The 230140-nt window shown below is 66.4% G+C and carries 195 protein-coding genes, 3 tRNA genes and 7 pseudogenes (2 of these 205 running past the window's edge); 95 read left to right on the forward strand and 110 right to left on the reverse strand.

Features of this window, described 5'->3' with window-relative positions:
* The 7 genes from HDC96_RS01610 to HDC96_RS01640 all read left to right on the forward strand — a co-directional run.
* Positions 1 to 907, forward strand: partial view of an acetylglutamate kinase gene (locus HDC96_RS01610; RefSeq protein WP_179458468.1) — the 3' portion only. It extends 419 nt beyond the left edge of the window; the window shows 907 of its 1326 coding nt (coding positions 420-1326); its start codon lies off the left edge, out of view; the stop codon is at positions 905 to 907.
* Between the two features lie 5 nt (positions 908 to 912).
* Positions 913 to 1512, forward strand: coding sequence for a GNAT family protein (locus HDC96_RS01615; RefSeq protein ID WP_179458469.1), 600 nt, complete (start codon positions 913 to 915; stop codon positions 1510 to 1512).
* The gene (gene argC / locus HDC96_RS01620; RefSeq protein WP_179458470.1) at positions 1509 to 2462 is read left to right on the forward strand and encodes an N-acetyl-gamma-glutamyl-phosphate reductase; all 954 of its coding nucleotides are present in this window, start codon (positions 1509 to 1511) and stop codon (positions 2460 to 2462) included. Before HDC96_RS01615 ends, argC begins: the two co-directional genes overlap by 4 nt.
* 74 nt (positions 2463 to 2536) lie before the next feature.
* Entirely contained in the window at positions 2537 to 3832 is a 1296-nt protein-coding gene (gene argH / locus HDC96_RS01625) for an argininosuccinate lyase (protein ID WP_179458471.1), read from the forward strand.
* Positions 3833 to 3902: 70 nt separating this feature from the next.
* The gene (locus tag HDC96_RS01630; RefSeq protein WP_179458472.1) at positions 3903 to 4163 is read left to right on the forward strand and encodes a YciI family protein; all 261 of its coding nucleotides are present in this window, start codon (positions 3903 to 3905) and stop codon (positions 4161 to 4163) included.
* Between the two features lie 13 nt (positions 4164 to 4176).
* The gene (proB, locus tag HDC96_RS01635) at positions 4177 to 5325 is read left to right on the forward strand and encodes a glutamate 5-kinase (RefSeq protein WP_179458473.1); all 1149 of its coding nucleotides are present in this window, start codon (positions 4177 to 4179) and stop codon (positions 5323 to 5325) included.
* Between the two features lie 114 nt (positions 5326 to 5439).
* On the forward strand, positions 5440 to 6702 hold the full coding sequence (locus HDC96_RS01640) for a glutamate-5-semialdehyde dehydrogenase (protein WP_179458474.1): 1263 nt from the start codon (positions 5440 to 5442) through the stop codon (positions 6700 to 6702).
* A gap of 96 nt (positions 6703 to 6798) precedes the next feature.
* On the opposite strand, the gene pgaD is transcribed toward HDC96_RS01640, so the two are convergent.
* From pgaD to HDC96_RS01690, 10 genes are all read right to left on the reverse strand, one after another.
* Positions 6799 to 7284, reverse strand: a complete 486-nt coding sequence (pgaD, locus tag HDC96_RS01645) for a poly-beta-1,6-N-acetyl-D-glucosamine biosynthesis protein PgaD (protein ID WP_179458475.1) — start codon at positions 7282 to 7284, stop codon at positions 6799 to 6801.
* A complete protein-coding gene (pgaC, locus tag HDC96_RS01650; RefSeq protein WP_179458476.1) occupies positions 7281 to 8528 on the reverse strand; it encodes a poly-beta-1,6-N-acetyl-D-glucosamine synthase in 1248 nt (415 codons plus the stop codon). The genes pgaD and pgaC overlap by 4 nt, the downstream gene beginning before the upstream one ends.
* Positions 8529 to 8535: 7 nt before the next feature.
* Complete coding sequence (gene pgaB / locus HDC96_RS01655) at positions 8536 to 10431, reverse strand: poly-beta-1,6-N-acetyl-D-glucosamine N-deacetylase PgaB (protein WP_179458477.1); 1896 nt, start codon at positions 10429 to 10431, stop codon at positions 8536 to 8538.
* 10 nt (positions 10432 to 10441) lie between these two features.
* Positions 10442 to 12478 carry a poly-beta-1,6 N-acetyl-D-glucosamine export porin PgaA gene (gene pgaA, locus HDC96_RS01660; protein WP_179458478.1) on the reverse strand — a complete coding sequence of 679 codons (2037 nt, stop codon included), beginning with the start codon at positions 12476 to 12478 and terminating at the stop codon, positions 10442 to 10444.
* A 346-nt stretch (positions 12479 to 12824) separates the two neighbouring features.
* Positions 12825 to 14036, reverse strand: a complete 1212-nt coding sequence (locus HDC96_RS01665) for an MFS transporter (protein WP_179458479.1) — start codon at positions 14034 to 14036, stop codon at positions 12825 to 12827.
* Positions 14037 to 14323: 287 nt separating this feature from the next.
* Positions 14324 to 14400 (reverse strand) — tRNA-Pro (locus tag HDC96_RS01670).
* Positions 14401 to 14539: 139 nt separating this feature from the next.
* A tRNA-Pro gene (locus HDC96_RS01675) sits at positions 14540 to 14616 on the reverse strand.
* A 48-nt stretch (positions 14617 to 14664) separates the two neighbouring features.
* Entirely contained in the window at positions 14665 to 14778 is a 114-nt protein-coding gene (cydX, locus tag HDC96_RS01680; protein WP_179458480.1) for a cytochrome bd-I oxidase subunit CydX, read from the reverse strand.
* 29 nt (positions 14779 to 14807) lie between these two features.
* The gene (gene cydB, locus HDC96_RS01685) at positions 14808 to 15962 is read right to left on the reverse strand and encodes a cytochrome d ubiquinol oxidase subunit II (protein WP_179458481.1); all 1155 of its coding nucleotides are present in this window, start codon (positions 15960 to 15962) and stop codon (positions 14808 to 14810) included.
* A gap of 15 nt (positions 15963 to 15977) precedes the next feature.
* Positions 15978 to 17567: a cytochrome ubiquinol oxidase subunit I gene (locus HDC96_RS01690; RefSeq protein ID WP_179458482.1), complete on the reverse strand. Its 1590-nt coding sequence runs from the start codon at positions 17565 to 17567 to the stop codon at positions 15978 to 15980.
* 227 nt (positions 17568 to 17794) lie between these two features.
* Between HDC96_RS01690 and cydD the strand changes: the two genes are divergently transcribed.
* From cydD to HDC96_RS01705, 3 genes are all read left to right on the forward strand, one after another.
* On the forward strand, positions 17795 to 19525 hold the full coding sequence (cydD, locus tag HDC96_RS01695) for a thiol reductant ABC exporter subunit CydD (RefSeq protein ID WP_179458483.1): 1731 nt from the start codon (positions 17795 to 17797) through the stop codon (positions 19523 to 19525).
* Positions 19522 to 21192 (forward strand): thiol reductant ABC exporter subunit CydC, encoded by a 1671-nt coding sequence (cydC, locus tag HDC96_RS01700; protein ID WP_179458484.1) that lies wholly within the window; start codon positions 19522 to 19524, stop codon positions 21190 to 21192. Before cydD ends, cydC begins: the two co-directional genes overlap by 4 nt.
* 593 nt (positions 21193 to 21785) lie before the next feature.
* Positions 21786 to 22262, forward strand: a complete 477-nt coding sequence (locus tag HDC96_RS01705; protein ID WP_179458485.1) for a hypothetical protein — start codon at positions 21786 to 21788, stop codon at positions 22260 to 22262.
* A gap of 233 nt (positions 22263 to 22495) precedes the next feature.
* Here the strand turns inward: HDC96_RS01705 and HDC96_RS01710 are convergent, their stop codons facing one another.
* From HDC96_RS01710 to ccmA, 11 genes are all read right to left on the reverse strand, one after another.
* Positions 22496 to 22780 (reverse strand): DUF1294 domain-containing protein, encoded by a 285-nt coding sequence (locus tag HDC96_RS01710; protein ID WP_179459576.1) that lies wholly within the window; start codon positions 22778 to 22780, stop codon positions 22496 to 22498.
* Between the two features lie 50 nt (positions 22781 to 22830).
* A complete protein-coding gene (locus HDC96_RS01715; RefSeq protein ID WP_179458486.1) occupies positions 22831 to 23943 on the reverse strand; it encodes a homoserine O-acetyltransferase in 1113 nt (370 codons plus the stop codon).
* A gap of 73 nt (positions 23944 to 24016) precedes the next feature.
* Entirely contained in the window at positions 24017 to 25033 is a 1017-nt protein-coding gene (locus tag HDC96_RS01720) for a tetratricopeptide repeat protein (protein WP_179459578.1), read from the reverse strand.
* Positions 25027 to 25479 (reverse strand): cytochrome c-type biogenesis protein, encoded by a 453-nt coding sequence (locus tag HDC96_RS01725; RefSeq protein ID WP_179459577.1) that lies wholly within the window; start codon positions 25477 to 25479, stop codon positions 25027 to 25029. The genes HDC96_RS01720 and HDC96_RS01725 overlap by 7 nt, the downstream gene beginning before the upstream one ends.
* A gap of 4 nt (positions 25480 to 25483) precedes the next feature.
* The gene (locus tag HDC96_RS01730; protein WP_179458487.1) at positions 25484 to 26095 is read right to left on the reverse strand and encodes a DsbE family thiol:disulfide interchange protein; all 612 of its coding nucleotides are present in this window, start codon (positions 26093 to 26095) and stop codon (positions 25484 to 25486) included.
* Between the two features lie 9 nt (positions 26096 to 26104).
* A complete protein-coding gene (locus HDC96_RS01735) occupies positions 26105 to 28018 on the reverse strand; it encodes a heme lyase CcmF/NrfE family subunit (RefSeq protein WP_179458488.1) in 1914 nt (637 codons plus the stop codon).
* On the reverse strand, positions 28019 to 28480 hold the full coding sequence (gene ccmE / locus HDC96_RS01740; RefSeq protein WP_179458489.1) for a cytochrome c maturation protein CcmE: 462 nt from the start codon (positions 28478 to 28480) through the stop codon (positions 28019 to 28021).
* On the reverse strand, positions 28477 to 28662 hold the full coding sequence (ccmD, locus tag HDC96_RS01745; protein ID WP_179458490.1) for a heme exporter protein CcmD: 186 nt from the start codon (positions 28660 to 28662) through the stop codon (positions 28477 to 28479). The genes ccmE and ccmD overlap by 4 nt, the downstream gene beginning before the upstream one ends.
* Positions 28659 to 29423: a heme ABC transporter permease CcmC gene (gene ccmC, locus HDC96_RS01750; protein ID WP_179458491.1), complete on the reverse strand. Its 765-nt coding sequence runs from the start codon at positions 29421 to 29423 to the stop codon at positions 28659 to 28661. The genes ccmD and ccmC overlap by 4 nt, the downstream gene beginning before the upstream one ends.
* Before the next feature lie 123 nt (positions 29424 to 29546).
* Positions 29547 to 30242 carry a heme exporter protein CcmB gene (ccmB, locus tag HDC96_RS01755; protein WP_176989437.1) on the reverse strand — a complete coding sequence of 232 codons (696 nt, stop codon included), beginning with the start codon at positions 30240 to 30242 and terminating at the stop codon, positions 29547 to 29549.
* Positions 30239 to 30868: a heme ABC exporter ATP-binding protein CcmA gene (gene ccmA, locus HDC96_RS01760; protein WP_179458492.1), complete on the reverse strand. Its 630-nt coding sequence runs from the start codon at positions 30866 to 30868 to the stop codon at positions 30239 to 30241. Before ccmA ends, ccmB begins: the two co-directional genes overlap by 4 nt.
* A 141-nt stretch (positions 30869 to 31009) precedes the next feature.
* Between ccmA and HDC96_RS01765 the strand changes: the two genes are divergently transcribed.
* From HDC96_RS01765 to HDC96_RS01775, 3 genes are all read left to right on the forward strand, one after another.
* Complete coding sequence (locus tag HDC96_RS01765) at positions 31010 to 32158, forward strand: pyridoxal phosphate-dependent aminotransferase (protein WP_179458493.1); 1149 nt, start codon at positions 31010 to 31012, stop codon at positions 32156 to 32158.
* Positions 32159 to 32175: 17 nt separating this feature from the next.
* Positions 32176 to 32982, forward strand: coding sequence for an amidohydrolase (locus HDC96_RS01770; RefSeq protein ID WP_179459579.1), 807 nt, complete (start codon positions 32176 to 32178; stop codon positions 32980 to 32982).
* 184 nt (positions 32983 to 33166) lie between these two features.
* On the forward strand, positions 33167 to 33601 hold the full coding sequence (locus tag HDC96_RS01775; RefSeq protein WP_179458494.1) for a hypothetical protein: 435 nt from the start codon (positions 33167 to 33169) through the stop codon (positions 33599 to 33601).
* A 177-nt stretch (positions 33602 to 33778) separates the two neighbouring features.
* Here HDC96_RS01775 and HDC96_RS01780 read toward each other — a convergent pair whose 3' ends face one another.
* Genes HDC96_RS01780 through HDC96_RS01790 form a run of 3 tightly spaced genes read right to left on the reverse strand, consistent with a single transcriptional unit; the run spans position 33779 to position 37658 of the window.
* Positions 33779 to 35581 carry a pseudouridine synthase gene (locus HDC96_RS01780; protein WP_179458495.1) on the reverse strand — a complete coding sequence of 601 codons (1803 nt, stop codon included), beginning with the start codon at positions 35579 to 35581 and terminating at the stop codon, positions 33779 to 33781.
* Positions 35574 to 36611 (reverse strand): SMC-Scp complex subunit ScpB, encoded by a 1038-nt coding sequence (gene scpB / locus HDC96_RS01785; protein WP_179458496.1) that lies wholly within the window; start codon positions 36609 to 36611, stop codon positions 35574 to 35576. Before scpB ends, HDC96_RS01780 begins: the two co-directional genes overlap by 8 nt.
* Before the next feature lie 15 nt (positions 36612 to 36626).
* A complete protein-coding gene (locus tag HDC96_RS01790) occupies positions 36627 to 37658 on the reverse strand; it encodes a ScpA family protein (RefSeq protein ID WP_179458497.1) in 1032 nt (343 codons plus the stop codon).
* A 220-nt stretch (positions 37659 to 37878) separates the two neighbouring features.
* On the opposite strand from HDC96_RS01790, the gene HDC96_RS01795 reads away from it, so the two are divergent.
* The 10 genes from HDC96_RS01795 to HDC96_RS01840 all read left to right on the forward strand — a co-directional run bounded on the left by HDC96_RS01795 (position 37879) and on the right by HDC96_RS01840 (position 51735).
* Positions 37879 to 38178 carry a YciI family protein gene (locus HDC96_RS01795; protein ID WP_088434706.1) on the forward strand — a complete coding sequence of 100 codons (300 nt, stop codon included), beginning with the start codon at positions 37879 to 37881 and terminating at the stop codon, positions 38176 to 38178.
* Entirely contained in the window at positions 38175 to 38444 is a 270-nt protein-coding gene (locus tag HDC96_RS01800) for a BolA family protein (protein WP_070470362.1), read from the forward strand. Before HDC96_RS01795 ends, HDC96_RS01800 begins: the two co-directional genes overlap by 4 nt.
* A gap of 148 nt (positions 38445 to 38592) precedes the next feature.
* Positions 38593 to 39630, forward strand: a complete 1038-nt coding sequence (locus tag HDC96_RS01805; RefSeq protein ID WP_179458498.1) for a LacI family DNA-binding transcriptional regulator — start codon at positions 38593 to 38595, stop codon at positions 39628 to 39630.
* A gap of 93 nt (positions 39631 to 39723) precedes the next feature.
* Complete coding sequence (locus HDC96_RS01810; protein ID WP_179458499.1) at positions 39724 to 42783, forward strand: TonB-dependent receptor; 3060 nt, start codon at positions 39724 to 39726, stop codon at positions 42781 to 42783.
* Positions 42784 to 43009: 226 nt separating this feature from the next.
* Positions 43010 to 44623 carry a glucoamylase family protein gene (locus HDC96_RS01815; RefSeq protein WP_179458500.1) on the forward strand — a complete coding sequence of 538 codons (1614 nt, stop codon included), beginning with the start codon at positions 43010 to 43012 and terminating at the stop codon, positions 44621 to 44623.
* 33 nt (positions 44624 to 44656) lie between these two features.
* Positions 44657 to 45973 carry a sugar ABC transporter substrate-binding protein gene (locus tag HDC96_RS01820; protein ID WP_179458501.1) on the forward strand — a complete coding sequence of 439 codons (1317 nt, stop codon included), beginning with the start codon at positions 44657 to 44659 and terminating at the stop codon, positions 45971 to 45973.
* Complete coding sequence (locus HDC96_RS01825; RefSeq protein ID WP_123730758.1) at positions 45970 to 46851, forward strand: sugar ABC transporter permease; 882 nt, start codon at positions 45970 to 45972, stop codon at positions 46849 to 46851. Before HDC96_RS01820 ends, HDC96_RS01825 begins: the two co-directional genes overlap by 4 nt.
* Entirely contained in the window at positions 46848 to 47684 is an 837-nt protein-coding gene (locus tag HDC96_RS01830; RefSeq protein WP_176989448.1) for a carbohydrate ABC transporter permease, read from the forward strand. Before HDC96_RS01825 ends, HDC96_RS01830 begins: the two co-directional genes overlap by 4 nt.
* The gene (locus HDC96_RS01835; protein WP_179458502.1) at positions 47681 to 50863 is read left to right on the forward strand and encodes a discoidin domain-containing protein; all 3183 of its coding nucleotides are present in this window, start codon (positions 47681 to 47683) and stop codon (positions 50861 to 50863) included. The genes HDC96_RS01830 and HDC96_RS01835 overlap by 4 nt, the downstream gene beginning before the upstream one ends.
* Complete coding sequence (locus HDC96_RS01840; RefSeq protein ID WP_179458503.1) at positions 50863 to 51735, forward strand: endonuclease/exonuclease/phosphatase family protein; 873 nt, start codon at positions 50863 to 50865, stop codon at positions 51733 to 51735. Before HDC96_RS01835 ends, HDC96_RS01840 begins: the two co-directional genes overlap by 1 nt.
* Positions 51736 to 52012: 277 nt before the next feature.
* Here the strand turns inward: HDC96_RS01840 and HDC96_RS01845 are convergent, their stop codons facing one another.
* Positions 52013 to 55399 (reverse strand): Rne/Rng family ribonuclease, encoded by a 3387-nt coding sequence (locus HDC96_RS01845; RefSeq protein WP_179458504.1) that lies wholly within the window; start codon positions 55397 to 55399, stop codon positions 52013 to 52015.
* 443 nt (positions 55400 to 55842) lie between these two features.
* Between HDC96_RS01845 and HDC96_RS01850 the strand changes: the two genes are divergently transcribed.
* Positions 55843 to 56781 (forward strand): RluA family pseudouridine synthase, encoded by a 939-nt coding sequence (locus tag HDC96_RS01850; RefSeq protein ID WP_019182886.1) that lies wholly within the window; start codon positions 55843 to 55845, stop codon positions 56779 to 56781.
* Positions 56782 to 56956: 175 nt separating this feature from the next.
* On the opposite strand, the gene zupT is transcribed toward HDC96_RS01850, so the two are convergent.
* The 3 genes from zupT to HDC96_RS01865 all read right to left on the reverse strand — a co-directional run bounded on the left by zupT (position 56957) and on the right by HDC96_RS01865 (position 58715).
* Positions 56957 to 57766, reverse strand: a complete 810-nt coding sequence (gene zupT / locus HDC96_RS01855; RefSeq protein ID WP_176989452.1) for a zinc transporter ZupT — start codon at positions 57764 to 57766, stop codon at positions 56957 to 56959.
* A 183-nt stretch (positions 57767 to 57949) separates the two neighbouring features.
* A complete protein-coding gene (locus HDC96_RS01860) occupies positions 57950 to 58369 on the reverse strand; it encodes an energy transducer TonB (RefSeq protein ID WP_179458505.1) in 420 nt (139 codons plus the stop codon).
* Between the two features lie 4 nt (positions 58370 to 58373).
* Positions 58374 to 58715, reverse strand: coding sequence for a 4a-hydroxytetrahydrobiopterin dehydratase (locus HDC96_RS01865; RefSeq protein WP_176989454.1), 342 nt, complete (start codon positions 58713 to 58715; stop codon positions 58374 to 58376).
* 90 nt (positions 58716 to 58805) lie between these two features.
* Between HDC96_RS01865 and HDC96_RS01870 the strand changes: the two genes are divergently transcribed.
* Together HDC96_RS01870 and HDC96_RS01875 are read left to right on the forward strand one after the other, a co-directional pair.
* The gene (locus tag HDC96_RS01870) at positions 58806 to 59405 is read left to right on the forward strand and encodes an NfuA family Fe-S biogenesis protein (protein ID WP_176989455.1); all 600 of its coding nucleotides are present in this window, start codon (positions 58806 to 58808) and stop codon (positions 59403 to 59405) included.
* 9 nt (positions 59406 to 59414) lie between these two features.
* Entirely contained in the window at positions 59415 to 61166 is a 1752-nt protein-coding gene (locus tag HDC96_RS01875) for a hypothetical protein (protein WP_179458506.1), read from the forward strand.
* Positions 61167 to 61201: 35 nt separating this feature from the next.
* Here HDC96_RS01875 and HDC96_RS01880 read toward each other — a convergent pair whose 3' ends face one another.
* Positions 61202 to 61648, reverse strand: coding sequence for a barstar family protein (locus tag HDC96_RS01880; RefSeq protein WP_179458507.1), 447 nt, complete (start codon positions 61646 to 61648; stop codon positions 61202 to 61204).
* Positions 61645 to 62133 carry a ribonuclease domain-containing protein gene (locus HDC96_RS01885; RefSeq protein WP_179458508.1) on the reverse strand — a complete coding sequence of 163 codons (489 nt, stop codon included), beginning with the start codon at positions 62131 to 62133 and terminating at the stop codon, positions 61645 to 61647. Before HDC96_RS01885 ends, HDC96_RS01880 begins: the two co-directional genes overlap by 4 nt.
* 267 nt (positions 62134 to 62400) lie before the next feature.
* Here HDC96_RS01885 and HDC96_RS01890 point away from each other — a divergent pair, with 267 nt between their 5' ends.
* On the forward strand, positions 62401 to 63012 hold the full coding sequence (locus HDC96_RS01890) for a superoxide dismutase (protein ID WP_179458509.1): 612 nt from the start codon (positions 62401 to 62403) through the stop codon (positions 63010 to 63012).
* Positions 63013 to 63085: 73 nt separating this feature from the next.
* On the opposite strand, the gene HDC96_RS01895 is transcribed toward HDC96_RS01890, so the two are convergent.
* Positions 63086 to 63874, reverse strand: a complete 789-nt coding sequence (locus HDC96_RS01895; protein WP_257018560.1) for an endonuclease/exonuclease/phosphatase family protein — start codon at positions 63872 to 63874, stop codon at positions 63086 to 63088.
* 237 nt (positions 63875 to 64111) lie between these two features.
* Here HDC96_RS01895 and HDC96_RS01900 point away from each other — a divergent pair, with 237 nt between their 5' ends.
* Together HDC96_RS01900 and HDC96_RS01905 are read left to right on the forward strand one after the other, a co-directional pair.
* Positions 64112 to 65674 carry an oligopeptide:H+ symporter gene (locus HDC96_RS01900; protein WP_176989460.1) on the forward strand — a complete coding sequence of 521 codons (1563 nt, stop codon included), beginning with the start codon at positions 64112 to 64114 and terminating at the stop codon, positions 65672 to 65674.
* A gap of 7 nt (positions 65675 to 65681) precedes the next feature.
* Complete coding sequence (locus HDC96_RS01905; RefSeq protein WP_179458511.1) at positions 65682 to 66305, forward strand: rhomboid family intramembrane serine protease; 624 nt, start codon at positions 65682 to 65684, stop codon at positions 66303 to 66305.
* A gap of 39 nt (positions 66306 to 66344) precedes the next feature.
* Here HDC96_RS01905 and HDC96_RS01910 read toward each other — a convergent pair whose 3' ends face one another.
* A complete protein-coding gene (locus HDC96_RS01910) occupies positions 66345 to 66524 on the reverse strand; it encodes a hypothetical protein (RefSeq protein ID WP_019182899.1) in 180 nt (59 codons plus the stop codon).
* Positions 66525 to 66736: 212 nt separating this feature from the next.
* Here HDC96_RS01910 and HDC96_RS01915 point away from each other — a divergent pair, with 212 nt between their 5' ends.
* The 3 genes from HDC96_RS01915 to cfa all read left to right on the forward strand — a co-directional run bounded on the left by HDC96_RS01915 (position 66737) and on the right by cfa (position 69092).
* Entirely contained in the window at positions 66737 to 67039 is a 303-nt protein-coding gene (locus HDC96_RS01915; protein WP_176989462.1) for a GNAT family N-acetyltransferase, read from the forward strand.
* A 65-nt stretch (positions 67040 to 67104) separates the two neighbouring features.
* Positions 67105 to 67959 carry a DUF3298 and DUF4163 domain-containing protein gene (locus HDC96_RS01920; RefSeq protein WP_179458512.1) on the forward strand — a complete coding sequence of 285 codons (855 nt, stop codon included), beginning with the start codon at positions 67105 to 67107 and terminating at the stop codon, positions 67957 to 67959.
* Between the two features lie 14 nt (positions 67960 to 67973).
* Entirely contained in the window at positions 67974 to 69092 is a 1119-nt protein-coding gene (cfa, locus tag HDC96_RS01925) for a cyclopropane fatty acyl phospholipid synthase (RefSeq protein ID WP_179458513.1), read from the forward strand.
* A gap of 67 nt (positions 69093 to 69159) precedes the next feature.
* Here cfa and HDC96_RS01930 read toward each other — a convergent pair whose 3' ends face one another.
* Positions 69160 to 71337, reverse strand: coding sequence for a M3 family metallopeptidase (locus HDC96_RS01930; protein WP_179458514.1), 2178 nt, complete (start codon positions 71335 to 71337; stop codon positions 69160 to 69162).
* 221 nt (positions 71338 to 71558) lie between these two features.
* On the opposite strand from HDC96_RS01930, the gene HDC96_RS01935 reads away from it, so the two are divergent.
* On the forward strand, positions 71559 to 72041 hold the full coding sequence (locus HDC96_RS01935) for a glutathione peroxidase (protein ID WP_179458515.1): 483 nt from the start codon (positions 71559 to 71561) through the stop codon (positions 72039 to 72041).
* Between the two features lie 169 nt (positions 72042 to 72210).
* On the opposite strand, the gene HDC96_RS01940 is transcribed toward HDC96_RS01935, so the two are convergent.
* From HDC96_RS01940 to HDC96_RS01955, 4 genes are all read right to left on the reverse strand, one after another.
* Entirely contained in the window at positions 72211 to 72990 is a 780-nt protein-coding gene (locus HDC96_RS01940; RefSeq protein WP_121038039.1) for a ferredoxin--NADP reductase, read from the reverse strand.
* A gap of 95 nt (positions 72991 to 73085) precedes the next feature.
* A complete protein-coding gene (locus HDC96_RS01945) occupies positions 73086 to 74957 on the reverse strand; it encodes an ABC transporter ATP-binding protein (protein ID WP_179458516.1) in 1872 nt (623 codons plus the stop codon).
* A gap of 192 nt (positions 74958 to 75149) precedes the next feature.
* Entirely contained in the window at positions 75150 to 75593 is a 444-nt protein-coding gene (locus tag HDC96_RS01950; protein ID WP_179458517.1) for a carboxymuconolactone decarboxylase family protein, read from the reverse strand.
* Between the two features lie 35 nt (positions 75594 to 75628).
* Complete coding sequence (locus HDC96_RS01955; protein ID WP_179458518.1) at positions 75629 to 76525, reverse strand: RNA polymerase sigma-70 factor; 897 nt, start codon at positions 76523 to 76525, stop codon at positions 75629 to 75631.
* 154 nt (positions 76526 to 76679) lie between these two features.
* Here HDC96_RS01955 and HDC96_RS01960 point away from each other — a divergent pair, with 154 nt between their 5' ends.
* The gene (locus tag HDC96_RS01960) at positions 76680 to 78197 is read left to right on the forward strand and encodes a fumarate hydratase (RefSeq protein ID WP_179458519.1); all 1518 of its coding nucleotides are present in this window, start codon (positions 76680 to 76682) and stop codon (positions 78195 to 78197) included.
* Between the two features lie 76 nt (positions 78198 to 78273).
* On the opposite strand, the gene HDC96_RS01965 is transcribed toward HDC96_RS01960, so the two are convergent.
* Positions 78274 to 78909 carry a LysE family translocator gene (locus tag HDC96_RS01965; protein WP_179458520.1) on the reverse strand — a complete coding sequence of 212 codons (636 nt, stop codon included), beginning with the start codon at positions 78907 to 78909 and terminating at the stop codon, positions 78274 to 78276.
* A 160-nt stretch (positions 78910 to 79069) separates the two neighbouring features.
* On the opposite strand from HDC96_RS01965, the gene HDC96_RS01970 reads away from it, so the two are divergent.
* On the forward strand, positions 79070 to 79705 hold the full coding sequence (locus tag HDC96_RS01970; RefSeq protein ID WP_179458521.1) for a glutathione S-transferase family protein: 636 nt from the start codon (positions 79070 to 79072) through the stop codon (positions 79703 to 79705).
* Positions 79706 to 79711: 6 nt separating this feature from the next.
* Here the strand turns inward: HDC96_RS01970 and HDC96_RS01975 are convergent, their stop codons facing one another.
* The 4 genes from HDC96_RS01975 to HDC96_RS01990 form a co-directional block, all read right to left on the reverse strand.
* A complete protein-coding gene (locus HDC96_RS01975) occupies positions 79712 to 80821 on the reverse strand; it encodes a sterol desaturase family protein (RefSeq protein ID WP_179458522.1) in 1110 nt (369 codons plus the stop codon).
* A gap of 191 nt (positions 80822 to 81012) precedes the next feature.
* Positions 81013 to 81366: an arsenate reductase (glutaredoxin) gene (gene arsC / locus HDC96_RS01980; RefSeq protein ID WP_179458523.1), complete on the reverse strand. Its 354-nt coding sequence runs from the start codon at positions 81364 to 81366 to the stop codon at positions 81013 to 81015.
* On the reverse strand, positions 81366 to 82532 hold the full coding sequence (locus HDC96_RS01985; RefSeq protein WP_179458524.1) for a phospholipase A: 1167 nt from the start codon (positions 82530 to 82532) through the stop codon (positions 81366 to 81368). Before HDC96_RS01985 ends, arsC begins: the two co-directional genes overlap by 1 nt.
* 153 nt (positions 82533 to 82685) lie before the next feature.
* Positions 82686 to 83171 (reverse strand): DUF456 domain-containing protein, encoded by a 486-nt coding sequence (locus tag HDC96_RS01990; RefSeq protein ID WP_179459580.1) that lies wholly within the window; start codon positions 83169 to 83171, stop codon positions 82686 to 82688.
* Between the two features lie 232 nt (positions 83172 to 83403).
* On the opposite strand from HDC96_RS01990, the gene HDC96_RS01995 reads away from it, so the two are divergent.
* Positions 83404 to 83607, forward strand: a complete 204-nt coding sequence (locus tag HDC96_RS01995) for a cold-shock protein (protein WP_019185917.1) — start codon at positions 83404 to 83406, stop codon at positions 83605 to 83607.
* 88 nt (positions 83608 to 83695) lie between these two features.
* Here the strand turns inward: HDC96_RS01995 and HDC96_RS02000 are convergent, their stop codons facing one another.
* Entirely contained in the window at positions 83696 to 84181 is a 486-nt protein-coding gene (locus HDC96_RS02000; RefSeq protein WP_019185918.1) for a glycine zipper 2TM domain-containing protein, read from the reverse strand.
* Positions 84182 to 84299: 118 nt separating this feature from the next.
* A complete protein-coding gene (locus tag HDC96_RS02005) occupies positions 84300 to 84740 on the reverse strand; it encodes a cytochrome c (protein WP_179458525.1) in 441 nt (146 codons plus the stop codon).
* Between the two features lie 94 nt (positions 84741 to 84834).
* Here HDC96_RS02005 and HDC96_RS02010 point away from each other — a divergent pair, with 94 nt between their 5' ends.
* On the forward strand, positions 84835 to 85650 hold the full coding sequence (locus HDC96_RS02010; protein WP_179458526.1) for a tRNA threonylcarbamoyladenosine dehydratase: 816 nt from the start codon (positions 84835 to 84837) through the stop codon (positions 85648 to 85650).
* A gap of 709 nt (positions 85651 to 86359) precedes the next feature.
* Complete coding sequence (locus tag HDC96_RS18260; protein ID WP_218842008.1) at positions 86360 to 86656, forward strand: hypothetical protein; 297 nt, start codon at positions 86360 to 86362, stop codon at positions 86654 to 86656.
* 81 nt (positions 86657 to 86737) lie between these two features.
* On the opposite strand, the gene HDC96_RS02020 is transcribed toward HDC96_RS18260, so the two are convergent.
* Positions 86738 to 87502 carry a TatD family hydrolase gene (locus HDC96_RS02020; protein WP_179458527.1) on the reverse strand — a complete coding sequence of 255 codons (765 nt, stop codon included), beginning with the start codon at positions 87500 to 87502 and terminating at the stop codon, positions 86738 to 86740.
* Positions 87499 to 87723, reverse strand: a complete 225-nt coding sequence (locus HDC96_RS02025) for a DUF6116 family protein (protein ID WP_179458528.1) — start codon at positions 87721 to 87723, stop codon at positions 87499 to 87501. The genes HDC96_RS02020 and HDC96_RS02025 overlap by 4 nt, the downstream gene beginning before the upstream one ends.
* Before the next feature lie 159 nt (positions 87724 to 87882).
* On the opposite strand from HDC96_RS02025, the gene HDC96_RS02030 reads away from it, so the two are divergent.
* The 7 genes from HDC96_RS02030 to HDC96_RS02060 all read left to right on the forward strand — a co-directional run bounded on the left by HDC96_RS02030 (position 87883) and on the right by HDC96_RS02060 (position 96743).
* Positions 87883 to 88713 carry a glycine zipper 2TM domain-containing protein gene (locus HDC96_RS02030; RefSeq protein WP_179458529.1) on the forward strand — a complete coding sequence of 277 codons (831 nt, stop codon included), beginning with the start codon at positions 87883 to 87885 and terminating at the stop codon, positions 88711 to 88713.
* A 130-nt stretch (positions 88714 to 88843) separates the two neighbouring features.
* Positions 88844 to 89395 (forward strand): GNAT family N-acetyltransferase, encoded by a 552-nt coding sequence (locus HDC96_RS02035; RefSeq protein ID WP_179458530.1) that lies wholly within the window; start codon positions 88844 to 88846, stop codon positions 89393 to 89395.
* Between the two features lie 256 nt (positions 89396 to 89651).
* Positions 89652 to 91931: a thiamine pyrophosphate-dependent enzyme gene (locus HDC96_RS02040; RefSeq protein WP_179458531.1), complete on the forward strand. Its 2280-nt coding sequence runs from the start codon at positions 89652 to 89654 to the stop codon at positions 91929 to 91931.
* A 3-nt stretch (positions 91932 to 91934) separates the two neighbouring features.
* Positions 91935 to 93878 carry an asparagine synthase (glutamine-hydrolyzing) gene (gene asnB / locus HDC96_RS02045; protein ID WP_179458532.1) on the forward strand — a complete coding sequence of 648 codons (1944 nt, stop codon included), beginning with the start codon at positions 91935 to 91937 and terminating at the stop codon, positions 93876 to 93878.
* A 167-nt stretch (positions 93879 to 94045) separates the two neighbouring features.
* The gene (locus HDC96_RS02050; RefSeq protein WP_179458533.1) at positions 94046 to 94606 is read left to right on the forward strand and encodes an NADPH-dependent FMN reductase; all 561 of its coding nucleotides are present in this window, start codon (positions 94046 to 94048) and stop codon (positions 94604 to 94606) included.
* A 214-nt stretch (positions 94607 to 94820) separates the two neighbouring features.
* On the forward strand, positions 94821 to 96245 hold the full coding sequence (locus tag HDC96_RS02055; protein ID WP_121037974.1) for a replicative DNA helicase: 1425 nt from the start codon (positions 94821 to 94823) through the stop codon (positions 96243 to 96245).
* Positions 96246 to 96527: 282 nt separating this feature from the next.
* Positions 96528 to 96743, forward strand: coding sequence for a hypothetical protein (locus HDC96_RS02060; RefSeq protein WP_179458534.1), 216 nt, complete (start codon positions 96528 to 96530; stop codon positions 96741 to 96743).
* Positions 96744 to 96945: 202 nt separating this feature from the next.
* On the opposite strand, the gene lpdA is transcribed toward HDC96_RS02060, so the two are convergent.
* The 7 genes from lpdA to HDC96_RS02095 all read right to left on the reverse strand — a co-directional run bounded on the left by lpdA (position 96946) and on the right by HDC96_RS02095 (position 107823).
* Positions 96946 to 98382: a dihydrolipoyl dehydrogenase gene (lpdA, locus tag HDC96_RS02065; protein ID WP_179458535.1), complete on the reverse strand. Its 1437-nt coding sequence runs from the start codon at positions 98380 to 98382 to the stop codon at positions 96946 to 96948.
* Positions 98383 to 98442: 60 nt separating this feature from the next.
* Complete coding sequence (sucB, locus tag HDC96_RS02070) at positions 98443 to 99645, reverse strand: dihydrolipoyllysine-residue succinyltransferase (protein ID WP_179458536.1); 1203 nt, start codon at positions 99643 to 99645, stop codon at positions 98443 to 98445.
* 43 nt (positions 99646 to 99688) lie between these two features.
* The gene (locus tag HDC96_RS02075; protein ID WP_176989490.1) at positions 99689 to 102520 is read right to left on the reverse strand and encodes a 2-oxoglutarate dehydrogenase E1 component; all 2832 of its coding nucleotides are present in this window, start codon (positions 102518 to 102520) and stop codon (positions 99689 to 99691) included.
* Positions 102521 to 102705: 185 nt separating this feature from the next.
* Positions 102706 to 103614: a GNAT family N-acetyltransferase gene (locus HDC96_RS02080; protein WP_179458537.1), complete on the reverse strand. Its 909-nt coding sequence runs from the start codon at positions 103612 to 103614 to the stop codon at positions 102706 to 102708.
* A gap of 14 nt (positions 103615 to 103628) precedes the next feature.
* Positions 103629 to 105032 carry a cupin domain-containing protein gene (locus HDC96_RS02085; RefSeq protein ID WP_179458538.1) on the reverse strand — a complete coding sequence of 468 codons (1404 nt, stop codon included), beginning with the start codon at positions 105030 to 105032 and terminating at the stop codon, positions 103629 to 103631.
* 63 nt (positions 105033 to 105095) lie between these two features.
* The gene (gene purB, locus HDC96_RS02090; RefSeq protein ID WP_179459581.1) at positions 105096 to 106463 is read right to left on the reverse strand and encodes an adenylosuccinate lyase; all 1368 of its coding nucleotides are present in this window, start codon (positions 106461 to 106463) and stop codon (positions 105096 to 105098) included.
* 37 nt (positions 106464 to 106500) lie between these two features.
* Positions 106501 to 107823 (reverse strand): hemolysin family protein, encoded by a 1323-nt coding sequence (locus HDC96_RS02095; RefSeq protein ID WP_179458539.1) that lies wholly within the window; start codon positions 107821 to 107823, stop codon positions 106501 to 106503.
* Positions 107824 to 108118: 295 nt separating this feature from the next.
* Here HDC96_RS02095 and HDC96_RS02100 point away from each other — a divergent pair, with 295 nt between their 5' ends.
* On the forward strand, positions 108119 to 109531 hold the full coding sequence (locus HDC96_RS02100) for a class II fumarate hydratase (RefSeq protein ID WP_179458540.1): 1413 nt from the start codon (positions 108119 to 108121) through the stop codon (positions 109529 to 109531).
* 79 nt (positions 109532 to 109610) lie between these two features.
* Here HDC96_RS02100 and HDC96_RS02105 read toward each other — a convergent pair whose 3' ends face one another.
* The 7 genes from HDC96_RS02105 to HDC96_RS02135 form a co-directional block, all read right to left on the reverse strand.
* Positions 109611 to 110036, reverse strand: coding sequence for a hypothetical protein (locus HDC96_RS02105; protein WP_179458541.1), 426 nt, complete (start codon positions 110034 to 110036; stop codon positions 109611 to 109613).
* 93 nt (positions 110037 to 110129) lie between these two features.
* A complete protein-coding gene (locus HDC96_RS02110) occupies positions 110130 to 110738 on the reverse strand; it encodes a DUF2884 family protein (protein WP_179458542.1) in 609 nt (202 codons plus the stop codon).
* A gap of 30 nt (positions 110739 to 110768) precedes the next feature.
* Complete coding sequence (locus HDC96_RS02115; RefSeq protein WP_179458543.1) at positions 110769 to 111650, reverse strand: hypothetical protein; 882 nt, start codon at positions 111648 to 111650, stop codon at positions 110769 to 110771.
* Between the two features lie 27 nt (positions 111651 to 111677).
* Positions 111678 to 112706, reverse strand: coding sequence for a hypothetical protein (locus tag HDC96_RS02120; protein ID WP_179458544.1), 1029 nt, complete (start codon positions 112704 to 112706; stop codon positions 111678 to 111680).
* Entirely contained in the window at positions 112703 to 113578 is an 876-nt protein-coding gene (locus HDC96_RS02125) for an ABC transporter ATP-binding protein (RefSeq protein WP_179458545.1), read from the reverse strand. The genes HDC96_RS02120 and HDC96_RS02125 overlap by 4 nt, the downstream gene beginning before the upstream one ends.
* On the reverse strand, positions 113575 to 113937 hold the full coding sequence (locus HDC96_RS02130) for a GntR family transcriptional regulator (protein ID WP_019185943.1): 363 nt from the start codon (positions 113935 to 113937) through the stop codon (positions 113575 to 113577). The genes HDC96_RS02125 and HDC96_RS02130 overlap by 4 nt, the downstream gene beginning before the upstream one ends.
* 2 nt (positions 113938 to 113939) lie before the next feature.
* Positions 113940 to 114194, reverse strand: coding sequence for a hypothetical protein (locus tag HDC96_RS02135; RefSeq protein ID WP_179458546.1), 255 nt, complete (start codon positions 114192 to 114194; stop codon positions 113940 to 113942).
* 528 nt (positions 114195 to 114722) lie between these two features.
* Here HDC96_RS02135 and HDC96_RS02140 point away from each other — a divergent pair.
* The 6 genes from HDC96_RS02140 (at position 114723) to HDC96_RS02165 (ending at position 120788) form a co-directional block, all read left to right on the forward strand.
* Entirely contained in the window at positions 114723 to 115265 is a 543-nt protein-coding gene (locus tag HDC96_RS02140; protein ID WP_257018628.1) for a glutathione peroxidase, read from the forward strand.
* An 84-nt stretch (positions 115266 to 115349) separates the two neighbouring features.
* Positions 115350 to 116330, forward strand: a complete 981-nt coding sequence (locus tag HDC96_RS02145; protein WP_179458547.1) for an FKBP-type peptidyl-prolyl cis-trans isomerase — start codon at positions 115350 to 115352, stop codon at positions 116328 to 116330.
* 22 nt (positions 116331 to 116352) lie between these two features.
* The gene (locus HDC96_RS02150) at positions 116353 to 117702 is read left to right on the forward strand and encodes a UDP-glucose/GDP-mannose dehydrogenase family protein (RefSeq protein ID WP_179458548.1); all 1350 of its coding nucleotides are present in this window, start codon (positions 116353 to 116355) and stop codon (positions 117700 to 117702) included.
* A complete protein-coding gene (locus HDC96_RS02155; RefSeq protein ID WP_179458549.1) occupies positions 117695 to 117934 on the forward strand; it encodes a SlyX family protein in 240 nt (79 codons plus the stop codon). The genes HDC96_RS02150 and HDC96_RS02155 overlap by 8 nt, the downstream gene beginning before the upstream one ends.
* 9 nt (positions 117935 to 117943) lie before the next feature.
* Complete coding sequence (locus HDC96_RS02160; protein WP_179458550.1) at positions 117944 to 118636, forward strand: DUF2058 family protein; 693 nt, start codon at positions 117944 to 117946, stop codon at positions 118634 to 118636.
* 67 nt (positions 118637 to 118703) lie between these two features.
* Positions 118704 to 120788, forward strand: a complete 2085-nt coding sequence (locus HDC96_RS02165; protein ID WP_179458551.1) for an acyltransferase family protein — start codon at positions 118704 to 118706, stop codon at positions 120786 to 120788.
* A 25-nt stretch (positions 120789 to 120813) separates the two neighbouring features.
* Here HDC96_RS02165 and HDC96_RS02170 read toward each other — a convergent pair whose 3' ends face one another.
* The 4 genes from HDC96_RS02170 to HDC96_RS02185 form a co-directional block, all read right to left on the reverse strand.
* On the reverse strand, positions 120814 to 122019 hold the full coding sequence (locus HDC96_RS02170) for an MFS transporter (RefSeq protein ID WP_179458552.1): 1206 nt from the start codon (positions 122017 to 122019) through the stop codon (positions 120814 to 120816).
* Positions 122020 to 122164: 145 nt separating this feature from the next.
* A complete protein-coding gene (metH, locus tag HDC96_RS02175) occupies positions 122165 to 124849 on the reverse strand; it encodes a methionine synthase (protein ID WP_179458553.1) in 2685 nt (894 codons plus the stop codon).
* A 69-nt stretch (positions 124850 to 124918) separates the two neighbouring features.
* Positions 124919 to 126025, reverse strand: coding sequence for a homocysteine S-methyltransferase family protein (locus HDC96_RS02180; RefSeq protein ID WP_179458554.1), 1107 nt, complete (start codon positions 126023 to 126025; stop codon positions 124919 to 124921).
* 9 nt (positions 126026 to 126034) lie between these two features.
* Positions 126035 to 126964 carry a metalloregulator ArsR/SmtB family transcription factor gene (locus tag HDC96_RS02185; protein WP_121037902.1) on the reverse strand — a complete coding sequence of 310 codons (930 nt, stop codon included), beginning with the start codon at positions 126962 to 126964 and terminating at the stop codon, positions 126035 to 126037.
* A gap of 147 nt (positions 126965 to 127111) precedes the next feature.
* Here HDC96_RS02185 and HDC96_RS02190 point away from each other — a divergent pair, with 147 nt between their 5' ends.
* Positions 127112 to 128260 (forward strand): acyl-CoA dehydrogenase family protein, encoded by a 1149-nt coding sequence (locus HDC96_RS02190; RefSeq protein WP_179458555.1) that lies wholly within the window; start codon positions 127112 to 127114, stop codon positions 128258 to 128260.
* A gap of 137 nt (positions 128261 to 128397) precedes the next feature.
* On the forward strand, positions 128398 to 128691 hold the full coding sequence (locus HDC96_RS02195) for a hypothetical protein (RefSeq protein ID WP_179458556.1): 294 nt from the start codon (positions 128398 to 128400) through the stop codon (positions 128689 to 128691).
* Between the two features lie 368 nt (positions 128692 to 129059).
* Here HDC96_RS02195 and HDC96_RS02200 read toward each other — a convergent pair whose 3' ends face one another.
* The 3 genes from HDC96_RS02200 to HDC96_RS02210 are packed head-to-tail and all read right to left on the reverse strand — an operon-like array spanning position 129060 to position 134185.
* Entirely contained in the window at positions 129060 to 132233 is a 3174-nt protein-coding gene (locus tag HDC96_RS02200) for a multidrug efflux RND transporter permease subunit (protein WP_179458557.1), read from the reverse strand.
* Positions 132234 to 132248: 15 nt separating this feature from the next.
* Positions 132249 to 133526 carry an efflux RND transporter periplasmic adaptor subunit gene (locus HDC96_RS02205; RefSeq protein WP_179458558.1) on the reverse strand — a complete coding sequence of 426 codons (1278 nt, stop codon included), beginning with the start codon at positions 133524 to 133526 and terminating at the stop codon, positions 132249 to 132251.
* Complete coding sequence (locus HDC96_RS02210) at positions 133526 to 134185, reverse strand: TetR/AcrR family transcriptional regulator (RefSeq protein WP_179458559.1); 660 nt, start codon at positions 134183 to 134185, stop codon at positions 133526 to 133528. The genes HDC96_RS02205 and HDC96_RS02210 overlap by 1 nt, the downstream gene beginning before the upstream one ends.
* Positions 134186 to 134532: 347 nt before the next feature.
* Here HDC96_RS02210 and HDC96_RS02215 point away from each other — a divergent pair.
* The 3 genes and pseudogenes from HDC96_RS02215 to HDC96_RS02225 all read left to right on the forward strand — a co-directional run.
* A pseudogene (locus HDC96_RS02215) lies at positions 134533 to 139425 on the forward strand (NAD-glutamate dehydrogenase domain-containing protein); the annotation flags it as partial.
* A gap of 348 nt (positions 139426 to 139773) precedes the next feature.
* Entirely contained in the window at positions 139774 to 140544 is a 771-nt protein-coding gene (locus HDC96_RS02220) for an NAD kinase (protein WP_179458561.1), read from the forward strand.
* A 79-nt stretch (positions 140545 to 140623) separates the two neighbouring features.
* Positions 140624 to 141571: a 5'-nucleotidase gene (locus tag HDC96_RS02225; RefSeq protein ID WP_088434636.1), complete on the forward strand. Its 948-nt coding sequence runs from the start codon at positions 140624 to 140626 to the stop codon at positions 141569 to 141571.
* 50 nt (positions 141572 to 141621) lie between these two features.
* Here the strand turns inward: HDC96_RS02225 and HDC96_RS02230 are convergent, their stop codons facing one another.
* The 11 genes from HDC96_RS02230 to asnS all read right to left on the reverse strand — a co-directional run bounded on the left by HDC96_RS02230 (position 141622) and on the right by asnS (position 151950).
* Positions 141622 to 142203, reverse strand: a complete 582-nt coding sequence (locus tag HDC96_RS02230) for a DUF2939 domain-containing protein (RefSeq protein ID WP_179458562.1) — start codon at positions 142201 to 142203, stop codon at positions 141622 to 141624.
* Positions 142204 to 142264: 61 nt separating this feature from the next.
* Positions 142265 to 142951, reverse strand: coding sequence for a DUF2461 domain-containing protein (locus HDC96_RS02235; protein ID WP_019184359.1), 687 nt, complete (start codon positions 142949 to 142951; stop codon positions 142265 to 142267).
* A complete protein-coding gene (sbcB, locus tag HDC96_RS02240) occupies positions 142948 to 144387 on the reverse strand; it encodes an exodeoxyribonuclease I (RefSeq protein WP_179458563.1) in 1440 nt (479 codons plus the stop codon). The genes HDC96_RS02235 and sbcB overlap by 4 nt, the downstream gene beginning before the upstream one ends.
* Complete coding sequence (locus HDC96_RS02245) at positions 144387 to 145754, reverse strand: NAD(P)/FAD-dependent oxidoreductase (protein ID WP_179458564.1); 1368 nt, start codon at positions 145752 to 145754, stop codon at positions 144387 to 144389. Before HDC96_RS02245 ends, sbcB begins: the two co-directional genes overlap by 1 nt.
* 33 nt (positions 145755 to 145787) lie before the next feature.
* Entirely contained in the window at positions 145788 to 147065 is a 1278-nt protein-coding gene (gene kynU, locus HDC96_RS02250) for a kynureninase (protein WP_179458565.1), read from the reverse strand.
* A gap of 913 nt (positions 147066 to 147978) precedes the next feature.
* Positions 147979 to 148506 (reverse strand): 3-hydroxyanthranilate 3,4-dioxygenase, encoded by a 528-nt coding sequence (locus HDC96_RS02255; protein WP_179458566.1) that lies wholly within the window; start codon positions 148504 to 148506, stop codon positions 147979 to 147981.
* Positions 148507 to 148531: 25 nt separating this feature from the next.
* A complete protein-coding gene (gene can, locus HDC96_RS02260; RefSeq protein ID WP_179458567.1) occupies positions 148532 to 149194 on the reverse strand; it encodes a carbonate dehydratase in 663 nt (220 codons plus the stop codon).
* A 74-nt stretch (positions 149195 to 149268) separates the two neighbouring features.
* Entirely contained in the window at positions 149269 to 149907 is a 639-nt protein-coding gene (locus HDC96_RS02265) for an FMN-binding negative transcriptional regulator (protein WP_179458568.1), read from the reverse strand.
* A gap of 6 nt (positions 149908 to 149913) precedes the next feature.
* Positions 149914 to 150228, reverse strand: coding sequence for a hypothetical protein (locus HDC96_RS02270; RefSeq protein ID WP_121037851.1), 315 nt, complete (start codon positions 150226 to 150228; stop codon positions 149914 to 149916).
* Positions 150225 to 150530, reverse strand: coding sequence for a hypothetical protein (locus HDC96_RS02275; RefSeq protein WP_176990894.1), 306 nt, complete (start codon positions 150528 to 150530; stop codon positions 150225 to 150227). Before HDC96_RS02275 ends, HDC96_RS02270 begins: the two co-directional genes overlap by 4 nt.
* A gap of 25 nt (positions 150531 to 150555) precedes the next feature.
* Entirely contained in the window at positions 150556 to 151950 is a 1395-nt protein-coding gene (asnS, locus tag HDC96_RS02280) for an asparagine--tRNA ligase (protein WP_179458569.1), read from the reverse strand.
* A 184-nt stretch (positions 151951 to 152134) separates the two neighbouring features.
* Here asnS and HDC96_RS02285 point away from each other — a divergent pair, with 184 nt between their 5' ends.
* The 6 genes from HDC96_RS02285 to zipA all read left to right on the forward strand — a co-directional run bounded on the left by HDC96_RS02285 (position 152135) and on the right by zipA (position 159145).
* A complete protein-coding gene (locus HDC96_RS02285) occupies positions 152135 to 152473 on the forward strand; it encodes an iron-sulfur cluster assembly accessory protein (RefSeq protein ID WP_179458570.1) in 339 nt (112 codons plus the stop codon).
* 167 nt (positions 152474 to 152640) lie between these two features.
* Positions 152641 to 153081: a 30S ribosomal protein S6 gene (gene rpsF, locus HDC96_RS02290; RefSeq protein ID WP_019184348.1), complete on the forward strand. Its 441-nt coding sequence runs from the start codon at positions 152641 to 152643 to the stop codon at positions 153079 to 153081.
* 11 nt (positions 153082 to 153092) lie between these two features.
* Positions 153093 to 153323, forward strand: a complete 231-nt coding sequence (gene rpsR, locus HDC96_RS02295) for a 30S ribosomal protein S18 (RefSeq protein WP_002804494.1) — start codon at positions 153093 to 153095, stop codon at positions 153321 to 153323.
* A gap of 155 nt (positions 153324 to 153478) precedes the next feature.
* Positions 153479 to 153931, forward strand: a complete 453-nt coding sequence (gene rplI / locus HDC96_RS02300; RefSeq protein WP_019184347.1) for a 50S ribosomal protein L9 — start codon at positions 153479 to 153481, stop codon at positions 153929 to 153931.
* A 925-nt stretch (positions 153932 to 154856) separates the two neighbouring features.
* Positions 154857 to 158360 carry a chromosome segregation protein SMC gene (smc, locus tag HDC96_RS02305; protein ID WP_179458571.1) on the forward strand — a complete coding sequence of 1168 codons (3504 nt, stop codon included), beginning with the start codon at positions 154857 to 154859 and terminating at the stop codon, positions 158358 to 158360.
* A gap of 47 nt (positions 158361 to 158407) precedes the next feature.
* Positions 158408 to 159145 (forward strand): cell division protein ZipA, encoded by a 738-nt coding sequence (gene zipA, locus HDC96_RS02310; protein ID WP_179458572.1) that lies wholly within the window; start codon positions 158408 to 158410, stop codon positions 159143 to 159145.
* A 91-nt stretch (positions 159146 to 159236) separates the two neighbouring features.
* Here the strand turns inward: zipA and HDC96_RS02315 are convergent.
* Positions 159237 to 160093 (reverse strand): annotated as a pseudogene (locus tag HDC96_RS02315) (aminotransferase class I/II-fold pyridoxal phosphate-dependent enzyme).
* Between HDC96_RS02315 and ligA the strand changes: the two are divergent.
* From ligA to HDC96_RS02355, 8 genes are all read left to right on the forward strand, one after another.
* Positions 160002 to 162488 (forward strand): NAD-dependent DNA ligase LigA, encoded by a 2487-nt coding sequence (gene ligA / locus HDC96_RS02320; RefSeq protein ID WP_179458573.1) that lies wholly within the window; start codon positions 160002 to 160004, stop codon positions 162486 to 162488. The pseudogene HDC96_RS02315 and the gene ligA overlap by 92 nt on opposite strands.
* Before the next feature lie 51 nt (positions 162489 to 162539).
* Entirely contained in the window at positions 162540 to 163025 is a 486-nt protein-coding gene (locus HDC96_RS02325; RefSeq protein WP_179458574.1) for a GNAT family N-acetyltransferase, read from the forward strand.
* The gene (epmA, locus tag HDC96_RS02330) at positions 163022 to 163966 is read left to right on the forward strand and encodes an EF-P lysine aminoacylase EpmA (protein WP_179458575.1); all 945 of its coding nucleotides are present in this window, start codon (positions 163022 to 163024) and stop codon (positions 163964 to 163966) included. Before HDC96_RS02325 ends, epmA begins: the two co-directional genes overlap by 4 nt.
* A gap of 110 nt (positions 163967 to 164076) precedes the next feature.
* Positions 164077 to 164799, forward strand: a complete 723-nt coding sequence (locus tag HDC96_RS02335; RefSeq protein WP_179458576.1) for a DUF3011 domain-containing protein — start codon at positions 164077 to 164079, stop codon at positions 164797 to 164799.
* 43 nt (positions 164800 to 164842) lie between these two features.
* Entirely contained in the window at positions 164843 to 165904 is a 1062-nt protein-coding gene (gene mtnA / locus HDC96_RS02340; protein WP_179458577.1) for an S-methyl-5-thioribose-1-phosphate isomerase, read from the forward strand.
* A 246-nt stretch (positions 165905 to 166150) separates the two neighbouring features.
* Positions 166151 to 168850 (forward strand): DNA gyrase subunit A, encoded by a 2700-nt coding sequence (gene gyrA, locus HDC96_RS02345; RefSeq protein ID WP_179458578.1) that lies wholly within the window; start codon positions 166151 to 166153, stop codon positions 168848 to 168850.
* Between the two features lie 144 nt (positions 168851 to 168994).
* Entirely contained in the window at positions 168995 to 171484 is a 2490-nt protein-coding gene (locus HDC96_RS02350) for a membrane-bound PQQ-dependent dehydrogenase, glucose/quinate/shikimate family (protein WP_179458579.1), read from the forward strand.
* A 110-nt stretch (positions 171485 to 171594) separates the two neighbouring features.
* The gene (locus tag HDC96_RS02355; protein WP_257018562.1) at positions 171595 to 172053 is read left to right on the forward strand and encodes a DUF4952 domain-containing protein; all 459 of its coding nucleotides are present in this window, start codon (positions 171595 to 171597) and stop codon (positions 172051 to 172053) included.
* A gap of 20 nt (positions 172054 to 172073) precedes the next feature.
* Here HDC96_RS02355 and HDC96_RS02360 read toward each other — a convergent pair whose 3' ends face one another.
* Positions 172074 to 172466, reverse strand: a complete 393-nt coding sequence (locus tag HDC96_RS02360; protein ID WP_179458581.1) for a DUF3037 domain-containing protein — start codon at positions 172464 to 172466, stop codon at positions 172074 to 172076.
* Complete coding sequence (locus tag HDC96_RS02365) at positions 172444 to 173220, reverse strand: HipA family kinase (RefSeq protein ID WP_179458582.1); 777 nt, start codon at positions 173218 to 173220, stop codon at positions 172444 to 172446. Before HDC96_RS02365 ends, HDC96_RS02360 begins: the two co-directional genes overlap by 23 nt.
* A 129-nt stretch (positions 173221 to 173349) precedes the next feature.
* Between HDC96_RS02365 and HDC96_RS02370 the strand changes: the two are divergent.
* From HDC96_RS02370 to HDC96_RS02390, 5 genes and pseudogenes are all read left to right on the forward strand, one after another.
* A pseudogene (locus HDC96_RS02370) lies at positions 173350 to 175821 on the forward strand (prolyl oligopeptidase family serine peptidase).
* Between the two features lie 136 nt (positions 175822 to 175957).
* Positions 175958 to 176404 (forward strand): hypothetical protein, encoded by a 447-nt coding sequence (locus tag HDC96_RS02375; RefSeq protein WP_179458583.1) that lies wholly within the window; start codon positions 175958 to 175960, stop codon positions 176402 to 176404.
* 207 nt (positions 176405 to 176611) lie between these two features.
* Complete coding sequence (locus HDC96_RS02380) at positions 176612 to 178795, forward strand: patatin-like phospholipase family protein (RefSeq protein ID WP_179458584.1); 2184 nt, start codon at positions 176612 to 176614, stop codon at positions 178793 to 178795.
* Between the two features lie 96 nt (positions 178796 to 178891).
* Complete coding sequence (locus HDC96_RS02385) at positions 178892 to 179203, forward strand: hypothetical protein (RefSeq protein WP_179458585.1); 312 nt, start codon at positions 178892 to 178894, stop codon at positions 179201 to 179203.
* 15 nt (positions 179204 to 179218) lie between these two features.
* Positions 179219 to 179890, forward strand: coding sequence for an HAD family hydrolase (locus HDC96_RS02390; protein WP_179458586.1), 672 nt, complete (start codon positions 179219 to 179221; stop codon positions 179888 to 179890).
* A 32-nt stretch (positions 179891 to 179922) separates the two neighbouring features.
* On the opposite strand, the gene HDC96_RS02395 is transcribed toward HDC96_RS02390, so the two are convergent.
* Positions 179923 to 180462: a thioesterase family protein gene (locus tag HDC96_RS02395; RefSeq protein WP_046273341.1), complete on the reverse strand. Its 540-nt coding sequence runs from the start codon at positions 180460 to 180462 to the stop codon at positions 179923 to 179925.
* An 82-nt stretch (positions 180463 to 180544) separates the two neighbouring features.
* On the opposite strand from HDC96_RS02395, the gene HDC96_RS02400 reads away from it, so the two are divergent.
* Together HDC96_RS02400 and HDC96_RS02405 are read left to right on the forward strand one after the other, a co-directional pair.
* Positions 180545 to 181120, forward strand: coding sequence for a TetR/AcrR family transcriptional regulator (locus HDC96_RS02400; RefSeq protein WP_179458587.1), 576 nt, complete (start codon positions 180545 to 180547; stop codon positions 181118 to 181120).
* Positions 181121 to 181253: 133 nt separating this feature from the next.
* A complete protein-coding gene (locus tag HDC96_RS02405) occupies positions 181254 to 181940 on the forward strand; it encodes an SGNH/GDSL hydrolase family protein (protein ID WP_257018630.1) in 687 nt (228 codons plus the stop codon).
* Between the two features lie 48 nt (positions 181941 to 181988).
* On the opposite strand, the gene HDC96_RS02410 is transcribed toward HDC96_RS02405, so the two are convergent.
* The 5 genes from HDC96_RS02410 to hutI form a co-directional block, all read right to left on the reverse strand.
* Positions 181989 to 184136 (reverse strand): TonB-dependent receptor, encoded by a 2148-nt coding sequence (locus HDC96_RS02410; protein WP_179458588.1) that lies wholly within the window; start codon positions 184134 to 184136, stop codon positions 181989 to 181991.
* Positions 184137 to 184457: 321 nt separating this feature from the next.
* On the reverse strand, positions 184458 to 186125 hold the full coding sequence (gene hutU, locus HDC96_RS02415) for a urocanate hydratase (RefSeq protein ID WP_179458589.1): 1668 nt from the start codon (positions 186123 to 186125) through the stop codon (positions 184458 to 184460).
* Complete coding sequence (hutG, locus tag HDC96_RS02420; RefSeq protein WP_179458590.1) at positions 186122 to 186955, reverse strand: N-formylglutamate deformylase; 834 nt, start codon at positions 186953 to 186955, stop codon at positions 186122 to 186124. The genes hutU and hutG overlap by 4 nt, the downstream gene beginning before the upstream one ends.
* The gene (gene hutH / locus HDC96_RS02425; RefSeq protein WP_179458591.1) at positions 186952 to 188493 is read right to left on the reverse strand and encodes a histidine ammonia-lyase; all 1542 of its coding nucleotides are present in this window, start codon (positions 188491 to 188493) and stop codon (positions 186952 to 186954) included. The genes hutG and hutH overlap by 4 nt, the downstream gene beginning before the upstream one ends.
* 23 nt (positions 188494 to 188516) lie before the next feature.
* Positions 188517 to 189722: an imidazolonepropionase gene (gene hutI, locus HDC96_RS02430; protein ID WP_179458592.1), complete on the reverse strand. Its 1206-nt coding sequence runs from the start codon at positions 189720 to 189722 to the stop codon at positions 188517 to 188519.
* Between the two features lie 63 nt (positions 189723 to 189785).
* On the opposite strand from hutI, the gene HDC96_RS02435 reads away from it, so the two are divergent.
* Positions 189786 to 191162 carry a formimidoylglutamate deiminase gene (locus HDC96_RS02435; RefSeq protein WP_179458593.1) on the forward strand — a complete coding sequence of 459 codons (1377 nt, stop codon included), beginning with the start codon at positions 189786 to 189788 and terminating at the stop codon, positions 191160 to 191162.
* 27 nt (positions 191163 to 191189) lie between these two features.
* Positions 191190 to 191918, forward strand: coding sequence for a histidine utilization repressor (gene hutC, locus HDC96_RS02440; protein ID WP_070425435.1), 729 nt, complete (start codon positions 191190 to 191192; stop codon positions 191916 to 191918).
* A gap of 3 nt (positions 191919 to 191921) precedes the next feature.
* On the opposite strand, the gene HDC96_RS02445 is transcribed toward hutC, so the two are convergent.
* From HDC96_RS02445 to HDC96_RS02455, 3 genes are all read right to left on the reverse strand, one after another.
* Positions 191922 to 192908, reverse strand: coding sequence for a restriction endonuclease (locus HDC96_RS02445; protein WP_179458594.1), 987 nt, complete (start codon positions 192906 to 192908; stop codon positions 191922 to 191924).
* A gap of 262 nt (positions 192909 to 193170) precedes the next feature.
* Positions 193171 to 193665: a phasin family protein gene (locus tag HDC96_RS02450; protein WP_176988510.1), complete on the reverse strand. Its 495-nt coding sequence runs from the start codon at positions 193663 to 193665 to the stop codon at positions 193171 to 193173.
* Between the two features lie 98 nt (positions 193666 to 193763).
* Complete coding sequence (locus HDC96_RS02455) at positions 193764 to 194039, reverse strand: polyhydroxyalkanoic acid system family protein (protein WP_176988511.1); 276 nt, start codon at positions 194037 to 194039, stop codon at positions 193764 to 193766.
* 121 nt (positions 194040 to 194160) lie between these two features.
* On the opposite strand from HDC96_RS02455, the gene HDC96_RS02460 reads away from it, so the two are divergent.
* The 4 genes from HDC96_RS02460 (at position 194161) to aroA (ending at position 198866) form a co-directional block, all read left to right on the forward strand.
* A complete protein-coding gene (locus HDC96_RS02460; RefSeq protein WP_176988512.1) occupies positions 194161 to 194961 on the forward strand; it encodes an FHA domain-containing protein in 801 nt (266 codons plus the stop codon).
* 136 nt (positions 194962 to 195097) lie between these two features.
* Positions 195098 to 196183 carry a 3-phosphoserine/phosphohydroxythreonine transaminase gene (gene serC / locus HDC96_RS02465; RefSeq protein ID WP_179458595.1) on the forward strand — a complete coding sequence of 362 codons (1086 nt, stop codon included), beginning with the start codon at positions 195098 to 195100 and terminating at the stop codon, positions 196181 to 196183.
* A gap of 52 nt (positions 196184 to 196235) precedes the next feature.
* Complete coding sequence (gene pheA, locus HDC96_RS02470) at positions 196236 to 197435, forward strand: prephenate dehydratase (protein ID WP_179458596.1); 1200 nt, start codon at positions 196236 to 196238, stop codon at positions 197433 to 197435.
* 117 nt (positions 197436 to 197552) lie between these two features.
* A complete protein-coding gene (aroA, locus tag HDC96_RS02475; RefSeq protein WP_179458597.1) occupies positions 197553 to 198866 on the forward strand; it encodes a 3-phosphoshikimate 1-carboxyvinyltransferase in 1314 nt (437 codons plus the stop codon).
* Between the two features lie 162 nt (positions 198867 to 199028).
* Here the strand turns inward: aroA and HDC96_RS02480 are convergent, their stop codons facing one another.
* Positions 199029 to 199607, reverse strand: coding sequence for an energy transducer TonB (locus tag HDC96_RS02480; protein WP_179458598.1), 579 nt, complete (start codon positions 199605 to 199607; stop codon positions 199029 to 199031).
* A gap of 148 nt (positions 199608 to 199755) precedes the next feature.
* On the reverse strand, positions 199756 to 200391 hold the full coding sequence (locus HDC96_RS02485; protein ID WP_179458599.1) for an energy transducer TonB: 636 nt from the start codon (positions 200389 to 200391) through the stop codon (positions 199756 to 199758).
* Between the two features lie 112 nt (positions 200392 to 200503).
* Between HDC96_RS02485 and serS the strand changes: the two genes are divergently transcribed.
* Positions 200504 to 201784 (forward strand): serine--tRNA ligase, encoded by a 1281-nt coding sequence (serS, locus tag HDC96_RS02490; RefSeq protein ID WP_179458600.1) that lies wholly within the window; start codon positions 200504 to 200506, stop codon positions 201782 to 201784.
* Positions 201785 to 201895: 111 nt separating this feature from the next.
* Here serS and HDC96_RS02495 read toward each other — a convergent pair whose 3' ends face one another.
* Positions 201896 to 202258: an SH3 domain-containing protein gene (locus HDC96_RS02495; RefSeq protein WP_179458601.1), complete on the reverse strand. Its 363-nt coding sequence runs from the start codon at positions 202256 to 202258 to the stop codon at positions 201896 to 201898.
* Between the two features lie 381 nt (positions 202259 to 202639).
* Here HDC96_RS02495 and HDC96_RS02500 point away from each other — a divergent pair, with 381 nt between their 5' ends.
* Entirely contained in the window at positions 202640 to 203233 is a 594-nt protein-coding gene (locus HDC96_RS02500; RefSeq protein WP_179458602.1) for a hypothetical protein, read from the forward strand.
* A gap of 102 nt (positions 203234 to 203335) precedes the next feature.
* On the opposite strand, the gene HDC96_RS02505 is transcribed toward HDC96_RS02500, so the two are convergent.
* Positions 203336 to 203917: an NAD(P)H-dependent oxidoreductase gene (locus HDC96_RS02505; protein ID WP_179458603.1), complete on the reverse strand. Its 582-nt coding sequence runs from the start codon at positions 203915 to 203917 to the stop codon at positions 203336 to 203338.
* Positions 203918 to 204040: 123 nt separating this feature from the next.
* Between HDC96_RS02505 and HDC96_RS02510 the strand changes: the two genes are divergently transcribed.
* The 3 genes and pseudogenes from HDC96_RS02510 (at position 204041) to HDC96_RS18300 (ending at position 206751) form a co-directional block, all read left to right on the forward strand.
* Positions 204041 to 205033 carry a LysR substrate-binding domain-containing protein gene (locus HDC96_RS02510; RefSeq protein WP_176988522.1) on the forward strand — a complete coding sequence of 331 codons (993 nt, stop codon included), beginning with the start codon at positions 204041 to 204043 and terminating at the stop codon, positions 205031 to 205033.
* Positions 205034 to 205106: 73 nt separating this feature from the next.
* Positions 205107 to 205196 (forward strand) — tRNA-Ser (locus HDC96_RS02515).
* A gap of 65 nt (positions 205197 to 205261) precedes the next feature.
* Positions 205262 to 206751, forward strand: a pseudogene (locus HDC96_RS18300) (site-specific integrase).
* A 1414-nt stretch (positions 206752 to 208165) separates the two neighbouring features.
* Here the strand turns inward: HDC96_RS18300 and HDC96_RS02535 are convergent.
* The 4 genes and pseudogenes from HDC96_RS02535 to HDC96_RS02550 form a co-directional block, all read right to left on the reverse strand.
* Positions 208166 to 208591, reverse strand: a pseudogene (locus tag HDC96_RS02535) (IS3 family transposase); the annotation flags it as partial.
* 8 nt (positions 208592 to 208599) lie between these two features.
* A pseudogene (locus HDC96_RS02540) lies at positions 208600 to 209714 on the reverse strand (IS3 family transposase).
* A gap of 185 nt (positions 209715 to 209899) precedes the next feature.
* A pseudogene (locus HDC96_RS02545) lies at positions 209900 to 210238 on the reverse strand (conjugative coupling factor TraD, PFGI-1 class); the annotation flags it as partial.
* The gene (locus tag HDC96_RS02550) at positions 210220 to 210549 is read right to left on the reverse strand and encodes a hypothetical protein (RefSeq protein WP_179458604.1); all 330 of its coding nucleotides are present in this window, start codon (positions 210547 to 210549) and stop codon (positions 210220 to 210222) included. The pseudogene HDC96_RS02545 and the gene HDC96_RS02550, both read right to left, overlap by 19 nt.
* A gap of 91 nt (positions 210550 to 210640) precedes the next feature.
* Between HDC96_RS02550 and HDC96_RS02555 the strand changes: the two genes are divergently transcribed.
* Together HDC96_RS02555 and HDC96_RS02565 are read left to right on the forward strand one after the other, a co-directional pair.
* Positions 210641 to 211381: a hypothetical protein gene (locus tag HDC96_RS02555; protein ID WP_179458605.1), complete on the forward strand. Its 741-nt coding sequence runs from the start codon at positions 210641 to 210643 to the stop codon at positions 211379 to 211381.
* Positions 211382 to 211958: 577 nt separating this feature from the next.
* The gene (locus HDC96_RS02565) at positions 211959 to 212711 is read left to right on the forward strand and encodes a hypothetical protein (protein WP_179458607.1); all 753 of its coding nucleotides are present in this window, start codon (positions 211959 to 211961) and stop codon (positions 212709 to 212711) included.
* A 4-nt stretch (positions 212712 to 212715) separates the two neighbouring features.
* Here HDC96_RS02565 and HDC96_RS02570 read toward each other — a convergent pair whose 3' ends face one another.
* Together HDC96_RS02570 and HDC96_RS02575 are read right to left on the reverse strand one after the other, a co-directional pair.
* Positions 212716 to 212910, reverse strand: coding sequence for a plasmid related protein (locus HDC96_RS02570; RefSeq protein ID WP_179458608.1), 195 nt, complete (start codon positions 212908 to 212910; stop codon positions 212716 to 212718).
* 41 nt (positions 212911 to 212951) lie between these two features.
* The gene (locus tag HDC96_RS02575; RefSeq protein ID WP_179458609.1) at positions 212952 to 213923 is read right to left on the reverse strand and encodes an AraC family transcriptional regulator; all 972 of its coding nucleotides are present in this window, start codon (positions 213921 to 213923) and stop codon (positions 212952 to 212954) included.
* 105 nt (positions 213924 to 214028) lie between these two features.
* On the opposite strand from HDC96_RS02575, the gene HDC96_RS02580 reads away from it, so the two are divergent.
* Together HDC96_RS02580 and HDC96_RS02585 are read left to right on the forward strand one after the other, a co-directional pair.
* A complete protein-coding gene (locus tag HDC96_RS02580) occupies positions 214029 to 215273 on the forward strand; it encodes an MFS transporter (RefSeq protein WP_179458610.1) in 1245 nt (414 codons plus the stop codon).
* Positions 215274 to 215412: 139 nt separating this feature from the next.
* On the forward strand, positions 215413 to 216096 hold the full coding sequence (locus HDC96_RS02585) for a thermonuclease family protein (RefSeq protein ID WP_179459584.1): 684 nt from the start codon (positions 215413 to 215415) through the stop codon (positions 216094 to 216096).
* 5 nt (positions 216097 to 216101) lie between these two features.
* On the opposite strand, the gene HDC96_RS02590 is transcribed toward HDC96_RS02585, so the two are convergent.
* The 7 genes from HDC96_RS02590 to HDC96_RS02615 all read right to left on the reverse strand — a co-directional run bounded on the left by HDC96_RS02590 (position 216102) and on the right by HDC96_RS02615 (position 224771).
* Positions 216102 to 216464: a hypothetical protein gene (locus tag HDC96_RS02590; protein WP_179458611.1), complete on the reverse strand. Its 363-nt coding sequence runs from the start codon at positions 216462 to 216464 to the stop codon at positions 216102 to 216104.
* A gap of 54 nt (positions 216465 to 216518) precedes the next feature.
* On the reverse strand, positions 216519 to 216644 hold the full coding sequence (locus tag HDC96_RS18305; RefSeq protein ID WP_257018564.1) for a hypothetical protein: 126 nt from the start codon (positions 216642 to 216644) through the stop codon (positions 216519 to 216521).
* Complete coding sequence (locus HDC96_RS02595; RefSeq protein WP_179458612.1) at positions 216641 to 217771, reverse strand: PepSY-associated TM helix domain-containing protein; 1131 nt, start codon at positions 217769 to 217771, stop codon at positions 216641 to 216643. Before HDC96_RS02595 ends, HDC96_RS18305 begins: the two co-directional genes overlap by 4 nt.
* Positions 217772 to 217779: 8 nt before the next feature.
* Entirely contained in the window at positions 217780 to 219918 is a 2139-nt protein-coding gene (locus tag HDC96_RS02600) for a TonB-dependent siderophore receptor (protein WP_179458613.1), read from the reverse strand.
* Between the two features lie 349 nt (positions 219919 to 220267).
* A complete protein-coding gene (betT, locus tag HDC96_RS02605; RefSeq protein WP_179458614.1) occupies positions 220268 to 222244 on the reverse strand; it encodes a choline BCCT transporter BetT in 1977 nt (658 codons plus the stop codon).
* A gap of 46 nt (positions 222245 to 222290) precedes the next feature.
* On the reverse strand, positions 222291 to 223391 hold the full coding sequence (locus HDC96_RS02610) for a hypothetical protein (protein WP_179458615.1): 1101 nt from the start codon (positions 223389 to 223391) through the stop codon (positions 222291 to 222293).
* A 141-nt stretch (positions 223392 to 223532) separates the two neighbouring features.
* Positions 223533 to 224771, reverse strand: a complete 1239-nt coding sequence (locus HDC96_RS02615; protein ID WP_257018565.1) for a DUF2254 domain-containing protein — start codon at positions 224769 to 224771, stop codon at positions 223533 to 223535.
* 253 nt (positions 224772 to 225024) lie between these two features.
* Here HDC96_RS02615 and trkA point away from each other — a divergent pair, with 253 nt between their 5' ends.
* Positions 225025 to 226413, forward strand: a complete 1389-nt coding sequence (trkA, locus tag HDC96_RS02620; protein WP_179458617.1) for a Trk system potassium transporter TrkA — start codon at positions 225025 to 225027, stop codon at positions 226411 to 226413.
* A 44-nt stretch (positions 226414 to 226457) separates the two neighbouring features.
* Positions 226458 to 227933, forward strand: a complete 1476-nt coding sequence (locus tag HDC96_RS02625; RefSeq protein WP_179458618.1) for a TrkH family potassium uptake protein — start codon at positions 226458 to 226460, stop codon at positions 227931 to 227933.
* A gap of 317 nt (positions 227934 to 228250) precedes the next feature.
* On the opposite strand, the gene HDC96_RS02630 is transcribed toward HDC96_RS02625, so the two are convergent.
* The 3 genes from HDC96_RS02630 to HDC96_RS02640 all read right to left on the reverse strand — a co-directional run.
* Complete coding sequence (locus HDC96_RS02630; RefSeq protein WP_179458619.1) at positions 228251 to 228421, reverse strand: CsbD family protein; 171 nt, start codon at positions 228419 to 228421, stop codon at positions 228251 to 228253.
* A 147-nt stretch (positions 228422 to 228568) separates the two neighbouring features.
* Positions 228569 to 229312, reverse strand: coding sequence for an SOS response-associated peptidase family protein (locus HDC96_RS02635; RefSeq protein ID WP_179458620.1), 744 nt, complete (start codon positions 229310 to 229312; stop codon positions 228569 to 228571).
* A 23-nt stretch (positions 229313 to 229335) separates the two neighbouring features.
* Positions 229336 to 230140: the 3' portion of a cation diffusion facilitator family transporter gene (locus HDC96_RS02640; protein ID WP_179458621.1), read on the reverse strand. Its footprint extends 155 nt past the window's final position; 805 of the gene's 960 nt are visible here — the last part of the coding sequence; its start codon lies beyond the right edge, outside the window — the gene reads right to left on this strand; its stop codon occupies positions 229336 to 229338.

Below are 230140 nucleotides of genomic sequence, written 5' to 3' on the forward strand. Positions count from 1 at the left end.
GTTCGAAGCCGAGTACCTGGACCAGGACACCTACGGCCTGGTCGGTGAGGTCAAGAAGGTCAACCTGGCCCCGATCGAAGCCAGCCTGCGCGCCGGCTCGATCCCGGTGATCACCAGCCTGGGCGAAACCCGCTGCGGGCAGATCCTCAACGTCAACGCCGATTTCGCCGCCAACGAGCTGGTGCAGGAACTGCAGCCGTACAAGATCATCTTCCTGACCGGTACCGGCGGCCTGCTCGATGAAGAGGGCAAGGTGATCGACTCGATCAACCTCTCCACCGAGTACGACCAGTTGATGCAGCAGCCGTGGATCCACGGTGGCATGCGGGTCAAGATCGAACAGATCAAGGACCTGCTGGATCGGCTGCCGCTGGAGTCCTCGGTGTCGATCACCCGGCCGGCTGACCTGGCCAAGGAACTGTTCACCCACAAGGGTTCGGGCACGCTGGTGCGAAAGGGCGAGAAAGTGCTGCGCGCCACCGCGTGGGAGGAACTCGATCTGCCGCGCCTGAAGCAGCTGATCGAATCCAGCTTCGGCCGTACCCTGGTGCCGGACTACTTCCAGAAAACCAAGCTGCTGCGCGCCTACGTGAGCGAGAATTACCGTGCCGCGGTGATCCTCACCGACGAAGCCGAAGGCGTATACCTGGACAAGTTCGCCGTGCTCGACGACGCGCAGGGCGAAGGCCTGGGCCGTGCGGTCTGGAACGTGATGCTGGATGAAACCCCGCAGCTGTTCTGGCGTTCGCGCAACGGCAACCCGATCAATCACTTCTACTACGCCGAATCCGATGGCTGCTACAAGCAGGGCCACTGGAAGGTGTTCTGGTTCGGCGCCGACGGCTTCGACCGCATCAAAGCGTACGTCGAGCATTGCGCCGCACGCACCCCCAGCCTGGAGGGCTGAACCCGATGAATCTTGCCGATTGGACCAGGGTCCCCACACTGGCCGGCACGCATGCCCGGCTGGAGCCGCTGCAGATGGCGCATATCGATGGCCTGCGCGGTGCATTGGGGGATGGCACCTTGTCCAGGCTCTGGTACACCCAGGTGCCCAGCGCGAAGACCATGACCGCCTACGTCCAGGCCGCGCTGCAGGCGCAGGCCGAGGGCAAGGTGCTGCCGTTCGCGGTCCTCAACGAGGCCGATGAGGTCGTCGGGACCACGCGCTACTACAGCCTGGAAGCCGAGGTGCCGCGCCTGAGCATCGGCTACACCTGGTACGGCGAGGCCGCCCAGCGCACCGGGATCAACACCGAAACCAAGCTGATGCTGCTCACCCACGCCTTCGAGCGGCTGGAATGCCTGAGCGTGGTGTTCGAGACCAGCTGGTTCAACTTCACCTCGCGCACCGCGATCGCGCGCCTGGGCGCCAAGCAGGACGGCGTGCTGCGCAACCACAAGCGCCACCCGGACGGCACCCCGCGCGACACCGTCATCTTCTCCATCATCGATGCGGAATGGCAGGGGGTGAAACGCCACCTGCAGCACCGCCTGGACGCACATGCATGAGCACCACGACCTTCGCCGTCGGCATCGTCGGCGCCCGCGGCCACACCGGCGCGGAACTGATCACGCTGATTGCCGCACACCCCCACCTGCAGCTGGGCTTCGTCTCGTCGCGCGAACTGGCCGGCCAGCGCGTGAGCGACCACCACAGCGACTGGCAGGGTGAACTGCAGTTCGAAAACCTGGATGCCGACGCGGTCGCCGCCAAGGGCGTGGACGCGGTGATCCTGGCGCTGCCCAACGGCCTGTCCGCACCGTTCGTCGCCGCGCTGGACGCGGCGAAGCCGGAGACGGTGATCGTCGACCTGTCGGCCGATCACCGCTTCGAGCCGAGCTGGTACTACGGCCTGCCCGAACTGACCCGCGGCGATTACCTGGGCCAGAAGCACATCAGCAATCCCGGCTGCTACGCCACCGCGATGCAGCTGGCGATCAGCCCGCTGCTGCAGCAGCTGGCCGGCCCGCCGCAGTGCTTCGGTGTTTCCGGTTACTCCGGCGCCGGCACCACGCCCTCGGACAAGAACAATCCCGAGCTGCTGCGCGACAACCTGATGCCGTATGCGCTGACCAACCATGTGCACGAGCGCGAAGTCACTGCGCACCTGCGCGTGCCGGTCGAGTTCATGCCGCATGTGGCGCCGCACTTCCGCGGCATCACCATGACGGTGAACCTCTGGCTCAACACGGTGGTCAAGCGTGAGGACGTGATCGCGCTGTACCAGAAGTACTACGCCAACGAAGCCCTGATCGAAGTGCTCGACGAAGCACCGTGGGTCAGCCGCATCGCCGGCCGGCACGGCGTGCAGATCGGCGGCTTCGACGTGGCCCCGGGCGGCAAGCGCGTGGTGGTCGTGGCGACCCTGGACAACCTGCTCAAGGGCGCGGCGACGCAGGCGATGCAGAACCTCAACCTGGCGCTGGGCCTGGACGAACTGGCCTCGATCCCGCACTGAATTCCCACGGCGCTGCGCGGCCCCTGCGCGCGCCCTGACAACCCGGCGGAGCGAATCCGCCTACGGAGCAAGACATGGCAGACCTTCTGTGGCAGAAGCCCGGCGTCGCGGTAGACGCCAAGATCCAGACCTTCCTGGCCGGCGATGATGTGATCCTGGACCGCGAGTTCTTCCTGTACGACGTGGCGGCCAGCAAGGCACATGCGCAGGGCCTGGAGAACATCGGCATCCTCGGCAACGACGAGCGCGTCGGCCTGCAGCGCGAGCTGGATGTGCTTGCAGAGGATTTCCGCAGCGGCGCGTTCGTGCTGGATGAGCGCTTCGAGGATTGCCACTCGGCGATCGAAGCGCGCCTGACCGAGCGCCTCGGCGATGCCGGCCGCAAGATCCACACCGGCCGCAGCCGCAACGACCAGATCCTGGTCGCGACCCGGCTCTGGTTGAAGGACAAGCTGCTGCGCGTGGCCGAGCTGAGCCGCGAGATCGCCAAGGTCGCGCTCGACCGTGCTGAAGCCGAGAAGGACCTGCCGGTGCCGGGCTATACGCACATCCAGCGCGCCGTGGTGTCCTCGGCGGGCATGTGGTGGGCCGGCTGGGCCGAGGCCTTCATCGACAATGCGATCCGCGCGCACGACACCTTCAACCTGGTCGATGCCAATCCGCTCGGCACGGCCGCCGGCTACGGCGTCAACCTGCCGCTCGACCGCGCGCACACCACCGAGGCGCTCGGTTTCGCACGGATGCAGATCTCGCCGATCTACGCGCAGCTGTCGCGCGGCAAGTTCGAGCTGGCCGCACTGGAAGCGCTTGGCGGTGCCACCCTGGATCTGCGTCGCATCGCCTGGGACCTGTCGCTGTTCACCAGCGGCGAGTTCGGCTTCGTCGCGCTGCCGGCGCAGTACACCACCGGCAGTTCGATCATGCCGAACAAGCGCAACCCGGATGTGATCGAGCTGATGCGCGCTACCCACGCCAGCGTGGCCGCGGCACGGACCGAAATCGAGCAGCTGCTGTCGCTGCCGTCGGGCTACCACCGTGATCTGCAGAGCAGCAAGGGCGCGATCTTCCATGGCTTCGGCCGTGGCTTGGCCGCGCTGGAACTGCTGCCGGCGCTGCTGGCCAACCTGGAATGGCGCGACGACAAGCTGCGGGCGGCGATCGACTCGGGCATGTATGCCACCGATGTCGCCGTGGAAGCGGCGGTGGCCGGCGTGCCGTTCCGTGAGGCCTACAAGGCCGCGGCCGCCGCGGCGGATACGGCCGGGCAGGGGCGTACCCCCGAGGGCAGCCTGGCCGCGCGCGTGTCGCCCGGCGCGGCGGCCGACCTGCGGCTGGATGCGCTGCGCGCCCGCTGGGCCGCATTGGTGTAATCACGACGGCGGCCGCAAGGTCGCCGTTTTTGTAACGTCTTGCCGGGCACTGCCCGCGAAAAGGACTCACATGAAAACCTGTTACCTGGTGATGGTCACCCGCACGCCGGAGTTCCGCGATGAGGTCGGTGCCGAGCATGTGCGCTTCCTCGATGAGGTGCGGGCCCGCGGGCAGCTGCTGCTGACCGGTGGTTTCACCGACAAGAGCGGCGGCGCCTACGTGCTGCAGGACATCGCCGACCTGGCCGCCGCGCAGGCGCTGGTCGACACCGATCCGCTGCTGGTGCACGGCAGTGCTACCGCCCGCATCCACGAATGGAGCACGCGCTGAGCGCGCCGATCACATGAACCAGTCCGTGCTTTCGCCGTTCACCGAACAAGCCGTTCCGCAGTGGAAACGCGCCGTGCTCAAGGTCGGCAGCAGCCTGCTGGCGGCCGATGGCGGCGGCCTCTCGCCGCGCCACGCACTGGGTCTGGCCCAGTTCGTTTCGGCCAATGTGCTGGCCGGTCGGGAGGTGGTGATCGTGTCCTCCGGTGCCGTCGCGGCCGGTCGGGCGATCGTGCCCCGCGCGCTGGAAGCCGGGGCGGCGATGGCGGCACGGCAGGCGCTCGCGGCGCTGGGCCAGGCGCAGCTGATCGGGCTGTGGCAGCGCTTCTTCGAACGTCCGGTGGCGCAGGTATTGCTGACCCATGATGACCTGCGCAACCGCCGCCGCTACCTCAATGCCCGCGCCACGCTCAATGAGCTGCTGCGGCTGGGCGCGCTGCCGGTGGTCAACGAGAACGACACGGTCTCGGTGGATGAGCTCAAGCTGGGCGACAACGACAATCTGGCGGCCACCGTTGCTGCGCTGATCGACGCCGATGTCCTGTTCATCGCCACCGATATCGACGGCCTGTACAGCGCCGATCCGCGCCGCGATCCGCAGGCACGGCCGATCCACGATGTGCCTGAGCTGACCGTCGACGTCCTGGCGATGGCCGGGGGTGCCGGCAGCGGCGCCGGCACCGGCGGCATGCATACCAAGCTGGAGGCCGCGGCCAAGGCGGGCCGTGTCGGCATCGAGACCTGCCTGTTCAACGGGCGCAGCGCCGAGGTGGTGCGCGCACTCAGCCAGGGCCGCCTGTTCGGGACCCGCATCCATGCCGCGCAGACCCGCGTGGCGGCGCGCAAGTACTGGCTGCGCCACGCACCGCTGGAACCGGGCGCGATCCTGGTCGACGCAGGCGCCGCCGATGCGCTGCGCGGCAAGGGCGCCTCGCTGCTGCCGGGCGGCGTGGTCGCTGCGGAGGGTGACTTCCGCCGCGGCGACATGATCGAGATCCGGCAACGCACCGAGGCCGGCGAGGTCTGCCTGGCCCGTGGCGTCAGCCAGTACTCGGCCAGCGACATCCGCCGCGTCGCCGGGCGGCACTCGCGCGACATCGAAAGCGTGCTCGGCTACAACTACGGTGGCAACGTGATCCACCGCGACGATCTGGTGGTGCTGTAAAGCGTAAGAACATCCACGGTAGAGCCACGCCATGCGTGGCTGCGCAACCTGGGCCCGTTCTACATCCCCCAGCCACGCATGGCGTGGCTCTACTGTTCTTCCGAGGATATTGAGATGGTCGCCAGCTCCAGTACCGACATCCGCACCCAGGCGTTGGCCTGCCGCGAGGCGGCACGGCAACTCGCCCAGCTGTCTTCCGCCGCCAAGGCCGCTCTGCTGGAGGCGATGGCTGCCGCGTTGGACGCCGATACCGATGCGATCCTCGCCGCCAACGCGCGCGATCTCGCCGCGGCCACGGAGAAGGGCGTCGGGACCGCGATGCTGGACCGCTTGGCCCTGAACCCGCAGCGGCTGGCCGGCATCGCCGCCGCGTTGCGCGAGGTGGCCGCGTTGCCCGATCCGGTCGGGCAGGTCACCCGCGATGACGTGCGCCCGAATGGCATCCGCGTGCAGAAGGTGCGCGTGCCGCTGGGCGTGATCGCGATGATCTACGAAGCGCGCCCGAACGTGACCGCCGATGCGGCCGCGCTGTGCATCAAGGCCGGCAACGGCGTGATCCTGCGCGGTGGTTCGGAGGCGATCCACTCCAACACCGCGATCGCGGCGTCGCTCAAGCGCGCGCTGCGCGAGGCCGGTGTCGCCGATGCCGCGCTGACCCTGGTCGAGGACCTGCGCCGCGAGACCATGCTGGCCCTGCTGCAGCTCAACGACCTGATCGATCTGGCAATCCCGCGTGGCGGGGAAGGCCTGATCCGCTTCGTGGCCGAGCACGCGCGGGTGCCGGTGATCAAGCATTACAAGGGCGTCTGCCACCTCTACGTGGACCGTGCCGCCGATCCGGCGCGTGCACTGGGCCTGCTGGTGGACGGCAAGTGCAGTCGCCCCTCGGCCTGCAATTCGCTGGAGACGCTGCTGGTGCATGCCGACATCGCGCCGACCTTCCTGCCGTTGGTGGCGCAGGCACTGGCCGGGCAGGGCGTGCAGGTGCGTGCCGACGCGGTGGCACGGCAGTGGTTGCCCGACGCCGCGCCGGCCAGCGACGACGATTACGCTGCCGAGTACCTGGACCTGATCATCGCGGTACGCGTGGTGAAGGATCTCGATCAGGCACTGGCGCATATCCAGCAGTACAGCTCGGACCATACCGAAGTGATCGCCACCGGGGATGCGGCGGCCGCCGAACGCTTCGTGCACGCGCTGCGGTCGGCCGTGGTCATGGTCAACGCGTCGTCGCGGTTCTCCGATGGCGGCGAGCTGGGCCTGGGCGCGGAGATCGGCATCTCCACCACCCGGCTGCACGCCTATGGCCCGATGGGGCTGGAAGCGCTGACCGTGGAGCGCTTCGTCGTCCGCGGCGAAGGCCAGACACGCGCGTGACCCGGTAGAGCCTGCCGCTGGCTGGCTCCTTCGCATCGTGGCAATCCGTGGAGCCGGCCAGCGGCCGGCACTACCGGTTTGTCGGCACCCGCGCGATTACCCGTACGCGCCTGTCAATGCCTGCGCGGTGACCCGTACCGGCCGCGCATGCTCATCCATGTGCAGTGTCACCGACTTGCCATCGGCCAGCGACGCGGCCACGGCCACGCTCGCGCCGAGGTCGTGTGCGATCTCGGCGCGTGTCACATCGTCATGCGGCAGCCGACGTTCCTTGCCCGTGAACCGCATCCGGTTGTACTCGGCCCAGGCGATCAGCAGCGCCGCGCAGCAGACCAGCATCACCGGCAGCGCGATCACCACGAACGGATCAACCGTCTGTTTCTGTTCATACAGTTGCGCCCACGCCATCCGCCCGCCGAGCAGCCAGGAGATCAGCGTCACCAGCGGCGCCCACAGGTAGAAGTAGAACGCCCAGAAGGCAATGGTCACAAAGCCCCAGGCAGTGCGCTGCAGGCGCGGCTGCTGGCGCGGTTTCTGGATCAGCCGCGAGTCGAAGCGGCGGGTGGATTTGACGGTGTTCATCGGATACCCCGGTCAGGACTGACCCAGACCGCGCGCTTGCCACGACGTTTGAAGATCGTCTTGGGGAACGCCACCAGGGTCGTGAACAGACTGATGAGCCAGTACGCCATCGGGTACCAGATCACCCAGAAGTAATTACGTCCTATATGCGTCTCGTAACGGCGGTCGATGATCAGGCTGCTGGCGAACTGCAGCAGGCAGACCAGGGCCAGGATCACGCCATGCCACTGCGGCAGCAGCGTGGCGATGTACAGATCAGGCGGCAGGTCCATGAACTTGCCCAGCGCCCACAGCACGATGATCGCCAGCATCGTGTACGCCCACAGCACGCTGAGGATGTACTCCATCAGCACCCCCCACATCCGCCGCTTGCGCCAGTGGAACAGCGAGCCGCCGTGCCGCAGCAGTACTTCCACGCCGCCCTGGGCCCAGCGCAGGCGCTGCCGCCACAGCCCTTTCAGCGTTTCCGGCATCAGGATGAAGCACAGCGCATTGGGCTCGTAGCGGATGTCCCAATGGTCCAGCTGCAGCCGCCAGCTGATGTCGATGTCTTCGGTGACCATGTCATCGGACCAGTAACCGATCCGATGCAGGGCGGTACGACGGAACGCGGCGATGACGCCGGAGATGGTGAAGATGCGCCCGTACACCCGCTGCGCACGCTTGATCATGCCGATGATCGAGGAGAACTCGGCCACCTGCAGCCGGCCCAGCAGGGTGGACCGGTTGCGGATGCGCGGATTGCCGGTGACGGCGCCTACGCGCGGGCCCGAGGTGAGGTGCCAGACCATCCAGTGCGTGGCGTACTCCTCCAGCATCGCATCGCCATCGATGCAGACCAGGTATTCCGAGCGCGCCGCCAGCGCGCCCATGCGCAGCGCATTGGCCTTGCCCATGTTGCGGTCCAGGTGCACCACGCGCAGGCGTGGGTGCAGGGCGGCCAGGGCGTCCAGGCGTGCCCCGGTATCGTCGCTGCTGCCATCGTTGATGGCGATCACTTCGAAATCCGGGTAGTTCTGCTTGAGCGCCGAGCCGAGCGTCTCTTCCAGGTTCTCCGCTTCGTTGTGGCAGGGGATCAGGATCGATGCGAACGGGTATTCGGCCATCGGCGGCGGATCATCGCGGTCGCGTGCCTTGCGTTCGCGCCGGAAGAAGTAATACAGGCCGCCGGACATCCAGAAGAAGGCCATGACCATCGGGTAGAAGAAGGCGAACTGGAACAGAATGTAGAGAAGAGGATGCATGGCGACCTCACTTTTCCTCGTACGGGAAGCTGCGCGCCGACATGGCCGCGCGGGCGTCATACGTGGAGGGACGTCCGGCGATGAAGTCATCCGGATACCAGGCGAAATGACGCACGCCCTGCGCCTGTAGCCGACGGATCTGCGCGCGCAGGCGGTCGCCGGGGATCGGCTTGCCGGTGCGCCAGTCCAGCGTCTGCAGCTCGAACATCGTCTGCGACAACTGCGGATCGTGCTGCTTCACCGCCACCACCAACCGGTCCAGCCAGCGTTCCGGGCTGCGGCTGCCTTCCATCCACGGCATTGCCATCAGCGCGGTGTGGTCGTAGGCCTTGTTGAACAGGTCCAGGCGCTGGGCGAACCAGCTCGCGCTCTGCGGTTCCAGCACGGGCTGGGCATACAGATTGCGCACGGTGCCCAGTTTCGGCCGCCAGCGCTGGGCGGCATTGCGCAGCTCCAGGGTGAAATCGATCAGCGCCTGGGTACGTGCACCGTCATTGCCTTCCTGCGGCAACCGGGTCAGCTCGGTGTCGCGCAGGTAGGCGTCATCGTGGAACAGCAGACCCTCGAAGTACGCGTTGATTGCGAGATCTTCGTAGATGTCATCGATGATCCGGCGCACCTGCGGCCGGGTGAAGTCCAGCCGGAAGATGCCGTCGCTTTCCGGGCTCTCGATGGCCAGCGCCCTGCGGATGGCCGGGTCCTTGAGCTCGTAGCCAAGGACCGGCAGCCAGGCGAACACCTTCACACCGGCACGCGTCTTGAGCTGCCACGCCACCCGGTTGAACAGGTCCGCGCGCATCGGCAGATGCCGGTTGGGGAAGTACAGCGCATCGGCCGAGCCGTTGCCGTCCGGGTCGGCGAACGCCTGCAGGAACACGTGGGTCGGGCCGATCTTCTTGACCCGGTCGATCAGGGCATCCAGATTTTTGCCCTGTTGCACCGGGTCGGCGTCGTAGACCGCGTCCAGGTCGATCTGCAGCGCACGCATTCCATCGCGCTCGACGTCACGGCGCAGTTCGTAGGCCAGCTGCACCACGGTCGGATTGTTGGTCACCAGCAGGCGCGCCAAGCCGTGCAGGTCGCGCTTGACCGGGGTGCTGCGGCCTTCCAGATCGAACGAGACCGGCATGCCCAGCTGCTCGGCGATATCGTTGCTGAGCGCGTTGTACGCGGCGTACGGCCACACGATCGCCTTCGGGCTGACACCGACATTGCGCTGGATGCGCGCCACGCTGCGGCCCAGGTCGGCGCGCAGGCGGGCCTCGTACTCGGCCGCGCTTTCATAGGTCCTGCGGGTGGGGTCGTAGATGCGCGTGATCACCGCCGGCGTCTGGTTGCCCTGCGGGTTGGACTGCACGCCGTGGTGCAGGTTGTCGGTGTGGCTGGCCAGTTCGATCAGACCGCTTTTCTGCATCTCGCGCAGCTGCGCCCAGGTCAGGAAGTCGTCGCGGGTGAACGGGCGGTAGCCGTAGTCGATCTGGCGCCCCGCCGGCATGTCCACGTAGTCGGTGATCACCGCGACCAGCGCCGGATAGTTGTAGGCGCGCAGCAGTGGGAAGACCTTGCTGTACACGCTGCGCAACCCATCATCGAAGGTCAGCAGCACCGGCTTGGGCGGCAGCGGCGTGCCGCCCTGCGAGGCGGTGATCAACTGCGACAGCGAGATCGGGTGATACCCGTGCGCGGACAACCAGTCCAGGTGCGCGGCGAAGTTCTGCGTGCTGACCGCATACGCATCCGGGTCGCCGCGCTCGGCCACCTCGTCGCGGATGTCGTGGTAGCTGAGCACCAGCAGGCCGTTGTCGGCGGCATCGAGTGCGGCCGGCGGCTGCTGTGCCTGTGCCGGCAGCACCACGGCGAGCAGGGCCAGCAACAGCCAGTGGGTCCAACGCTTCAAGTCCATGTGCTGCATGTCATTCTCCCCACCGCAGGCCGGCATCCAGGCCGATGTGTCGTTCACGCTGTCCGTCATAGACCGGTCGCGACCAGCGGATGCCGTACTCGAAAATGCGGCCTTCGCCGAGTTGCCATTCGTGGCGGTATTCCGCCGACGGCACGATCGCGCTGCCATAGCCCTGCTGCCAGTACTGCCCGGCTGAAACGGTCAGCCGATGCCGGAAGTGGCGCTCGTAGTGGCGCCACAGCTGCTGGTCCACACGCAGGCCGATCTCCACCGAGCGATCCTCGGAGGGGTTGAAGTAGGGCACGTCGTCGCGGCTGCCGCGGCTGGCGTACAGACTGCCGAGGCCGTCCACGAACACGGTCGGCCGGGTCATCAGGCGCTGCTCGATGGCGGTGCTGACGGTGTCGCGGCGGTTGCCGTCGTCGTAGCGGAACTGGCTGGCGCCCACGCTCCAGTGGGTACGTTCGTCGCGCCGGTAGTCGGCCGCCAGCGCGATGCTGTCGGCGGTGATGCCGGAGACGCGCGCCTGCATCGAAGCCTCCGGGTCGTTGCGTGCGGCGGTGATGCCGGCATGCCACTGATCGCTGAACTGCCAGCCAAACCCGGCGCTGAGGCCGGTTTCGCCGATGTGGTCGTTGGCGCGGTTGACGAAGGCTTCCGCATCCGCGCGTCCGTAGCGGTAGCGCGTGCCCACGCCGATCCGCAGCGGATCGATGGTCTGGTCCTGGAAATCCACGCTGCGCCGATCGGCGAACGCGACCAGGCGCCAGCGGTCGTCCAGCACCGGGGACTGCACTTCCACGCCATAGCGGCCGTCATCGTTGCCCAGCGGCGACGCACCGCCACCGCCGGAACTGCGGCCACCTTCGGCGTAGGCATGCCACTGCCAGCCACGGTGCGCACGCCAACTGCGGTCCATGCGCTGCACGGAGGGCTGGTTGGGGTAGGCGGCAAGCAAGGTGTCGTGGATCGGCCGCGCCAGATCATCGCGCTGTACCTGCACGTAGGCGTCGTACTGGCCGAGGCGCGCGGGGACATCGCGCGGGTCCAGCGTGTTGGCCATGCTGTAGCGCTCCAGCGCCCGTCGCGGCCAGCCGCGCATCAGGTAGATGTTGCCGAGCGAGGACTGCGTGCCGGTGTTGCCGGGCCCGATCTCGATCATCTTCTCCAGATCGCACTGTGCGGTGGGCAGGTCGCCGCTGTAGGCGCGGACCATGGCCAGATTGAGGTCGGCCTCGTAGCGCGGCCAGTTCGGATACGGTGCTTTGGCGCCGTTGGCCCAGCGCCAGGCCGGCTCATCGGCCTGCCAGCGCTTCAGCAGGGCGATCGCGGTGTCGGCCTGCTCGTCTTCCAGGTACGCATACGCGAGCTCGGAGCGGGCCTGCGGCAGCGCCGGATCGGCCTTGAGCGCCGCCTCCAGCACCGGGATCGCCTCGGCCGGATGCTGCGTGGCCATCAGCGAATCGCCAACGGCGGCCAGCAGGTAGTTGGGGACAGGGTGGCCCTCGGCGAGCAGACTGCGGTATTCCTCGCGCACCTGTGCATGGCGGCCGAGCCGGTTGAGCAGGATCAGGCGGTCATGGCGGATCCGCAGCGGCGCCTGCTGCACGTTGGTGCCGTCGCGCTCGAGGTACTGCTGCATCTGCACCAGCGCGGCGTCGGCTTCATCCAGGCGGGTGTCTTCACTGGCACCGTAGGCCAGGCTCCAGCCGACCAGCTTGGCCAGGTAGTTGCCTTCCAGCCGTTCTTTCTGGGCGGCGTCGAACAGGTCCGGGCGCGCCAGATAGAGCTGCCAGGCGCGGTGCGCGTTGCCGATGTCGGACAGAGTCAGCACCTGCAGGCGATACAGCAGTGCGTCGTCGGGCGATTGCACCCGTGCCCGCTCGATCGCGGCCAGTGCGTCCAGCCAATGGGCCTGGTCGCGGTAGTGGCCGATCTCGGCCAACGCGTCAGCCCGCGAGTCGGCGGCTGAGGCAGCCGGAGTGGAGAAAGCGAGTGCGGCACATGCCAGGCCGACGCAGAGCGCCAGCGGCCGATGGTCGTACATGGAACCCCCCCTTGGAGCATCCTTTCAAAGGTGTCTTGCGTCAAAAGTGTGACGCACATCACATGCCAATCGTGCCTGACTGCGCGGCTGTTGCCAAATGGCCAACAGCCGGGTACGACCGATCAACCCCGGATGGGCCCCGGAGGGGAGGGGCAAGTCATTGAATCGCTGGAGATTCGCGCCATGTCGTCCGCATGGGAAAGCGCACTCCGTCGCGATGAAGCTGTTCATCCCGCTGGCGCTGCCAGCGGTCCCGAACATGGCCCGGTGCACCGCACCGGGTCAGTTAACGACACGCTACGTCAGCTGTTGCGCACAGCGCGTGTAGATGGACGCAGCGGAGCACTCACCACTGGTCTTCGAGCTTCTGCGGTTTGCAGGCGACCCAGGAGGCGCACAACAGCACCACCGCGCACAGCACCAGGAAGCCGAACGGCAGGTGCCAGCCGCCGCTGACCGCATGCAGCCAGCCGAACAGGAACGGGCCCAGGCAGCTGAACGCATAGCCCACGCCCTGCATGAAGCCGGACAGCGCCGCCGAACCGGCCGGGGTGCGGGTGCGCAGGTTGATCAGGGTCAGCGCCAGCGGGAAGGTCGAGGGCCCGATGCCGAGCAGCACCGCCCACAGCCACGGTGCCTTCATCGGGGCGAACAACAGGCCGGCGAAGGCGATCAGGAAGGCGCTGAAGCCGATCAGTACCAGCCCGAAGGGATTGCGCAGGCGCACGGCCAGCGCCGGCATGGTCAGCGATGGCAGCAGCCCGCAGGCAGCGAAGATGGCGACCATGATCCCGCCGAAGGCCGGCGTGGCACCGGCTTCGACCACGATCCGCGGCAGCCAGGTGAACATCGAATAGGTCATCAGCGAGGTCATGCCGAACATCAGGGTCATGCCCCACGCCAGCGGCGTCTTCCAGACCTTGCCGTGCGGCGCGCTGGACGGGTCGTTGGCGGCGCTGATGGTGTCCGGATGCGGGCGCGCACGCGAGAGCATCAGCCACGGCAGCGCGGCGGCCAGCGACATCAGCGCCCAGATGCCCAGCGATACGCGCCAGCCGGCCTGCTGCGCGACCGGCACCGCCAGCAGTGCCGGCATCATCGTGCCGATCTGCAGCACGGTGATGTAGAGCGTGCTCATGGTGCCCACGCGGTTGGCGAAGTAGCGCTTCACCAGCGGCGGCACCACCACGTTGCCGATGCCCATGCCGGCCAACGCCACCACCGAACCGAACAACAGGCTGCCCACGCCGCCGGCCATCGAGCGCAGCAGCAGGCCCACGGTGGCCAGGCTCATCGCCAGCAGCGCGGTGCGCTCCAGGCCAAGGCGGCGCGCCACGGCCGGGGTGGTGACGCCGAACAGCGCGAAGGCCGCGGTGGGCAGCATGCCGAGCACGCCGGTCATCGTAGTGCCGAAGCCGAAGGTCTCGCCGAGCACGTCCAGCAGCGGGGTCAGCGAGGTGACCGCGGTACGCAGATTCAAGGCGGCCAGCAGGATCGCGGCAAAGGCCAGCAGGCGTCCGTGCAGCAGGGACTGGGACGGTGAGGTGGGGTGAGTCATCAGCATGTGTCCTGACAGGTGGCGCACCGCGGCCATGCCGGCGCGCGGGTGCAACGGCAGAAACCGGCCAGCGGCCGGCATCTGCGGGGTAGGGGACTGGGCCGGCGCCGAAGGCGAGGCCAGGACCTGACATTGTACGGGTTCGATCCGGACAGGTCGCGCCGGCGGGTGCCAAGGCCTCGGCGACGCGCCCGCCCATCGCCCTGATTGCTGACGTGCCTCAATCAACAGACACAAAAAAACCCGGAGGACACTGAAGTCTTCCAGGCTTGATTGTGACCATCAAATGGTCGGGGAGACAGGATTCGAACCTGCGACCTCTACGTCCCGAACGTAGCGCTCTACCAGACTGAGCTACACCCCGTAAGGAGCCGCCTATTGTATCGATCCCGCCGGTCGGCGGCAAGGGGGGATCGCGTTTTTCACCTTCGGTGCCGTGTTGCCACGGCCCTTGATAAAGAAGCCTGGAAACGTGTTCCCAGGCTTCAATACGACCACCGGAGTGGTCGGGGAGACAGGATTCGAACCTGCGACCTCTACGTCCCGAACGTAGCGCTCTACCAGACTGAGCTACACCCCGAAGGAGCCGACAAGGATACGGTGTGAAGACCCGATCGGCAACCTTTTTTTAGCCTGCTTCGTGATCCGTACGGCTCTGCTCGCGGGCTTCGAACCACATGCCGTTGAGAATGGCCACGACCGAAGCCAGCCCTGCACCCAGAATCCAAGCGAAGTACCACATGTAAGTCTCCTATGGCGCCGTTGCGCGCGTCAGTAAGCGTTGGGGTTGTCGCCCATATCTTCGACCGTGGTCTTGCCCTTCATCACGCGGTAGACCCAGGAGGTGTAGGCGATGATGATCGGCAGGAAGATGGCCGTGGCGATCAGCATGATCCCCAGGGTCAGGTGGCTGGAGGAGCTGTCCCAGACGGTCAGGCTGGAGCCCGGCTGGCTGGAGGAGGGCAGCAGGAACGGGAAGATCGCAAAACCGACGGTCAGGATGATGCCGGCGATCGAAGCACCCGAGGCCAGGAAGGCCAGGCCGCCGCGGCGGGCACGCAGCAGCACCGCGCTGGCCAGCGCACCAACCAGGCCGAGGATCGGGGCCAGCAGGGTCAGCGGCATGCTCTGGTAGTTGCGCAGCCAGCCACCGGCCACCGCACCGACGGCAGCGGTCTTGAGCAGCGGATTGGTCGGGCCATCGGTGACCACCTGCGAGGTGATCTGGTAGCCCGGCAGGCCGAAGGCCACCCAGACGCCGGCCAGGGCGAACAGCACGAAGGTCAGCACCGCCGCGATGCTGCCGTAACGGGCCGAGCGCTCGGCCACCGGACCATCGGTCTTGAGCACCAGCATCGCTGCACCATGCGAGACCACCATCGCCACACTCACCAGGCCGGCCACCAGGGCGAACGGGTTGAGCAGACCGATCAGGGTGCCGGTGTAGAAGATGCGCATGCTGTCATCGAAGTGGAACGGGACGCCGACCAGCACGTTGCCCACCGCCACGCCAGCAATCAGTGCCGGCAACAGGCCACCGACGAACAGCGCACGGTCCCAGTTCTCACGCCAGCGCTTGCCGGGCATCTTGCTGCGGTACTTGAAGGCGACCGGGCGCAGGATCAGCCCGAACAGCATCAGGAACACCGCCAGGTAGAAGCCGGAGAAGCTGACCGCGTACAGCGGCGGCCAGGCGGCGAAGATCGCACCGCCACCGAGCACCAGCCACACCTGGTTGCCTTCCCACACCGGGCCGACGGTGTTGATCACCAGCCGGCGTTCGTCATCGGTCCTGGCCACGAACGGCAGCAGGGTGCCGACGCCGAGGTCGAAACCGTCCATCACCGCCCAGGCGATCAGCAGGATGCCGAGCAGCAGCCACCAGATCACGCGGAGCGTGGTGTAATCGAGTCCAATGAATTCCATCTGGGTTCTCCTGCCTTACGCCCGACCGTGGGTCGGCGCAGTGGCATTGGGGGAAAGGGACGTGGCTGCAGCCTGCAGCGACGGCAGGATGTCGTCCGGGCCCTTGCGGATCGCCTTGAGCATCAGCTTTACTTCGATGACCAGCAGCACCGTGTACAGCCCGGTGAACACCGCCAGCGTGGTCAGGATTTCATGCAGGGCCAGGCCCGACGCGGCGTAGAAGGTCGGCAGCACGCCGTCCACCGCCCACGGCTGGCGACCGTACTCGGCCACGAACCAGCCGCATTCGATCGCGATCCACGGCGCCGGCAGCGACCACAGGGCGAGCTTGAGGAACCAGCGCTTGTCCTGGAAGTTGTGGCGGCACGAGTAGTAGAAGGCCAGCGCGAAGAAGGCGATCAGGTAGAAGCCCAGGCCCGCCATGATGCGGAAGGTCCAGAACAGCGGGGCGACCCGCGGCACGGTATCCATCGCGGCCTTGGAGATTTCTTCCGGGGTGGCGTTGAGGATGTCCTCGCGATAGCGCTTGAGCAGCAGGCCGTGGCCCAGATCCTGCCAATGGCGGTCGAACATCTCGCGCGCTTCGACGTCGTTCTTGTCCTTGCGCACGCGTTCCAGCGCACCGTAGGCCAGCTGGCCGCCGCGGATGCGGTTCTCGGCACGCCCCACCAGCTCCAGGATGCCCGGGATCGGCTGGTCCAGCGAACGGGTGGCGATCAGGCCCATCAGGTACGGGATCTTGATCGCGTAATCGTTGGTATGGGTGGTCTGGTTCGGAATGCCGAAGGCGGTGAAGTCGGCCGGGGCACGCTCGGTTTCCCACATCGCTTCGATCGCGGCCAGCTTCATCTTCTGGTGTTCGCTGGCGGCGTAACCGCTTTCGTCACCCAGCACCACCACCGACAGCGAGGACAGCAGGCCGAAGGCCGCCGCCACCGCGAAGGAGCGGCGGGCCATGTCCTTGTGCTTGTTGCGCAGCAGGAACAGGGCGCTGATCGACATCACGAACACCGCGCCGGTCACGTAGCCCGCACTGACCGTATGCACGAACTTGGCCTGCGCCACCGGGTTGAACAGCACGGCGGCGAAGTCCACCACCTCCATGCGCATCGTTTCCGGATTGAAGATCGCACCGGTCGGGTTCTGCATCCAGCCGTTGGCGATCAGGATCCACACCGCCGAGAGGTTGGTGCCGAGGGCCATCAGCCAGGTCACCGTGAGGTGCTTGACCGGGGTCAGCCGCTTCCAGCCGAAGAAGAACAGACCGATGAAGGTCGCTTCCAGGAAGAACGCCATCAGGCCTTCGATCGCCAGCGGTGCGCCGAAGATGTCGCCGACGTAGTGGCTGTAGTACGACCAGTTCATGCCGAACTGGAATTCCATCACGATGCCGGTGGCGACGCCGATGGCGAAGTTGATGCCGAACAGCGTGCCCCAGAACAGCGTCATCTGGCGCCAGACCTGTTTGCGGGTCATGACGTAGACGCTCTCCATGATGGCCACCATGAACGACAGGCCAAGCGTGAGGGGAACGAAAAGGAAGTGGTACATCGCGGTCAGAGCGAATTGCAGCCGCGACAGTTCTACGACTGTCTGATCAATCATGGCCTGGCTACCTCGTTGGGTTTTGCCGTTTCAGGTGGCGGGAAGGGGGGTCTACGGGGTGAATTCTGTGACCAGCAACTTCAAACAGCCTTGATTCAGATCAATGTACAAAGACATTCGCGCGGGGATCGTATGCGCTCCCATCCCTGCGACCGCTGGCCGCAGGGGGACGGGGCCAGCACCTACTACAATCGACGGAACCTCCCTGTGGCCGCCAGTGACCTGTTTTGAGCATACCCCCCGACGCGCCCCTTGGTGAGACAACCGCCCTGCGCCGCCGTCGCCTGCACTGGCTGGGCGGGCTGGCAACGGCCGCGCGTGGCAAGCAGCGCCTCGCGGCGATCTGCATCTGCCTGTCCGGCGCATTGCTGATCGGGCAGGCCGCCGCCATCGCCTGGCTGATCCAGGCGGTGCTGGTCGATCATCGCCCGTTGGCCGAGGCCACGCCGGTGCTGCTGGGACTGCTGGCGGTGCTGGGGATCCGCACCCTGCTCGGCAGTGCGACCCAGGCGGCGGCCGGTGATGTCGCCGATGCGGCGCGGCTGGCCCTGCGTGAACGTGTTTATCAGCGACTGCTGGGGCGCGGTCCGCTGTGGCTGCGCCAGCAACGCACCGGCGAGTTGGGTGAGCTGATGCTGGCGCATGCCGATGCGATTGAGAATTACTACTCCGGCTATCAGCCGGTCCGCATCGAAGTGGTGGTGGTGCCGTTGCTGATCGCCATCGCCGTGGCCTGGACCGATTGGGTGATCGCGCTGATCCTGCTGTTCACCGCGCCGCTGGTGCCGTTCTTCATGATGCTGGTCGGCTGGGGCGCAGAAGCGGCCGGCCGTGCGCAGCTGGGTGAACTGGCGCGGATGAGCGGTCACTTCGCCGATCGGATCAAGGGGCTTGGCCTGCTGCGTCTTTATGGACGAGGAGAGGCCGAGCTGGACGGCGTGGCGAGCGCGGCAGAAGGCGTGCGCGAGCGCACCCTGAAAGTGCTGCGGATCGCCTTCCTCTCTTCGACGGTGCTGGAATTCTTCGCCTCGGTCAGCGTCGCGATGGTCGCGCTGTACCTGGGCCTGAGCTATCTCGGCCTGATGTCGCTGCATGCGCAGGTGCCGACGCTGGGCGTCGGCATGTTCTGCCTGCTGCTGGCACCGGAGTTCTACGCGCCGCTGCGGCGATTGGCCGCGCACTATCACGACCGCGCCAACGCGCTGGCCGCCGCGGCGGAAGTGGAGCGCCTGCTCGGCGAACTGCCTGCCGCAGCCGCTGTCGATGACGCACCGCCCGCCACCGCGCGCGCCCCGGAACTGCTCGAACAGCACGCGCCGCCGGTGGTCGTACGCGACGTGAGCCTGCGTCCGCTCGGTGCGCACCACGATGTGGTGCAGCACCTGTCGTTCCAGATCGAGCCCGGGCAACGCGTGGCGCTGGCCGGCCCCAGCGGCAGCGGCAAGAGCACGTTGCTGGAAGCACTGGCCGGATGGTTGCCACCCCGCGAGGGCAGCATCGTGCTGCGCCCGGGGCTGGACGTAGGCTACGCCGGGCAGCGCCCGTATCTGTTCCACGGCACCATCGCCGACAACCTGCGCCTGGCCGCACCGGGCGCGACCGATGCGCACCTGCGCGCCGTGGCCGAAGCCGCTCAGGTGATGCGCTTCGCGGCCGCACTGCCCCAAGGGCTGGACACGGTGATCGGTGAGCGCGGCTTCGGCTTGTCCGGCGGCGAGGCGCGCCGCATCGGTCTGGCCCGGCTGCTGCTGCGCGATCCGCACCTGCTGCTGCTCGACGAGCCGACCGCCTTCCTCGATCCCGATACCGAAGCCGATCTGCTGCGCACCCTGGCGGCATTCGCACGCGGGCGCAGCGTGGTGATCGCCACCCACAGCGAGACCGCGATGCGCTGGGCCGACACCCGCCTGACCCTGACTGCCGGCGGCGCGCGGCTGGCCTCGGAGGTGACGCCATGAAAGCCGCCCACATCGATTCGCTGAAGGGTGTGTTCGCGCGGCATCGCGGGCGCCTGCTGCTGACCGTCCTGCTGCTGTGGACGACGATGCTGGCCGGCACCGCATTGCTGGGGCTGTCCGGTGGGTTCCTGACCGCCGCCGCCTTGGCCGGGGCGGCCGGGCTCGGCAATGGCTTCAACTTCTTCTCGCCCTCGGCGGGCATCCGCGGGCTGACCATGGCGCGGATCGTGTCGCGCTACTTCGAAAAGCTGGTGGGCCACGATGTCACCCTGCGCATCGCGCGCGATCTGCGCGTGTGGTTCTTCCGTCGCGCGCTGCCGCTGGCACCGGCGCGGTTGGCCGGAGTGCGCACCGGTGAGCTGCTGGCGCGGCTGATGTCGGATATCGGCGAGGTCGACGGTCTGCTGGTGCGCGCGATCGGCCCGCTGCTGGCGCTCGGTGGCATCTCGCTGGTCGCGGTGGTGTCGGCCGGCATCATCTATCCGCCCGCGGCCGGTCTGCTGGCGGTGCTCGCCGTGCTGATCGGCATCGGCGTGCCGTGGTTGACCGTGCGCGGGGCCGCCGACCAGGAGCGCGACCGCGCGCTGCACCGCGCGCAGTTGCGCACCCAGTCCTTTGAAGGGCTGGAAGGCGCGGCCGATCTCGCCGCATTGCAGGCAGGCGAGCATTGGAACCAGCGCGTGCTGGTGGCGGCCAAGCAGCTGAAGTCGCGTGACAAGCGTCGCCGCTGGCGGCTGATCAGTGGCAACGCACTGCATGGCCTGTGCGGCGCGGGTGGCCTGGTCGCGATGCTGTGGCTGGCCCTGCATGCCTTCGAACGCGGCAGTGTGGATGCCGCGCTGGCCGCTGCGCTGGTGTTCCTGACCGTTGCACTGCTGGAGCTGTGGGCCGGCATCGGTCTGGCCTGGCAGTCGTGGTTGTCGGGCCGCGTCGCCGCGGTGCGGCTGGAGGCCATCGTGGACCAGGCGCCGGGTGTAGTGGAAGCCGACGCGCCGGTGGCCGTGCCGTCCGTGCCCGCGACGCTACGGTTCGATCAGGTGGTGTTCCGTTGGCCCGGCCAGGCGCGCGTCTTGCTGGACCAGGTGCAGTTGCAGCTCGCCCCGGGCGAATGGATCGCGATCCGCGGCGACAGCGGCAGCGGCAAGACCACGCTGTCGTCGCTGCTGCTGCGGCTATGGGATCCGGAGGCCGGCAGCGTGCGTTACGGTGATACCGATATCCGCCGCTTCGCCCAGGCCGACTGGCATCGCCAGATCGCCTGGCTGCCGCAGAACGCGCCCGTGTTCGCCGGCACCGTGGCGGACAACCTGCGGCTCGGCGATGTACAGGCTAGTGAGGAACGCTTGTGGCAGGTGCTCGTGGAGGTCCGTCTGCACGCGTGGGCAGAGCAGATCGGCGGCCTGTCGGCGTGGGTCGGCGAGAACGGCGCGACCATGTCGGCCGGTCAGGCACGGCGCCTGGCGCTGGCGCGCGCGCTGCTGCGCGACGCACCGATCCTGGTGCTGGACGAGCCGACCGAAGGCCTGGATGTGGACACCGCGCATGCGTTGTTGCATGACATGGTGGATGCGCTGGGCAATCGCAGTCTGCTGATGATCACCCACGACGAACTGCCGGAGGGCATCGTGCATCGCAGTTATCGTTTGCATAAGGGAAGCCTGCGGTAGGTAGGGTGGCGTGGGTGGCGAATATGGAATGCTGCTGTGGTTGCTGATCAAGGCCAACGTTTGGCCAGAAACCGACACAGCAGACAGCGTGTGCCTACGCGACGCTGGGCCAGTCCATTCAGGTTTCAGGCATGCCCGGTCCTCTGGACAGTTGGATATCGGCACTATCGCAGCGATGACGATGACGATGACGGTTCGGGTATGAATCCAGGCAGGACGTTGGGCTATATTTCCATCCAGCCGCCCTTCCCGAGGGTGGAGCAGATTGCATGGACCCACATGTCATGGTCGACTTCATCCGCTGGCTCAAACGTCGTCCCCCCGTCAAGTCGGACCAATCCACGGTAGATCCTGAGGCCACGGGGTATGTGTATGTTGGGGATGGGGACAGCGGACCGATGGCCGCTGCAGCTCCAGGACACCGTGTCCGGTGCCCTGGAGGCGGGCCACCTTGGATAGTTGTGGACCGCGACTATCCCTCGATAGTGGTTCATAGGTGGCCCGGAAAGTTGTGGAGGGTTCGCATACTCACCAAGGCCACAGAACAACCTCTCGCTTGCGCGACGTACACGCGGGCGTCATCTGTCCATGTCTTGAGCGAGGAGCCTCTGGCGGCACTCTTCGGGCATAACGGCAAGGCTGTTGTTGAGCTCTTTGATCGCGTTTCGCAACTCCGGCGTTGGATGATTGAATCCCTCGCTGCCTCAGGGGATGCGGAGGCTACTGGTGTTTACGATGCGGTTTGGGACCGATGGCTCGCCAACGTCGACCCCTGTTCGCCGGACTTGGGGAACCGGCATGCGGGACTGCTGCGTATGAATCGAGACTCGCCCGCGGGTAAGGCACCGTCGATCCTGCATTCGGTACTGTGGCATCTCGCCCGTGAGATGGACGGCGACGAAGCCTTTATCTCAGACGAAGAGTCCCTGTTCTTCTCCGCTCGATGGTCGCGTGTGGCCGACTGCATGCAGCACACTTTGTTCGCTATCGGGGTGGAGGAGGAGTTCGTTGATCCGTCTGAACGGGCCATTCTGCGCCGTTCCTACGATGCTGCCGTGTTGCAATGCTGATCCATCTACTCACGGATTGATTGCGGGGCCAGGTGGGCGGGGCCTGTCAAAACGGTCTACAGAGAATCGATCTGCAAGAGGGAAGGTTTTTGTACTCGAATGTGCTCGGAGTTCGGTCCGTCTGGGCGCTTCGAACGGAGCGCAATCTGTGGGCTCGCTTTGGATGCGCGACAGCCTTGGCTGTGCTTGCCCGTCTTCGGAGGATGTTGGAGCAGGCGGTGAATTGCATTCCCTTACGCTTGCAGCAGTACGGCCACTGTGCCGATGTTGGCCAGCACGCACAGGGCGAACACCCATTGGAATGCACTCTTGCGGTGCTTGTGGCGGAATACGGATTGGCCCAGCAACGCGCCCGGCCAACCGCCCGCGAAGGCCAGCAGTTGCAGGGTGCGTTCGGGTGTGCGCCAGTTGCCCAGGCGTGCGGCGCGTTTGTCATGCCCGTAGAGCGCAAAGGCGACAGCACTGGTGAGTGCGTACCATGCGCCCAGCCACTGCGGTAACAACCCGGTAAGCGTCATCGCGACCAACGCGCCTGCCGCCGCCAGCGCCAGGTACCAGCGTGTGTGCCTCACAGCGCCTGCAGAAAGCCGCTGACCGCCGGGCCAAACCGGGCGAAGTCGACCAGGAAGGCATCGTGGCCCTGCGGTGAATCCAGCCCGATGAACTGCGCGTCGGCGCCACCGGCGCGCAGGCCATCGGCGATCTGCTGTTGCTGCTGTACCGGGAACAGGATGTCGGTGTTCGCGCCGATCGCCAGCGCCTTGTCCACCTGGATCTTCGCCAGCCCGGCCATGACGTCGCCGTCGGCGTACTCGGCCAGGTCGAACCAGTCCATCGAGCGGCTCAGGTACAGATAGCAGTTGGGATCGAAGAAGCGCACGAAGCGGCGGGCGTGGCCTTCCAGGTAGCTTTCCACCTGGAACTCCAGGCCGAACGGATCGTCATCGGCCTGGTCCGAATCCAGGCGCACGCGGCCAAAGCGGCCATCCCATTCCAGTGCGGAGCGGTAGGTGATCACGCCGAGCTTGCGCGCCATGCGCATGCCCGATTCCGGATAGGCCTGGTCGGTGTAGCGACCGCCATTCCACTGCGGGTCGAGCCGGATCGCCTCGCGTTGCAGCGAGCGGATCGCGATCGAGAACGGCAACGCCTGGGCACTGCCGGAAATATTGATATGGCTGCGCGCGATGCCCGGGTGCAGCAACAGCAGTGCCAGCGCGGTCATCCCGCCCATCGAATTGCCGATCACGCAGGCCAGCTCGGTCACGCCCAATGCGCGCACCACCTCGACCGCTGCGCGTGCGCCATCTTCGATCGACAGTTCGGGGAAGCGCAGGCCGTACAGCTCCCCGGTGGCCGGGTCGATGCTGGCCGGACCGGTCGAGCCCTTGCAGCTGCCCAGCGAGTTCACGCAGATCACGAACCAGCGATCCGTATCGATCGGCTTGCCCGGGCCGACCATCGCCTCCCACCAGCCCGCGGCCGGATTGTCGGCGTTGGCCGCGGCATGCGCGTCCGGCGACAGCCCGGTGACGATCAACACCGCATTGCCGGCGTCCGCGTCGAGCGTGCCCCAGGTCTCGTAGGCGACATGCGCCTCGCGCAGTGCACCGCCGCGCTTGAACGCGAACGGCGAGGGCAGGGCGTGGTAGCGGGTGCCGGGGGGAATGAATTCAGTCATGCGCGCAGTTTAGCCGGGCGCCGCGATGGCGCCGTGGTGGTGGGCGGCACGCTGCGTCGCGGCCGCGCACCGGTCATGGGCGATCGAACACCAGGGGCACCGGCCCGGCGTGGGGCAGGCGCACCCGTACCGGCGCGGTTTCCACGTCGTCCGGCTGGCGGTTGGCCTGGCCCGAGCGCGACAGCCGTGCCAGTACCTCGACCTCCTGCAGCTGCGACAGCGTGCTGGTCGGCATCGGGCTGTCGCCATCGCCGAGCGTGACCAGCAGGGGCAGCCGGCTGGCCGGATGCTTCTGCACCGCGACCGGCATCGGCGGGCCGTCCGGCGCGCGTGCGATCACGAAGACCGTGGCGTTGGCCCAGGCCGGATCCATCGCGGTTCCGGGCGCGAAGCGCACCTGCACGGCGAGGGCGTGGTCGCCCGCCGCGGCAGGGGCAGGCGTTTCCACCCGCGGCGGCAGACCCGCAGCGCTACGTGCGATGGCGATCTGCTCGCGCAAGGCACGCGCCGCGCCGGGTTCCAGCGTCGGCAGCAGGGCTTCCCAGGCCTTCGCGGCCTCGGCGTCCTGGCCACGCTGGCGCAGCGCAATGCCGATCAGCCAGCCGGCGCGCTCGCTCTCCGGCGCAAGCGCGTTCGCATGGCGCAGCCATTGCAGGGCCTGGTCATCGAACTGTTTGCCCGGCGCGGCCTGCGCGCGCGCCTGCGCCGCTTCGACCAGGATGCCGGGATCGTCCGGCGCGAGCCGCACCGCGCGGTCGAACGCCGCCGTGGCCTCGGCCAGCTTGCCCAGCGCCAGCTGCGAGCGGCCGAGCAGGGCCCAGCCATCGGCGCGTTGTGGGTCTTTCGCCAACGCCTGTTGCAGCGCCTGCACGCCATCTTCCAGCGTGGCGGGCGCGTCGCTGGTCGCGGTCCGCTCGGCGGCATCCGGCGTGCCGACCAGCAGGTACAGCGCGCCACCGGCCAACCCCAGCGCCAGCATGGCGATCACGAAGGGGCGGTGCGAACCGCCGGCACGCAGCGGTCGCAGTACGAGTGCAGCAAGGGCGGCCGCGAACACGGCGGCACTCAGGGCCATCCAAAGGCTCACCAGCGTTCCTCGCTCTTGTCCATCGGTTGGATCCCACGGCTGCGACGGCGCACCACCCAGATCAGCACGCCCGCGCCGATCAGCAGCGCCACCGGTGGGCCGAACCAGAGCAGTGCGTTGCGGGCCTCCATCGGCGGCCGGTACAGCACGAACTCGCCATAGCGGTCGACCAGGAACTGCTTGATCTGTGCATCGCTGTTGCCCTGCTGCATCAGCACCAGCACTTCGCGGCGCAGATCGTGCGCGATCTGTGCATTGGAATCGGCCAGCGACTGGTTCTGGCACTGCACGCAGCGCAGCTCGGCGGCCAGCGCATGGAAGCGGGCTTCCTCGGCGGCATCGCGGTACTGCAACGGGGTCGGGTCGGAGACGGCCTGCGCCATGGCCGGCAAGGCCAATGACAGTGCCAGCGCCAGCGCGATCAGCGCCACGCCGACCCGGCGGGTCATCCGGTTACGGCGAGGCCGGCAGCTGCGGCTGGGCATTGGCATGGGCACGCTCCACCTTTTCCAGTTCCGGAATCAGCTGGGTATCGATGACGCGCTGGCTGAGCGCGCCGCTGTACTTCCAGCGCACCACGCCGCTGGCGTCGACCAGGAAGGTCTCCGGCGCGGCGGTGACGCCCCAGTCGATCGCGGTGCGGCCTTCGATGTCGCTCAGCACCAGCACGAACGGATTGCCCAGCTGTTCCAGCCAGCGCAGCGCATCGGCCGGCTCGTCCTTCCAGTTGTAGCCGATCACGCGCACGCGCTTGGTTTCGGCGAATTTGGTCAGGATCGGATGCTCGTCGCGACAGGCCGCGCACCAGCTGCCCCAGACATTGAGGACATAGGGGGCGCCGCGCAGTTCCGTGCTGCTGACCTTGATCTGCGGATCGTGCAGCACCGGCAGCTCGAAGGCCGGTGCGGCCTTGCCGATCAGCGCCGAGGGCAGCACGTCGCGGTCCGGTGCGCCGGATTTCATCACCCCGTAGATCATCAGCCCCAGCAGCCCGAAGAAGAACAGCACCCCGATGACGATGGCCACGGGCGGCAGCGGACGGGAGGCGGGGCGGGGATCGGACACGGGGGACTCCTAGGGACGACGGAAACGACGATCGGCGGCGGTGACGAAGCCACCCAGTGCCATCAGCAGCGCGCCCAGCCAGATCCAGCGGACGAACGGTTTGATGTGCACGCGCACGGCCCATGCATTGTTGCCCAGCGACTCGCCGAGTGCCACGTAAACATCGCCGTTGAGGCGGGCGTGGATGCCGGCCTCGGTCATCACCTGTCCGCCACTGGCGTACAGGCGTTTTTCCGGATGCAGCAGGGCCAGTTCGCGGTCGTGCTGGAGCACGCGCAGGTGGCCGCGATCGGCGACGTAGTTGGGGCCCTGTTGATGGTCCACGCCTTCGAAGCGCACTTCATACGTGCCCACCACCAGCGACTGTCCCGGTGCGAGCGCGACTTCGCGCTGCACGTTCAGGGCTTCGACCAGCAGTGCACCGGCCAGGAACACGGCCACGCCACCATGGGCGAGCAGCATGCCGACCATCTCGGCGGTGAACCTGCCGTTGCCGCGCAGGCGGGTCCAGACGAAGCGCCCGGTACCGAACGCGACCCAGGCCGCCCCGGTGACACCGGCGGCGGTCTTCAGCGCCCCCTGGGGCGCCATGAAGTAGGCGATCACGCCGAGCAGCAGGGCCAGCCCGGCCCACGGCGCGAGCATCGCCACGCGGCGCGAGGCCTGGTCGCGCTGCCAGTTGACCAGCGGCCCGAACGGCAGCAGCGCCACCAGCGGCGCCATCAGCACCACGAACAACGTGCCGAAGTAGGGCGGCCCGACCGAGACCTTGCCCAGCCCGAGCGCGTCGGCCAGCAGCGGATACAGCGTGCCGAGCAGCACCATGCCGCAGGCCGCGGCGAGCAGCAGGTTGTTGGCCAGCAGCAGGGTTTCGCGCGAGGTCGGCAGGAAGCCGCGGCGCGGATCCTCGCTGCTCAGCGCGCCGGCCCGCAGCGCATACAACAGGAGCGCGCCACCGATGACCAGGGCCAGGAAGATCAGGATGAAGGTGCCGCGCGAGGGATCGGCGGCAAACGAATGCACGCTGGTCAGCACGCCCGAGCGCACCAGGAAGGTGCCGAGCAGTGACAGCGCGAACGCCGCGATCGCCAGCAGCAGCGTCCAGCTGGCGAAGCTGCCGCGCTTTTCAGTGACGGCCTGGGAATGGATCAGCGCCGCGCCGGCCAGCCACGGCATGAAGCTGGCGTTCTCGACCGGATCCCAGAACCACCAGCCGCCCCAGCCCAGTTCGTAATACGCCCACCAGCTGCCCAGTGCGATGCCGAGGGTCAGGAAGCCCCAGGCCACGTTGGTCCACGGTCGCGTCCAGCGCAGCCAGCGCGCATCCACGCGGCCTTCCAGCAGGGCGGCGATCGCGAAGGCGAACGGCACCGCAAAGCCGACGTACCCGATGTACAGCATCGGCGGATGGATGATCAGCCCGGGATCCTGCAGCAGCGGGTTGAGGTCGCGTCCTTCCAGCGGCGCCGGGATCAGCCGCGCGAACGGATTGGAGGTGAAGATCAGGAAGGCGAGGAAGCCGATGCTGATGATGCCGAGCACCCCGAGCACGCGCGCGGAGACAACGGCGGGCAGGCGCTTGGACCACCGTGCCACCGCGCCGCACCATACCGCCAGCACCAGCGCCCACAACAGCAGCGAGCCTTCGTGTGCGCCCCAGACCGCGGAGTAGCGGTACGCCAGTGGCAGCAGGGAGTTCGAATTCTCCGCGACATAGCGCACCGAGAAATCCTGGGTCACGAAGGCCGCCGTCAACACGCCGAACGCGCCCAGCAGCAGTGCCAGCTGGGCATAGGCGGCCGGACGTGCCACCGCCATCCACGTGGCGCGGTCGCGATGGGCGCCCCACAGCGGCAGCACCGTCTGCAGCAGTGCCATCAGCAAGGCGGTGACCAGCAGGATCTGCCCCAGTTCCGGCAGCACTCAGTACGTCTCCGCTGCCGGCACGGGCACATCGTGTTTGGTATGCGCCTGGCCCATCTTGTCGGCCACTTCCTTGGGCATGTAGGTCTCGTCGTGCTTGGCCAGCACTTCCTCGGCGACGAAGCGGCCATCCCGCAGGCGACCGGTGGCGACCACGGCGGTGCCCTCGGCGAACAGGTCCGGCAGGATCCGCGAGGTGATCACCGGCAGCGTGGCGTCACCATCGGTGACCACGAAGTGCGCATCCATCGAGCCGGGCGCGCGCTGCAGTGACCCTTTGACCACCATGCCGCCGAGGCGGAACCGGGCGTGATCGCCGGCATCGCCGCGCAGCACTTCGGACGGGGTGTAGAGGTAGGCGATATTGCGCTGCAGGGCCATCGCCACCAGCGCGGTCGCCAGGCCGGAGGCGAGCACCAGCAGCATCACCCAGAGCAGGCGGCGACGCCGGACCGGATTCATCGGGTCAGCTCCGGTGCCACTGGCGGCGCGCCGCCCGCCGCCGCGCGGGCCTGTTGGCGCTGCTGGCGGCGTGCCGCCAGGCGGCGTGCCCAGCGCAGCCGCAGCCAGGAGCCGATGGCATCACTGCCCAGCACCAGCACGAACACCGCATAGGCGGCCATCACATAGGGCAGGTGGGTCATGCGCGGCGGTCCTCCAGCGGGGCACGGGTGCCTGCCGCGACCCAGGCTTTGCCGGCCTCGCGCAGCAGGTTGTCGGCGCGGGCCTTGGCCAGCAGCGAGCCGGCGAACCACAGCTTGGTCCCGATCACCATCAGCCACAGAGGCAGCGCCATGCTGGCATCCAGCGTCGATTCGCCGAACAGGCGGATGGTCTGGCCCTGGTGCAGGCTGCCCCACCATTCCACCGAATAGCGGATCACCGGCAGCAGGCTCACCCCGACGATGGACAGCAGGCCGGCCGCGCGCGCGGCGCTGCGGCGGTCCTCGATGGCGTGATACAGGCCGATCACACCCAGGTACAGGAGCAGAAGGATCAGCTCGGTGGTCATGCGCGGGTCCCAGTCCCACCAGGTGCCCCAGGTCGGCTTGCCCCAGATGCTGCCGGTGAGCAGGGTGATCAGGGTGAAGCCGGCGCCGAGCGGGGCGCAGGCCATCGCCAGGATTTCGCAGGTCTTGATCCGCCAGATCAGCGCGATCGCAGCGTACAGCGCCATCAGCGCGAACACGAACAGGCTCATCCACGCGCTGGGCACGTGGATGTAGAGGATGCGGAAGCTGTCCAGCTGCTTGGAATCGGCCGGCACCACCGCCAGCGCCTGCCAGATGCCGACCAGCAGCACCGGCACCGCCGCCAGGTAGAACACACGCGACCAGCGCGCGGCAAAGCGGTCGAAGGTAGGCGGCGAACCGAGTTGGTGGAACCAGCGGACGATCGGGTGCATGCGGCAGTGGCTATCCAACGAAGGGCGACGATGGAACGGACGTGGAGTGGCTCGGCAACGGGTGACGCGGATGCAGGTGATGCTCACAACGCAGCTCACGCCACCGACAGTACGCCATACCGCTCAACTCAGCGAGATGCGGATCGCGGCGGCTGTCGCCAGCGGGGCCAGCACCAGCGCGATCACCAGCCCGGCGCCCAGCATAAGCAGCGCGCCGATCGGGTCCTGCCCGCGTGCGACCGCCGCCACGCTGCCGGCGCCGAATACCAGCACTGGCACATACAGCGGCAAGGCCAGCAGTGCCACGAGAATACCAGAGCGCCGGATGCCGACCGTCAGCGCGGCGACCACCCCGCCGATCAGGCTCAGCAAGGGCGTTCCCAGCAGCAACGATGCCAGCAACATCGGCAACTGGTCATGCGGCAGATGCAGCATTTCCGCCAGCAGCGGCGACATTACGATCAGTGGCAGGGCGGTGGTGACCCAGTGCACCAGCACCCGCACCAGCACCAGCCAGGCCAGCGGCACCGGGGCCAGCAGCCATTGCTCCAGCGAGCCGTCCTCGGCATCGCTGCGGAACAGCGAATCCATCGCCAACTGACCGGCCAGCAGCACCGCCAGCCACATCACCGCCGCGGCCACGCGTGCCATCGCCTCCGGATCGCGGCCCAGCGCCAGCGCGAACAGCACCACCACCAGCAGCGCGAACAGCAGCGGCTGCAGGGCATCGCCACGGCGCCGCCAGAGCAGGCGCATGTCGCGGGCGACCAGCGCCCGTGCGGTCTGCCACAGACCCGGCTCGGTACCCGGCGCGATCATGCCGCCACGCCCAGGGTCAACAGGCGCGTACGCACCGGCGGGGCGGCATAGGCGCCGTGGGTGGTGACAAGCGCAGCGCCGCCGCTGCGCAGGTGCGCGGAAATCATGCGGTTCACCAGATTGATGCCGTCCAGGTCGAGATTGGCGTAGGGCTCGTCGAGCAGCCACAGCGGCGCGGGCGAGAGCCAGATGCGGGCCAGCGCCAGCCGGCGCTTCTGCCCGGCCGACAGTTGCCGCACCAGCGTTTCCTCATACCCGGCCAGGCCGACGATCGCCAGCGCATTGCCGGGCATCTGGCGGGCGCGGCGACCGTGCAGGCCACACAGGAAATGCAGGTTCTCCAGCGTGTCCAGGTCTGGCTTCAACGCGGGCAGGTGGCTCAGGTAGGCCACGTAGTTCGCCCGATCCTTGTGCCCGGCGCGCTTGCCATCGATCTCGACGTGCCCGCTCTCGGCACGCAGCAGGCCGGCCAGCACCCGCAGCAGGGTGGTCTTGCCGGCACCGTTGTCGCCCTGCACCAGCAGGGCTTCACCGGCATCGACATGCAGGTCCAGGGGGCCGAAGACGGGTTCGTCGTTGCGACTGAAGCCAAGGCCATGCGCGGCCAGCAACGGAGGGGCGTTCAAAGGGCTCAGGCTTCACACCGGGAGGGGTGTTCATTGTATCGGGGACGGGCGGCGTCGTGCCGGCCCGCGGCCGGCACGACCGTCATGGATCCGGGGGATTTCGTACACTTCGTCATCTACCCCCCTCGATCCTGCCTGCCGATGCAACCGCAAACCAAGCTGCCCAAGGTGGGCACCACCATCTTCACCGTGATGTCCCAGCTCGCCGCCGAACACGGCGCGGTCAACCTGGGCCAAGGGTTTCCGGATTTCTCCGCACCGCAGCGGCTGATCGATGAAACCATCGCCGCGATGCAGGGCGGGCTCAACCAGTACCCGCCGATGACCGGCGTGGCGCCGCTGCGCCAGGCCATCGCGCAGAAGTCGCTGGATCTGTACGGCGCGCAGGTGGATCCGGAGACCGAGATCACCGTTACCAGTGGCGCCACCGAGGCGATCTTCAATGCCATCCACGCCGTGGTCCGCCCGGGCGAGGAAGTGATCGTGCTCGACCCGGCCTACGACTGCTACGAGCCGGCGATCGACCTGGCCGGCGCACGTGCCGTGCACGTGCCGCTGGACCCGCAGACCTTCGCGGTCGACTGGGACCGCGTGCGTGCCGCGATCACCCCGCGGACCCGGCTGTTGATGGTCAACACGCCGCACAACCCGTCCGGCGCGATGCTGACCGCCGACGACATGCAGGCGCTGGCCGATGTGCTGCGCGGCACCGACATCTACCTGATTTCCGATGAGGTGTACGAGCACATCATCTATGACGGCCGCCGCCACGAATCCTCGCTGCGCCATCCGGAGTTGCGCGAGCGCGCGTTCGTGATTTCCAGCTTCGGCAAGACCTACCACTGCACCGGCTGGAAGATCGGCTATGCGATCGCGCCGCCGGCGATGACCGCCGAGTTCCGCAAGGTGCACCAGTACAACACCTTCACCAGCTTCGGTCCGGCGCAGTATGGTTTCGCCGCGATGATCCGCGACGAGCCGGAACACCATCTGGAACTCGGCGCGTTCTACCAGGCCAAGCGCGACCGCTTCCGCGAGCAGCTGCTGACCACGCGCCTGCAACCGCTGCCGGTGCCGGGCGGTTACTTCCAGCTGGTGGATTACTCGGCCATCAGCGATCTGCCCGACCACGAATTCGTGAAATGGCTGACGATCGAGAAGGGCGTGGCGGCGATCCCGCTGTCGCCGTTCTATGAGACCGCGCCCGCCGGCCAGCGCCTGGTCCGTCTGTGCTTCGCCAAGAACGATGCCACGATGGACGCGGCGATCGAACGTCTGCGGGCCCTGTGATGCGCGCCGCGACCGATCTGCAGGACCTGCGCATTTCCCTGGTCCAGGGCGATACCCGCTGGCACGACCCGGCCGGCAACCGCGCGCATTACGGCGCACTGCTGGCGCCGTTGGCCGGACCGACCGATCTGGTGATCCTGCCGGAGACCTTCACCAGTGGGTTCTCCAACGACGCCATCGACAAGGCAGAAGGCATGGACGGCCCGACCGTGGCCTGGATCCGCGAGCAGGCCGTGCGCCTGGGCGCGGCGGTCACCGGCAGCGTGCAGCTGCGGGTGGGCGAGGGCGTCTACAACCGGCTGCTGTGGGCCACCCCGGACGGCGAGCTGCGGTATTACGACAAGCGCCACCTGTTCCGTTACGGTGGCGAGCACGAGCGCTATGCCGCCGGCAGCGAGCGCCTGAGCGTGGAGTGGAAGGGGTGGCGGATCAATCCGCAGGTCTGCTACGACCTGCGTTTCCCGGTGTTCTGCCGCAACCGCTACAACGTGGAGCGCGCCGGCCAGCTGGATTTCGATCTGCAGATTTTCGTCGCCAACTGGCCGTCGGCACGCGCCTATGCGTGGAAGACGCTGCTGCGCGCACGCGCGATCGAGAACCTCTGCTATGTGGCGGCGGTGAACCGGATCGGTGTCGACGGCAACGACCTGCATTACGCCGGCGACAGCGCGGTGATCGATTTCCTCGGCCAGCCGCAGGTGGAAGTGCGCGAAACCGAGCAGGTGGTCACCACCACGATCTCGGCCGCGGCACTCGCCGCCCACCGCGCGCGCTTTCCGGCGATGCTCGATGCCGACGGTTTCAGCCTGCAGGAACGCAGCTGAAACGGTCGTGCCGGCCGCTGGCCGGCTCTGCACGCTGCTGGCGGTGCGCATTGCCGGCCAGCGGCCGGCACCACCCCGGCCGCTCGGGCTGAACGGATGCCGGATGCACGCGACGTGCATCATCCGCGCCACACGCGCACGCTGCTAGATTCGGCGCGTTCCCACTGCGTACGAGCGGACCTGCATGAAGACGTTCTCCCTGGCATTGATCGCATTGGCCGGCATCTCGGCCGTCCCGGCCGCGCAAGCTGCCGGCAACATTGATTGCGAGCTGCACTACAACCTGGCGGGCTGGTCGGTGCTGTACAAGACCGCCTCCGGCACCGGCACCATCCAGTGCGACAACGGCGCGCGCATTCCGGTCAAGATCACCGCCAAGGGCGGCGGCCTCACCGTAGGCAAGTCCAAGATCGTCGACGGCAAGGGCAGGTTCTCCGGCGCCTACTCGGTCAACGACCTGATCGGTTCCTATGCCTCCGTCGAGGCGCACGCGGGGGCAGACAAATCCAGCAATGCCCAGGTGATGACCAAGGGCGATATCTCGCTCGCCTTGGCGGGCACCGGCAAGGGCTGGGACCTGGGCGTGGGTGTGGGCCGCTTCACCATCGAACGACGCTGAGGCGTAGAGCCACGCCATGCGTGGCTGCACCACCGTCTCCGGCATGACGCGCAGCCACCCCAGGAAGCGCAGCCACCCATGGGGTGCCTCTACACGACCGGGTTGATCGCGGCCCGTGTGGACCCAACGAAAAACCCCGGCCTGAGCCGGGGTTTTTTGATCTCAGCGTATCAGTGATCAGCCGCCGCGCGGGCCGCCACCACGGTGACCGCCGCCACCCGGGCCGCGATTGCCACCGGGACGACCCCCCGGGCCACCGGGACCGCGAGCACCGGGGCCACCCGCGCCACGGTTGCCGCCCGGACCACCCGGACCGCGGTTGCCACCGGGACCGCCGGGGCCGCGCGCACTGGCGCCACCCGGACCCCGTGAACCGGGGCCGCCCGGGCCACGGTTGCCACCCGGACCACCCGGACCGCGGTTGCCCGCCGGACGCGCGCTGCCGTACGGGCTGGCGCCCGGATTGGCGTGATCGGACGGGAAGCTCGGGGCATTGCCCGGATGGCCGTACGGATGGCGCGACGGACCCTGGCCACCCTGGGCACCGCGGTTGCCACCGCCGCCCGGACCGGCCGGACGGCCCTGGCCGCCGTAACCGCCGCGGCTTTCGCCACCGCCGGCATAGCCGCCGCGACCTTCAGCGCCGCCGCCGTAGCTGCCGCGCCCCGGGCCGCCTGCGCCACCCGGACCCTTCGGCTTGCCATACGGACGGCCCTGGCCGCCGGCACCGGCGCCGGCACCCGGACCACGCGCGCCGGGACCACGGGCAGCGCCCGGGCCGGCATTGCGGTGGCCGCTCGGGCCGGTGCTGACACCATCCGGCACGTACCAGCTGCGGAACGCGGCCGGGTTGCCTTCCGGAAGCGCCCGGTTGCCCTTGTCCGGGCGGGCCTTGAACGGGCGCTGCGACTGCTTGGCCGCTGCTTCGCCGCTGACCGTCAGGCCACCCTTGAAGCCGCCACCCTTGCCACCGCGGCCACGGCCGCGCTCTTCGCGCACGTTGTCGAAACGACGCAGTTCGCGGCCTTCATCGGCCGAGTTGTGGCCGTTGACGTAGGCGTTGCCCCGGCCGCCGTCGCGCGAGACGCGCACGGTGGTCTTGGCGGCACGACGCTGGCCGATGACCGGCTGCAGGGTCAGCGCCGACGGCGCGCCTTCTTCCAGCTTCAGTTCGGCGCGCAGGGCTTCGACCTGCTTGGCCGGCAGCTCGACCGACTGGCCGCGCAGCAGTTCGCGCGGCAGGCTGACCTTGCCGTAGCGGGTGCGCTTCAGGCGGCTGACCTGGCAACCCTGCGATTCCCACAGGCGGCGGACTTCGCGGTTGCGGCCTTCCTTGACGACCACGCGGAACCAGTCGTGCGAATCGGTGCCGCCGATGCGTTCGATCTCGTCGAACTTGGCCGGACCGTCTTCCAGCGCCACGCCGCGGGCGAGGCGGTCGACGATGCTGTCCGGCACTTTCTCTTCGCCTTCCGGTGCACGCACGCGCACGACGTACTCGCGCTCGACCTCGTAGGAGGGGTGCATCATCGCGTTGGCCAGCTCACCGTCGGTGGTCGCCAGCAGCAGGCCGGTGGTGTTGATGTCCAGGCGGCCGATCGCGATCCAGCGCGCGCCCTTGAGGGCAGGCAGCGCTTCGAACACGGTCGGGCGACCTTCGGGGTCTTCGCGCGTGGTCACTTCGCCTTCGGGCTTGTTGTAGGCCAGCACGCGGGAGGTTTCGGTCAGCGCGGTGGCGACGAAACCACGGCCGTCCAGCTCGACCTTGTCGCCGCTCTTGATCGACTGGCCGGTCTGCGCGACTTCACCGTTGACCTTGACCAGGCCATCGGCGATGCGCTGTTCCAGCGCGCGGCGCGAACCCAGCCCGGCCTGCGCCAGCACTTTGTGCAGGCGCTCTTCGAGCTTGGGCTGTTCGGAGGCGGTTTCGCGCTTGAGCGAAAGCTTGTTCAACGACGGCTTGCGGGGGGTGTCACTCATTTACTTGGCTCCGGCCGGCAACGGATGCGTCGGCCTCTGGTTCGGGATCGGCTTCGTCAACAGCCACGGTCGTCTTCGCGACGGCGTTGTTTTCGGTTTCGTTCTGGGGCGCCGCGCGCTCTCCCGGCGCGGTATCGGGTTCGCCATCGCTGGCGGTCGTATCCGCGTCGTCGTCGGCAAGCGACAACGGCGCATGGGATGGGGTGTCGGAGGCGTCCGCATCGGCGGAAGCCTCGTTATTGTCCGGTTCTGCCGGTTGCTCCGCCAGCCGCGCCGAGGCCAGCGCCACGCGGGCAGCCAGCCGGGCGGCGGCAGGGTCCAGTGGGTCGGCCGGGTCCGCCGGTTCTGCAGGGTCCATCGCGTCGGCCAGGTCCGCCGGCGCCGGAGTGGCATCGTCGTTGGCCGCGTCGCTGTCCAGCTCGGCATCCGGTGTCGCAGCGCCGGCCGCCAGGCGACCGGCCGGTTGACCTTCGTTGTCCAGCGGCAGCTGCGGCTCCAGCTCACCCAGGTCGCGCAGCTCGGACAGCGGCGGCAGATCGTCCAGGCGCTTGAGCCCGAAATAATCCAGGAAGCCCTTGGTGGTGCCGAACAGCGCCGGCTTGCCGGGCACATCGCGGTGGCCGATCACGCGGATCCATTCGCGCTCTTCCAGTGCCTGGATGATGTTGCTGCTGACCGCCACGCCGCGGACCTGCTCGATCTCGCCGCGGGTGATCGGCTGGCGGTAGGCGATCAGCGCCAGCGTTTCCAGAGTGGCACGGGTGTAGCGGGTCTTGCGTTCGGTCCACAGCCGGGTGATGTAGCCATGCACTTCGCTGGTGACCTGGAAGCGGAAGCCGGAGGCCACCTCGACCAGTTCCACGCCGCGGTCCTGGCAGCCGTCGCGCAGCAGTTCCAGCGCGCGTTCGATGCTGCCCGGCGGGGCCGGTTCCTCTTCCGGGAACAGGCCCTGCAGCTGCGCCAGCGTCAACGGCTCGCTGGCCGCCAGCAGGGCGCCTTCGACAATACGGTTGATCAGCGGTTGATCCATGCGTGGGTCGGGTGCTCAGTCGGATTCGTTGGCGGCGTCGTTGTCGTCGAACTCGCTGTTGAACTGCAGCGGTTCGTTGGTGTTGCCGGCGGCCAGGGACTTGACGTAGATCGGCGCCAGCGGAGCTTCCTGGACGATGTCCAGCAGCTGTTCCTTGGCCAGTTCGAGCAGGGCGAGGAAGGTGACCAGCACCCCCAGCTTGCCTTCTTCGGCGGTGAACAGCGTTTCAAACCGGTAGAACCTGCCGTCTTCCAGACGACCCAGCACATCGCCCATCCGCTGGCGCACGCTCAGCGCCTCGCGTTTGATCGCGTGGCCGGTGAACAGCTCGGCGCGCTTGAGCACGTCGTGCAGCGCCATCAGCATTTCCTTCAGGTCCACCGGCGGCGGCAGTTTGACGGCCGCGCGGTCGGGGACGAAGGCATGGACCACGGTGGTGTCGCGGTCCTGGCGGGGCAGGCTGTCGATGTCCTCGGCGGCCTGCTTGAAACGTTCGTACTCCTGCAGCCGGCGCACCAGCTCGGCACGCGGATCGGCTTCCTCGCCCTCGACGCTGGGCGGCCGCGGCAACAGCATCCGCGATTTCACTTCGGCCAGGATCGCCGCCATCACCAGGTACTCGGCCGCCAGTTCGAAGCGCAGCTCCTGCATGACGTTGATGTACTCGACGTACTGGCGGGTGATCTCGGCGACCGGGATGTCCAGGATGTCGAGGTTCTGCCGGCGGATCAGGTACAGCAGCAGGTCCAGCGGACCCTCGAAGGCATCCAGGATGACTTCCAGCGCGTCCGGCGGGATGTACAGGTCCTGCGGAATCTGCAGGACCGGCTGTCCATGCACCACGGCCAGCGGCATTTCCTGCTGCTGTGGGGCGGGCACTCGGATTGGCGGGTTCGCGTCGAGCGCGAGTTCGGCAGTCATCAAATAGACGTCAGTATTGCAACGGACCGGTCGCCGCACCATGCCAGCGTCCGGAACGGTCCCGGGCGGCAGGATGGCAAGCCATGACACGCCTGGGTCGGCGCGATTCCACACTTCAAACAGCAAGGCGCGCCGCGATGGGCAGCGACAGAACTACGGGGAGGTCGTCTACGTGTGCCGGTGTGGGGCAGTGGGTCGGTCGTCGGCTGGCGGTGGAGCCGGGTGCCGACGGGGCGCTGCGTCCAGCCACGTGCAATGGACATAAGACTACGGGGTTGCCGCGCCAGTGTCCAGCCAGCCCCGCTAGAATGCCCGGGTTCGATTCAACAAGACCTCGGAGTTGCCCGTGTGGTATGTGATTGAAGGCTATGACGGCACCGATGTGCTGGCCGCCCGTCTGGCATCGCGCCCGGCCCATCTGGCCCGGCTGCAGGCCCTGCAGGATGAAGGTCGGCTGCTGCTGGCCGGCCCGTGCCCGGCCATCGACAGCGAAGACCCCGGTCCGGCCGGCTTCAGTGGCAGCGTGGTCATCGCCGCGTTCGATTCGCTGACCCAGGCCCAGGACTGGGCCGCCGCCGATCCTTATGTAGAGGCGGGCGTGTACGTGCGCGTCCAGGTCCGCCCGTTCCGCAAGGTCCTGCCATGAACCGGGTCGAGCGCATCCGCGAGGCCCTGCAGCAGGCGCTGGATCCCGAGCTGCTGGAGGTCAAGGACGACAGCCACCGCCACGCCGGCCACGAGGGCGCGCGGGACGGCCGCGGTCATTTCAAAGTGCACGTGGTCAGCGCGGCCTTCGAAGGAAAGCTGCCGCTGGCGCGCCATCGGGCCGTCTATGCGGCCCTGGGGACGATGATGGAGACCGACATCCACGCGTTGTCCATCCGGGCCGAGACACCGGTCAAGAATCGCTGAAACCCTTGTCCCGCCTTGTCCTGGCCAGTCCCGAAAGGGGCCGCCATGGACAGCTTTTGGTTACCGCCGTACGACATGAGGCTAACGTAGTGTTTACATCCGGGTTTGAAAACGCTTACATTCCGCGCCAAGCCCAGATCTCTAAGCCGTGGAGGGCGGCGAAGTGAACAAGGCAGCGATCACTATCAAAGATGTCGCCCGTGAGGCCCGTGTCTCTGTTGCCACGGTCTCGCGCGCACTCAATGGCCATGAAAATGTTGCCGAGCCCGTGCGCAAGCTGGTGCTGGAGGTAGCGGCGCGACTGCGCTACACCCCGCACGCAGCGGCCCGGAGCCTGAGCAGCCGACGGACCAACACCATTGGCGTGGTGTTGCCCGATCTCTATGGCGAATTCTTCTCCGAACTGATGCGTGGCATCGATGGGGTGGCGCGGGAGCGTCGCCAGCATCTGCTCGTGTCCAGTTACCACGGTGACCAGGAGCAGCAGGGCGCGGCCCTGCGTGCCATGCGCGGTCGTGTCGATGGGTTGCTGGTGCTCTCGCCGTATGCCGAGAGCCCGGGTTTCCTCACCGACAACCTGCCGCAGTCGCTGCCCACGGTGCTGATCAATACCTATCTGCCCGAGCAGGATCATCCGGTGCTGAGCATCGATGACCATGCCGGTGCGATGACCATGACCCGCCACCTCCTGGACGTCGGCCATCGGCGCATCGCCTTCATTTCCGGTCCGGACCTCAACTACGACGCCCGTGAGCGCCTGCGCGGGTTCCGCGATGCGCTGGCGGCCTTCGGCGATGCTGCCCAAGGTATCGAGTTGCCCGGTGACTTTGACGAAGCTTCCGGCCATCGCGCCGGACAGGAGTTGCTGGCAGCCGGCACGCTGCCCGATGCGGTGTTCGCCGCCAACGACATGATGGCGCTGGGGTGTCTGTATGCGTTCGCGCAGGCAGGTGTCCGTGTGCCGACCGATGTCGCCTTGGCGGGTTTCGATGACATTCCGCTGGCACGTTTCGTTCACCCGTCGTTGACAACGATGCAGGTGAGTATCGCCGACCTCGGCGATAAGGCCGCGACGCGCCTGTTGCAGTTGATGGATGGCAACAACACAGAAGGGGCCGGCGACAAGCAGACGCTCGTGCCGACCCTGATCGTGCGTGATTCGAGCAAAGCCAGAACCGAGCTGTAGGTCACGACCGTTGGTCGTGACGCATGTAAACCACGCTGTAAAAAAAACAACGACAGGGGCCGCAAAGACGGCCACCACCACCCGGAGAGTTACATGACGTATTCCAATCACCGCAACCGCGCGCCCGCACGGAGTCTGTTGTCCAGCGCGCTGGTCACCTGCCTGATGCTGGGCGCCGCCCCGAGCGTCATGGCGCAGTCGGCCACCTCGTCGCTGCGCGGCCAGGTCGCCGATACCGCCGCCGGCACCGAGGTCACCGCGACCAACGTGGCCAGCGGCAGCGTGCGCCGCGCCACCACCCGTGCCGATGGCAGCTACTCGCTGATGGGCCTGGACCCGGGCACCTACAACGTCGTGGCCAATGGCCAGACGCAGAAGGTGACGGTCACCGTGGCCTCGACCGCGACCCTGAACTTCAGCGGCGCGCCGGCCAACGGCAGCACCGCCAACGCCACCAACCTGGACACGGTCAACGTCATTGCGCCGACCCTGCTGCAGGAAGTGCGTACCTCCGAAGTGGGCAAGACCGTCAGCCTGCAGCAGATCCAGACCACCCCGCAGGTGTCGCGCAACTTCCTGGAATTCGCCGACGCGGTGCCGGGCCTGATCTTCACCCGCGATGCCAAGGGCAATACCTCCCTGCGCGGCGGTGCCACCAACTCCGATGGCACCAACGTCTACATCGACGGTGTGGGCCAGAAGAGCTACGTCAAGGGCGGCGGCGTGGCCGGCCAGTCCGGCAGCGCCGGCAACCCGTTCCCGCAGCTGGCGATCGGTGAATACAAGGTCATCAGCGGCAACTACAAGGCCGAGTACGGCCAGGTGTCGAGCGCGGCCGTGACCGCGGCGACCAAGTCCGGTACCAACGAGTTCAAGGGTGAAACCTTCTACCGTTACACCAACGAAGACATGCGCGCCAAGACCCCGGCCGAGCGCCAGGGCGGCAAGGACAAGATGGTCTCGGCCGAGAAGGAATACGGCTTCGCACTGGGTGGCCCGATCATCCAGGACAAGGCGCACTTCTTCGTGACCTATGAAGCCAAGCGCTTCGACCTGCCGGTCACCATCGCGCCGGACGGCGCGGTGACCAGTGCTGCCGGCCTGCTGCCGGCCGACGGCGCCGCAGGCCTCGGCCCGGCCAGCCAGCCGTTCCAGCAGGATCTGATCTTCGGCAAGATCGACTTCGAGCCGACCGACAACGATCGCATCGAGCTGACCTTCCAGGACCGCGATGAAACCCAGTCGCAGTTCAGTGGCCAGACCGCGCCGGAAGCCGGCCGTGAAGTGGTCAACACCGACCGTCGTTACGCCCTGCGCTGGAACCACAGCGGCGAGCGTTACTACAACGAGCTGATGGTCACCCACGAAGATTCGTTCAACAACCCGACCCCGCTGACCCTGGCCAACGGCATCACCTACACCGCACCGGACGGCACCGAAGACCGCACCGTGGTGAAGATCGGTGGCGCATCGGCGCTGGATTCGCAGGTGAAGGGCCAGAAGGGCTGGTCGATCGAAGACAACCTGACCCTGGACGGCATCGAGTGGCAGGGCGATCACACCATCAAGATGGGTGCCAAGTACAAGCAGATTGATCTGTACGCATCGGATGCTGCGCAGATCAACCCGACCTTCACCTACAGCCTGGGCGATGCGGATTTCCCGGATTCCATTCCGTACAAGGCGCAGTTCGTCAAGCCGGTGACCGGCGTGTCGGGCGTGTCGGGCGAAGTGCGTTCGAAGTCCAAGCAGATCGGCCTGTTCATCCAGGACGACTGGCAGGTCAACGACCATCTGCAGCTGAACCTCGGCCTGCGTTGGGATTACGAGAAGACCCCGTCCTACCTGGACTTCGTGACCCCGCAGCAGGTGGTCGACGCGATCTACTCGCAGGATCCGCGTGCGGCCGCTGGCCAGACCTACGCCGATTCGCTGGCGCTGGGTGGCCTGAACATCGGCGACTACATCAGCAACGGCCACAACCGCAAGGCGTTCAAGGATGCCTGGCAGCCGCGCCTGGGCTTCTCGTATGACATCAACGCCGACGAGCAGCACGTGTTCCACGGTGGCGCCGGTCGTTCGTATGACCGCGATCTGTTCGACAACCTGCAGCTGGAAACCACCAAGCTGGCCCTGCCGCAGCCGACCATCTACTTCCGCAACCCGGGCACCGGCACCTGCATCGACGGCCAGGCCGCCTGCTATGACTGGAACCCGAACCTGCTCAACGGCATCGGCAACCTGCAGGCCCTGGTCGGTTCGACCAGCAATGCCGGTCTGGAAGTCGACCTGCTGAACAACAACCTCAAGGTGCCGTACTCGGATCAGTTCAGCTTCGGCATGAGCAACCAGGTCGGTGACTGGCTGACCGATGCGACCATTTCCCGCACCCTGAGCTACGACGGCTTCGCCTTCACCCTGGGCAACCGTTACCCGACCGGCCAGTTCTTCGATGACCCGCGCCTGTGCGGCGGCACCGAGCCGGGCCTGGGCCAGGCCTGGAGCTGCAACGTGCCGGGCTTCGGCAGCCTGATCATCGGCCAGCAGGGCATCAAGACCCGTGCGACCCAGGTCCTGCTGTCGGCGCAGAAGCCGTTCACCCAGGAAAGCGGCTGGGGCACCTCGGTGGCCTACACCTGGACCACCGCGCGCCACAACCGTGACATCAATGAAAAGTACGCGTTCGACCGCGGCCTGATCGAAGACTATCCGACCATCCGCTCCAACGGCGCGCCGCGCCACCGCCTGGTGGTCACCGGTTCTTACGCGGGCTTCTGGGGCATCACCTTCGGTGGCAAGCTCACCCTGGCCACCCCGACGGCGGTGAACGACTGGTACGGCGTCCCGCAGGCCAGTGGCTACAACCTGCCAACCCCGCAGGCCGCGGTGCCCAACGCCAATGGCAAGTTCCTGCTGGGTGGCAAGATCTTCGGCTACCGTTCGGTCGATCTGCAGGCGACGAAGACGTTCAAGATGCCGGGCGAGACCGAGCTGTACGCGCGCATCGACATCATCAACGTGTTCAACTTCGACAACTTCTCCACCTACAACTACGTGAAGACCAACGGCAAGCTGCAGGCCAGCTACAACGAGACCGGCGACATCATCGGTACGCCGCGTCAGGTCAAGGCCGAAGTCGGCTTCCGCTTCTGATGCAGCAACGGCCCCGTCCTCGGACGGGGCCGGTTTCATGGCAATGGCTGGCCCTCGGGCCAGTCCATTGTCCAGGCCGGTGCCACGGAGGGTGGCAGCGGCCTGGGCAATGACCCGCCGCTTTCGACCACGCATGCGTGGTTTTTTAAAGCGGCGTTCTGTAAACGATTTCAGGTCATTGGACGTTATGCTTCCCAGTCACGAACACCGCACAAGGAGTTGGCCCATGCAGGCACGCCACCTGTTGACCGCTGCGACGATCAGTCTCGCCGCCGCTGCCTGTCAGCCGCAGGCCCAGCAGGAGCCGGCCAAGCCGAAGCCGCCCGTGATCCTGGTCGAGGCGGATGTGCCGCCGCGGCCGATGAAGCCGGAGCTGCCGCCGCTGTTCGACGATATCGAACGCCGCACCTTCCAGTTCTTCTGGGATACCACCAACGAGGTCAACGGGCTCAGCCCGGACCGTTACCCGTCGCGTCCGTTCGCCAGCATCGCCTCGGTGGGCTACGCGCTGACCGCCTATCCGATCGGCATCGAGAACGGCTGGGTCAGCCGCAACCAGGCGATCGACCGCACCCTGCTGACGCTGAAGTTCTTCCGCGACCTGCCGATGGGCCCGCAGCGGACCGGCAAGGGCGGCTACAAAGGCTTCTACTACCACTTCCTGGACATGCAGGAAGGCCGCCGCTACGACAGCTGGGTGGAACTCTCCAGCGTGGATACCGCGCTGCTGATGATGGGCGTGCTGTTCGCGCAGTCCTATTACGACGGTGACGACGCGCGCGAAAAAGAGATCCGCGCCATCGCCGATACGCTGTACAAGCGCGTGGACTGGCCGTGGCTGCAGCAGCGTGCGCCGCTGATCTCGATGGGCTGGTTCCCCGAGAGTGGCTTCATCGATCACGACTGGATGGGCTACAACGAGGCGATGATGGTCTACATCCTCGCGCTCGGCTCGCCGACCCATCCGGTCAGCCCGGACGCGTGGACGGTCTGGACGCGTACCTACGACAACGACTGGGGCGTCTACCAGGGCCAGGAATACCTGTCCTTCGGTCCGCTGTTCGGCCACCAGTACACGCATGTGTGGGTCGACTTCCGCGACATCCAGGATGCCTACATGCGCGAGCGGGGCAGCACCTACTTCCTCAACAGCCGCTCGGCGGCCCTGGCGCAGCGCGAGTACGCGATCGCCAACCCGATGAACTGGAAGGATTACGGCCAGAACGTGTGGGGCCTGACCGCCAGCGACGGCCCGCAGAACACCACCCAGGAATACCGTGGCGAGCAGCGCCAGTTCCGCCATTACTCTTCGCGCGGCGCCGGCCTGCGCGAGAACTTCGACGACGGTACCATCGCGCCGACCGCGGCGATCGCCTCGATCGTGTTCGCCCCGGAAGAGGTGATCCCGGCCGCGGTGGAGATGCACAAGCGCTACGGCGACTACATCTATTCCAGTTACGGCTTCCTGGATTCGTTCAATCCCAGCTTCAACTACGACATCCCGATCAAGACCGGTCGCCTGGTCCCGGATCGCGGCTGGGTGGCCAGTGATTACATCGGCATCGACCAGGGGCCGATCCTGACCATGATCGCCAACTACCGGAATGATTTCGTCTGGGATGTGATGAAGAAGAATCCGCACATCCGCAAGGGCCTGGAGCGCGCCGGCTTCAGCGGTGGCTGGCTGACGCCGGAAGGCGAGGATCAGCCGATGGAACTGCAGAAAGATGAAAAGGCGGCCTCGGCGCGCTCGGTCGGCATCGCCGAATCGCGCGCGGCAGCAGCCCAGGAACAGAAGAACAATTCCAATTCGAACCGCAACCAGCAGCAGGGGAAGTAAGCAGTGCCATCGTCGTCGCGCCCGAAGCTGGGGTTGAGTCTGTTGCTGCTGATCGTCGGCAGCCTGTTGTTGAGTGCCTGCCGGAAGGAACCGGAAGGAGTGACTGTGCGTTTCTGGGCGATGGGCCGCGAGGCCGAAGTCGTCACCGGCCTGGTTCGCGAGTTCGAGGCCGAAAACCCGGGCATCCATGTCGATGTGCAGAACATCCCGTGGACGGCCGCGCATGAAAAGCTGCTGACCGCGTTCGCCGCCGAAGGGCTGCCGGACGTGTGCCAGCTGGGCAATACCTGGATCCCCGAGTTCGCCGAACTCAATACCCTGACGCCGCTGCAGCCCTACGTGGCGCAGTCGAAGGTGGTGGACCCGGCCGATTATTTCCAGGGCATCTGGGATACCAACGTGATCCATGGCGAGCTGGTCGGCGTGCCGTGGTACGTGGATACGCGCCTGCTGTACTACCGCAAGGACATGCTGGCCAAGGCCGGCTACGACCACCCGCCGCGCAGCTGGGCCGAGTGGAACGAGATGATGGCGGCGATCAAGAAAATGCAGGGCCCGAACCGCTACGCCGTGCTGATGCCGATCAACGAGTTCGAGCAGCAGCTCTCCTTTGCCCTGCAGCAGCCCGATCCGCTGCTGCGCGATGAGGACACCCGCGGCAACTTCAGCAGCCCCGGCTTCCGCAGGACGCTGGGCTTCTACGAGAACATGTTCGCGCAGGGCTGGGCCCCGCGCATGTCCGAGACACAGATTTCCAACGTCTGGGACGAGTTCTTCCGGGGCTTCAACGTGTTCTACGTGTCCGGCCCCTGGAACATCCGCGAATTCAAGAAGCTGCAGCCCAAGGAACTGGAAGGGCAGTGGGGCACGGCCGCACTGCCGGGTCCGGATGGCCCGGGTGCCGGCATCGCCGGTGGCACCAGCCTGGTGATCTTCCGCGATTCGAAGCAGAAGGAAGCCTCGTGGAAGCTGATCGAGTTCCTGTCGCGCCCGGCGATCCAGGAGCGCTTCCATTCGATCATCGGCGATCTGCCGCCGCGGCGCAGCACCTGGGAGTATCCCTCGCTGGCCAACGATCCACTGGCGCAGCCGTTCCGCGACCAGCTCGAGCGGGTCAAGCCGACCCCGAAGGTGCTGGAGTGGGAGCGGATCGCCCAGGAAATGCGGATCACCACTGAACAGGTGGTGCGTGGTGGCCTGGACCAGGATCAAGCAGTGAAAGAGCTGGACGCACGCGTGGACAAGGTCCTCGCCAAACGCCGCTGGATGCATGAGCAGCACCGCCAGGAATCCTCCGGGCTGAGCGACAAGCAGCACTCCAGTGCAGTGGCCACGGAGGCGGCACCATGAAGCAGCGTTCGCTTGCCGGCTGGATGTTCGCCGGCCCGGCCATCCTGGTCATCGCGGTGTTCTTCGGTCTGCCGGTGTTCTCGGCGCTGGCCCTGAGCATCACGGATTTCGACCTGTATGCATTGGCCGACGGGGACAACCTGCGCTTCGTCGGCCTGGGCAATTACATCGATCTGCTGCAGACCCCGATGTTCTGGAAGTCGCTGTGGAACACGACGTACTTCGTGATCGTCGGCGTGCCGCTGTCGATCGCGGTGTCGCTGGGCGCAGCGATCCTGCTCAACGCCCCGGCCGCACGCTTCAAGGCACTGTTCCGCACCGCGCTGTTCGCCCCGGTGGTGACCACCCTGGTGGCGGTGGCGGTGATCTGGCGCTACCTGTTCCATACCAGCTACGGCCTGGTGAACTACGGCCTGGGCCATCTGGGCATCAGCCCGATCGATTGGCTCGGCGACCCGAACTGGGCGATGCCGACCATCATGCTGTTCGCGGTGTGGAAGAACTTCGGCTACAACATGGTGATCTTCCTGGCCGGCCTGCAGGCGATCCCGCATGACCTGTACGAGGCCGCCCGTATCGACGGTGCCTCGCGCTGGAAGCAGTTCCTGCACATCACCCTGCCGATGCTCGGCCCGGTGTTGCTGGTGGTCGGCGTGATCACCGTGTCCGGCTACTTCCAGCTGTTCGCAGAACCCTACGTGATGACGCGTGGCGACCCACTGCAGAGCACCGTCAGCGTGCTGTACTTCATGTTTGAAGAAGGCTTCAAGTGGTGGAACCTGGGTCGCGCCTCCGCGGTGGCGTTCCTGCTGTTCCTGATCATCCTGGGCGTGACCAGCATCATGCTGCGTTTCGGCCGCAAGAGGCAGTTGGTATGAGTCGTGAAATCGGTCAATCGCGCTGGCATGCCTGGTGGGTCAATGGCGGCCTGCTGGTGCTCGCGGTCCTGAGCCTGGCGCCGTTGCTGTGGATGCTGTCGGTGTCGTTCATGCCGACCGGCGAGGCGGCGCATTTCCCGCCGCCGCTGCTGCCGTCCTCGCTGACCACTGCGAACTACCATGAGCTGTTCGCGCGTACCGGCATGGCCAACAACTTCGTCAACAGCCTGATGGTCTCGCTGGCGATCACGTTCGGCTCGCTGCTGCTCAACACCATGGCCGGCTATGCCTTCGCCAAGCTGCGCTTCGCCGGCCGCGAGCGCATTTTCCAGCTGTTGCTGGCCGCGCTGGTGATCCCGGCGCAGGTGGCGATGCTGCCGCTGTTCCTGCTGATGAAGCAGCTGGGCCTGGTCAACAACTTCGGTGGCGTGATCGTGCCGGCGCTGGCGACGGTGTTCGGCATCTTCCTGGTCCGCCAGTACGCGCGTTCGATCCCGGACGAGCTGCTCGAAGCGGCCCGCATCGATGGGGCAGGGGAGCTGCGGATCTTCTTCCAGATCGTGCTGCCGATGCTCAAGCCGGTGCTGGTGACGCTGTCGATCTTCACCTTCATGGCCGCCTGGAACGATTTCATGTGGCCGTTGATCGTGTTGACCGATCAGGAGCACTACACTCTCCCGGTGGCCCTGGCCACGCTCTCGCGCGAGCACATCATGGACGTCGAAATGATGATGGCCGGCGCGGTGGTCACGGTGGTTCCGGTGCTGCTGCTGTTCCTGGCATTGCAGCGTTATTACATCCAAGGTCTGTTGCTGGGGAGTGTCAAAGGGTGAAGCATGCCGTCGTCGCGGTGGGTCTGGGTCTGGTCTGGTCACTGGCGGCCTCGGCCGCACCGCCGGCGACGCCGGTGTTGCCGGCACCCAAGGTGCTGGACAGCTTCGATGACATGAGCCCGTGGAAGCTGGTCGTCTCCGACCAGGTCAGCGGTTCGCTGCGCAGCGTCGCCGGCAGTGGCGGTGGCCGCGCGCTCTGCCTGGATTACGACTTCCACAATGTCTCCGGCTACGTCGGCATCCGCCGCGAGCTGGGCATCCAGTACCCGGAGAACTACCAGTTCGGCTTCCAGCTGCGCGGCGATTCCCCCGCCAATGACCTGCAGTTCAAGCTGATCGACGCCAGTGGCGACAACGTGTGGTGGGTCAACCGACCCGGCTACGCGTTCCCCAAGGCGTGGACGCCGGTGCAGTACCGCAAGCGCCAGATCGACAAGGCCTGGGGCCCGGAGACGGACAAGACACTCCATCGCAGCGCGGCGATGGAGTTCACGATCTACAGCAAGGTGGGCGGCAAGGGCACGGTCTGTTTCGACCGGCTCACGCTGCAGGGCCTGCCGCCGGCCGATACGTCTTCGCTGAGTCCCTCGGTGATCGCCGATACCGCCACCGCGCTGCAGAACCGCATCGTCGATGGCAAGCCGGACACGGTGTGGATCAGCGGCGGCGTGGCCGAGCAGACGATCAGCCTGGACCTGCACAAGGTGCGCGAGTTCGGTGGGGCGGTGATCGAATGGCTGCCCGGGCTGGAGGCCACGCGCTACGTGGTGCGTTCCTCGGCCGACGGACGCGCCTGGAAAACGGTGCGCGAGGTGACCGCCGGTGGCGGAGGCCGTGACTGGCTGGCCCTGCCCGATACCGAAGCGCGCTACCTGCGCTTCGACCTGAAAGGCGGCCCGAGCTGGCGCTACGGCATCCGCGACATCACGGTGAAGCCGCTCGAGTTCGCCGCGACCCCGAATGATTTCGTCCGCTCGGTCGGCGCGGAGCTGCCGCGCGGCTCGGTGCCGCGCGGTTTCACCGGTGAACAGCCGTACTGGACGCTGCTCGGCCTGGACGGCGGCCGCGAGCAGGCGCTGATCGGTGAAGACGGCGCGCTGGAGGTGGCCAAATCCAGCTTCAGCGTCGAGCCGTTCGTGCTGGTCGACAACAAGCTGCTGAGCTGGGCCGACGTCACCACCCGCCAGTCGCTGCAGGACGATTACCTGCCGATCGCCAACGTCGGCTGGACCCACGACAAGGCCGGCCTGCAGGTCACCGGTTTCGTGCAGGGCACGCCGGACAACGCGCAGCTGGTCGGGCGCTACACCCTGCGCAACCCGGACAAGGTCGCCCACGAGTACACGCTGGCCCTGGCCGTGCGCCCCTGGCAGGTGAATCCGCCGACCCAGTTCCTCAACACCGTCGGCGGCGTCAGCCGGATCGACAACCTGTCCTTCGACCCCACCCACGTGGATGTCAACGGCACGCCGCGCCTGTACCCGGCGCAGGCACCGGATGCCGCCTTCGCCACCGCGTTCGACAGCAAGCTCGACGTGGTCCACCTGGCCAGCGGCACGCTGCCGGGCACCACCGAAGTCAAGGACGGCACCGGCCTGGCCTCGGGCGCGCTGCTTTACCGCTGGAAGCTGGAGCCCGGCCAGAGCCGCGAGGTGGCGATCGTGCTGCCGCAGACCGGCAGCTGGACCATGCCCTCGGCCTTCGACGCGGCCAAGGCGCAGCAGCAGGTCGCCTCGATGTGGCGGACCAAGCTGGACCAGGTGACGCTGCAGGTTCCCGCCGCCGGCAAACCGCTGGCCGACACGCTGCGCACTTCGCTGGCGCACATGCTGATCTCGCGCATCGGCCCGAGCCTGCAGCCGGGCACGCGCTCGTATTCGCGCAGCTGGATCCGCGATGGCGCGATGATTTCCGAAGGCCTGCTGCGCATGGGCCGCAGCGATGCGGTGCGCCAGTACGTGAACTGGTATGCGCCGTATCAGTTCGACAACGGCAAGGTGCCGTGCTGCGTGGATTCGCGCGGCAGCGACCCGGTGCCGGAGAACGACAGCCACGGCGAGTTGATCTTCAACATCGCCGAGTACTGGCGCTACACCGGCGACACCACCTTCCTGGAGGTGATGTGGCCGCATGTGCAGGGCGCCTACCAGTACATGGAGCAGCTGCGCCTGAGCGAGCGCACCGAGGAGAACCGCGCCCGCAACCCGGCCTTCTACGGGATGATGCCGGTCTCGATCAGCCACGAAGGCTATTCGGCCAAGCCGATGCATTCGTACTGGGACAACTTCTGGGCGCTGCGCGGCTACAAGGATGCGGCGATCATCGCCAGCACGCTGGGCAAGGCGGAGGCGATGCAGATCAGCGAGTCGCGCGACCAGTTCCGTGACGACCTGCAGGCCTCGCTGCTGGCCGCGACCGCACAGCACAGGATCGACTATCTGCCGGGCTCGGCCGAGCTTGGCGATTTCGATGCAACCTCGACCACGATCGCGCTGGCGCCGGCCGGTGAGCAGGGTCGCCTGCCGCAGCCGTACTTGAACAACACCTTCGAGCGGTACTGGAAGGAGTTCGAAGCGCGTCGGGATGGCAAGCGCGAGTGGAAGGATTACACCCCTTACGAGTGGCGCAACGTGGCCGCCTTTGTGCGCCTGGGCTGGCGTGACCGCGCCTGGCAGGCGACCGAGTTCTTCTTCAAGGACCGCGCGCCGCAGCCTTGGAACCAGTGGGCCGAAGTGGTCTCGCGCACGCCGCGCAAACCGTTCTTCCTGGGCGACCTGCCGCACGCGTGGGTCGCCTCGGACTTCGTACGCTCGGCCTTGGACATGTTCGCGTACAACCGCGACATCGACGACAGCCTGGTGTTGGCTGCCGGCGTGCCGTCGCGCTGGCTGGAAGGCAAGGGTGTCGGCGTACAGGGCCTGCGCACACCGAACGGGCAGCTCAACTACGCGCTGGTCCGCAACGACAAGCAGCTCACCCTGACCGTGTCGGCCGGACTGATTCCGCCGGCCGGCGGCGTGGTGCTGCCGTGGCCGTACAGCGGCGAGCCGGGCGCCACCACCATCAATGGTGAGCCGGCGGAATGGGTGGGTGGCGAGCTGCGCGTGACGCAGGTGCCGGCCAAGGTCGAGATCGAGATTCCGGCATCGGTACGCCGGGCAGAACGCAAGGCACCGTAATGCGGCAGATGACGAGGAGGATGCGCGGCGTGCTGGCCGCCGCGCTGGCGTTGGCACCGCTGCTTGCGTGGGCACAGGGCACCGGGGCAGGGCAGGAGATGACCATGGTCACCTTCAACCTGCACCACGACCGCGAAGACTGGCCGGCCCGCCGCCAGGTCATCCTGCGCGAGTTGCAGGCGCTCCGGCCCGACGCGATCGCGTTGCAGGAAGTGATCCAGAAGCCCCACGTGCGCAACCAGGCCGCATGGCTGGCGCGCAAGCTCGGCTACGACTACCAGTTCGTCTCCACCGATCCGCCGGGGCGTTTCAAGCGCTACGGCAATGCCCTGCTGACCCGTCGCCCGGTGGTGTCGCGCAACGACCACCTGCTGGCACCGATCAACGACTACCGAACCGTGGCGCATCTGCGCATCGATGTGGACGGCCGCCCGGTGAATGTCTACGCCACGCACTTGAACGAGCGCTCGGACGAAGCCGGCAGCCGCATCCGCGGCGAGCAGGTCGCGGATCTGCTGGCGTTCATCGCGCAGACCGCGGGCGACGCGCCGGTGGTGGTGGCCGGTGACTTCAATGCGCTGGTGGATGCCGGTGACCTGAGCGCGCTGCGCAATCATTACGGCGACAGCTACGGCAGCGTGCACGTCAACAACGAGCTGGCCCAGGTCAGTACGCTCAACCGGCATTACTACGAAGCACCCTCGCGCATCGACCACATTTTCTTCCAGCAGGACCGGTTGCTCGCCCGTGAGGCGAAGATCCTGTTCGACCAGCCGTATGCCGATGGCCGCTGGGCCTCGGATCATTACGGTGTGTGGACCCGGCTGCAGTTTGCGCCGGGCACAGGAAACACCGGCGCGACGACGCCCTGAGGCGCGCGGCGGCGGCGTCGGTGATGGCGTAGCGCGCGAACGGCCGCATCCACGCATGGCGTGGATCTACCCTTGATGCGTCCCGTGCAGGATCCACGCATGGCGTGGATCTGCCCTTGATGCGTCCGATGGCATGGGTAGATCCACGCCATGCATGGATGCTCTCAGTGCCGCAATCATGAACCCTGGCGCACGCCACTGGCTCCGCCATCCAACACCCCAAACGCAGACAGCGGCCCGAAGGCCGCTGTCTGTTTGTTGCGTCACTGAGCCAGGATCAGGGCGTGTCGTTCTTTTCCTGCTTTTCCTGGTCAGCCTTGTCGCCTTCGTCGGCCTGCGGGGCATCGGTCGGGATGTCCTCGCGGGCTTCGGCCTGCGCAGCCTGTTCGGCAGCGTTGGTGGCGGCCGGGGTTTCGCTGGCGGCCGAACCGAACAGCTGACCGTTGTGCACGACCGGGCCGGCCGAGGCCGATTCGGTACGGGCCTGTGGGGCTGCCGACTGTGCCGGGGCCTGGGTCGCGTCGACGGCATCCAGCATGCTGGTCTGCACCGGCGCGGCGGTCGGCTCCTTCACTTCCTGCGCAGCGGTCTCAATGACCGGAGCGGCCGGAGCAGCCACCGGAGCCGGAGCCGCCGGAGCAGCGACCGGCGCCGGAGCCGCCGGAGCAGCGACCGGCGCCGGAGCCGCCGGAGCGGCTACCGGGGCCGAAACCACCGGAGCAGCCACCGGCTCAACCGGACGCGCAGCTTCCACCGGCGCGGCCGGCTGAGCAACAACCGGGGTCGGCCGCGGGCTTTCCACGAACGGCACCGGGTCGTTGTAGGAGGCCGGGGCCTTCTCGGTGATCGGCTCGACTGCCGGGGCGGATGCCTTTTCAACGACCGGGGTCGGAGCCTTCTCGGCAACCGGTGCAGCCACCGGGGCCGGGGTCGGCTCGGCGTGACCGGCGGTCACGACCGGACTGCTGACCACGGCGACCGGCGCCGCGGCAGCGACGGCCGCCACGGGGGCCGGGCGCGTTGCCTGGACCGGTGCGGGCGCAGCGGCTGGCGCGTTGCCGGATTCGTCGTCGAACTCGAACTCGGGCTGCGGCTGGCCGTTGTTGGCCACCTGACGCTCGGCCGGGGCAGTGGTGCCGCCGTCCTGATCGCCGTCCTGGTCGTCGCCATCGTCATCCAGACCGTTGTCGTCACCGTTCAGGCCATCGCTGCCGGCAGCCTGCTCGCCATTGCCACGACGACGGCGACGGCCACCGCGACGACCACGACGACGGCGCGAGGCGCCCTCACCGGTACCGTCTTCGGCATTGGCCGGCGTGTCACCCTGTTCGATGGCGTCGGTGTCGCTCAGCTGTGCATCCTCGGCCGGGGCGGCCTTGGCCGTTTCCTGGACGTGGGCGGCCGGCGCGGCGGCATCGGTGGCCACCACGGCAGCCGCAGCGATCACGGCGGCGTCGGCAGCGACCGGTGCAGTGCTGGTCGGCTTCGGTGCATCGGCCTGCGGCTGGCGCGCGGGCTTTTCGCTCACGGCCGGCTTCTCACCCTCGTTCTGCTGCGGCTTGGCCTGGCCGTTCTGGCCCTGCTTCTGCTTCAGCTTCGGCTGCTGCTGGTCGTTGCGCGCTTCATTGCGCGGCTTGGCCGGCTGCTGCTCGTTGCGCGGCTTGCCCTGGCCGGGTGCCTGCACCTGCGCGGCGTTGCCATTGGCCGGTGCGGCGGCGGTGTCCTGACGGCGCTCGTCGCGACGCTCGCCCTTCGGGCCGCGTTCGCCACGCTCACCACGGTCCTTGCCACGGCCCTGCGCCTGCGCATTGCCGTTGCCACCGCGTTCGCCACGCTCATCACGACGGCCATTGCGGTCCTTGCCGTTGCGATCCTTGTTGCGACCATTGCGGTTGCCGTCCTGGCCCGGGCGGTTGCTCGGCTGCGGTGCGGCGACCGGGGCCGGTTCGCCACCGAAGATGCGCTTCAGCCAACCCACCACGCCGGTTGCAGCCGGGGCGGCAACGGGGGCGGCGACCGGGGCCGGTGCGGCTTCCGGTTCCGGGGCTTCACGCACCGGGGCCGGCTGGCTGTGCTTGACCTGGGTCACCACCGGGGCGACCGGGATGTTCAGCTGGGCCTTGGTCAGCGCGTGCACCGGCAGCTTGCGCGGGGTGCCGCGCTGGTAGCTCGGCTTGCCGCTTTCTTCGCCCAGCTCGTTCTCGCGCAGGCGGGTCACTTCGTAATGCGGGGTGTGCAGCTGCTCGTCGGCGACGATCACGATCGGCGCGTCATGGCGCTGTTCGATCTCACGCAGCGCGCTGCGCTTTTCGTTGAGCAGGTAGTTGGCGATCTCGACCGGGGCCTGGACCAGCACCTGCCCGGTGTTCTCCTTCATCGCATGCTCTTCAGCCACGCGGATGATGGACAGCGACAGCGACTCGACGCTGCGCATGCGGCCATGGCCGTCGCAACGCGGGCAGACGATCTGGCTGGATTCGCCCAGGCTCGGACGCAGGCGCTGGCGGCTCATTTCCATCAGGCCGAAGCGCGAGATGCGGCCCAGCTGCACGCGCGCACGGTCGTACTTGAGTGCGTTCTGCAGGCGGTTCTCGACTTCGCGCTGGTGCTTGTTGGAGGCCATGTCGATGAAATCGATGACCACCAGGCCGCCCAGGTCGCGCAGGCGCAGCTGGCGGGCCACTTCGTCGGCCGCTTCCAGGTTGGTCTGGAAGGCGGTGTCCTCGATGTCGCTGCCCTTGGTGGCGCGCGAGGAGTTGACGTCGATGGCGGTCAGCGCTTCGGTCTGGTCGACCACGATCGAGCCGCCGGACGGCAGGCGGACGTTGCGTTCATACGCGCCTTCGATCTGCGATTCGATCTGGAAGCGGTTGAACAGCGGGATGTCGTCCTTGTAATGCTTGAGCTTGCGCAGGGTCTGCGGCATCACCTGCTGCATGAACTCCTGGGCGGTCTCGTACAGCTCTTCGGTGTCCACCAGGATCTCGCCGACATCGGCGCGCAGGTAGTCACGCAGGGCGCGCACGATCAGGCGCGATTCCTGGTAGATCAGGAACGAGGCCGGCTTGGTCAGCGCCGCCTCGGCGATCGACTTCCAGACCTGCAGCAGGTAGTCCAGATCCCACTGAAGCTCTTCGGCATCGCGGCCGACGCCGGCGGTGCGGATGATCACGCCCATGTCGTCGGGGATGTTCAGCTTGTCCAGCGCTTCTTTCAGCGCGGCGCGGTCTTCGCCCTCGATGCGACGCGAGACGCCACCGGCGCTCGGCGAGTTCGGCATCAGGACCATGTAGCGGCCGGCCAGCGAGATGAACGTGGTCAGGGCAGCGCCCTTGTTGCCGCGCTCTTCCTTGTCCACCTGGACCACGACTTCCTGGCCCTCGCGCAGCAGCTCGCGGATGCCGGCCTTGTTGTGGTCGACGCCGGCCTGGAAGTAATCGCGGGAGATTTCCTTCAGCGGCAGGAAGCCATGGCGCTCGCCGCCATATTCGACGAAGGCGGCCTCCAGCGAAGGCTCAAGGCGCGTGATGCGGCCCTTGTAGATGTTCGACTTCTTCTGTTCCTTGGACGGCTGTTCGATGTCGATGTCGTACAGCGTCTGGCCATCCACGATGGCTACCCGCAGCTCTTCAGCCTGCGTGGCATTGATCAGCATTCGCTTCATTCTTGCGTTCCTCGCGCGCTGCTACCGCGCGGAACGCCATGGGGTTTCGCTTCTGGTCACGCTTCACCGCCCATCGCGCATGCGCGGGGAGGGCGGTTTGGGTTTCCAGCGCTACAACACCACGGCAGGCCGCGGGAGCGCTTCATTATGTTTTGGTTTGGGTGTTACGGGGCCGGAGGCAGCTTTCAGCCAGGCTGGAGCGCCACAGGGACATGTTCAGCGCGAATGCGTGTCAGACATCCGGCGATGGCCGGGACCGCCGGTGAGCCGCTAACATGGCCGCCCCGGGGGCGGTGGCTGCGCACTGTGCCGGAATCGAGGGAAGTCGGGCTTCTGGCCCAGAGCAACTTCCAACGAAATCAATCCCTTATCTCGCCCGCCGAGTGTAACAGAATAAAAGGCCAATGACCGTTACCGAGCCCACCCCCAAAGCCGCTGAAGCCATGACCAGCGTACGTATCATCACTGTCCCGGCCGACCGCGCCGGGCAACGCCTGGACAACTTCCTGCTCGGCCAGCTCAAGGGTGCACCGCGCAGCCTGATCTACAAGCTCGTCCGCAGTGGCCAGGTCCGCGTCAACGGCGGCCGCGCCAAGGCCGAGCGCAAGCTCGAGGGCGGCGACGAAGTGCGGGTTCCGCCCGTCCGTCTCAACGAGGAGGGCGACAAGGCCGGCCCACCCGCCGCGTTCATGAAACGACTGGAAGATGCCATCGTGTTCGAAGACGATCGGCTGCTTGCGCTGAACAAACCGTCGGGCGTGGCCAGCCATGGCGGCAGCGGCATCAGCTTCGGCGCGATCGAAACCCTGCGCGCGCTGCGCCCCGGCAAGACCCTGGAGCTGGTCCATCGGCTGGACCGGGACACCTCGGGCCTGCTGATCGTGGCCAAGAAGCGCTCGGCCCTGAGCGAGCTGCAGGCGCTGCTGCGTGAAGACCATGGCGCCGGCATCCGCAAGCGCTACCTGACCCTGCTGGCGGGCCGCATGCCCGATGGCACCATGACCGTGGACGCCCCGCTGCACGTGGGCCTGCGCCAGGGCGGCGAGCGCCATGTCCAGGTCAACCCGATCGGCAAGGAGTCGATCAGCCACTTCAAGGTGCTGGAGCGCAAGGGTGGGCATTCGTACTGCGAGGTGCGGATCGAAACCGGCCGCACCCACCAGATCCGCGTCCACGCCCAGCACCTGGGGCATCCGGTGGCCGGTGACGACAAGTACGGCGATCCGGACGTCAACAAGCGGCTTCGTGAGCAGATCGGGCTGAAGCGTCTGTTCCTGCACGCGGCCTCGCTGGAGTTCGCGCTGGATGCGGGCAAGACGCCGTACCTGATCAATGCACCGCTGGCCGAGGAGCTGGTCGAGGTGTTGAACCGGTTGAAGTGAGCGCCGGCAGATAAGGCCGTGCCGAACGGAGGGTAGTGCCGGCCGCTGGCCGGCTCTGCACAGTCTTGATCGACATCGGGAAGAGCCGGCCAGCGGCCGGCACTACCGGGCGGTGGGCCCGACGCCGACGTTATCGAGTGGCAGGGCCCGGCGTCATCGGGTTGCGGCTACGGCCTCACCACTTGAACAACACCAGGCTGATCGCCAGGCTGCCCATGCCGGCCACGAGCCCGTACACGGTCTCGTGGCCCTTGGCATAGCGCTTGGCCGCAGGCAGAAGTTCGTCCAGGGCCAGGAACACCATCACGCCCGAAATGATCCCGAACACCCAGCCGAAGGTGGCGTGGTTGAGCACCCCGGACAACAGGACATAGCCGATGGCCGCGCCGATCGGTTCGGCCAGGCCGGACAGCAGGCTGGCGCCGAACGCATAGAACTTGTTCTGCGTGGCGAAGTACACCGGCACCGCGATCGCGATGCCCTCGGGGATGTTGTGGATGGCGATGGCGAAGGCCAGCGGCATGCCCACCGACGGGCTCTCCAGCGTGGCGAAGAACGTCGCCAGGCCCTCCGGGAAGTTGTGCGCGGTGATCGCCACGGCGGTCAGCAGGCCGACCCGTTTGATGTAGGCCTTGTTGTTGTCGCGGAACAGCGGATCCTGCTTGTCCAGGCTCTCGTGCGGGTTCGGGATCAGGTGGTCGATCACCACGATCAGCAGCACGCCGACCAGGAAGGCCGCGGTCCCGTAGGCGAAGCCCAGCCGGGCATCGTAGGCCTGGGTGAACGAGTCGATCGCCTTGTTGAGGATCTCGGTCAGCGAGACGAAGACCATCGCGCCGCCGGCAAAGGCCAGCCCGAACGCCAGCAGGCGCGGGTTGGGCCGGCGTGAGAACAGCACCATCAGGCTGCCCAGCGCGGTGGCCAGGCCGGCGGCCAGGGTCACCGCCAGGGCGATCCATACGTTTTCACTGGAAATATCAGGCATCCGCCAACGCGTCCTTGTACGAGAAAAGTGCGCCGTGCGGTCCCCGCCTTCCCACCGGACCGCTGAAATGCGGTGCTGCGAGGGGGCGGTGTTCACCGGGCGCGTGGCGACGCGTCGATCCGACGGGCGCCTTGACGATCCATGATGCGCGGTTGGCGGCGGCTGACCTCAACAACGCGGCGATCAGCCGCCGCGACGCAGCCGTTCTTCGACCGCGAAACACTGGTCGGGCTTGGGCTGCGGCGGATTGAAGCTGACCGGCACCTGGATCGTGGTCGAGACCGTCTGCCCGGCGCGGGTAGCGGCCTTGAACTGCCAGGCCTGCACGGCCTTCTGTGCCTGCTCGTCGAGCTGGGCGTTGCCGCTGCCGCTGGCGAGCTGGACCTGGCTGGGCTGGCCGTCGGCCGCGATGGTCACCTTGAAGGTGCTGGTGCCGCCGATCCCCTGGCAGGCCAGTTCGATCGGGTACTCCGGTGGTGGCGTCTTGACCGCCGCGACCTCGGTGGGGGCGGCGACCGGTGCGGCCGGTTCGGCGGGCGTCTTGTTGCAGCCCGCCAGAGCGACCAGGGCAAGGCTGGACAGTGCGATGTAAGGCAGTTTCATGGGCTTACTCCGTCAGGGCCGAGGCTTTCGCCGCGCAGATGAAGTCGTTCTCGCTCAGGCCACCCACGTCGTGGGTGGAGAAGCGCACCACGGCGCGGTCGTAATGCACGCCCAGGTCCGGGTGGTGGTCTTCGCGATGGGCCACCCAGGCGAGCGCGTTCACGAAGGCCATGGTGCCGTGGTAGTTGTCGAAGCGGAAGGTACGGGTCAGCGCCTGGCCGGCCTCGGCCAGCTCCCAGCCCGGGACCTGGGCCAGCAGCTCGGTGACCCGGGCGGCGCCGAGCTTGTGGTCGCTGCCTTTGCGCGGCACGCAATGGGCTTGGGCCAGCGGAATCAGGTCGGCCATGGGTTCCTCCACATCTGGATGACTGAACAATGCGCGGTCGGGTGTATAAACCGAATGAGCGCATAACAAGGGATTGGCTAGAATAGCCCGATGATCCAGATATCCGACACTGCCCAATCCTATTTCCGCAAACTGATCGAGCGTGAGGCCGTGCCCGGCATGGGTGTACGCCTGACCGCCGTCGATGCGGGTACCCCGCGCGCCGATGCCCGCCTGGAGTTCGCCGATCCCAGCGAACTGCTCGGTGATGAGTGGGCGGTGGACTGCGATGGCTTCACCCTCTACGTGGCCGCCACCAGCGTGGCCTGGGTCGATGGCGCCGAGATCGATTTCGTCACCAATGCGACCGGCAGCCAGCAGCTGACCATCAAGGCGCCCAAGATCAAGGGCGAGGCGCCGACCGAAGGTTCCTCGCTGGTCGAACGCGTGCGCTGGGTGGTGGAGAACGAAGTCAATCCCCAGCTGGCCTCGCATGGCGGCAAGGTCGCGGTGCAGGAAGTCTCGGCCGAGGGCGTGGTGCTGCTGCGCTTCGGTGGCGGCTGCCAGGGCTGCGGCATGGCCGACGTCACGCTCAAGCAGGGCATCGAAAAGACGCTGATGGGCCGCGTGCCCGGCATCACCGCGGTGCGCGACGCGACCGACCACGACAGTGGCGACGCGCCGTACATTCCCCGCGGCACGGCTGCCTGATCGCACTGCGTGCCACTGCGCCGGGCTGACGACATCCTCGATTGGCTGCTGGCTCGCCAGCCGGACAAGCGCATTCTTGAAAAAACCACGGGCCTCCCTTACGGGTGGGGCCTGTGGCTGCGTGCGTTGTCGCCGCTGCCGCGGCCGTTCCGCGCCATCGAGGTGCTGGCCGAACTGGCCCAGCGCGCGCCTGTTCCGCATGGCGGACGCCTGCCGGCGCTGAGTTCCGCCCAGGCGATGCGTCGCCTGCTCTGGCAGGGCTGGGATCCGGCGCCGCGCGACCAGCGCTGGATGCGCTGGACCTCGGCGGTGATCAGCGCATTGCTGCATCTGGTGTTTGCCCTGTTGCTGCTGTGGGTCGCCTTGATCCGGCCGCCGAGCGAACCGGAGCAGGGCGGTGAGAGCGGGCGTGTGCAGGTGGCCTTCGTGGGCCGCGGCACGCCGCAACAGGAGGAAGGCGGCCAGCCGGCCGCCGAACCGGCGACCGCGGAAGCCGCCCGTGCCGCGGCGACCGACAGTGCCCAGGCGGTGGCTTCGGCCGGTGCCGACGCGCGTGAGCCGTCTGCCTCGGCGCCGCAGCCCGTCGCCGCGCCTGCACCGCCCAGTGAACCGCAGCCGGCGCCTCCCGCGCCGTCGACGCCCGCGGTGGAACAGCCTGTGCAGGCGACCGAGGTCGCCCAGGCCACGACCGATTTCGTGGTGCCGCCGACCAGCGTGCCGCGCACCGAAGTGCGTGTGGTGCCACGCGACCCGCAGGACATCGCCGTGCGCGAGCGCACCGTGGTGACCGTGGAAGCGCCGACGCCGCGCAGCACCGTACCCACGCTGCGCCCGGTCGAACCGCAACTGCGGACACCCGACCTCACCGTCCAGGAGCGCCAGGTCACCGTGGTCGAGGCACCCGCTCCGGCCGTTACGGTGCCCGGCCCACGGGTGGATGCCACGCTCCCGCAACGCGAGGTGCAGGTGCGAGAACGGGAGATCCGGCCGGTCACCGCACCCGCGGTGACGGTGGCGACACTGCCCGCGCGCGAGGTCACCGTGCCGGGCCGATCACCGGAGATCGCCGTGCGCGAACGCGCGGTGCCCGATGCCGCGCCGCGCCCGGAACCCCCTTCGCCGACCGCGGCAAGCAGTACCGCGACGGCCCCGGCAGCGACCCGTTCCAGTACCGCCGCCAGTGCGTCCAGCACCAGTGCGGCCAATGCGACGCGTGCGCCTTCCACCCGGACGGCAGCGGCGCCGGGCAGCTGGGCCACGCCGAACCGCGCGGACGACTGGGGTGCGGCCAACCATCCGCAGGATGCCGATCTCAACGGCAGGGCCGTGAGTGCGACCCAAGGCAACGGCGGCAGCCTGTTCAAGGCCGATGGCAGTGTGCGTGTCCCGGCCCAGGCCGGCGCCGGCACTACCGAGCGCGGCGCGCCCGGCGGCGACAAGGACGGCTGGAGCAAGGAGCGCATCGCGCAGTCCGGCACCTGGCTCAAGCGGCCGCCGTACGACTACACCCCGACCTCGTTCGACAAGTACTGGGCGCCCAACGAATCGCTGCTGGCCGAATGGGTCCGCAAGGGCATCAAGGCGGTCGAGATCCCGATCCCGGGCACGAGCTCGTCGATCTCGTGCGTGATTTCCGTCCTGCAGTTCGGCGGTGGTTGCGGCCTGAGTGATCCGAACATGCAGGACCAGCCCGCCATCGCGCGGCCGCCGCCGGATATCCCGTTCAAGAAAGAACTGCAGGAAGACAACGGCAGCCGCTGAGGTGCGGCCTCGGCGGCTCTACCGGATGCTGGGCGTTACGGTGCGGCGTCCGCGTCCAGTTCCACGTCCGCATCCTGCAATGCGACGAAGGCCCAGAACGGCACGTTGCTGTCGCTCCAGTAGCGGCTGGCTTCGTCGAGCACCTCCAGCAGCGTGTCGAACTCCGCGCCGGCCTCGCTGCGCAGCGCATCGGCATCACTGAAGAACAGTACGTAGCCGTTGGCCGGCAGCCACGCCAGGTCACGCAGGTTGTCGGTCAGCGCATCCCAGTTGCCGCCGAAGCCGGTCGGGAAGTCCAGGCGCGCGGCCAGTCGCATCAGCAGCGTGCGCTTGTCCTGGCAGCCGGCCAGGTCGATCTGGATCACGCGGAGGCCGGCATCGCGCATCGCTGCCGACAAAGGGGCGACATCGTCATTGCCGATCGCATAGATGCCGGCGTTGTTGATGTCGTGCAGGCCCAACTCGAATCCGTCATGCGTCATTGCCAACTCCCGGCAGGTGGAACGTCGAAACTGCGGAACGTTTCATAGTGATCATCGGTATAGAACCAGCCAGTAGGGGGTGTGCCGCCGGTGACGATGCGCCGCGCGCCGCGATTGCCGGCGCCGGGCGTGTCCACCGTGTATTCGTGGTAGTAGCCGCGCGGTCGCTGCGGCAGGCGTTGTTCGCGGTTGCTGAAAATGCTGCCGTCCTGCCGGTGCGGGAACGGGCCGCCGCGCTGGATCAACGCGATGGTGTCGCGTGCTTCGGCGGGCAGGAACGGGGGCAGCGGATCGCGTGCCGCCTTGGGCCCGGCTGTCGATGACGCCGTCGTCGATGACGCCGCTGCACCGGCGGCCGGCGCACTGTCCGGCTGGGTCAGCGACGGGGCGAACTGCGGCGCGGGCGGGCGCTGGGCCAGCTTGATGGCGGCCAGGCCACCGACCAGCAGCACGATGGCGATCAACAACAGCAGCGGCTTGCGCATGAGGGGCCAGGGGCGATGGGCGAGGGAACTACTCTACTGCGATCATCGACCTGCACGGTGAGGCCCAGCCGAACAGGCGTGCTGCACTGCGATGGACGCCGTGCTGCCTGCGTGTGCCGTCACTGTCGCGTAACGATCCCGACACGCGATCGACCGCGCAGGACGAAGTTTCCTTTACATGGCCCTTGGTAAGCTTGTCGGCCATCCCCATCATCGACACCGCAACGCCCGGTCTTTGCCGGGCGAGTGAGCTACCAGGAGAACCACATGGCCTATACCCTCCCCAAGCTGTCCTACGCCTACGACGCGCTCGAGCCGCATATCGACGCAGCGACGATGGAAATCCACCACACCAAGCATCACCAGACGTACATCAACAACGTCAACGCAGCGCTGGAAGGCACCGAGTTCGCCGACCTGCCGGTGGAAGAACTGGTCAAGAAGACCAAGTCGCTGCCGGAGAACCTGCAGGGCGTCGTGCGCAACAACGGCGGCGGCCACGCCAACCACACCCTGTTCTGGACCGTGATGTCGCCCAACGGCGGCGGCGCTCCGGTCGGCGATGTGGCCAAGGCCATCGATTCGCAGCTGGGCGGCCTCGAGAAGTTCAAGGAAGCCTTCACCAAGGCGGCCCTGACCCGCTTCGGCAGCGGCTGGGCCTGGCTGAGCGTCACCCCCGACAAGAAGATCGTGGTGGAAAGCAGCGCCAACCAGGACAGCCCGCTGATGGACGGCAACACGCCGATCCTGGCCCTGGACGTGTGGGAACACGCGTATTACCTGAAGTACCAGAACCGTCGGCCGGACTACATCGGCGCGTTCTTCAACGTCGTCGACTGGAATGAAGTCGAGCGTCGTTACCAGGAAGCCATCGCCTGATTGGCGCGGCCACCTGACACAAAAACGGCCAGGCAGCGATGCCTGGCCGTTCTTCGTTGGGACGCCGCCCGGCTCAGGGCGCGCCGGTGCTTTCCGGGGCCTGCAGGCGCAGGGTGGCCATCGTGCCCAGGCGCAGCGCCGTGGCGTCACCTTCGCTGGCCGGCAGCGTGATGCTGTCCTGGCGGATGCCGCCGAAGGACTTGACCTGGAACAGCACATCCAGCCCGTGGCCCCGTGCCGCGCCGGCCAGCGAAGGCGGGTCCACGCGGTCGCCCGGGTTCTTGCGGGCCGGCTGGAAGCCCGGCGTGCTGCCGACCAGTTCGGTGATCTCGGCCGAAAAATCGCCCGCGATCAGCGAGGGCAGGCCGTCGGCGGTCGCGCCGATCCAGGTCATCAGGTCGCTGGTCTGGTGCCGGCGGATCTGTGCATCGTCCGGCGCCGGCCGCAGCCGGGCGACATAGATGTTGATCAATTCCTCGCGCAGCTTGACCCGCAGCATGCCCGCCGCGCTGAATTGCCCGGGCGGATGCAGCAGGGTGACCGCATCATCGGTCACCGGCAGCCGGGTGAGCATGGCGCTGCCGTGCCGCAGCGGCTGGCTGGGCGGGTCGGCGGTGACGAAATCGCAGCTGTAGCGCAGCCGGCTGGCCAGCCAGCAGGCCGGGTTGCGGCCCTGGGTCTGCTGTACGCGGTGCACCGCGATCACGTCCGGCTGCATCGATTCGAGCAGCTGCAGCACCTGGTCACGGCGCTGCTGCCACTGCGCATCGTCCAGGGTCGGCAGCTCCAGCGTCGCGATCTTCAGCGAGGGCAGGGCGTCTTCGGCCTGGCGCGCATGTGCCAGGGCGGCGGGGGCCGTCATCAACAGCAGCAGGATCCAGCCTGGCCAACGTCGGGTCCCTTCGGTGATGTGCGTGCGCATAACGATAAGTTTACGCTTCCGCCGTCGACGATCCGTGACATGGGGCCCACCTGCGGCGGTCGTTCCTGATCGGCCTGCCATGTCCGGCAGCGGCTGTCATGCAGCTGTGCAGCGTGCGCTGGGGTGGGGCGTTCCGGTAATCTTGCTCCTTTCGTGTTCGCAGGACAGCCCCACAGGATGAGCAATATCGCAGCCGCCAGCGCCGGCAAAGGAAAGATGCCGCGCCAGATTCCCTACATCATCGGCAATGAGGCCTGCGAACGCTTCAGCTTCTACGGGATGCGCAACATCCTGGTGCAGTTCCTGATCACCTCGCTGCTGCTGCAGGAGATCACTGCCGATGGCCGCGCCGGCGAGGCGAAGGACATCATGCACAGCTTCATGATCGGCGTGTATTTCTTCCCGCTGCTCGGTGGCTGGCTGGCCGACAAATTCTTCGGCAAGTACCACACCATCCTGTGGTTCAGCCTGATCTACTGCGCCGGTCATGCCTGCCTGGCCATTTTCGAAGACAGCCGCCAGGGCTTCTTCGTCGGCCTGGGCCTGATCGCGCTGGGCGCCGGTGGCATCAAGCCGCTGGTTGCGTCGTTCATGGGCGACCAGTTCGACCAGAGCAACAAGCACCTGGCCAAGGTCGTCTTCGATGCCTTCTACTGGATCATCAACTTCGGCTCACTGTTCGCCTCGCTGCTGATTCCGCTGGCGCTGAAGAACCTCGGCCCGGCGTGGGCGTTCGGCATCCCGGGCATCCTGATGTTCGTGGCGACCTTCGTGTTCTGGATGGGCCGCAAGCGCTATGTGCTGGTGCCGCTGCCGCCGAAGGACCCACATTCGTTCGGCAATGTCGTGCGCACCGCGCTGTCGGCGCAGGTGCCGGGCAAGGGCCGTCCGGGCCGGACGCTGGCGATCCTCGGCGCGGTGCTGGCGGTGGCCTCGATGGGGCTGGTCGGCAGCCTGGGCATCGTGATCTGCCTGTGCATCGCGCTGGTCCTGCTGCTGGCCGGTATCGGTGGCGGTACCTGGATGCAGCTGGACCGCGCCCGCGCGGTGCACCCGGCCGAAGCGGTCGAGGGCGTGCGCTCGGTGCTGCGCGTGCTGGTGATCTTCGCGCTGACCACCCCGTTCTTCTCGCTGTTCGACCAGAAGGCCTCGACCTGGGTCCTGCAGGGCCAGCAGATGGCCATGCCGAGCTGGTTCACCGCTTCGCAGATGCAGGCGCTGAACCCACTGCTGGTGATGATCCTGATCCCGTTCAACAACCTGGTGCTGTACCCGATGCTGCGCCGCTTCGGCTTCGAGCCGACCGCGCTGCGCCGGATGACCGCCGGTATCGCCTTCAGTGGCCTGGCCTGGATCGTGGTCGGCGGCATCCAGGTGATGATGGACGGCGGCAACGTCATGTCGATCTTCTGGCAGATGCTGCCGTACGCGCTGCTGACCTTCGGTGAGGTGCTGGTCTCGGCCACCGGCCTGGAGTTCGCCTACAGCCAGGCGCCGCAGGCGATGAAGGGCGTGGTGATGAGCTTCTGGAACCTGACCACCACCATCGGCAACCTGTGGGTGCTGCTGTCCAACGCGGCAGTGCGCAACGATACGGTGACCCACCAGATCGCCAGTACGGGATTGAGCGAGGCGGCGTTCCTGATGTTCTTCTTCGCCGGCTTCGCGTTCCTGGCGGCGTTGGCCTTCGGTTGGTACGCCAAGCGCTATCGTATGGTCGACAACTACCGCACCGCCTGAGCCTGACATGACCCCAGTCAACCTGCTGCTGATCGCCATCACCGTCATCGTGTCGTGGATGGCGTTCAAGAACCGCGCGCTGGCCGACCGCCTGATCCTGTGGCCGCCCGCGGTGGACCGCAACCGTCAGTACGACCGGCTGATCACGTACGGGTTCATCCACGCCGATCTGTCGCACCTGGCGTTCAACATGATCACGCTGTTCTTCTTCGGCGGCTTCATCGAACAGCTGATGTTGGAGTTGAGCGGCAGCTACCTGACCTATCCGGCGTTCTACCTGGGCGCCCTGCTGGTCTCGATCCTGCCGAGCTACCTGAAGAACCAGAAGAACCCGAACTACCTCAGCCTGGGGGCGTCGGGTGCGGTCTCGGCGGTGCTGTTCGCCTTCATCCTGATCAAGCCGTGGTCGATCATCCTGGTGCTGTTCATTCCGGCCCCGGCGATCATCTATGCGGTGTTCTACGTGGGCTACAGCATCTGGATGGACCGCCGCAGTGGCGATCGCATCAACCACAGCGCGCACCTGGCCGGTGCAGCCTTCGGCGTGCTGTTCATGCTGGCCATGCAGCCGAGCATCTTCAGCCACTTCCTGCGTGAGCTGAGCAACCCGACCTTCAGCCTCGGCGGTTGAGTCCAGGCGTACCGACCAACGGTCGGTACCTACCCCCCCTCAGGCGGCCTTCTTGCCGTCCACGCCATAGGTGCTGAGCAGCCGGGCATAGACCTCGTGGTTGATCTGGTCGAATTCCCAGCCCTGGGTCTGGCCGTTCACGGCCAGCTGGAACAGTCCTTCCAGCAGGGAGCTGTCGGCATCGCCGTGGGCGGCGGGGGCAGGTGCGGTGTTGTCCATGCGGACCTCCGGAAAGCGGGTACGTACAGGCAGGTCTTCGCAAAAGCCATGCCAGCTTTCACGCCCTGTCCGAATCCGATATCGGCTTGAGCCGCGCAGGCTTTAGGGCGGCAAGTGACGCGCCGCGTCGCTGCTTGCCCCTGTTCAGGCTTCACGCGATCATGGCGGCCGGCTGCGCACTATCGCTGCAGTCGCCGCAGGAGACACCGCTCATGGCTTCGGTCACGCCGCCCGGACTGGCTTACGAGGTGGAGCACGATCTGGCCAATCACCGGTTCCAGGCCCGGGTCAAAGGGCATCTGGCACTGCTGGATTACCAGATCAAGCGCAAGCGGATGGTCATCACCCACACCGAGGTGCCCGAGCCGATCGCCGGGCGCGGGGTCGCGGGCGAACTGACCAAGGTGGCGCTGCGCTATGCGCGCGACAACAAGTTCAAGGTCGTGCCGGCCTGCGCATACGCCGAGGCGTTCCTGCAGCGGCATGAGGAGTACGACGACCTGCTGGTCCGATGAGGGCAGCGGGTCATGCTTCAGGGATGGCTGATCATGATGGTGGGTTACAACAAGGGGATTTCAGGATGAACATCGCAGGAAACCGTCGCGCGCTGCGCGCCAGCGCGCTGGCCTTGGCTATGGGCGTGGTGCTGGTGGCAGGCTGCAACCGCGACGGCGACACACAGGCCCCGGCGACGCCGGCCGACACCGCCGCCGAACCGGCCGCGCCCGTGGTGGCGCCCGAGGCGCCGCTCGAGCTGCGCGACGTGATCGAAACCTCGCCGCAGGCCGTGGTCGGGATCACCTACCCGCCGGACATCGCCCGTTATCCGGGCCTGGCCAAGGTGCTGGGTGGCTACGCCGACAGTGCGCGGGCAGAACTGCAGCAGGCACTGGACGGGTTGGGCAACGACAAGCCGACCATGCCCTACGAGCTGTCGCTGACCTTCGAGAAGGTCCTGGAAACGCCGCAGCTGGTGGTGGTGACGGCCGACGGCAGCCGCTACACCGGTGGCGCCCATGGCGAGCCGCTGGTGGCGCGCTTCGTGTGGCTGCCCGAGCAGCAGCAGATGCTCACCGCCGACAAGCTGGTGGCGGACGCCAAGGGCTGGAAGGCGATCAGCGATTACGTGGCCGATCAGCTGCGCGAGCGCGTGGCGACCCGGTTGAGTGGCGATGACATGGAGCCGGCGCAGATGCAGGAATCGCTGCGCAACGCGAGCCGGATGATCGCCGACGGCACCGGGCCGAGCGCGGACAACTTCAGCCAGTTCCAGCCGCTGACCGGTTCCGACGGGCGCATCTCTGCGATACGCTTCGTGTTCCCGCCCTACCAGGTAGGGCCGTACTCGGACGGCACGCAGACCGTGGACGTCCCGGCCGCCGTGCTGGTGCCGCACGTGGGTCAGGATGTCGCAGGGCTGTTCGCCCGGGGCTGATCGACGGAGGCGATGTGGACGCTGGGCTGCAACGACGGGTCACAGGGTTGCTGCATGAGGCGGGGGTCACCGTTGACGGTGACCAGCCGCAGGACATCACGGTGCACGACCCGCGCTTCTACGCGCGGGTCATGGCCCAGGGCTCGCTGGGCCTGGGCGAGAGTTACATGGACGGGCACTGGGATGCCCGCGCGCTGGACGGCTTCCTCTTTCATCTGATGCAGGCGCATCTGGACGAGCGCGTGCACGGCTGGCGCGACCTGGCCGATGCGCTCAAGGCGCGGGTGTTCAACCTGCAGGCCGGGGCGGGCAGTTTCGAGGTCGGCCGGCGTCATTACGATCTGGGCAATGATCTGTACGAGGCGATGCTGGGCCAGCGGCTGGTCTACAGTTGCGGTTACTGGCGCGAGGCCACCGACCTGGATGCGGCCCAGGAGGCCAAGCTCGATCTCATCTGCCGCAAGCTGGGGCTGCGCCCCGGGCAACGGATTCTCGATATCGGCTGTGGGTGGGGCGAGGCGCTGAAATTCGCGGCGGAGCGCTATGGCGTGTCCGGGGTGGGGGTGACGATCTCGCAGGAGCAGGCCGAGTATGCGCGGCAGGTGTGCGCGGGCCTGCCGATCGAGATCCGGCTGCAGGACTACCACGACGTGGAGGAATCGTTCGACGCGATCCTGTCGGTGGGCATGTTCGAGCATGTGGGCGACAAGAACTATCGCGGTTACTTCGAGATGGCGCGGCGCTGCCTGCGACCGGATGGCCTGTTCCTGCTGCATTCGATCGGCAGCAATCTGTCGCGGCATCGCACCGATCCGTGGATCGCGAAGTACATCTTCCCGAACTCCATGCTGCCTTCGGCGGCACAGGTCACCGAGGCGCTGGAAGGGCTGTTCGTGCTCGAAGATTGGCACAACTTCGGCACGGATTACGATCGGACACTGCAGGCGTGGCGGACCAACATCGAAGCGGCGTGGCCGCGGCTGGATGCGCAGCGCTATGACGAACGGTTCCGCCGGATGTGGCGGTTCTACCTGGCCGGTTCGATGGCGAGTTTCCGCTGCCGGCATGCGCAGTTGTGGCAGGTTGTGCTGTCGCCGAACGGGGTGCCTGGGGGATATGTGGCGCCGCGTTGAGTGAGCCATGAAAAACGCCCGGCAGTGCCGGGCGTTTTCCGTACAGCGCGTCGTTGGAATCGGACGCTTACTTCTTGCCGTCACCCGAGGTCAGGCCGCGCTTCTCGAGCAGGGGCTCGATCTGCGGCTCATGCCCGGCGAAATTGCGGAACAGTTCCATTGCATCGACACTGCCGCCCTTGGACAGCAGGGTCTGGCGGAAGTGGTCGCCGTTCTTGCGGCTCAGGCCGCCGTTCTCGCGGAACCACTTCTGGGTGTTGGCATCCAGCACTTCCGACCAGATGTAGGCGTAGTAGCCGGCCGAGTAGCCGCCCATGATGTGGCTGAAGTACGGGGTCTTGTAACGCGGCGGGACCGGCGCGTAGAAGATGCCGTCCTTGGCCAGGGCCTCGGCTTCGAACTTCATCACGTCCTTGGCGGCCGGCACCTGGTCCGGGCCGATCTGGTGCCAGCGCTGGTCGAGCATGGCCGCACCGAGGTATTCGGTGGTGGCGAAGCCCTGGTTGAACTTGGCGGCGGCGACGACCTTGTCCAGCAGGGCCTGCGGCATGGCCGTGCCGTTCTGGTAGTGCTTGGCGTAGTTCTTCAGGATGACCGGATCATCGGCCCACATCTCGTTGACCTGCGAGGGGAACTCGACGAAGTCGCGCGGCACCGAGGTGCCCGAGAAATAGGGGTACTTCACGTTCGAGAACATGCCGTGCAGGGCGTGGCCGAATTCGTGGAAGGTGGTGGTCACTTCATCCCAGGTCAGCAGGGTCGGCTTGCCGGCCGGCGGCTTGGGGATGTTGAGGTGGTTGGCGACCACCGGCTTGAAGCCGGTCAGTTCGGACTGCGACACGTACGAGTTCATCCATGCACCGCCGCGCTTGGAGGCGCGTGCATACGGGTCGAAGATGAAGATCGCCAGCTGGCTGCCGTCGGCATCGAACACGTCGTAGACGGTGACGTCCTCGTGGTAGACCGGCAGGTCGGTGCGCTGCTTGAAGGTCAGGCCGAACTCGAGCTGGGCGGCGTGGAAGACGCCGTTCTCGAGCACGTTCTTCATTTCGAAGTACGGCTTGAGCTGGGATTCGTCGAAGTTGTACTTGGCCTGGCGCACCTTCTCGCTGTAGAAGGCCCAGTCCCATGCTTCCAGCTTGAAGGTCGGCTTGCCGGCGGCCTTCTGTTCCTTGTCGATCATGGCCTGCAGGTCGGCGGCTTCGCGCTTGGCGTTGGCCACCGCGGCCGGTGCCAGCTGACCGAGCATCGCGTTGACGGCTTCGGGCGTCTTGGCGGTCTGGTTGGTGAGGTTGTAGGTGGCGAAGTTCGCAAAGCCCATCAGCTTGGCCTTGTCGGCACGCAGCTGCATGATGCGCGAGACCAGGGCAGTGTTGTCGTACTCGCCACCGCGGCTGCCGCGGGTGACGGAGGCTTCGTAGATCTTCTGACGCAGCGCGCGGTTGGCCAGGTTGGTCAGCGGCGGCTGGCCGGTGGTGTTGAGCAGGGTGATCACGTACTTGCCGTCCTGGCCACGGGCCTTGGCGGCTTCGGCGGCGGCGGAGATCTGTTCCTGCGAGAGGCCGGCCAGTTCCTTGACGTCGTCGACGGTGATCGCCGAGGCGTTCACTTCGGCCAGCACGTTCTGGCTGAACTTGGTGCCGAGGTTGGCCAGTTCGGCGTTCATTTCCTTGAGCTTGGTCTTGTCTGCTTCGGACAGCTTGGCGCCGGCGCGGACGTAGCTCTCGTAGTACTTCTCGACCAGGCGCACGCCTTCGGCGTCGAGGCCGAGCTGGGTGCGGGTGTCGTACAGGGTCTGGATGCGGGCGAACAGCTTGCCGTTCAGCGCGATGGCGTCGCTGTGCGCGGCAAAGCGCGCGGAGTAATCGGCCTGCAGCTTCTTGCGTGCGTCGTTGGTGTCGGCGCCGACCAGGCTGAAGAAGACGGTGGTCGCACGGTCCAGGGTGTCACCGCTCTTTTCCAGGGCGATGAGGGTGTTGTCGAAGGTCGGCTTGGCCTTGTTGTTGGCGATCGCCTCGACTTCCTTCAGCTGCTGGGCCATGCCGGCGTCGAAGGCGGGGGCGAAGTCGCTGTCCTTGATCTTGTCGAACTGCGGGAAGTGCAGCGGCAGCGGGCTGTCGGCGAAGAATGGGTTGGCCTGCTGGGCGGCAGTCGCGGTCGCGGCCGGGGTGGCAGCGGAGGCGGAATAGGCGGGCAGGGCAAGGCCGAGGGTCACGGCGACGGCGAGGGCAAGACGGGTGGTCAAGGGGAAATCTCCGGTCAGACAAGTCTTTGAGGGTAACCCGAGCCGTTGCGGAGGGGCTTGTGTCGAAAGGCATGTTTTGGCCGGACCAGCGCTGGGCAGTCCATTGGCGCCTTTGTAAGAGCCGGGCTGAGGGTAGTGCCGGCCGCTGGCCGGCTCCTCAGCCCACCAAGCCGCACGCGCTGGGCGGGCTAAGATGAGTTCTTTCCGCCGGAGCCCTCGCCATGACCACTGCCTTCGATTTCCCGTTCGTGGATCTGTCCGGCCAGCCGCAGGCGTTGGCGCAGTACCAGGGCAAGGTGTTGCTGCTGGTCAATGTGGCCAGCAAGTGCGGGTTCACGCCGCAGTACGAGGGGCTGGAAGCGCTGTGGCGGGAGTTCGGGCCGCGCGGGCTGGTGGTGGTCGGGTTTCCCTGCGATCAGTTCGGGCACCAGGAGCCGGGCGATGCGGCGCAGATCGGGGAGTTCTGTTCGCTGACCTACGGGGTCAGTTTCCCGATGTCGGGCAAGGTCGAGGTCAACGGCGACGGCGCTGATCCACTGTGGCAGTGGCTCAAGCGCGAGAAGGCCGGGGTGCTGGGGACGCGCGGGATCAAGTGGAACTTCAGCAAGTTCCTGGTCGGCCGCGAGGGGCAGGTGCTGGGGCGGTATGCGCCGACCGACACGCCGGCATCGCTGCGCGGGGATATCGAGGCCGCGCTGGGCTGAGTTTGGCTGCGGTGGGGCGGTGGGGCGGTGGGTGGTAGAGCCGAGCCATGCTCGGCTTTCCGGGCGCAGCCCGGCAGAGGTTCCCGGCGTTCATGGTGCCGGTACCAAGCGCAGCCGAGCATGGCTCGGCTCTACCCTGGTCCCGGTGCGGCGCGTTCGCCCCGGCCCGTTATTTCTCGACGAACGCGCGCTCGAACACGTAATGACCCGGGGTGCCGATGCGCGGCGAGGTCTGGAAGCCGCGGCTGTCCAGCACGGTGCGCAGGTCGGCCAGCATCTGCGGGCTGCCGCAGATCATGGCGCGGTCGTTCTCCGGGTCCAGCGGGGGCAGGCCAAGGGTTTTCTGCATCTCGCCGCTTTCCATCAGCGAGGTCAGACGGCCCTGGTTCGGGAAGGCTTCGCGGGTCACGGCCGGGTAGTAGAGCAGCTTGTCGCCGATCATCTCGCCGAGGAATTCGTGCTCGCGCAGTTCCTTCTCGAACAGGTCGCGGTAGGCCAGGTCCTTTTCGTAGCGCACGCCGTGGGTGAGGATCACCTTGTCGAAGCGCTCGTAGGTTTCCGGGTCCTTGATCACCGACAGCCACGGCGCCAGGCCGGTGCCGGTGCCGAGCAGGTACAGGTGCTTGCCCGGGTGCAGGTCGCTGATCAGCAGGGTGCCGGTGGGCTTCTTGCCGACCAGTACCTTGTCGCCCGGCTGGATGTGCTGCAGGCGCGAGGTCAGCGGGCCGTCCTGGACCTTGATGCTGAAGAACTCCAGGTTCTCTTCCCAGTTGGCGCTGGCGATGGAGTACGCGCGCAGCAGCGGGCGCGCTTCGGTTTCCAGGCCGATCATCACGAACTGGCCGTTCTCGAAGCGGAAGCCGCTGTCGCGGGTCGTGGTGAAGCTGAAGTAGGCGTCGGTCCAGTGACGGACCTCAAGCACCGTTTCGGCGCCAAAAGCGGAAGACATGGGGGTGGGGTTCTGGTCGGTTTCGTCGGGTCTAGTTTATCTCAAATGAGATAAATTCTCATTGACTGGCCGGACAGGCCCGTCAGGCGGGGGTTTCAGCGGTAGCCGGCCGCCTGCAGCTCGAACAGTTCGGCATAACGACCGCCCTGGGTCATCAGTTCGGCGTGGGTGCCGCTGGCCTCGATACGGCCGCCGGCAAGCACCAGGATGCGGTCGGCCATGCGCACCGAGGAAAAGCGGTGCGAGATCAGCACGGCGGTGCGGTTGTCGGACAGTTCCTTGAACCGCTGGAACACCTCGAACTCGCTGCGCGCATCCAGTGCGGCGGTCGGTTCATCGAGGATCATGACCTGCGCGTCGCGCATGTAGGCGCGGGCAATCGCGATCTTCTGCCATTGCCCGCCGGACAGGTCCACGCCCATCTTGAAGCGGCGGCCGATGAGCTGGTCGTAGCCACCGGGCAGGCCGGCGATGACCTCGTCGGCCATGCCGCGACGGGCGGCATCGCGGATGCGGGCGTCGTCGGTCATCGCCTCGACCAGGCCGACGCCGATGTTCTCGCCGGCGCTGAGGTTGTAGCGCACGAAGTCCTGGAAGATCACGCCCATGTTGGCGCGCAGGTCATCCAGGTCGTAATCGCGCAGGTCGCGGCCATCGAGCAGGATGCGGCCTTCGTCGGGGTCGTACAGCCGGGCCAGCAGCTTGACCAGGGTGGTCTTGCCGGCACCGTTCTCGCCGACCAGGGCCAGCACTTCGCCGGCGCGCAGTTCGAAATCCAGGTGGCGCACCGCCCAGCTTTCGGCATCGGGATAGCGGAAGCCGACGTTCTCGAACACGAAGCCGTCGGTGATCGGCTGCGGAATGGCGACCGCGTCCGGGCGCGAATGGATCTCCGGTTGGATCTGGAAGAACGAGAACAGATCGTCCAGATACAACGCCTGCCCGGCGACCTGCGAAAACCCGATCAGCAGGCCTTCGAGCAATTGGCGCAGGCGCAGGAAACTGCCGGCGAGGAAGGTCAGGTCACCGATCGAGAAATCACCGCGCACGGTGCGCCACGCGATATACGCATACGCGGCGTAGTAGCCCAGCGTCCCCAGTGCGGCCAGCAGCGTGCCCCAGATCGCGCGCTTGCGGGCCAGCGCGCGGTTGGCGAGATAGAACTTCTCGGCCAGCCGTTTGTAGCGGTCGATCAGGAAGCGATGGAGGTTGAAGATCTTCACCTCCTTGGCGGTTTCCACGCTGGCCCCGATCTGGCGCAGGTATTCCAGCTGACGGCGCTCCGGCGTCCACTGGAAGTTGAGGCTGTAGCCGGCGGCGTTGAAATGCGATTCGCCGATGAACGCCGGGATCAGCGCGACTGCGAGCAGCAGGATCAACCACGGCGCGTACACGATCAGGCCGACTGCCAGGCTGGCCACGGTGATGCTGTCCTGCACCTGGCCGAACAGCTGGCTCATCAGGTTCATGCGGCCCATGGTCTGGCGCCGTGCGCGGTCCAGCTTGTCCTGCAGGTCGGGGTCTTCGAAGTCCTCGAGATCCAGCTCGGCCGCGTGTTCCATCAGGCGCACGCTGGTGACGTTGGTGAACAGCTCCGACAACAAAGTGTCCGCGTAGCTGACCATGCGGCCGAGCAGGTCCGAGGCCATCGCCAGGCCGAACTCGAGTGCGAGCAGGCCGAGCAGCGGGTTCAGCAGCCCGCTGGAGAGCGCTTCGCCGAACGGCGGGAAACCCGCATCGTGCTGGCTGAGCAGCACCGCCGCATCGATGATCAGTTTGCCGACATAGAGCATCGCCACCGGCAGCAAGGCACGGATCACGCGCAGGCCCAGGCTGGCCAGGGTCAGCCCGGGGCTGGTCTGCCAGACCTGGCGCAGGAAGGGGGGCAGGTTGCGCATCGCATTGACGCGCTCGCGCAGGCTGGGGTTCTTCTGGCCGGGTGCACCGGCAGCGGGGGAGGCGGGCATGGGCGGTATTGTGCGCGCCGTGGCCGTGGTTGATGCATGAATTCAGTGCACGCGGACCGCAGCCCGGTAGAGCCGGCCGCTGGCCGGCTCCAGGTCGCATCCAGCATCGTGCGGAGCCGGCCAGCGGCCGGCTCTACCCGTGCAGCACGACGATCGTGCGGAGCCGGCCAGCGGCCGGCACTACCCGACCCCTTACGGCAGCGGCGGCAGCAGCCCGGCGCCGAGGCGGTTCCAGGCATTGATCACTGCGATGCCCATGCTCAGGTCGCTGATGCCCTTCTCGTCGAAGTGCGGTGCCAGCGCCTCGTAGGCGGCGTCGGAAGGGGCCGCACTGCTCAGCCGGGTCAGCGCCTCGGCCCAGCCCAGCGCGGCGCGCTCGCGTGCATCGAAGAAGCGGCTTTCGTGCCAGGCCGGCAGCGTATCCAGCTTGCGTGGTTCGATTCCGCCCTTGCGCAGGGTGGTGGCGTGCATGTCCATGCAGTAACCGCAGCCATTGATCTGCGAGACACGCAGGAACACCAGTTCCATCAGCACCGGATCGATCGAGCTGTCGTGCACGGCCTTGCTGGTGGCCAGCAGGCCCTTGAAGGCTTCGGCGGCGAGGCGGGTGTAGGGAACACGGGGGGACGCAGACATGACGGACTCCATGACGGCCGCAGCGGCCGTCTTCATCAGGAGGACGCGCCAGCGTCGCGCGCTGTGACAAGGGCCGTGAGTTTTTCCGGATTGAGCACGCTGAGCACGCGCACGATGCGCCCCGCATCGACCGTAATCATCGTGACCGAGTGCAGTTGGTCCCCGGCAAAACGCAGGATCGCCGGCTCGCCATTGACCTGGCCGAGCCGGGCCGGATGCTGGCCGTTGCGGCGCGCGATCGCCCAGTACAGCTGTGCGATGCGCTCGGCCCCCAGCAGGGGACGGATCGCCGCGGTCACGCGGCCACCGCCATCGGAGATCATCTCGGCATTGGCATCGAGCAGCGAGCGGATCGCGGCCAGATCGCCCTGCTGCGAGGCGTCCATGAAGCGTGCCAGCAGGTCGCGGTGCTGCGCGGGCGAGACCGTGAAGCGCGGGGCGCCGGTCTGCAGCCGCTGGCGCGCCCGGTGCACCAGCTGCCGGCAGTTGGCGGGTGAGTGCTCGAGCAGGGGCGCGATATCCGGGTAGTCGTAGTCGAACACGTCCTTGAGCAGGAAGGCGGCACGCTCGTCCGGCTTGAGCTGCTCCAGCAGCGCCAGGAAGGCCACCGAGACTTCGTCGGCCAGCGCATGCCGCTGGGCCGGGTCCTGCAGTGGGTCCGGATCCAGGGCGATCTCCAGCGGTTCGGGCAGCCAGGGCCCGACGTACTCGAGGCGCGTGCTGCGCATCGCGCGCAGCCGGTCCAGGCCGAGCCGGGTGGTCGTGGTGACCAGCCAGCCCTCCGGATCACGGATCGCGGCGATGTCGGTGCCCTGCCAGCGCAGCCAGGCGTCCTGGACGATGTCCTCGGCGTCGCTGCGGCTGCCCAGCAGGCGATAGGCCAGGGCGAACAGGCGGGGGCGGTGGGTCTGGAAGGTATCGGTCGGAGTCATGCCGGGAGGACGCGGCAGGGCGGGCCGCTGTGACAAGGCTGGGCGGCCACTGTGCACCAAAAGCCGCGGCCGCGAGCGATTCTCAACGCCGCCGGGCGGTCCTTGTTAAAATCGGCGGTTCAACCCCCGCCAGCCTCCAGCAAGCGAGCAAGTCGTGACATCGATCAAGCAGGAAGACCTCATCCAGTCCATCGCCGACGCGCTGCAGTACATCTCGTACTACCACCCGGTCGACTACATCAAGAGCCTCGCCGCCGCCTACGAGCGCGAGGAGTCGCCGGCCGCCAAGGAGGCGATGGCGCAGATCCTGATCAACTCACGCATGTGTGCCGAAGGCCACCGGCCGATCTGCCAGGACACCGGGATCGTCACCGTGTTCCTGGAAATCGGCATGAACGTGCGCTGGGACGACGCCACGATGGGCGTGGAAGACATGGCCAACGAAGGCGTGCGCCGTGCCTACAACTACCCGGACAACAAGCTGCGCGCCTCGGTGCTGGCGGATCCGGCTGGCAAGCGCATCAACACCAGGGACAACACCCCGGGCGTGGTCAACGTCAAGGTCGTGCCGGGCGACACCGTCGAGGTGATCGTGGCGGCCAAGGGCGGCGGTTCGGAAGCCAAGAGCAAGTTCGCCATGCTCAACCCGTCCGACTCGATCGTGGACTGGGTGCTCAAGACCGTGCCGACCATGGGTGCCGGCTGGTGCCCGCCGGGCATGCTCGGGATCGGCATCGGTGGCACCGCCGAGAAGGCGATGCTGCTGGCCAAGGAGTCGCTGATGGAGCCGATCGACATCAACGAGCTGAAGGCACGTGGCGCCTCCAACCGTGCCGAAGAGCTGCGCCTGGAGCTGTTCGACAAGGTCAACGCGCTGGGCATCGGTGCGCAGGGCCTGGGCGGCCTGACCACGGTGCTGGACATCAAGGTCAAGGATTTCCCGACCCACGCTGCCAACCTGCCGGTGGCGATGATCCCGAACTGCGCGGCCACCCGCCATGCGCACTTCACCCTGGATGGCAGCGGCCCGGTGATGCTGGATCCGCCGTCGCTGGAAGACTGGCCGCAGATCACCTATGACGCCTCCAAGGGCACCCGCGTCGATCTGGACACGATCACCCCGGAAGACGTCGCCAGCTGGACGCCGGGCCAGACGCTGCTGCTCAACGGCAAGCTGCTGACCGGCCGCGACGCCGCGCACAAGCGCATGGTGGAAATGCTGGACAAGGGCGAGCCGCTGCCGGTCGACCTCAAGGGCCGCTTCATCTACTACGTCGGCCCGGTCGATCCGGTGCGCGACGAAGTGGTGGGCCCGGCCGGCCCGACCACCGCGACCCGCATGGACAAGTTCACCCGCCAGGTGCTGGAACAGACCGGCCTGCTGGGCATGGTCGGCAAGGCCGAGCGCGGCCCGGCGGCGATCGAGGCGATCCGTGACAACAAGTCGGCGTACCTGATGGCGGTCGGCGGCTCGGCCTACCTGGTCTCCAAGGCGATCAAGGCGGCCAAGGTGGTGGGCTTCGCCGACCTGGGCATGGAAGCGATCTACGAGTTCACCGTGCAGGACATGCCGGTGACCGTGGCGGTGGATTCCACCGGCGAGTCCGTGCACCAGACCGGCCCGCGCGAATGGCAGGCCCGCATCGGCAAGATTCCGGTCGTCGTCGCCTGAGGCCGCCGGTCTCGGCAACGCTGGAAACGAAAACGGCGCCCCAGGGCGCCGTTTTTCGTGGCCGATGCGCATCCCCTCAGCGGCGCGCGTCCACCAGCATGCGCACCGCCAGCGCGCCGAGCACCGTGCCCATCAGGCCGCGCTGCACCGTCTGCCAGCGCGGGCGCCCGGCCAGGAAGGTGGCGATACTGCCGGCGGCCAGTACGATCAGTGCGTTGACACTGACGCTGGTCGCGATCTGCACCAGCCCCAACACCACCGATTGCACCATCACGCTGCCATGCCCGTGGGGCTGGATGAACTGCGGCAGCAGCGAGAGATACATCACGGCGATCTTCGGATTGAGCAGCGCGGTGAACAGGCCCATGCCGAACAATCTGCGCGGGCTGTCGTGGTCCAGCGTGCGCAGCTGGAACGGCGAACGTCCGCCGGGGCGCAGCGCCTGCCAGGCCAGGTACAGCAGATACGCCGCGCCGGCGAGACGCAGTACGTCGTAGGCATGCGGCACTGCCATCAGCAGCGCGGTGATGCCCAGTGCCGCGCACACCAGGTACACCAGAAAGCCCAGCGCGACACCGCCCAGCGAGATCAGCCCGGCAGTGCGGCCCTGGCAGATCGAGCGCGAGATCAGATAGAGCATGTTCGGCCCGGGCGTCAGCACCATGCCCAGCGAAATCAGACCGAAGGCGAGCAGGGCGGACGAATCGGGCATGGGAGGATCCTGGGCGCACGGCGGGGCAGAGGAGGCATTCTGCGAGCGTCCGCGGCGCAGGGGCAGAGACAGAACGCGTCCCCATCGCCGGTGCTCTGTACCCATGGGATGGCACGGGGCACGGGCGCATACTGTGCGCCTCCCTCACGAGGCCCTGCGCATGCGCACCACGCTGTATGGATCACCGAGTACCGCCGCCCTGGTCGTGCACTGGCTGTTGCTGGAACTGCAGATCGAGCACGATCTGGTGCTGCTGGATTTCGACAAGCGCGAGCACAAGGATGCGGCGTATCTGGCCTTGAATCCTGCGGGCCTGGTGCCGACGCTGGTTCTGGACGGGCAGGTATTGACCGAAGCGGCAGCGATAGCGCTGCATCTGGCCGACCGCCATCCGGACGCGGCCCTGCTGCCAGCACCGGGGACTGCCGACCGCGCCGAGGCCTACCGCTGGATGTTCTGGTGCGCCAATACCGTGCAACCGGCGTATCGGGCGTGGTTCTACCCGCAGGAAATGGCCGGCCCCGAGCATGTGGACGCGACCCGGCAGCGGGCGCGCGAGCGGCTGGAAGGCGCCTGGCAGCATCTGGCCGAGCACCTGTCCACGCGCGGCCCGTATGTGCTGGGCGAGTCGTTGAGCGTGGTCGATTTCATGCTGGTAATGCTGATGCGCTGGTCGCGCAACATGCCCACGCCCAGTGACACCTGGCCGGCATTGAAGGCCTACGCCGATCGTCTGAAGTCCCGTCCGGCGTTCGCCGAGGTCTACCGTCGCGAGGGCATCACCGACTGGCGCTGAGTAACGTCAGTCGACGTACTCGTCGAACGTGCGACGCGCACGGAACGGCATCAGATGCTGGTTGAGCAGGCCCTTGGGCACGGTCTCCAGTTTCATGACGCCGTATTCCTGCGGCCATTGACGTTGATCGCGGGGCAGTTTGAAGGTGCCCATCAGCATGTCCACCAGCGGCAGGTGGATAGCGTAGTTGACGTCAACGTAGTCCTGCTGCCGCGCGTGATGCCAGTGGTGGTAGCGCGGCAGCACCAGCAGGTACTCGAGCCACCCGAAACGGATGCCCAGGTTGGCATGCGCCAGCACCGCCTGCAGACCCACCAGGATCACGTAGGCGTTGATTGCCGGGGTCGAGAATCCGAGGATGAGCAGGGGCAGCAGCACGCAGCTGCGGGTCATGACGATTTCGACGAAATGGATGCGCGAGCCGGCCAGCCAGTCCATGTGCCGGCTGGAGTGGTGCACCGCGTGGAAGCGCCAGAGCCATGGGGTGTTGTGATACGCGCGGTGCAGCAGCGCCTGGGCCATGTCCGCGACGAATACGGCGATCAGGAACTGCAGCCACACCGGCGTCGATTGGATCAGCGTCTTGAGCGCAGGAAACGCGGCCAGCCCGGCAATGGTCGAGGTCGAGGCGGTGACCAGGATCAGGATGAACTGCACGAGCACGTGGCTCATGAAGAAATAGCCGACATCGGTACGCCAGCCTGGCCGTAGCGGCGAGAGCACGTGTTTGCCGAGGTAGCGCTCCAGCGGCACGAACACCAGCGCCGAAAAGAACAGCGACAGCACGAACCAGTCCAGGCCCAGCGAGTAGGGTGTCTGCCCGATGGAATCGAACTGGACATTGGTACCCCCCAGCAGCACTGCCAGGGTGGCGCTGCCAACGCCGACCGTGGCGATCCGCTTGTTGCGGTCGCGCAGGATCGCCATCGTGCCCAGCATGAAGGCGGCGGCCAACCCGACCAGCAGCAGGTGGCGGGCGAACTGTTCGTTGTAGACCGCGCGGAACTCGCGGCTGGTCAGCAGATCCGGAAAGTGGAAGCAGGCCACGCCCATCAGGCTGAGCAGGCCCAGCAAGGCGGAGGCGTAAGCGAAGAACGAGCGTCGTGGTCGGGCCATCCGCTGGCATCCAGGTGAAAGGGCAAGGGTAGTGTGAGTGCGGGAGCCGGCGTAATGGAAGAGGCAACCCCGACCTGAGCAGATCATGCCAGGCCAGCCGCGACTACTGCCGCAACCGGCTGCCCGCGCTGACCTGTGGCGAGGATAACAACCGATGTACCAGCCGCTGCGGAGGCAGCTGAGGCGCGGCCTTATGCCGGCAGGATCTCCAGCACCGTCTCCGGCGGCCGGCACAGGCGTGCCCCGCGCGCGGTTTCCACGATCGGGCGGTTGATCAGTTCCGGGTGGGCGACCATCGCCTCGATCAGCGCCGCATCGGACAGGGCGGCGGCGTCCAGCCCGAGCGAACCATAGGCCGGCTCCTTGCTGCGCAGCAACTCACGCGGAGCGATACCCATGCGTGTGATCAACGCAGCCAGCGTCAGGCGGTCCGGCGGCGTCTTCAGATACTCGATCACCACCGGTTCGATGCCGTGCTCACGCAGGAGTTCCAGCGCCCCGCGTGAATTGCTGCAGCGCGGGTTGTGCCAGATCGTCACCGCCATCAATACCACTCCAGCAGCGACACACCCAGGCCGACATACGTGGCCTTGTGGTTGTAGTCGATCATGCTCTCGCCGTAGCCATCGAAGATCTGCACGTGGCCGCGCAGCAGGTTGCTGATCGGGAAGCCGTAATCGAGCTGCAGCGCACCGTGCGAGCGGTCGCCGCCGCGCAGCGAGTGACGCGCCATCAGCGAGACCTCGTGACCGTTCTTGTTCCAGGTCAGGGTGGCATCACCCCTGCCCATGTAATCGGAGATGTCCGGGTTGTTGTCGTCCTTGCGGTCTTCCGGGATGCGATACCACGGGCGCAGCACCAGCGCCCAGTTTTCGCGGTCCAGGCCGACGGTGGCGATCACCCGGTTCCAGCTGCGCGACAGGGGATCGGCGCGGCCGTTGGACATGTGGTTGACGCTGATCCCGCTCATGCGCCCGCGCCAGCCGCCGATCGAGTAGCCGTTGCGGAACATCATCATCACTTCCGGCTCGTAGTTGGTCTCACGGAACGGGCGCGAGTTGTCGGCGTTGTAGGCCTGCCAGCGCGAGCTCTGCGTGTAGCCGGCCCAGATGTCGCCGTTGTCGCCGAACAGGTTCTCCACGATCTTGGTCTTGAAGCTGAGCTGGAACTTCAGTTCCGCGCTGTCCAGCTGCTGCGAGGTGGTGACCGTGTTGACCGGATTGGGCGACTGCGGCATCTGGTTCTTGTCGCTGGTCCAGAACGCGGGCAGCAGGTAGACCGGCTTGTAGGCGCGCAGCTGGAAGGCGCCGAGCTTGGAGTCCTGCGCGAGCTCCCAACGGCTGTCGAGCAGCGAGCCCTTGCCGGCATTGGCCAGCGCATCTTCGTGGCCGTCGTTCTTGAACACTTCGCCGAGGCGCTGCTTGACCCGCTGCGTCGCGGGCGCGTCGGCGTCGGCACTGCGGGAGGCCTGGCGTTCTTCCCGGCGCTCCTGCTTGGCAGCGGTGGCAGCGGCATCGGCGGCCAGGGTGACCTCGGGCGTACGCCCGAACAGCTTGTCGTAGCAGGCCAGGCGCGCTGCGTCAGTGTCCACCAGGGCGCAGGCCTCCGGCGAGGCCGGGGTGGGCGCGGCCTCCTGGGCAGCAGCAGGCAGCGCCGCGCAGGCCAGGGCCAGGGCGGTGAACAGGGCGGAACGGGAATGGAGCAGGGTCATGGGAGCAGGCCGCGTGACAAGAATGAATGGGTCTAACCGCACAGTGTCGCCGCTGCCCGGATTTCCCGCCAGCGCACGACATCCATCGATCTGACCGGTTTTATGCCGGTCAGTGGTGTGCTCAGGGCGTGAAGCCGCACTGCTGCGGTGCCGTCAGAAGAACCAGGCGAAGGCGAACAGCCCGAGCATCGCGATCACCAGCGCGAGCTTCAAGGCGAATCCCAGCAGGATGCCCAGCCACGTCGCCAGGCCCACTTTGGTCGAACGCCCGAGCTCGCGGGTATGCCAGTACTCGCCCAGCAGGGCGCCGGCCAACGGCCCCACGAACAGCCCGATCGGCATGAAGAACACTCCGACGATGCTGCCCAGGAAGGTGCCCCAGAGCGCCTTGCGGCTGGCGCCGACCCGCTGTGCCCCGACCACGGTGGCCAGGATGTCGACCGCGAAGGAGAGCAGCGTGAGCAGGCCGAGCACCGTCAGGGGCAACCAGCCGACATGGACGAAATCGTCCGCCCACGCGGCCAGCAGCAATCCGGCGAACACCAGGGGAATGCCGGGCAGGGCGGGAAGGATGACGCCGGCGATGCCGACCAGCACGAGAACGACGGCTAGCAGGTACAAGATGAATGAATGGTCCATGCTGTCCAGTATGGTTCCTGAAATGGGGTTGACATCCGAAGGTTTTGGCCAGTTGCTTTTTCGTTTTGCTCGGGTTAAGTTGCAGACGCTGAGCTTGGCAAGGTCACCGTGGATCGTGGCCTGATGATGGTAGATCGTCCAGATCCGCTGCATCGTTGCACCTCGCTTCCCCCTTGCTGTCAGCCGCCTGTACGGGTGTATCCAACAACAAGACAGTTAGGGAGTAGCTGAGATGGCTGAGAAGGGCACCGTCAAGTGGTTCAACGACGCGAAGGGTTTCGGATTCATCAGCCGTGAGAGCGGCGAAGATGTGTTCGTGCACTTCCGCGCGATCGAATCCCAGGGCTTCAAGAGCCTGAAGGAAGGTCAAGCGGTCGAGTTTGAAGTGGTCACCGGTCAGAAGGGCCTGCAGGCCGACAAGGTGAAGCCGCTCTGAGCGCAGACCGGGTCCTGCCTGGTTGACACACGAAAAGGGCCCGCTTGCGCGGGCCCTTTTTTATCGCCTGCGAGTGACGTTGCGCTGATCAGCGCAGGATGACCTTGCCGTTGACCACGCGGACGTAGGTGTTCTCGCGGATACCGCCCAGATCGCGCTGGTTGACGACGACGGTACGGCCATCGTCCATGCGCACGGTGATGTCGAAGGTATCGCTGGTGACGTTCTTCTGGATCTGGTTGCCGGCCAGCGCGCCACCCACTGCGCCTGCGGCGGCCGCGATGTTCTTGTTGCCGCGGCTGCCACCGGTGTGGTCGGAGATTTCATGGCCGGCGACCGCGCCGACGATGCCACCCAGGACTGCGCCGGTCGCGCTCGGCGCGCTGCGGCCCGAAGCGACCTGGTTGATGCGGGTCACGATGCCGCAGTCGGCACAGCGGTTGGTGTTGTAGTTGCCGCCGGAATTGCCGTAACCGTTGTTGTAACCACTGCTGCCGTAACCCGGCGAGGTGGTGGCACAGCCAGCCAGGGCGACGGTGGCAACGGCAGCGGCGGCAATCAGTTGAATCTTCATGGTGTATCTCCTGGCCAGAGGGGTGGTCGAATGCGTCTGGTGCGCATGGAGCAGATCGTGTCCTGTACTGCGTGAACAGCGTGCCAATCCCGGGCCGCCAGCGTGGCTGGAAGATGAATCAGCGGAAATCCTGGTGGCAGGCCTTGCAGTCGGTCTGGATCTTCTCGACCAGCGTGGCCATGCCCGGGCAGTCGGTCGGCGGGGCCGCCAGGGCCTCGTTGAGGGTGGCGCGCAGGGCTCTGGCGTGCTGCTGGAAGCCCTGGCTGTCCTTCAGGCCGGGAAAGGCCAGGTCCAGGTCATTGGACAGCGAGCGCAGGGTCTGCAGACGCGGCACGGTGTCGGCCAGGCTGCAGCGGTTCTGCGCCTGCGCCGCCTGCAGCAGTTCCACCTGACGGTTCATCACGTGCATGAGCGAATCCGGGAAGGGGTCCTGGCGGGCCTGGATCGCGCGCGAGACCATCACCGTGGCGATCAGGCCGATCACCAGGCCAAGCAGGCCGACGAACAGGTAGCGGTACGCGGCGGACGGGCGGCGGTGTGGGGTCACGGGGTCGTTCATGGTGAGGGCTTCCTTGAGGGTGGCTGCGGCGATGGTACGACGCGTCCTGTCCACGGCGCGTCCCGGCCGGGCCAGTGCGCATTAAAATAGGCGCATGAACGACGTACTGCGCGAACGATTTGCCGGCATCGACCGGTTGTATGGAGCAGGCACCGTGGATCTGCTCGCCAGCCGCCGGGTGGCGGTGGTGGGCATGGGCGGCGTCGGCTCGTGGGTGGTCGAAGCGCTGGCGCGCACGGCGGTCGGGCACCTGACCCTGATCGATGCCGATGACATCTGCGTGTCCAACACCAACCGCCAGCTGCCGGCGCTGGCCGGCCAGTACGGCCGCAACAAGGCCGAGGCGATGGCCGAGCGCTGCCGGGCGATCAACCCGGACATCAGCGTCGATGCAATCGCCTCGTTCCTGACCGTGCCCAACATGGTCGAGCTGCTGGACCGCGATTTCGATCTGGTGATCGACGCCTGCGACAGCTTCCGGGTCAAGGTCGAAACCATTGCCTGGTGCCGTCGCCGCAAGCTGCCCATCCTGACCGTGGGCGCGGCCGGGGGGCGCACCGATCCGACCCTGGTGCGGATCCGCGATGTCTCGCGCACCGAGCACGACGCGATGATGGCGCTGATCCGCAAGAAGCTGCGCAGCGACTTCAACTTCCCCAAGAACGCCTCGCGTTACTTCGGCGTGCCGGCGGTGTACTCGCTGGAAAACGTGAAGTACCCGCAGGCTGACGGCAGCGTATGTGGCATCCGCCCGAACCTCGGTGCGGATGCGGCGCTGAAGCTGGACTGCGGCGCCGGGCTGGGTGCGGCGACCCACATCACCGGTGCGTTCGCGTTCGCGGCGGTGGGCAAGGCGCTGGAGATGTTGATGAAGCCGAAGAAGGGTGTGGCACCTGGCGAGGCAGAATGAAACCGGGCTGCTGCTACCGTTGAGCGGATCGTTGGTCGACCGTTATCGGGCCGGCGATTTTGACATTTAGCCTTGTAACAAGGCGAGGGTCATAGGCGACATGGCGAGTTGCAGGCAAAGCGAGCTAGTGACATGGTGACAATCTGTCATTCTGCCGAAATCACATGGGTTTTCTAAAGAAACTATTTAACTCGTCAAAGTCCGGAGATGCGCCTCTCCGTGAGGAACTGGCGAATTCAGTCGCGAGCTCGAATGACGATGTGGGAGGGTCGTCCCAGGCCGATACCGCCGAGGATACAGCCGATCAAGCGGCGCGGCAGGCCAGTAGTGAGTGCCTGGACCGTCACTGGCGATCAGTGGGCTTCGTCGAGCAGGACGTTCTGGGCCACCTCATCAGCCCCAGCTTCCTTGGTGGGCCCGATTGGCCTTCGACCCGGCAGGCATATCGAATTGTGCGTCGGGGAGATTCCGTCATTATCGCTACGGACGGATTGTCGGATCCATTCGATGGTGCGCCTGAACTGGGCAATGGTTTCGAGATGGAGCTTTTTCTCGAAACCGGGGATCTTGCCGAAGGTACTCGAGGCGATGTAGGCGACGTCACTCCCCTCATGCGCAGTTGGGCTTTGGATGTAGTGCGTACGTCGCTGGCACAGTCGCCAATGCAGGTGGCATCACGCACCAACTGGAAACTTATGGGGTGCTATCGGTGGAGTTGCCCGGTGCGAGCGAGGCACCTCACCTGATCGATCAGATACCGACGCGATTCATCACAGAGGACGATTGCGTTGGCGTCCTGGTTGGCGGCCCGGCGCCGGATTTCGCTACACGTCTTGAGGACATGCCGCTTTCGCCGGTCACCTTGGTGCCTGTGGTGCTGATCACTGCAGCAGAACTGGAGCACGTGCGCATGGGAGGCAGGAAGGCCAGGGAAGCGCTGGTGCAGCAATTGACTGCTGCAGGGCATGGGCACAGGAGTCGGTTGGACCGTCCAGATCTGGTCTGACGCCGCGCAGCGGGGATCGGCGAGAGCGCTGGACAAGCACCCGGTCCAAGAGCGGGCAGCAATAGCCGGTCCCGGCCGCACCTACGGCAGGGAGAACAGACGTCGCGCATTGGCCGTGGTCTGCGCGGCAATCGCCTCGGCCGGTTCCCCGCGCAGCCGCGCCACCGTCGCGAGGATCACCGGCAACCGCGCCGGCTCATTGCGCTGGCCGCGGATGCCCGCATCCGGCTGATCCGGCGCGTCGGTTTCCAGCAGCAGCTGCTCCAGGGGCATGCTGGCTACCAGGCGGTGCAGGCGCTGGGCGCGGTCATAGGTCAACGGGCCGCCCAGCCCGATCAGGAAGCCCAGCTGGTGCAGCTGCCGCGCCTGCTCGGGGCTGCCGGAGAAGCTGTGGACCACGCCGCGCAGCCCGCCGATCTGCTTGATCGCCGCGATCACCGCATCCACCGCACGGCGCGCATGCACGATCACCGGCAGGTCGAAGTCGCGCGCCAGCCGCAGCTGGCCCAGGAAGTAGTGCTGCTGGGCGTCCACATCCAGGCCCTCCACGAAGAAGTCCAGCCCGCATTCGCCGACCGCGCAGGGGCGCTCGCGTTCGAGCCACGCCCGCAGCGCCTCCAGGTGTTCGGGTCGGTGCTGGTCCAGGAACATGGGGTGCAGCCCGTAGGCCGGGTGCAGCCCGTCGGCGAGCCGGCAGGCGTCCCGCAGCCCGGGCCAGCTGGCGGCAGTGACGGCCGGCACGACCTGCGCCCGCACCCCGGCCGCGCGGGCGCGCGCGATCACTTCAGGGCGATCCGCATCGAACTCGCCCGCATCCAGGTGGCAGTGGCTGTCGATCAACCTCACGCGCGGCGCTTGGCCGGCAGTGGCGGCGGCGTCTTTTCGCCGCGTCGTTTCCAGTTGGCCAGCAGCAGCGTGCCCAGGCCGAACAGGATTTCATCCACGAACGGCAGTGGGTCCGGAATCACCAGGGTCACCGCGAACAGGGCGGCGGTGATCTTGAACAGGGTGGGGTAGCGCAGCCGACGCGCCCATTCCAGCACCGGCAACAGTATGGGATTGGACATGGGGCACTCCTGGGCAGATGCTGTAAACGCTATCACGAGCCCAAGGCTCACCGAACCTGAATGGGCAGCCGGATGTTCACGATCCGTGGAGATTCCGTTCAGGGTGGCCGTGCTGGAATTCACTCAAGAACGTTGCGGATCGTCCGCAGGGAGCCGGTTATGAAAAGTACAACTACTACTGCGTTGGTCGCTGCGGGTGCACTGCTGGTCGGCGGGATCGCCACTGCTGCCTTCATGAAGGGCGGCAGTTCCTCGCCCGATGCGGTGACCGCTGGACAGCCCCGGCCCACTCTGGACACCACGCCGCTGGCCGATGACGGCGCGCGCACCGATCAGCTGGCCATCGGAGACAAGGCCGGCAAGCTCGAGTACGCCGACATCGTCAAGGTCGATCCGCTGACCAAGAAGGAAAAGGCCTACGCCACCGTGATTGGCACCGAGCCGGTGCGCGAGACGTCCAGCACGCAGACGCCGCATGAAGTCTGCCAGGACGTGGTGGTCCAGGAACGTCTGCCCGAGCGCGACGGCAATGTCGGCGGCACCGTCGCCGGTGCCGTGATCGGCGGCCTGCTCGGCAACCAGGTCGGCGGTGGCAACGGCCGCAAGGCAGCGACTGCCGCGGGTGCGGTTGCCGGCGGCATGATCGGCAACCAGGTGGACAAGCGCCACGTCGGTGGCCGCGTGGTCAACCGTACCGAGCGTCAGTGCCATACCGAAACCGCGACCTCCGAGTCGACCCGCGTCACCGGTTACAACGTGACCTACCGCAATGAAGACGGCACCACCGGCACCATGCGCATGGCCAGCAAGCCGGGCAACCGCATCCCGATGGGCACCACCAATGCGGTCACCGGTTACAACGTGACCTACCGTTACGATGGCGCTGAGAAGACCGTGAAGATGGACAACAAGCCGAGCAGCGATCGCCTGCCGGTGATCGACGGCCAGCTGGTCACCCAGACCGCCGCATTGGATGCGAACAGGCAGTAATTCGCAGCGGTTCGGATGCATCACCAACACGCCGGCCTTCGCCGGCGTGTTGCGTTGTGGGGTCAGCGGCACAGCGCGCCGCTCGGTGTTCTGGGATCATCTGCGTATACCTGCACTCACAGAGGACGCCATGAGCATTTTCGACCTCCGGCTGGAGACCGACCGTCTGATCCTGCGCCCACCGCGCGCGGAGGATTTCGATGCCTTCCTGCGCTTCTGCTCGGACCCGGAGGTGATGCAGCACCTCGGTGGGGTGCAGCCGCCGTCGCAGGCCTGGCGCAGCTTCAGCTGCCTGGTCGGCAGTTGGCACCTGTATGGGTTTTCGATGTTTTCGGTGATCGAAAAAAGCAGCGGCGACTGGGTCGGCCGCATGGGCCCGTGGCAGCCGCTGGACTGGCCGGGCACCGAGGTCGGCTGGAGCATCCGCCGCGAGAGCTGGGGCAGGGGCTATGCGCCCGAAGCCGCCGTGGCCAGCATGGACTGGGCGTTCGACACGCTGGGCTGGGAAGAGATCATCCACACCATCGATGCCGCCAACGAGAATTCCAAGGGGGTCGCGCGCAAGCTGGGCAGTTCGCTGCTGCGGATGGGCGAGCTGCCGCCGCCGCATGCCGGTAAGCCGATCGAGATCTGGGGGCAGTCGCGCCAGCAATGGCAGCAGCGACGCGCCACGCAGCGGTGATGCTGCACCCGCGCTTGGCAAAGGCAATGCGCTGAGGCCAGACTCGGCATCGCGGGCAGGCCGCCCGCGATGCATGGCCAAGAGGGCGCGATGACGTCGAATCCCCACGCCAAGGTGCCGCTGGTGCAGCGCGTGCGCGAGCCGCCGCGGTTCGTGCCCATGCCCACACCGCTGCCGGAGGTGCAGGCCCTGTTCGCGCCGTCCATCTGAGGTCATCCGGTTGTCCACACCCGCGACACGTCACGGAGGGTGATGCATGTTTGCCGTGGTTCCCGATCCGATTCCCGCACGCATGAAAGGCCTCAACCGGGCCGAGATCTGCGATGCCAATTTCATCGAGTTCGTGCAGCAGTGGCGCGGCGATCCCGCACCGACGCCCGCACCCGGCAGCCCCATCCTTCCGGGCAGCACGCTGGATGCACAGGGCTTTGCCGACCTGTTCGAGTCGCAGCTGATCAGCCGCCATCTGGACCTGATGGCGCGTGTGCTGCGCGTCCAGAACAAGGTCTTCTATACGATCGGTTCGTCCGGCCACGAGGGCAATGCGCTGGTGGCGCGGCTGGCCCGGCACACCGATCCGGCGTTCCTGCACTACCGTTCCGGCGGTTTCATGGCCGAGCGCTTCCGCAAGCTGCCGGGCATGGACCCGGTGATGGATGCGGCGCTTTCGTTCGCGGCGAGTCGGGACGATCCGGCCAGCGGTGGGCGCCACAAGGTGTGGGGCAGCAAGCCGCTGTGGGTGCTGCCGCAGACCTCGACGATCGCGTCGCACCTGCCCAAGGCGCTGGGCACGGCGCTGGCCATCGAAAGCGGGCGGCGCATCGGCCAGACACTGCCGATTCCCGACGACAGCGTGGTGATCTGTTCCTTCGGCGATGCCTCGGCCAACCACGCCACCGCGCAGACCGCGTTCAACACGGCGTCGTGGGCCGCCTATCAGCGCCTTCCCGCGCCGATCCTGTTCGTCTGCGAGGACAACGGCATCGGCATTTCGGTCAAGACACCCGATGGCTGGATCGCGCAGAGCTTCGCGCACCGCCCGGGCCTGGACTACTTCTTCGCTGACGGTCTGGATCTGGTCGAAGGGCATGCGCAGGTGGAGCGCGCGCTGGCACATTGCCGGCAGACGCGGCGCCCGACTTTCCTGCACCTGCGCACCACGCGTTTGATGGGCCACGCCGGTACGGATTTCGAAATCGAGTGGCGGCCGTTGCCGGAGCTGTGTGCGGCCGAGGCCAGCGATCCGCTGCTGCGCTCGGCGGCGATCGCGATGGCGTCCGGCTGGATGACGGCCGGGCAGGTGCTCGATCTGTACGAGCGCGTGCGCGCGCGCTGTTTTGCCGCCGCCGCCGAAGCGGATCGACGCCCGAAACTGACCGATCTCGCGGAAGTGATCGCCCCACTGGCGCCATACTCGCCGGCGGCGGTGCATGCCGAAGCCACGCGAATGCCCGGCCATGAGGCGCGCGCCGCTGCATTTGGCGGTCCGGCGCAGTTGCCGGAAACACAGCCGCCGCGCCACCTGGCGATACAGATCAACCAGGCACTGCACGATCTGATGGCCAAGTACCCGTCCACGCTGCTGTTCGGCGAGGACGTCGCGCAGAAGGGCGGGGTGTACACGGTCAGCAAGGGCCTGCTCAAGGCCTTCGGGCCGCGCCGTGTGTTCAATACCCTGCTCGATGAAACCATGATCCTGGGCATGGCGCAGGGCCTGGCCAACCTGGGCATGCTGCCAATCCCCGAGATCCAGTACCTGGCGTATCTGCACAATGCGGCGGACCAACTGCGCGGCGAGGCCTGCTCGCTGCAGTTCTTCTCCAACGATCAGTACCGCAACCCGATGCTGGTGCGGATCGCCGGGCTGGGTTACCAGAAGGGCTTCGGCGGGCATTTCCACAACGACAACTCGATCGCCGCGCTGCGCGATATTCCCGGGCTGGTGGTCGGCTGTCCTTCGCGCGGCGACGATGCGGCGATGATGCTGCGCACGTTGGCGGCGCTGGCGACCGTTGATGGCCGCGTCGCGGTGTTCCTCGAGCCGATCGCGTTGTACATGACCAAGGACCTGCACGCGCCCGGCGATGGCCAGTGGCTGTTCCCGTATCCGGCCGCCGACCAGGCACTGGTGCTCGGCGAGGGCCGGGTCTACGCGCCGGAGGCCAGTGACCTGGTCATCTTCACCTATGGCAACGGCGTGCCGATGAGCCTGCGCGCGGCACGGGCGATCGAGCAGCAGCTGGGCTGGCAGGTGCGGGTGGTCGACCTGCGCTGGCTGGTGCCGCTCAATACGGGTTTCATCGCCGCGCAGGCCGCCGATGCCCAGCGCGTGCTGGTGGTCGATGAGGGCCGGCACAGCGCCGGGGTGGGCGAGGGCGTGATCACCGCGCTGGTCGAGGCGGGACTGGGTCACCTGCCGATCCGGCGGGTATGCGGGGCCGATACCTACACGCCGCTGGCGGGGGCAGCATTGTGCGTGCTTCCAAGCGACAATGCGGTATTGAACGCCGCCCTCGCGCTGGCGCAGGACCCTTGAAACATGTGTGGATTGGCAGGCATGCTGCTGCCCGCTCCGGCAAAAGAGCAGGCAGCACTGGAAGAACAGGCGCGGCGCATGGGCGACGCATTGGTGCACCGCGGCCCGGATGACAGCGGGGTGTGGGCCGATGCCTCGGCCGGCATCGCGCTGGCGCATCGCCGGCTGAGCATCCTGGATCTGTCGCCGCTGGGCCATCAGCCGATGACCTCGGCCGATGGCCGCTACGTGCTGGCCTACAACGGCGAGGTCTACAACTTCGCCGAACTGCGCGCCGAGCTGGAAGCACTGGGGCATGGTTTCCGTGGCCATTCGGATACCGAAGTGCTGCTTGCCGCCGTCACCGAGTGGGGTTTCGACGAGACCCTGCAGCGCAGCAACGGCATGTTCGCCATCGCCCTGTGGGACCGCGCCGAGCGCTGCCTGTGGCTGGCCCGCGACCGGGTCGGCAAGAAGCCGCTGTACTACGGCTGGGCCGGTGAAACACTGGTGTTCGGCTCCGAGCTCAAGGCGCTGTGGCAGCACCCGGCCTTCGACAACGAGGTCGACCGCGATGCGCTGACCCTGTTGCTGCGGCTGGACTACATCCCGGCGCCGCACTGCATCCACGCGCGCTGCTTCAAGCTGATGCCCGGCCGCGTGCTGCGGCTGGATGCCGAGGCGGTCGCCGCCGGCGCCGCCGCGCATCGCCCGGACCAGTTGCAGCAGCCGTTCTGGAATGCGCGCGAGCGCATGCAGCAGGCGCTCGTCGCACCCTTCACCGGCAACGAGGCCGAGGCCGAAGAGCGCCTGGATGCCGTGCTGCGCGACGCGGTCGCGCTGCGCATGGTGGCCGATGTGCCGGTCGGCGTATTCCTCTCCGGCGGTACCGATTCCTCGGTGGTGGCCGCCCTGATGCAGGCGCAGTCGAGCCAGCCGGTGCACAGTTTCAGCATCGGCTTCACCGGCTCGGACCATGACGAGGCGCCGCTGGCCAAGTCGCTGGCCCAGCACCTGGGCTGCGATCACACCGAGCTGTATGTCAGCGGTGCCGACGCGCTCGCGGTGGTGCCCAGCCTGCCGGCGATGTTCGACGAACCCTTCGCCGATGCCTCGCAGGTGCCCACGGCGCTGGTCGCCAAGCTGGCGCGGCAGGGCGTGACGGTGGCGCTGTCGGGCGACGGCGGTGATGAACTGTTCTTCGGCTATACCCGTTACCAGCGGGCGATGCGCAACTGGCGCCTGCTCGGCAAGGTGCCGGCGCCGCTGCGGCGCTGGATGGCCCGCCATGCGCACACGCAGGGCGAGGCCTCGCGCACCGGCGGCCTGGCTGCGCTGCTGGCCGAGTCCGGCGCGCGTGGCATTGGTGATGTCTACCGCAACCGTATTTCGCGCTGGCGCGATCCCGTGGCCGCCGTTCGCGGTGCACAGGCGGCCGGCAGCTTCTACGACCTGGCCGATCCGCTGCACGGCGCCGGCTCACCGGCCGACGCCATGATGCTGGCCGATTTCAGTACCTATCTGCCCGACGACCTGCTGTGCAAGGTGGACCGCACCAGCATGGCGGTCAGCCTGGAGGCGCGTGCGCCGCTGCTGGACTGGCGCGTGGCGGAGTTCGCCTGGTCACTGCCGATGGCGATGAAACAGCGCGACGGGGTCAGCAAGTACCTGCTCAAACGCGTACTCGGCCGCTACGTGCCGCAGGACATGGTGCACCGTCCCAAGCGCGGCTTCGGTGCCCCGGTCAGTGCGTGGCTGAAGGGCGACCTGCGCGGCTGGGCCGATGAACTGCTGGATCCGGCGCGGCTGGCCGAGGAGGGCGTGTTCAACGTCGAGGCGGTCGCCCCGCTGTGGCAGCAGTTCAAGCAGGGCGAGCGCAAATGGCACACCCATCTGTGGAACGTGCTGATGTTCCAGGCCTGGCAGGCGCATTGGCGCAACGCACGCGCCGACGTGACACGCGCATAGCGCTGCCTGTGCGGGTACGTCTGGACGGAGGGCAGCCACCCATGGGGTGGCTCTACGGGATGTGGTGTCGGCTGTAGAGCCACGCCATGCGTGGCTGACGTCGCCTTCACCGTTGCCGAAGGTAAGCCCGCCTAGGCTGGGCCTTCCCCCCGAACGGAGATGACGTGATGGCCGAATACAAGATCGCGGTACTGGTCGGCAGCCTGCGCAAAGGCTCCCACAACAAGGTGCTGGCGCGCGCGCTGGAGAAACTGGCGGCCGGCAAGGCGGTGTTCTCCTACGTGGAGATCGGTGACCTGCCGCTGTACAACCAGGATTTCGACAAGGACTACCCCAGCCAGGGCGTCCGCCTGAAGCAGCAGATCCGTGACGCGGATGCGGTGCTGTTCGTCACCCCCGAATACAACCGCTCGGTCCCGGGCGTGCTCAAGAACGCCATCGACCTCGGCTCGCGCCCGTATGGCGACAGTGCCTTCGCCGGGAAGCCGGCGGCGGTGATCGGCGCCTCGATCGGCGTGATCGGCACCGCGCTGGCCCAGCAGCACCTGCGCAACATCCTGGCCTACCTGGACATGCCGGTGCTGGGCCAGCCCGAGGCCTTCCTGCACTTCAAGGAAGGGCTGATCGACGAAAACGGCACGATCAGCAACACCGGCACCCAGGACTTCCTGCAGGGCTTCGTGGACACGTTCCTTGCCTGGGTCGGCACCCACGGCGGCACGCACTGATCCACCGCGAGCGGGTCATGCTTCTGCGATAATGGCGTGGACGGACGCCGCAAGGGCGTCCGTCGCACGCGATGCGACGGCCCCGGCCGATCGTACCGGCAGGCGCCGGTATCCCCAGCTCATCCACTGTTTATCCACAGGTTTGTGCATGGCTGCGGGGCTCCCCGCGTGCCTACCATGTCCCACGCCTCACATTGCAGGAAGTACGCCCCCCATGTCCGCCCGTTCTGGCTTCCGTTCCGACCGCAAAGACCGCGGTGACCGCTTTGATCGCGATGAGATGCGCATCGACGCCCTGCGCGTGCCGCCGCATTCGATCGAGGCCGAACAGGCGGTGCTGGGCGGGCTGATGCTGGCCCCGGAGAGCTATGACCGGGTCAACGACCAGCTGACCGAAACCGACTTCTACCGCCGCGATCACCAGATGATCTACCGCGCGATCCGCGAGCTGTCCGAGCGCGACCGCCCGTTCGATGCGGTGACGCTGGGCGAGTGGTTCGAATCGCAGGGCAAGATGGAGCTGGTCGGTGACGGCGCGTACCTGATCGAACTGGCCAGCACCACGCCGTCGGCCGCCAACATCAGTGCCTACGCGGAGATCGTGCGTGACAAGGCGGTGCTGCGGCAGCTGATCCAGGTCGGTACGGACATCGTCAACGACGGCTTCCAGCCCGAAGGCCGCGAGAGCAGCGAACTGCTCTCGGCAGCGGAAAAATCCGTGTTCGCGATCGCCGAGCAGGGCGCACGCGGCCGTACCGATTTCGTGGCGATGCCCGGCGCGCTGAAAGATGCCTTCGAAGAGCTGCGCAACCGCTTCGAGAACGGCGGCAACATCACCGGCCTGCCGACCGGTTACACCGATTTCGATGCGATGACCGCGGGCCTGCAGCCGACCGATCTGATCATCCTGGCCGCGCGCCCGGCCATGGGCAAGACCACGCTGGCACTGAACATCGCCGAGTACGCCGCGATCAAGTCCAAGAAGGGCGTGGCGGTGTTCTCGATGGAAATGTCGGCCTCGCAGCTGGCGATGCGCCTGATTTCCTCCAACGGCCGCATCAACGCCCAGCGCCTGCGTACCGGCCAGCTGGAAGACGAGGATTGGAGCCGGGTGACCGGTGCGATCCGGATGCTGAAGGAAACCAAGATCTTCATCGACGATACGCCGGGCGTGTCGCCGGAGATCCTGCGTTCCAAGTGCCGCCGCCTCAAGCGCGAGCACGACCTGGGCCTGATCGTGATCGACTACCTGCAGCTGATGAGCGTGCCGGGCAACAGCGAAAACCGCGCGACCGAAATCTCGGAAATCTCGCGTTCGTTGAAGGGCTTGGCGAAGGAACTGAACGTGCCGGTGATCGCGCTTTCCCAGCTCAACCGCTCGCTGGAAACGCGTACCGACAAGCGCCCGGTGATGGCCGATCTTCGCGAATCCGGCGCTATCGAGCAGGATGCGGACATGATCGTGTTCATCTACCGCGACGACTACTACAACAAGGAAACGTCGCCGGACAAGGGCCTGGCCGAGATCATCATCGGCAAGCACCGAGGCGGCCCGACCGGCTCGTGCAAGCTCAAGTTCTTCGGCGAGTACACGCGCTTCGACAACCTGTCGCACGATTCGGTGGGTTCGTTCGAGTAACGCCGACGGCGTTACGGTAGTGCCGGCCGCTGGCCGGCTCCCATGGACCTGTCATCGGGCAGAGCCGGCCAGCGGCCGGCACTACCATTGAAACCGTTATCGGGCAGAGCCGGCCAGCGGCCGGCACTACCATTGAAACCGTTATCGGGCAGAGCCGGCCAGCGGCCGGCACTACCGTTTCATCGGCTTATCGCCGGTTTCGTCGCAAACCCGTTGCAGCGCGCCCACGCCGCGCGCGATGGTGGTCTCCGGGCGGCAGGGTGCCGCCAACGGAGACCGACGATGAAGACCCTGTTCGCCCTGGGCGTGTGGTGCCTGCTGTTCGTGCTGTGCTGGCCGCTGGCGCTCCTGGCCCTGGTGGCGTGGCCGTTCGTGTGGCTGTTCAGCCTGCCGTTCCGCCTGGTCGGCATCACCTTCTCGGCACTGTTCGCCTTCCTGCGCGCGCTGTTCATGCTGCCGGCGCGGGTCCTGGGCGGCGGCCGCGTCGCGACGGCCTGAGGCACCCCGGGGATAGGGGTGTAGTGCCGGCCGCTGGCCGGCTGCTCCTTCTGTCCGGATTACGTGGAGCCGGCCAGCGGCCGGCACTACCCATGGCGCGGGCCCGCCAGCGGCCGGCACGACCCACCGCCCACGAAAAACCCCGCCGAGGCGGGGTTTTTCGTTACCAGGCGACGTCGGCCAACGGCCGCACCAACAGGGCTCAGTTGGCCTTGTGGATCGCGCGCTTGCTCACGGCCATCGCCGCGTCATGCACCACTTCCGACAGCGACGGGTGGGCGTGGCAGATGCGCGCCAGGTCGTCGGCCGAACCGCTGAACTCCATGGTCAGCACGCCTTCGTGCACCAGCTCGGAGACGTTCGCGCCGACCAGGTGCATGCCCAGGATGCGGTCGGTCTCGGCATGCGCCAGGACTTTCACGAAGCCGGTCGGCTCGATCATCGCCACGGCACGGCCGTTGGCGGCGAACGGGAAGCTGCCCGCCTTGTACGGGATGCCTTCGTCCTTGAGCTGCTGCTCGGTCTTGCCGACCCAGGCCAGCTCCGGCTCGGTGTAGATCACCCACGGGATGGTGTCGAAGTTGACGTGGCCCGGCAGGCCCGCGATCAGCTCGGCCACGGCGATGCCTTCTTCGAAGCCCTTGTGCGCCAGCATCGGGCCGCGCACGCAGTCACCGACCGCCCAGACGCCATCAACGCCGGTGTGGCAGTGCGCGTCCACTTCGATCTGGCCACGCTCGTTGATCTTGACGCCGGTGCCTTCGGCCAGCAGGCCCTTGGTGGCGGCGCGACGGCCGACGGCCACCAGCAGCTTGTCCACGATCAGGCTCTTCTCGCCTTCACCATCGGTGTAGGTCAGGGCGACTTCCTTCTTCTTGCCCTTGCCGGTCACCTCGGCCTTGGAGACCTTGGCGCCCAGGCGGATGTCCAGGCCCTGCTTCTTGAATTCCTTCAAGGCGGTCTTGGCCACTTCGGCATCGGCCGCGGCCAGGAAGTCCGGCAGCGCTTCCAGGATGGTCACTTCCGAACCCAGGCGCTTCCAGACGCTGCCCAGTTCCAGGCCGATCACGCCGGCGCCGATCACGGCCAGGCGGGCGGGGACTTCGGTGAAGTCCAGGCCGCCGACGTTGTCGACGATGGTCTCGCCGTCGAACTTGGCGAACGGCAGTTCGATCGAATCCGAACCGGCGGCGATGATGACGTTGGTGCCCTTCAGCTCGACTTCCGAGCCGTCGTGCTGCTTCACCTTGACGATGTTGCCCGGCTGCAGTTCACCGAAACCGTAGTACGCGGTGACCTTGTTCGCCTTGAACAGCATGGCGATGCCGCCGGTGAACTGCTTGACGATCTTGTCCTTGCGGCCAACCATCGCCTCGACGTCCATCTTGGCGTCCTTGAAGCTGATGCCGTGGTCGCCAAAGATGTGGCCCATGTTCCAGAACTGGCGCGAGGAATCCAGCAGCGCCTTGGACGGGATGCAGCCCACGCGCAGGCAGGTGCCGCCTAGGGCCGGCTTGCCGTCCTTGCCCAGCGCAGCGTCGATGCAGGCGGTCTTCAGACCCAGCTGCGCGGCGCGGATGGCGGCATGGTAGCCGGCCGGACCGGCACCGATGACGACGACGTCGAATTGTTCAGCCATTGATAGTTCCTTGTTTCTTTACCAGAACCCCTCCGCGCAGGCGCGGAGGGGTGGGAGGTCTTACAGGCCGAACAGCATGCGGCCCGGGTTTTCCAGCTGGTTCTTGATGTCCACCAGGAACTGGACCGAATCCTTGCCGTCGATGATGCGGTGATCGTAGGACAGCGCCAGGTACATCATCGGCGCGATCACGACCTGGCCGTTCTGGGCGATCGGACGTTCCTTGATGGCGTGCATGCCCAGGATGGCGCTCTGCGGCGGGTTGATGATCGGGGTCGAGAGCAGCGAGCCGAAGGTGCCGCCGTTGGTCACGGTGAAGGTGCCGCCCTGGAGTTCTTCCAGGCTCAGCTTGCCGTCACGGGCCTTCTTGGCGTAGTCGGCGATGGTCTTTTCGATGTCGGCGAACGACATGCGCTCGACGTTGCGCAGCACCGGGGTCACCAGACCCTTCTCGGTCGACACGGCGATCGAGATGTCCGAGTAGCCGTGATAGATGATGTCGTCACCATCGATCGAGGCATTGACCAGCGGGAAGCGCTGCAACGCGTTGGCCGCGGCCTTCACGAAGAAGCTCATGAAGCCCAGCTTGATGCCGTGGGCTTTGACGAACTCGTCCTGCAGATCCTTGCGCGCGGCCGAGACCTTGGACAGGTCGACTTCGTTGAAGGTGGTCAGCATCGCGGTGCCGTTCTTGGACTGCATCAGGCGCTCGGCGATGCGCTTGCGGATCCGGGTCATCGGCACGCGTTCTTCCGGACGTGCGCCACCGGACTTGCCGGCGCCACCGTTGCGGGCGAAGTTGACGATGTCTTCCTTGGTCACCGCGCCGCGACGGCCGGTGCCGTCCACGTCGGCCGGGTTCACGCCTTCGGTGATCGCGGTGAAGCGCGCGCCGGGGGGCAGGGCGTCGGCGCCGGACTTCGCAGCCGGGGCCGGCGCTGCGGCAGCAGCCGGAGCGGCGGCCTTGGCCGGAGCGGCCTCGGCCTTCTTCTCTTCAGCAGCCGGCGCCGGCGCATCGGCCACGGCGCCTTCTTCGATGATGGCCACGATCTGGCTGGAGGTCACCGTGGCGCCCACCTCGAACTTGATCTCCTTCAACACGCCATCGACCGGCGACGGCACTTCCAGGACGACCTTGTCGGTTTCCAGATCAAGCAGGTTTTCATCGCGCTTGACGGCATCGCCGACCTTCTTGTGCCAGGTGGCGATGGTGCCGTCGGCGACGGATTCGGGCAGTACCGGGGCTTTGACTTCGGTGGCCATGCGGGAGCTTCCTGGTTTGTCTTTTCTAGAATGAGGGGGAGAGTTATTCAGCGACCGAGTCGTTGAACGGGTTGACCAGGGCATCGGCGATCAGCTTCTGCTGTTCGATGATGTGGTCAGCCATGTGTCCAGCGGCCGGCGATGCCGAACGGGCGCGACCTGCGTAATGGATGCTCTGGCCATCGGCCAGGCAGGCCTGCAGGTGGTGGCGGATCTGGTACCAGGCACCCTGGTTCTGCGGTTCTTCCTGACACCACACCACATCGGCCGCCTTGCCGTACTTCTTCAGCTCGGCCGCCAGTGCCACGCGCGGGAACGGATACAGCTGTTCGACGCGGATGATGGCGACATCGTCCTGGCCACGCTTGGTCTGGTCTTCCAGCAGGTCGTAGTAGACCTTGCCCGAACACAGCACCACGCGCTTGACCTTCTTGGCGTCTGCCTTGGCATCGCCGATCAGGTGCTGGAACTCGCCATTGGCCAGTTCGTCCAGGGTCGACACGGCCAGCTTGTGGCGCAGCAGCGACTTGGGCGACATCACGATCAGCGGCTTGCGGGTGGTCATGCGCATCTGGCGACGCAGCATGTGGTACGCCTGCGCCGGGGTCGACGGCACGCACACCAGCATGTTCTCCAGCGCACACAGCTGCAGGAAACGCTCCAGACGCGCGGAGCTGTGCTCCGGGCCCTGGCCTTCGTAACCATGCGGCAGCAGCAGGGTCAGGCCGGTGATGCGGCCCCACTTGGCTTCGCCGGCAGCGATGAACTGATCGATCACGACCTGGGCGCCGTTGGCGAAGTCGCCGAACTGGCCTTCCCAGATGCACAGGGTGTTCGGATCGGTGGTGGAGAAGCCGTACTCATAGGCCATCACTGCTTCTTCGCTGAGCAGCGAATCGATGATGGTGGCCTGTTCCGGCGACTCGACCAGCTGACGCAGCGGCAGGTAGTAGTTGTCGGTCTTCTGGTCGTGCAGGATCGCGTGGCGGTGCGTGAACGTACCGCGGCCGACGTCCTGGCCGACCAGGCGCAGGTTGTTGCCTTCGTCGAGGATCGTGGCGTAGGCCAGGTTCTCGGCAAAGCCCCAGTCGCCCGGGATCTCGCCGGCGGCCATCTTGCGGCGGTCGTCGTAGACCTTGGCCACGCGCGAATGCAGTTCCACGCCTTCCGGCACGGTGTTGATCATCTGCGCCAGCTGCTTGACCTTCTCCATGCCCACCGCGGTGGTGATGGCATCGGAGAGCTTGCCGTTGAGCAGCTTGGGCCAGTCGACGTACATCTTGCTGGTGGCCGGGGTCTTTTCGACCTGGGCCAGCTCGGTGGTGACTTCACCGGCATCGAGCTTGTTGCGGTACGCATCGACCAGCGCCTTGCCACCGCCGGCTTCGATCACGCCGGCCGCTTCCAGCGACGCGGCGTACAGCTCGCGGGTGGTCTGGTGCTTGCGGATCACCTGGTACATCAGCGGCTGGGTGATCGCCGGTTCGTCGGCCTCGTTGTGGCCCCAGCGGCGGTAGCACATCAGATCGATGACCACGTCCTTGCTGAACTTCTGGCGGAACTCGAAGGCCAGCTTGGCGGCGAACACGACCGCTTCGGGATCATCGCCGTTCACGTGCAGCACAGGCGCGGCGATCATCTTGGCCACGTCGGTGCAGTACAGGGTGGAGCGCGAGTCTTCCGGGTTGGAGGTGGTGAAGCCGACCTGGTTGTTGACCACGATGTGCACCGTGCCGCCGACGGCGAAGCCGCGGGCCTGGGACATCTGGAACAGCTCCATCACCACGCCCTGACCGGCGAAGGCCGCGTCGCCGTGGATCAGGATCGGCATGACCTGCTTGCGGGCGGTGTCGCCACGGCGTTCCTGGCGCGAACGGACGCTGCCGGCCACGACCGGGTCGGCGATTTCCAGGTGCGACGGGTTGAACGCCAGGGCCAGGTGGACGGCACCACCGGCGGTGGCGACGTCGGCCGAGAAGCCCATGTGGTACTTCACGTCGCCGGCGGAGGCGTGGTCGTCGTGCTCGAACTTGCCTTCGAACTCGTCGAACAGCTTGCGCGGGCTCTTGCCGAGGGTGTTGACCAGCACGTTCAGGCGGCCGCGGTGGGCCATGCCGATCACCACGTCCTTGACGCCATCCTTGCCGGCGTCACGGATGATGGTGTCCATCATCGGGATCAGCGAATCGCCGCCTTCCAGCGAGAAGCGCTTCTGGCCGACGTACTTGGTGTGCAGGTAGCGTTCCAGACCCTCGGCAGCCGTCAGGCGCTCCAGGGTGCGGCGCTGGGTCTCTGCGTCCAGGTTGTAGTTGCCACCGGCCATTTCCAGGCGCTGGTACAGCCACTGGCGCTGCTCGACCTCGGAGATGTGCATGAATTCCGCACCGATCGAGCCGGTGTAGGTCTTCTTCAGGCGCTCCAGCAGGTCGCGCAGTTTCATGCGCGGCTGGCCGGCGACACCGCCGGTGCTGAACTCACTGCCCAGGTCGCTTTCCGACAGGCTGTGGAACGGCAGGCCCAGATCCGGCGGATTGGTCGGCGCGGTCAGGCTCAGCGGGTCCAGGCGGGCACCGAGGTGGCCACGCGAACGGTACGCGGTGATCAGGCGGCCGACATTGCGCTCGCGCTCGTCGCCGGCACCGGCGGCGGTGCCACTGTTGACGGCCTTCTTGGCGGCGTCGGCAATGTGGGCGATGACGGCCGAGTGCGGAATATCACCGGCTTCGCGGCCCTGGAAGCCGTCGAAGTAGGTCTTCCATTTGGGATCGACACTGTCCGGAGAAACGAGGTACTGCTCGTACAGATCCTCGATATAGGAGGCGTTGCCGCCGGCGAGCTGCGAAGATTGCGCAAACTGCTTCAGTTGATTGTCCACGATGGAGAGTCGGATTCGCTTGTGGGGTAAGGCTTCGATGATCCGGCAGGGAAAAGTGAATAGCCCTGCGCGGGCGGTATCTAACACCCCAAATTGTACCCCCATCGAGACAGGAAGGGGCACCGTACGGTCCAGTGCGGGGACCGCGGTGTCATTCCCAGACAGGTTCGGGAGCGTGGGGTGAGCTACAGGCCCAGCGCGCGAAGTTCGCTGCAATCACGCGAACGTTCCCATACGCGCTGCAAACCCTCCCGCAACGGTCGCGAACGTGCCGGTTGGGCCAACCCGGCCTCGCCATCGAAGCGATGGCCGCTCAGACGAAAGTAGTAGTCGCCGGCATCGTTGAGCAGGCAGGCCGATGCGGTGGCGCGGTCGATCGGATCGCTGACCTCGCGCACGCGGAAGACGCTCGGCAGGCGCTGGAGCAGGCCCAGCACGGGCGAGCCGGCCTGGCGGATGGCGGCGCTGTCGTGGACGATCAGCCACGCCTGCTTGTCATGGCGGGCGGTGGCGTAGCGGCGCAGGGCCTCGAGCACCGGCGGTGCATCGAGCAGGCCGTGGTCGAGCTGGCGGCTGTGGATCCAGAGCTGGCGACGGGCGCGGTGGACCAGCGCGGTGGTGATCGCCACCGCCTCGTCGGCCCGTGCGATCGCGACCGGCCCGGACAGGGCCAGCCGCATGTGCTGGTGGGCGATGCCGGCCTCTTCGAACACCTCGCCGTCGGGCAGGAAACCCTGCCGGGTGTAGAACACACGGGCCGGCAGCTGCGCGTGCAGCGCGACCTCCCGCCAGCCCCGGGCCCGGGCCTGGTCGACCAGGGCCAGCAGCAGGGCTTCACCGACGCCCGTGCCGCGCCAGACTGCCAGCACCGCCATGCGCCCGATCCGGCCGTCCGGGGTGAGCCGGCCGGCGCCGATCGGGGAACCAGCGGCGTCGCGGGCCAGGACGTGCACGCTCAGGGGATCGAGCGCGTCGATCTCCAGCTCGGCGGGTACCTGCTGCTCGTCGACGAACACGGCGGACCGCACCCGGTGCAGCGCTTCGTGCTGCGTCGGGTAGTCGACCACGTCAACGTGAAAGCCGGAGGCGGTCATGGCGGGCAGGGCGCTCAGCCGCGCGGGGGCGCGTCCTTGCCGTCAGGCTCGTCGCTGTCGTCGAAATCGACGACGACTTCGATGCCGTCGTCATGGATGGTGACTTCGTGCACGTCGGCCTCGACGGCCTCGTCATCGACGACGTCGACCGCGTCGGTGCCATCGACGATGTCGTACTCGGCGACGTAGTCGTCTTCGTCCTCGAACCCGGCGTCATCCACCAGCTGGTAGAAGCCGCCGGCAACCAGCGCCTGCACGGCGTCACGGCCCTTGGCCGAGAGCTTCTGGTAAAGCGCCGCGCCGACCTGTTCGGCCCCGGCCAGCACCTGGGCGTCCTTGACCGGCAGGGCGAAATCCAGGCCGCTGCAGTACAGGCTGGCGCCCCGCTTGGCCCGGCGCCAGGCCAGGCGCGCCCACGGGTGGCGCTGCAGTTCCACGCCGGCGCCGAGGGCGGCTTCGATCTCTTCGCGCGGCAGCGGTTCGCCATGCGCCATCACTTCCCCGGCGGCGCGGTAGGTGGTGATGAAACGGCCGAACCAGTCACCGAGCTTGTCCGGGTCGTTCATGCGGATCGCATTGAGCGCCTCGACCACGCGGTTCATCGAAACCACGTCGATTTCGTTCGGATCTTCCGGGACCTTCAGGTCCGGGTCCTGATAGCGGATGGACTCGTCGGCGCCGTCGATCAGGGTATCGAGGTAGTCGCTGATCAGTTCGGCCGAGGCCGGGGCGCGCATGCCGAAGGAGAAGGTCAGGCACGGGTCTTCGGCGACGCCGTTGTGCGGCACGTTCGGCGGCAGGTACAGCATGTCGCCCGGGGCCAGCACCCAGTCGTGGGTCGGCTTGAAGCGGCGCAGCAGCTTGAGTTCGACGTCGTCGCGGAAGTCCAGCGGCGGGCGCTTGCCCTTGATGGATTCGCTGGCGTCGATCTGCCAGCGGCGGTGGCCGTAAGCCTGCAGGAGGAAGACGTCGTACTGGTCGACGTGGGCGCCGACCGAGCCGCCGGTGGCGGCGAAGCTGATCATCACGTCATCCATGCGCCAGCGCGGCAGGAAGTCGAAATGGCTGATCAGGGCGCGCACGTCGGCGTCCCACTTGTCCACGTCCTGGACCAGCAGGGTCCAGTCGTGGTCGGGCATGCCCGGGAACTCTTCTTCCTGGAACGGGCCGGTACGCACGCTCCAGCCATCGGTGGCGCGATCGTGCGTGATCAGGCGCGACAGCGCGCCTTCCTCGCAGGCCAGGCCGGCGAGGTCTTCGGGCTGGACCGGCGTTTCGAAATCGGGGAAAGCGCCGCGGATGAGCAGTGGGCGCTTCTGCCAGTAGTCGCGCAGGAAGGTGGCGGCGGGCATGCCCAGCGGCAGGCCGGGGCGGGCCTGGACTTCGATGGCGGGAGTTTTGATCTTGCGTGCGGCCATGGGGGAGATCCTTGCAGCGTGTAGACGGAAATTCGGGGGCGCGGCGGTGCCGCGCCCGGGCCCTCAGATCGCCCTGGCCAGATCCGCAGCCAGGCCGATGTAGCCGCCCGGGGTCAGGGCGCGCAGGCTCTGCTTGGCGTCGGCCGGCAGGTCCAGGGATTCGACGAAGGCCTGCATCGATTCGGTGGTGATGCCCTGGCCGCGGGTGAGGGCCTTGAGCTGTTCATAGGGATTGGGCAGGCCGTGGCGGCGCATGACGGTCTGCACGGCTTCGGCCAGCACTTCCCAGGAGGCATCGAGGTCCGCGTCCAGGCGCTCCGGGTTCACGGTCAGCTTGCCCAGGCCCTTGGCCAGCGAATCCAGGGCGACCTGGGTGTGGCCGAAGGCGGTGCCGACCGCGCGCAGCACGGTGGAGTCGGTCAGGTCGCGCTGCCAGCGGCTGATCGGCAGCTTGGCGCTGAAGTGCTCGAACAGGGCGTTGGCGATGCCGAAGTTGCCTTCGGCATTCTCGAAGTCGATCGGGTTGACCTTGTGCGGCATGGTCGAGGAGCCGACTTCGCCTTCCTTGAGTTTCTGCTTGAAGTAGCCCAGCGAGATGTAGCCCCAGACGTCACGGGCCAGGTCGATCAGGATGATGTTGGCGCGACGGGCGGCATCGCCGATTTCGGCGACGTTGTCGTGCGGTTCGATCTGGGTGGTGTACGGGTTGAATACCAGGCCGAGGCTTTCCACGAAGCGCTGGGCGAAGGCCGGCCAGTCCACGTCCGGGTAGGCGATCACGTGGGCGTTGTAGTTGCCCACCGCGCCATTGATCTTGCCGGTCAGCTCGACCGCGGCGATCTGGCGGCGCTGGCGCTCCAGGCGGGCGACGACGTTGGCGACTTCCTTGCCCAGGGTGGTCGGCGAGGCGGTCTGGCCGTGGGTGCGCGACAGCATCGGCTGGGCAGCCTGGGCGTGGGCGAGGGTACGCAGCACGCCGGCGATGTTGTCCAGTGACGGCAGCAGCACCTCGCGGCGGGCCTGCTCGAGCATGAGGCCGTAGCTGAGGTTGTTGATGTCTTCGCTGGTGCAGGCGAAATGCACGAACTCCAGCGCCGGGCCCAGCTCCGCATCGGCGGTGAGCTGTTCCTTGATGAAATACTCCACGGCCTTGACGTCGTGGTTGGTGGTGCGCTCGATCTCCTTCACCCGCGCGGCGTGGGCCGGGGCGAAGTCATCGGCCAGGGCGCGCAGGCGCGCGGTGGCGGCGGCCGAGAACGGCGCCAGTTCGACGATGCCCGGCTCGTTGGCCAGTGCCAGCAGCCATTCCACTTCCACCTTCACGCGGGCCTTGATCAGGCCGTATTCGGAGAAGATCGGGCGCAGGGCGTCGACCTTGCCGGCGTAGCGGCCATCGAGCGGGGACAGGGCGAGCAGGGCGAATTCGGACATGGCAGGGCGCAGGTCGTTGGCAGCGGGGGCCGTCATTCTACGCTGCCCCGGCGTCCTCGGCCTGTGCCATGCGCACCGTCACCGCCTGGATCCGGTGCCCGGCCATGCGCTTGATGGTGAACAGGTGCCCGTCGATCTCCAGCTGCTCGCCCTCCTCGGGCAGGCGCTGGAGCTGGTGCACGATCAGCCCGCCGACCGAATTGAGGTGGTCCGGCGCGGCCAGGTCATGCCCCAGCAGGCGCTCCAGCCGGAAGATCGAGGTCGAACCGGCCACCAGCAGGGTGCCGTCCGCGCCGCGGGTCGGGGCGTCCTTGACGATATGCAGGTGCTCGTCCTCGATATCGCCGACCACCACTTCCAGCAGGTCTTCCAGGGTGAAGTAGCCCAGGATGCGGCCGTGCTCTTCCACGCACAGGGCGAGATGGGTGGTGCCGGTGCGGAACCGCTCCAGCACCAGCGGCACCGGGGTCTCCAGCGCGATCAGGTTGGCCGGGCGCAGCAGCGGGCGCAGGTCATCGGTCGGGTTGCCGCGGGCGATTTCCACCAGCAGGTCCTTCATGTGCAGGATGCCCAGCACTTCCTCGCCATCGCGGTCGAACCAGGGGTAGCGGCTGTAGCGGCTCTCGGCGAACTCGGCCATGACGTCGGCCAGGCTCATGCCTTCGCGGAACGCGCGCATATGGTCGCGTGAGCGCATCAGGTCGCCGGCCACCAGCTCGGGCAGTTCCAGCGCGTGGCTCATCAGGGTGAGGTCCTGGTCCGGCGCGGTGCCCGTGGGCTGCTGGCGGCCCACGATGAGCTTGAGCTCCTCGCGCGAGTAGCGGTGCGAGGTGTGCTCCACATCGCCCCAGCCGGCGAGGCGCAACAGGGCGTTGGCGCTGTTGTTGAGCAGCCAGATCGCCGGGTACATCGCCCAGTAGAACAGGTACAGCGGCGCGGCCGTCCACAGCGACATCGCTTCCGGGCGGCGGATCGCCATCGATTTCGGTGCCAGTTCGCCGAGCACGATGTGCAGGAACGAGATGATGCTGAAGGCGATGATGAAGGCGGTCAGGCGCGAGGCGTCCGGGGTCAGCCCCAGCGTATCGAACAGCGGTTGCAGCAGATGCGCGAAGGCCGGTTCACCGACCCAGCCCAGGCCCAGCGAGGACAGTGTGATGCCCAGCTGACACGCCGAGAGATACGCATCCAGGTGCGCATGCACGTTGAGCAGCAGGCGGCCTCGCCAGCCGTTGTTTTCGGCCAGGCCGACGGCCTGGGTGTGGCGCAGCTTGACCAGGGCGAACTCGGCGGCCACGAAGAAGCCGTTGAGCACCACCAGCAGCAGGGCCAGTACGAGGAGCAGGAGGTTGCCGATCATCCGCGGCCCCGCAGCGCTGCTGCCAGAGGCGGAACGGCACCCGCGGTCACCAGGGCGGTGAGCGCGGTCATCGGTGCGTGCGCGGCGGCACGCCCGGTACTACTGTCGGGATCGTCACCCATGGGGGCGGCAGGCTGTCTGAATGGAAACGAATTCCGAGTCTAGCCGATCCATCGCGGCCTTGGGTTTCAACGGCGCTTGAGAGTATCGTGAGGCCAGCCGCCAGCCAGGGAATCAGGCCCGTTGCCAGCCGCAGGTTCCCTTTCATCCACGAAAGATGTGCGGAGTTGAAGCAATGAGCAAGGGTTTCAGGATTGAACACGACAGCATGGGCGAACTGCAGGTGCCCGCCGATGCGTTGTGGGGCGCGCAGACCCAGCGCGCCGTCGATAATTTCCCGGTGTCGGGCCAGCGCATGCCGCGTGGTTTCATCCGCGCGCTAGGCCTGGTCAAGGGCGCTGCCGCGAACGTCAACGTCGAGCTGGGCCATCTGCCGCGCAACATCGGCAAGGCCATCGAGGCCGCTGCGGCCGAAGTCGCCGACGGCCGCCACGATGCGCATTTTCCGATCGACGTCTACCAGACCGGTTCGGGCACCTCCTCGAACATGAATGCCAACGAGGTTATCGCCACGCTGGCCAACCGCGCCGGCAAGGCCGGCAAGACCGCGGTGCATCCCAACGATCACGTCAACCAGGGGCAGAGCTCCAACGATGTGATCCCGACCGCGCTGCGCGTTTCCGCGCTGCTCGGCGTGCATGAGCAGCTGCTGCCTTCGCTGGCGCATCTGCGCAAGACCATCGACAAGCGCGGCCGCGCGCTGCGCAAGGTGGTCAAGACCGGCCGCACCCATCTGATGGATGCGATGCCGCTGACCTTCGAGCAGGAGTTCGGCGCATGGTCGGCGCAGTTGTCCTCCGCCCAGGATCGGATCGAAGACAGCCTCAAGCGGCTGCGTCGCCTGCCGCTGGGTGGCACGGCGATCGGCACCGGCATCAATGCCGACCCGCGCTTCGGCGCGCAGGTAGCCAAGCAGCTCAAGCAGCAGACCGGCATCAAGTTCGACAGCGCCGAGAACAAGTTCGAAGGCCTGGCCGCGCAGGACGATGCGGTCGAACTGTCCGGCCAGCTCAACGCCCTGGCCGTGGCGCTGATCAAGATCGCCAACGACCTGCGCTGGATGAATGCCGGTCCGCTGGCCGGGCTGGGTGAGATCGAACTGCCGGCGCTGCAGCCGGGCAGCTCGATCATGCCGGGCAAGGTCAACCCGGTGATTCCCGAAGCCACCGTGATGGTCTGTGCCCAGGTGATCGGCCACCACACCGCGATCACCGTGGCCGGGCAGACCGGCAACTTCCAGTTGAACGTGACCCTGCCGTTGATCGCCGCGAACCTGCTGGACGGGATCAACCTGCTCGCCAACATCACCCGCCTGCTCGCCGATACCGCGATTGCCGGGCTGAAGGTGCGCGAGGATCGCGTCCGCGAGGCACTGGATCGCAATCCGATCCTGGTCACCGCCTTGAACCCGATCATCGGCTACGAGAAGGCCGCCGCGATCGCCAAGCGCGCCTACAAGGAGCAGCGCCCGGTGCTGGACGTGGCCAGGGAAGACAGCGGCCTGTCGGAGGCCGAGCTTCGCCGGCTGCTGGATCCGGCCGCGCTGACCGCCGGTGGCATTCATGCCGGTGGCGGCGGGGGTGGTTGAGCGCACGCGGTTCCTGAAATGAAAAACGGGCCGAAAGGCCCGTTTTTTTGGTGCGGAGCCGGCCAGCGGCCGGCACTACCTAGTGGCGGTCGGCCTGCAGATTGCCGAAGGTTTCGGTATACGCTTTGAATTCCGGGATCTTCGTGGTCAGGTCCGGTGGGATCGGCTGCATGCCCTCGGGCACCTGGATCTTCACCGAACGCTTGGCCGGGTCCGGCGGGGCATCGGTCAGGGTGTTCTGGCGCAGCACCTGCAGCTGGCCGAACATGCCCTGCAGCATCGCCTGCTGCTCCTCGTTGAGCGGAATTTCGATCTCATCGATCTTCATGTGCCCGTTGGGCAGGATGATGATGTTCGGCGCGGGCGCGCGGCGCACGGTGACCATGCCGTCGCTGACCGTGATCTTCGGCTTGCTGCGCTCGGCGCGGTGATTGCGGTATTCCTGGTCGCAACCGGTGGCGACCAGGCAGAACAGGGCGAACAGCAACAGACTCAGCTTCTTCATGAGCAGGCAACGCATGCGGCGGGAACGGAGAGTGTAGTCCTCCGGCGCCGGGAAGGGCCTGCCTGCGACGCATCGTCGCAGGCAATGGCCGGTTTACTTGCCGCAGTCGTCGATGTCGCTCTGGTCCATGGTCGCGTAGGGCTGGAAGGCCGGCAGCGCGGCCGCCAGCGCCTGCTGCCTGGCCATCATCCCCGGCAACAGACCGCACAGCTTCTGGGCCTGGTCCTCGATCTTCTTGGCCTCGTCATTCACCCGCGCTTCGATGCCCTGGGTGTCGCCGGAGAACATGCCCTTGATCGCCTCACCGGCGGCTTTGACGCCGAGATTGGCACCGGCCACGCCGATCTCCATGCCGGCACTGGCCAGCGATTCGACCTGCTTGCGGTAGTCCAGCAGCAGCGCACGCTGCCGGGCGTCCACGGCGACCGCCTTGCCATCGATGAGCAGGTCACCCTGCGGGCTGATCTCGGCCTTCGGCGAGTTCCCGTTGGAGATCGAGATGTTGCCCTCGGTGATTTCCTTGCGGGCCTTGTCGGTGGCCTCCTGCACGGTCTTGCCGATGCCATCGGTATCCAGCGCGCTGGTCGCGGGGGCGGATGCGCTCTGGTCGGCGGGCGCTTTGCCCTTGCCGCTGTCTGGGGCGTTGCAGGCAGCGATCGGCAGGCACAACAGCAGGGCAGGCAGCAGCAGTCGAGTCGTCATGATGCGTATCCGTAAGAGGAGATGAGAGGCTTACTTGCCGCGCGGCAGTTCAACCCGGCCGCGCACGTTGCTGTGGCGGATGTCGCCGCTGCCGCTGTTGGCCACGCGCAGGTCGCCGCCGACGTCGCGCGCGGTCACGTCGCCGGAACCGTGGCGGTCCACGGTGACACTGCCACCGATGTCGCGCAGTTCGGTATCGCCGGAGCCCACGGTGCCGACCCGTACGTTGCCCTTGGCCTGGCGCACAGTGGTGTCACCCGAGCCGACCACGCCGATCTCGACGTTGCCGCCGACCGTATCGAGTTCGAAGTCGCCGGAGCCGATCGTGCCGACCTTGGCATCGCCGCGGACGTTGCGCGCCGTGAAGTCACCCGAGCCGACCGAGAGCAGGTTCAGTGCACCGGCACCGTCGAGGACGACATCGCCCGAGCCGACCGCCGCGGTCACCAGGCCCTTGATGTTCTCGAGCTTGATATCGCCGGAGCCGACGTCGGCGCTGAGCGAATGCGCGCCGGTGACGCTGGCGTCGCCCGAGCCGACCTTGAGCTGGACCAGGATCGTGTCCGGCACGGTGCCGCGCATGTCCAGGTAGGCATAGCTGTTGCCGCTCATGGACAGGCTGCGGCCTTCGCGCTGCAGGCGGACGACGAGCTTGTCGCCGACCTTCTGCTGGGTCACGGTCAGCTCGCGCAGCCAGTCGGCGTTGGAGGCGCAGGCGCGCCCCCCGAGCTGGGCCGCGCCCGGGCCGGCCTGCAGCACCAGATCGTGCTGGTTCACTTCGAACACCACCGCCTTGGCACCGGCCAGGTCGAGCTTGAGGTCACGCGCTTCGTTGAATTTGCACTGCGGTTCATCGGCGAGCGCGGTCAGCGGCAGCAACAACAGGGAAGCAACAGCGAGCTTGCGGATCATGGGTGGGTCCTCGATGAAGGGCAGGGATCAGATTTCGCCGGCGCGGCGGCGCAGGCGGATGGCCAGGAACAGGAACACCACACCGAAGGCTGCACCGATCCACAGTTCCGGCATCGCGAAGGCGCCCAGCTGGTGGCTCGGGCCCAGTTCGTTGACCAGGTTGTCCATGTTGCCAGTGCCGCTGAACAACGCGTCGCCACGGTAGAACTGGTCGGTCGCGGGAACCGCGCTGAGCAGCAGGCGGCCGACGATGTGCTTCCAGAACCAGCCACCGGTCAGGTCGAACAGGGTCATCACCTTGGTGGTGCTCACGATGATGCCGGCGAACAGCGGCAGCATCACCGCCCACAGGAACGGCTTGGTCTTGGCCCAGGCCGAGCACAGCAGCAGCCAGCCGACGGTCGGCAACGCCCACAGCAGGTAGACCGGGATCCAGGACAGGTGGCCGGCGATGATGGTCAGCGGGCTGGCCGGACCCCAGATCAGCAGCATCGGGTCACCGCCATGGGCGATCACCACGATCGAGATCATCACCAGGAAGCCGAGCATGGTCAGGGCCGAGGCGATCACCGCGATGAGCGGGGCGATCAGCAGCGCGCTCAGTGCCTTGGACAGCACGGTGGACGTATCCGACAGCGGCAGCGACTTCCAGAACAGGATGCTGCGGTCGCGACGGTCGTCGTACAGGGCCCCCAGGCAGTAGAAGAACACCACGAAGGCGAGCACGATCAGCGGCCAACCCGAGCTCAGGATCAGGGTCAGGTCCAGGCCATTGGCCAGGTCATGCAGGTTCTTGGCATCCAGCTTGCTGGTCAGCAGGCTCAGGTCCAGGCCGTTGATGCTGACGTTTTCGTCGTTGAGGTGGAGGCCGCCGCTCTTGACTGCGCGGTGCATGGCCACCAGGCCGAACACGATGCCGAGCAGGCTCATCGCCAGCGAGATGCCACCGGCGATCACCGGCGCATACAGGAAGCCGCCGCGGTTTTCCCAGTACTCACGCTTGAGCAGCCACTTGAACGCGCTGGCCTTGCTGATGGGATGGTTGACGGTGTTCATGCGTAGGTTCCCTTCATGATGGCCACGAACAGATCCGCCAGCCCCGGGCTGCGGATTTCCCCCAAGGGCGCGAGCTGGGCGCGTGGCACCCCGTCGAACAGCAGGACCGTCTTGCCGAAGGGCAGGGCGCGTTCGTCGATCGGCTTGAGCGCGCGCGCGGCCTCCACGGCGTCGGCCGAGACCAGTACTTCGGTGTAGCGCTCGCCGATGTCTTCCATGTCGGTGGTGAGCACGATGCGGCCATCGCGGATGAACATCACATCGGTGAGGATATGTTCGATCTCTTCCACCTGGTGGGTAGTGACGATGATGGTCTTCTGCTCGTCGAAGTAGTCTTCCAGCAGGCGCTGGTAGAACTCCTTTCGGTACAGGATGTCCAGGCCGAGCGTGGGCTCGTCCAGCACCAGCACCTTGGCATCGATGGCCATCACCAGCGCCAGGTGCAGCTGCACGATCATGCCTTTGGACAGTTCGCGCACGCGCTGCTTGGGATGCAGCTTGGTGGAGGCCAGGAAGCGCTCGCAGCGGGCCCGGTCGAAGCGCGGATGGGTGCCGGCGACGAAATCGATTGCCTCGCGCACCTTCATCCAGCGTGGCAGCACCGCGACGTCGGCGATGAAGCACACATCGTTCATCAGCGCGTTGCGCTGCTCGGCCGGGTCCAGCCCGAGCACGCGCAGCTCGCCTTCCACCGCGGTCAGGCCGAGCAGGGCCTTGAGCAGGGTGGTCTTGCCGGCACCGTTGGGACCGATCAGGCCGGTGATGCGGCCGGGGGCGATCGTGAAGCTGGTGTTGTCCAGCGCCACGGTCTGTTTATAGGCCTTGCGCAGGCCTCGAGCGGAAATGACGACATCACTTGCAACGGCATTCATGAGGATTTCCCCTGGGGCAGCAATTCGTCGAGGTTCAGGCCCAGGCGCTGGATGCGTTCCAGGACCAGTGGCCATTCTTCATTGAGGAACCGGTCGCGCTCGCTGCTGCGCAGCTGCGTGGCCGCTTCTTCGGTCATGAACATGCCCAGGCCGCGGCGCTTCTCGACCAGGCCTTCATCAGCCAGTTCCTGGTAAGCGCGCGAAACGGTGATGGGATTGAGCTGGTACTCGGCGGCGACCTGCCGGACCGAAGGCAGGGCGTCGCCGGGTTTGATGATGCCGTCAAGCATCATGGCGATCACGCGCTCCTTCAGCTGGCGGTAGATCGGAGCACCATCGCTCCATTGAATATCGCTCATGGTCAGCTCCGTGGGTTCAGCGACTGCGCGAATGAGAAGTAAGGCATGGACAGGGAGCTGTGCAGCCGGCGGGGGGGCGTGGGGGCGCCGTCGGCGGTCCCTGCCTCGATGACGCCTGCATCCTGCGGGCCTTCAAACACATTGGCGCTGGCAGCATCGCCAGCGTCACCGGAGGGGGTACCGAACCAGCCGAGCAACAACAGCGCCGAGGCGGCGATGACGGCTTTGGCGGAGTGGTGGTGGCGCATGCGGTTCATGGGCATCCCCTGTCTAGGTGACTGGTGTTGTATGCAACTATAACACCGGCACGCCGAAGATCAACAGGGTGAGTGACCCAACTGATGGCAGGGGGCGCATGACAGGTGCTGGTTATCCTCAAGTCATTGAAGTTAATGGCTATTTGCGACGTGATTCTCGACACTGTCGGCCAGCGCACATTCATTGATGTCAATGATATGGCAAGCAGAGAGCGCATTCAGGTGATCGGTGATGGAAGGGTGCAACCGCGTGAACCCGGCCAGAGAGGTCACCGCTGACGCTGAATGCGCCAGTGCCCAGCTGCGCCTGGCAACCCGCCGCAGCCCCGCGCGCAGCGCATCGATGGCACGCGGACCAACGGCGGACGGCGGCTAAAACGCCGGTGATATAGTGCCCGCCGCAGTTCCGGCAGCGTCCGCCGGGCCCGTTGAGCCTCTCTTTTCCTTACCTGGAGTGTCGCGATGCACCACGTGTCTCTGTTGTCGCCCGTCCGTCGCGACCGCGCTCCGCGCCGGGCCCGCGCGCCCATGCTGCTGCTGGCGCTCGGCTTGCTGGTGGGGGCGTCGGCCCAGGCGGCCGATCTGCTCGATGTGAGCTATCGCCCGCTCGCCGGCAAAGGCGAGGTGAACCTGGCCAAGCAGTACGGCGGCAAGGTACTGCTGGTGGTCAATACCGCCAGCAAGTGCGGTTTCACCCCACAGTACGAAGGTCTGGAGGCCCTGCAGCGCAAGTACGCCGCGCGGGGTTTCTCGGTCCTGGGCTTCCCGTCCAATGATTTCAAAGGCCAGGAGCCGGGCGACGAGACCCAGATCCAGGAGTTCTGCACGCTGACCTACGGCGTGAAGTTCCCGATGTTCCAGAAGGTGATCGTCACCGGGCCGGAGGCGACACCGCTGTATCGCAGTCTCGCCACCGCAACGGGCGTATCGCCGGGCTGGAACTTCCACAAGTATCTGATCGGCCGCGATGGCCGGGTGGTAGCGCAGTTCCCGAGCAAGGTCACCCCGGACGATCCCAAGCTGGTGGCGGCGATCGAACGTGAGCTGTCTGTCACGGCAAACAAGCGTTGACGATATCGACATCTCGGACGCGCGTGCGACAATGGTTGCTTTCGCGCCGACGTCGGCGTCCAGTCACTTCCAGGAATGCAGCGAATGAAGATGGGAATGCGCGGCGCCGCGGCGTCGGTTCTGATTCTGGCGATGGGTGCCACCGGTACCGCGATGTCGCAACAACCAGCCGCCCGCGCGGCTGTCAAGGAGACTTCCACTTTGAACTCCCAACGGGAAAAGCTCGGCTACGCCATCGGTATCGATGTGGCCAATTCGTTCGGTCCGATCTCCAGCGAGATCGACCTGGCCGCCCTGCGCCGCGCTGTGACCAATGCCTTTGAAGGCAAGCAGCCGCTGATCAGCCAGGAAGAGGCGCAGAAGACCGACGCCGCCCTGCGCCAGGCCGTGATGGCCAAGAGCGGCCAGCCGGTTCCGGGCGTCGCGCCGGGCACCGCGCCGCCGAAGGTGGACCGCGAAAAGGTCGGCCTGATGCTGGGCAGCTTCGCCGTGGGCCCGTCGCTTGCCCCGCTGAAGGACGATCTGGACCTGGACGCGCTGTTCGACGCGGTCAGCACCACGTTCAACAACGGCACCCCGAAGATGACCGCCGAGCAGGCCAAGGCCACGCTGGAAGGCTTCATGAAGGGCAAGCAGGCTGAAATGGAGGCCAAGTCCGCCGCCCAGGCCGGTACCAACCGCGTGGAAGGCAACAACTTCCTGGCCAAGAACAAGACCGCGCCGGGCGTGGTGACCACCGCGTCGGGCCTGCAGTACCAGGTGCTGCGTCCGGGGTCGGGCGAACGCCCGCTGCCGACCAGCAAGGTGCGCGTGAACTACGAAGGCAAGCTGCTCGACGGCACCGTCTTCGACAGCAGCTACCAGCGCGGCCAGCCGATCGAGTTCGGTCTGGACCAGGTGATCAAGGGCTGGTCCGAAGGCGTCTCGCTGATGCCGACCGGTTCCAAGTACCGCTTCTGGATTCCGGGCGAGCTGGCCTATGGCGAGCAGGGCACCCCGGGTGGCCCGATCGGTCCGAACGCCACGCTGACGTTCGACGTCGAGCTGCTGAACGTTCTTCCGTAACGGATCTGGAGCCCCACCGCCCATGCGCGTTGCGATTTTCGGTACCGGCTACGTCGGTCTTGTCACGGGTACCTGCCTGGCCGAGGTCGGCCACCAGGTGATCTGTGTCGATATCGACCAGGCCAAGGTCGACGGCCTCAACAACGGGATCATCCCGATCTATGAGCCCGGCCTGAAGCCCATGGTGAAGGACAACCACGCGGCGTCGCGGTTGACCTTCACCTCCGATGCCGCCACCGCGATCGCGCATGGCCAGGTGATCTTCATTGCCGTGGGCACGCCACCGGACGAGGACGGCAGTGCCGACCTGCAGTACGTGCTGGCCGTGGCCCGCACCATCGGCCGGCACATCACCGTGCCGGTGGTGGTGGTGAACAAATCGACCGTGCCGGTAGGCACGGCCGACAAAGTCCGTGAGGCCATCGCGCAGGCGCTGGCCGACCGCGGCGTGGAGATCGCGTTCGACGTGGTCTCCAACCCCGAATTCCTCAAGGAAGGTGACGCGGTCGCCGACTGCATGCGGCCGGACCGCATCGTGGTAGGCGCGTCCAATCCCGATTCGATCGCGTTGATGCGCCGCCTGTATGCACCGTTCAACCGCAACCACGACCGCGTGGTGGAGATGGACGTGCGCTCGGCGGAGCTGACCAAGTACGCGGCCAACGCGATGCTGGCGACGAAGATTTCGTTCATGAACGAAATCGCCAACATCGCCGAGAAGGTCGGTGCCGATATCGAGCAGGTCCGCCAGGGCATCGGTTCGGATCCGCGCATCGGCTGGCACTTCATCTATCCCGGCGCCGGTTATGGCGGCTCGTGCTTCCCCAAGGATGTGCAGGCGCTGGCCCGCACCGCCCAGCAGTACGGCCATGAGCCGATGCTGTTGAACGCCGTCGAAGCGGTCAACGAGCATCAGAAGGGCCATCTGTTCGCCCTGATCCAGCGCCACTACGACCGTGGCGAAGACGAAGGCGTGCGCGGCAAGACCTTCGCGGTGTGGGGCCTGGCATTCAAGCCCAACACCGATGACATGCGCGAGGCCTCCAGCCGCCGCCTGCTGGCGCAGCTGTGGGAAGCCGGTGCAAAGGTGCGCGCCTATGATCCGGAAGCAACCGAAGAAGCGCGCCGCATTTTCGGCGAGCGCGATGACCTGGTGTTCTGCGCCAACGCCTATGACGCCCTCGAGGGCGCCGATGCGCTGGTCGTGGTGACCGAATGGAAGCAGTTCCGCAGCCCGGATTTCATCCGGCTGCGTGAGATGCTCAGCGATGCGGTCGTCTTCGACGGCCGCAATCTGTACGACCCGCAGGATATCGAAGCCGCGGGCCTGGCTTACTACGGCATTGGCCGGGGACGTTCGTTGAATGCATGAGTCCACACCCTCCGAGCGCGAACAGGCACTGGAAGCACGCCTGGTCGAGCTGGAAATGCGTGTCTCCTTCCAGGAGCAGGCGCTGGCCGAACTGAGCGAGGCCCTGGCCGATGCGCGCATGGAAGGCAACCGCAATGCCGACCTGACCCGCATCCTGCTCGAAGACCTCGGCAAGGTCCGCACCGCGCTGTATTCCGATTCGGCCGAAGAGCCGCCGCCTCCGCATTACTGATCTGACGTCATGAGCGATACTCTCCGCGACCAGCTGCTGGGCCTTGGCTTCAAAGCCGCGCCCAAACCCGAACGAACCAACGACCGCAAGCCGGATCGTCGACCCGATGCGCGCCGCGATGGCCGCCCGGCCGGCAAGCCGCAGGGCGCACGCCCGGCCGGCAAGCCCGGCGAGGGCCAGCGTCCCGCCCGCGACGGCGACCGCCGCCCGCAGGGCAAGGGCCGTCCCGCCGGCGCCCGTCCGCCGCAGGGCGCGCCCGGCAAGCCGCGCTCGCGCGAGGACATCGACCTCGCCAAGGCGTATGCGATCCGTGCGCAGAAGGAAAAAGACGACCGCATCGAGGCCGAGCGCCTGAAGCAGGAAGAGGCGCGCCTGCGTCGCGAAGCCAAGGCCAAGCTGGAGGTCCTGCTGGAAGGCAAGTCCCTCAACGCCGAAGCGGCCGATATCGCGCGCCATTTCCCGTATGGCGGCAAGATCAAGCGCATCTACGTGACGGCCGAGCAGCTCAAGGCACTCAATGCCGGCGAGCTCGGCGTACTGCAGCAGAACGGCCGCTACGTGCTGGTGACTGCTGCGGTGCTGGCCGAGGCCGAAGCGGTGTTCGCACCGTCGGTGGCGCTGAAGGTGGACCCGAACGCGCCGGCTGGCGAAGATCCGTACGCCGATCCGCAGTATCAGGTGCCCGACGACCTGGTCTGGTAAGCCAGCGACACCTTGGTTGAACGCACTGGGCGCCGTCAGGCGCCCAGTGCATGTCAGGAGCAGGGCCATGCAGGAACGCAGTCCCGGGTACTTCCCGCATATCGATGGCCTGCGTGCCATCGCGGTGCTGGCGGTCATCCTCTATCACCTCAAGGCCAGCTGGCTGCCCGGCGGCTTCACTGGTGTGGACGTGTTCTTCGTCATCTCCGGCTTCGTGGTCAGCGCCTCGGTGGATCGACTGCCGTCGGTTGGCGGCTGGGCCGGGCTGGCGCGCTTCTACGCGCGCCGCATGCGCCGCATCGCCCCGGCACTGGTGGTGTGCCTGCTGGTAACGGCGATGCTCAGCGCGTTGCTGATTCCCGAATCCTGGCTCAGCGAGACCAGCGACAAGACCGGGCGTATGGCGTTCGTGGGCTTGAGCAACTGGGTGCTGGCCAGCACCGGCAATGACTACTTCTCGCCGCGCACCGAGTTCAATCCGTACACGCACACCTGGTCGCTGGGCGTGGAGGAACAGTTCTACCTGCTGTTCCCGCTGTTGTTCCTGGCCTGGGCCAAAGGTCCGCGCGGGCGCTGGCTGTCGCTGGGGCTGTTCGGCGTGGCCACCGTGGCATCGCTGGGGTATGCGGTGTTCCGGGCGCGGCAGGGCGGCCATGAGATCGATGCGTTCTACCTGACCACCACACGGTTCTGGCAGCTGGGTGCCGGCGTGCTGCTGTTCCAGCTGTTGGCGTTGAGCGGGCGGTTCACGCCTCCACCGGTGCTGCCGCGTGGCTTCGGATGGCGCTCGCCATTGGTGCTGCTAAGCCTTGTGGCGCTCGGTTACGGTCTGTGGGCCGCGCGCCCGGGCCATTCGCCGTGGATCGACGGCCTGTGGCCGGTGCTGGGCACGCTGGGCCTGCTCGGCCTGCTGCAGGGCTCGCCGGGCGGCTGGGTCGGACGCGCGCTGGCGACCACGCCGATGGTGACGGTCGGGCGGCTGTCCTACTCGTTGTACCTGTGGCACTGGCCGGTCTTCGTACTGTTCCGTTGGACGGTGGGCCTGGAGACGCTGGCCACCGGCGCCGCGGCGCTGCTGTGCGTGGCGCTGCTGTCCTGGCTGTCGTGGCGCTGGGTGGAGCAGCCGCTGCGCCACGGCACGCGCTGGCACGCCAGCAATGCGCGCTGGGTCGTGGTCGGGCTGGGCGTACTGGTGCTCGGCGCCGGCCTGCAGTCGGCGCTGGTCAAGACCCAGCAGTACACCTCGCTCAGCGTGGTCAGCCGCGCCCCGCTGGACTGGTATCCGTATGCCAAGGGGCTGAAGAAGGAGATTCCGGACTGCCGCGTGCGGGTCAGCAACGTGCCGGTGCCCGGCGGGCAGGCGCGCCTGTACGAGCGCGGGGAGTGCCCGGGACGCGCCGCATCCACCCGCCAACTGTTCGTTGCCGGGGATTCGCACGCACTGGCTTACCACGAGCTGCTGCAGCGCCTGGCCGTGCTCGACGGTGCGCCGATCCGACTGTACGGCAGCGGCGGCTGCGCGCTGGTCGGGCTGCGCGCCTGGCAGGGCCCCAATCCAGCCTGCGAGGCCTATGCGCGCAATGTGCTGGACGATATCCAGGCGCGTGCGCAGCCGGGCGATGTCGTGCTGCTGGCCGGGCTGCGCCTGCCGCGCCTGTCCGAGCAGTACGCCCTCTTCGACGTCGCCCAGGTACGTGCCGAACATCTCAGCGAGGCGGCCGATGCAGGGCGCACCGCTGAAGTGGCGCACTGGGTCGAACAGCTCACCCCGCTGGCCGAGCGTGGCGTGCGCATCGTGCTGGAAGCGCCCAAACCGGTGCTGCCGGCGCCGCCGTACCGCTGCTCGGATGTGTTCAACCGGCACAACCCGATCTGCGCCCACGGCATGACCATCGCGCGCAGCGAGATCGAGCCGTTGCGTGCGCCGGTGCTGGCCGGCCTGCAGCAGGTGGCTGCCGGTCTGCCCGGTGCGTCGATCTGGGATCCGATGCCGTTGCTGTGCCCCGGTGCGCAGTGCCTGCCGACCCGCGACGGCAGACCGCTGTTCTTCGATGGCGATCATCTCAGCGGCTACGGCAATCGTCTGCTGCTGCCGGATTTCCAGGCGCATCTGCGCCGCTTGGAGGCGACGGCGCCAGCCGCCGCCCCGTGAGCCGCCCGCCACGCATGGCGTGGCGCTACACGGCTGTGCGTTTCCGGCGGCCGGCGCGCAGCAGCGGCAGGCTGATCGCGAAGAAGCACAGCAGGGCACCGGCCAACGCGAATCCGCTGCCGGCCAGGAACGCAGTGCGGCCCTGATCGATGGGCCACAACTGGCCGGCGATCAACGCGCCGAGCACGCCGCCCACGCCGGACGAGAACCCGTACAGCAGGCCTTGGCCATGGCCGTTGAGGCGGCCGGGGAAGTAGGTCGCCAGCATCTGCATCGCGGCGGCGAAGAAGGCCGCGAAGCCCAGCGCGTGCGCGGTCTGCGCGATCAGCATCACCGGCAGGTTCTCCGGGAACAGCGCGGTGACCGCCCAGCGCACGGTGGAGCTGAGCAGCGCGATCAGCAGCATCCAGCTGGCGTCATAACGGCGGAAGAAGCGGCCGATGGTGAAGAACACGCCTACTTCGAACACCACCCCGATCGTCCACAACACGCCCAGCGTGGACGTCGCGTAGCCGTGGTGATCCATGTAGACCGAGAAGAAGGTGTAGTAGGGGCCGAACGACAGCTGCTCCATGAACGCGGCCAGGAAGAACGCCAGCACCTGTGGCTTGCGCACGATCTGCCAGAAGCCGCTCGCGTCGCCGTCGCTGCGCTGCAGGTTGCGCGCGTAGCGGTTGGCAAAGCCCGAGGCGGTGAGCAGGCCGAACAGCGGCAGCATCAACCACGGCAGCAGATGCGCGTTGCCGGCACCGCCGTCGCCTTCGATGATCCAGCCGAACAGCATCACTACGGCGATGAAACCCAGCGAGCCCCACACCCGGATCAGCCCGTAACGGTGGCTGTCACTGCCCAGGTGGGTCAGCGTGATCGATTCGAACTGCGGCATCACCGCGTTGTAGAAGAAGCAGAACGTGATCATCGCCGGATACAGCCACGGTTGCGGCAACGGCAGCAGGAAGGCGCAGAACGTCAGCAGGGTCAGCACGCAGCCCAGCCGCAGCCAGAAGATCGGGCGCGGCGAGGCGGCGGCGAGGGAGGTCCAGGTGGTGGGCGCGACGATGCGGGTGGCGTACCAGAGGCCCATCATCACGCTGATCGCGGTGACGCTCATCCCGCGCGAGGTCAGGAACAACGACCAGTACGGGGTGAACGCGCCGAGGGCGGCGTAATAGAAGAGGTAGAACGAGGACAGGCGGACGGCCGGAACGGCGTCGCGGGGGAGGGCGGTCATGCGGGGTCTCGGAGGGCGCGCACCCACCAACAGCGGGTGCCTACCCGCGCATTATGCCGTCAGCACCCGACCGTGGGTCAGGCAAACGAGCGACACCGGCAATCCATCACGTCGCTAGCACCCGACCGTTGGTCGGGTGGCACGCTCATTCCGGATCGTAATCCAGGTTCGAGGCCAGCCAGCGCTCGGCCTGCACACGGTCCACGCCCTTGCGCTTGGCATAGTCGACCACCTGTTCGCGGGTGACCCGGCCGACCACGAAATACTGGCTCTGCGGATGGCTGAAGTAATAGCCCGATACCGCCGCGGTGGGCAGCATCGCGAAACTCTCGGTCAGCTGCATGTCCGCGTTGCGCTCGGCATCCAGCAAGCGGAACAGCGTGGCTTTCTCGCTGTGCTCCGGACAGGCCGGGTAGCCGGGGGCCGGGCGGATGCCAGCATACTTCTCGGCGATCAGCGATTCGTTGTCCAGCTGCTCATCCGGCTGATAGCCCCAGTAATCCATGCGCACATGCTGGTGCAGGCGCTCAGCCAAGGCTTCGGCCAAGCGGTCGGCCAGCGCCTTGAGCAGGATCGCGTTGTAATCGTCGTGGTCGGCCTCGAAGCGGGCCACGTGCGGGTCGATGCCGATGCCAGCGGTCACCGCGAACGCGCCGATCCAGTCCTGCCTGCCGCTGTCGGCCGGCGCGATGAAATCGGCGAGGCAGAAATCCGGGCGTTCGACCGGCTTGTCCACCTGCTGGCGCAGGAAGTGCAGCACGGCCGGGCCGTTGTCGGTGCGCAGGTGCACGTCATCGCCGACGCTGTTGGCCGGCCACAGGCCGAATACGGCCTTGGCGGTCAGCCACCTCTCCGCGACGATCCGGCTGAGCATCGCGCGGGCGTCCTTGTACAGGTCGGTCGCCTGGGGCCCGACGATCTCATCGGTCAGGATCGCCGGGTACTTGCCGGCCAGTTCCCAGGCCTGGAAGAACGGCGTCCAGTCGATCACCTCGACCAGATCGGCCAGCGGGTAATCGTCGAGCACATGCAGGCCCGGCCTGCGCGGCGTCGGCGGTGTGTAGGTGGCCCAGTCGCCCACGAAGCGCTGGGCGCGCGCCTTGGCGAGGGTGACCAGTCGCTTGGCGTCGCCACGGTTGCGGTGGCGCTGGCGGATGTCGGCGTAGTCGGCCTCGTTGGCGGCCACGAAGGCATCGCGCAGCTCGCGCGAGATCAATGACTGTGCCACGCCAACCGCGCGCGACGCATCCTTCACCCACACCGTGGGCGCCTTGTAGTGCGGGTCGATCTTCAGCGCAGTGTGCGCGCGCGAGGTGGTCGCGCCGCCGATCATCAACGGCATCGTGAAGCCCTGCCGCTCCATCTCGCGGGCGACGTGGCTCATCTCTTCCAGCGACGGTGTGATCAGGCCCGACAGGCCGATGATGTCGGCGTTCTCGGCGCGCGCGGCATCCAGGATCTTCTGCGCGGGCACCATCACGCCCAGGTCGATCACATCGAAGTTGTTGCAGGCCAGGACCACGCCGACGATGTTCTTGCCGATGTCGTGCACGTCGCCCTTGACCGTGGCCATGATGATCTTGCCGTTGCTCTTGGCGGTGTCCCCGCTGCGTGCCTTCTCGGCCTCGATGTAGGGCAGCAGGTAGGCCACCGCCTTCTTCATCACGCGCGCGGATTTGACCACCTGCGGCAGGAACATCTTGCCGGCGCCGAACAGGTCGCCGACGATGTTCATGCCGTCCATCAGCGGCCCTTCGATGACATCCAGCGGACGCGTCGAGCGCGCACGCGCTTCTTCGGTGTCCTGCTCGACCCACGCGTCCATGCCGTGCACCAGCGCATGCGCGAGGCGATCATTGACCGGCTTCTCGCGCCAGGCAAGGTCTTCGCCGCGCACATCGCCCTTCTTGCCCTTGTAGCGCTCGGCGATCTCCAGCAGGCGCTCGGTGCCGTCGCTGCGGCGGTTGAGGATCACGTCCTCCACGCGCTCGCGCAGCTCGGCGTCCAGATCGTCGTAGATCGGCATCGCACCGGCGTTGACGATGCCCATGTCCATGCCCGCGCCGATGGCATGGAACAGGAACACCGAGTGGATCGCCTGGCGCACGGTTTCATTGCCGCGGAACGAGAACGACACGTTGGAGACACCGCCGGAGACATGGCAGTGCGGCAGGGTGCGCTTGATGATGCGGGTGGCTTCGATGAAGTCGACCGCGTAGTTGTCGTGCTCCTCGATGCCGGTGGCGACGGCGAAGATGTTCGGGTCGAAGATGATGTCCTGCGGCGGGAAGCCGACCTGTTCGGTCAGGATCCGGTAGGCGCGGGTGCAGATTTCCACCTTGCGCGCGCAGGTATCGGCCTGGCCATCCTCATCGAAGGCCATCACCACCGCAGCGGCGCCGTAGCGCAGCACCTTGCGCGCCTGTTCGATGAACTGCGCTTCGCCTTCCTTGAGCGAAATCGAATTGACCACGCTCTTGCCCTGCAGGCATTTCAGCCCGGCCTCGATCACGCTCCACTTGGAGGAGTCGACCATCACCGGAATGCGCGCGATGTCCGGCTCGGACATGATCAGGTTGAGGTAGCGCGTCATCGCCTTTTCGGAATCGATCAGGCCCTCGTCCATGTTGACGTCGAGGATCTGCGCGCCATTGGCGACCTGCTGGCGCGCCACTTCCACCGCCTCTTCGTAGCGCTCTTCCTTCACCAGCTTGCGGAACTGCGCGCTGCCGGTGACGTTGGTGCGCTCACCGATGTTGACGAACAGTAGGTCCGGGGTGATGACCAGCGGCTCGAGACCGGACAGGCGGGTGTAGCGGGAAGACGTCATGGGCAGGCGGGCACGGGCTGGCGGAGGAGGGTCAACGACAACGACGACGGGAGCGTGGGGCGGACGCGGTCATGCCGCGTCTTCGAGCGGGGGTGCCGGCAGGCGGCGCGGCGGCAGATCGGCGACCGCCTCGGCAATCGCGCGGATGTGCGCCGGGGTGGTGCCGCAGCAGCCGCCCACCAGGTTGAGCAGGCCGGCGCTGGCGAACTCGCGCAGCGTGGTGGCCATCTCTTCCGGGGTTTCGTCGTACTCGCCGAAGGCGTTGGGCAGGCCCGCGTTCGGGTGCGCGCTGACCAGGCACTCGGCCACGGTGGACAAGGTCTCCACGTGCGGCCGCATGTCGCTGGCACCGAGCGCGCAGTTCAGCCCGATCGACAGCGGCCGGCCGTGCGCGACCGAGGCGTAGAACGCTTCGGCCGTCTGTCCGGACAGGGTGCGCCCGGAGGCATCGGTGATCGTGCCGGAGATCATCACCGGCAGGCGCCCACCGCGCGCATCGAACACCTCTTCGATGGCGAACAGCGCGGCCTTGGCGTTGAGCGTATCGAAGATGGTTTCCACCATCAGGGTGTCGGCGCCGCCGTCGATCAGGCCGTCGATGGCTTCACGGTAGGTCTCGCGCAGGGCATCGAAGCTGGTGTTGCGGAAACCGGGGTCGTTCACGTCGGGGCTGATCGAGGCGGTCCGGCTGGTCGGGCCGAGCACGCCGATCACGAAGCGCGGCTTGCCCGGCGTGGTCGCCGCAACCGCATCGCAGCAGGCGCGCGCCACCGCGGCGCCGGCTTTGTTGAGCTCGTAGACCAGGTGTTCAAGGTGATAGTCGGCCTGGCTGACCGAGGTCGCGTTGAACGTATTGGTCTCGACCAGATCGGCACCGGCGTCCAGGTACGCGGTGTGGATGCCGCCAATCACTTCCGGCCGGGTCAACAGCAGCAGGTCGTTGTTGCCCTTGAGATCGTGCCCCTGCGGCGTCTCACCGGGCGCGGCATGGTCGCAGCCGGGCCCGTGCTGGTGGTCGTAACCGCCGGCGAAGCGCTCGCCGCGGTAGTCGTCCTCTTCCAGACCATGCCGCTGGATCATCGTGCCCATGGCCCCGTCGATGATCAGGATGCGCTGGGCCAGCGCCGTTTCCAGCGCGTGCACGCGGTCGGGGTGGAGCCAGGGCAGGGATGACATGGGCAGACCTCAGGGCTTGCTGGCGATCAGCGAGATGACTTCGAAATGCGGCGGGCGCTTCTCGCGGGTCACGGTTTCCAGGCTGGAGACGACCAGACCGGCCTTCTCCACGAACTTGCGCAGTTCCTTGTCGCTGAAACCGAGGTTGACGTGGCCATAGGCATCCACGGCTGCACGATGCTCGTGCCGGGCCAGGCTGCACAGCAGCAGGCGACCGCCGGGGCGCAGCACGCGCGCGCCTTCGGCGACGGCCTGGGCCGGTTTGGCCGCGTAGGTCAGCGCATGCATCAGCACCACCAGGTCGAAGCTCTGGTCGGGGAAGGGCAGGGCATGCATGTCGCCTTCGCGCACTTCCACGTTGGCCAGCCTGCGCAGCCGCTCGCTGGCCGCGGCGACCACGCGCGCGCTGGTGTCGATGCAGATGTAGCGCTTGGCGTGCGGCGCCACAAGCTCGGCCAGCACACCGTCACCGGAGGCGATGTCGAGCACGTCGCCGGTTTCCAGCAGCGGCAGCGCAGTGCGTGCCAGCGCTTCCCAGGTGCGGCCGGGGGAGTAGTGGCGTTCCATGTCGCCGGCGACGCTGTCGGCCCAGTTCTGATCGGCGGCACGGCTGGCCATCACGGCGGCCACGCGTTCAGCGTCCTGGCGCAGCAGCGGGTCGTCGCTGCCGGTGCTCAGGGCATGCCACAATGCGCGCTGCGCCGGGTCCAGCGCGGCGTCATCGAAGCGGTAATATGCCGAGACGCCGGAGCGACGGTCGCGGACCAGGCCGGCCTCCTTGAGCCGGGCCAGATGGGTGGACACCCGCGGCTGTGCCAGCGTGGTGATGGCCGACAGCTCGGCCACGGTGAGTTCTTCCTGTTCCAGCAGCGCCAGCAGGCGCACCCGGGTGGCGTCGGCGAACACTTTCAGCCGGACGGACCAGTCCTCGAGATCCATAAATATCTACCTATCGCGATATAGAGATATTCTCGTCCTTTGGCGGCTGTCCGGTCAAGTCAGGCGTGCCTCCCCGCCCCCCGGTACAATCGCCCGACCTGGCCGCGCTCTGCGCGGCCATATCACTAATGTCCCCGGGAGGGTGTTGTGGATTTCAGCTTTACCGAAGAGCAGTTGATGCTGCAGGACGTTGCGCGCCGTATCGCGCAGGAAAAGATCGCGCCCAGCGCCGAACACCATGACCGCACCGGCGAGTTCCCGCTGGAGAACATCCGCCTGCTGGGCGAGAACGGTCTGATGGGTATCGAAGTACCCGAAGCCTACGGCGGTGCGGGCATGGACCCGATCGCCTACGTCCTGGCGATGGTGGAGGTCGCCGCCGGCGACGCCGCGCATTCGACGATCATGTCGGTCAACAACTCGTTGTTCTGCAACGGCATCCTGACCCATGGCAGCGAAGCGCAGAAGCAGAAGTACGTGCGCGCCATTGCCGAGGGCGAAGCCATCGGCGCGTTCGCGCTGACCGAGCCGCAATCCGGCTCGGATGCGACGGCGATGCGCTGCCGCGCCGTCAAGCAGGCCGATGGCACCTACGTCATCAACGGCAAGAAGAGCTGGATCACCTCCGGCCCGGTTGCCAAGTACATCGTGCTGTTTGCGATGACCGATCCGGACCAGGGCGCACGTGGCATCACCGCGTTCATGATCGACACCGACAACGCCGGTTTCCACCGCGGCAAGACCGAGCCGAAGCTGGGCATCCGTGCGTCGGCGACCTGCGAGATCGAGTTCCAGGATTACGTGGCTGCTGCCGATGACGTGGTCGGCAAGGAAGGCGAGGGCTTCAAGATCGCCATGGGCGTGCTCGATGCCGGCCGTATCGGTATCGCTTCGCAGGCGATCGGCATCGCGCGTGCCGCGTACGAAGCCACGATCGAATACGTGAAGGACCGCAAGGCCTTCGGTGCCGCGATCGGTACCTTCCAGATGACCCAGGCCAAGATCGCCGACATGAAGTGCAAGCTGGATGCAGCGCTGCTGCTGACGCTGCGCGCGGCATGGGTGAAGGGCCAGGGCAAGCGCTTCAGCAATGAAGCGGCGATTGCCAAGCTGACCGCTTCCGAAGCGGCGATGTGGATCACCCACCAGGCCGTGCAGATCCACGGCGGCATGGGCTATTCCAAGGAAATGCCGCTGGAGCGTTACTTCCGTGATGCCAAGATCACCGAGATCTACGAGGGCACCTCGGAAATCCAGCGGTTGGTGATCGCGCGCAACGAGACCGGATTGCGCTGAGGTAGCGCGGCCACGACCCACGGTCGTGGCCCGCAGGCGGAGGCTGTAGCGTCGGGGCCGCCCGCCGGGTACGTGCCGACCGATGGTCGGGACGTGGGGTAGTGCAGAATGTGCGGTTCCGTTCTACAGGTCACCCCATGGTTATTTATCGAGGCGCAGGGTTCCTGACCCTGCTCACCCCCATCGCCACTCTGCTGCTGTTGATGTGGCTGTGGCCCGATCCTGCTGTTGCCAAAGGCAATACCTCGCTGGCGCAGCTGTTGATCGGCTTCGGCATCGGCGCAGCGATCAATGTCGTGCTGGGCATGGTGCTCAACCGCGGCCCGCGCGCGGAGGGCGAGCCTGCCCGCCATCATTTCTTCTACCTGCCGATGCAGTGGCCGTCGCTGGCGATCGTGGTCGCCTGTGCAGCGGTGGCGCTGCTGCGCTGAGACCGTGTGGTAGTGCGCTGAGACCGTGTGGTAGTGCCGGCCGCTGGCCGGCAACCAGGCGGTCCTTCTCGGGCGGGCAACCAGGCGGTCCTTCCCGGGTGGGCATTCGGAGGAGCCGGCCAGCGGCCGGCACTACCTGCGTCCCAGGCGCGTGTGCATCGCCTGAGCCACACAGGGTGTGGCTCTACCCCTCTTGCGCCGCACACAAAAAAGCCCCGGCTCGCGCCGGGGCTTTTGCATTTCAGTGTGACCACCAACGGTGGTCACCTACCGATCAGCGTAACCACCCACGGGGGTCACTTACCGATCAGTGTGACCACCCACGGTGGTCACCTGGCGGTGGGGCAGCCGGGGCTGCCCCTTGTCCATCAACGATCCGGACGGTGCGCCGTGTTGGCTTCGCCCTGGCGCTCCAGGAACTCCTTGGACGGTTCGTCCAGCTTGTCACCCAGCATGCGGCGGACCACCACGAAGAACACCGGGATCATCAGCAGACCCAGGAAAGTGGCGAACACCATGCCGCCGATCACGCCGGTACCGATCGCGTGACGCGCGTTGGCGCCGGCACCGGTGGAGATGGCCATCGGCACCACGCCCATGATGAAGGCGAACGAGGTCATCAGGATCGGGCGGAAACGCAGGCGCGAGGCTTCGATGGTCGCCTCGCGCAGGTTCTTGCCCGCGGCCCGTTGCTCCACCGCGAACTCCACGATCAGGATCGCGTTCTTCGCGGCCAGGCCGATCACCGTGATCAGGCCGATCTTGAAGTACAGATCGTTCGGCAGGCCACGTGCCAGCGAGAAGGCCAGCGCGCCGAGGACGCCCAGCGGTACCACCAGCAGCACCGCCACCGGGATCGACCAGCTTTCATACAGCGCGGCCAGGCAGAGGAACACCACCACGATGGACAGCACCAGCAGCAGGGTCGCGGCGTTACCGGCCAGGATTTCCTGGTAGGACATGCCCGACCAGTCGTAGCCGAAGCCTGCCGGCAGGTCATCGTTGACGATCCGCTCCATTGCCTGCATCGCCTCGCCCGAGCTGCGCCCGGCCGCCTGCGAACCGACGATGTTGACCGCCGAGTAGCCGTTGTAGCGGCTCAGCGACGGCGGTGCGGACACCCATTCGGACTTCACCACGGTGCTCAGCGGAATCATCGCCTGCGTGCCGTCGGGATTGGTCTGCAGCGTGCTCGGCGTGTAGAAGCTGTTCAACGACTCCGCGCCGGTACGGTACGGACCATCGGCCTGCAGGGTCACGCGCTTGATGCGGCCTTCATAGAAGAAGTCGTTGACGTACACCGGGGCCAGCATCAGCTGGATGGTGCTGTAGACGTCCGAGACCGACAGGCCCATGGTCTGCGCCTGCACGCGGTCCACGTGCAACTGCAGCTGCGGCGCGTTTTCCAGGCCGTTCGGGCGTACGCCGGTCAGCAGATCGCTTTCCTGCGCAGCCTTGCCGAGCAGGATGTTGCGCGCCTGCGTCAGCTGCTCATAGCCCACGCCGCCACGGTCCTGCAGCCACATGTCGAAGCCGCCGAACTGGCCCAGGCCCTGCACGGTCGGCAGGTTGACCACGAAGATCTGCGCCTCCTTGATGCCGAAGAACGCGCCGTTCATGTTGTTGATGAACTCGGGCACCGTGATGTCACGGTCCGCCCAGGGCTTGAGGCGGATGAAGCCCATGCCCACGTTTTCACCGGAACCGACGAAGCTGAAACCGGCCACCTGCAGCATGCCTTCGAAGCCATCCTGCTTTTCCAGGATGCCGCGCATCTGGGCGAACGCGTGGTTGGTCTGCGACTTGGTCGAGCCCGGCGGCAGCTGCACGATCGCCAGCGCATAGCCCTGGTCTTCTTCCGGCAGGAAGCTGCCCGGCATGCGCGTGAACAGGAAACCGCACAGCGCGGTCAGCACCACGAACAGGATCATCCAGCGCGGGGCGTGCTTCACCGCCGAGGTGATGTGGCCCACGTAGGTGTTGCTGACCTTGTCGTAGTACTTGTTGAAGGTGCGGTAGACGATGTTCGGCTTGTCGTTGTGCGTCGGCTTGAGGAACGTCGCGCACAGCGCCGGGGTGAAGCCCAGCGCCAGGAACGCCGAGAAGCCCATCGCGATGGCGATGGTCAGCGCGAACTGCTTGTAGATCTCACCGGCGGCACCACCCTGCAGGGCCGACGGAATGAACACCGCGGCCAGCACGACCGTGATCGCGACCACCGCACCGGTGATCTGGGTCATGGCCTTCTGGGTGGCGGCCTTGGGCGGCAGCTTCTCCTCGGTCATGATGCGTTCGACGTTCTCGATCACCACGATGGCGTCATCGACCACGATGCCGATCGCCAGCACCATCGCAAACAGCGTCAGCTGGTTGATGGTGAAACCGATGATGCTCATGCCCAGGAACGTACCCAGCAGCGCGACCGGGATGACCAGGGTCGGGATCAGCGTGGCGCGGAAGTTCTGCAGGAAGATCAGCATCACCAGGAAGACCAGCGCGACCGCTTCGATCAGGGTCTTCACCACTTCCTCGATCGAGATCTTCACGAAGGTGGTGCTGTCGTACGGCGAGAACCAGCTGACACCGGCCGGGAAGCTCGGCGACAGCTCGTCCATCTTGGCGGTGACCGCGTTGGCCACGTTCAGGGCGTTGGCACCCGGCAGCAGCTGGATCGCGAAGGCACCGGTCGGCTTGCCGTTGTACTGAGTGTCAAAGCCGTAGTTGTTCGCACCGAAGGCGATCCGGGCGATGTCCTTGAGCAGCACGCGCGAGCCGTCGGTATTGGCGCGCAGGATGATGTTCTCGAACTCTTCCGGCGAGCTGAAGCGGCCCTCGGCCGAGACCGTCGCGGTGAAGTAATGCCCTTCCGGCGAAGGATCCGAGCCCAGCGAACCGGCCGCGAACTGCACGTTCTGGTCCTTGATCGCAGCCAGCACCTGGGTGGCGGACAGGCCGTAACCCTGCATCTTTTCCGGGTTGAGCCAGATGTTCATGGCGTACTCGGAACCGAACTGCTGGGTGCTGCCCACGCCGGGGATGCGCGAGATCTGGTCGAGCACGCGCGAACCGACGATGTCGTTGAGGGCATCGCGGTCGATCGACGCGCTGTCGGACTGCAGGGCCACCACCATCAGGAAGCCGGCGTTGGCCTTGGCCACCACCACACCCTGCTGGGTCACTTCGGTCGGCAGGCGAGGGGTCGCCAGCGAGACCTTGTTCTGCACCTGCACCTGGGCGATATCGGCATCGGTGCCGGTCTCGAAGGTCAGGGTGATGGTGACGCGGCCGTTGGAGGCCGAGGAGGAGCTGAAGTACAGCAGGTGATCGATACCGGTCAGCTGCTGCTCGATCACCTGGGTGACCGACTTTTCGGCGGTGTCGGCGCTGGCGCCGGGGTAGGTGGCGCTCACCGTCACCTGGGGAGGTGCGATGCTCGGGTAGGACTCCACGCCCAGACCCAGGATCGAGATCACGCCCGCAAGCGAGATCAGGATCGCGACCACCCAGGCGAATACCGGGTGTTCAATGAAAAATTTAGGCATGACGGAGGATTCCCGTTATTGCTTGTTCGGTTCGGCAGCCGGAGCGGCGTCGGACGTGTCTGCGGCGGCGTCGGCCGGCGCGGCAGCGGCATCGGGCTTGGCAGCCGCCGCCGGAGCGGCCCCTGCCGGAGCAGCACCCGCCGGCGCCTGGCCATTGCCGTTGCCGGCGGCCGGGTTCCACGGGGCGGCCTTGGCCGGCGCGCCTTCCTTGACCTTCTGCACGCCGGCCACGATGACCTGGTCGCCGGCATCCAGCCCGCCACTGACCAGCCAGTTGCTGCCCTGCTGGCCTTCACTCTTCACGTTCTTGCGGATGACCTTGCCGTCCTTGCCCACGACCAGCACATAGCCGCCGGTGGTGTCGCGCTGCAGCGCCTGCAGCGGCACCAGGTAGGCGTTGTTGCGCTCACCCAGGGTCGCCTGGAAGCTGACGAAGGCGCCCGGCAGCAGGATCTGCTGCGGGTTCGGCAGCACCGCGCGCAGCGAGACCGCGCCGGTGGCCGGGTCGACCGTGGTCGAGGAGAAGTCCAGCGTGCCCGGCTGGTCGTAGAGCGTGCCGTCGGCCAGCTTCACCTGCACGGTGGACTTGCCGTCTCCGCTCAGGGCCAGTGCGCCCTTGGCCTGGGCCGCGCGCATCTGGGTCAGCTCATCCACACTCATCGAGAAGTTCACGTACAGCGGGTCGAGCTGGTCCACGGTGGTCAGCAGGGTCACATCGCCCTGGCCGACCAGCGCACCTTCGGTGACCTGCTGCTTGCCGGCGCGGCCGCTGATCGGCGAACGCACTTCGGCATAGCCGAGGTTGATCCGCGCGCTGGCCAGCGAGGCCTGTGCCTGCTGCACGGCGGCAGCGGCGGTGCGCTCGGTGGCTTCGGCGGCATCGAGGTCGGACTTGGAGACGTAGGCCTGCGGGGCCAGCGAGCGGGCGCGGTTGGCGGCGGCCTTGGCATTGGCGGCGGTGGCCTGGGCCGAGGCCAGTTCGGCCTGCGAGGCATTCAGTGCAGCGCGCAGCGGTGCCGGGTCGATCAGGAACAGCACTTGGCCTTCCTTCACGTCCGAGCCTTCCTGATAGACGCGCTTGAGCAGCACACCCGGGACGCGGGCACGCACGTCGGCGCTGCGGAACGGCGACAGGCGGCCGACCAGCTCGCGCTGCAGTGGCAGGGTCTGCGGCTTGGCCTCGATCACGCCCACCTCCGGCGGCGGCGGGGCCTGCTGCTCTTCCTTCTTGCAGGCGGTCAACGCAAAGGCGACTGCGCACGTCAGGGCAAGGGTGCGGAGTGGGGCGATCATCAGGAGAAGCTCCGGTGTTGGTTTGAATGCGAAGCCGTGGCGGCTTCGGGCGCAGCGAAGGCGCGCAGGAAGCTGTCGACGGAGAATTCTGCCCAGCGGCGGCGCACGGCGGCGTCATCGCGGTGGGGGATGTGGAAACGTTGTTTCTCGAAATCCAATCCGGCGATCATGCTCAATAGCAGTTCAGCCATGAAGTGCGGGTCGTCATGCCTCAATTGGCCCTGGGCGGCCCGCGTTGCCAGCCATTCAGAAACATGAAGCGCCAGTGCCCCGGCGCCGTCCTGGTAAAGGGTACGGGCTTCCTGGGGGAACTGACTGGATTCGGTTGCGATCAGCCGCCGGGCCTGGACCACGTGCGGTTGATTGAAGTGGTCCAGGTAGTCGTTGGCGAACTGCAGCAGGCTGCCACGCAGGTCATCACCGTCGAGTGAGCGCAGCCCGGCGGTGGCGCGGCAGACATGCCGCTGCATCACCCGCCTGAGCAGTTCCTGCTTGCTGCCGTAGCGGCTGTAGAGCGTCTGCTTGGAGCAGCCCGCGTGCTGGGCCACCGCGTCCATGCTCAATTGCATGCCCTGGCTGGCCAGCAGGTCGCGCACGGCATCGAACACGCGGTGATCGCGCGCGTCCAGGGTGCTGGCGGCGGGGTGTGGGGGAGTCACGCGGTGGACTATACCGTCCAGTTCAGAATTGTAGAAGCCTTGTCTTTCCGTCGTTTTTGATACCCAACATCAAGTTGCAACGGAAGTGGCCGACGCTGCGCTCCATAGAATGCCGACATGCATGTCCGTACCCGGCCGAATTGACACCGCCGATGTAAACGCCACCCAACCCGAAAGACCTTATTCCGTCCTGCAGCAAGGTATTTCTGTGCGGTAGGCCTACAATTTCATTTTCCCAACTGAGCATCACGCACCGCTCCGTCATGAAACCGCAAAAACCAGCAGCCAAGACCGTGAAAAACAAATCCAAACCAGCCGATACGCAGACTGTTTCGCCAGTGGGCTTCTCGCTGGAGCCGGTGTACACGGCCTTGCGCAAGCGCTACCCGTCGGCCGGGCAGGCCGAGGCAGTGGCTTTTGCCGCCGACTTCTACAAGCGCATGGAGGCGGACGAGTTCCCGCACCACAGCGCGGAAGAGTGGGCCGCACTGGCAGCGGACACGCTGGAATTCGCGCGTGTGCGCAAGTCCGGCAAGGCCAACGTCCGCGTGTTCAACCCGACGCTGAAGAGCAACGGGTGGGAGTCGCCGCATACGGTGCTGCAGATCGTCAACGACGATATGCCGTTCCTGGTGGACACCGTCACGATGTCGCTGGCCGAGCATGGCATCGGCGTGCACGTGCTGGGTCACCCGGTGATCCGCTTCGCGCGTGACAAGGCCGGCAAGCTGGCCGGCGTCAGCGACGGCACCGCCGAATCGGTGATGCTGCTGGAGATTGACCGCCAGCCGGCCGAGGCCATGGCCGACGTCGAGAAGGCGATCATCAAGGCGCTGGACGAGGTGCGTGCCATCGTCCGCGATTGGGACGCGATGCGTACCAAGGCGCAGAGCCTGGCCGACGACCTGGGCAGCCGCCAGCTGCCGGTCGACGCCGCCTCGCGCGCGGAAGCGCAGGAGTTCCTGCGCTGGGCCGCCGACAACCACTTCACCTTCTTCGGCTACCGCGAATACCGCGTGGAGAAGCAGGGCAAGGAAGACGTGCTGGCACCGCTCAACGACACCGGCCTGGGCCTGATGCGCGGGCAGGACAAGTCCGCTGCACGCCCGGTCAAGACGCTCGCCGCGCAGGGTCTCAATGCCACCACCGGCCTGAAGGACGCGCTGATCCTGACCAAGACCAATGCCCGTTCGCGCGTGCATCGCTCCGGTTACATGGATTACATCGGCGTGCTGGAATTCGACGCCAAGGGCAAGATCATCGGCGAGCAGCGCTTCCTGGGCCTGTTCACCTCCAGCGCCTACAACCGCCGCCCGTGGGAAATCCCGCTGGTGCGCCAGCGCCACGAATACGTGATGAGCAAGTCCGGCCTGGCGCCGAGCAGCCACAGCGGCAAGGCGCTGCGCCACATCCTGGAAACCCTGCCGCGCGAAGAACTGTTCCAGTCCAGCGAGGACGAACTGTTCCGCACCGCCATGGGCGTGCTGGGCCTGCAGGAGCGCGTGCGCAGCCGCCTGTTCCTGCGCCGCGACAAGTACAGCCGTTTCATCTCCGCGCTGGTGTACCTGCCGCGTGAACGTTTCAACACCGATGTGCGCCTGCGCATCGAGGCGATGCTCAAGGACGCCCTGCAGGGCGAGTACGTGGACAGCTCGGTGGTGCTCGGTGAGTCGCCGCTGGCCCAGGTGCACCTGATCGTGCGTCCGAAGGCAGGCCAGACCCTGGAAGTGGACACCAGCGCACTGGAGCAGAAGCTCGCCCAGGTGCTGCGCAACTGGCAGGACGATCTGCGCGAAGCGCTGGTCGCCCGCCACGGTGAAGGCGAAGGCCTGCGCATCGCCGCGCGTATCGGCAAGGCGCTGCCGGCCGGCTACATCGAAGACTCCAGCACCGAGATCGCCGCCAACGACGTCAGCCAGCTGGATGCGCTGACCGGCCCGGACGATCTGCGCCTGAGCCTGCAGGCCGTGCAGCGCGAAAGCGGCGACGGCCTGCGCCTGAAGCTGTATCGCCAGCTGGACGACATTCCGCTGTCCGATGCGCTGCCGATGATGGAAAACATGGGCCTGCGCGTGATCTCCGAGCGTCCGTACCGCCTGACGGTCGACAACGCCCCGGTGTACGTGCAGGACTTCGAAGTGGAATCGGTGGCCGGTGCGATCGATGCGCCGAGCGTCGACGCCGCCTTCGGTGAAACCTTCGCCCGCGTGTGGCACGGCGATGCCGAGAACGACGGCTTCAACCGCCTCGTGCTCGCCGCCGGGCTGCACTGGCGCCAGGTCGCGATGCTGCGTGGCTACTGCAAGTACCTGCTGCAGACCGGCGTGCCGTTCTCGCAGGCCTACGTGGAAGGTACCTTCACCCGTTACCCGCTGCTGGCCCGCCTGCTGGTGGAGCTGTTCGAAGCCCGCTTCGATCCGGCCACCGGCCACGAGAGCAAGGACGCGATCGCCGAGGGCCAGGCCCAGCTGCGTTCGCACCTGACCGTGCTCGCCGGCGGTGACGAAGCCACCCTGAAAGTGCTCAAGACCGTGGTCGATGCGCGCAAGGGCGACCGCACCGTGCAGATGGATGCCGCGCGCGATGCGCTGCTGAAGCTGATGGACCGCGTGTCCAGCCTCGATGAAGACCGCATCCTGCGCAGCTTCATGGGCGTGATCGATGCGACCCTGCGCACCAGCTACTACCAGACCGATGCCGAGGGCCGTCCGGGCCACGTCATCAGCTTCAAGTTCGATTCGGCGCTGGTGCCGGACCTGCCCAAGCCGCGCCCGTACCGCGAAATCTTCGTGTACGGCCCGCGCGTGGAAGGTACCCACCTGCGTTTCGGTGCCGTCGCCCGTGGCGGCCTGCGCTGGTCGGACCGTCGCGAAGACTTCCGCACCGAGGTGCTGGGCCTGGTCAAGGCGCAGATGGTCAAGAACACCGTGATCGTGCCGGTCGGCGCGAAGGGCGGCTTCTTCGCCAAGATGCCGCCGGTCAACGGCGACCGTGATGCGGTGTTCGCCAACGGCGTGGCCTGCTACAAGCTGTTCATCCAGGGCCTGCTGGACATCACCGACAACATCGTCAACAACAAGATCGTGCCGCCGGTGGACGTGGTCCGCCACGACATGGACGACCCGTACCTGGTGGTGGCGGCCGACAAGGGCACCGCGACCTTCTCCGACATCGCCAACGGCCTGGCCGTGGCGCACGGCTTCTGGATGGGCGATGCGTTCGCCTCCGGTGGCTCGGTCGGTTACGACCACAAGGGCATGGGCATCACCGCCCGCGGTGCGTGGGAGTCGGTCAAGCGCCACTTCCGTGCGCTGGGCCGTGACAGCCAGAGCCAGGATTTCACCGCGGTCGGCGTGGGCGACATGTCCGGCGACGTGTTCGGCAACGGCATGCTGCTGTCGCGCCACATCCGCCTGGTCGCTGCGTTCGATCACCGTCACATCTTCCTGGACCCGAACCCGGATGCGGCCACGACCTTCGTCGAGCGCGAGCGTCTGTTCACCGTGCCGCGTTCCAGCTGGGCCGATTACGATGCCAAGCTGATCAGCAAGGGCGGCGGCGTGTACCCGCGTACGCTGAAGTCGATCGAGATCACCCCGCAGGTCCGTGAGGTACTCGGCCTGGACGAGGGCATCAAGTCGATGACCCCGAACGACCTGATGAGCGCGATCCTGAAGTCGCCGGTCGACCTGCTGTGGAACGGCGGCATCGGTACCTACGTCAAGGCGGCCAGCGAGCAGCACAGCGATGTCGGCGACCGTGCCAACAACGCGCTGCGCGTCAACGGTGGCGAGCTGCGCTGCAAGGTGGTGGGCGAGGGCGGCAACCTGGGCATGACCCAGCTGGGCCGCATCGAAGCTGCCCAGGCCGGCGTGCTGCTCAACACCGACTTCATCGACAACTCGGCCGGTGTGGACACCTCCGATCACGAAGTCAACATCAAGATCCTGCTCAATGATGTGGTGCGGGCCAAGAAGTTGACCGTCGAACAGCGCAACAAGCTGCTGGCCTCGATGACCGACGAAGTGGCCGCGCTGGTGCTGATGGACAACTACCGTCAGAACCAGGCGCTGAGCCTGATGGAACGCATGGCGGTCAAGCGCCTGGGCTCCAAGCAGCACTTCATCCGCACGCTGGAACAGCAGGGCCTGCTGGACCGCCAGATCGAGTACCTGCCCTCGGATGCGGAACTGTCCGCACGCAAGGCGCGTGGCCAGGGCCTGACCCGTCCGGAACTCTCGGTGCTGTTGTCCTACTCCAAGCTGGTGGCCTTCCAGCAGCTGCTCGAGTCGGACATTCCGGAAGATCCGTACCTGTCCAAGGAACTGCAGCGCTACTTCCCGACGCCGCTGCAGAAGAAGTACGCCGATGCGATGGAGCGTCACCGCCTGAAGCGCGAGATCATCGCCACGGCCGTGACCAACCAGACCATCAACCGCATGGGCGCCACCTTCCTGATGCGCATGCAGGAAGACACCGGCCGCACCGTGGCCGAGGTCGCCAAGGCGTACACGATCAGCCGTGAAACGCTGGACGCACGCGCCCTGTGGGCACAGATCGACGCCCTCGACGGCACGCTGCCGGAGTCGGTGCAGATCGACGCGCTGGAAGTGATCTGGAAGCTGCAGCGTTCGTTCGTGCGCTGGCTGCTGTCGCGCCCGGGCGCCATGCCGGGCATCACCGAAGCGGTCAACCGTTACCAGGCCGCCTTCAACGATATCCGCGTGGCCTCCGGCGTGCTGCCCGATTCGCAGCGCCCGGCTTACGAGGCGAGCGTGCAGGAGTGGAAGGAGAAGGGCCTGCCGCCGGCGTTGTCGCAGCAGCTCTCGGAACTGCAGTTCCTGGAGCCGGCGTTCGACATCATCGAGCTGGCCCGGACCCGCAAGCTCAAGCCGGTGGACGTCTCCAAGGTCCACTTCCGCCTGGGCGATGCCCTGCAGCTGCCGTGGCTGTTCGAGCAGATCGACGCGCTGGAGGTCAACGGCCGCTGGCACGCCGTGGCCCGTGGCGTGCTGCGCGACGAGCTGGCCGCCCACCATCGCAACCTGGCTGCCCAGGTCCTGTCGATGAAGGGCAGCAGCGCCGAAGCCAAGGTCGCCGCCTGGATAGGCCGCGACGACAGCAGCCTGCGCTTCACCCTGGCGATGCTGGCCGAGCTGGCCGAGCAGAAGACCCTGGACTACCCGACCGTCTCGGTTGCGGTCCAGCGCCTGGGTCAGCTGGCCTCGCATGGTGCGTGAGCATGGTGCGTGAGCGCATTCGCGCTGACGCCCCACGGTTTGCTTTGCAAACCGTGGGCCCCATGCAAACGATGACTCCAGACCCCCGCGCCTTCGGCGCGCCCCCCTGACTCAGGGGGGCTCTGCTCCAGAGGGATGGGCGGGGTCTGGTAACGGCATTGCATGAGAAACACACGGCTCCGCTTCGGCGGGGCCGTTTTTTCATGTCGGTTCCCGGCATCCGGTAGGTACCGACCGTTGGTCGGTGCGGACGCCGACATGACCGGCGCCCCACGCCACGACCCACGGTCGTGGCCTACCCGGGACGTGGCGGGTATGCTCTGGCGAACCCGCCCCACCGGATGTTTGATGAGCGCTTCCCCCCGTATCGCCTTCCTGGCCAGTTCCACCGAAGCGGCGCAGCTCGCCTTGGCACAGATGCGGGCCCGCTATGGCGACTACACGCCCGAGCAGGCCGAGGTGCTGTGTCCGCTCGGGGGCGATGGCTTCCTGCTGCAGGCGCTGCATCGCTACGGCGCGCTGGGCAAACCGGTGTTCGGGATGAAGCTGGGCACGGTGGGGTTCCTGATGAACCAGTTCCGTGATGACGACCTGCCGGCACGCCTGGCGGCGGCCGAGCCGGCCAACCTGCGCCCGCTGGAGATGCTGGCGCTGACCGAATCCGGCACGACCACCGGCTCGCTGGCCTACAACGACGTCTCGCTGCTGCGCCAGACCCGCCAGGCCGCGCACATCGGCATCGACCTCAATGGACAGGAACGCGTGGCCGAGCTGATCGGTGACGGCGTGCTGGTCGCCACCCCGGCCGGCAGCACCGCCTACAACTACTCCGCACACGGCCCGATCCTGCCGCTGGGCTCGCACACCATCGCGCTGACTCCGTTGGCCCCGTACCGTCCGCGCCGCTGGCGCGGGGCGATCCTCAAGGCCGACACCGAAGTGCGGTTCCGCGTGCTCGACCCCTACAAGCGCCCGGTCAGTGTCACCGCCGATTCGCATGAAACCCGCGATGTGGTGGAAGTGACCATCCGCGAATCGCACGAGCGCCGCGTCACCATGCTGTTCGACCCGGAGCACAATCTGGAAGACCGGATCCTGAGCGAGCAGTTCATGTTCTGACCGGGCACGGCCGTGGTGGCCATGCTCTGTGGGAGAATGGCTGGCCGGCCGCTGCGGCCGCATTGGATTGCTGATTGCCATGGGCGACAACACCCCCCGCTTGCTGACCGTTGCCGTGACCTCGCGGGCCCTGTTCGATCTGGAAGAGGGCCACGCGCTGTTCGAGGCCGAAGGCGTCGATGCCTATGCCGAGTACCAGCGCAAGCACGAAGATGATGTGCTGCGCCCGGGCGTAGCCTTCCCGGTGGTGCGCAAGCTGCTCGCGCTCAACCAGGGCCAATCGCCGGAACAGCCGCGGGTGGAAGTGATCCTGCTCTCGCGCAACTCCGCCGATACCGGCCTGCGCATCTTCAATTCGATCCAGCACTACGACCTGGGCATCATCCGCGCGACGTTCACCGCGGGCGAGCCGACCTGGCCGTATGTGAAGCCGTTCGGTACCGACCTGTTCCTGTCGGCCAACCCGGAGTCGGTGCGCCGCGCGCTGCTGCACGGCATCGCCGCCGCGACCATCCTGCCCAAGCCGCCGGGCGAGACCATCGCTGCGGCCGAGCAGGTCGATCTGGGCCGTCCGCTGGGCCAGCTGCGCATCGCCTTCGATGGTGATGCGGTGATCTTCGGTGATGAGAGCGAGCGCATTTCGCGCGAGCAGGGCGTGGAAGCCTTCGGGCGCCACGAGCGCGAGAACGCCCGCGAGCCGCTCAGCGGAGGTCCGTTCCGCAACTTCCTCTCGGCCCTGCACACCCTGCAGGCCGTATTCCCGTCGGGCGAGGATGCGCCGATCCGCACCGCTCTGGTGACCGCGCGCTCGGCGCCGGCGCACGAGCGCGTGATCCGCACCCTGCGCGAATGGGGCGTGCGCCTGGATGAAGCGCTGTTCCTCGGCGGCCGCCACAAGGGGCCGTTCCTGGAAGCCTTCGGCGCGGACATTTTCTTCGACGATTCCCAGCACAACATCGACAGCGCGCTGCAGCACCAGAGCGTGGCGGCCGGGCATGTGCCGCATGGGGTAGCCAACGACGGCTGATGCACCGCCGGGAGGTGCGTGGGGTCCATGTACCCACCAACGGTGGGTACCTACCGGATCGGCAGGGCCGACGGGGCGGTGGTCTCGGGATTCAATGGCAGCCGGATGTCGACCAGGCGCCAGCGCAGGCCCGAGCGCTGCAGGACGAACACCACCGGCGCGCCCTGCGGGTTATGGGTGGTGGCGGTAAAGCGCGACAGCGACTCGAAGTGATGGGTGGCACCGTTCAGCGGCCGCGCCGGTCGTGGCGCCGCGTAGGCATCGTTGCTGGGGCTGTCCAGGTCATTGCTGGCGCGCTTCCACAGGGTGTGGCCCTCGAGCAGGGCGCCGATGCCGGTCGGGGTCACCAGCGCATCCACTGCGGTCGCACTGAGGCGGTCACCGGCCGAGAGCAGCAGCGCACCGAACAGGCTGGACTGCAGGTCCGGCCCGGCGCGGCGCACCACGTAGTCGCTCAGCTGCGCGCGCAGGTTGGCGCGCAGCATCGGGAAGTCCACGTAGCGCTCGAGCTTGGCGGTGTCGCGCTGTTCGATCGCGCGGCTGAGGCCATGCACGGTCACATAGGGGCCGCTGAACACGATGCCCGCCAGCACCAGCAGCAGGACGACCGTCAGCCAGAGCAGTTTTTTCATCGGATCTGCCTTGTCGTGTTGGCGGACAGCTTGCCGCAGCCGGCGTCAACGCACGTGAAGCTCAGAATTCCAGGTCCAGCGCCGCGCACAGGTAATCCACGAACGGGGCCAGCGTGACCAGATCGGCTGCGATGGTCTGGCGCAGGCGCGGCCCGGTCATCGTGGCGTCGTCCAGCGAGCGCCAGAACACCCAGTTGCGGTGCTTGAGATCGTCGATGAACTCGAAATCCGGTTCGAACCCGCGCGGGGCGCGCACCAGTTTTTCGCTTTCCTCGAAATCGAACTTCTTCCGCAGCACCGGCGAATGCGCGGCGGCCTTCCAACTGCCCGGGTTGTCGACGATGAAATGCCGCACCTTGCGCTGCGTGGCCGGCTCGGGATGCCACAGCCCCGCGCCGACGAAGCTCTCGCCCGGCTGCAGGTGGATGTAGAACGACGGCGCCGGCACCTGCTTGCGCCGCTCATGGAACAGGCGTGCGCCCTGCCAGCTCTTGTAGGGCGACTTGTCGTTGGAGAAGCGCGCATCGCGGTAGATGCGGAACAGCGAGCCGCCCACGGTGCGCGGATCGGCACGGAAGTGCTCGCTGACCGCGGCCAGGTCCGGCTGCAGATCGGTGATCAGGCGCAGGAACGGCTGGCGGACGTGCTCTTCGTACTTCGGCTTGTGCTCGTTGAACCAGGTCTTGTCGTTGTTGCGGGCCAGGCCACGCAGGAAGGTGAAGGTGGCCGGGCTGAAATACGTGCTCATAGGCTGCTCTGCAGGTGGGTGCCCCAGTCACGCAGTTGCTGGAGCAGGGCGAGCTTGCCGGCATCGTCGGCGTGCTCCGCGGCCAGTGCATCCAGCTGCGCGGTGAACTGCGGCAGGGTCTGTTCGCCCAGCGATGCATCGCCGAGCAGGCGCTGGCGACGATAGTCGTTCCAGCGTGAGCGCTCGGTGGTGTCCAGGGTGTCGAGGTGGTTGCGGGCGCGGTAGCGGAACAGCAGCTCGGGCATGCGCGGGTCGCGCAGGCGCTCGGCGAAGCTGGCCAGTTCCGCAGGCGGGCTGGTGCGGATGCGCGACATCAGGGATTTGTCGCCGTCGGCGAGGAAGCCGTCGTACAGCGAGGCGTCCACATCGCTCGGGGCCAGCGTGCGCTCGCCCGAGTACACCTGGCGGACCTTCTCGGCCAGCGCGGGGCCGATCTGGCGCAGACGCTCGGCCTTGGCCTCGATCGCGGCCGGGTCGATGCCCAGGCGGGCATGGTCGGCCGGGCGCAGGTGGTTCCAGGCGACCAGCGCAGGCACCTTGTTGAGGTGCACCTCCTTGAAGGGCACGCGCTGCTCGCCTTCGGCCATGTCGGCGGCACGGGTGTACAGGCGCGCAGCGATGGTTTCCGGGGGCAGCTCGAGCAGCGGCTCGATATCGCCGTCCAGGTCGAGCGCGATGATGCGGTTGTTGATGAAGGGATGGCGCGCCAGTGGCAGCACCGGCGCGGCGCACATGCGCTGGGCCGGGTAGCGCATCGAGATGTGCAGCACCGGCTGCATCGCGTCCACATCCAGCAGGCTGCCGACGAAGCGCTTGTCACGCAGTTTCAGCGCGTAGTCCCACAGGCGTGGCTGGGCCTGCTTGAACAGCTTCGCCAGACCGATGGTCGCGTACACGTCGGACAACGCTTCATGTGCGTCGCCCTGGCGGACGTTGTTGGCCGTGGCCAGATGCTCGAGCTTGAACGAGGTCGCGCCGTCCTCACGCTGCGGCCAGACAATGCCGTCCGGACGCAGCGCGTGCAGCAGCCGCATCATGTCCAGCAGGTCCCAGCGCGAGTTGCCGTTGCGCCACTCGCGCTCGTACGGATCGTAGAAGTTGCGGAACAGCCCGTGGCGGACGAACTCATCGTCGAAGCGCAGGGTGTTGTAGCCCAGCGAGCAGGTGCCCGGCCGCGCCATCAGATCGTGGATGCGCGAGAACGCCTCGGCCTCGGTGACGCCGGCGCGGAGTGCGTGTTGCGGGGTGATCCCGGTGATCAGGGTGGCGATCGGCGAGGGCAGCAGGTCGTCGGCCGGCTTGACGTAGAAGCTCACCGGCTCATCGATGATGTTCAGATCGACATCGGTGCGGATGCCGGCGAACTGCGCGATGCGCGTGCGGCGCGGGTCCTGGCCGAAGGTCTCCAGGTCGTAGAACAGGAAGCTGTCGGCCATCAGTGCGCACCCTCCAGGACGGGCAGTTGTTCATGGACCAGGCGCTCCAGTGCGGCCCAGTCGATATGCGCCAGACTGTCGTGCCCGGCGGTGGCCTCTTCGAGCATGCGTCGCTGCAGTTCGGTGCGCGCCAGCGCAACGGCATACGGCGTACGCAGGAAGGTGACCATCGTGTAATGCGGCACGAAGCGGGTCGGCCAGCGCGCCTGCAGCGCCTGTTCCAGTTCGCGCTGCAGCAGGAACTGCGGATCGGCCACGCGGTCGCGCATCTCCAGGTAGTTCTCCAGCGCCATCTGCTGGATCGCTTCGGCATTCGGCTTGCGGTCGGCCTCGAATGCGGCAAACGCCTCGCCCAGCGAGTCCTGCTCCAGCAGGTGCGCGGCCAGGGCGATGCAGTCTTCGAACGCGCAGTTCATGCCTTGGCCGTGGAACGGCACCATCGCGTGCGCGGCGTCGCCGATCAGGACCGCGCGGCCCTTCATGTGCCAATGCTTGAGGTGCAGCGTGCCGAGCAGGCCCGGCGGGTGCTGCTCCCAATCGCGGCGCAGGTTCGGGATCAGCGCCAGCGCATCGGGGAAGTCGCGCGCGAACAGCGCTTCGGCCTCGGCGCCGCTGTTGGTGGTGGCAAAGCTCGGGTCGCCTTCATTGGGCAGGAACAGCGTGACCGTGAACGTGCCTTCGTCGTTCGGCAGCGCGATGCACATGTAGTGCCCGCGCGGCCAGATGTGCAGTGCATTGGCCTCGATCCGGAAACTACCGTCATCGGTCGGCGGGATCTCCAGCTCCTTGTAGGAGTGATCCAGGAAGTCGATGCGCTCATCCAGCGGCTGCTTGCGGTTCATCGCCGCGCGCAGTGCCGAGCCGGCCCCGTCGGCGCCGATCAGGGTATCGAAGCGGATGTCGTGCGGCTGGTCGTCGCGGTCATCGATGAAACGCGCGTAGCCGGCATCGAAATCCACGGTGTGCAGACGGCGGTGGAAATGCACGGTCGCGCCTGCATCCTCGGCCAGCTGCAGCAGAGTGGTGTTGAGGTCCTTGCGGTGGATCGACCAGATCACTTCGCTGTCATCGCGCCCGTAGCGCTGCAACTGCGGTTCGCCCTCGCGCGGGTGGATCATGCGCCCGCGCATCATCACCGCCTTGGCCATGACCGCGTCTTCGACACCGGCCTGGCGCAGCGCATGGCGGCCACGCTCGGCCAGCGCCAGATTGATCGAACGGCCGGACTCGTAATCGCTCACGCGCGGGTCGCCGCGGCGCTCATACAAGGTGATCTGCCAGCCCTGGCGGGACAGCAGGATGGCCAGCAGTGAACCGGCCAGACCTGCGCCGATGATGCTCAGCGAGCGGGAGGGAGTAGCGATCAAGGCGATATCCGTGGGGGCGGGGAGGGCGGTCGGTCAGAGACCGGCCCAGGCTTCCACTTCCTCGACGAAGTGGTGCAGGTCGAGGTAGCGGTTGTACAGCGGTGTCGGCGAGATGCGGATCACGTCGGGCTCGCGCCAGTCACCGAGCACACCCACGGTCTGCAGGTACTCGAACAGACTGCGGCCACGTTCGCGGCCACCGGCCACGCGCAGCGAGAGCTGGCAGCCACGGCGCTCGGGTTCGGACGGGGTCAGCACCTCGAGCACGCCGGACAGGCGGGCACGCACGAGGGCATCGAGCATGCCGGTCAGGCGCAGCGACTTGGTGCGCAGCGCCTCGATGCCGCCGGCTTTGTCGACGACATCCAGCGCGGCGCGAAGCGGTGCCAGCCCCAGCACCGGCGGATTGCTGAGCTGCCAGCCTTCGGCACCGACGGCGGGCACGAACTGCGGCGCCATCTTGAAGCGGGTGGCTTCCTCATGGCCCCACCAGCCGGCGAAACGCGGCAGCGTGGCATCGCGATGATGGCGTTCGTGCACGAAGCAGCCGGCGACGGCGCCCGGGCCGGCGTTGAGGTATTTGTAATGGCACCACACGGCGAAATCCGGCGCGATGTCGTGCAGCGCGAGCGGCACGTTGCCGACGGAGTGCGCAAGATCGAAACCGATCCGTGCACCCTGCAGGCGGGCCATGCGGGTGATGGCCTCCAGATCGAAGACCTGGCCGCTGCGGTACTGCACGCCGGGCCACAGCACCAGCGCCAGGCGCGGGCCGTGTTCGGTGATGGCGCGTTCGATGGCCTGCAGCGAGATGGTGCCGTTGGGCTCATCGGGCTGCACTTCGATCAGGTCGGTCTCCGGATGGAAGCCGTGGAAGCGGATCTGCGATTCCACCGCGTGCCGATCGGTCGGGAAGGCGCCGGCTTCCATGAGGATGGCGGGGCGTTCGGACGTAGGCCGGTAGAAGCTGACCATCATCAGGTGCAGGTTGACGCTGAGGGTGTTCATCGCCACGACTTCGCTGGGCAGGGCACCGACGACGCGGGCGAGCTGTTCGCTGACCAGGCGGTGGTAGTGCAGCCACTGGGTGTCGCCGGTGAAGTGGCCTTCCACGGCCAGCGCGGCCCATTTGTCCATGACTTCCTGGACGGCACCCCGGGCGCCGCGCGGCTGCAGGCCCAGCGAGTTGCCGACGAAGTAGGTCTGGTCGCGGTGGTTGTGCTGCGGGAAGACGAATTCGTTGCGCAGGGCGCGCAGCGGATCGGCGGCGTCCAGGGCAACGGCATGGGTGCGGCTGAGGATCTCGGACATGGTGCAACCGGCGGTGTCAGTGAACCGACAGTTTATCCGGGTGGTGGGGGTGTGGGCTGAATCTGGCTTGCGGTGCTGGTTTGGCCGGGTCTGGAAAGCTGACCATGGCAACGGCAACGGCAACGGCAACGGCAACGGCGTGTTTCTCGCGTCTACGGTGGGCGGGCCGGTGTGGGTGGATCTGCTGGACCCGCCGCAAGTACGTCCATGTAGGCTCGTAGTGCGGCATCCATGCCGCACACGGTCCTGCAGACCCACCCACACCGGCCCGCTGACAGTTGGCTGGGGCGCATGGGAAAGGCGGGACTCTGCGCCTTGGACTGTTCTTTGGTGCAGCTGGAGGGCTGAGGGTAGGCGAGCCAACAGCGGTGGACGATGCATTCACTCGCCGCAGCCTGATATTGCCGGCCGTGATCGAACACAACAGCGTCGCTTGCTCACCCATATGGCCGGTGTTCGCTTCAACTTTCGGAGCGGACCCACACCCCAGACGCAGACGCGATCATGAATGCCTGCGCCGAGGTTGGCGGCGTTGGGGCCAGCGCAGTTTGATTTGCCTCTGTGGTTGCACTGTGACTGGGGCGCAGAAGCAGCAGAAGCAGCAGAAGCAGCAGAAGCAGTAGAAGCACGAGCAGCAGAAGCACGAGCAGCAGAAGCACGAGCAGCAGGAGCCTGTAGTTGACTCTGCTCCTTACGTGCACACCGACGCAGTGTGGATGGGTCGGTGGGGGTGGGTTTCCGGGACCGTGTGCGGCATGGATGCCGCACTACGAGCCTACATGGATGTACTTGCGGCGGGTCCCGGAAACCCACCCCCGCCGGCCCACTTCCAGGCAATTCACCTACTGCTCTGCTTTTAAAGGTCTCAAGCGCTCAAGCCTTCTGGCCTCCATGCTCTCAAGCTGGAGAGCCATCACCCCTCAACAGTCACCTTCGCAGGCAACGGATCCACATGCCCGCAGGCGTTGCACGTGCGCAGCTCCAGCGAGGAGTGATAGCGATCGAACACCTTCGGCAGATCCGTCTCGATGTTCTCCAGCGCGAAAAACTCCTCGTACAACTTGTGATTGCACCGCTCGCAGAACCACATCAACCCATCGCGCTCATGCGCCAGCCGCTTGCGCTCCACCACCAGGCCCACACCGCCCGGCGGACGGCGCGGCGAATGCGGCACGCCACCCGGCAACAGGAAAATCTCGCCCGCGCGGATCGGAATGTCGCGTACCGCGCCATCCTCCTGCACCTTCAGCGTCATCTCCCCTTCCAGCTGATAGAACCACTCCGGGCCCTCGTCGTAATGGAAGTCCGTCCGGCTGTTCGGGCCGCCGACCACCATCACGATGAAATCGCCGTTCTCGATCATCTTGTTGCCCACCGGCGGCTTCAACAGATGCCGGTGTTCCTCGATCCAGCCGAGCAGATTGATGGGGGAGGCAAGCATGGTCGCTGTCCGAAGAAAGGAAGGATCAGTCGCGCCGACCGTGGCGCGGAACGTAGGACAGTGCCTTCTCGTAGGCCGGCTGCAGCTCTTCCGGCGCGCCCACGTCGATGCCCATCTCGCGCACCCGGCCGTCCTTCAGGCTGTAGACCCAGCCGTGCACCATCAGCTTCTGGCCGCGTGCCCATGCGTCCTGCACGATCGTCGAACGGCAGGCGTTGACCACCTGCTCGATGACGTTCAACTCGCACAGGCGGGCATGCTTCAGCTCCGGCTCCTCGATCGCGTCCATGATCGCCGCATGCTTCTGCGCCACATCGCCGACGTGGCGCAGCCAGTTGTCGGCCAGGCCGACGCGCGTGTTGTTCAAGCTGGCGTGCACGCCGCCGCAGCCATAATGGCCCACGATCAGGATGTGCTTCACCTTCAGCTGATCCACGGCGTACTGGATCACGCTCAGGCAGTTCAGGTCGGTGTGCACGACCACGTTGGCCACGTTGCGGTGCACGAACACCTCACCCGGTGCCATGCCGATGATCTGGTTGGCCGGCACGCGCGAATCGGAGCAGCCGATCCACAGGTATTCCGGGTGCTGCTGCTTGGCCAGCTGGTGGAAGAACTCCGGATCTTCTTTCTCGATCCGGTCCGCCCATTCGCGGTTGTTCTGCAGCAGCTTGTGGATGTCTTTCATCGTGCGGGGTCCCTGACGTCGGGTGGGGGCAAGGCGTGGCCATCATGGCCGCGTCGTCGCAGCAGTGGGGAGGGTCAGTCGGCGGACGTGCCGCCCTCGCGGCGCCAGCGCATCCACTGCGCCAGCTCGCGGGATGCCGGGGCCTCCAGTGCCGACAGCGCGTCGATCACGCTGGACTGGTTGGCCTCGGGGTGGTTCTGGCTGAGCTTGAGCTTGATCTGCACCTGCGCCGGGCGGAAACGGAAACCGACGATGCCGCCGAGCATGCGCTGCTGGCGGGGCTCGATCGGCAGCAGGTCCCAATCACCCCCCACCTGTGCTTCGTAGTGCGCGCTCAGGCCGTCGAGCATGGCGATCAGCGTGTCCGGATCGGTGGTCGGTTCCAGCACGCCACGCAGTTCCGCAGCCGCGTAGTTCCAGGTCGGCACGCGCGCCTGCGCGGCTTTATCCGGATACCAGCCTGGCGATATGTACGCGTGCGGGCCATGCACCAGCATTAGCGCCGGGCCGGCGTGTCCCGCCTGCGGGTTGGGCCTGGCCCAGTGGCCTTCGATCAGGATGCCGTCGGCATCACGCTTGTACAGCACCGGCAGGCGGGTGGCCTGCGGCAGACCATCGGGCCCGGTGGTGACCAGGGTGACGAACGCATCACGCGCCAGCAGCCGGTCCAGCCAGATCAGGTCGGTCTCGACGAAGGCGGAGGGGATGAACATCGCCGGTTACGCCCGCGCGCCCAGGCTCTGGACCATGCGGCCGTGCAGCGCGTCGTCGCTGTCGGCCTGCGGCGGCTGCACTTCATGCAGCGAGAAGCCGCGCACCAGGGCGTCTTCTTCGTCCAGGCCGTCGTAGGCGACGAACTCGGCGTCGAACAGCTGCGAGCGCGCGGTGTCTTCGCTGTCGTAGCTCAGCGTGTTGCCGTCGCTGTCCAGCACCTCGGCGGTGCCGGCCGGGCGGACCCGCAGGCGGGCCCAGATCAGCGTATTGCCGAGGCTGGCCAGGAACCACTCGTCGTGGTGGGAAGTGTCGTCGTTCATGTCAGTACCATCGAAAGCAGCCAGAGCAGGGCAGCCATGCCCAGTCCGGCAAGAAGAGTAAGCAGCGAGAGCCAGGCCGGCGTGGCCAGGCCGGTCAGCGAGCGGTCGCTGCTCTGGCGATAGTCGCGGCCGAGCAGCCAGCGCAGCGCGTCCGGGCGCAGGAATGCGCCCGTACCGAAACGATCCGCCAGCGCCGGGTGGCGGTCGCGGATGTGGACCAGGGTCAGCGGCCAGAAGATCACGAAGGCACTGAACCCGGCGATCGCCACGCCGACGAAACACAGCGCGAAGAACAGGGTCATGGGCTCGGTGCCTCCGTGGTCGGGATCAGAATTCGGCGCTGCCCGGTGCGCGCGGGTAGGGGATCGCGTCGCGGATGTTGCTCAGCCCGCAGACATAGACCACCAGGCGCTCGAAGCCCAGGCCGAAACCGGCATGGGGCACCGAACCGTAGCGGCGGAAATCGCGGTACCAGCCGTAATGCTCCGGATCGAGGCCGAACTGCGCCATGCGCGCATCGAGCACGTCCAGGCGCTCTTCGCGCTGGCTGCCGCCAATGATCTCGCCGATGCCCGGGGCCAGCACGTCCATCGCGGCGACGGTCTTGCCGTCGTCGTTCAGGCGCATGTAGAAGGCCTTGATGTGCTCGGGGTAGTTGGTCACCACCACCGGGCGGCCGATGTGTTCTTCGGTCAGCCAGCGCTCGTGCTCGGTCTGCAGGTCCAGGCCCCATTCGACCGGGAAGTCGAACTTCTTGCCCGAGTTCTGCAGCAGCTTCACCGCTTCGGTGTAGTCGATCTGCTCGAACGGGGCATTGATGAAGCCTTCCAGCTTGGTGATCGCGTTCTTGTCCACGCGCTCGGCCAGGAAGGCCAGGTCATCGCCGCGCTCATCGAGCACCGCGCGGAACAGGTACTTCAGGAACTGCTCGGCCAGGCGCGCGTCTTCGGCCAGGTCGGCGAAGGCGATTTCCGGCTCGATCATCCAGAACTCCGCCAGGTGGCGGGTGGTGTTGGAGTTCTCGGCACGGAAGGTCGGGCCGAAGGTGTAGACCTTGCTCAGCGCCAGGCAGTACGCCTCGACGTTCAGCTGGCCGGACACGGTCAGGAAGGTTTCCTTGCCGAAGAAGTCGCGGCTGAAATCCACCTCGCCCTTGTCGTTGCGCGGCAGGTTGGCCATGTCCAGGGTCGAGACCCGGAACATCTGGCCGGCACCTTCGGCGTCGGACGTGGTCACGATCGGGGTGCTGATCCAGTTGAAGCCGTTCTGGTGGAAGAACCGGTGCACGGCCTGTGCCAGGCAGTTGCGGATGCGGGTGACCGCACCGAACAGGTTCGTGCGCGGGCGCAGGTGCGCCACTTCACGCAGGAATTCCGGGCTCATCGGCTTGGGCTGGATCGGGTAGGTCAGCGGATCTTCGACCAGGCCGACGATCTCGATGTCGCTGGCCTGGATCTCGAAGGACTGGCCCTTGCCCTGGGACTTCACCAGGGTGCCGCGGGCGATCACCGAGCAGCCCGGGGTCAGGCTCTTGATGTCGTCGAAATTGGCCAGGGTGTCATTGGCCACCACCTGGATGGGGGCGAAGCAGGAGCCATCGGTGACATTGACGAAGGCAAGCGCCGCAGAGCCGCGCACCGTGCGGACCCATCCGCGTACTGTTGCCTCGCCGCCTTCCGGGATCTTCCCGGCAAGCGCATGTTCAACGCTGACCACCGTCATGACTTGAATCCTCTGTTGATCGACTCGATCTCTGAACAGGGAGTTTAACGGGTGCGGTGTTCGGCTTGCGAGGCATTTCTTGTGGGCTTCGGGGCCGCCGGCCGTGTGAACCGCAGCTGCGGCCGCCGAGGCCGGGCCGCGCCATACCCTCTATAATGATCGCGATCCGCTGGAGTTGCCTGTCATGGCCGTAAGCCTTACCCCTGTTGCCTTTGCCCGTGTGCAGAAGTTCGTCGAGCAGACCCCCGGCGCGCTGGGCCTGCGTTTCGGCGTGACCCGCACCGGCTGTTCCGGCTGGGGCCACATCACCGATCTGGCCCGCGATGAGCGCGAGGGCGACACCGTCTTCGAGCAGGACGGGGTCCGCATCTATGTGGATGCCAGCAGCCTGGACCTGGTCGACGGCACTGAAATCGACTTCGGCAAGCATGGACTGAGCGAGACCTTCACGTTCAGGAACCCGAACGCGACCGCCGAATGCGGCTGCGGCGAGAGCTTCACGACCGAGGCTGACAAGGCCTGATCGCCCGCGCGCCGGGCCTGCTGCGCCCGCCCGGCTTGCCTGTCACCCCTTCTGCTGCCACAATGCGCGGCTTCCTGCCTGATTCCGGGCAGGACCCTTGCCCCACCGCGTTCACCTGCGGGGGGCTGTCCGGCCCTCAAAGGGCCACATCCGAAAGGTAAAAACACATGAGTCGTCATTACGAAGTCGTGTTCCTGGTCCATCCGGACCAGAGCGAACAGGTCCCGGCCATGATCGAGCGCTACAAGGCGCTGGTCGAGAACGGCAACGGCACCATCCACCGTCTGGAAGATTGGGGCCGTCGTCAGCTGGCTTACCCGATCCAGAACCTGGTGAAGGCCCACTACGTCATGCTCAACATCGAGTGCGACCAGGCCGTGCTGAGCGAGCTGGTGGAAAGCTTCCGCTTCAACGACGCCGTGCTGCGCAACCTCGTCATCAAGCGTGACGAAGCTGACACCGAGCAGTCGCTGATCATGAAGAGCAAGGACGAGAAGGGTGACAAGCCCGAGCGTGGCGAGCGTCGTCGTCGTGATGACGAAGAAGGTGAAACCACCCCCGCCGCCGCTGACACCGATGCCGGCGAAGACGCCGCTTCGGCCGCTTAAGGAGCACTGACATGTCCAAGTTCTTCCGTCGTCGCAAGTTCTGCAAGTTCACGGCCGAAGGTGTCAAGGAGATCGATTACAAGGATCTCAACACCCTGCGCCAGTACCTCACCGAGAACGGCAAGATCGTGCCGAGCCGCGTGACCGGTACCAAGTCGAAGTACCAGCGCCAGCTGGCAACGGCCGTCAAGCGCGCCCGTTTCCTGGCCCTGATTCCGTACACCGACAACCACGACGTCTGATGAAGGCAGGCGGCCTTGCGGTCGCCGCTTTCGCGGATCTGGCCGCCCGCGCTGCATGGCGTCGGGCGGTTTCCAGGTCTGCCGTTCGGATATTCGGACAGCCATCCGCTGCGGGGCCTGAGCCTCGCTAACGAATACATATTTGGAGCTACACCATGAAGCTGATTCTTCTTCAGAAGGTCACCAACCTCGGCGGTCTGGGCGATCTGGTCGACGTGAAGCCGGGCTACGGCCGCAACTTCCTCGTCCCGACCGGCAAGGCCGTTCCGGCCACCGCGACCAACGTGGCGGAGTTCGAAGCCAAGCGCGCTGATTACGAAGCCAAGGCGCAGTCGATCCACGCTGACGCCGAAGCCCGCAAGGCGCAGCTGGAAGGCAAGAGCGTCACGATCGCTGCGAACGCTTCGACCGAAGGCAAGCTGTACGGTTCGGTCGGCCCGCGCGATATCGCCGAAGCCTTCACCGCTGCCGGCCTGCCGCTGGAAAAGAGCGAAGTGATCCTGGGCGAAGGCGCGTTCCGCAACGTGGGCGAGTACGAGGTGACTGTTCACCTGCACGCCGACGTCGAAACCACCGTCAAGGTGGTTGTGGAAGCCGAAAAGGCCTGATCCCTGCCGAAAGGCGGGAGTCACTGAAACGGGCGCCCGCGAGGGTGCCCGTTTTTGTTTGGCGCAACGGCAACGGCAACGGCAACGGCAACGGCAACGGCTTGGCGCGTTGGTTGCCGCGGTGGGAGGGTGCCGGGTAGCCCGTCCCGGGACCCGCCGTGAACCCCGCTCCGCGGTCCGGCCCAGCCGCTGGCGGCTGTGCGTTCGAACGCATGCGAGGCAGTGCCTCGCAAGCAATGCGTTCTCACCCATGGGGGCTCGTAATGCGCCATCCATGGCGCCTTACGGTCCCGGGCCGGGCTACCCGGCACCCTCCAGCGCGGTTTCCGGTGCGGCGGTTGGGAGGGCAGGGCAACCTCAGCGTTCCAGGGCACGTGGGGTCTGCGCCATTGGGGTGATAGACGGCCGGCTTGGGTAGATCCACGCCATGCGTGGATGCTCCAGGTTCCAGGTACCGCGCCAGCCACGCATGGCGTGGCTCTACGCCCGTTCCGGCGTGTCGATGGCGGGTCAGCTCGGATCAGCTCGCCCAGCTCGGCCAGCTCGGCCAGCGTGGGTCCGGTCCGGGCTGTTCCGCTTTGGCTGTTCGCCCGCACACCAGCCCTCTGTCTACGGGATGGCGTGGGTGGGGTGGCGGGACCGTAAGGCGCCATGGATGGCGCATTACGAGCCCCCATGGACGGGTTCACGGCGGGTCCCGCGAGCCCACCCACGCCGTCCCGCCTCGCGCCACCCTGAAATGCGGGCTTTGGCTTTGGCTCCACCCCCGCAGCCCGCTGAACACCCGCCCCGTTATACTCAGGCTATCGCGTCGCCCCCGGGGCCATTGAAACCCTGCAACATCAATGGCTTGAAGGGTAAATCCGCTCCGTAATCCACCATGGTGGGGGTCGCTTCAGGCCTTCGCCCGGAAAACCATCACGCCATGCGTCTGTCCACGATCAAGCTGTCCGGATTCAAATCCTTCGTCGATCCGACCACGCTGCACCTGCCGACCAACATGACCGGCGTGGTGGGCCCCAATGGCTGTGGCAAATCGAACATCATCGACGCCGTGCGCTGGGTCATGGGCGAAAGCTCCGCCAGCCGCCTGCGCGGCGACTCGCTCACCGACGTCATCTTCTCCGGCTCCTCCGCCCGCAAGCCCGTCTCGCAGGCCGTCGTCGAACTGATCTTCGACAACACCGACCACACGATCACCGGCGAATACGCCTCGTTCAACGAGATCTCGGTCAAGCGCACCGTCAGCCGCGACGGCAGCAGCAACTACTACCTCAACGGCACCAAGTGCCGCCGGCGCGACATCACCGATCTGTTCCTGGGTACCGGCCTGGGGCCGCGCAGCTACTCGATCATCGAACAGGGCATGATCAGCAAGATCATCGAGGCCCGCCCCGAAGACCTGCGCGTGTACCTCGAAGAAGCCGCCGGCATCTCCAAGTACAAAGAACGCCGCAAGGAAACCGAAACCCGCATCCGCCACACGCGCGAGAACCTGGATCGTCTCGGCGACCTGCGCGAGGAAATCGGCAAGCAGCTCGAGCACCTCAAGCGCCAGGCCCGCCAGGCCGAGCAGTACCAGGCGCTGCAGGAAGAGCGCAAGGTCAAGGATGCCGAGTGGAAGGCGCTGGAATACCGCGGTCTGGACGGCCGCCTGGGCGGACTGCGCGAAGCGCTGTCGCGCGAAGAAACCCGCCTGCAGCAGCTGATCGCCGAGCAGCGCGATGCCGAGGCCCGGATCGAAACCAGCCGGCTGCGCCGCGAAGAAGCCTCCGATGCGCTCAACACCGCGCAGGCCGAGGTCTACCAGGTCGGCAGCACGCTGGCGCGCCTGGAGCAGCAGATCCAGCACCAGCGCGAAATGTCGCAGCGACTCAACAAGGCGCGCGATGAAGCACAGCAGGCGCTGGCCGATCTGGGCCAGCACATCAGCGGCGATGAGGCCAAGCTGATGGTGCTGCGTGAGGCGGTGGACGATGCCGAGCCGCGCCTGGAGCAGCTGCAGGAAGAAAACGAAATCAAGCAGGAAGCCCTGCGCGATGCCGAGGCCCGTCTGACCGACTGGCAGCAGCGGTGGGAAAGCCATACCCGCAGCACCTCCGAGGCCTCGCGTGCCGGCGAAGTCGAACGCACCCGCGTGGACTATCTGGACCGCCAGGTGCTCGAAGCGGACCGTCGCCGCGAATCGCTGCAGGCCGAACGCGCCGGGCTGGACCTGGACGCGCTCGCCGAGGTGTTCGAGGAGCTGCACATCCAGCACGAGACCCAGAAAGCCTCGCTGGATGTGCTCAACGAGCAGGTCGAAGAACGCAAGATCGCCGTGGCCGGGCTGCAGGATCGCCAGCGCACCGGGCAGACCGAGCTGGCCGAGATCCGCAAGCAGGCCCAGGCCGCCCGCGGCCGGCTGTCGTCGCTGGAAACCCTGCAGCAGGCCGCACTGGGCCAGGAGCAGGGCGCTGCCGTGGCGTGGCTGAAGGCACGTGGGCTGGATTCGGGCGCACGCGTCGGTGAGCGCCTGACCGTGGAAAGTGGCTGGGAAAACGCCGTGGAAAGCGCGCTCGGTCAGCTGATCGAAGGCGTGCTGGTCGATGCTCCGGAATCGCTGGTGGACGCGTTGGGCGAACTCGGCGAAGGCCGTATCGCGTTGGTCTCGGCCGAGCAGGACGCGCTGACCGTCGCGCCGACTTCGCTGGCCGCGAAAGTGCAGGGCCCGACCGCGATCCGTCGCCTGCTCGCGCGCCTGCATGCCGCCGAGGATCTCGAGGCGGCGCGTGCGCTGCAGGCAACGCTCGGCGAGGGCGATTCGGTCATCACCCGTGGCGGTGAGCGCCTGGGCGAGGGCTGGGTGCGGGTGTCGCGCTCCGGCGCGGCCAAGCAGGGCGCGCTGCTGCGTGAGCGCGAGATCGTCACCCTGCGCGAGCAGATTGAAAACCTGCAGGACCGAGAAGTCGCGCTCGAGCAGCAGTTGGCCGGCTTCCGCGACCAGTTGCTGGCCGGCGAGCAGCAGCGCGAAGACGCGCAGCGCCAGTTGTATCTGGCCCACCGCAGCGTCTCAGAACTGGGTGGGCAGCTGCAGAGCCAGCAGGGCAAGGTGGAAGCCGCGCGCACCCGCATCGATCGCATCGAAGGCGAACTGGTGCAACTGCTGGAAACGCTGGATGCCGGTCGTGAGCAGGTGCGCGAAGCACGCTCGCGCCTGGACGACGCGGTCACCAGTATGGGCGATCTGGAATCGGTCCGGGCCGCGCTGGAAGGCGAGCGACGCCAGCTCACCGATGCCCGCGACCAGGCCCGCGACCAGGCGCGCAACGTGCGCGAAGCGGCGCATTCGCTGGCCTTGACCCTGGAATCGCAACGCGCGCAGATGGCCTCGCTCGGCCAGGCGCTGGAGCGCATGAGCACGCAGCGCGGGCAGCTGGATACCCGCCTGGGCGAACTGCATTCGCAGCTCGATGAAGGCGATTCCCCGGTCAAGACGCTGGAAGCCGAACACCAGAACGCACTGGGCGAGCGCGTGCGCGCCGATCGCGTGCTGGGTGAGGCCCGCACCCTGCTGGACGGCATCGATGCCGAACTGCGTACGTTCGAACAGACCCGCCACCAGCGCGATGAACAGGCGCTGGCGCAGCGCGAGCGGATTTCCCAGCGCAAGCTCGACCAGCAGGCGCTCGTGCTCAGTGCCGACCAGCTGTCGGCGTCGGTGGAGAAAGCCGGCTTCGTGCTGCAGGACGTGATCAACGGGCTACCCGAAGATGCGCGCGTCACTGACTGGGAGCAGGCCGTGCACCAGATCGATGGCCGCATGCGCCGCCTGGAGCCGGTCAACCTGGCCGCCATCCAGGAATACGGCGAGGCCTCGCAGCGTTCGGAGTATCTGGACGCGCAGAACACCGACCTCACCACCGCGCTGGAAACGCTGGAAGACGCGATCCGCAAGATCGACCGCGAGACCCGCGGCCGCTTCAAGGACACCTTCGATCGCGTCAACGCCGGCGTGCAGCAGCTGTATCCGCGCCTGTTCGGTGGTGGCCACGCGTACCTGGAACTGACAGGTGAAGACCTGCTCGACACCGGTGTTGCGATCATGGCGCGGCCGCCGGGCAAGCGGGTTTCGAGCATCTCGCTGCTGTCCGGTGGCGAGAAGGCGATGACCGCGGTGGCGCTGGTGTTTGCGATCTTCCAGCTCAACCCGGCCCCGTTCTGCCTGCTGGACGAGGTGGACGCGCCGTTGGACGAAGCCAACGTCGGTCGCCTGGCCAACATGGTCAAGGAAATGAGCGAGAAGGTTCAGTTCCTGTTTGTGAGCCACAACAAGGCCACGATGGAAGCAGCACACCAGCTGTCCGGCGTGACCATGCGCGAACCGGGCGTCAGCCGACTGGTCAGTGTCGACCTGGAGGAAGCCGCACGATTGGCGGGCGCGGCGTGACGTGCCATCCTTAAGTACCTGAATGATTTAGCCGGAGAACCTCCCGAATGTCCGACATGGCACTGCTCCGCATCGGCATCCTGGCCGCCGGCCTGCTGTTGATCGCTGCGATCTTCCTGTTTGGCCGTCCGAAAAAGAAAGTGCAGGGCCGCCGCGTCGAGGGCGCCGAAGGCGCCAACGGCCAGCGCCGCGAGCCCGTGCTGGGCGACGGCGAGAGCCCGGCCGACGGCGCTGCGCCCGTGGTGGGCGAAGACGGCGTGACCCAGCCCGAACTCGGCCTGCCCGAGGTGGACGCGGGTCCGGCCAGCGACCTGGGCAAGCGCACCACCCAGGATTTCGACAAGATCGTCTCGCTGTTCGTTGCCGCCCGCGCGGGCGAGCAGCTGCGGGGCGAAGACATCGTGGTCGCGGCCGAAAAGACCGGCCTGGTGTTCGGCCATATGAATGTCTTCCACCGCCTGGTCGAAGGCCACCCCGAGCGCGGCCCGATCTTCTCGATGGCCAGCATCATGAAGCCGGGCAGTTTCGACATGGCCAACATCCGCGAGATGGAAACGCCGGCGATCGCCTTCTTCCTGACCCTGCCGGCGCCGCTGACCGCGCTGGATGCTTGGGAAAAGATGCTGCCGACCGTGCAGCGCATGGGCGAACTGCTCGATGGCGTGGTGCTCGATGACAGTCGCAACGCCTTGGGCCGCCAGCGCATCGCGCACATCCGCGACGAGCTGCGTGCCTACGACCGCCAGCATCAGGCCCCGCCGCTGACCAAAGCCCCGCGTTGGTGAACCCAGCGCGGTTTGGCGGGGACGTGGACCAGCGCCGGTAGGTATCGACCGTTGGTCGATACGCACACCGGCCGACACGCAACGGGCGGCGCTAGCTGTTCTCGCTGACGACCGCCGCGAACGCCTCACGGAACCGCTCCATCTCGGCCTCGGTCCCCACTGTCACCCGCACCCGCTGCGGCCAGATCGGCCAGCTGCGGCCGATGACCACGCCGCGCGCGGCCATGGCGGCGGAGAACGCGGCGCCGCCGCTCTGCAGGTCGACCACGAAACAGTTCGCCTCCGAAGGCACGCACGCAACGCCGCGCTGGCCCAGCCAGCGGACGGTGTTCTGCCGCACCAGTGCATTGTCCGCCTTGCGCTGCGCGACAAGCCCGGGATCGCGCAGGCTCGCCAGCCCTGCCGCCATCGCGGTCACCGGCAGCGGGTTGTCGCCGAGGCTGGTCAGTTCCTTCAAGCGGTCCGGATGCGCCGCAGCCACGCCCAGGCGCAGGCCGGCCATGCCGTAGAGCTTGGAGAAGGTGTGCAGCACGATCACATCGTCGCGCTCGCACGCACATCGTGTGCAACATCGGCCTGCAACGGGACCTTGGCCACGGTGGCGCCCCGCGCGGCGGCGAGATCGCCCAGTGCCTCGAAGGTGGGATCGGCAACGACCAGCCCCCAGCGGGCGAGGTCCACAGCAGCGCCGCCCGGTTCAGCGGCTCGCTCGAGCCCGGGTACAGCCGCACGTGATCCTTGCCGAAGCCTTCCTGCTGGGCGAACAGCTCGCGCAGTTCACCGGCAAGCGTTCTTCACCGCGCGCAGGCGCGGGGGGAGGGGTAAAATTGAATGCCCCACCAGGATTGCCTTCCGCATGACCCCCAGTCCCGCCGCACGTGCCGACGTCCTGCGCCGCCAGATCGAGGATGCCGGCAAGGCATACCACGAGCGCGACGAGCAGCTGATCCCCGACGTCGAGTACGACCTGCTGGTGCGTGAGCTGGAAGCGATCGAGCAGGCGCACCCGGAACTGGCCCGCGCCGATTCTCCGACCCGGCAGGTCGGTGGCAAGGCCTCCTCGCGCTTCGCCGAGGTCCGCCACGCGGTGCCGATGCTGTCGCTGGGCAATGCTTTCAGCGATGAGGAGGTGCAGGATTTCGTGCGCCGCATCGGCGAGCGCCTGCGCCGCAGCACGCTGTATTTCTCCGCCGAACCCAAGCTTGACGGCCTGGCGATCAGCCTGCGCTACGAGAACGGCCGGTTCGTGCAGGGCGCGACGCGGGGCGATGGCGCCACCGGCGAGGACGTCAGTGCGAACCTGCGCCAGATCGCGGTGATCCCGCAGGCGTTGAAGGGCGCCGGTTGGCCCGACGTGCTGGAAGTGCGTGGCGAGGTCTACATGGCCCGTGCCGATTTCGAGGCCTACAACGCCGATGCACGCCTGCATGACGGCAAGGTGCTGGCCAATCCGCGCAACGCCGCTGCGGGGTCGCTGCGCCAGCTGGATCCGAAGATGAGCGCCAAGCGCAAGCTCAGCTTCTACGCTTATGGCATCGGCCAGGTCGACGGCGGTGAACTGCCGGCCACGCATTCGGCCACGCTGGCCCAGCTGCGCGAGTGGGGCTTCCCGGTCAGCGATCTGTGCCAGGTGGTGGAAGGCGCGGACGGGCTGCTTGCCTATTACCATGACATCGGTGAGCGCCGCGATGGGCTGGCGTTCGATATCGACGGCGTGGTCTACAAGCTCGACGATCGCGCCGGCCAGGAACAGATGGGCTTCGTCGCCCGTGCGCCGCGCTGGGCGATCGCGCACAAGTTCCCGGCGCAGGAACAGACCACCACGGTGGAGGCGATTGAAATCCAGATCGGCCGCACCGGCGCGGCGACGCCGGTCGCGCGCTTGGCGCCGGTCGCGGTGGCGGGCGTGATCGTCTCCAACGCGACGCTGCACAATGCCGACCAGATCGCGCGCCTGGATGTCCGCGTGGGTGACACGGTGATCGTGCGTCGCGCCGGCGATGTGATCCCCGAAGTGGTCAGCGTGATCGCCGACCGCCGCCCTGCCGGGACCCGGCCGTGGCAGATGCCGTCGCAGTGCCCGGTGTGCGGTTCGGAGATCGTCCGCGAAGAGGGCGAGGCGGCCTGGCGCTGCTCGGGTGAGCTGAGCTGCCCGGCGCAGCGCAAGGAAGCCATCGCGCACTTTGCCTCGCGCCGCGCGATGGATATCGATGGCCTGGGGGACCGCTTCATCGATCTACTGGTCGAAACAGAAGTGGTGAGGTCGCCAGCGGACCTGTACACGCTGACCATGGATGATTTTCTGCTGCTGAAGGTGGTGCTGGACAGCGAGCCTGAGGACATCGACAGCAATCTGCGTGCCTTCCTGTCGGCAAGGGCGAATGAGGCTACGCGAAAGCTATTCGAGCCGATATCCGCGTTTGATGCCGTCAACCTCGGGATAGAGGCCTGGCGCGCTCATGTGCTTCTCCTGCTTCGGCAAAGCAAGGCAGAGTTCACGTGGCCCAAGAAGCATGCAACGCGATGGGCCGAGAATCTGGTCGCAGCTATTGAGGCCAGTCGGTCCACAACGCTGGAGCGCCTCATTTTTGCTCTCGGCATCAAGCACGTCGGCGAGAGCACCGCCAAGGCCCTGGCGACCTGGTTCGGTGATCTCGAGCTGATCCGCCATCTGCCGTGGCCGCTGTTCAAGCGCGTGCCGGATATCGGCGGTGAGGTCGCGCGCTCGCTCGGCCACTTCTTCGAGCAGGCCGGCAACCAGGAGGCGATCGATGCGCTGCTGCAGGTCGGCCAAGTGCGCATCAGCGATGTGCATCCGCCGATCGCCAAGCTGCGCGAGGGGCTGGATTTCGCACAGTTGCTGGTCGAAGCGGAGATTCCTGGGATCACCCGTCTGCGCGCCGAGAAGCTGGTCGCCATGCTGCCGGATGCGGCCTCGGTGCTGGATGCCGAGCCGGTGCGTTTCGTGGCGGCCGGGCTGCCCAGCGAGGTGGCGCTCGGCCTGGCCGACTGGCTGGACAGCGACGGCCATGGCCCGATGCTGCTCAAGGCCGAGGACTACCGCCGGAAGCTGCTGGCCCTGGCGCCGGAACAGGCCGAGCAGGCCGCGGGCCCGCTGGAGGGTCAGACCGCCGTGCTGACCGGCACGCTGGCGCAGATGAATCGCGATGAGGCCAAGGCACGGCTGGAAGCGCTGGGCGCCAAGGTGGCCGGCAGTGTGTCGAAGAAGACCTCCTTCGTGGTCGCCGGTGCCGAGGCGGGTTCCAAACTGACCAAGGCGCAGGAACTGGGCGTGCCGGTCTGGGACGAAGACCAGCTGGTGGCCTTCCTCGCGCAGCACTGAATCTGTCGCGGGGCCGCCTGCCCCGCGATCCGTCCTTCAAAGAGAACCCGCATGCATACCGTCCCCCTCGATTTCCGCCTGGCCACCGTAGCCGACACCGAGCTGCTGATCGGGCTGATGCGTGATTTCTACGCCGAAGACAAACTCGATTTCGACGACACCCGCGTGCGCAGGGCCCTGGCGTCGCTGCTGGACGATCCGCGCAACGGCGAAGTGCTGTTGTGGCTGGACGAGGCGGGCAGCGTGGTCGGCTACGGCGCGCTGGCGATGGGCTTCAGCCTGGAGCAGGGCGGTCACTTCGCGCTGCTGGACGAGCTGTACCTGAGCCATGCCGCACGCGGCCGCGGTCGCGGCAAGCAGGCGCTGGCCATCCTGGAGCAGCGTGCCAATGCACGCGGCGTGGAGCGCATGCGGCTGGAAGTGAACCACCACAACGAACTCGCGCGCCGGCTGTACCTGGCGACCGGATATGTCGACGACACCCGCGACCTGTTGACCCTGCCGCTGGCGCAGCGCCTGAAGGACGCGCGCGCATGATCGCAGCGCTGCGCCAGCGTGCCGCGCTCAACGCGCTGATCCGCAGCTTCTTCGCCGCGCGTGACGTACTGGAGGTGGAAACGCCGATCCTGTCCGCCGCTGGCAACACCGAGCCGAACATCGACAGCTTCCATACCCGTTTCAGCGGGCATGTCGATGCAGGCACGCCGCAGCGCTGGCTGCGCACTTCGCCGGAGTTCCCGCTCAAGCGGCTGCTCGCCGCGGGGGTGGGCGACTGCTACGAACTGGGTCGCGTGTTCCGCAACGGCGAGGCCGGTGGTCGCCACAATCCCGAGTTCACCATGCTGGAGTGGTATCGGGTGGGCTGGAACCATCACCGTCTGATCGACGAGACCGCCACCCTGGTACGCGACGCACTGCGGCTGGTCCAGCGCGAGGCCACGCTGCAGGTGATCGATTACCGTGCGCTCTACCAGCAGCATGTCGGGCTGGACCCGTTCGAGGCGACGCTGGAACAGCTGCAGGCGCCCTTGTCCGCCGTGCGCATCGACGCCGAGGGATTGACCCGCGATGACTGGCTCGATCTGCTGATGACTCACTGCATCCAGCCGCACTTCCGTGACGACACGATGACGGTGGTCCATGACTGGCCGGCGACCCAGGCGGCGTTGGCGAGGATCCGCCCGGGCACGCCGCCGCTGGCGGAGCGCTTCGAGCTCTACCTGGGCAGCGTGGAACTGGCCAACGGCTATCACGAGCTGAACGATGCGGCTGAACAGCGTGCGCGCTTTGAACGCGACCATGCGATCCGCACGGCACGTGGCGATGTACTGCCGCCGCTGGATGAACACCTGCTGGCAGCCCTGCCGGCACTGCCCGACTGCGCGGGCGTGGCGGTCGGCGTGGATCGCCTGCTGATGGCGATGAACCGCACCGGCCGGATCGCCGATGTGCTGGCCTTCGATTTCGCCCGGGCCTGAGGTGTATTTGACGCATTCGCGTCTTGCACGGGGTGCATGATGATGCTCTGATCACACGGGATGTCCGAAGGTGGTCATGTGATCGTTCAGGCGTGGCGGGGATCGTGTTGATGAAGCTGTTGGTAGGCGCGGGCATGCCCCTGTGGCCGGTGTTGCTGTGGACTGCGCTGATGCCCGAAACGGCCTTGGCGCAAGCGGGCGGGTATGCCGGCCAGGTCGTGCGTTGCGAATCCCGTGACATGGAGTGGGTGCATTGCGATGTGCCGACCGAAGGCGGCGTGGATCTGATCCGCCAGCTGTCCGACAACAGCTGCGTGCGTGGCTCGGAGTGGGGCACTGATCGCTCCGGCGTGTGGGTCACCCTGGGCTGCCGTGCCGAGTTCCGCGCGCGGAACTCGGCGGCCGCGCCGCGCGCCGATGGCGAACGCCGCACCCGCCGCGTGGTCCGCTGCGAATCCAATGGCCGTCCGCAGAACTGCCCAGTCGTGCTGCAGGGGGCGCCGGTCCGCCTGCTTCGCCAGCTCACCTCGTTGCCCTGCCGCGAAGGCCACAGCTGGGGCTACCGCCGCAACGAGATCTGGGTGACCCGTGGCTGCCAGGGCGAGTTCGAAGTGGGTGCCGCCGATGGCACTGGCTTCCTCAACGTGCCGCGCATCCTCGTCTGTGAATCCAAGTCGCGCCAGCGACGCTTCTGCGGCGCAGGCATCACCCACGGCGTCACCCTCAACAAGCAGCTCTCCGGCACCCCGTGCGAGCAGGGCAGCAGCTGGGGCTGGGACAGCCGAGGCGTGTGGGTGGACAAGGGCTGCCGCGCCGAATTCGCGGTCAACTGAGCGCCCGATTCCGCGTGCAACGGTGCGCCGTTACAATGGCCGCATGAACGCATCCACCGACATCGATTACGCCCGCTACGACCATATCCGTCCGATCCTGTGGACCGGCGAGAGCCTGCAGCTGCTCGACCAGCGCAAACTGCCGTTCATCGTCGAGCACGTGGAGTGCCGCGACAGCGACGGGGTCGCCGAGGCCATCCACGCGCTGACCGTGCGCGGCGCGCCCGCGATCGGCATTGCCGCCGCCTGGGGCGTGGTGCTGGCGGCGAACGAGGTCCAGGCCGATGACGGTGCGCAGGCCCTGCTGAAGCTCGAACCGGCCCTGCAGCGGCTCAATGCCTCCCGCCCGACCGCGGTGAACCTGGCCTGGGCGCTGGCCCGGATGCGCCGCGCGCTGGCCCCGGCCGGTGCCGACTGGCGCCAGGTGCTGGCCGCCGAGGCCCAGGCCATCGCCGAAGAAGACCTTGCCGCCAACCGCCACATGGGCGCACTGGGCGCCGGCCTGATCGACGCAGGCAGCGGGGTGCTCACCCATTGCAACACCGGCTCGCTGGCCACCGCCGGTTTCGGTACCGCCCTGGGCGTGATCCGCGCGGGCATGGCCCAGCACCGCATCGCGCGCGTGTTCGCCGGCGAGACCCGGCCGTGGCTGCAGGGCGCGCGCCTGACCGTGTGGGAGCTGCAGCAGGACGGCATCGACGCCACCCTGATCGCCGACTCGGCGGCCTCGCACCTGATGAAGACCGGGGCGGTGCAGTGGGTCATCGTCGGTGCGGATCGCATCTGCGCCAACGGCGATACCGCCAACAAGATCGGCACCTACCAGCTGGCCATCGCCGCCCGCCACCACGGGGTGAAGTTCATGGTCGTGGCGCCGTCCTCGACGGTGGACATGGACACCGCCGATGGCGAACAGATCGAGATCGAACAGCGCGACCCGGGCGAGCTCTACGGCGTGGGCGGCACCCGCACCGTCGCCGAGGGGATCGCGGCCTGGAACCCGGTCTTCGACGTCACCCCGGGCAGCCTTATCGATGCCATCGTGACCGAGCGCGGGGTGATCCTGAACCCGACGGTGACCAATATGCAGGCCGCCTTCGGCTGACCTGCTGCGGCGCGTGCCACGACGCGTGCCACGACCAATGGTCGTAGCCTGCCCGGGGGTGCGTCGCGCGGGTTGCCTCCCGGCAACGCCCCCGTAAGTTCCTGATTCTTGCCGGTAAAACCCCCGTAAAAGCAGGCGGAGAACGGCCCGCTGTGGTAGAATCCAACGGTTAATCGAGATTCCGGCGCAACCGCCCCGAAAGGGCGGCCGCGACGGACTGGACCGCTACCAGACAACGGAACCCGAATGGCAGAAACCGCCAAGGAAATCATCCAGGTCAACCTGGAAGACGAGATGCGCAAGAGTTACCTCGATTACGCGATGAGCGTGATCGTGGGGCGCGCACTCCCGGATGCGCGCGATGGCCTCAAGCCGGTGCATCGCCGCGTGCTGTTCGCGATGAGTGAACTCAACGCGCACGCCAACAAGCCTTACTTCAAGTCGGCCCGTATCGTCGGTGACGTCATCGGTAAGTACCACCCGCATGGCGATCAGTCGGTGTACGACACGCTGGTGCGTCTGGCACAGCCGTTCTCGCTGCGCTACATGCTGGTCGATGGCCAGGGTAACTTCGGTTCGGTCGACGGCGACTCCGCCGCCGCGATGCGATACACCGAAGCCCGCATGTCCAAGCTCACCCATGAGCTGATGGCGGACATCGACAAGGAAACCGTCGATTTCCAGCCGAACTACGACGAAAAGGAACTGGAGCCGACGGTCATGCCGACCCGGTTCCCGAACCTGCTGGTCAATGGTTCGGCCGGTATCGCGGTGGGCATGGCGACCAACATCCCGCCGCACAACCTGACCGAGTCGATCAACGCCTGCATCGCGCTGATCGACAACCCCGAGATCGACGTCGACGGCCTGATGGAGTACATCCCGGGCCCGGACTTCCCGACTGCGGGCATCATCAACGGCACCGCCGGCATCGTCGCCGGGTACCGGACCGGGCGGGGCCGTGTGCGCATCCGCGCCAAGGCCGAGGTCGAAGTGGCTGACAACGGCCGCGAATCGATCATCGTCACCGAGATCCCGTACCAGGTGAACAAGGCCCGGTTGATCGAGAAGATCGCCGAGCTGGTCAAGGAAAAGAAGCTCGAAGGCATCAGCGAACTGCGCGATGAGTCCGACAAGGACGGCATGCGCATCTTCATCGAGATCAAGCGTGGCGAGTCGGCGGAAGTTGTGTTGAACAACCTCTACCAGCAGACCCAGATGGAGTCGGTGTTCGGCATCAACATGGTGGCGCTGGTCGATGGCCGCCCGCAGTTGATGAACCTCAAGCAGATGCTCGAGGCCTTCGTGCGCCACCGCCGCGAAGTGGTCACCCGCCGCACCGTGTTCGAGCTGCGCAAGGCGCGTGCGCGTGCGCACGTGCTGGAAGGCCTGACCGTCGCGCTGGCCAACATCGACGAGATGATCGAACTGATCAAGACCTCGCCGAACCCCACCGAAGCGCGCGAACGAATGCTCGCCCGCCTGTGGGAGCCTGGCCTGGTCGGCTCGATGCTGGGCGCCGCCGGCGCCGAAGCCTCGCGTCCGGATGATCTGCCCAAGGGTGTGGGCCTGCTCGAGGGCGGCTACCAGCTGACCGAGATCCAGGCGACCCAGATCCTGGAAATGCGCCTGCACCGCCTGACCGGGCTGGAGCAGGACCGCCTGACCGACGAGTACAAGCAGCTGCTGGAAGTGATCGCCGGGCTGATCGAAATCCTGGAAGATCCCGACCGCCTGCTGCAGGTCATCCGCGAAGAGCTGATCAACGTGCGCACCGAGTTCGGCGATGACCGCCGCACCGAGATCCGCCACAGCGAAGAAGACCTGGACATCCTCGACCTGATCGCCCCGGAAGACGTGGTGGTCACCCTGTCGCACGCCGGCTATGCCAAGCGCCAGCCGGTCAGCGCCTACCGGGCCCAGCGCCGCGGTGGCCGTGGCCGCAGCGCGGCGTCGACCAAGGAAGAGGATTTCATCGAGCAGCTGTGGCTGGTCAACACGCACGATACGCTGCTGACCTTCACCAGCGCCGGCAAGGTGTTCTGGCTGCCGGTGCATCAACTGCCGGAAGCCGGGTCCAACGCCCGTGGCCGCCCGATCATCAACTGGATTCCGCTAGAAGCCGGTGAGCGGGTACAGGCGGTGCTGCCGGTACGCGAATATGCCGAAGGGCAGTTCGTGTTCTTCGCCACCCGCAACGGTACGGTCAAGAAGACCCCGCTCAGCGAGTTCGCCTTCCGTCTGGCGCGCGGCAAGATCGCGATCAACCTCGATGAGGGCGATGCGCTGGTCGGCGTCGGCCTGACCGACGGTGAGCGCGACATCCTGCTGTTCGCCTCCAACGGCAAGACCGTGCGCTTCGGTGAGGACAAGGTCCGCTCGATGGGCCGTACCGCGACCGGCGTGCGCGGCATCAAGATGCCCAAGGGCGAGGAAGTGGTCAGCCTGATCGTGGCCGAGAGTGCCGGCGGCAGCGAAGACGAGAACGAGGATGAGAGCCTGGTCGACGAGACCGTGATCGACAGCGGCGATGCCGTGATCGAGAACGGGGCTGACGACGACAACGCGCTCTACATCCTGACCGCGACCGAGAACGGCTACGGCAAGCGCACCCCGCTGCCGGATTACCCGCGCAAGGGCCGTGGCACGCAGGGCGTGATCGGCATCCAGACCACCGAGCGCAACGGCAAGCTGGTGCGTGCGGTGCTGATGGGGCCGCGCGACGAAGTGCTGCTGATTTCCGACGGTGGCACCCTGGTGCGTACCCGTGGTTCGGAGATCTCGCGCGTCGGCCGCAACACGCAGGGCGTGACCCTGATCCGTCTGTCCAAGGAAGAGAAGCTCCAGGCGGTCGAACGCATGGATGCCTCGCTGGACGAGGGTGTGGAAGAAGATGCACCGGCGGCCGTCGAGGCCAGCCCGGTGGTGGCACCGCCGGAGGCGTAAGCCCCCTGCGGGAGTCACACGGAGAACGCCGGCGCATGCCGGCGTTTTTCGTTGCAAAGAACGCGCAACGTTCACGACCCCGGTGGGATAAGAGCCGCGGGGCCGGCAGCAACGTCGGCGATCTTCGCGCTTCAGGAGAAACCGATGTCCACCACGACGCAGACCCGCCACCCCCGCCATTGGCTGGTGGCCGTGCTGGCGATTGTCATTCTGTTGCTGGGCGTTGTATTCACCGCAGGGGGCGCCTGGCTCGCCAGCCTCGGTGGTTCCTGGTACTACGTCCTGGCCGGTATCGGTCTGCTGGTCTCCGGCGTGCAGCTGTGGCGGGGCCGCTACAGCGGTGCGCTGTGGTTCGCGCTGGTGTTCGTCGGCACGCTGCTGTGGACGTGGTGGGAGTCGGGCAGCAACTACTGGCGCTGGGTGCCGCGCCTGGGCCTGATCGTGGCGATCGGCTTCGTGCTGTCGCTGCTGCTGCCGACACTGGATCGTCCGGTCTCGCGCAAGGTCTCGCGCGGGATCGCCGGCGTACTGGCCCTGGTGTTCGTGGCGGCCTTTACGCTCGCCTTCGTGCCGCACGGTGTCACTGCCGCGGAGGGCGCGTTCCCCGAACCGATGACCAGCACCGGCCTGACACCGACCGCCGATGCGCCGCTGCAGCCGGCCGACCGCCCGGTCGATGCCGATTGGGCCGCCTATGGCCGCAACAACGCCGCCACGCGCTTCTCGCCACTGCAGCAGATCACCCCGGACAACGTGGGCAAGCTTGAGCAGGCCTGGTTGTTCCGCACCGGTGATCTGCCGGAGAAGCGCTGGGGCGCGGAAACCACGCCGCTGAAAATCGGCGACAGCCTGTATCTGTGCACCGCCCGCAACCAGCTGGTCGCGCTCAACGCCGCCGACGGCACCGAGCGCTGGCGCTACGATCCCAAGATAAAAGACAAGTCCATTCCGTACACCGCGGCCTGCCGTGGCGTCTCTTATTACGAAGTGCCGGCCACCGCGCAGGATGCTGCATTCAATGACGTCGCAGCGGACCTGGCCGTCCCGAGTGGCGTGCCGGTGCTGACCCAGGTGCCGCGTGGCGCCTGCGCGGCCCGCATCATCGAAGGCACCCTGGATGGCCGCCTGATCGCGGTCGACGCCGCGACCGGCAAGCCGTGCACAGGCTTCGGCAACAACGGCCAGGTCGACATCACCGTCGGCATGGGCGCCAGCCCGGCCGGCTATGTCTCCATCACCTCGCCGCCGGCGATCGTGCAGGGCGTGATCGTCACCGGCCACCAGGTCCTGGATGGCCAGCGCCGCGACGCGCCCTCCGGCGTGATCCAGGCCTACGATGCCGTCACCGGCAAGCTGCGCTGGGCCTGGGACATGGTCCGCCCGGAACGCACTGGCGCACCGCCGGCGGGTGAGACCTATACCCGCGGCACCCCGAACATGTGGACCACCGCGACCGGCGACGACGAACTCGGCCTGGTCTACCTGCCGATGGGCAACTCGGCCGGCGACTACTGGAGTGGCTCGCGCACGGAGAACGAGAACAGATACGCCACGTCGCTGGTCGCCATCGACGTCAACACCGGCAAGCCGGCCTGGCACTTCCAGGCCGTGCGCAAGGACGTCTGGGATTACGACATGGGCTCGCAGGCGACCCTGATCGACTACCCGACCGCCGCCGGCAAAGTCCCGGCGCTGCTGCTGCCGACCAAGCAGGGCGACATGTACATCCTCGACCGCCGCACCGGCAAGCTGCTGACCCCGGCCGAAGAGCGCAAGGTGCCGACCGGCGGCGTCGAGCCGGAGCAGCGTTCCCCGACCCAGCTGTTCTCGCTGTACCACACGCTGCGCAAGCCGGACCTCACCGAGCGCGACATGTGGGGCATGACCCCGATCGATCAGCTGGTCTGCCGCATCCAGTTCCGCAAGGCCAGTTACGAAGGTTTCTACACCCCGCCGACCGCGGACCGTCATTCCATCGAGTATCCCGGTTACAACGGCGGCTCGGACTGGGGCAGCGTGGCCGTGGATCCGCGTCGCGGGGTGATCGTGGCCAACTACAACGACATGCCCAATTACAACCGGCTGGTGCCGCGCGAGAAGGCGGACAAGCTGGGTTGGCTGCCGCGCGAGGACGTGACCGCCGACAAGGGCGGCGCGGAAGGTGCGGGCGATCCGCAGGTGGGCACGCCGTACGCCATCGACGTCAACGCCGGCTGGCGCCTGCCGTTCACCAAGCTGCTGTGCAAGGAACCGCCGTACGGTGGCATCCGTGCCGTCGACCTGCGTACCGGCAAGACCCTGTGGGATCGCCCGTTCGGCAGCGCCCGCGGCAACGGCCCGTTCGGCATCCGCTCCGGCCTGCCGATCGAAATCGGCACGCCCAACAACGGCGGCTCGGTGGTCACTGCCAGCGGCCTGATCTTCATCGCCGCGGCGACCGATGATCTGCTGCGTGCGATCGACCTGAAAACAGGCAAGGAACTCTGGCACGCCAAGCTGCCGGCCGGCGGTCAGGCCAACCCGATGATCTATGCGTTCGGCGGGCGCCAGTACGTGGTCATCATGGCCGGCGGCCACCACTTCATGGAAACGCCGGCGGGCGATTACGTGATCGCCTACGCGCTGCCGAAGTGACATGCGATGCGCCTGCTGGATCGAATAGGATGACGCTCCGTTGTTGACGTCCGCCGAATCCGATCATGAGCAAACCAACACGCAGGCGGACACAGGGCGTCCTCCTTTGCATGCTGTTGCCGCTGGCCGCCATTGCTCACTCCGAGGTAAAGGCGCCGCCCGGCGCCATGGCCGAGTGGGAGGCCCACGGCCGCGCTGAAGGCTTGGCGCGACCGGACACCCCGTGCCAGGATTTCCTGGCGGCCCTGGGCCGCAAGCCGGACAGCCTTCACTACCTGGGCTGTGACAAGGACGACGATTCCTACCTCAAGCCGATGACCGCCCGCTACGCCGTGAGCGGCGCTGCCGCAGCGGAGGTGGAAGCCTATCTGCGGCAGCGCTTCGACATGCCGGCACTGGTGTACGTCTGCTGCGGTTGGGGCAGCGAACCCCACGCCTGGCGCGAAGGTCCGGACGGCGTGAGGTACGACATCGGCATGGGCGTGGAGTCACCGTCCTTCCCGCGCGAGCACTGGGACCGGATACCGTCGTTCGGCGTCACCGTCGGCGTGCTCAGGCAAAGCCCGTAGTGCGGCACCGCCCAGGGGGGCTACCGCGGAACGCGCACCATCCGGTTGAGCAGATGCTCGACCACGCCTGTCGGCTCCGCCGTGCGCCCGACATGCGTGCTCGACATCTGCACCACCGAGCTGCGCTTGGCGGTGAGGAAATGGAAGCGGGCGCGCGCAGGCAATTGCGCGATCGGCCCGGCGGTCGCATCACCGCGGCAGATCGCCACGATCGCGTCCAGCCAGGGCCGCAGTCCTTCGATATCCAGTGACGGGGCAAAGGCACGCAGCCGCTCCAGATCCAGCTCGATCGCCGCTTCCAGGTGCTTTGCGCCCGGGCACGACACGATCACCCCGACGTTGATGAACTCCTCGCGCTCGACGCGGGGCACCACGCGGATCACCGCATAGTCATAGGTGTGCAGTGTGGGCACGGACGGCCTCCTGTACAAAAGCCGCGCGTACGCGAAGGCGCTGTTGCAGGTAATCGATGTACGCCTGGCGGTAAGCGGTCGGGCTGTCGAAGGCGGGTTCGTCCACCAGCCAGCTGTCCGGCACCAGGCCGACGATGCGCTCGATTTCCGCATCCGGCAGCATCACCGCGAGGTCCGAATCCACTTCGGCAATCTGCGTGGCGAACGGCAGCAGCACATGATCACGGATCAGCACGAACGGCTTCGTGCAGGCCTCGCCGGCACTGGCCCAGTCGTGATGGAAATACATCGCTGCGCCGTGGTCGATCAGGTACAGCTTGCGATGCCAGACCATCAGGTTCGGATTGCGGGCGGTGCGGTCGACGTTGCTGGTGAACGCATCGAACCACACGATCTTCGAGGCAAGCGCCGCATCGGGCTGCATCGCGGCCGGGTCGTAGTTGATCGCGCCGGGCAGGTAATCGCTGCCCAGATTCAGGCCTTCGCTGGCGCGGATCAGGTCCTGGATCTCCGGGTCCGGTTCGGTCCGCGCGAACTCGCGGTCCAGCTCGACGAACAGGATTTCCGGAATCGGCAGGCCGAGCGTGCGGGCGATCTCGCCGGCGATCAGTTCGGCGATCAGCGCTTTCGGTCCCTGGCCGGCGCCCCGGAACTTGAGGACGACCATGCCGTCGTCGTCGGTCTCGACCACGGCGGGCAGGGAGCCGCCTTCGCGCAGCGGGGTGACATAGCGGAGGGCGTGCACGGTTCGCATGGGACATTCTAGCCGGGCTTTGCGGTGTCGGGCGGGTAGCCCTTCCGGCCCATTCCCATCGGCCCAAGCGGTGCTAGATTCGGGCCATGCCCCTGTGCGGGCACTCGTTGACACTGCAAGGGGATAAGGATGCTGATTCGTCGTACCTCGTTGGCTGCGGCCGTTGCCGTCGCCACCCTCGGCCTGCTGCTTGCCGCACCGGCCTTTGCCGGTTACGCCACGCCGCCGGAACACCTGCTCAAGGTGCTCAAGGCGCCGCCGCCGCCGACGCCCAGCGTCGACCCCACCGGCCAGCGCCTGTTGCTGACGACGGTGCAGACCTATCCGTCGATCACCCGCGTTGCCCAGCCGTACCTGAAGCTGGCCGGCGTGCGCCTGGAGCCGAAGAACCGCAGCCGCCACGACACTCCGGGTGGTTACGGCATTCCACCGTGCGTCGGTGACTTCACCGTGGTGGAGACCCTCAGCGGCCGCTCCACCAAGGTCTCCTTGCCCAGCGGTTGCGCCGGCATGGCGCTGTGGTCGGCCGACGGTCAACGCTTCGCGTTCCAGAATGTGGTCGATGACAGCGTGCAGTTGTGGATCGGTGATGCGGTCAGTGGCCAGGTCCGCCAGGTACCCAACGTAGCGCTCAACCCGATCTTCGGCAGCACCGTGCAGTGGCTCGGTGGCAGTCAGCAGCTGCTGGTCAAGCTGGTGCCTGCCAAGCAGGGACCGGCGCCGAGCGCCGAAGGTGCGATCGGCCCGGACATCCAGGAGTCGCTGGGGACGGCGGGCGAAAGCAGTACTTACGAAGCCCGCGATACGCTGACCAGTGCCCATGATGAAGCGCTGTTCGCCTATTACGGCCAGTCGCAGCTGGCGGTGGTGGATACCGCCTCCAACACCGTGCGCACCGTCGGTGCCCCGGCGCTGCTGGACAGCATCGGGGCCGCCCCGGATGGCGTGCACGTGCTGACCAAAACACTCAAGGCACCGTTCTCGCATGCAGTGACCTATCAGCGTTTCGCCAATGACGTGGCCGTGCTGGATATCGCCAGCGGCCGCAGCACGCCGATCGCCAGCTTGCCGCTGGCCGACCGCGTGCCGGTGCATGGCGTGCCGGAGGGTCCGCGTGATTTCGATTGGCGCGCCACCGAGCCAGCCACGCTGGTCTACGCCGAGGCGCTGGACAAGGGCGACTGGAAAGTCACCGTCCCGCACCGCGACCGCGTGCTGATGCTCAAGGCCCCGTTCACCGCCAAGCCCACCGAGATCGCCCGCACCGCGCAGCGCTTCGAAGGCCTGGCCTGGACGGCGCAGCCCGACGTCGCCTTCCTCGACGAGAACGACGAAAACCGCCACTGGCGCCAGACCCGCATCGTCAACGTCGACAACCCCAAGCAGGAAGGTCGCCTGCTGTGGGATCTGTCCAGCGATGAGCTCTACGAGGATCCGGGTAATTTCGTATAGGAGCGCCTGCCCAACGGCGCCTACGTGGTGCGTCAGGAAGGCAACACGGTCTTCCTGCGCGGGCAGGGCGCTTCGCCGCAGGGCGATCGTCCGTTCCTGGATGCGCTCAGTCTCCGCAGCCTGAAAACGGAGCGTCTTTTCCGCAGCGATGCCGATGCCTACGAGCAGTTCATCGGCTTCAGCGCCCTCCCGGGCCACCTCATCACCTGGCACCAGTCGGTGACCGATGCGCCGAATGCGTTCGTGCGCCTGCTGGGCGAGGATGTCGCCGACGCCAAGCCGGGCGAGGCGCAGTTCATGTCCAAGCCGGCCGCGCTGACCCATCTGGTCGACCCTACCCCGGAAGTGCGCCAGATCAAGAAGCGCCTGGTGACCTACACGCGTGCCGACGGCGTGGACCTGTCGTTTACCCTGTACACCCCGCCGGGCTACAAGGAAGGCCAGCGCGTGCCGGCGATCCTGTACGCCTACCCGGCCGATTTCGCCAACGCCGCGCAGGCGGGGCAGGTGTCCGGTTCGCAGCAGACCTTCACCCGCCTGGCACCGTACCGGCTGATGCTGCTGGCCGGTTACGCGATCATCGACAATGCCTCGTTCCCGATCGTCGGCGACCCGAAAACTGCCTACAACACGTATCTGGAACAGCTTGAGGCCGATGCCAAGGCCGCGGTGGACAAGGCGGTGGACCTGGGCGTGGTCGACCGCAACCGGATCGGCGTCACCGGGCACAGCCATGGGGGCCTGATGACCGCCAATCTGATCGCGCATACCGACCTGTTCAAGGCCGGCGTGGCCACCAGTGGTTCCTACAACAAGACCTTCACCCCGTTCGGTTTCCAGAACGAACGCCGTTCGGTGTGGCAGGCACAGGACGTGTACCTGAAGGCCTCGCCGTTCTTCTACGCCGACAAGATCAAGCTGCCGCTGTTGCTGGTCCACGGCGAGGATGATGCGAACCCGGGCACCGAGCCGTTCCAGTCGCGCAAGCTGTTCCAGGCGATCCGCGGCAACGGGGGCACCACGCGCCTGGTGATGCTGCCGCACGAACCGCATTGGTACACCGCGCTCGAATCCAACGAGCAGCTGGTGTCGGAAATGCTGACCTGGTTCGATACCTATGTGAAGAATGCGCCACCGGCCAAGCGCTGAGGCGATGCGTCGGTAGCGTCGGCTGTCATTCGGCAGCACCTTGCATTAGACCAACGGCCGCCCGTCATGGGCGGCCGTTCGTGCATCCGCGACCGGCCGCGGCCTTACACTGCCGGAAAGGCACAGGGACGTAAGCATGGAGATACCAGCTTGGGGACCGGCGGTCAGCGGTGTCGTCGGCGGCATCATCGCAACGGGGTTGGTGGCGTACTGGGCGAGGGGATTGCAGACGCACTACCGTGGCTGGTCCCGGGCCGCGCTGCGGCGCCGTCACCGCACCACGATCCGGGCCGCCAACACCCTGTTCTTCGCGGGATTACTGGGGGGCTTGGCCCTGTACCCGCTGGGTGGATTTGCCAGCAATGATCACCGCCCCGCGTTCCTCGGCTTCGGGCTCGCCTCGCTGTTGCCCCTGCTGGCGCTGATCGTCATTCCGTTTCTGACCGGCCGGAACATACGGGAGGCGTTTGTCGCTTTCGCGGTTGGCCAGGGGGCGCCGGTGTGGGCCACCTGTCTGCCGCTGGCTGGCGGCCTCGTCTGTCTGGCCGTGGCGCTCGTGGGCTTTCTTCCCAGCGGCAGTTGAGATGCCGGCCCCAGGTCCGATGGGTGGACCTCGTCGGGCCCGGCAGGCAAAGTGCGCTTCAAGGGGATGACGGGTAGGGGAGCGAGGGATCGAATGCGGCAGACACAAACACAAACCACCGACAGGGCCACGCGGCGTGCTTGCAGCCGCTGGCTGTTTGTCCTGGCGGCGCTGGTGTGCGCCCCACTGTTGGCGGCTGCGCAGACCGTGCCAGCGTCCGTTGATTCCGCACCGCAGGATACCGACCGTCCCCGCACCTGCTTGGTGCTCGGCGGTGGCGGTGCCCGCGGCGCGGCCCATATCGGTGTGCTCAAAGTGCTGGAGCGCGAGCGCGTGCCGATCGACTGCATCGTCGGCACCTCGATGGGCGCGGTGGTCGGGGGCCTGTATGCCTCCGGCTACACCGCCGATGAGATCGAGGCGGTGCTGGACCGGATCGACTGGGCCGAGGTGCTGCGTGACAAACCGCCACGCGATGAGCGCAGCATGCGTCGCAAGGAAGATGACCTGCGCCTGCTGGGCGGCGTCGAAGTCGGCCTGAGCAACGGCAAGATCGCGTTCCCGCAGGGCCTGATCCAGGGCCAGAAGCTGGAGATGCTGCTGCGCCGCCTGTTGCTGCCGACCTGGCAGGTGCGCGATTTCGACCAGCTGCCGATCCCGTTCCGGGCGATTGCCACGGACATCGTCAGCGGCGAGAAAGTCGTGTTCGCGCAGGGCGACCTGGCCTTGGCCATCCGCGCGAGCATGTCGGTGCCGGGCGTGTTCGCGCCGGTCCGCTATGAGGACCATCTGCTGGTCGATGGCGGCGTGGTCGACAACGTGCCGATCGATGAAGCGCGCCGGCTGGGCGCGCAGCGGCTGATCGTCTCGCGGGTCGGCTCGCCGCTGATGACCGAGGCGCAACTGGATTCGCCGCTGGCGATCAGCCACCAGATGGCCAGCGTGCTGATGCAGCGCGAAGTACTCGCGCAGCTGGCCACGCTGGGGCCGCAGGATCTGCTGATCACACCGCCGCTGGGCGACATGGGCAGCCAGGATTTCAACCGCTCGCCGCAGGCGGTCGGCGTCGGTGAGCAGGCCGCGCAGGCCGAGGTGGCCTCCGTCCGGCGCTTCCAGGTGGACGACACCCGCTACGCCGCGTTCCAGCGCCAGCATCGCCCGCCGGCCTACGAGACGCCGATCGTGGCCTTCATCGATGTGCTGCACGACAGGACGCGCACTGCGCGCTACATCGAGCAGCGCCTGCAGCCCGAAGTGGGCCAGCCGCTGGAACCGGACCGCGTCGAGCAGAAGGTGGCCACTGCGTACGGCGAAGGCCGCTACCAGCAGGTGCAGTGGCGGCTGGAGGAGCGCGACGGGCAGCAGGGCCTGGTGCTCGCACCGCAGGACAAACGCTGGGGCCCGGATTTCCTGCATTTCGCCCTGCGCCTGTCCGATGATTTCGACGGCAGCAGCAACTACCAGCTCATCACCGAGCTGACCCGCACCGGCCTCAGCGAGCAGGGCGCCGAGCTCAAACTGCGCGTCGGGCTGGGCGAAGTGGAAGAGGCGTTCGCCGAGTATTACCGGCCGTTCGGCAGTAGTGGCCGGCATGCGCTGTCCACCTATGCCAAGTACCGCGCCACTGATCTGGACCTGGCGCTGATGCGCGGGGGCGCACTCGCCGAGTTCCGTTACAGCCAGTGGCTGGGTGGACTGCGCTGGGCGTATTCGCCACATCCGGATTGGGAAATCGCGCTGTTCGGCGAGCGCGGCCGTGAGCGCCTGCGCCTGGACGTCGGCAACCCGACCGAGCTGGGCAATTATCGCGCGGACATGGGCAGCGTCGGCTGGCAGCTGCGCCACGATTCGATCGACAGCTCGGCCTTCCCCAGCCGCGGTCAGCGCCTGTCGCTCACGCGGCAGCACTATCTCGATGCACTGGGCACCGACAACTCGGCGGCGGTCACCCGGGTGCAGTGGGATGGCGCGTGGGCGCAGGGCCACAACCGCTGGCTGGGCGGCGTGCGCGCCACCTCGGCACACGGCGGCGATGATCTGCTGGCCACCTATGGCTTCCTGGGCGGGCTGGGCAATCTGTCCGGCTATCCAGAGGAGGCCATCTTCGCGCCGCATACCGCGCTGGCACGGGTGGTGTATTACCGCCGCGTCGCGCATGCCGACTCCCTGCTGACGATTCCGCTGTACGTCGGTGGCAGCGTGGAGTGGGGCGGCTTCTGGCAGCGCCGCGAGGACGTCAACATCGATGGCATGCAGACGGCGGGCAGCGTGTTCGTCGGTGCGGATACGTTCCTGGGGCCGGTGTTCCTGGGGTATGGGCGCGCGCAGGGCGGACACGACTCGTTCTATTTGACCTTCGGCTCACTGCTGCGGACGCTGGATGGGTTCTGAGCTGACAGGCGCAATGACGTCCCGCAGCGCGCCCCGCGCTTTATCCTGTGCAGCCCATCTCGTGATGTGACGCTGATGAAATCGATGTTCCTGTCATTGTTGCTGCTGCTGTTCGCCGGCCACGCGCATGCCGCTGATGCACCTTCGCTGCCTGCGGCCTGGACGCAGATCGGCATCACCGTCGGCATGCCCTACGCGCAGGCCAAGGCCGCGCTCATCAAGGCCGGCTGGGTTGCATCCGCGCCCGACAACGACGGCAACCCGGTCTTCGCCGCGCATCCCGAGGTGGATTGCGGGCAGGGCTGGGATGCGATCTGCTCGGCAGGATACGGCCGCGGGAACGAGACTTACGGTCTGGTGCTTGCACCTACCGACGATGGAAAACTGCTGGTGCAGGGCGTTTTCTGAAAGGAGCTGATACGGATGTCAGACCGCACTGTGGTGGTATTCGATTTCGACTTGACGTTGACCCGATGGGAGACGGCGAGCCGGTTCTTCAACGGTCTGCTGCGACGCCAGCCGTGGCGGCTCGCGGTCGTAGTGCTTGCGCTGCCGGTGCTGGTTCCACTCTGGGTGGTGCCGCAGACGCAGCGGCGGCCGGTGCGCTTTGCAGTCTGGATGGCCACGTTCGGGCGCAGCCGACAGGCACTTGCTGCCCTCGCGGTCGCGCATGCCGATGCGGTGTTCGCCGGATCGGATCCGGTGTTCCTCGTGCAGGGCGTGGAACGACTGCGCCAACATCTGGCCCAGGGCGACGAGGTCGTCATCGCCACCGGCTGCTGGGAGCCGCTCGCACGTGCGCTGCTTGAGCGCGAAGGTCTGCAGCACGTGCCGCTGGTCGCTTCGACATTGCGGCCGTTCCTGGGCGGATGGATCAGCGAGCGCCATTGCCTGGGCGAGAACAAGATTCCGATGCTGACCGAACGTGGCTATCCGCCGCCGTGGCGCATCGCCTATACCGATCACCGCGCCGACCTGCCGCTGCTGCGCAACAGCGAGCAGTGGTATCTGGTCAGCCCGGGTGAGAAGTGCCTGCGCCTGATCGAACAGACGATGATGACCAAGGCACGGATCGTTCCCTGGCGCAACGCCTGAGCGCTGCCGTCATCGCGTGATGGGAGCGGGCCTCAGTCCTCTTTCATCGCCAGTTCCGCGGCAAGCAGCGCCTGCGCCGCCTTGCTCAGCTCAGGCGAGGGCACCACCGGCGCACCGATGGCCTCCATCATCTGATCGGTGGAGACGAACCGGCGATGCCGGCGGTCGTAGATGCCGGTGATCAGCAGGGCACGCGTGGCGACCTTCTCCTCGTCGCCGATCAGCACCCGCTGCTCCATGATGATGCGCGTGCCGACCCAGCCGGCCAGCCGCGTCTCCAGCACGAAGCGCTGGAACGGCTTGAGCTCGCGCCGGAACTGGATGCTGCCGCCACTGACGATCGGGGCCCACTTCGAGCGCCATGCCACCCGGCCCAGGCCCATGCGGAACACGAGATCGAGCCGGCCCAGGTCGAAGATCGTCCAATAGCGGCCGTTGGTCATGTGCAGATTGCTGTCGATGTCGTTGGGCAGCACCCGGAAGTTCAGGCGCGACACCGCGAACGGCGCGCTCAGCTTCGGGCGGAAGGGCGAGGACAGCAGCAGGAAGAGCAGGCGGAACCAGAGATTCATGGGCAGGGGCGCTCATCTATAACAGGTGTCATAATGGAAATACGCTAATCTATGACACTCGTCTTAGCAAGGAGCCCGGCCCATGAGTGCACGTCATTCCGATGCGCCGCAGCGCGTCGTGGCTGCGGCCGCGGAAATGCTGGCCACGTACGGACTCAATGCCTCCAGCGTCCGTGAGGTCGCCAAGCGCGCGCAGGCGCCGTTCGGCTCCACCTACCACCACTTTCCCGGCGGCAAGCAGCAGGTCCTGGCCGAAGCCACGACCTTGGCGGGCGCCAAGGTGGATGCGCTGCTCGACACCTGCCTGCAGGGAGCGGCCCCCGACGGGCTGTCCTTGTTCCTGGCGGCGTGGCGCGAGCGCCTGATCCGCTCGGCGTTCCATGTCGGCTGCCCGGTGCTTGCGGCGGCGGTCGAAGAGCCGATCGACGATGCACCCGATGATGCACGGCGGGCCGCGGCCGAGGTATTCGCGCGCTGGGAAGCCCGTCTGACCGAAGCGTTGGGTCGCGGTGGCCGCTCGCCCGAGCAGGCCAACGGCATTGCCACCATGATCATCGCCAGCATTGAAGGCGCGGTGGCGATGAGCCGGGCCACGCGCGACATCGGCCCGTTCGATCGCGTCGCAGCGCAGCTTGTTTCCCTGGTCGCCGATCGCTGAGACTGTCGGCCTGCCGCCACCGGAGTGCCGCGCCTTGACCGCCTTGATCCGTTCCACCGTGTTTGCCGCGACGCTCGCCGCGTGCGCCCTGCATCCGAGTGCGCACGCGCAGGAATCGCCTGCGACCCATCCGCTGTATCGGGTGCCTGTCGACCAGGCGACGCCCGCGCAGATCACGGAGATGCAGCAGCGCCTGCTGGACTGGCCGCAGCTGCAGCGCTACCGCGCCGAGAACGCCGCATTGGCGCCGGTCGCGCCGGGGACGAAGCGCGTGGTGTTCTACGGTGACTCGATCACCGAAGGTTGGGGACCGACCGGCAGCGAGCGTTTCTTCCCGGGCAAGCCCTACGTCAACCGCGGCATCTCCGGGCAGACCACGGCACAGATGCTGCTGCGCTTCCAGCAGGACGTCATCGCACTGAAGCCGGCGCTGGTCGTGATCCTCGCCGGCACCAACGATATCGCCGGCAATACCGGGCCGACCACGCCGGCGATGATCGAAGACAACCTGCATGCGATGGTGGAACTGGCGCAGGCGCACAACATCCGCATCGTGTTGGCCTCGGTGCTGCCGGTCAGCGATTACCCGTGGCAACCCGGCGTGCAGCCCGCGGGCAAAGTGACGGCGCTCAATCGGGCGTTGCGTGCTTACGCGGAGGAGCAGGGTCTGGTCTATCTGGATTACCACACGGCCATGACCAACAAAGACGGCGGCCTCGACCCGGAACTGGCTGCCGATGGCGTGCATCCCACGCCGGCCGGTTACGCGAAGATGGTGCCGTTGGCCGAGAGCGCCATCGCCAGGGCACTGACGCGCTGATTCCGGGTTTCAGCCCACGCGTCCAGCCCCGGTGCAACGACGTCGACGTCAGTCAAAGCGCCAGCGCACCCCGGCATACACACTGCGCCCATCACCCGGCGTCGATCGCGCGACATCCTTGCCCGCATCGTCGTAGCCCGGGGTCACCGTGGCGGCATAGTGGCGGTCGCTCAGGTTGCGCAGTTCCGCCCAGGCCTGCCAGCGGCCACCGGGGGCGTCGTAGCCGATGCGGGTGCCGAAGATCACGTGGCTGTCGGCGGCCATGCTGTTGGCATAGTCGACGAACATTTTTGACGCGTACTCGGTGTTCAGCCCGGCGTAGAAGCCGGCCGGGTGGTCGTAGCGCAGTTCGGCCTGGTAGTAGTGGCGCGGCAGGCCGGGCAGGCGGTTGCTACCGAAGCGTGCATCATCGCGGTAGCGGAAGTCGCTGAAGGTGTAGGCCTGGCGCACTGACAGCCGCCCGCCGACGCCCTGCCACAGCGCGCTGTCCAGGCCGGCTTCGATGCCACGGTGCACGGTCGGGCTGGCGTTGGATTCGGCGATGAACAGGTTCGGCACCGGCTGCACTTCCACGGTGAGCAGTTCGTGGTTGAGGCGCGCGTAGTAGCCGGTAAGTTCCCAGCGGCCGAGTGCGCTGTCGCCGCGCGCGCCGAGTTCCAGCGTGGTCGCGGTCTGGTTGTCCAGGTTCACCGGCGCGCGCTGGCGGCCGGTGGAGGCGCCATTGCCGGCGGCGAAGTACTGGTTCGATCCCCAGATCATCGACCACGGATGCGCCGGTTCCACCGAGCGGCTGAGGTTGCCGAACCATTGCGTCTGCGGGGTCTGCTGCCAGGTGAAGCCCAGCCTTGGCGCGTAATCCCACTGGCGCTCGGACAGTTTCTCCGCCGTCGCCGGCCAGGTGACCTGCACATCGCGGCGGGTGTGGATCAACGCCAGCCCGGTCTGCAGGCGCAGCGTGTCGCTCAGCGCCAGATCATTGCCGACGTGCAGCACGCTGTCGGTGCCGTAATGCTCGAAGTCGCGGGTGTGCGTGCCGGCCGCGTACCCGTTGCTGGCGAAGCGCAGGGTCTCGCGCACGTTGGCATCCAGATCGTGGGTGACGCGCAGGCCGATCGTGGTCACGCTGTCATGCCCGAACAGCGCGTGCCGGCGGCGGTAGTCGAGCGTGCCGTTGAGGTTGGCGTAGTCCAGCTGCTGGCGGTACAGGCTCTCGTTCAAGTCCATCGGGTACGTGTGATAGACGAGGCCGGCATGCAGCGAGGAATCTTCATCGATGGTGTAGGTCGTGGTGTTGCCGATCCAGGTGCTGCCCGGCTGCGGGCGGCGCGCGTCGATCGCCAGATTGGCTGGATTCGCCGCGCGTGGATCGTTGCGGATCTGCGCGCGGGTCAGGCGTCCCGGGGTGTCGTGATCGGTTTCGCGGTAACGCAGGAAGAAGCGCGTTTCCAGATCCGGGGTGAGCTGCCAGCCGAGGTTGGCCACCGCACCCTTGCCCTTGCCGGCGGCGTGCTGCTGATAGCCGTCGTACTCGGTATCGGTGTAGGCGAGGAAATAGTCGACAGCGTCATGCACGCCGCCGACACTGATGCCGCGCTTCTGGTAACCGCGTGCACCGGCTTCGTAATGCAGCTCCAGCCCGGGTGTATCGCGGCCGCTGCGGGTGATGTAGTTGATCGCACCGCCCAGCGCCAGGGCACCGCGCTCGAACCCGTTGGCACCGCGCAGGACTTCGACGCGGCTCAGCCACAGCGGCTCCAGCAGCTCGTACGGCGTACCACCCGGGCCGGTCAGCGGCAGGCCATCCAGCGAGATCGACAGGCCGGAGGCATGCGCACCCGGCGCGCGGTTGAGGCCCGAGCCGCGGATGGAGACCTTGACGCCTTCATTGCCGGCGCTCTGCGCGCTGATGCCGGGCTGATAGGCCAGCACATCGGCGGTGCCGGCGACGCGGCCCTGGCCGACCTGGGTCATGTCGACGACGTTACCCGCACCGGGCACCCGGTCGAGCGCGCGGCGCGCAGCCTCGGTGGCATCGGCGGCAGTGACGTTGACCGCGTCCAGAGTGACGGCCTGGTCAGCGGGCGCGGCGTGGGCGGTGTCGGTGGCGGCCAGGCTGGCCAGCAGGGCGGCGGCGAGCAGGGCGGCGGCGAGCAGGGACAGGGCAGGGGCGGTGGGGCGATTCGGGAGGGCAGTCATTCGTGCGCGGTATCAGTGTCGACAGGGCGCGTGTTGGCGCGGCACCCTGTCAACTTCATGTGGGGCGCGCAAGTTAACAGGATGTGGGGGTGTTCGTCACCCTTGTGGGGCGTATGGGGGCAGGCGCGTGCCGACGAGCGGATGTCGGTAGTGCCGGCCGCTGGCCGGCTCGCCAGGATCTACGCGATCCCGTCGCGTGAGAACCGTGATTGCCTGGTTGCCGGCCAGCGGCCGGCACTACGTCTTATTTCAGTGGTTGCCGGCCAGCGGCCGGCACTACCTTGAACTGTGGCCCCGGCGCTCGGCCGAGGCCCTCCCGGATCAGCCCAGAATCCCAGGCAGATCCAGCCCCTTCTCCTTCGCGCAGTCCACCGCGATCTCATACCCCGCATCGGCATGCCGCATCACGCCCGTGGCCGGGTCGTTCCACAGCACGCGCGCGATGCGCTTGGCCGCGGCCTCGGTGCCATCGCAGACGATGACCATGCCGGCATGCTGCGAGAAGCCCATGCCGACGCCGCCGCCATGATGCAGCGACACCCAGGTGGCGCCGCTGGCGGTGTTGAGCAGGGCGTTGAGCAGCGGCCAGTCGGAGACGGCATCGGAGCCGTCCTGCATGGCCTCGGTTTCGCGGTTGGGCGAGGCGACACTGCCCGAATCCAGATGGTCGCGGCCGATCACCACCGGCGCCTTCAATTCGCCGTTGGCGACCATCTCGTTGAAGGCCAGGCCGAGTCGATCGCGATCGCCCAGACCGACCCAGCAGATGCGCGCGGGCAGGCCCTGGAACTTGATCTTCTCGGCGGCCATGTCGAGCCAGCGGTGCAGGTGCGGGTTGTCCGGGATCAGTTCCTTGACCTTCGCATCGGTCTTGGCGATGTCCTCCGGATCGCCGCTGAGTGCGGCCCAGCGGAACGGGCCGATGCCGCGGCAGAACAGCGGGCGGATGTAGGCGGGCACGAAGCCGGGGAAGTCGAAGGCATCTTCCACGCCTTCTTCCAGGGCCATCTGGCGCAGGTTGTTGCCGTAGTCCACCGTCGGTACGCCGAGCGAGTGGAAGCCGAGCATGGCGCGGATGTGGTTGGCCATCGACTCGCGCGCCGCAGCTTCGACTTCCTTCGGCGCGGAGACGCGCTTCTCGTCCCATTCCTCCACGGTCCAGCCCTGCGGCAGGTAACCGTTGACCGGGTCGTGCGCGGAGGTCTGGTCGGTCAGCAGGTCCGGCTTCACGCCGCGGATCAGCAGCTCGTCGAGCACGTCGGCAACGTTGCCGAGCAGGCCGACCGAGAGCGGCTTCTTCGCGGTGCAGGATGCCTCGATCAGGCGCAGCGCTTCGTCGAGGTCATCGGTCCAGGTGTCGAGGTAGCCGGTGCGCAGGCGCATCTCGATGCTGCTCTTGCGGCATTCCACCGCGAGGCAGGAAGCCCCGGCCATCACCGCGGCCAGCGGCTGCGCGCCGCCCATGCCGCCCAGGCCACCGGTGAACAGCCATTTGCCGGCCAGGCTGCCGTTGTAATGCTGGCGGCCCATTTCCACGAAGGTCTCGTAAGTGCCCTGCACGATGCCTTGGGCGCCGATGTAGATCCAGCTGCCCGCGGTCATCTGGCCGTACATCGCCAGGCCCTTCTTGTCGAGCTCGTTGAAGTGGTCCCAGTTGGCCCAGCGCGGCACCAGGTTGGAGTTGGCGATCAGCACGCGCGGGGCATCCACGTGCGTGCGGAACACGCCGACCGGCTTGCCCGACTGGACCAGCAGGGTCTGGTCATCCTCGAGCCGCTGCAGGGTCTCGATGATCGTGTCGTAGCTCTCCCAGTCGCGCGCGGCGCGGCCGATGCCGCCGTAGACCACGAGCTCCTGCGGGCGCTCGGCCACGTCCGGGTGCAGGTTGTTCATCAGCATGCGCAGCGGGGCTTCGGTCAGCCAGCTCTTGCAGGTCAGCGTGGTGCCGGTCGGGGCGAGGATGGTGCGGGTGGAATCGAGACGGGTCATGCAGCACTCCGGGACGTAGCGAAGTCGAGACAGGCATCGAGCACCTGCTGCAGCGTGGCGCGCAGCAGGGCGGCGTGATCGGGATCCAATGGCGTGGGCCAGCTGTGCTCATCCACGGCCTCGGGCTCGTGCATGTAGCCGCGGCAGGCCAGCTCCATCTGCAGCGTGTGCACGCCGCCCGGGATGTCGCTGTAATGGCGGGTGATGTAGCCGCCCTTGAAGCGGCCGTTGCGCACATGGCTCATGCCGCTCATCGCGCACAGGTTGTCGACCACGTCGGTCAACGCGTTGTCGCAGGTGGTATCGCCGTTGGTGCCGAGGTTGAACTGCGGCAGCTGGCCATCGAACAGGTGCGGGATGTGCGAGCGGATCGAGTGCGCGTCGTACACCACCACGGTGCCGTGCTCGGCGCGCAAACGCGCGATCTCCGCAGCGAGCGCATCGTGGTACGGCACGAACCAGGTATCGCGGCGGCGCGCGATCTCGGCCTCGTCCGGACCGTGGCCATCCCGGTACAGCGGCTGGTTGTCGAAGGTGGTCAGCGGGCACAGGCCGGTGGTGTTCTGGCCCGGGTACAGCGAGGTGCCGCTGGGGTCGCGGTTGACGTCGATGACCGAGCGCGACACCGCCGTGCGCACCGTGGTGGCGCCCATCTGCTGCGCGAAGGCATACAGCTCGTGCACCCACCAGTCGGCGTCGCGACGGGCCAGCCACGGCGACAGGAACTGCGAGGCCAGTGCATCCGGGAGTTCGGTGCCGGTATGCGGGAAGCTGACGATCAACGGCACATCGCCGCGGTGGATCTGCAGCCAGTCCGGATGCGCGGTCATGACAGCGGCTCCAGGGGCGGCAGGATGTCGCCGAGGCCTTCCGCGAGCACGCCGCTGCGCACCAGATGAGTGGCGGCGACCATGTCCGGATGGAAATAGCGGTCGTCTTCCAGCGTCGGCACCTGCGCGCGCAGGCGCTGGCGGACCGCTTCCAGCGCGTTGCTGGAGCGCAGCGGGGCGTGGAAATCGCAGCCCTGCGCGGCGGCGAGCAGCTCGATGCCGATCACGTTGGCGGCGTTCTCGGCCATCGCCATCAGGCGGCGCGCACCGTGTGCGGCCATCGAGACGTGGTCTTCCTGGTTGGCCGAGGTCGGGATCGAGTCGACGCTGGCCGGATAGGCGCGCTGCTTGTTTTCCGAGACCAGCGCAGCGGCGGTGACCTGCGGAATCATGAAGCCGGAGTTGAGGCCGGGCTTCGGGGTGAGGAAGGCCGGCAGGCCGGACAGCGCCGGGTCGACCAGCATCGCGGTGCGGCGTTCGCTGATCGAGCCGATCTCGCACACGGCCATGGCCAGCATGTCCGCCGCGAAGGCGACCGGCTCGGCGTGGAAGTTGCCGCCGCTCAGCGCCTCGTTGGTATCGGTGAACACCAGCGGATTGTCGGAGACGCCGTTGGCTTCGATCGCCAGCGTGGTGGCCGCCTGGCGCATCACGTCGAACGCGGCGCCCATCACCTGCGGCTGGCAGCGCAGGCAGTAGGGATCCTGCACGCGGACGTCGTTGTCGCGGTGCGATTCGCGGATCGCCGAGCCCTGCATCAGGATGCGCAGCGCGGCGGCGGTGGCGATCTGCCCGCGCTGGCCACGGATGCTGTGGATGCGTGGGTCGAACGGGGTGTCAGAGCCCTTGGCCGCTTCCACCGAGAGCGCGCCGGTGACCAGCGCCGCACGGAACACAGTGTCGATCGCGAACAGGCCGGCCAGTGCGTAGGCGGTGGAGTACTGGGTGCCGTTGAGCAGGGCCAGGCCTTCCTTCGCGCCGAGCACCAGCGGGGCCAGGCCGACCTTGGCCAACGCCTCGGCAGCCGGCAGGCGCTCGCCATCGACGTAGGCTTCGCCGACACCGATCATCACGCTCGCCAGATGCGAGAGCGGGGCCAGGTCGCCCGAGGCGCCGACCGAGCCCTGGCACGGAATGACCGGAATGAAGTCGTGCTGCAGGAACGCTTCCAGCAGGGCCAGCGTCTGCGGGCGGATACCCGAGGCGCCCTGGGCCAGGCTGGCCAGCTTCAGCGCCATCATCAGGCGCACCACGGGGGCCGGCATCGGCTCGCCGACGCCGGCCGCATGCGAGAGCACGATATTGCGCTGCAGGGTTTCCAGATCCTCGCGCTCGATGCGCACGCTGGCCAGCTTGCCGAAGCCGGTGTTGATGCCATACACCGGGGCGCCCTTGGCGACGATGTCGGCCACCGTCTGCGCACTGCGCAGCACGGCCGCGGCCGAGGCCGGGTCCAGCCGCACCCGCGCGCCGTCGTGGATGGCGCGCCATTGCGCCAGGGTCACGGCGCCGGGGTGCAGGGTCAGGGTAGTGCTCATGGAATCTCCAGACATCACAGGGTTCATGCGGGTTGGCCGCGCATCACGCGGGCGTGCAGGGGGTTGAAGCCCATGCGGTAGACAAGGTCGGCGGGGGCCTCGATGTCCCACAGGGCGAGGTTGCAGTCCAGGCCGACCGCCAGCCGGCCGATCCGGTCCTGCCGGCCCAGTGCACGCGCCGCTTCGCGGGTGAACCCGGCGATGCATTCGTCCACGGTCATGCGGAACAGGGTGGCGGCCATGTTCATCGCCAGCAGCGGGCTGGTCAGCGGCGAGGTGCCGGGGTTGGAATCGGTGGCCAGCGCCAGTGGCACCCCGGCCGCGCGCAGTGCGGGGATCGGGGGCAGGGTGGTGTCGCGGGTGAAGTAGAACGCGCCCGGCAGCAGCACCGCCACGGTGCCGGCGCTGCGCATCGCGGCGATGCCGTCGGCGTCGAGGTGTTCGATATGGTCGGCCGACAATGCGCCATGGCGCGCGGCCAGGGCAGCACCGTGCTGGTTGCTGAGCTGCTCGGCGTGGATCTTGATCGCCAGCCCGTGCTGCTGCGCGGCGACGAAGACCTGCTCGGCCTGCGCGGCGCTGAAGGCGATGTTCTCGCAGAACACGTCCACCGCTTCGGCCAGTCCGGCGGCCGCAACGGCCGGAATCATGACGTTGCAGACCTCGTCGATGTACTCCTGCGCCTCGCGGCCCGGCGGAATCGCGTGCGCGCCGAGGAAGGTCGGCACGATCTCGACCGCGCGCCGGCGGCCCAGCTCGCGCGCGACCTGCAACTGCTTGGTCTCATCGGCCAGGGTCAGCCCGTAACCGGATTTGATCTCGATCGTGGTGATGCCTTCGGCCAGCATGGCGTCGAGCCGGGGCAGGCTGGCGGCGAGCAGGTCGGCCTCGCTGGCGGCGCGGGTGGCGCGCACGGTGGAGACGATGCCGCCGCCGGCGCGGGCGATATCGGCATAGCTCACGCCCTGCAGGCGCTGCTCGAACTCGCCGGCACGGTTACCGGCATAGACCAGATGGGTATGGCAGTCGATCAGGCCGGGGCTGATCCAGCGCCCGGCGCAGTCGATGCGCTGGGCCGGCTGCAGATGATCGGCCGAGCCGGCCGCCCCCACATGCACGATGCGACCATCGGTGGCGGCGATGACGCCCTCCTCGATCACGCCCAGGCCCGGGCTCGGGCCGTCGACGGTGATCAGGTTGGCGTGGTACCAGAGGGTGTCACAGTGCATGGCAGCAACCACATCGGCGTATATGTCTATACAATATAGGCGCCTCTTCCGGGATGTCCAGTGATGCCAGCCAACCCCGCACCGATCCTTCGTTTCCACGCTGCCCGCGCGCTGCTGCCACACGGCTGGGCGCGCGATGTGCGCATCCTCAGCCAGGGCGGCACGCTCATCGAGGTGACCGAAGGTGCGTCGGCCGAGCCGGGCGATATCGCGCTGGCGATCGCGCTGCCGGGCCTGGGCAACCTGCACAGCCACGCCTTCCAGCGCGGCATGGCCGGGCTGACCGAGATCGGCGGCAACAGCGGCGACAGCTTCTGGAGCTGGCGCGAGCTGATGTACCGCTTCCTGGCGCATCTGCAGCCGGAGGCCATGCAGGCGATCGCCGAGCAGGCTTATGTGGAAATGCTGGAATCCGGCTTCACCCGGGTTGGTGAGTTCCACTACCTGCACCACGGCCCGGTTGGGGTGCCGTATGCCAACCGTGCCGAGATGGCCGAGCGCATCGCCGCCGCTGCCCACTCAAGCGGGATTGGCCTGACCCTGTTGCCGGTGTTCTACGCGCATGCCGATTTCGGTGGCGCCGCGCCGAACCCGGCCCAGCGCCGTTTGATCCACGACGTCCACGGTTTTGCTGAACTGCTGCAGGGCTGCACGCGCGCGCTGCAGGGCCAGGACGATGCGGTGCTCGGTTTCGCCCCGCACAGCCTGCGCGCGGTGACCGGCGAGGAGCTGTCGGCGCTGCTGCCGCTCAACCAGGGGCCCGTCCACATCCACATCGCCGAACAGACCCGCGAGGTCGATGCCTGCGTGGCCTGGAGCGGCATGCGTCCGGTGCAGTGGCTGTACGAGCACGCCCCGGTGGATACGCGCTGGTGCCTGGTCCACGCCACCCACATCACCGAGGCGGAGATGCAGCAGGTCGTGGCCAGCCGTGCGGTGGCCGGTCTGTGCCCGATCACCGAGGCGAACCTGGGCGATGGGCTGTTCCCGATGCAGGCCTTCGCGCGTGCCGGTGGCCGGTTCGGCGTGGGCTCGGACTCCAACGTGCTGATCGACGCGGCCGAAGAACTGCGCCTGCTCGAGTACGGCCAGCGCCTGCAGCTGCGCGGGCGCAATGTGCTGGCCCCGGGCGATGGTCAGTCCACCGGCCGCTGGCTGTACGAACAGTCGTTGAACGGTGCTGCGCAGGCCCTGGGCGTGAGCACCGGGCTGCAGGCAGGTGCGCCGGCCGACCTGGTCGAACTCGATCCGGACCACCCGGCGCTGATCGCCCGCGACGGTGATGCCTTGCTTGACAGCTGGGTGTTCGCCGCACGTAATGGCGCCGTGCGATCGGTGTGGCGCCAAGGGCGCCAGTTGGTCCGTGACGGTCGCCACCCGCAACGCGAGGCGGTGGCCGCACGGTTCGCCGGGGCACTTCGACCGTTGTTGGGGGTCTGACCCGACCCTCCCATGCAGGAATCCAGAGTGACGGGCAAGAAAGCAGCAACCCTCAATCAGCGCATCCGTGCTGATCTGGAAAGCCGCATCCTCAGTGGACAGTGGGAGCCTGGCTTCCGCATCCCCTACGAACACGAGCTGATGGAACAGTACGGCTGTTCGCGGATGACCGTGAACAAGGTGCTGACCGCGCTGGCCGAGAGCGGCATGATCGAGCGCCGCCGCCGTGCGGGCTCCTTCGTCGCGCGCCAGCCGCCCCACCTGGAACAGGTCGCGCTGGAAATCCCCGACATCGCGATGGCGGTGGAAGCGCGTGGCCATGTCTACGGGTACCAGCTGCTCGAGCGTGCCTACCGGCGCCCGCGTGAGCAGGTGGCCGAGGAAACCGCATTGGCTGGCGGCGAGAAGCTGCTGGCGATCCGCTGCCTGCATCTGGCCGATGGCCGGCCGCTGGCGTTGGAGCACCGCCTGATCAGCCCGGTCGGTGTGCCGGAGGTGCTGGCGGTGGACTTCGAGACGACGGCGCCGGGCAGCTGGCTGCTGCAGAACGTCTCGTGGACGCGCGCCCAGCACCGGATCAGTGCGTGGGGCGCCGATGACGCGGCAGCGACGCTGCTGCAGGTCAAACCCGGCACGGCGTGCCTGGTCATCGACCGCCTCACCTGGCGCGGCGAGCAGCCGATCACCTGCGTGCGGCAGATGTTCCTGGGCGATGCCTACGATCTGGTCGCCCGGTTCTCGCCGGGCGCGCGCTGAGCCTTACAGCGTCGTGCACTGCCGCCAGCGGACCGGCTCATCCACGCCGGGGCGCGGGTTGAGCTGGATGCGCACGGTACGCAGCGCCGGATAGCGGACCACTTCCTCGCAGATCAGCGGCCAGATCGTGTCGATCTCGCCGGTGCGGTTGATTGCCAGCGTCTGCCGGGTCAGCCAGATGCCGCTGGCCACGCCGGGGCGGGTCGCGACTTTACGTGACAGTTCCTGCTGATAGCGGTCCAGCGTGGCGTCGTCCGGGTTGGCGTCCATCGCGGGCGCGGCGGTATCGGCGGCGCGGTCTTCAGCAGCCTCAGGCGCTGGCGGTGCTGTCGTCGCCGCCGCAGCGGGCTGGGCGCCGCCCGGAGCGGGTGCTGTCACTGCCCACTCTTTTTCCAGCCCGGCGGTCAGCGAGCCCAGCCCGACCAGCAGGCCGAGCGTCACCGCCCCCAGCGCTGCGATCGAGATACGGCGGATCGCCTCGCCGCGGGCACCGGCCTCGACCCGGGCTTCCATGTCGCCCGGCAGGTAAGGCTTCAGCAGCGGCCACAGCAACGGGCCGTCGAGCACCTCCACCCCCTGCTTTTCAGCGGCGATGCGCCCGTCGCGTTCGACCTTGCCCTCGGTGATCAGGATCCCGCCACGGGCGCCGGCCAGGCGCGCGGCAGCGCCCAGCTCGTTCACCGCCGCCGTACCGATACGGTAGGCGCGGCCGTGCTTGCACGACAGCAGCCAGCGTTGCGGGCCATCGTGCATCAGGAAATCGCTGCGCGGTTCGCGGCTGTCGGCGGCCTCGTCGGGCACGTCCTGCAGGCCGCGCTGCTCGTGCATCGCACGCCGCACGATCAGGGAAAACTCGCGCCAGTGCATGCCGGCCAGGGCATTCAGGCCGAGCTGGGTCTCCTTGCGCTTCCGTTTGATCAGCCAGAAGTAGGCCGTGGCCACGAACCAGACGATGAGGGCCAACAGCAGGGCCAGGATCCAGGAGAGCATGCAGGGGGATATGAACAGGGAAGTGCGACAGACAGTTTATATGCGCCTTTGCACGTCTGCGGCGCGTCGTTTCCGGGGCGTTTCGCATCCGGCGATCACGTCAGTGACGGCGGTCTCACTTTGCGCCGATCTGCCCACCGGCCGCCCACAAAAAACCCGCCAATCCAGAGCCGTGAGGGGAGGGAACAAACGGCGGTGGAAGCGATTGGCGGGTCGGTTTCGATTGTCAACAAAGTTCTGCTGCTTTGCAACAATCGAGGGATCAGGCGTCGGAGGTGGGCGACTGGTGGGTGCCCGGCGACGGTGCGCCGGACGGCGAGGCATTGCGGGCCTCGGCCCGGTTGACCCGGGTGTTCAGCGCATCGATGCGGGCATTGAGCGCGGCGACATCCTCGGCGGTCGGGATATGCAGGCGCTTGAGCACGCCCTGGACCCGGTCATCGAAGGCCTTCTCGACCTTGTCCCAGGTGCCGCTGGCCTTCTCGCGGGCCTCGCCGAGGTGCTCCTCGACATTGTCGCGCCAGCGCGGCGCATCGCCGGTCTGCTCGCGGTTGCGGGCCTCGATGTTCTCGCCTTCCTTGACCAGGTTGTCGAAGACGCGGCTGCCTTCGGCCTGCGCACGCCCGAAGGCGCCCAGGCCCGCCAGCCAGATCTGCTGGGCCGAATCGGTCAGCTTGCGCGAGAAGCGCTCGGCCTGATCCTGCAGCGAGGGCTTCTCGCCGGGGATGCGATCGTCGAAGTCGTTGGGTGAATTCATGGGGCGATCCCTTGGGTGGACACCCCTGGATCGTATGCATCGCCGGCTTCAAGCGATGTGATGGCCGGCGCCTGTGCGACGCCGGGCCGTGCGTCGGTTCAGCCGAGCTTTTCCTTGAGCACGCGCTGGATCTCGCTCTCCACCATGCCCTTCATCGCCGACAGCAGGAAGCCGAGCTTGGCGGTGACCTGCACCTGGCCGGGCTGCAGGGCGATCTCGCCGTCCACGCCGGAGCCGCTGAAGTTCAGCACGTCGCCGACCCAGTTCGATTGCAGGCCGAAACGCTCGGACAATTTGGCGGCGACGTCTTCGATGGCCTGGCGCGCATTTTCAGCGGGCAGGGAATGGGGATGACGGATATCGATGCTGGACATGCGGACTCCTGGCGGACAACAGCGCGGATTTGGGCGTGCATTGTGCGCATCCTCAGGCACAACTCCAAGGTCTGCGTCACACTTCTTCTTCCCTGACATTCAACCTGCTAGGCTGCGCCGCGTGCAGAACCTGCTAGTTCACTTCACTCAACGCCAACACCCCGACCAGCCGCTGCGGCCCGGAGTGCAGCGCATCGTGCGTCATGCTTCGGGCACTGTCCGGCTTGGCGATGACACCCCCGGCACTCTGCTGCTGGCCCAGTTCTGCCTGGACGACCGTGGCCTGTGGCTGCAGGTGGCCAACGGCATCCGTGGCATCCACGTCAACGGCCGCCCCGTGCGCCGGATGGCGCTGCTGCGCGCCGGCGACGCCGTCTACGCCGATGGCGTGGAGATGGTGGTGCAGGGCGACTGCGAGGCGCTGGTCCATGCGCCGCCGCGCAGCGACGATGGCGGCGACGACCAGCGCCTGCTGCGCGGGGTCGGCGGCCAGCACCACGGGCGCAGTTTCACCCTCGACCGCCCGCGCGTGATCGGGCGCGGGCCCGAGGCGGACATCGTCATCGACGACCCGGCCTTCGCCGAGCAGCACGCGCGCCTGGAACAGCACGGCGAGCGCCTGCTGCTGCGCGACCTGGGCGCAGGCGAGTCCACGCGGGTCAATGGCGTCACCGTTCGCCATTGCTGGCTGCAGCCCGGCGACCAGCTGGTCTTCGATGCCCAGCACCGCTTCGTGCTCGAAGTGCCGCACGACGGCCGCAAGCGCATCGTGATCGAGGAAGAGGACGATGGCTTCGAAGCACGCCAGCGCCCGGAACCGGTCGCTGCGCCCAAGCGCGTGAGTCGCTGGCCGTGGCTGCTGGCCAGTGCACTGCTGCTGGCGGCCGCCCTTAGTGGCCTCCTCTGGTTCGGGGCGAGGTAGTGCCGGCCGCGGGCCGGCAACCAGGCACGCCCGGCGCGGGTCATTAGATTCGTTTGCAACCAAATTCGCCTTGTCCTGCAAGGCCTAAAGGCTGGTGCGCTGCGGCATACTAGGGGTCTTGCCCCATAGGTGTGACATGACGCGCGCGTTCAATTTCAGTGCCGGCCCTGCAACCCTGCCGGAATCGGTCCTGCGCCAGGCGCAGGAAGCGATGTTGGAGTGGAACGGCGCGGGCGCCTCCATTGTCGAAATGAGCCACCGCGGCCCGGAGTTCATGGCCGTCGCCGCCCAGGCCGAGGCCGATCTGCGCCGCCTGATCGGCATCCCGGACGACTACGCGGTGCTGTTCCTGGCCGGTGGTGCGACCACCCAGCAGGCGCTGCTCGCGCTCAACTTCGCCCAGCCCGGCCAGACCGTGGATTACGTGCTCACCGGGCACTGGGGCAAGACCGCGATCAAGCAGGTCAGCCCCTATGTCACGGTCAATGTCGCCGCGAGCAGCGAGGCCAACGACTTCCACGACATCCCGGCGCGGGCCGGTTGGCAGCTCTCCGATGACGCGGCCTACGTGCACATCACCGCCAACGAAACCATCCACGGAGTCGAGTTCCGTGACACCCCGGACGTGGGTGACGTGCCGCTGTTCGCCGATTTCAGCTCCTCGATCGCCAGCGAGCCGCTGGATGTCAGCCGATACGGCCTGATCTATGCCGGCGCGCAGAAGAACCTCGGCCCGGTCGGCGTGTCGGTGGTGATCGTGCACCGCGACCTGCTCGAGCGCAGTGGCCAGCCGCGTGCGGACATCTTCGATTACCGCTCGCACGTTGCGCGCGATTCCATGCTCAACACCCCGCCGACCTGGAACTGGTACCTGGCCGGGCTGGTGTTCCAGTGGATGCTGGCCGAAGGCGGCGTGGAAGAATTCGCACGCCGCAACGCGGTCAAGTCGGGCCTGATCTACGAAGCGATCGACCAGTCCGGCGGCTTCTACCGCAATGAAGTCGTCCCGGCCGCACGCTCGCGCATGAACATCCCGTTCTTCCTGCCCGACGAAGCGCTCAACGCGCGTTTCGTCAGTGAATCCAAAGCCGCCGGCCTGCTGGCGCTGAAGGGTCACAAGGCGGTCGGCGGCATCCGTGCTTCGCTGTACAACGCCATGCCGGTGGAGGGCGCGCAGGCGCTGGCCGCCTTCATGCGCGATTTCCAGCAGCGCAACGGCTGACGCATTCGTTTTTCCCGGGGCGCTCGCCGCCCCACTGCACCGGAACCCCCAGATGGCCACCAAACCCGCCAAGCCCAAGGCCGCCACGCCGGCGCCGAGCACGTCCACGTCGGCTGCACCCGCGAAGAAGAAGGCCAAGGCCGCCAAGCGCGATGCTGCGCCGGCCGTTGCCGCGCCCGTGCTGTCGGACGTGCGCGCCAAGATCGACCATATCGACCGCAGCATCCAGGCGCTGATCGCCGAACGCGCCAACTTCGCCCACCAGGTCGGCAAGGCCAAGGGCAAGCTCGCCGCGGCCGTGGATTACTACCGCCCCGAGCGCGAAGCGCAGGTGCTGCGCATGGTGGTGGACCGCAACGAAGGCCCGCTCAGCGATGAAGTGCTGGTCCACGTCTACCGGGAAATCATGTCCGCCTGCCTGGCCCAGCAGGAACCGCTGAAGATCGGTTACCTCGGCCCGGAGGGCACCTTCAGCCAGCAGGCGGTGCTCAAGCATTTCGGCCGCTCCGCGCTGGGCCTGCCGCTGGCCAGCATCGAAGAAGTCTTCCAGGAGGTGGAAGCAGGCAACGCCGATTTCGGCGTGGTGCCGGTGGAAAACTCGGGGCAGGGCACGATCCAGATCACGCTGGACATGTTCCTGACCTCCAACCTGAAGATCTGCGGTGAAGTGGAGCTGCGCGTGCAGCAGTATCTGATGTCGCGCAGTGGCCGGCTGGAGGATGTCGAGCGCGTCTACGGCCACCCGCAGTCGTTCATGCAGACCTCTTCGTGGCTGCGCGCCCATCTGCCGAAGGCCGAGAAGATTCCGGTCTCCAGCAACGCCGAGGGCGCACGCCGCGCCCGCAATGCCGAAGATGCCGCCGCCATCGGTGGCGAGAGCGCCGGGCATGTGTACGGCCTGAAGAAGGTGGTGACCAAGCCGATCCAGAATGACGCGGACAACACCACGCGCTTCCTGGTCATCGGCCGCAACATCTTCCCGACCTCCGGCCACGACCGCACCTCGGTGCTGGTGTTCATCCACGACAAGCCCGGTGCGCTGTTCGACGTGCTCAGCCCGTTCGCGCGGCATGGCATCAGCATGAACCGGATCGAGTCGCGTCCGTCGCACAACGCCAAGTGGGAATATGGCTTCTTCATCGATCTGGCTGGCCATGTCGAGGACGAGGCGATGCAGGCGGCCCTGGCGGAACTGAAAGCCCACTCGGCACAGATCAAGATCCTCGGCTCCTATCCGGTCGCCGTGCCCTGATCCGAATGGCGCAGCCGCTTCGCGCGCTGCGCCCGGTCCGGCGCCCCTCTGGGCGCTGCGGCCCCTCCCGCACTCCGTTGCATCGCCGCCGCGGCGGCCCGCCCCCTAGGACTTCCGATGACCGCTTCTCCGTACTGGATCGCCCACAAGGGCCAGCCCCTGCAGGGCAGCCTGACCATTCCCGGCGACAAGTCCGTCTCGCACCGCTCGGTGATGTTCGCCGCGCTGGCCGATGGCGTCTCGCGCATTGACGGTTTCCTGGAAGGCGAAGACACCCGCGCCACGGCGGCGATCTTCGCGCAGATGGGCGTGCGCATCGACACCCCGTCGCCCTCGCAGCGCGTCGTGCATGGCGTCGGCGTGGATGGCCTGAAGGCGCCGGGCGCCCCGCTGGACTGCGGCAACGCCGGCACCGGCATGCGCCTGCTGGCCGGCCTGCTGGCCGCGCAGTCCTTCGATTCGGTGATGGTTGGCGATGAATCGCTGTCGCGCCGTCCGATGCGCCGCGTGACCGGTCCGCTGGCCGAGATGGGCGCGAAGATCGACACCGAGGCCGACGGCACGCCGCCGCTGCGGGTGCACGGTGGACAAGCGCTGCGCGGCATTGCATTCGCCTCTCCGGTGGCGAGCGCGCAGGTCAAATCCGCGGTGCTGCTGGCCGGTCTCTATGCCGACGGCGAAACCTCGGTCACCGAGCCGCACCCGACCCGCGATTACAGCGAGCGCATGCTGCGCGCGTTCGGCGTGGACATCGAGTTCTCGCCGGGCAAGGCCCGCCTGCGTGGCGGCCAGCGCCTGCGCCCGACCGATATCGTGGTGCCGGCCGATTTCTCCTCGGCGGCGTTCTTCCTGGTGGCGGCGAGCGTGATTCCAGGCTCCGCGCTGCGCCTGCGTGCGGTGGGCCTGAACCCGCGGCGCACCGGCCTGCTGGCCGCGCTGCGGCTGATGGGCGCGGACATCACCGAAGAGAACCATGCCGAGCAGGGTGGGGAAGCGGTGGCCGATCTGGTGGTGCGGCATGCGCCGCTGCACGGCGCCGAGATTCCCGAAGCGCTGGTGCCGGACATGATCGACGAGTTCCCGGCGTTGTTCGTGGCTGCTGCGGCCGCGCAGGGCAACACCGTGGTGCGCGGTGCGGCCGAGCTGCGGGTCAAGGAATCGGATCGTCTGGCCGCGATGGCGACCGGGCTGCGCACGCTGGGCGTGCAGGTGGACGAAACCGAGGACGGCGCGACCATCCACGGTGGCGGCGTGCTGGGCAGCGGCACCATTGAAAGCCACGGCGACCACCGCATCGCGATGGCCTTCGCGATTGCCGGCCAGCTCAGCAGCGGCGAAGTGCGGGTCAATGACATCGCCAACGTGGCGACGTCCTTCCCGGATTTCGATGGCCTGGCGACCGGTGCGGGTTTTGGGCTTCGCGCTGGCTGAGGTAACGCCGGGTTCTACCGGGCTGCTGCGTCCAGATGTCAGGTGTGCGTGGTTGCCGGGCAGCGCCCGGCACTACCTCGGCCTCGCGCGGACGCGGTGCTTCGCGGAACAAAAAAGGGAGGCCATTGGCCTCCCTTTTCGTTCCCGCCTCAGCGCATCACATTAGCGCTCAGTGCGGAAATCCACCGGCACGCGAACCACGCTGGCGACGGCGCGGCCGTTATGCATCGCCGGCTCGAACTTCCAGTCGCGCACGGTGGTCAGCACCGCGCGATCCAGGTCGCGGTCACGCGTGCCGCTGCGCTGCACGATGTTGGCTTCGGTCACCTGGCCGCGGGTATCCACGTTGAGGCTGGCCACCACGCTGCCCTCCACGCCGCTGCGCAGGGCAGTACGCGGGTAGGCCGGCTTCACGTTGCTTGCCAGCGGACGGGCCTCACGGTTGCGCACCGCCGGCGTCGCCTTGCGCTGATCGGCGGCCGGTGCGGCCTGGCGTGCAGCCGGGGCGGGCGTCGTCGCGACGGGCGCGGTTTCCGTGGCCGGCAACATACGCTGGCCCACCGGTGCATCGTTGGTATCGCCCGGGGTGGCATAGCGCAGCCACACCAGCGCGGCGGCGAACATCGCCACGATCAACGCGACCCACAACCAGGGCGACGTGCGGCGGTTATGGGGCTCATCGATCACGTCGCGCTGATGCTGCGGCGAGCGGGGCATGTCCGGGGCATGGGTAACACTCATGGCTGACTCCTGGTGTCGATGTGACACCTGCAGTCTTGCCCGTCCCCGGTTGCGGATGTGTCAGCGCACCGTCAACGCGACGACTGCATTCCCATCGAGGTTCAGTTTGCTGAGCCGTTGCAGAATCGCCGCGTGACGCGGCGATGCATCACTGCGGCGTGAAGTCGAAGGGCACTTCCAGGCTGCCAGGCACTGGTACGCCGTTGTTCTGCGCCGGCTGGAAGCGCCAGCGACGCACCGCGTCGGAGGCCGCGCGGTCAAGGTCGCGTGAACCGCTGCGCTGGATCAACGTGACTGCCGAGGGATACCCCGTGGCATCCACATCCACGCGTACCACCACGGTGCCGCGGTCACCGCGGCGCAATGCGGCGGGCGGATAGCTCGGCGGCGGCGACTGGTCGGCGATCGGCTGCGGGCGATCGCTCGGCGTCATCGCGGTCGGCGCTGCCGGTGCGGCGGGTGCAGCGGGGGCCGCCGGCGGCGGGGGCGGCGCGGTCTCCACCAGCTGCGGCTTCTCTTCGTTGGCCGGCGGGGCCTTGGCATCGGGCATGTCGCTGGAGCCGGCAGCGGCGGCCAGCGGCTCGGGCAGCGGCACCACCTCGGCCACCTGCGCAGGGGTCTGCGCGGCCGGGTCGGCCTTGTAGAACTCGTTGTTGCGGCTGCTCAGCCACACCGCCAGGAACAGCAGCAGGCCTACGCCGAATGCGATCGCGGCGATCAGGAGGCTGCGGCGGGGCAGCTGGAAGGTGATGTTCTTGCCAGAAGTCGAGCGGGAAGCAGACATGGGGCATACCGTATGGATCACCGCGATTCTGCCACGCCCGGGATGAACCGGCGGCAGAAAAACGCATAACAGGCGATAATCCCCCTCCGTACCCGTCGACCCCTCTGCCGCCATGCTCGATCCAGCCCTGCTCCGCCAACAGCCCGCCGACCTTGCCGAACGCCTGCGCTCCTCGCGCGGTTTCGAGCTGGATGTCTCCGGGCTGGAGTCGCTGGAGGCCGATCGCAAGCGCATCCAAGTGCGTACCCAGGAGCTGCAGAGCCTGCGCAACAGCCGTTCCAAGGCCATCGGCCAGGCCAAGGCGAAGGGCGAGGACGTCTCGGCGATCATGGCCGAAGTGGCCGCGTTCGCCGATGAGCTGAAGACCTCGGAAGTGGCCCTGGATGCGTTGCGCGAGAAGATCGAAGCGATCGCGCTGGGCATCCCGAACCTGCCGGCCGAGGATGTACCGGCCGGCCAGGATGAATCGGACAATGTTGAACAGAAGCGCTGGGGCACCCCGCGTGCGTTCGATTTCCCGGTGCTGGATCACGTCGAGCTCGGCGCCCGCAACCGCTGGCTGGATGGCGAGACCGCGGCCAAGCTGTCCGGCTCGCGCTTCACCGTGCTGCGCGGCCCGATCGCGCGCCTGCACCGCGCGCTGGCGCAGTTCATGCTCGATCTGCACACCGGCGAGCACGGTTATGAAGAAACCAACGTGCCCGCGCTGGTCAATGCCGAGTCGCTGCGTGGCACCAGCCAGCTGCCGAAGTTCGAAGACGACCTGTTCAAGACCGCCGTGGGCGACTCCACGCGCTACCTGATCCCGACCTCGGAAGTGCCGCTGACCAACATCGTGCGCGACGAGATCATCGACGCCGAGCAGCTGCCGCTGCGCATGACCGCCCATTCGCTGTGCTTCCGTGCCGAAGCCGGTAGCGGTGGCCGCGACGTGCGCGGCATGATCCGCCAGCACCAGTTCGAGAAGGTGGAACTGGTCGCCGCGTGCACCCCGGCGCAGAGCGATGAAGAGCACCAGCGCATGACCCGCTGTGCGGAAGTCGTGCTGGAAAAGCTCGGCCTGCCGTACCGCAAGGTGCTGCTGTGCACCGGCGACATGGGCTTCTCGGCCATCAAGACCTATGACCTGGAAGTGTGGCTGCCCTCGCAGGACACCTACCGCGAGATCTCGTCGTGCTCCAACTGCGGTGATTTCCAGGCCCGTCGCATGCAGGCCCGCTGGCGCAACCCGGAGACCAGCAAGCCCGAGCTGCTGCATACGCTCAACGGCTCCGGCGTGGCCGTCGGCCGCGCGATGATCGCGGTGATGGAGAACTACCAGAACGCCGACGGCAGCATCACCGTGCCGGACGTGTTGAAGCCCTACATGGGCGGGCTGGACGTCATCGGCTGATCCAGCGCCGTGACGTATAGAAAAAACCCGCCGAAAGGCGGGTTTTTTTTAACTGGTAGTGCCGGCCGCTGGCCGGCAGCTCCTGAATGGCATCGCCACGCCACCCGGTGATCAGCCGTCCGACGTCATCGGCGTCAGCACGCCCAGCGGCACCCACCCAGACGATGTGCCGCCGACCACCTCGCACCACACCCAGCTGTTGAGCACGCGCTCACCGCGCACGTGCTGGCCCACGTTGACATCCAGTTCGCGCGCACAGTAGGCCTCGACGGCCATCGCATCGCCCTGCGCGTTCCTGCCGATTACCTGCGCCGGCACCCAGCCTGCGGCCTGGCCCGGCGTCTCGCACAGATACCAGTTGTCCCAGCCTTCGGGCCCCTGATAGCGCTCGCCGACCTGCAGCGCGTCGCCGGGCTGCAGGGTGATCGGGTGGGGGAACTCACTGCGGTGGGTCTGGACGACGCGGTAATCCATGCGGAATCAGCTGTGTGCAAAGGGCCTCCAGCTTAGCGGCCATTCCCGCGACGCGGCAGCGTTGATTACGTCAGCGATGCGGCTTCCTGGAAGGAAGAGAGGCAGGTCGGGGAATGCCTTGATGAAATGTGGGGGAAGTTGTCGGCCGAGAGTGCGGCACCCGGCGTGGAGGGCCGCAAACGCTGCAGGTACAGGGCTTCGCGGGTTGAGCAATCGATGGAAGGTCCGCACGGCCTGCAGGTCGCGGTGTGATCGACGCCCGATTCCTGCCGCACACAGCGAACAGGCTGGGCGCTGACAACCACTTTCACAGGACGCCCGGTGAACACAGCGGCCGCACCCCTCCCATCCTCCAATCCCGCCGGCATCGCTGCATGGCTGATGCTGGGCATTGCCTGGCTGTGCTTCCTGATCCCGTTCCCGGGGCTCGGGATGTTCCTCGGCTGGCCGCTCAATATGGTCGCCTTCATCCTGGCCGTCGTGGCGATGGCCAAGGGCGGGGCCGGCAAGGGCATCGCCCAGCTCCTGCTGTCCCTCGTCGTCTCCCCGCTGGTCTACCTGGTGGGCGTGGTGGTGTTCGCCGGCGCCATCGGCGCGATCAGCCAGCCGGCCCTCGATGCCCACGCTCACGCGGACAAGGGCAGCCAGCAGGACGTCGCCATCGCGCACGTCGCACCTGTCGAAATCACGGCGCGCCAACTCTATCGGGACTACGAGGCCAATGAGGTCGCCGCCGACGTCCTCTACAAGGGCAAGCGGCTGCTGATCTCGGGCGAAGTCGTCAGCATCCAGACGGATCTGATGGATAAGCCGCAGGTGCACCTGAAGGCCGGAAGCATCGAACAGGTGATGATCTCCGGTCTCTCCAAGGAAGAAGCCGGCGTGCTCAGCAAGGGCGACGCTGTGCTCGCGGCCTGCACGGGCAACGGCATGATCCTGGGCTCACCGGTGACGCGGGACTGCGAACTCCAGTAAGGCGGAGCCGCGTTCAAAAAAAGATGGCCCCGGGAGGGGCCATCTCTGCCACACCCACACCGTCACGACGAGGGGGAGGGAACGGTGTCGGTAGCGCCCGGCTCAGGCCGCAGCGAGCTCTTCCGGCTGCGGCAGCGCGGCCAGGGCCTGGGCAATCGCATCGGTGCGGTGCTGCGGCGAGTAGGCGATGCCCTCGGCGCGCACGAACTCGAGGTTGTCGATGCCGAAGAAGGCGAAGACCTGGCGCAGGTACGGATCCTGGAAATCGGTCGGGGCGCCGGTGTGCAGGCCGCCGCGGCTGCTGGCCACGATCACGCGCTTGCCGCCGGCCAGGCCCACCGGGCCGTTCTCGGTGTACTTGAAGGTGCGCCCGGCCACGGCCAGGCGGTCAATCCACGCCTTGAGGGTGGAGGCGACGCTGAAGTTGTACATTGGGGAGCCGATGACAACCACGTCGGCTGCCAGGAACTGCTCCAGCACCTGCTCGGCGTCGGCCACTTCGGCCGGGTCGGACTGGGCCAGGGACGAGCTGCGCAGGTGCGCAACGGGCTGGGCGTCGAGGTCGCGGTAGCTCACCTCCAGGCCCGGGACCTGGTCGCGCCACTGCTGGACCACGGCGGCGGAGAGCTGGCGGGAGACCGAGTTTTCGCCAAGCACGCTGGCGTCGATGTGAAGAAGCTTCATGGCAATCACCTGATTCTGGGGGAGGGGCGGTAGACGCCGCCGACGGAGATCAGGTTAGGTTGTTGCTTGATTGGAATAAAGGTGGTTGAATACCACGTATTGTTCTATATCTGGAACTTCGGTATGCAAGACCTCAACGACCTCTACTACTTCGCCATGGTGGTGGATCATGGTGGCTTCGCCGCAGCAGAACGCGCGCTCGGCATCCCCAAATCCCGCCTGAGCCGCCGTATCAGCCAGCTGGAAACCGACCTGGGCGTCCGCCTGCTGCAGCGCTCTACGCGCCGCTTCGCGGTGACCGACGTCGGCACCAGCGTGCATCGCCACGCGCAGACCATGCTCGCCGAGGCCCAGGCCGCACGTGAGGTGGTCGACCGCCTCAGCGCCGAGCCACGTGGCCTCGTCCGTGCCAGCGTGCCGGTCTCACTCGCGCAGATGCAGCTGCCCAAGCTGCTGCCCAAGTTCCTGGCCCAGTATCCCAAGGTGCGGCTGCAGCTGAACATCAGCAACCGCCGCGTGGACATCATCAACGAAGGCTACGACGTCGCCCTGCGCGTGCGTTCGCGTCTGGATGACGATGGCAGTCTGGTGATGCGCAGCTTCGGCCAGGTGCAGGAACTGCTGGTCGCCAGCCCCAAGTACCTCGATCGCGCCGGCCGCCCGAAGGATCCGGACGAGCTGACCAACCACGTCACCCTGAGCATCAGCGAAGACGAAGCCCGCCAGCGCTGGGAACTGCACGGCCCGGAAGGCGCGGTACGCCGCGTGGACCTGCAGCCGCGCGTGGCCGGTTTCGATTTCCCGCTGCTGCAGAGCATGGTCAAGGACGGGTTCGGCATCACCATGCTGCCGGAGACCGTTTGTGCCGACGCCGTGCGCAACGGCGAACTGGAAGTCGTGCTGCCGGACTGGTCGCTGCCGCAGGGCATCTGCCACGCCGTCTTCGCCTCCCGCCGCGGCCTGCTGCCGGCGGTGCGCGTGTTCATCGACTTCCTGGCCGAGCACCTGCCGCCGCAGCTGGAGGCCTCGCGCCTGGATTGCGGTGGGGCGTGCGAGCGAGCCAAGGAGAAGATCAAGGCCAGTGCCTTGGGTGCGTTGGCGGTGGATGCGGGCTGAGCCGCCCGGGTCTTGGGTAAACCGGGCCTGTCATGCGAGAATGCGGCCCCGGCCAAGCGCCGGACCGCACACCGGAGAGATGGCCGAGCGGTTTAAGGCACCGGTCTTGAAAACCGGCGAAGGGTCATTCCTTCCGTGGGTTCGAATCCCACTCTCTCCGCCAACCACGCCTAATCCTTTGATTTTTAAATGAAATCATTGGTGTTGGCGGATTGGAAAGCAGGAGGCATGCAGAGGAAACACTCGCATGCGGATCCCCATCATTTGAGCCGGTCATCTACCGGCGGCTGGTCGTTCGTCCAGCGCGTCGCCGTAGACATGCAATCGGTGCTCGATTGCAGGCTCATCAAGCGCAGTCTTCAGACGAAGGATCTCGCCCAGGCACCCGTGCGTGCGGTCGTCTGGTCATCCGGCTATGCTCGGCTCTTCGCACAGTTGAGGGATCAACGCGTGACCAAGCTCAGCAAATCGGACGCTGATCTGCTTATTGCTCGACTGACGAGCGCCGAGAACCTCCACGAACTCACGCTCAACCGCACCCGCCAACCGGATGGGGCGGTGACCGAGCAGTGGCAGATCGACACCCCGAAGGACCTGAAGCTCTATCGGTAGCTGATGGAACTAGAAGCACGGGGTGGTGCAACCGCCCAACCGCCGCGACTCCCAGTGGCCGCCTTCAGCACATTCGGAGCGTCGCACCATGCGAGCCCTGTGCGGCAAGCCTCTGCGCCGCCCATAGAGACAATGACCTTGGGAAAGGCCCGGGACGCGTTCCTGGCGACCGTCAAGGGCTGGACGCTGCCCAGAACTTACACGATCAAGAAGACGGCGGTTGAATCCCTAGTGAGCTTCTTGGATCCGAAGGCAAAGGTCCATTCCATCACCAGGTCCGATCTGGCGCGGTGGTATCAGGACATGCGCGAGAAGGGCGCTTCGACGCCAACGCTCACGAACAAGCAGTCGTATATCGGTGGGCGGTAGGCTTTTTTGAGTGGGCCATGGCGTCGGGTCACTATCCCCGTGGTGACAACCCGGCTAGCGGGCACGTGAGCTATTCCCAGCGCGAGAAGCGGGCCCGGAAGAAGCTCGGTTTCAAAGCCTATGATAGGGGCAGATTCAAGCCTTGTTCGCGCCCGAAGCCTTGGCCGGGCTATCAGAGTCCGCTCGCTGGGCGTCGCTGCTCGGGCTCTACACGGGAGCGAGGGCCTCGGAAGTTGGCCAGCTTCTGATTAAAGACGCGTTCGAGGAAGACGGCATCCCGTGCATCCGCATATCGGACGAGGGCGAACCTCAGAAACTCAGAACAGAGGTGAGCCTTCGGACGGTGCCGCTCCATCCTGAGCTCCTCAAGGTGGGCTTCCTGGATTGGGTCGATGGCAAGCGCAAGGTCGATGAAACAAGGCTGTTCCCGGCTGCCAAAGCGACGGCGGTGAACGGGCAGGGTAACTGGATCACCAAAGCCTTTAGTCGGCATCTGGCTGAGGTGGGGAAAGACTGAGAGCCAGCCAAGCGCGGGTTTCACTCAATCCGAAAAACGTTCATCCAACAGTTGCGGGGGGCTGGTGCCGTTTCAGCAGCTCCGGGCACAGATCGTCGGCCATGAACTTGATGACGAGCATCATTCGACCTACAGTCGCGATTTTACAGCGTTGGAGAAGCTCAATGGACTCGGTGCGCATTCGCCAGGCTTAGCTTCCCTTGCTTGGGGCTTGCGGTGACACCGCGTGCCTGCACGTTGGCGAACCATCGGCAATGCGAGGCCCTCGCGTGCCAGGCTGGGTAGAGGTCGAGGCTCAGCACAGATTGCTCGCCGGACCTTGAGCGGTCCGGCGACGAGTCCATAGGCTCCAGTGAGAGCCGTTTTCCGACAGTTTTCGCAGCGCTGCGTGCGGTCCCTCTAGGGGGCAGTAGGGCCTCGGCTGGCGGAGTTTGGTGCTGCGGAGCTACGCCCGGGAAGTTGGGCGCGCAGAGGCGTGGTTTCTGGTAACAGCGCGCAAGCTCTTCGAACGAACTGTGGCCCAGAATCTGTAAGCCTGCCTATGACTACCAAGTCATCATTGATCCGTGACACTCGGTCACCCTCGAGTGGGACGCATGCGTCGTCGTCTTGTAGGTCAAAGAAAAAAGCACTGTGCGCCGCAACCCACTGCATTGCGGGGTAGATCACCGAATTGCTGCTCGACAGGGTGGATGCACCAAGCAAAATTACAAATGCAGAAAACCCCCTAATCAGCGTGATGATTACATTGAGCTGGCCCCCCGCGGCTTTTGATCTAGATAGCTTATGGAAACCCCACGCCATACCCAGTAACGCGGGGATGGCGCCAAGAATGGTTGTCATTGCCGCTATTACGGGCACGAGGGAGAGCAGGCTAAGCAGTGCGCTTGAGGTCGGGAAATATGAAGCCTGCTGGCCTGTTGCTTCATTGACTACGACCCTCGCCACCCCAGTTGCTGTCGCGAGTGCGATGGCCCCAAAAACTGCTGTTGCAAGTTTCATGAGGGGATGGGTCAGTCTGGCGACCACCCAAGCGTAGGCGTCTCCTAGAAAAGCACTGGCCAGCAATGCGCAACTGGCATAGGTGGCGACGTCGGAGGAAGGTGAGTTGGGGGTTTTGAGAAAAAGTGCAATGGAGACAAGCATGCACGACCCGCCGGCCAGGTAGAGCCGAACTGTCCAAGGTCTGGTTAGCCACCACGTCGTGACCCTTTCGCCAAACGGTGCTTTGGTCGACTCCGCGCTTTGCCATTCTTCGGTTTCCATGCTCTCCCCCTTGACGTTGTCAGGATAGAGTAGGGGCTTGCGTTCTCAGATCGTGAGATGTTCAGGTTGAGTCGGTGGTTACTGACAGTGACGGGGTGAGATCTGCGCCGTTTGCTCACACCGTCACCTGCAGTCCGCCCGCAGCAGGGGCGAAGTCGGCGGCTGCGAGCTCGGATGGTGTCTCCCCCGTCGTCGTGGTGTCCCATCAAGGGAAGTGGTGCTGACGGATGTTTGATTGATCCCTAGCGACGTAGCAGAGGATTGCCGCGAAGGTGGCGATCCTCCGCTCTGCTTTACTGTCGGTTGTTCTGAGCCTTTGCCGCCTGCAAGCCTTGAATCGCCCCGGCTTCTGTAGACACCCCGAAGCCTCATTTTGATTGCTGCTTTTCGAACTCTACCGGAGACAGCCCGTTGTTGTGTCCGTGCTGTCGTCTTGTGTTGTAGAACATCTCGATGTAGTTGAAGACGTCGGACCTTGCTTCCTCGCGAGTCCCGTAGATCCGGCGCTTGATGCGCTCGCGTTTGAGGAGTTGGAAGAAGCTCTCAGCGACCGCGTTGTCGTGACAGTTACCGCGCCGGCTCATGCTGCTGACGAGTCCATGCACTTTCAGGAAATCTTGCCAGTCGTGTCCAGTGAACTGCGTGCCTTGATCGGACTGCACTAGCAGCCCGGCAGGCGGCGTCCGTCGCCATACGGCCATCATCAAGGCTTGCAGCATCAGGTCGGCGTGCATCGTCGATTGCATCGCCGAACCTACTATCTTCCTTGAGAGAATATCCAGTACCACCGTAAGCTCCCCCGTCAAGCAGACATTTCTAAAGTAGAGCTTCTGGCGTAGGCGATACGGTACTCCACGGGGCTCATGCCGCTGAGTGAGTCATGTGGACGAATCTCGTTGTAATCGATCATCCACCAATGCGCTGCCTCGCGCACGTCCTCAAGGCGTGCGAAGAGGTGCTGGTCCAGCACCTCCTCGCGGAAGGTGCGGTTGAAGCGTTCGATGAAGGCGTTCTGGTTGGGCTTGCCAGGTTGGATGTATCGCAGCGCCACGCCGCTGAGTTTGGCCCACTGGGTAAATGCTTCGCCCAAGAACTCAGGGCCGTTGTCCGACGGTAGAACCTGCGGCAATCCGTGATCACGTTTGAGCTGCTCGAACACGCGCACCAGACGGCAGGAGTTGAGCGAGGTATCCACCTCAATGTGCAGCACCTCGCGGTTGAAGTCATCGACCACATTGAACGTCCGGAAGCGCTTTCCGCAGGCCAGCGCGTCGCTCATGAAGTCCATGGACCAGACGGTATTGGGATGCCTGGGAACATACAGCGGCACCCGCTCGCGCTTTGGCAGGCGACGCGTGGCCGCCCTTCCCACGTTGAGCTCATTGCCTTGTACACGCGATAGATCCGTTTCAGATTCCAGTCTGGCCGCTTCTTGCGCAGTTGATCACTGCACTTCCAGAAACCTCGACTGGGCCGCTCCTCGACCAGCCTGGCCAAGGCTGAGATCAATTCCGCATCACGCACAGTCCAATCGAGCGGCGGCGCATACCACGCCGCACGAGACAGGCCCACGTAACCGCAGGACCGGCTCAGGGGACGCGCGTGCACCTCGGTGAGGAAACGCACTGCCCCACGCTTCTGACCCGGTGCTACGGCTTTTTTTGCAATCAGGTCCTTCAGCGCCGCGTTGTCCAGCGCCATTTCAGCGTACATGCGTCTGAGCTTGGCATTCTAAGCTTCGAGGTCCTTGACTCGACGAAGCTCGGACGCTTCAAGCCCACCGTACTTGCTCTTCCACTGGTAGTACGTCGCCGTGCTGATACCGGCCTGTCGACATAGATTCTTCACCGCAAGCCCGGCATCGCCCTGCTTGAGAATCGTGATGATCTGCGTCTCGCTGAATTCTGATGTGCGCATGCAACCTCCTGGCTAGTTAAAGATGCCAGAAAGTTCTACTTATCGGGTGTCAGGCTGCCGGGGGAGCTTACGGCTCTGTTGTCGGACCTGCTGACGTTGCGCTGTGGCGGCGGGATCGTTCAAGGTTCTGTTCCCTCCTGCAGGTCTGCGGGCAAGTCGTCGCCAGTGGCAGAAGGCCCGACCTGCTCCCACCATTCCCCCGCTTCGACGTAGTGCTGACGCATGTGCCCAGCCAGGGCCTGTAGATTCGCCGGCATCGCCTTATCAGGATCCGGTGCAGGCAACGGCATGCGGACCTTCCACAAGTGGCCGCCCTCGATCAGGGCGAAGGCCTGGCCCTTGGGCAGGGCAACCACATGGGCGGGCTCGATCAGCGGCACGCTAGTGCTGGTGATGCGGTCCTAGGTGTTGGAGATAAAGGCAGTGTTGCCCTGCGGGTCTGAGCGGTCGGTGGCACCGCTCATGGTCGAGGCGGTGTAGACGTCGACCTTGGGCACTTGCTTGGTCAGCAACTCGGCGGTCGCAGCAGCACATAGCGAAGCGCGTCGTCCACCGTGGTCACGAATGTGCCTGGCATGTTGAGGTTGACGACCGGCTTTAACAGGTCCTGCTGGGCCTCATTCGCACGCAGATCGACCAGCGTGTAACGGCCTTGGCGAACGACGGGGATTTCGGACGCGGTGTCAGACGCGGCCAGTATGGGTGGTGGTCCTGGTGGCGCCGTGGCACAGCCACTCGCCAGCCACGCAAGGCTGACCTCCGAGACGAAGTGCAATGAAGAGTACATGGCAGGATTCCCATTGAGTTCGGGATTCACCGCCGCAAAGAGCCTCATGCTTGGCAGCAAACAATGCGTTAGGACCTGGCCCCGCTAAGCGCGCTGGGCTGTCGTATAGTCGGCCGTTCACCTCAAGGAGAACTACCTAATGGCAGAAGCCCCTTTGCCTTCAACCGAATCAAAAGTCAGCCCAGGGCTGGGCCTTGGCGCGCTTGAAAAGGCCTGGGATCTGCACTGGGGCATGCGCTTTGTATGCATGGTGTTGTTCTTCGATATCGCGCTTCTGCTGCGCTCCAAGACAAGCCTGATCGAGTGGAGTGCCGATAGCGACACGCTGCTGGCCAATCTGGGTTTTCTTGCTGTTGCCGTCGCTTCATTTGCCTTGGTTGTGTCGTTCGTGCTGCCACTGATTGCAGTGGGCATACGCTGGCTTGCTTTCTCTGTATCGCTCGCGTTGCCGAAGATTTTTCAGGGCACGCCCGAGCAGCACCACAGGCCGCTAGGCTGGGTGCCCGCCAAAGCGCTGCACCATCTGGCCCTGGAAGAAAAAGACCCGTTTTTGATGGGCATCTACCAGCAGAGCACCCGGCAGCGGGAGGAGTACGATCAGATGATCCACAACGTCGCGCAGCTGGTGCTTGGCTGTCTGCTGTTGGCCCTCGCTGACTGGGCGTTGAGCCATTACGGGTTCGCCGATACTTCGTTGATTCACTCAGCGGTGATGGGGCTGGGCAAGCTGGATTCCGTGGTGGTCCCCATCGTGCTGATCGCGGGCTGCGCGCTGCTCAAGTGGGCCTGGTTCACCGATCATCCGCCGCACTGGATCGAATACCCGCCGTTGGACCGTGTGCTGCGTGCTAAGGAGGGCAAGGATGATCTGTATCGTTGAGCAGAGCCGCCGCTGATCGGTGTGGCACTTCGACCAACCTCAGCACCGCTGCATCTTAGTTGTAGAGCTCCCTGAGTGAAACCGGGAGCTCGCGGGCTGTTGCCATGGAAGGGTTGGGTCCAGCCGCCGCAGAGACCGTGATCTTAGGCGTCGGTCCACAACCCGGACGCATCTGCGAACGCATCGGGTTCCACAACGGCGGGAAATTGGAGCGTTCACAGTGAGCAAGTATGGGGTCGATGGCAGCATATTTGTGTCGACGGTAGTGGGCAGCCCATTGGCCGGGGTAATTGTTCTGTTTAATTGAGTAGGTGGGAGCCACGAAGCTGAAGGCGAAGTACTCAACGCCCAACCTTCGGATCGGTGAGGGGAACAGCTCGAACTGCGAGTACAGATCCTGCGCGCTGACCAGTTGCAGCAGTTGCTACTGTGTCCAATGATCCATCTGTCGTCCCTCAAGGTTGCATCTTCGCTAAAGTCCAATCAGTTTCATCCCGAGACACCATCTCAGAGGGTGTCCTAGGATTCTAGTAGGGCCTCATCTGTGAGGCGACAAAATTTGTTACAGGAGCGCTTTGTGTCTGTTGAAGCGTCAAAAATTGAGTGCTGTCCAGAGCTACTGGGTAATCACGCCGCATTGCTATGCCTGTTGCCGCATCAACGCAGCTATCTGCATAGAGCCTTGGCGTTGGTCGGGACAGGGACTCGACTCGTCAAGGCATCTGCTGCCGAGGTCTATGCGCAGAGCGTGTGCTCCCGCGTGGCCGAACTGGACAATGGTCTGGGGTCGCTGCGTTTAGTTCAGCGTTTTGTCGGTGCCTTGGCCAATGACTCGGATCCGGACCCAGATATCTACCGTTATCACTACGAGAATTTCGTCTTTCGCTGCATCGGCCTCGTGGACAGGGCGCACCTGCTGGTGGCTGCAGCGCTGCTGATGTCGAAAAAGCGGGGAAACATGCCCGATAATCATTTGATAGAAGGCCAGGTCAAGAACCGTAACGCAGGCGTGCATGCTGCATTGCTTGAGGTGAAAGCTACAGTGCAGCTCTATCGTCGTCCGCGCAACGAATTGGTCCATGCCAGTGCCTATTCCTGCCGGGACCTCGGCGTGCTGGGTGGGGTCCTGTATCTGGATCTGAACGCCGAAGGAGTGGACATCGAAGCGGTCGCCCGAGCTTTGTTCAGCGAGGGAAGCAACGAGATAGCCACGACGTTGGAGGCGCTGACCTTGAAGCTTGGCGCGCTGCTGGAAGCTATGCACCCAATGTTCGAGTTGGTGGCCAAGGCCGCGACAAAGAAAGCGGCCTCCAAGGAGGCCGTTGAGTGATGCATCAGTATTCGTTGGGAAGCAGGATCGTGGTCACGCTTCGGTCTGCCTCGGTGATGAGCCAGATTTTCAGGTCGGGCTGGATCTGGTAGCAAGAAAGCGGGCGGTTGCCGAGCTCAAGCGCATCCCTGTTGGCTTGTCGCGTTTGAACATAGGCGGCGCGCTTCGATGCATAGCCAACCAATTGCAGCCCGTTCACGAAGCTCAGGCGACTTGAGCGACTGCCCCCAAACTGACCCCCTATTGAGAGGCAAAGACACGCCCCCGCCGAGTCGCGCCAGGAGAGTGCCCCATGACACGCTTATACGCCCGACTGAAAGCAGCCTGCGACGCATAGCCAAGACGCTCCGCCACTACCTCGATGGAGAGGCTTTGTTGGCTCAGCCATTGACTGGCCAATTGCATGCGCAGCTCAGTCACATATCGCAAGGGCGCCGTTCCAATCACGGTCTGGAACCGGTCTGCAAACACGGAACGCGAGATGTTCGATTCCGCAGCCAGCGCTTCGACGGTCCAGTCATACCCAGGGTCTCTGTGCAGGGCAAGCAACGACAGCGACAGACGAGGGTCGCGCATCGCAATGACCAGGCCGGATGCGCCGTCGCAACCGCGCTCGACCCAGTCACGGACGATCATCGCGGCGACTGCATCCGCCAGCCGGGCGAGTATTCCGGCATAGCCAATACGTCCGGAGCACACCTCGCGCTTCATCGCGTCGACCATCGGCAACAGCCCGGTGAACGGAGTGGCGTTGCCATCGGCCAACATTACCGCCGGCATCACCTTGCTCAACCCTTGCATGCCACCGAGATCGAACACCATGCATCCGTGGAAAAGCACCGCGCTTGGCACGGCATGTGTGCTCGGGCATGTGTCTATCCCGCTCACCGCGTCGCCTAGTGGGGCGGCGTCTATCGTTTCCAGACACTGGACGGGATGGTCCTCGCCCGACAGCAACGCGTGGCCTTCTCCGCGGGGAAGCAGCACGACATCACCGGCGGAGAGAAGATGTTGGCTGCCGTCCGCGTCACGAAGAATCGCATTGCCCACGGCCAGGTAATGGAAGTAGGCATGCCCTGGCTTCGGCGGAAATCCAAGCCCAAAGGTCGGCCCGGTCTGGATGCGTCGGTATTGAACGCCATGCAGCCGCATGCCGGTCAGCAGCTCGCTGATCAGGTCGGAGGACTGGGACGGGTGTGTAGTGTGGCTCACTGAGGCGGTCCGGGGTTTCGATCAAAAATCCAGGTTGGACAATCATAGATCATCCTGACCTGGCTCCCTAGACTCTCGGCTGCACGAATGCACTGGGGATCTGTGATGAGCAATAACGTAGTTGATGCCGCAGCCGCGCCTGATTCTGTGGAAAGGGCGAGCGGGGAGCCGTCTTCATCGGCATGGGTGGCCGTGTTTTCGCTGGCCATGGGTGTCTTTGGGCTGCTCACGGCGGAGTATCTGCCTGCCAGCTTGTTGACGCCGATGGCGGCGGATCTGGGCGTGTCGGAGGCGCTGGCCGGTCAAGCCGTGACGGTCACCGCTGTAGTCGCCCTGTTCGCTGGCCTGCTTGTGCCTCGGCTGACCCGTTCGATCGACAGGCGCTTGGTGCTGTTGAGTTTCACGGCTTTGATGATCCTCTCCAACGCCTTGGTAGCGTTGTCGTCCAGCATGGGCGTCCTGCTGGTGATGCGCGTCCTGCTGGGCATCGCGCTGGGCGGTTTCTGGAGCATGGCGGCGGCCGTGGCCATGCGGTTGGTGCCGCCCCAACGCGTGCCTCGCGCGCTTTCCATCATCTTCAGCGGCATTGCAGTTGGCACGGTGGTGTCCGTTCCGTTGGGGAGCTACCTCGGCGGGCTGCTGGGCTGGCGCAGTGCTTTCTGGGCGGCGACGGCGGTGGGGGGACTCACGTTTGCGTTCCAGTGGTTCACGCTGACCCGAATGACTCCGCGCAGGGCGGCGCTCCCGGAGTCGGTGGTGGGTCTCTTGCGCCGGCCGGGGGTTGCGGTCGGAATGCTGGGCTGCGTCCTGGCGCACACCGGTCAGTACTCGCTCTTCACTTACATCCGCCCCACGTTGGAGAGTCTGGGGCAGATGAGCGCTGATGGCCTGGCGCTGATCCTGCTCGGATTCGGCGTGGCGAACTTTGTCGGCACACTCCTGGCAGGTTGGCTCATGGAGCGCAGTTTGAAAGTCACGTTGGTGCTCATGCCTGCCCTGGTGGGTGCAGCGGCGCTCGGCATGGTCCTGTTGCCGGTGGGCGTTGGCGGGCTGTCGATCCTGGTCGCGCTCTGGGGTCTGGCCTTCGGTGGCGTGCCCGTTGCCTGGTCGAGCTGGGTCGCGCGTGCGGTGCCGGACCAGGCCGAGAGTGCCGGCGGGATGGTGGTCGCTGCTGTGCAGTCCTCCATCGCAGCGGGAGCCGCCTTGGGCGGTCTGGTGTTCGGGCTGGGGGGCATCGTGGCCGTCCTCACCGTGGCTGCGGTGGTGATGCTCTTCGCCAGCCTGCTCATCGCGTTCCGGGTCAGGGTGAGCCCGCCGACGTTCTCGGCAGGTCCGGCGTTTCATATTTAGGCGGCCACACCAGGAATGCGCATCGGGAGTGAAGGACCGTCGATGTAGTCGGCGTCCTGTCTCCGCTTCCGCTAAAGTGCTCGGCCCTGTTTTAACTGGCGCTCGCTCCCGGGCGTGCACTTGAAGGACGTTGTTGTTGATGGTGGTGAAAGGTCTGGTGGTGTTGCTTTTGGTTTCTGCGTCGGTTCCTGGTGTGGCAGCAGAGCTGGTTGGCCGCGCGACGGTCACGGATGGGGACACTCTCACCGTGGCGAAGCAGCGCATCCGCCTCTGGGGCATCGACGCTCCGGAAAGCGCCCAGCAATGCACCGCCAAAGACGGGCGTCCTTGGCCCTGTGGCCGGCGGTCCGCCGGCGTACTGGACGAGTATCTGCTGGACAAGACCGTTCGTTGCCAGCCCAAGGACACCGACCGCTACGGCCGGGTGGTGGCGGAGTGCTTTGTTCAAGGGACGTCGGTCAATCGGTGGATGGTGCGCTCCGGTTGGGCGGTCGCGTATCGCCAGTACGCGACGGCATTCATCGCAGACGAGGCCGACGCGCGCCAGCACCAGCGGAACCTCTGGCAGGGGCCGTTTCAGATGCCAGCGGACTACCGTCGCAGCAAGCGTGAGCAGACGGCACGACACGCCCCGGTGGCCGCGCAGCCGGCGCCGGGCGGATGCCGCATCAAGGGCAACATCTCCCGCCAAGGCAAGAAAATCTACCACGTGCCCGGCCAGCGGGACTACGAGCGCACGAGCATCGACGCGAACCACGGCGAGCGTATGTTCTGCAGCCCTGCGGATGCACTGCGGGCAGGGTGGCAACCGGCGAAGCGCTGAGCTTCTCAGACCCTCCCATGCAGGCGGCGGCGCAGCGCCCCGGCTGCCGCCGCGATGGCCATCGCAGGCACCGCCAGTACCAGTGCATACACCAGTCCGGCCAGCAACAACGGGCCAACGCCCGACATCACGGCCACCACCGGCACCTGCAGCATCATGAGCAACAGTCCCCATAGCCACGCCTTGCGGGGAAAGCAGGCGCCTAGAACGGCAGCGATGCCCAATGCGATGGGATAGACGACGGTCCAGAACGCAGGCGCGTCCCAGGGCTCGCCCCCCGGTGTCCGCCAGGCCACCAGCACCCAGAACACCACGCCGATCTTCAGCGTGACAGCACTGGCTGCAAGAAGATTTCCCGTCATCCGCATCGTTGCTCTCCTGCACGAAGATCCAGCATGCCATTGTTCGACGGGTGAGCGCCTCTACTTCATGGCCTCCAGCGGCACCAGCGACGCCCACACCAGCAGCAGGGCCAGCCACAGCCAGCGCCAACGACCCATGCCGTGCCACGCTGCGCGCCAGGGGCCGGGCAGTTTGTCCTGACTCATGTCTGCCGCCTTTTAGCCGCTGATCGCAGCGAATCCACTGTGCGAAGTCCGTAGAGATACACGCCGGTGAAGCACAGCCCTGTCACCAGCGTGCCGGCCAGCAACCACAGCAGCCGGATGGGCCACCCACCGAAGCTGCCGAAGTGCAGGGGATCGGCCATTTCGGCGATGCGCTGATGGACCCCCAACGCACGGCCGTCATGCATGCCGATTACGTGCCCGGTGCGCAGGTCCACGGCAATGTTGTTCGCCCGCTCCCGCACCAGCCAGGCGTCGGCCTTGCCCATGAACAGGATGCTGCCGCCGTCGCGTGCGGGGATGGCGCCGAGGATCCGAAGGCTGGGCCATTGCTGGCGGACGGTCCGAACGGCAGCGTCGACGGCGACCGGGTCTACGGCGGCAACGCGGTCATTGCCCTTGGCCAATTGCATGGTCGGTGCGGCCGGTGCATCGCCGCCGAGGGATTCGATCAGATACCACGCCCCGGTCAACCCGATCAGCAGCAGAAACCAGAGTGACCACACCCCGGCCAACCGATGCACATCCCCCCACAGGCGGCGCGGTCGCGAGGCGTCAGGCCGTTTGAAGAAACCGCGCCACCACTTCTTGTAGATGTACAGGCTGCTCAACAGCGACAGCAGCAGCGGGATGGACAGCGCCGCCACCAGTGGCACGCCCCAGGCCACCGGCAGCATCAGGTGGCGATGGGTGTTGCGCAGCAGCCGTTGCGTATTGAACCAGCCCGTGTCGCCGGTCACCTGCGCAGTGTAAGGGTTGATCCAGACAAAGCGTCGCTTACCGTCGGGTCGGCGCATCTGCGCACGCGCCGCGAACAGGCGCGTGTGGCCGGCGGAGATGCCCTCCAGCTCCCAGTCCGGATGCGCCGTCTGCGCGGCCTGGATGACCGCCCCCCAGCCGGCGTGTTCACCACCATCGGCGACGCGGATGGGGGAATGCAGCAGCCAGTCGATCTCCTGCGAGAACACCGCCAGCGTGCCGGTAAGGCAGACAAAGCCCATGAACAGGCAGAGTTTCAGGCCGAGCCAGCTGTGCAGGTCAAACCACAGCCGCCGCCCACTTCCACTGCGCGCAGGGCGGTTGGGGGGCGTTGGCGCAGGCGGGCGCATGGGCCGGCTCAGAAAGAGTACGCAGCTTGCACGTAGACGCGGCGTGGCTCACCCGGGAAGTGGCCGGTGCGCTCGGTGAAGCCACTGGCCGCATAGACCTTGTCGAACAGGTTCTTGACGTTGGCCTGGAACTGCCACTGCTGCCACTGCGTCTTCCAGCTCATGTCGAACACGGTGTACGGCTTTACCCGTTGGCCATCCAGGCTGACGCGCTCATCCACGTAATCGGCGCCGAAGCCGATGGCGGAGTTGATCGCCGGCAGGTCGTAGCGTGTCCACAGGCCGAGTTTGTTCTGCGGCGCATTGGCGAAGCGGTCGCCGGAGGCATTGGTGATGCCGTTGCTGCCGGCATCCTTCACCCGCGCATCGTTGTAGGCGTAGGTCAGGTTGAGCACCCAGCGTTCGGTGACATCGGCCAGCAGATCCAGCTCCATGCCCGTACTGCGTACCAGCCCCAGGGCCGCCAGTTGGTTGACGCCGTCCACGATCTCGCCGGTGGCCTGCACGATATTGCTGCGGTCGATCCGGTACGCGGCCAGGTTCAGGGTCACACGCTCGGCCAGCAGGGATTTCAAACCGACTTCCCATTGCCTGCTGCGCTCCGCATCGAACGGGCCGCCCGACTCGGCGCTCTGGCTGGCCGCGCTCTGGGGCATGAAGCCGCTGGCGATGTTGGCGTAGACATTGACGCCGTCCCGCACGGTATACGTGCTGCCCAACCGCCAGCTGATGTCGTTGCCGTCCACGCGGGTGTTGGCGATGCGGTCATCGTCCTTGAACCCATCCCAGCGCAGTCCGGCCAGCACGTGCCAGCGCGGGGTCAGCGTCAGTTCGTCCTGCAGGTAGCCGCCATAGCGCTTGCTGCGGGTGCTCGTGCTGCGCCAGGGCAGGGTGGCCAGGTTGTAGTCGCGCCACGAACTTGCGCCATATACCGGGTTGAACAGGTCAATGCCTGGCACCGGGCCGGCACCCCGTGCCAGGTCGGCGCTGTTGGCCGTCTGCGCGGTGAAGTCGGCATCCTGCTGGTACACATCGGCGCCGAACAGCACCTTGTGCTCTATTTTGCCGGTGCTGACGCGCCACACCGCGTTGCCGTTGGCGGTGAATGCATCGTTGTCGCGGATCTGGTTGCGCAGCTGGCGGGTCATCCATTCGGGCACGCCGTCGCGGTTGCGGTCGATCAGCCCCATCGGCTCGTGGTAGATCTGGTGTTCGTTGTTCTCGAACCAGCGTGCACCCACATCCACATCGAGGTTGCTGCTGGGCGAGAAGCGATACTGCGCCAACGCGACCTTGGCCCGCATGTCGAGAAAGTCGGTGGCTTCGTTGTGGTTCCATCGACGGTCGGTCAGGAAACTGCCGTTGTCGTCCACCGGCACGCCACGCAGGCGATTGCCGCCCAGGTTCTGGGTGATGTCGGTGAACTGCAGGGTCAACTCGCCGGTATCGCCCACGTCAAAGGCGAGCGACGCATCACCGATCACGCTTTCGCTGTCCGCGTTCCAGCGCACGCCCTGTTCGGTGTCGCCGTACAGCCCGGCGCGGTAGCGCACGCTGCCAGCGGTGTTCATCGGCCCGGTGGCCTCGATCGATGCAGCCCGGAAATCGTTGTTGCCGGCCTGCAGTTCGATGCGGCGCTCGAGGGTGGCTTTCGGCTTGCGCGTCACGTAGTTGATGACGCCCCCGGCATCGCCGCCGCCATACAGGGCACCGGCCGGTCCCTTCAGGACTTCCACGCGCTCGATGTTGAACAGTTGCGGCACCGAAAAGCCGGCATAGGGGTCGCCGCGCAGGCCGTCATACAGGACGTTTTCCTGCCGGAAGCCGCGTAGGGTCACGCCGGCATAGCTGAAAAAACTGATGCCGCTGATGCTGCGATACAGGTCAGTGATCTGGCGGGCCGCCTGGTCTTCAATCAGCTCACGCGGCACCACCTGGATGGACTGCGGCACCAGCGCCAACGGCGTGTCCGTACGCGTGCCCACCGTGGCGTCGTCCACACGGTAGAGGGTCTGGGCGCGCCCGAGCACCTGCACGGCGTCCAGCTGGAGCACATCGGGCGAGGAGGGCGGGGCCGCATGGGCCGAAATACAGGCCAAGGTAAGGGCCAGGCCCAGGGCAGAGAGACGAAGCGATGGGCGGGTCATCGGGCGCGGGGAGGGGTCAGGTGAGAATGAGAAATATTAACATGCAGGGCGGTGCACTGTCCGCAAGCTCCCCGGCAGCGAGGAGGTCATTCCCTACGTACGCCTGCGCGGCCGCCGGCTGGACAAGGAACTCATGAACGAGAGTGTCTTCATGCAGGTAACGGTGGAGGCCGGCTTACGCGCCCGGCTCCAGCAGGCGGCGGAACAGGAGCGTCGCCCCGCCACAGGTGCTGCAAGCGTTGATGCGTCAGTACGTGGTGTCATTCGGGAGCACAGAAGGCGCTGGATGTTGCAGGCGCGGACCGGGATCTGGAGGTCCCGGCCGACCGGTGGTCGGCCGGGGATCCGATCAGCGCACGTGGTCCAGGAACTGACGGTGACGCTCGTATTGATCAAGCACGTCATGGATCAGCTGAACCTTGGGCCAGCCCATGACATCGTAGTCCTGCCCGCCCTCGCGCAGGTAGACCTCGGCCCGGTAGTGGCGAGTCCCCTCGCTCACCGGTCGACGCGGATCCTGCAGTGCGAAGGTCGGAGGCTCATACGGCTGCGGGCGCACGGAATAGAAGAAGTCCATTTCCTCGCCATGCCCCACCTGGAGCCACGCGCGACCGTCTTCACCGTGGGTCACCTCCACGGGGAGATCCTGCTTGCGCAGCTCGCTGGCCACTTCCCGCAGTGCCGGTAGCACGTGCTGCTCGATGAAGCCGGTTACTTCGATCTTGACCGGGTTGTGAGCGAGCAGCTTCAACCTGGCCCGCCAATCGTCGCTGGTCCCAGGCAGCAATCGCGCGTCACGCAGGACAGAGCGCTTGGTTGCATCCAGGTGCATGGCTTTGAGTAACCCCCAGCACATCAGAATCATGACGACCGTAAAGGGCAAGGCACTGGCAATTGTGGCTGCCTGGAGGGACTCCAGTCCGCCAGCGATGAGCAGTGCAACGGCGATTCCTCCGACTAAAAGTGCCCAGAAGATCCGCTGCCAGACCGGCGACTCTTCCTCGCCCTTGGAGGTCAGCATGTCTATGACCAGGGCGCCTGAGTCAGCCGAGGTGACGAAGAACAGCGCGACAAGGACAACAGCAAGGGAGGAGGTGATCATCGTCAGTGGAAGGTGGCGCAGGAACTCAAACAACGCCATGGAGCTGTCATTCGACACGGCTGAGACGAGCTCCTGAACACCTTCGGATCGGACCATGAACAAGGCGGAGTTGCCGTAGATGGTCATCCAAAGGAACGTAAAGCCGAGTGGCACCAGCAAGACGCCAACCACGAATTCACGCACCGTGCGGCCTCGCGAAATACGGGCGATGAACATGCCAACGAAGGGCGACCACGCGATCCACCAGCCCCAATAGAACAGGGTCCAGCCGCCAAGCCAGCCGCTTGGCTCATAGGCATACAGGTTGAACGTCATTGAGAAGAGCTGAGAGGCATACATGCCGGTGTTCTGGACAAATGCCTGCATCAAGTGAACCGTTGGGCCACAGACAAGCACAAATGCAAGCAGTGCGACGGCCATGATCATGTTGATCTCAGACAGGCGACGGACACCACTGTCGAGCCCCGCGACGACAGAACCTGTGGCCACCAGGATGATGATGCCGATCAAGGACACCTGCACGAGGGTGCTCACTTCCAGGCCGAACAGGTAGTTCAGTCCTGAGTTTATCTGCATCACTCCAAGACCAAGCGACGTGGCCAGGCCAAAGATGGTGCCAAGGGCTGCAAACGTATCGACCGCGTGGCCGATGGGGCCGTGGATGCGTTCTCCAATCAGTGGATAGAGAGCCGATCGCACCCGCAGGGGCAGGTTGTGGCGATAGGCAAAGTAGGCCAGTGCCAACGCAACAACAGCGTAGATGGCCCAGGCATGCACACCCCAATGGAAGAAGGTGATACGCATCGCCTGGCGAGCTGCCTCGGCAGACTCGGCCGTGCCTGTCGGCGGGGTGGCATAGTGCATGATCGGCTCAGCCACACCGAAGAACATCAGGCCAATGCCCATGCCTGCGGCAAAGAGCATGGCAAACCACGAGGCATAGCTGTAATCAGGGCGACTGTGGTCTGGGCCGAGCTTGATGCGCCCGTAACCACTGATCGCGACACCGACCACAAAGACCAGGAAGCCTGCGACCGATAGGATGGTGAACCAGCCCGCGTCATTGGCGGTCCAGTTCTTGGCCGCTGTGAACCAAGTCGTTGCTTTTTCTGGAACGAAGATGGATAGCGCCAACAGTAAAAGTACGATGGCCGCGGTAGGAATGAACACCTGCGGCAAGATGCGCTGGCGAACAGGAGTGGATGGCGGAGCTGGGCTCTGCATGAATTCCTCCAGTTGATGATCGTTGAAGCAGGAATGCGGCTTGCGCTTAGAAATAGAAGCCGATGTTGAGGTTGAGTCGGCTCTGCCAGCGGGAAGGACCGCCGTCGTCGATTCCGATGCCTTCGCCCCCTGCAAACCACATGTTCTTGCCGGCAACCCAGTCCACGTAGGTCAACATGATCCCTTTCTGCAGGCTGCACCCGGTGACGTTCTGCCATGACTCCCTCACGCCTTGGCTGCGTCCGACCGGGCGCGTCATGCTGAGGTTGTTGTAGCAGGTGATGTCATCGAGCCAACGCCTCTCACCGAAGGAGTAGGCCACGTTTGCACTGGGGACATCGGCTTCCGACGCGATCTCAAACGGGGCAAGGAACGCTGACATCGCAATTCGGTTGCCCGGTACGCTGTAACGGTAGCGAGCCCATTGCAGCTGAGTCGTCCAGCCATCCCGTTTCCACTGGGCATGCAGCGCTGCACCCTGGTGGCCATAGTGGCGGCGTGTGGTGGTGTTCTGAACCTGCCCGTTGAATGCAGAGGCCCCGAGCAGCAGCTCACCGTCATGCAAGGAGCTGGTGTGTTCGTATCTGAAATGAACGCGCCCCCGCTCCTTGTAGGGCAGATCAGCGGTCTGGGCCACGTCAAAGGAGTATCGGTCGTAGCGGGAGCCGCTTCCGTATTCATCCCCCGAGAACCAGCCGGCTATCCAGTGATGGTCGCCACTCCGGTGGCTAACCGTCACGCCCGGATCGTAATCGTCTTCAATGCCAAGATAGTAGCCTGAGCCAAACCAAAAGCTCTGGGAAACGGTAGGCAGAAGTCCGAAGGGGACCTGCTGGATGCCCGCTTTGAGCTGCGTTGCGTCGGTGAAATTCCACCCGGCGTATGCATGGTGGACGGCATCGAAACCGTCATACCAGCGGTATTGGGCCGAAAAGAAAAGGGGGCCAGCGCCGGCCTTGACGTCTGCGCGAAGCAGTTCAAGTTGCAAGCGGCTTGTGGGGCCGTAGTCCAGCCAACCATAATTGAACCGGACCGCGCCACCCACATCGACAAACGGTTCAACCTGAGTGTCGTGCGCTTCTTGAGCACGGATTGTGTCTGTGGCCGTTGCCGCAGCACATAGAAAAATCAGGGGAAATACCTTCACGATAGTGTCCCGTGGCCTCCATTTTGCAAATGAAAGTGACCAAGTCTAACGCGTTAGCATGGGCCACCCAAGCGAGGGGAGCCTTACGCAAGGCGCGCGGGACATGATTAGGCAGCAGCTGGGGATATCAGTTCGGTCCCGCTACGGTCTGAGGGACGAGGCCCGTTGCGCCCTTTGGTGCTCTACGGTGGCGATTGTTCGGAGTTTGTCGCGATCCTGAGAGAAACGAAGGGTCTGCAAGGCGCGCTCTAGAGAGAGATTGGCGTAGCGCCGCGCAACTTGGCGCGTGTTGGATGTGCAGCCGGCAGATAGCGCGGCGTAAGCCTTTTGGAGCTTGATGTTGACTTCAAGCGACCCTACTGCGTCAGTCGATATGGGCGCGAACACATCTTCAAAGAGGTCATCCACATCAAGTTGCGCCATGTGAACGAACGGATATTGCACGTCCTTGGACTTGCACCCGGATGACAAAGCGTCCCATTTGAGCAGCAGACGCACACAGGTGCCGATGACCGTAATGCATGTCCCTGGATCATTGACGGCCGGCGACAGCGCTCGCACACCAATTTCAGCCAGAACGACCAAGCCGTAACGCGGATCGTTCTCTATTCTGCGAGCGCCGCCGATGGTGAAAGCTGCAAGCAGCTGCGTTCTCTGCTCATCGTGGAGGGTGCCCCGGACACTGAGCAGCGCACGATTTGGGGTTGCAAACGTGCCGGGCTGACAGGTCACATGCACGATGAGGTGGTGTTGTTCCGCAACAGCGTTGAGGCGCTGCACATCAATGTACTCAACATGGCCTACATCCGCAGCGAAGACCTCGATGGCGTTGCTCGGAGCGACGCCGGAGTAGGGCGTGGCGCCAAGGAAGGGCTCTTCTGCACGTTGCTTCATCGATTTCAAGGTGGCTTGTTCGACCAGATCGACCGTTTCGCCGAGTCGTCCAAAGCGGGAAAACTGCTCGATGGCGCGGAGAAGGGTGACGGTGATGACGATGATGACCGTAATGGTCGCGCCAAAGAGAACAAGTCTGCCGCTGTCGCCGTAGATGCCGGTGCTCAGCGCAATGAGCCCGACGATGGAGAACAAGAACGCACCGATAAATGTGGCCAGCGTGCCTTGCGCTCGCGTGTCTTCAATCAGGAGCCGGGACGCTCGCGGCGTGGCATTGGTCGACGCGGAGCCGTAGGCAGCGACCATGGTGGATAGGGCAAAGGTCGTCACTGTCAGCATTGAGGCGGCAAGGATGCCAAGGATGTTGCCGACTGAGTCGGCACCAATCTGCGCTGCCAGCCCCTCCGGCAGCACCAATTTGGCGCCCGCACCGGCCAAGGCAGTAGCCACACCCAGAACGCCGTAGAGGGTGGATCGGAACCACATCCTCCTGCTGATCCTGAATAGGGCCAGCCGCCACTTTGTCATCATCGGACGCTTGCTCGTTGTCTGTGTTGACAGTATCCCAGCCGACCAGGCCTGTGTGCGTCAATACCAGGTGAGCAGGCTGCAATCCAGCGGCCATGGCCCAACTCCGCAGGGTGACACTCCCTGCCCGGGGCCTATAAAATCGAGCTCCTTAGACCGGTTCGGAGCTTGGGTTTTTGACATTGGCGCCTGTCCTGTCAGCCCTCTATCCATGAAGATTATTGTGTGTGGCGCGGGCCAGGTGGGGATGACGATTGCGCGCCAGTTGGCCTCGGAAGGTGTGGCGATTACGATCATTGACACCGATGCTGAGCTGATCAGGCGCGCTGATGAAAGCCACGACATTCGCGGTGTCGTCGGGCATGCGTCTTACCCGGATACACTACGGGAGGCCGGGGCGATGGATGCTGACATGCTGATCGCTGTGACGCGTTCAGATGAAGTCAATATGGTCGCCTGCCAAGTCGCCTACTCGCTTTTCAAAGTAAAGCGCCGAATCGCCCGTCTTCGCCATGTGGGATACACCGCTCGCGATGCAAACGGACTGTTTGCGGCTGAGCATTTGCCCATTGATGTGATCATCTCCCCGGAGGCTGAGGTTGCCGAGGGAATTACCAGGCGGCTTCGCACGCCAGGTGCCTTTACGATCCTGCCCTTGGCTCGCGGACAGTTGGAGGTGATCGGAATCGGTGCGACGGATCCAGATTGTCCGGCGATGGGTGAGCGCGTCTGTGACCTTGAGTCCAATGGCAAGTTTGAGCACATCACGGTCCTTGCCATAACCCGCAAGGGCATTACGTTCATTCCCACACAGCAGGATCGGGTTGAGCTGGCTGACGAACTTTACATACTCGCGCGGTCAGAGCGGCGCAAGGCCACGATGGCGCTTTTCGGGCACCGCGAGCGCCCCATTGCCGAACTTGTGATCGCAGGTGCTGGCAATGTGGGCATGCACCTGGTTCGAAACATCCGCGCCTTGCTTCCAAAGGCCCGTATGACGGTCATTGAACGGGATCGGGATCGGGCGCGCTACGCGGCCGAAACACTTGGCAGCGATGTTGTTGTGCTCCATGGCGATGCGCTGGATCGGTCAGTGCTTGAAGAGGCTCGGGTCGAGCAAAAGGAAACTCTGGTTGCCGTCACCAACGATGACGAGTCCAACATCTTCTGCTCGCTCTTGGCGCGCAAATTGGGCTGCCGCCAGGCGGTGACATTGGTCAACAAGAGCACCTACGCCACACTTCTTCCCGGAATGGGCATCAACGCAGTCGTCAGTCCAAGCGCGGTGACAGTCTCGACCGTGCTGCGGCACGTCCGTCGAGGGGCCATTGTCGGTTTGCAGACGTTGCGCGAGGACTTTGGTGAAGTCATTGAGGCCACGATTGGTGCCGGAAGTTCGCCACTTTTAACGCGCACCATCGGCGCGCTCGGTCTACCAGAGGGCATTAAAGTCGGTGCCGTCATTCGACAAGACCACCCACTTGATCTGACAGCCGAGACCCAGATCAATGCGGGTGACAGGGTAGTGCTGGTCGTGGCATATAGCGAGATCGATGTTGCAGAGAAGCTTCTTGGCGGAGCGGGCGGGCGGTCGTTTTGAAGGCCAACGGTAGCGGGATGCGTTGGGCACCAGGTCAGACGTCAATGCCACACAATGGCTTTCGTCTGGTGGGGGCGATCGTTGGGCAAGTGCTGTTGGCAACAGCTGCCTTCATGCTGCTGCCCATGGTTGCGGATCTCTATTACGACAACCGGGATTGGTTGGCGTTTGGGATGGCTTCTTTGGTTTCGGCCGTCTGTGGCAGTGCGCTGAGCTGGGGCTATTGGCGCTCGGGTGGGAAATGGGGGAAATCGGGTCTGACATTGAGGCAGGCCTTCGCCTTGACGCCACTGAGCTGGGCTGCCGTATCCGCCGTGAGTGCGCTGCCGTTTCTCTTCTCGGAACACCCGCAGCTTCGCGGACATCTTGCCAACGCGTTTTTTGAGGCGGTCTCGGGCATTACAACGACCGGCGCTACGGTCATGACGGGTCTTGATGCGGCGCCGCCAGGCTTGCTGCTTTGGCGAGGGCTGCTTCAATGGATGGGTGGTATTGGCATTATCGCGACTGCCATTGCCATCTTGCCCGCGCTGGGCGTGGGCGGGATGCAGCTGTTTCGCACGGAGTCCTCGGATCGCTCGCAAAAGGCCATGCCCCGGGTTCGGCAGATCGCCTCTACGATCGGGTATGCCTACATTGGTCTGACGGCTGTGGCCGGTGTGGCCTATTGGCTGGCAGGCATGAAGCCCTTTGATGCCATCGTGCATGCGCTCACCTCGATTGCGACGGGCGGGTATTCGACCTCAGATCAGTCGTTTGGTCGCTGGCAAGACAACGGAATCCAGTGGCTTGCCACCCTCTTCATGCTGTCAGGTACCTTGCCCTTCGTCTTGTATGTGCGTTTTTTGGCTGGGGACCGGAGAGCGTTCGTTGATCGCCAGGTCAAATCTCTGCTGGGGCTTCTGGCAGTGTCGGTGGGTGGGATTGGAACGTGGTTGGCTGCATCCGGCCAATATGGGTTTGAGCAGGCTTATCGCTACGCGGCTTTCAGTGTGGTTTCTGTGGTTACCACTACAGGCTATGCCGTAACGGACTATGGCCAGTGGGGAGCGGCCGTCGTAGGGGTGTTTTTCTTGCTGACGTTTGTTGGCGGGTGCACAGGCTCCACGAGCGGGGGCATCAAGATCTTTCGCTTCGAGGTCATGGCAGTGATGCTTCGAGTGCACTTCCTGCGCCTGCTTTATCCCAATGGAGTCTTTCCCCGGTCCTACGACGGCAAGCCGCTCTCCGACGAGGTGATAGGCTCAGTGGTGGCGTTTTTGACGGTGTTTCTGGTTTGCTATGCCGTTATTACGGTGGTGCTGCTTGGGCTCGGGCTGGACTTCCTAACCAGCGCCAGCGGCGCGGCCACCGCGTTGTCGAACGTAGGTCCGGGCTTAGGAGAAACCATTGGGCCAGCAGGGACGTTCGCCTCGCTGCCGAGCGCAGCCAAATGGGTACTGTCGTTCGCGATGCTACTGGGCAGACTGGAGCTCTTTACGGTGTTGATCATCTTCCTGCCTCGCTTCTGGCGGGGATGACGTGTAGGCCGAGCATGTGCGGATGCGTATCCGCTGCGCCGGTGGCGACTGCAGGGAGGGCGAGGGCGAGCGTCGCCGCGGTGGTCACAGGATGGAAGCTCATCAACGTGGCTCACCGGTACTGCGGTGTCGGCGCAGGCGATCGATGCCCGTACTGCCGCGGCTACGAGCTGTTGAAGGGCGCATCGCCACGGTGTGCTCGCCGATGGGCGGTGGGTGGAGGTGGATGCGCTCTTCATCGTTGGGGCTGGTGGAATGATAGGTTGCCTCCCACTGCTCTCTGCCCGGGTCGGGTCAGAGAGCGGTGGGGTCAAGACTCAGCGGCGAGCGTCATCCCGCGCCTTGCCCACGTCGCTTTGGACTTCGCCAACACCCTTCTGGATCTTGCCTTCCACTTCCTTCGTCTTGTCGCCGGTGACCTTGCCCACGACTTCCTTTACGGTGCCCTTGACCTGGTTCTTGGCGCCTTCAGTGCGATTGTTGTCCATGGTTGACTCCACGATTGGTTAGAGAGAGGGCCCGTGTTGCTGGGCATCTCCACCCTGACGGGAAGCCGGTGGCGCGAAGGTGAAATCCGCCGCGCGCGCGGAATCTGTTCAAGCGCCGGAAAGGTTGACGCTCACGCGCGCTGCACGTCATTCATCCGCATCGCGCTCGTCCCCTCCATCGTCTTCCCATTCCTGTGGCTCGGGGGTTCCTGCCGCGGCATCCGGATCGACAGGTTCCAGCAGCGTGTAATCGTCACGCGCCGGATCGCGGAAGGCACGGCTCACGGGATACGCCTCCAAGGCCGGCCTGGACGCTCGGGCACTCAACGCCGCAGGCGTCTTGAAGGCACCGCTGAGCCAGTCAAGCGCCGTACCGGCATCGATGAAGATCGGTCCATCCGGGGTCAGTGGCGAAGGGATCGCGGTGTTGGGGCCGGTCAATACGGTGAAGCTGTCCAGCTGCTGGCCGTCGTCGCCTTCCCAGTGCTCCCAGAGACCTGCCGCCAGCAGGGCCAGGCCATCGCTGCGCTGCACGAACAGCGGCCACGGCGGTCGGCGCTGCCGGTCCCATTTGTAGTAGCCGCTCAGGGGCAGCACGCACGGGCGGTGCGCCCACGCCTGCGCGTAGATGCGGCTGCGGGGCGCGCGATCCAGGCGGGCGGTGACGGTCGTGTAGGGTGTTGCCGGCTCCTTGGACCAGCGCGGCACCAGGCCCCACACCATGGCGGCCACCGCGATCGGACCATCGTGGTCACGCGCGAGCACGGTCGCGGTGCCGCCCTTGCCGATGTTGTAGTGGTCCGGCGCGGTCGCCAGCGCGCGTGCCAATGCGGCGGGAAGCCCGTCGGGCAGGGAGGCGGTATCGGCGATGGCTTGGGCGAACCGACGCATGCGTGGTGCAGTGTCCAGTGTGCTCAGTTGTCGGGATGCGGCTCCCCGAGCGCCGCGCGTCGTGCCTGGAACACCTCCGGCGTCTGTGGCTTGACGAACAACGCCACCAGCTCGGGGTACTCGGCCTTCACCGCCTTCTCGATCCGCGTGATGCACGCTTCGATCTGCGGCGTGGTGCGATCATCTTCGAATTCCGCACTCAGCATCGCCACGACCTGGGCCGGGCCCATCTGCATCGTGGTCACGCCATTGGCGCGGCGCAGATCGGCATCGGAGCTGGCCACGGCGAGGATGCGCTTGGCCACGTTCGGGTGCGCCGGCTCACCCACCAGCAGGCCTTTGGTTTCGCGGGCGAGCAGGAAGGCGGTGACGGCCAGCACGCCGGCGATGCACAGCGAGGCCACGCCATCCAGGATCGGCATCTCCAGCAGCTGCGCGGCAAGCAGGCCGACCAGCGCGAAGCCCAAGCCGAGCAGGGCGGCGCTGTCTTCCAGCAGCACGGTGAACGTCGAGGGATCCTTGCTGCGGCGGAAGGCTTCGAAGTAGCCCAGCGAACCCTTGGTGGCGCGGAACTCACGCAGCGCGATCCACCACGAGGTGCCCTCGAACACGATCGAGACGCCGAGCACGATGTAGCTGATCAGATGGTTGGTGGCCGGCTCGGGATTGCGGATGTGCTGGATGCCTTCATAGGCCGACACGCCGGCGCCGGCCGCGAACACCAGCAGCGCCACGATGAAGCTCCAGAAGTACAGCTCGCGCCCGTAGCCGAAGGGATGCAGGGTGTCCGGCTTCTGCTCCGCCCGGCGCAGGCCATACAACAGCAGC

Source organism: Stenotrophomonas sp. JAI102, assembly GCF_013409105.1.
GTDB lineage: Bacteria > Pseudomonadota > Gammaproteobacteria > Xanthomonadales > Xanthomonadaceae > Stenotrophomonas > Stenotrophomonas maltophilia_AA.

Excerpts from the sequence above, each read along its gene's own strand:
- HDC96_RS02375 (WP_179458583.1), top strand. The coding sequence starts at position 175,958 with ATGGAGATACCAGCTTGGGGACCGGCGGTCAGCGGTGTCGTCGGCGGC.
- HDC96_RS01985 (WP_179458524.1), bottom strand. The coding sequence starts at position 82,532 with ATGACCCTGCTCCATTCCCGTTCCGCCCTGTTCACCGCCCTGGCCCTG.
- epmA (WP_179458575.1), top strand. The coding sequence starts at position 163,022 with ATGATCGCAGCGCTGCGCCAGCGTGCCGCGCTCAACGCGCTGATCCGC.
- HDC96_RS01765 (WP_179458493.1), top strand. The coding sequence starts at position 31,010 with ATGCAACCGCAAACCAAGCTGCCCAAGGTGGGCACCACCATCTTCACC.
- HDC96_RS02100 (WP_179458540.1), top strand. The coding sequence starts at position 108,119 with ATGAGCAAGGGTTTCAGGATTGAACACGACAGCATGGGCGAACTGCAG.
- arsC (WP_179458523.1), bottom strand. The coding sequence starts at position 81,366 with ATGGCGGTGACGATCTGGCACAACCCGCGCTGCAGCAATTCACGCGGG.
- HDC96_RS01920 (WP_179458512.1), top strand. The coding sequence starts at position 67,105 with ATGAACATCGCAGGAAACCGTCGCGCGCTGCGCGCCAGCGCGCTGGCC.
- HDC96_RS01840 (WP_179458503.1), top strand. The coding sequence starts at position 50,863 with ATGCGGCAGATGACGAGGAGGATGCGCGGCGTGCTGGCCGCCGCGCTG.
- betT (WP_179458614.1), bottom strand. The coding sequence starts at position 222,244 with ATGCAGAGCCCAGCTCCGCCATCCACTCCTGTTCGCCAGCGCATCTTG.
- HDC96_RS01825 (WP_123730758.1), top strand. The coding sequence starts at position 45,970 with ATGAAGCAGCGTTCGCTTGCCGGCTGGATGTTCGCCGGCCCGGCCATC.
- HDC96_RS02055 (WP_121037974.1), top strand. The coding sequence starts at position 94,821 with ATGTCCGCCCGTTCTGGCTTCCGTTCCGACCGCAAAGACCGCGGTGAC.
- HDC96_RS01975 (WP_179458522.1), bottom strand. The coding sequence starts at position 80,821 with ATGGCCCGACCACGACGCTCGTTCTTCGCTTACGCCTCCGCCTTGCTG.
- pgaB (WP_179458477.1), bottom strand. The coding sequence starts at position 10,431 with ATGGACTTGAAGCGTTGGACCCACTGGCTGTTGCTGGCCCTGCTCGCC.
- HDC96_RS02200 (WP_179458557.1), bottom strand. The coding sequence starts at position 132,233 with ATGCCTAAATTTTTCATTGAACACCCGGTATTCGCCTGGGTGGTCGCG.
- can (WP_179458567.1), bottom strand. The coding sequence starts at position 149,194 with ATGAAAGACATCCACAAGCTGCTGCAGAACAACCGCGAATGGGCGGAC.
- cydC (WP_179458484.1), top strand. The coding sequence starts at position 19,522 with ATGAAAGCCGCCCACATCGATTCGCTGAAGGGTGTGTTCGCGCGGCAT.
- ccmE (WP_179458489.1), bottom strand. The coding sequence starts at position 28,480 with ATGAATCCGGTCCGGCGTCGCCGCCTGCTCTGGGTGATGCTGCTGGTG.
- pheA (WP_179458596.1), top strand. The coding sequence starts at position 196,236 with ATGGCCACCAAACCCGCCAAGCCCAAGGCCGCCACGCCGGCGCCGAGC.
- HDC96_RS02630 (WP_179458619.1), bottom strand. The coding sequence starts at position 228,421 with ATGGACAACAATCGCACTGAAGGCGCCAAGAACCAGGTCAAGGGCACC.
- HDC96_RS02195 (WP_179458556.1), top strand. The coding sequence starts at position 128,398 with ATGGTTATTTATCGAGGCGCAGGGTTCCTGACCCTGCTCACCCCCATC.
- zupT (WP_176989452.1), bottom strand. The coding sequence starts at position 57,766 with ATGCCTGATATTTCCAGTGAAAACGTATGGATCGCCCTGGCGGTGACC.
- HDC96_RS01885 (WP_179458508.1), bottom strand. The coding sequence starts at position 62,133 with ATGCGCAAGCCGCTGCTGTTGTTGATCGCCATCGTGCTGCTGGTCGGT.
- HDC96_RS02230 (WP_179458562.1), bottom strand. The coding sequence starts at position 142,203 with ATGAAAAAACTGCTCTGGCTGACGGTCGTCCTGCTGCTGGTGCTGGCG.
- HDC96_RS02600 (WP_179458613.1), bottom strand. The coding sequence starts at position 219,918 with ATGACCCGCCCATCGCTTCGTCTCTCTGCCCTGGGCCTGGCCCTTACC.
- HDC96_RS02285 (WP_179458570.1), top strand. The coding sequence starts at position 152,135 with ATGGCCGTAAGCCTTACCCCTGTTGCCTTTGCCCGTGTGCAGAAGTTC.
- mtnA (WP_179458577.1), top strand. The coding sequence starts at position 164,843 with ATGAACGCATCCACCGACATCGATTACGCCCGCTACGACCATATCCGT.
- asnS (WP_179458569.1), bottom strand. The coding sequence starts at position 151,950 with ATGACGGTGGTCAGCGTTGAACATGCGCTTGCCGGGAAGATCCCGGAA.
- HDC96_RS02255 (WP_179458566.1), bottom strand. The coding sequence starts at position 148,506 with ATGCTTGCCTCCCCCATCAATCTGCTCGGCTGGATCGAGGAACACCGG.
- HDC96_RS01910 (WP_019182899.1), bottom strand. The coding sequence starts at position 66,524 with ATGGACAACACCGCACCTGCCCCCGCCGCCCACGGCGATGCCGACAGC.
- aroA (WP_179458597.1), top strand. The coding sequence starts at position 197,553 with ATGACCGCTTCTCCGTACTGGATCGCCCACAAGGGCCAGCCCCTGCAG.
- HDC96_RS02335 (WP_179458576.1), top strand. The coding sequence starts at position 164,077 with ATGAAGCTGTTGGTAGGCGCGGGCATGCCCCTGTGGCCGGTGTTGCTG.
- HDC96_RS01815 (WP_179458500.1), top strand. The coding sequence starts at position 43,010 with ATGCAGGCACGCCACCTGTTGACCGCTGCGACGATCAGTCTCGCCGCC.
- HDC96_RS02105 (WP_179458541.1), bottom strand. The coding sequence starts at position 110,036 with ATGAAGAAGCTGAGTCTGTTGCTGTTCGCCCTGTTCTGCCTGGTCGCC.
- HDC96_RS01690 (WP_179458482.1), bottom strand. The coding sequence starts at position 17,567 with ATGATTGATCAGACAGTCGTAGAACTGTCGCGGCTGCAATTCGCTCTG.
- HDC96_RS01900 (WP_176989460.1), top strand. The coding sequence starts at position 64,112 with ATGAGCAATATCGCAGCCGCCAGCGCCGGCAAAGGAAAGATGCCGCGC.
- trkA (WP_179458617.1), top strand. The coding sequence starts at position 225,025 with ATGAAGATTATTGTGTGTGGCGCGGGCCAGGTGGGGATGACGATTGCG.
- HDC96_RS02140 (WP_257018628.1), top strand. The coding sequence starts at position 114,723 with ATGCTGCTGCTGGCGCTCGGCTTGCTGGTGGGGGCGTCGGCCCAGGCG.
- HDC96_RS01895 (WP_257018560.1), bottom strand. The coding sequence starts at position 63,874 with ATGACGGCCCCCGCCGCCCTGGCACATGCGCGCCAGGCCGAAGACGCC.
- HDC96_RS02275 (WP_176990894.1), bottom strand. The coding sequence starts at position 150,530 with ATGACCCTGTTCTTCGCGCTGTGTTTCGTCGGCGTGGCGATCGCCGGG.
- HDC96_RS02270 (WP_121037851.1), bottom strand. The coding sequence starts at position 150,228 with ATGAACGACGACACTTCCCACCACGACGAGTGGTTCCTGGCCAGCCTC.
- HDC96_RS02355 (WP_257018562.1), top strand. The coding sequence starts at position 171,595 with ATGCTGTTGCCGCTGGCCGCCATTGCTCACTCCGAGGTAAAGGCGCCG.
- HDC96_RS02155 (WP_179458549.1), top strand. The coding sequence starts at position 117,695 with ATGCATGAGTCCACACCCTCCGAGCGCGAACAGGCACTGGAAGCACGC.
- HDC96_RS02000 (WP_019185918.1), bottom strand. The coding sequence starts at position 84,181 with ATGAAGATTCAACTGATTGCCGCCGCTGCCGTTGCCACCGTCGCCCTG.
- HDC96_RS02445 (WP_179458594.1), bottom strand. The coding sequence starts at position 192,908 with ATGCTCTCCTGGATCCTGGCCCTGCTGTTGGCCCTCATCGTCTGGTTC.
- HDC96_RS02125 (WP_179458545.1), bottom strand. The coding sequence starts at position 113,578 with ATGAATGCCGTTGCAAGTGATGTCGTCATTTCCGCTCGAGGCCTGCGC.
- HDC96_RS02410 (WP_179458588.1), bottom strand. The coding sequence starts at position 184,136 with ATGACTGCCCTCCCGAATCGCCCCACCGCCCCTGCCCTGTCCCTGCTC.
- HDC96_RS02165 (WP_179458551.1), top strand. The coding sequence starts at position 118,704 with ATGCAGGAACGCAGTCCCGGGTACTTCCCGCATATCGATGGCCTGCGT.
- HDC96_RS02595 (WP_179458612.1), bottom strand. The coding sequence starts at position 217,771 with ATGCGCCCGCCTGCGCCAACGCCCCCCAACCGCCCTGCGCGCAGTGGA.
- HDC96_RS02050 (WP_179458533.1), top strand. The coding sequence starts at position 94,046 with ATGGCCGAATACAAGATCGCGGTACTGGTCGGCAGCCTGCGCAAAGGC.
- HDC96_RS01880 (WP_179458507.1), bottom strand. The coding sequence starts at position 61,648 with ATGACGCATGACGGATTCGAGTTGGGCCTGCACGACATCAACAACGCC.
- HDC96_RS01940 (WP_121038039.1), bottom strand. The coding sequence starts at position 72,990 with ATGTCTTCCGCTTTTGGCGCCGAAACGGTGCTTGAGGTCCGTCACTGG.
- HDC96_RS02180 (WP_179458554.1), bottom strand. The coding sequence starts at position 126,025 with ATGTCATCCCTGCCCTGGCTCCACCCCGACCGCGTGCACGCGCTGGAA.
- HDC96_RS01775 (WP_179458494.1), top strand. The coding sequence starts at position 33,167 with ATGAAGACGTTCTCCCTGGCATTGATCGCATTGGCCGGCATCTCGGCC.
- asnB (WP_179458532.1), top strand. The coding sequence starts at position 91,935 with ATGTGTGGATTGGCAGGCATGCTGCTGCCCGCTCCGGCAAAAGAGCAG.
- HDC96_RS02030 (WP_179458529.1), top strand. The coding sequence starts at position 87,883 with ATGAAAAGTACAACTACTACTGCGTTGGTCGCTGCGGGTGCACTGCTG.
- HDC96_RS02120 (WP_179458544.1), bottom strand. The coding sequence starts at position 112,706 with ATGAACACCGTCAACCATCCCATCAGCAAGGCCAGCGCGTTCAAGTGG.
- HDC96_RS02135 (WP_179458546.1), bottom strand. The coding sequence starts at position 114,194 with ATGAACCGCATGCGCCACCACCACTCCGCCAAAGCCGTCATCGCCGCC.
- HDC96_RS02400 (WP_179458587.1), top strand. The coding sequence starts at position 180,545 with ATGAGTGCACGTCATTCCGATGCGCCGCAGCGCGTCGTGGCTGCGGCC.
- rpsR (WP_002804494.1), top strand. The coding sequence starts at position 153,093 with ATGTCCAAGTTCTTCCGTCGTCGCAAGTTCTGCAAGTTCACGGCCGAA.
- lpdA (WP_179458535.1), bottom strand. The coding sequence starts at position 98,382 with ATGGCTGAACAATTCGACGTCGTCGTCATCGGTGCCGGTCCGGCCGGC.
- rplI (WP_019184347.1), top strand. The coding sequence starts at position 153,479 with ATGAAGCTGATTCTTCTTCAGAAGGTCACCAACCTCGGCGGTCTGGGC.
- pgaD (WP_179458475.1), bottom strand. The coding sequence starts at position 7,284 with ATGAACACCGTCAAATCCACCCGCCGCTTCGACTCGCGGCTGATCCAG.
- HDC96_RS02435 (WP_179458593.1), top strand. The coding sequence starts at position 189,786 with ATGCCAGCCAACCCCGCACCGATCCTTCGTTTCCACGCTGCCCGCGCG.
- HDC96_RS01865 (WP_176989454.1), bottom strand. The coding sequence starts at position 58,715 with ATGGCCGACCTGATTCCGCTGGCCCAAGCCCATTGCGTGCCGCGCAAA.
- ccmB (WP_176989437.1), bottom strand. The coding sequence starts at position 30,242 with ATGATCGCGCCGGGTACCGAGCCGGGTCTGTGGCAGACCGCACGGGCG.
- zipA (WP_179458572.1), top strand. The coding sequence starts at position 158,408 with ATGTCCGACATGGCACTGCTCCGCATCGGCATCCTGGCCGCCGGCCTG.
- HDC96_RS01615 (WP_179458469.1), top strand. The coding sequence starts at position 913 with ATGAATCTTGCCGATTGGACCAGGGTCCCCACACTGGCCGGCACGCAT.
- scpB (WP_179458496.1), bottom strand. The coding sequence starts at position 36,611 with ATGGATCAACCGCTGATCAACCGTATTGTCGAAGGCGCCCTGCTGGCG.
- HDC96_RS02095 (WP_179458539.1), bottom strand. The coding sequence starts at position 107,823 with ATGATCGGCAACCTCCTGCTCCTCGTACTGGCCCTGCTGCTGGTGGTG.
- HDC96_RS02035 (WP_179458530.1), top strand. The coding sequence starts at position 88,844 with ATGAGCATTTTCGACCTCCGGCTGGAGACCGACCGTCTGATCCTGCGC.
- hutU (WP_179458589.1), bottom strand. The coding sequence starts at position 186,125 with ATGACCCGTCTCGATTCCACCCGCACCATCCTCGCCCCGACCGGCACC.
- serS (WP_179458600.1), top strand. The coding sequence starts at position 200,504 with ATGCTCGATCCAGCCCTGCTCCGCCAACAGCCCGCCGACCTTGCCGAA.
- HDC96_RS02040 (WP_179458531.1), top strand. The coding sequence starts at position 89,652 with ATGTTTGCCGTGGTTCCCGATCCGATTCCCGCACGCATGAAAGGCCTC.
- HDC96_RS02455 (WP_176988511.1), bottom strand. The coding sequence starts at position 194,039 with ATGTCCAGCATCGATATCCGTCATCCCCATTCCCTGCCCGCTGAAAAT.
- hutG (WP_179458590.1), bottom strand. The coding sequence starts at position 186,955 with ATGACCGCGCATCCGGACTGGCTGCAGATCCACCGCGGCGATGTGCCG.
- purB (WP_179459581.1), bottom strand. The coding sequence starts at position 106,463 with ATGTCCGAATTCGCCCTGCTCGCCCTGTCCCCGCTCGATGGCCGCTAC.
- HDC96_RS02450 (WP_176988510.1), bottom strand. The coding sequence starts at position 193,665 with ATGAATTCACCCAACGACTTCGACGATCGCATCCCCGGCGAGAAGCCC.
- HDC96_RS02185 (WP_121037902.1), bottom strand. The coding sequence starts at position 126,964 with ATGGATCTCGAGGACTGGTCCGTCCGGCTGAAAGTGTTCGCCGACGCC.
- HDC96_RS02485 (WP_179458599.1), bottom strand. The coding sequence starts at position 200,391 with ATGTCTGCTTCCCGCTCGACTTCTGGCAAGAACATCACCTTCCAGCTG.
- HDC96_RS01970 (WP_179458521.1), top strand. The coding sequence starts at position 79,070 with ATGCGCACCACGCTGTATGGATCACCGAGTACCGCCGCCCTGGTCGTG.
- HDC96_RS01870 (WP_176989455.1), top strand. The coding sequence starts at position 58,806 with ATGATCCAGATATCCGACACTGCCCAATCCTATTTCCGCAAACTGATC.
- HDC96_RS02005 (WP_179458525.1), bottom strand. The coding sequence starts at position 84,740 with ATGAACGACCCCGTGACCCCACACCGCCGCCCGTCCGCCGCGTACCGC.
- HDC96_RS02365 (WP_179458582.1), bottom strand. The coding sequence starts at position 173,220 with ATGCGAACCGTGCACGCCCTCCGCTATGTCACCCCGCTGCGCGAAGGC.
- HDC96_RS02265 (WP_179458568.1), bottom strand. The coding sequence starts at position 149,907 with ATGTTCATCCCCTCCGCCTTCGTCGAGACCGACCTGATCTGGCTGGAC.
- sbcB (WP_179458563.1), bottom strand. The coding sequence starts at position 144,387 with ATGGCCGACAGCTTCCTGTTCTACGACCTGGAGACCTTCGGCCAGGAC.
- HDC96_RS02625 (WP_179458618.1), top strand. The coding sequence starts at position 226,458 with ATGCCACACAATGGCTTTCGTCTGGTGGGGGCGATCGTTGGGCAAGTG.
- cydB (WP_179458481.1), bottom strand. The coding sequence starts at position 15,962 with ATGGAATTCATTGGACTCGATTACACCACGCTCCGCGTGATCTGGTGG.
- cydX (WP_179458480.1), bottom strand. The coding sequence starts at position 14,778 with ATGTGGTACTTCGCTTGGATTCTGGGTGCAGGGCTGGCTTCGGTCGTG.
- HDC96_RS02480 (WP_179458598.1), bottom strand. The coding sequence starts at position 199,607 with ATGAGTGTTACCCATGCCCCGGACATGCCCCGCTCGCCGCAGCATCAG.
- HDC96_RS18305 (WP_257018564.1), bottom strand. The coding sequence starts at position 216,644 with ATGAGTCAGGACAAACTGCCCGGCCCCTGGCGCGCAGCGTGGCACGGC.
- hutI (WP_179458592.1), bottom strand. The coding sequence starts at position 189,722 with ATGCACTGTGACACCCTCTGGTACCACGCCAACCTGATCACCGTCGAC.
- HDC96_RS01950 (WP_179458517.1), bottom strand. The coding sequence starts at position 75,593 with ATGTCTGCGTCCCCCCGTGTTCCCTACACCCGCCTCGCCGCCGAAGCC.
- argC (WP_179458470.1), top strand. The coding sequence starts at position 1,509 with ATGAGCACCACGACCTTCGCCGTCGGCATCGTCGGCGCCCGCGGCCAC.
- HDC96_RS02130 (WP_019185943.1), bottom strand. The coding sequence starts at position 113,937 with ATGAGCGATATTCAATGGAGCGATGGTGCTCCGATCTACCGCCAGCTG.
- HDC96_RS01890 (WP_179458509.1), top strand. The coding sequence starts at position 62,401 with ATGGCCTATACCCTCCCCAAGCTGTCCTACGCCTACGACGCGCTCGAG.
- HDC96_RS01850 (WP_019182886.1), top strand. The coding sequence starts at position 55,843 with ATGACCAGCGTACGTATCATCACTGTCCCGGCCGACCGCGCCGGGCAA.
- HDC96_RS01810 (WP_179458499.1), top strand. The coding sequence starts at position 39,724 with ATGACGTATTCCAATCACCGCAACCGCGCGCCCGCACGGAGTCTGTTG.
- HDC96_RS02025 (WP_179458528.1), bottom strand. The coding sequence starts at position 87,723 with ATGTCCAATCCCATACTGTTGCCGGTGCTGGAATGGGCGCGTCGGCTG.
- HDC96_RS02590 (WP_179458611.1), bottom strand. The coding sequence starts at position 216,464 with ATGCGGATGACGGGAAATCTTCTTGCAGCCAGTGCTGTCACGCTGAAG.
- HDC96_RS01665 (WP_179458479.1), bottom strand. The coding sequence starts at position 14,036 with ATGACTCACCCCACCTCACCGTCCCAGTCCCTGCTGCACGGACGCCTG.
- HDC96_RS01905 (WP_179458511.1), top strand. The coding sequence starts at position 65,682 with ATGACCCCAGTCAACCTGCTGCTGATCGCCATCACCGTCATCGTGTCG.
- HDC96_RS02615 (WP_257018565.1), bottom strand. The coding sequence starts at position 224,771 with ATGTGGTTCCGATCCACCCTCTACGGCGTTCTGGGTGTGGCTACTGCC.
- HDC96_RS02160 (WP_179458550.1), top strand. The coding sequence starts at position 117,944 with ATGAGCGATACTCTCCGCGACCAGCTGCTGGGCCTTGGCTTCAAAGCC.
- HDC96_RS02080 (WP_179458537.1), bottom strand. The coding sequence starts at position 103,614 with ATGACCGCCTCCGGCTTTCACGTTGACGTGGTCGACTACCCGACGCAG.
- HDC96_RS01640 (WP_179458474.1), top strand. The coding sequence starts at position 5,440 with ATGGTCGCCAGCTCCAGTACCGACATCCGCACCCAGGCGTTGGCCTGC.
- HDC96_RS02580 (WP_179458610.1), top strand. The coding sequence starts at position 214,029 with ATGAGCAATAACGTAGTTGATGCCGCAGCCGCGCCTGATTCTGTGGAA.
- metH (WP_179458553.1), bottom strand. The coding sequence starts at position 124,849 with ATGACGTCTTCCCGCTACACCCGCCTGTCCGGTCTCGAGCCGCTGGTC.
- hutH (WP_179458591.1), bottom strand. The coding sequence starts at position 188,493 with ATGAGCACTACCCTGACCCTGCACCCCGGCGCCGTGACCCTGGCGCAA.
- HDC96_RS01955 (WP_179458518.1), bottom strand. The coding sequence starts at position 76,525 with ATGACTCCGACCGATACCTTCCAGACCCACCGCCCCCGCCTGTTCGCC.
- HDC96_RS02170 (WP_179458552.1), bottom strand. The coding sequence starts at position 122,019 with ATGACCGCCCTCCCCCGCGACGCCGTTCCGGCCGTCCGCCTGTCCTCG.
- HDC96_RS02205 (WP_179458558.1), bottom strand. The coding sequence starts at position 133,526 with ATGATCGCCCCACTCCGCACCCTTGCCCTGACGTGCGCAGTCGCCTTT.
- ccmD (WP_179458490.1), bottom strand. The coding sequence starts at position 28,662 with ATGACCCACCTGCCCTATGTGATGGCCGCCTATGCGGTGTTCGTGCTG.
- HDC96_RS02325 (WP_179458574.1), top strand. The coding sequence starts at position 162,540 with ATGCATACCGTCCCCCTCGATTTCCGCCTGGCCACCGTAGCCGACACC.
- argH (WP_179458471.1), top strand. The coding sequence starts at position 2,537 with ATGGCAGACCTTCTGTGGCAGAAGCCCGGCGTCGCGGTAGACGCCAAG.
- HDC96_RS02110 (WP_179458542.1), bottom strand. The coding sequence starts at position 110,738 with ATGACGACTCGACTGCTGCTGCCTGCCCTGCTGTTGTGCCTGCCGATC.
- HDC96_RS01860 (WP_179458505.1), bottom strand. The coding sequence starts at position 58,369 with ATGAAACTGCCTTACATCGCACTGTCCAGCCTTGCCCTGGTCGCTCTG.
- HDC96_RS02060 (WP_179458534.1), top strand. The coding sequence starts at position 96,528 with ATGAAGACCCTGTTCGCCCTGGGCGTGTGGTGCCTGCTGTTCGTGCTG.
- HDC96_RS02585 (WP_179459584.1), top strand. The coding sequence starts at position 215,413 with ATGGTGGTGAAAGGTCTGGTGGTGTTGCTTTTGGTTTCTGCGTCGGTT.
- proB (WP_179458473.1), top strand. The coding sequence starts at position 4,177 with ATGAACCAGTCCGTGCTTTCGCCGTTCACCGAACAAGCCGTTCCGCAG.
- HDC96_RS02390 (WP_179458586.1), top strand. The coding sequence starts at position 179,219 with ATGTCAGACCGCACTGTGGTGGTATTCGATTTCGACTTGACGTTGACC.
- HDC96_RS02555 (WP_179458605.1), top strand. The coding sequence starts at position 210,641 with ATGGCAGAAGCCCCTTTGCCTTCAACCGAATCAAAAGTCAGCCCAGGG.
- smc (WP_179458571.1), top strand. The coding sequence starts at position 154,857 with ATGCGTCTGTCCACGATCAAGCTGTCCGGATTCAAATCCTTCGTCGAT.
- HDC96_RS02350 (WP_179458579.1), top strand. The coding sequence starts at position 168,995 with ATGTCCACCACGACGCAGACCCGCCACCCCCGCCATTGGCTGGTGGCC.
- HDC96_RS02145 (WP_179458547.1), top strand. The coding sequence starts at position 115,350 with ATGAAGATGGGAATGCGCGGCGCCGCGGCGTCGGTTCTGATTCTGGCG.
- pgaC (WP_179458476.1), bottom strand. The coding sequence starts at position 8,528 with ATGCATCCTCTTCTCTACATTCTGTTCCAGTTCGCCTTCTTCTACCCG.
- HDC96_RS01945 (WP_179458516.1), bottom strand. The coding sequence starts at position 74,957 with ATGCCCGCCTCCCCCGCTGCCGGTGCACCCGGCCAGAAGAACCCCAGC.
- HDC96_RS02010 (WP_179458526.1), top strand. The coding sequence starts at position 84,835 with ATGAACGACGTACTGCGCGAACGATTTGCCGGCATCGACCGGTTGTAT.
- HDC96_RS01630 (WP_179458472.1), top strand. The coding sequence starts at position 3,903 with ATGAAAACCTGTTACCTGGTGATGGTCACCCGCACGCCGGAGTTCCGC.
- rpsF (WP_019184348.1), top strand. The coding sequence starts at position 152,641 with ATGAGTCGTCATTACGAAGTCGTGTTCCTGGTCCATCCGGACCAGAGC.
- HDC96_RS02150 (WP_179458548.1), top strand. The coding sequence starts at position 116,353 with ATGCGCGTTGCGATTTTCGGTACCGGCTACGTCGGTCTTGTCACGGGT.
- HDC96_RS01990 (WP_179459580.1), bottom strand. The coding sequence starts at position 83,171 with ATGGACCATTCATTCATCTTGTACCTGCTAGCCGTCGTTCTCGTGCTG.
- HDC96_RS02550 (WP_179458604.1), bottom strand. The coding sequence starts at position 210,549 with ATGAGGCTCTTTGCGGCGGTGAATCCCGAACTCAATGGGAATCCTGCC.
- ccmC (WP_179458491.1), bottom strand. The coding sequence starts at position 29,423 with ATGCACCCGATCGTCCGCTGGTTCCACCAACTCGGTTCGCCGCCTACC.
- HDC96_RS02635 (WP_179458620.1), bottom strand. The coding sequence starts at position 229,312 with ATGCGTCGGTTCGCCCAAGCCATCGCCGATACCGCCTCCCTGCCCGAC.
- HDC96_RS02495 (WP_179458601.1), bottom strand. The coding sequence starts at position 202,258 with ATGGATTACCGCGTCGTCCAGACCCACCGCAGTGAGTTCCCCCACCCG.
- HDC96_RS01845 (WP_179458504.1), bottom strand. The coding sequence starts at position 55,399 with ATGAAGCGAATGCTGATCAATGCCACGCAGGCTGAAGAGCTGCGGGTA.
- HDC96_RS02505 (WP_179458603.1), bottom strand. The coding sequence starts at position 203,917 with ATGAAGCTTCTTCACATCGACGCCAGCGTGCTTGGCGAAAACTCGGTC.
- HDC96_RS02115 (WP_179458543.1), bottom strand. The coding sequence starts at position 111,650 with ATGATCCGCAAGCTCGCTGTTGCTTCCCTGTTGTTGCTGCCGCTGACC.
- kynU (WP_179458565.1), bottom strand. The coding sequence starts at position 147,065 with ATGTCCGAGATCCTCAGCCGCACCCATGCCGTTGCCCTGGACGCCGCC.
- HDC96_RS01725 (WP_179459577.1), bottom strand. The coding sequence starts at position 25,479 with ATGACCCGCCGGGTCGGCGTGGCGCTGATCGCGCTGGCGCTGGCACTG.
- HDC96_RS01780 (WP_179458495.1), bottom strand. The coding sequence starts at position 35,581 with ATGAGTGACACCCCCCGCAAGCCGTCGTTGAACAAGCTTTCGCTCAAG.
- HDC96_RS02220 (WP_179458561.1), top strand. The coding sequence starts at position 139,774 with ATGAGCGCTTCCCCCCGTATCGCCTTCCTGGCCAGTTCCACCGAAGCG.
- HDC96_RS01800 (WP_070470362.1), top strand. The coding sequence starts at position 38,175 with ATGAACCGGGTCGAGCGCATCCGCGAGGCCCTGCAGCAGGCGCTGGAT.
- HDC96_RS02395 (WP_046273341.1), bottom strand. The coding sequence starts at position 180,462 with ATGAATCTCTGGTTCCGCCTGCTCTTCCTGCTGCTGTCCTCGCCCTTC.
- HDC96_RS02225 (WP_088434636.1), top strand. The coding sequence starts at position 140,624 with ATGGGCGACAACACCCCCCGCTTGCTGACCGTTGCCGTGACCTCGCGG.
- HDC96_RS01935 (WP_179458515.1), top strand. The coding sequence starts at position 71,559 with ATGACCACTGCCTTCGATTTCCCGTTCGTGGATCTGTCCGGCCAGCCG.
- HDC96_RS02085 (WP_179458538.1), bottom strand. The coding sequence starts at position 105,032 with ATGGCCGCACGCAAGATCAAAACTCCCGCCATCGAAGTCCAGGCCCGC.
- pgaA (WP_179458478.1), bottom strand. The coding sequence starts at position 12,478 with ATGTACGACCATCGGCCGCTGGCGCTCTGCGTCGGCCTGGCATGTGCC.
- gyrA (WP_179458578.1), top strand. The coding sequence starts at position 166,151 with ATGGCAGAAACCGCCAAGGAAATCATCCAGGTCAACCTGGAAGACGAG.
- HDC96_RS02235 (WP_019184359.1), bottom strand. The coding sequence starts at position 142,951 with ATGAGCACGTATTTCAGCCCGGCCACCTTCACCTTCCTGCGTGGCCTG.
- HDC96_RS01995 (WP_019185917.1), top strand. The coding sequence starts at position 83,404 with ATGGCTGAGAAGGGCACCGTCAAGTGGTTCAACGACGCGAAGGGTTTC.
- HDC96_RS01710 (WP_179459576.1), bottom strand. The coding sequence starts at position 22,780 with ATGACGCTTACCGGGTTGTTACCGCAGTGGCTGGGCGCATGGTACGCA.
- HDC96_RS02510 (WP_176988522.1), top strand. The coding sequence starts at position 204,041 with ATGCAAGACCTCAACGACCTCTACTACTTCGCCATGGTGGTGGATCAT.
- HDC96_RS02500 (WP_179458602.1), top strand. The coding sequence starts at position 202,640 with ATGCTGGGCATTGCCTGGCTGTGCTTCCTGATCCCGTTCCCGGGGCTC.
- HDC96_RS01915 (WP_176989462.1), top strand. The coding sequence starts at position 66,737 with ATGGCTTCGGTCACGCCGCCCGGACTGGCTTACGAGGTGGAGCACGAT.
- serC (WP_179458595.1), top strand. The coding sequence starts at position 195,098 with ATGACGCGCGCGTTCAATTTCAGTGCCGGCCCTGCAACCCTGCCGGAA.
- ligA (WP_179458573.1), top strand. The coding sequence starts at position 160,002 with ATGACCCCCAGTCCCGCCGCACGTGCCGACGTCCTGCGCCGCCAGATC.
- HDC96_RS01715 (WP_179458486.1), bottom strand. The coding sequence starts at position 23,943 with ATGACTGAATTCATTCCCCCCGGCACCCGCTACCACGCCCTGCCCTCG.
- sucB (WP_179458536.1), bottom strand. The coding sequence starts at position 99,645 with ATGGCCACCGAAGTCAAAGCCCCGGTACTGCCCGAATCCGTCGCCGAC.
- HDC96_RS01965 (WP_179458520.1), bottom strand. The coding sequence starts at position 78,909 with ATGCCCGATTCGTCCGCCCTGCTCGCCTTCGGTCTGATTTCGCTGGGC.
- HDC96_RS01830 (WP_176989448.1), top strand. The coding sequence starts at position 46,848 with ATGAGTCGTGAAATCGGTCAATCGCGCTGGCATGCCTGGTGGGTCAAT.